General features: G+C 66.8%; 238 protein-coding genes, 2 tRNA genes and 2 other RNA genes (1 of these 242 only partly in view). 143 read left to right on the top strand and 99 right to left on the bottom strand.

Annotation, left to right across the window (positions count from 1 at the left end; genetic code table 11):
• Positions 1–91 precede the first annotated feature (91 nt).
• Complete coding sequence (locus WDM86_13175) at positions 92–307, top strand: hypothetical protein (protein ID MEI9990982.1); 216 nt, start codon at positions 92–94, stop codon at positions 305–307.
• A 5-nt stretch (positions 308–312) separates the two neighbouring features.
• Positions 313–1,569, top strand: coding sequence for a DUF4010 domain-containing protein (locus WDM86_13180; protein MEI9990983.1), 1,257 nt, complete (start codon positions 313–315; stop codon positions 1,567–1,569).
• Between the two features lie 218 nt (positions 1,570–1,787).
• Here the strand turns inward: WDM86_13180 and WDM86_13185 are convergent, their stop codons facing one another.
• Genes WDM86_13185 through WDM86_13195 form a run of 3 tightly spaced genes read right to left on the bottom strand, consistent with a single transcriptional unit; the run spans position 1,788 to position 3,233 of the window.
• Positions 1,788–2,261, bottom strand: a complete 474-nt coding sequence (locus WDM86_13185; GenBank protein MEI9990984.1) for a GNAT family N-acetyltransferase — start codon at positions 2,259–2,261, stop codon at positions 1,788–1,790.
• 35 nt (positions 2,262–2,296) lie between these two features.
• Positions 2,297–2,638, bottom strand: coding sequence for a cytochrome c (locus WDM86_13190; GenBank protein ID MEI9990985.1), 342 nt, complete (start codon positions 2,636–2,638; stop codon positions 2,297–2,299).
• Between the two features lie 13 nt (positions 2,639–2,651).
• Entirely contained in the window at positions 2,652–3,233 is a 582-nt protein-coding gene (locus WDM86_13195; GenBank protein ID MEI9990986.1) for an NAD(P)H-dependent oxidoreductase, read from the bottom strand.
• 74 nt (positions 3,234–3,307) lie between these two features.
• Between WDM86_13195 and WDM86_13200 the strand changes: the two genes are divergently transcribed.
• The 18 genes from WDM86_13200 (at position 3,308) to WDM86_13285 (ending at position 22,732) form a co-directional block, all read left to right on the top strand.
• Positions 3,308–4,459 carry an ATP-binding protein gene (locus WDM86_13200; GenBank protein MEI9990987.1) on the top strand — a complete coding sequence of 384 codons (1,152 nt, stop codon included), beginning with the start codon at positions 3,308–3,310 and terminating at the stop codon, positions 4,457–4,459.
• The gene (locus WDM86_13205) at positions 4,449–5,060 is read left to right on the top strand and encodes a response regulator (protein ID MEI9990988.1); all 612 of its coding nucleotides are present in this window, start codon (positions 4,449–4,451) and stop codon (positions 5,058–5,060) included. Before WDM86_13200 ends, WDM86_13205 begins: the two co-directional genes overlap by 11 nt.
• A gap of 133 nt (positions 5,061–5,193) precedes the next feature.
• Positions 5,194–5,886 (top strand): helix-turn-helix domain-containing protein, encoded by a 693-nt coding sequence (locus tag WDM86_13210; protein MEI9990989.1) that lies wholly within the window; start codon positions 5,194–5,196, stop codon positions 5,884–5,886.
• A gap of 23 nt (positions 5,887–5,909) precedes the next feature.
• Positions 5,910–6,101 carry a hypothetical protein gene (locus WDM86_13215; protein ID MEI9990990.1) on the top strand — a complete coding sequence of 64 codons (192 nt, stop codon included), beginning with the start codon at positions 5,910–5,912 and terminating at the stop codon, positions 6,099–6,101.
• Complete coding sequence (locus WDM86_13220; protein MEI9990991.1) at positions 6,098–7,057, top strand: tetratricopeptide repeat protein; 960 nt, start codon at positions 6,098–6,100, stop codon at positions 7,055–7,057. Before WDM86_13215 ends, WDM86_13220 begins: the two co-directional genes overlap by 4 nt.
• Before the next feature lie 10 nt (positions 7,058–7,067).
• Positions 7,068–7,682, top strand: coding sequence for an NAD(P)H-dependent oxidoreductase (locus WDM86_13225; GenBank protein ID MEI9990992.1), 615 nt, complete (start codon positions 7,068–7,070; stop codon positions 7,680–7,682).
• 168 nt (positions 7,683–7,850) lie between these two features.
• On the top strand, positions 7,851–10,502 hold the full coding sequence (locus WDM86_13230) for a bifunctional acetate--CoA ligase family protein/GNAT family N-acetyltransferase (protein MEI9990993.1): 2,652 nt from the start codon (positions 7,851–7,853) through the stop codon (positions 10,500–10,502).
• Positions 10,503–10,583: 81 nt separating this feature from the next.
• The gene (locus WDM86_13235; GenBank protein ID MEI9990994.1) at positions 10,584–11,438 is read left to right on the top strand and encodes a universal stress protein; all 855 of its coding nucleotides are present in this window, start codon (positions 10,584–10,586) and stop codon (positions 11,436–11,438) included.
• Positions 11,439–11,451: 13 nt separating this feature from the next.
• Positions 11,452–12,273 carry a universal stress protein gene (locus WDM86_13240; GenBank protein ID MEI9990995.1) on the top strand — a complete coding sequence of 274 codons (822 nt, stop codon included), beginning with the start codon at positions 11,452–11,454 and terminating at the stop codon, positions 12,271–12,273.
• A 166-nt stretch (positions 12,274–12,439) separates the two neighbouring features.
• Positions 12,440–12,533 (top strand) — tRNA-Ser (locus WDM86_13245).
• A 441-nt stretch (positions 12,534–12,974) separates the two neighbouring features.
• Positions 12,975–13,484: a hypothetical protein gene (locus WDM86_13250; protein ID MEI9990996.1), complete on the top strand. Its 510-nt coding sequence runs from the start codon at positions 12,975–12,977 to the stop codon at positions 13,482–13,484.
• Between the two features lie 93 nt (positions 13,485–13,577).
• Positions 13,578–14,312 (top strand): fimbria/pilus periplasmic chaperone, encoded by a 735-nt coding sequence (locus WDM86_13255; protein MEI9990997.1) that lies wholly within the window; start codon positions 13,578–13,580, stop codon positions 14,310–14,312.
• A 33-nt stretch (positions 14,313–14,345) separates the two neighbouring features.
• Positions 14,346–16,889 (top strand): hypothetical protein, encoded by a 2,544-nt coding sequence (locus WDM86_13260; GenBank protein ID MEI9990998.1) that lies wholly within the window; start codon positions 14,346–14,348, stop codon positions 16,887–16,889.
• Positions 16,886–17,878, top strand: a complete 993-nt coding sequence (locus WDM86_13265; protein ID MEI9990999.1) for a spore coat protein U domain-containing protein — start codon at positions 16,886–16,888, stop codon at positions 17,876–17,878. The genes WDM86_13260 and WDM86_13265 overlap by 4 nt, the downstream gene beginning before the upstream one ends.
• Positions 17,879–17,985: 107 nt before the next feature.
• Positions 17,986–19,122: a CoA:oxalate CoA-transferase gene (yfdE, locus tag WDM86_13270; GenBank protein ID MEI9991000.1), complete on the top strand. Its 1,137-nt coding sequence runs from the start codon at positions 17,986–17,988 to the stop codon at positions 19,120–19,122.
• A gap of 93 nt (positions 19,123–19,215) precedes the next feature.
• Entirely contained in the window at positions 19,216–20,466 is a 1,251-nt protein-coding gene (frc, locus tag WDM86_13275; GenBank protein ID MEI9991001.1) for a formyl-CoA transferase, read from the top strand.
• A 28-nt stretch (positions 20,467–20,494) separates the two neighbouring features.
• Entirely contained in the window at positions 20,495–22,204 is a 1,710-nt protein-coding gene (gene oxc / locus WDM86_13280) for an oxalyl-CoA decarboxylase (GenBank protein MEI9991002.1), read from the top strand.
• 75 nt (positions 22,205–22,279) lie between these two features.
• On the top strand, positions 22,280–22,732 hold the full coding sequence (locus WDM86_13285; protein MEI9991003.1) for a hypothetical protein: 453 nt from the start codon (positions 22,280–22,282) through the stop codon (positions 22,730–22,732).
• Between the two features lie 7 nt (positions 22,733–22,739).
• On the opposite strand, the gene WDM86_13290 is transcribed toward WDM86_13285, so the two are convergent.
• The 3 genes from WDM86_13290 to WDM86_13300 form a co-directional block, all read right to left on the bottom strand.
• On the bottom strand, positions 22,740–23,156 hold the full coding sequence (locus WDM86_13290; protein ID MEI9991004.1) for an EVE domain-containing protein: 417 nt from the start codon (positions 23,154–23,156) through the stop codon (positions 22,740–22,742).
• Positions 23,157–23,166: 10 nt separating this feature from the next.
• Positions 23,167–23,457, bottom strand: coding sequence for a YciI family protein (locus WDM86_13295; protein MEI9991005.1), 291 nt, complete (start codon positions 23,455–23,457; stop codon positions 23,167–23,169).
• 87 nt (positions 23,458–23,544) lie between these two features.
• A complete protein-coding gene (locus tag WDM86_13300; GenBank protein ID MEI9991006.1) occupies positions 23,545–24,513 on the bottom strand; it encodes an NAD(P)H-dependent glycerol-3-phosphate dehydrogenase in 969 nt (322 codons plus the stop codon).
• 154 nt (positions 24,514–24,667) lie between these two features.
• Here WDM86_13300 and WDM86_13305 point away from each other — a divergent pair, with 154 nt between their 5' ends.
• Together WDM86_13305 and WDM86_13310 are read left to right on the top strand one after the other, a co-directional pair.
• Positions 24,668–25,291: a TetR/AcrR family transcriptional regulator gene (locus WDM86_13305; GenBank protein MEI9991007.1), complete on the top strand. Its 624-nt coding sequence runs from the start codon at positions 24,668–24,670 to the stop codon at positions 25,289–25,291.
• Between the two features lie 38 nt (positions 25,292–25,329).
• Positions 25,330–25,983, top strand: a complete 654-nt coding sequence (locus tag WDM86_13310; protein ID MEI9991008.1) for an outer membrane lipoprotein carrier protein LolA — start codon at positions 25,330–25,332, stop codon at positions 25,981–25,983.
• A 7-nt stretch (positions 25,984–25,990) separates the two neighbouring features.
• Here WDM86_13310 and WDM86_13315 read toward each other — a convergent pair whose 3' ends face one another.
• Together WDM86_13315 and WDM86_13320 are read right to left on the bottom strand one after the other, a co-directional pair.
• The gene (locus WDM86_13315) at positions 25,991–26,407 is read right to left on the bottom strand and encodes a type II toxin-antitoxin system MqsA family antitoxin (GenBank protein ID MEI9991009.1); all 417 of its coding nucleotides are present in this window, start codon (positions 26,405–26,407) and stop codon (positions 25,991–25,993) included.
• Position 26,408: 1 nt separating this feature from the next.
• Positions 26,409–26,732 carry a type II toxin-antitoxin system MqsR family toxin gene (locus tag WDM86_13320; protein MEI9991010.1) on the bottom strand — a complete coding sequence of 108 codons (324 nt, stop codon included), beginning with the start codon at positions 26,730–26,732 and terminating at the stop codon, positions 26,409–26,411.
• Between the two features lie 79 nt (positions 26,733–26,811).
• On the opposite strand from WDM86_13320, the gene WDM86_13325 reads away from it, so the two are divergent.
• The 6 genes from WDM86_13325 (at position 26,812) to WDM86_13350 (ending at position 32,258) form a co-directional block, all read left to right on the top strand.
• Positions 26,812–27,564, top strand: coding sequence for a gamma-glutamyl-gamma-aminobutyrate hydrolase family protein (locus tag WDM86_13325; GenBank protein ID MEI9991011.1), 753 nt, complete (start codon positions 26,812–26,814; stop codon positions 27,562–27,564).
• A gap of 65 nt (positions 27,565–27,629) precedes the next feature.
• Complete coding sequence (locus WDM86_13330) at positions 27,630–29,201, top strand: EAL domain-containing protein (GenBank protein ID MEI9991012.1); 1,572 nt, start codon at positions 27,630–27,632, stop codon at positions 29,199–29,201.
• A gap of 78 nt (positions 29,202–29,279) precedes the next feature.
• Positions 29,280–29,597: a metalloregulator ArsR/SmtB family transcription factor gene (locus WDM86_13335; protein MEI9991013.1), complete on the top strand. Its 318-nt coding sequence runs from the start codon at positions 29,280–29,282 to the stop codon at positions 29,595–29,597.
• Positions 29,594–30,073, top strand: a complete 480-nt coding sequence (locus WDM86_13340; protein ID MEI9991014.1) for an SRPBCC family protein — start codon at positions 29,594–29,596, stop codon at positions 30,071–30,073. The genes WDM86_13335 and WDM86_13340 overlap by 4 nt, the downstream gene beginning before the upstream one ends.
• 23 nt (positions 30,074–30,096) lie before the next feature.
• On the top strand, positions 30,097–30,660 hold the full coding sequence (locus WDM86_13345; protein ID MEI9991015.1) for an SRPBCC domain-containing protein: 564 nt from the start codon (positions 30,097–30,099) through the stop codon (positions 30,658–30,660).
• Positions 30,661–30,857: 197 nt separating this feature from the next.
• Positions 30,858–32,258, top strand: a complete 1,401-nt coding sequence (locus WDM86_13350; protein MEI9991016.1) for an aminotransferase — start codon at positions 30,858–30,860, stop codon at positions 32,256–32,258.
• 314 nt (positions 32,259–32,572) lie between these two features.
• Here the strand turns inward: WDM86_13350 and WDM86_13355 are convergent, their stop codons facing one another.
• Both WDM86_13355 and WDM86_13360 read right to left on the bottom strand, forming a co-directional pair.
• The gene (locus tag WDM86_13355; GenBank protein ID MEI9991017.1) at positions 32,573–33,196 is read right to left on the bottom strand and encodes an alpha-ketoglutarate-dependent dioxygenase AlkB; all 624 of its coding nucleotides are present in this window, start codon (positions 33,194–33,196) and stop codon (positions 32,573–32,575) included.
• Entirely contained in the window at positions 33,190–33,813 is a 624-nt protein-coding gene (locus WDM86_13360) for a hypothetical protein (protein ID MEI9991018.1), read from the bottom strand. The genes WDM86_13355 and WDM86_13360 overlap by 7 nt, the downstream gene beginning before the upstream one ends.
• Positions 33,814–33,869: 56 nt before the next feature.
• On the opposite strand from WDM86_13360, the gene WDM86_13365 reads away from it, so the two are divergent.
• Positions 33,870–34,418, top strand: coding sequence for a hypothetical protein (locus WDM86_13365; protein ID MEI9991019.1), 549 nt, complete (start codon positions 33,870–33,872; stop codon positions 34,416–34,418).
• Here WDM86_13365 and WDM86_13370 read toward each other — a convergent pair.
• Positions 34,415–34,963 carry a GNAT family N-acetyltransferase gene (locus tag WDM86_13370; protein MEI9991020.1) on the bottom strand — a complete coding sequence of 183 codons (549 nt, stop codon included), beginning with the start codon at positions 34,961–34,963 and terminating at the stop codon, positions 34,415–34,417. The two genes, WDM86_13365 and WDM86_13370, sit on opposite strands and share 4 nt — an antisense overlap.
• Positions 34,964–35,013: 50 nt before the next feature.
• Positions 35,014–36,009, bottom strand: coding sequence for a lipid A deacylase LpxR family protein (locus tag WDM86_13375; protein MEI9991021.1), 996 nt, complete (start codon positions 36,007–36,009; stop codon positions 35,014–35,016).
• 180 nt (positions 36,010–36,189) lie between these two features.
• On the opposite strand from WDM86_13375, the gene rplU reads away from it, so the two are divergent.
• From rplU to WDM86_13430, 11 genes are all read left to right on the top strand, one after another.
• On the top strand, positions 36,190–36,501 hold the full coding sequence (gene rplU / locus WDM86_13380; GenBank protein MEI9991022.1) for a 50S ribosomal protein L21: 312 nt from the start codon (positions 36,190–36,192) through the stop codon (positions 36,499–36,501).
• A 25-nt stretch (positions 36,502–36,526) separates the two neighbouring features.
• Positions 36,527–36,811 carry a 50S ribosomal protein L27 gene (rpmA, locus tag WDM86_13385; protein ID MEI9991023.1) on the top strand — a complete coding sequence of 95 codons (285 nt, stop codon included), beginning with the start codon at positions 36,527–36,529 and terminating at the stop codon, positions 36,809–36,811.
• 101 nt (positions 36,812–36,912) lie between these two features.
• Entirely contained in the window at positions 36,913–37,464 is a 552-nt protein-coding gene (locus WDM86_13390) for a GNAT family N-acetyltransferase (GenBank protein MEI9991024.1), read from the top strand.
• Positions 37,461–38,009, top strand: coding sequence for a GNAT family N-acetyltransferase (locus tag WDM86_13395; GenBank protein MEI9991025.1), 549 nt, complete (start codon positions 37,461–37,463; stop codon positions 38,007–38,009). Before WDM86_13390 ends, WDM86_13395 begins: the two co-directional genes overlap by 4 nt.
• A 196-nt stretch (positions 38,010–38,205) precedes the next feature.
• The gene (obgE, locus tag WDM86_13400; GenBank protein MEI9991026.1) at positions 38,206–39,246 is read left to right on the top strand and encodes a GTPase ObgE; all 1,041 of its coding nucleotides are present in this window, start codon (positions 38,206–38,208) and stop codon (positions 39,244–39,246) included.
• Positions 39,243–40,370: a glutamate 5-kinase gene (gene proB / locus WDM86_13405; GenBank protein ID MEI9991027.1), complete on the top strand. Its 1,128-nt coding sequence runs from the start codon at positions 39,243–39,245 to the stop codon at positions 40,368–40,370. The genes obgE and proB overlap by 4 nt, the downstream gene beginning before the upstream one ends.
• Positions 40,367–41,626 (top strand): glutamate-5-semialdehyde dehydrogenase, encoded by a 1,260-nt coding sequence (locus WDM86_13410; GenBank protein ID MEI9991028.1) that lies wholly within the window; start codon positions 40,367–40,369, stop codon positions 41,624–41,626. Before proB ends, WDM86_13410 begins: the two co-directional genes overlap by 4 nt.
• Positions 41,623–42,273 carry a nicotinate-nucleotide adenylyltransferase gene (locus WDM86_13415; protein MEI9991029.1) on the top strand — a complete coding sequence of 217 codons (651 nt, stop codon included), beginning with the start codon at positions 41,623–41,625 and terminating at the stop codon, positions 42,271–42,273. Before WDM86_13410 ends, WDM86_13415 begins: the two co-directional genes overlap by 4 nt.
• Positions 42,274–42,417: 144 nt before the next feature.
• Positions 42,418–42,777, top strand: a complete 360-nt coding sequence (gene rsfS / locus WDM86_13420) for a ribosome silencing factor (GenBank protein ID MEI9991030.1) — start codon at positions 42,418–42,420, stop codon at positions 42,775–42,777.
• 6 nt (positions 42,778–42,783) lie between these two features.
• Positions 42,784–43,266, top strand: a complete 483-nt coding sequence (rlmH, locus tag WDM86_13425) for a 23S rRNA (pseudouridine(1915)-N(3))-methyltransferase RlmH (protein MEI9991031.1) — start codon at positions 42,784–42,786, stop codon at positions 43,264–43,266.
• A gap of 82 nt (positions 43,267–43,348) precedes the next feature.
• Positions 43,349–43,777: a flagellar assembly protein FliX gene (locus WDM86_13430; protein MEI9991032.1), complete on the top strand. Its 429-nt coding sequence runs from the start codon at positions 43,349–43,351 to the stop codon at positions 43,775–43,777.
• On the opposite strand, the gene WDM86_13435 is transcribed toward WDM86_13430, so the two are convergent.
• The 3 genes from WDM86_13435 to WDM86_13445 all read right to left on the bottom strand — a co-directional run bounded on the left by WDM86_13435 (position 43,774) and on the right by WDM86_13445 (position 48,376).
• Positions 43,774–43,968, bottom strand: a complete 195-nt coding sequence (locus WDM86_13435) for a hypothetical protein (protein MEI9991033.1) — start codon at positions 43,966–43,968, stop codon at positions 43,774–43,776. The two genes, WDM86_13430 and WDM86_13435, sit on opposite strands and share 4 nt — an antisense overlap.
• A gap of 35 nt (positions 43,969–44,003) precedes the next feature.
• Positions 44,004–45,278 carry a 2-oxoglutarate dehydrogenase complex dihydrolipoyllysine-residue succinyltransferase gene (odhB, locus tag WDM86_13440; GenBank protein MEI9991034.1) on the bottom strand — a complete coding sequence of 425 codons (1,275 nt, stop codon included), beginning with the start codon at positions 45,276–45,278 and terminating at the stop codon, positions 44,004–44,006.
• A 167-nt stretch (positions 45,279–45,445) separates the two neighbouring features.
• Positions 45,446–48,376 carry a 2-oxoglutarate dehydrogenase E1 component gene (locus WDM86_13445; protein ID MEI9991035.1) on the bottom strand — a complete coding sequence of 977 codons (2,931 nt, stop codon included), beginning with the start codon at positions 48,374–48,376 and terminating at the stop codon, positions 45,446–45,448.
• Positions 48,377–48,599: 223 nt separating this feature from the next.
• On the opposite strand from WDM86_13445, the gene WDM86_13450 reads away from it, so the two are divergent.
• Positions 48,600–49,724, top strand: coding sequence for an acyltransferase (locus WDM86_13450; protein MEI9991036.1), 1,125 nt, complete (start codon positions 48,600–48,602; stop codon positions 49,722–49,724).
• On the opposite strand, the gene WDM86_13455 is transcribed toward WDM86_13450, so the two are convergent.
• The 5 genes from WDM86_13455 to WDM86_13475 form a co-directional block, all read right to left on the bottom strand.
• The gene (locus WDM86_13455) at positions 49,691–50,608 is read right to left on the bottom strand and encodes an NAD(P)-dependent oxidoreductase (protein MEI9991037.1); all 918 of its coding nucleotides are present in this window, start codon (positions 50,606–50,608) and stop codon (positions 49,691–49,693) included. The genes WDM86_13450 and WDM86_13455 overlap by 34 nt on opposite strands.
• Positions 50,609–50,693: 85 nt before the next feature.
• Positions 50,694–51,572, bottom strand: a complete 879-nt coding sequence (gene sucD, locus WDM86_13460; protein ID MEI9991038.1) for a succinate--CoA ligase subunit alpha — start codon at positions 51,570–51,572, stop codon at positions 50,694–50,696.
• A complete protein-coding gene (gene sucC, locus WDM86_13465) occupies positions 51,572–52,741 on the bottom strand; it encodes an ADP-forming succinate--CoA ligase subunit beta (GenBank protein MEI9991039.1) in 1,170 nt (389 codons plus the stop codon). Before sucC ends, sucD begins: the two co-directional genes overlap by 1 nt.
• A gap of 120 nt (positions 52,742–52,861) precedes the next feature.
• Entirely contained in the window at positions 52,862–53,827 is a 966-nt protein-coding gene (locus WDM86_13470) for a phosphatase PAP2 family protein (GenBank protein MEI9991040.1), read from the bottom strand.
• A gap of 32 nt (positions 53,828–53,859) precedes the next feature.
• A complete protein-coding gene (locus tag WDM86_13475) occupies positions 53,860–54,795 on the bottom strand; it encodes a hypothetical protein (protein MEI9991041.1) in 936 nt (311 codons plus the stop codon).
• A 169-nt stretch (positions 54,796–54,964) separates the two neighbouring features.
• Between WDM86_13475 and WDM86_13480 the strand changes: the two genes are divergently transcribed.
• Both WDM86_13480 and WDM86_13485 read left to right on the top strand, forming a co-directional pair.
• A complete protein-coding gene (locus tag WDM86_13480) occupies positions 54,965–55,675 on the top strand; it encodes a rhomboid family intramembrane serine protease (protein ID MEI9991042.1) in 711 nt (236 codons plus the stop codon).
• 95 nt (positions 55,676–55,770) lie between these two features.
• A complete protein-coding gene (locus WDM86_13485; protein MEI9991043.1) occupies positions 55,771–56,460 on the top strand; it encodes a PAS domain-containing protein in 690 nt (229 codons plus the stop codon).
• An 18-nt stretch (positions 56,461–56,478) separates the two neighbouring features.
• Here the strand turns inward: WDM86_13485 and WDM86_13490 are convergent, their stop codons facing one another.
• From WDM86_13490 to WDM86_13510, 5 genes are all read right to left on the bottom strand, one after another.
• Complete coding sequence (locus WDM86_13490; protein MEI9991044.1) at positions 56,479–57,054, bottom strand: septation protein IspZ; 576 nt, start codon at positions 57,052–57,054, stop codon at positions 56,479–56,481.
• Between the two features lie 12 nt (positions 57,055–57,066).
• Positions 57,067–57,360, bottom strand: a complete 294-nt coding sequence (locus WDM86_13495; protein ID MEI9991045.1) for a transcriptional regulator — start codon at positions 57,358–57,360, stop codon at positions 57,067–57,069.
• A 1-nt stretch (position 57,361) separates the two neighbouring features.
• Entirely contained in the window at positions 57,362–57,919 is a 558-nt protein-coding gene (locus tag WDM86_13500; protein MEI9991046.1) for a hypothetical protein, read from the bottom strand.
• A gap of 112 nt (positions 57,920–58,031) precedes the next feature.
• Positions 58,032–58,397 carry a hypothetical protein gene (locus WDM86_13505; GenBank protein MEI9991047.1) on the bottom strand — a complete coding sequence of 122 codons (366 nt, stop codon included), beginning with the start codon at positions 58,395–58,397 and terminating at the stop codon, positions 58,032–58,034.
• Between the two features lie 159 nt (positions 58,398–58,556).
• Complete coding sequence (locus WDM86_13510) at positions 58,557–60,203, bottom strand: choline dehydrogenase (GenBank protein ID MEI9991048.1); 1,647 nt, start codon at positions 60,201–60,203, stop codon at positions 58,557–58,559.
• Positions 60,204–60,315: 112 nt separating this feature from the next.
• Between WDM86_13510 and WDM86_13515 the strand changes: the two genes are divergently transcribed.
• On the top strand, positions 60,316–60,813 hold the full coding sequence (locus WDM86_13515; protein MEI9991049.1) for a hypothetical protein: 498 nt from the start codon (positions 60,316–60,318) through the stop codon (positions 60,811–60,813).
• 4 nt (positions 60,814–60,817) lie between these two features.
• Here WDM86_13515 and WDM86_13520 read toward each other — a convergent pair whose 3' ends face one another.
• Positions 60,818–61,714: an OmpA family protein gene (locus tag WDM86_13520; GenBank protein ID MEI9991050.1), complete on the bottom strand. Its 897-nt coding sequence runs from the start codon at positions 61,712–61,714 to the stop codon at positions 60,818–60,820.
• Between the two features lie 210 nt (positions 61,715–61,924).
• On the opposite strand from WDM86_13520, the gene WDM86_13525 reads away from it, so the two are divergent.
• Positions 61,925–62,554, top strand: coding sequence for a PilZ domain-containing protein (locus tag WDM86_13525; GenBank protein ID MEI9991051.1), 630 nt, complete (start codon positions 61,925–61,927; stop codon positions 62,552–62,554).
• Positions 62,555–62,588: 34 nt separating this feature from the next.
• Here WDM86_13525 and WDM86_13530 read toward each other — a convergent pair whose 3' ends face one another.
• Positions 62,589–62,960: a YkvA family protein gene (locus WDM86_13530; protein ID MEI9991052.1), complete on the bottom strand. Its 372-nt coding sequence runs from the start codon at positions 62,958–62,960 to the stop codon at positions 62,589–62,591.
• A 45-nt stretch (positions 62,961–63,005) separates the two neighbouring features.
• On the opposite strand from WDM86_13530, the gene WDM86_13535 reads away from it, so the two are divergent.
• From WDM86_13535 to WDM86_13545, 3 genes are all read left to right on the top strand, one after another.
• Positions 63,006–63,404 carry a PaaI family thioesterase gene (locus tag WDM86_13535; GenBank protein ID MEI9991053.1) on the top strand — a complete coding sequence of 133 codons (399 nt, stop codon included), beginning with the start codon at positions 63,006–63,008 and terminating at the stop codon, positions 63,402–63,404.
• A gap of 67 nt (positions 63,405–63,471) precedes the next feature.
• Positions 63,472–64,254, top strand: coding sequence for an SDR family NAD(P)-dependent oxidoreductase (locus WDM86_13540; GenBank protein ID MEI9991054.1), 783 nt, complete (start codon positions 63,472–63,474; stop codon positions 64,252–64,254).
• A 41-nt stretch (positions 64,255–64,295) separates the two neighbouring features.
• On the top strand, positions 64,296–64,820 hold the full coding sequence (locus tag WDM86_13545; protein MEI9991055.1) for a hypothetical protein: 525 nt from the start codon (positions 64,296–64,298) through the stop codon (positions 64,818–64,820).
• Positions 64,821–64,826: 6 nt separating this feature from the next.
• Here WDM86_13545 and WDM86_13550 read toward each other — a convergent pair whose 3' ends face one another.
• From WDM86_13550 to WDM86_13560, 3 genes are all read right to left on the bottom strand, one after another.
• Positions 64,827–66,443 (bottom strand): hypothetical protein, encoded by a 1,617-nt coding sequence (locus tag WDM86_13550; GenBank protein MEI9991056.1) that lies wholly within the window; start codon positions 66,441–66,443, stop codon positions 64,827–64,829.
• A 94-nt stretch (positions 66,444–66,537) separates the two neighbouring features.
• Positions 66,538–71,370, bottom strand: coding sequence for an NAD-glutamate dehydrogenase (locus tag WDM86_13555; protein MEI9991057.1), 4,833 nt, complete (start codon positions 71,368–71,370; stop codon positions 66,538–66,540).
• A 112-nt stretch (positions 71,371–71,482) separates the two neighbouring features.
• Positions 71,483–72,169, bottom strand: coding sequence for a hypothetical protein (locus WDM86_13560; GenBank protein MEI9991058.1), 687 nt, complete (start codon positions 72,167–72,169; stop codon positions 71,483–71,485).
• A gap of 138 nt (positions 72,170–72,307) precedes the next feature.
• Here WDM86_13560 and WDM86_13565 point away from each other — a divergent pair, with 138 nt between their 5' ends.
• The 3 genes from WDM86_13565 to WDM86_13575 are packed head-to-tail and all read left to right on the top strand — an operon-like array spanning position 72,308 to position 73,688.
• Positions 72,308–72,901, top strand: coding sequence for a 3'-5' exonuclease (locus tag WDM86_13565; GenBank protein ID MEI9991059.1), 594 nt, complete (start codon positions 72,308–72,310; stop codon positions 72,899–72,901).
• Entirely contained in the window at positions 72,898–73,257 is a 360-nt protein-coding gene (locus WDM86_13570) for a DUF427 domain-containing protein (protein ID MEI9991060.1), read from the top strand. Before WDM86_13565 ends, WDM86_13570 begins: the two co-directional genes overlap by 4 nt.
• On the top strand, positions 73,254–73,688 hold the full coding sequence (locus WDM86_13575) for a cupin domain-containing protein (protein ID MEI9991061.1): 435 nt from the start codon (positions 73,254–73,256) through the stop codon (positions 73,686–73,688). The genes WDM86_13570 and WDM86_13575 overlap by 4 nt, the downstream gene beginning before the upstream one ends.
• Here the strand turns inward: WDM86_13575 and WDM86_13580 are convergent.
• From WDM86_13580 to WDM86_13590, 3 genes are all read right to left on the bottom strand, one after another.
• Positions 73,685–74,446: a DUF4908 domain-containing protein gene (locus WDM86_13580; GenBank protein MEI9991062.1), complete on the bottom strand. Its 762-nt coding sequence runs from the start codon at positions 74,444–74,446 to the stop codon at positions 73,685–73,687. The two genes, WDM86_13575 and WDM86_13580, sit on opposite strands and share 4 nt — an antisense overlap.
• 101 nt (positions 74,447–74,547) lie before the next feature.
• Positions 74,548–75,012 (bottom strand): hypothetical protein, encoded by a 465-nt coding sequence (locus WDM86_13585; GenBank protein MEI9991063.1) that lies wholly within the window; start codon positions 75,010–75,012, stop codon positions 74,548–74,550.
• Entirely contained in the window at positions 75,009–75,812 is an 804-nt protein-coding gene (locus WDM86_13590) for a crotonase/enoyl-CoA hydratase family protein (protein ID MEI9991064.1), read from the bottom strand. The genes WDM86_13585 and WDM86_13590 overlap by 4 nt, the downstream gene beginning before the upstream one ends.
• A gap of 137 nt (positions 75,813–75,949) precedes the next feature.
• Here WDM86_13590 and acnA point away from each other — a divergent pair, with 137 nt between their 5' ends.
• Complete coding sequence (acnA, locus tag WDM86_13595) at positions 75,950–78,661, top strand: aconitate hydratase AcnA (GenBank protein MEI9991065.1); 2,712 nt, start codon at positions 75,950–75,952, stop codon at positions 78,659–78,661.
• On the opposite strand, the gene WDM86_13600 is transcribed toward acnA, so the two are convergent.
• The 9 genes from WDM86_13600 to WDM86_13640 form a co-directional block, all read right to left on the bottom strand.
• Positions 78,662–79,102 (bottom strand): hypothetical protein, encoded by a 441-nt coding sequence (locus WDM86_13600; protein ID MEI9991066.1) that lies wholly within the window; start codon positions 79,100–79,102, stop codon positions 78,662–78,664.
• Positions 79,099–79,341 carry a type II toxin-antitoxin system prevent-host-death family antitoxin gene (locus WDM86_13605; GenBank protein MEI9991067.1) on the bottom strand — a complete coding sequence of 81 codons (243 nt, stop codon included), beginning with the start codon at positions 79,339–79,341 and terminating at the stop codon, positions 79,099–79,101. The genes WDM86_13600 and WDM86_13605 overlap by 4 nt, the downstream gene beginning before the upstream one ends.
• A 48-nt stretch (positions 79,342–79,389) precedes the next feature.
• Positions 79,390–79,902 carry a GNAT family N-acetyltransferase gene (locus WDM86_13610; protein MEI9991068.1) on the bottom strand — a complete coding sequence of 171 codons (513 nt, stop codon included), beginning with the start codon at positions 79,900–79,902 and terminating at the stop codon, positions 79,390–79,392.
• A 2-nt stretch (positions 79,903–79,904) separates the two neighbouring features.
• Entirely contained in the window at positions 79,905–80,804 is a 900-nt protein-coding gene (locus WDM86_13615) for a LysR family transcriptional regulator (GenBank protein ID MEI9991069.1), read from the bottom strand.
• Positions 80,805–80,826: 22 nt separating this feature from the next.
• Positions 80,827–81,624, bottom strand: a complete 798-nt coding sequence (locus tag WDM86_13620; protein ID MEI9991070.1) for an ABC-2 family transporter protein — start codon at positions 81,622–81,624, stop codon at positions 80,827–80,829.
• A gap of 2 nt (positions 81,625–81,626) precedes the next feature.
• Positions 81,627–82,448: an ABC-2 family transporter protein gene (locus WDM86_13625; GenBank protein ID MEI9991071.1), complete on the bottom strand. Its 822-nt coding sequence runs from the start codon at positions 82,446–82,448 to the stop codon at positions 81,627–81,629.
• Positions 82,445–83,437 carry an ABC transporter ATP-binding protein gene (locus WDM86_13630; protein MEI9991072.1) on the bottom strand — a complete coding sequence of 331 codons (993 nt, stop codon included), beginning with the start codon at positions 83,435–83,437 and terminating at the stop codon, positions 82,445–82,447. Before WDM86_13630 ends, WDM86_13625 begins: the two co-directional genes overlap by 4 nt.
• A gap of 132 nt (positions 83,438–83,569) precedes the next feature.
• On the bottom strand, positions 83,570–84,844 hold the full coding sequence (locus WDM86_13635; GenBank protein MEI9991073.1) for a S41 family peptidase: 1,275 nt from the start codon (positions 84,842–84,844) through the stop codon (positions 83,570–83,572).
• Entirely contained in the window at positions 84,841–85,332 is a 492-nt protein-coding gene (locus WDM86_13640; GenBank protein ID MEI9991074.1) for a MarR family transcriptional regulator, read from the bottom strand. Before WDM86_13640 ends, WDM86_13635 begins: the two co-directional genes overlap by 4 nt.
• Positions 85,333–85,451: 119 nt before the next feature.
• Here WDM86_13640 and WDM86_13645 point away from each other — a divergent pair, with 119 nt between their 5' ends.
• Genes WDM86_13645 through WDM86_13655 form a run of 3 tightly spaced genes read left to right on the top strand, consistent with a single transcriptional unit; the run spans position 85,452 to position 87,296 of the window.
• A complete protein-coding gene (locus WDM86_13645) occupies positions 85,452–86,336 on the top strand; it encodes a DUF1223 domain-containing protein (protein ID MEI9991075.1) in 885 nt (294 codons plus the stop codon).
• Between the two features lie 19 nt (positions 86,337–86,355).
• On the top strand, positions 86,356–86,700 hold the full coding sequence (locus WDM86_13650) for a hypothetical protein (protein ID MEI9991076.1): 345 nt from the start codon (positions 86,356–86,358) through the stop codon (positions 86,698–86,700).
• Entirely contained in the window at positions 86,697–87,296 is a 600-nt protein-coding gene (locus WDM86_13655; protein ID MEI9991077.1) for a hypothetical protein, read from the top strand. Before WDM86_13650 ends, WDM86_13655 begins: the two co-directional genes overlap by 4 nt.
• On the opposite strand, the gene WDM86_13660 is transcribed toward WDM86_13655, so the two are convergent.
• Positions 87,222–87,578 carry a hypothetical protein gene (locus tag WDM86_13660; protein ID MEI9991078.1) on the bottom strand — a complete coding sequence of 119 codons (357 nt, stop codon included), beginning with the start codon at positions 87,576–87,578 and terminating at the stop codon, positions 87,222–87,224. The genes WDM86_13655 and WDM86_13660 overlap by 75 nt on opposite strands.
• 132 nt (positions 87,579–87,710) lie before the next feature.
• Between WDM86_13660 and WDM86_13665 the strand changes: the two genes are divergently transcribed.
• Positions 87,711–89,414 carry a bifunctional diguanylate cyclase/phosphodiesterase gene (locus WDM86_13665; GenBank protein MEI9991079.1) on the top strand — a complete coding sequence of 568 codons (1,704 nt, stop codon included), beginning with the start codon at positions 87,711–87,713 and terminating at the stop codon, positions 89,412–89,414.
• 55 nt (positions 89,415–89,469) lie between these two features.
• On the opposite strand, the gene phaR is transcribed toward WDM86_13665, so the two are convergent.
• Positions 89,470–90,072 (bottom strand): polyhydroxyalkanoate synthesis repressor PhaR, encoded by a 603-nt coding sequence (phaR, locus tag WDM86_13670; GenBank protein ID MEI9991080.1) that lies wholly within the window; start codon positions 90,070–90,072, stop codon positions 89,470–89,472.
• Positions 90,073–90,312: 240 nt separating this feature from the next.
• Between phaR and WDM86_13675 the strand changes: the two genes are divergently transcribed.
• From WDM86_13675 to WDM86_13710, 8 genes are all read left to right on the top strand, one after another.
• Positions 90,313–91,485 (top strand): acetyl-CoA C-acetyltransferase, encoded by a 1,173-nt coding sequence (locus WDM86_13675; GenBank protein MEI9991081.1) that lies wholly within the window; start codon positions 90,313–90,315, stop codon positions 91,483–91,485.
• Positions 91,486–91,655: 170 nt separating this feature from the next.
• Entirely contained in the window at positions 91,656–92,381 is a 726-nt protein-coding gene (gene phbB / locus WDM86_13680) for an acetoacetyl-CoA reductase (GenBank protein MEI9991082.1), read from the top strand.
• A 24-nt stretch (positions 92,382–92,405) separates the two neighbouring features.
• Complete coding sequence (gene ccmA, locus WDM86_13685; protein MEI9991083.1) at positions 92,406–93,011, top strand: heme ABC exporter ATP-binding protein CcmA; 606 nt, start codon at positions 92,406–92,408, stop codon at positions 93,009–93,011.
• The gene (gene ccmB / locus WDM86_13690) at positions 93,008–93,673 is read left to right on the top strand and encodes a heme exporter protein CcmB (protein ID MEI9991084.1); all 666 of its coding nucleotides are present in this window, start codon (positions 93,008–93,010) and stop codon (positions 93,671–93,673) included. The genes ccmA and ccmB overlap by 4 nt, the downstream gene beginning before the upstream one ends.
• 44 nt (positions 93,674–93,717) lie before the next feature.
• Positions 93,718–94,440, top strand: a complete 723-nt coding sequence (gene ccmC / locus WDM86_13695; GenBank protein ID MEI9991085.1) for a heme ABC transporter permease CcmC — start codon at positions 93,718–93,720, stop codon at positions 94,438–94,440.
• A complete protein-coding gene (gene ccmD, locus WDM86_13700) occupies positions 94,437–94,586 on the top strand; it encodes a heme exporter protein CcmD (GenBank protein MEI9991086.1) in 150 nt (49 codons plus the stop codon). The genes ccmC and ccmD overlap by 4 nt, the downstream gene beginning before the upstream one ends.
• On the top strand, positions 94,583–95,116 hold the full coding sequence (locus tag WDM86_13705) for a DsbE family thiol:disulfide interchange protein (GenBank protein ID MEI9991087.1): 534 nt from the start codon (positions 94,583–94,585) through the stop codon (positions 95,114–95,116). The genes ccmD and WDM86_13705 overlap by 4 nt, the downstream gene beginning before the upstream one ends.
• 39 nt (positions 95,117–95,155) lie before the next feature.
• Complete coding sequence (locus WDM86_13710; GenBank protein ID MEI9991088.1) at positions 95,156–95,413, top strand: hypothetical protein; 258 nt, start codon at positions 95,156–95,158, stop codon at positions 95,411–95,413.
• 10 nt (positions 95,414–95,423) lie between these two features.
• Here WDM86_13710 and WDM86_13715 read toward each other — a convergent pair whose 3' ends face one another.
• From WDM86_13715 to dapF, 5 genes are all read right to left on the bottom strand, one after another.
• Complete coding sequence (locus WDM86_13715) at positions 95,424–95,933, bottom strand: MarR family winged helix-turn-helix transcriptional regulator (GenBank protein MEI9991089.1); 510 nt, start codon at positions 95,931–95,933, stop codon at positions 95,424–95,426.
• A gap of 746 nt (positions 95,934–96,679) precedes the next feature.
• The gene (locus WDM86_13720; protein ID MEI9991090.1) at positions 96,680–97,234 is read right to left on the bottom strand and encodes a septation protein A; all 555 of its coding nucleotides are present in this window, start codon (positions 97,232–97,234) and stop codon (positions 96,680–96,682) included.
• On the bottom strand, positions 97,231–98,175 hold the full coding sequence (gene ftsY / locus WDM86_13725) for a signal recognition particle-docking protein FtsY (protein ID MEI9991091.1): 945 nt from the start codon (positions 98,173–98,175) through the stop codon (positions 97,231–97,233). Before ftsY ends, WDM86_13720 begins: the two co-directional genes overlap by 4 nt.
• Positions 98,172–99,413 (bottom strand): tRNA (N(6)-L-threonylcarbamoyladenosine(37)-C(2))-methylthiotransferase MtaB, encoded by a 1,242-nt coding sequence (mtaB, locus tag WDM86_13730; protein MEI9991092.1) that lies wholly within the window; start codon positions 99,411–99,413, stop codon positions 98,172–98,174. The genes ftsY and mtaB overlap by 4 nt, the downstream gene beginning before the upstream one ends.
• A complete protein-coding gene (gene dapF / locus WDM86_13735) occupies positions 99,410–100,258 on the bottom strand; it encodes a diaminopimelate epimerase (GenBank protein ID MEI9991093.1) in 849 nt (282 codons plus the stop codon). The genes mtaB and dapF overlap by 4 nt, the downstream gene beginning before the upstream one ends.
• Before the next feature lie 99 nt (positions 100,259–100,357).
• Between dapF and WDM86_13740 the strand changes: the two genes are divergently transcribed.
• The gene (locus WDM86_13740; protein ID MEI9991094.1) at positions 100,358–102,421 is read left to right on the top strand and encodes a prolyl oligopeptidase family serine peptidase; all 2,064 of its coding nucleotides are present in this window, start codon (positions 100,358–100,360) and stop codon (positions 102,419–102,421) included.
• A 3-nt stretch (positions 102,422–102,424) separates the two neighbouring features.
• Here the strand turns inward: WDM86_13740 and WDM86_13745 are convergent, their stop codons facing one another.
• The gene (locus WDM86_13745; protein ID MEI9991095.1) at positions 102,425–103,261 is read right to left on the bottom strand and encodes an oxidoreductase; all 837 of its coding nucleotides are present in this window, start codon (positions 103,259–103,261) and stop codon (positions 102,425–102,427) included.
• Positions 103,262–103,356: 95 nt separating this feature from the next.
• Between WDM86_13745 and WDM86_13750 the strand changes: the two genes are divergently transcribed.
• From WDM86_13750 to WDM86_13790, 9 genes are all read left to right on the top strand, one after another.
• Entirely contained in the window at positions 103,357–104,307 is a 951-nt protein-coding gene (locus WDM86_13750) for a LysR substrate-binding domain-containing protein (GenBank protein ID MEI9991096.1), read from the top strand.
• Between the two features lie 117 nt (positions 104,308–104,424).
• Positions 104,425–105,801: a signal recognition particle protein gene (gene ffh / locus WDM86_13755; protein ID MEI9991097.1), complete on the top strand. Its 1,377-nt coding sequence runs from the start codon at positions 104,425–104,427 to the stop codon at positions 105,799–105,801.
• 99 nt (positions 105,802–105,900) lie between these two features.
• Positions 105,901–106,257, top strand: coding sequence for a 30S ribosomal protein S16 (gene rpsP, locus WDM86_13760; GenBank protein MEI9991098.1), 357 nt, complete (start codon positions 105,901–105,903; stop codon positions 106,255–106,257).
• Between the two features lie 4 nt (positions 106,258–106,261).
• Positions 106,262–106,795, top strand: a complete 534-nt coding sequence (rimM, locus tag WDM86_13765) for a ribosome maturation factor RimM (GenBank protein MEI9991099.1) — start codon at positions 106,262–106,264, stop codon at positions 106,793–106,795.
• Complete coding sequence (gene trmD, locus WDM86_13770) at positions 106,792–107,487, top strand: tRNA (guanosine(37)-N1)-methyltransferase TrmD (protein ID MEI9991100.1); 696 nt, start codon at positions 106,792–106,794, stop codon at positions 107,485–107,487. Before rimM ends, trmD begins: the two co-directional genes overlap by 4 nt.
• 49 nt (positions 107,488–107,536) lie before the next feature.
• The gene (rplS, locus tag WDM86_13775) at positions 107,537–107,950 is read left to right on the top strand and encodes a 50S ribosomal protein L19 (GenBank protein MEI9991101.1); all 414 of its coding nucleotides are present in this window, start codon (positions 107,537–107,539) and stop codon (positions 107,948–107,950) included.
• Positions 107,951–108,130: 180 nt separating this feature from the next.
• Positions 108,131–110,050 carry an acyltransferase family protein gene (locus tag WDM86_13780; protein MEI9991102.1) on the top strand — a complete coding sequence of 640 codons (1,920 nt, stop codon included), beginning with the start codon at positions 108,131–108,133 and terminating at the stop codon, positions 110,048–110,050.
• Between the two features lie 102 nt (positions 110,051–110,152).
• Positions 110,153–111,985, top strand: a complete 1,833-nt coding sequence (locus WDM86_13785; protein ID MEI9991103.1) for an ABC transporter ATP-binding protein — start codon at positions 110,153–110,155, stop codon at positions 111,983–111,985.
• Between the two features lie 164 nt (positions 111,986–112,149).
• Complete coding sequence (locus WDM86_13790) at positions 112,150–112,473, top strand: HU family DNA-binding protein (protein ID MEI9991104.1); 324 nt, start codon at positions 112,150–112,152, stop codon at positions 112,471–112,473.
• Positions 112,474–112,539: 66 nt separating this feature from the next.
• Here the strand turns inward: WDM86_13790 and WDM86_13795 are convergent, their stop codons facing one another.
• Positions 112,540–114,933: a heavy metal translocating P-type ATPase gene (locus WDM86_13795; GenBank protein MEI9991105.1), complete on the bottom strand. Its 2,394-nt coding sequence runs from the start codon at positions 114,931–114,933 to the stop codon at positions 112,540–112,542.
• Positions 114,830–115,108: a metal-sensitive transcriptional regulator gene (locus tag WDM86_13800; protein MEI9991106.1), complete on the bottom strand. Its 279-nt coding sequence runs from the start codon at positions 115,106–115,108 to the stop codon at positions 114,830–114,832. Before WDM86_13800 ends, WDM86_13795 begins: the two co-directional genes overlap by 104 nt.
• Before the next feature lie 73 nt (positions 115,109–115,181).
• Here WDM86_13800 and WDM86_13805 point away from each other — a divergent pair, with 73 nt between their 5' ends.
• The 4 genes from WDM86_13805 to WDM86_13820 all read left to right on the top strand — a co-directional run bounded on the left by WDM86_13805 (position 115,182) and on the right by WDM86_13820 (position 119,127).
• Positions 115,182–116,450, top strand: coding sequence for a hypothetical protein (locus tag WDM86_13805; protein ID MEI9991107.1), 1,269 nt, complete (start codon positions 115,182–115,184; stop codon positions 116,448–116,450).
• A gap of 9 nt (positions 116,451–116,459) precedes the next feature.
• Positions 116,460–117,626: an acyltransferase gene (locus WDM86_13810; protein ID MEI9991108.1), complete on the top strand. Its 1,167-nt coding sequence runs from the start codon at positions 116,460–116,462 to the stop codon at positions 117,624–117,626.
• 82 nt (positions 117,627–117,708) lie between these two features.
• Positions 117,709–118,671 carry a malate dehydrogenase gene (mdh, locus tag WDM86_13815; GenBank protein ID MEI9991109.1) on the top strand — a complete coding sequence of 321 codons (963 nt, stop codon included), beginning with the start codon at positions 117,709–117,711 and terminating at the stop codon, positions 118,669–118,671.
• Between the two features lie 27 nt (positions 118,672–118,698).
• The gene (locus tag WDM86_13820) at positions 118,699–119,127 is read left to right on the top strand and encodes a DUF2141 domain-containing protein (protein ID MEI9991110.1); all 429 of its coding nucleotides are present in this window, start codon (positions 118,699–118,701) and stop codon (positions 119,125–119,127) included.
• A gap of 181 nt (positions 119,128–119,308) precedes the next feature.
• Here the strand turns inward: WDM86_13820 and WDM86_13825 are convergent, their stop codons facing one another.
• Positions 119,309–119,575, bottom strand: a complete 267-nt coding sequence (locus tag WDM86_13825) for a hypothetical protein (GenBank protein ID MEI9991111.1) — start codon at positions 119,573–119,575, stop codon at positions 119,309–119,311.
• 174 nt (positions 119,576–119,749) lie between these two features.
• Between WDM86_13825 and WDM86_13830 the strand changes: the two genes are divergently transcribed.
• From WDM86_13830 to WDM86_13840, 3 genes are all read left to right on the top strand, one after another.
• Complete coding sequence (locus WDM86_13830) at positions 119,750–120,289, top strand: GNAT family N-acetyltransferase (protein ID MEI9991112.1); 540 nt, start codon at positions 119,750–119,752, stop codon at positions 120,287–120,289.
• Positions 120,290–120,320: 31 nt separating this feature from the next.
• Complete coding sequence (locus WDM86_13835) at positions 120,321–121,562, top strand: MFS transporter (protein MEI9991113.1); 1,242 nt, start codon at positions 120,321–120,323, stop codon at positions 121,560–121,562.
• 104 nt (positions 121,563–121,666) lie between these two features.
• Entirely contained in the window at positions 121,667–122,884 is a 1,218-nt protein-coding gene (locus WDM86_13840; protein MEI9991114.1) for an MFS transporter, read from the top strand.
• On the opposite strand, the gene WDM86_13845 is transcribed toward WDM86_13840, so the two are convergent.
• The 4 genes from WDM86_13845 to WDM86_13860 form a co-directional block, all read right to left on the bottom strand.
• Positions 122,881–123,879, bottom strand: coding sequence for a hypothetical protein (locus WDM86_13845; protein ID MEI9991115.1), 999 nt, complete (start codon positions 123,877–123,879; stop codon positions 122,881–122,883). The two genes, WDM86_13840 and WDM86_13845, sit on opposite strands and share 4 nt — an antisense overlap.
• A gap of 55 nt (positions 123,880–123,934) precedes the next feature.
• A complete protein-coding gene (locus tag WDM86_13850) occupies positions 123,935–124,744 on the bottom strand; it encodes an inositol monophosphatase family protein (protein MEI9991116.1) in 810 nt (269 codons plus the stop codon).
• On the bottom strand, positions 124,744–125,310 hold the full coding sequence (efp, locus tag WDM86_13855; protein MEI9991117.1) for an elongation factor P: 567 nt from the start codon (positions 125,308–125,310) through the stop codon (positions 124,744–124,746). Before efp ends, WDM86_13850 begins: the two co-directional genes overlap by 1 nt.
• A gap of 101 nt (positions 125,311–125,411) precedes the next feature.
• Positions 125,412–126,158 (bottom strand): YebC/PmpR family DNA-binding transcriptional regulator, encoded by a 747-nt coding sequence (locus WDM86_13860; GenBank protein MEI9991118.1) that lies wholly within the window; start codon positions 126,156–126,158, stop codon positions 125,412–125,414.
• Positions 126,159–126,563: 405 nt separating this feature from the next.
• Here WDM86_13860 and WDM86_13865 point away from each other — a divergent pair, with 405 nt between their 5' ends.
• Both WDM86_13865 and WDM86_13870 read left to right on the top strand, forming a co-directional pair.
• Positions 126,564–127,103, top strand: a complete 540-nt coding sequence (locus WDM86_13865) for a peroxiredoxin (GenBank protein ID MEI9991119.1) — start codon at positions 126,564–126,566, stop codon at positions 127,101–127,103.
• A gap of 114 nt (positions 127,104–127,217) precedes the next feature.
• The gene (locus WDM86_13870; protein MEI9991120.1) at positions 127,218–127,769 is read left to right on the top strand and encodes a carboxymuconolactone decarboxylase family protein; all 552 of its coding nucleotides are present in this window, start codon (positions 127,218–127,220) and stop codon (positions 127,767–127,769) included.
• Between the two features lie 148 nt (positions 127,770–127,917).
• On the opposite strand, the gene WDM86_13875 is transcribed toward WDM86_13870, so the two are convergent.
• Entirely contained in the window at positions 127,918–128,949 is a 1,032-nt protein-coding gene (locus WDM86_13875; protein MEI9991121.1) for an aldo/keto reductase, read from the bottom strand.
• A gap of 30 nt (positions 128,950–128,979) precedes the next feature.
• Between WDM86_13875 and WDM86_13880 the strand changes: the two genes are divergently transcribed.
• Complete coding sequence (locus tag WDM86_13880; protein MEI9991122.1) at positions 128,980–129,267, top strand: hypothetical protein; 288 nt, start codon at positions 128,980–128,982, stop codon at positions 129,265–129,267.
• Between the two features lie 43 nt (positions 129,268–129,310).
• Here WDM86_13880 and WDM86_13885 read toward each other — a convergent pair whose 3' ends face one another.
• The 6 genes from WDM86_13885 to WDM86_13910 all read right to left on the bottom strand — a co-directional run bounded on the left by WDM86_13885 (position 129,311) and on the right by WDM86_13910 (position 131,976).
• Positions 129,311–129,610, bottom strand: a complete 300-nt coding sequence (locus WDM86_13885) for a nucleotidyltransferase domain-containing protein (protein MEI9991123.1) — start codon at positions 129,608–129,610, stop codon at positions 129,311–129,313.
• Positions 129,611–129,643: 33 nt separating this feature from the next.
• Entirely contained in the window at positions 129,644–130,456 is an 813-nt protein-coding gene (locus WDM86_13890) for a TIGR00282 family metallophosphoesterase (GenBank protein MEI9991124.1), read from the bottom strand.
• 48 nt (positions 130,457–130,504) lie between these two features.
• Positions 130,505–131,053, bottom strand: coding sequence for a 5-formyltetrahydrofolate cyclo-ligase (locus tag WDM86_13895; GenBank protein MEI9991125.1), 549 nt, complete (start codon positions 131,051–131,053; stop codon positions 130,505–130,507).
• A gap of 64 nt (positions 131,054–131,117) precedes the next feature.
• A non-coding RNA gene (gene ssrS, locus WDM86_13900) (6S RNA) lies at positions 131,118–131,275 on the bottom strand.
• 66 nt (positions 131,276–131,341) lie between these two features.
• Entirely contained in the window at positions 131,342–131,701 is a 360-nt protein-coding gene (gene zapA / locus WDM86_13905) for a cell division protein ZapA (protein ID MEI9991126.1), read from the bottom strand.
• A gap of 11 nt (positions 131,702–131,712) precedes the next feature.
• Positions 131,713–131,976 carry a DUF4164 family protein gene (locus WDM86_13910; protein ID MEI9991127.1) on the bottom strand — a complete coding sequence of 88 codons (264 nt, stop codon included), beginning with the start codon at positions 131,974–131,976 and terminating at the stop codon, positions 131,713–131,715.
• A 215-nt stretch (positions 131,977–132,191) separates the two neighbouring features.
• On the opposite strand from WDM86_13910, the gene tkt reads away from it, so the two are divergent.
• The 26 genes from tkt (at position 132,192) to thiD (ending at position 155,260) form a co-directional block, all read left to right on the top strand.
• Positions 132,192–134,198 (top strand): transketolase, encoded by a 2,007-nt coding sequence (tkt, locus tag WDM86_13915; GenBank protein ID MEI9991128.1) that lies wholly within the window; start codon positions 132,192–132,194, stop codon positions 134,196–134,198.
• Between the two features lie 49 nt (positions 134,199–134,247).
• Positions 134,248–135,255: a type I glyceraldehyde-3-phosphate dehydrogenase gene (gene gap / locus WDM86_13920; GenBank protein ID MEI9991129.1), complete on the top strand. Its 1,008-nt coding sequence runs from the start codon at positions 134,248–134,250 to the stop codon at positions 135,253–135,255.
• Positions 135,256–135,427: 172 nt separating this feature from the next.
• Entirely contained in the window at positions 135,428–136,624 is a 1,197-nt protein-coding gene (locus WDM86_13925) for a phosphoglycerate kinase (GenBank protein MEI9991130.1), read from the top strand.
• Between the two features lie 33 nt (positions 136,625–136,657).
• Positions 136,658–137,683, top strand: coding sequence for a class I fructose-bisphosphate aldolase (locus WDM86_13930; GenBank protein MEI9991131.1), 1,026 nt, complete (start codon positions 136,658–136,660; stop codon positions 137,681–137,683).
• Positions 137,684–137,709: 26 nt separating this feature from the next.
• On the top strand, positions 137,710–138,009 hold the full coding sequence (locus WDM86_13935; protein ID MEI9991132.1) for a hypothetical protein: 300 nt from the start codon (positions 137,710–137,712) through the stop codon (positions 138,007–138,009).
• Between the two features lie 507 nt (positions 138,010–138,516).
• Positions 138,517–139,137, top strand: a complete 621-nt coding sequence (thiE, locus tag WDM86_13940) for a thiamine phosphate synthase (GenBank protein MEI9991133.1) — start codon at positions 138,517–138,519, stop codon at positions 139,135–139,137.
• A 40-nt stretch (positions 139,138–139,177) separates the two neighbouring features.
• A complete protein-coding gene (gene ruvC / locus WDM86_13945; protein MEI9991134.1) occupies positions 139,178–139,747 on the top strand; it encodes a crossover junction endodeoxyribonuclease RuvC in 570 nt (189 codons plus the stop codon).
• A complete protein-coding gene (gene ruvA / locus WDM86_13950) occupies positions 139,744–140,352 on the top strand; it encodes a Holliday junction branch migration protein RuvA (GenBank protein MEI9991135.1) in 609 nt (202 codons plus the stop codon). The genes ruvC and ruvA overlap by 4 nt, the downstream gene beginning before the upstream one ends.
• Positions 140,353–140,390: 38 nt before the next feature.
• Positions 140,391–140,636: a type II toxin-antitoxin system Phd/YefM family antitoxin gene (locus WDM86_13955; GenBank protein MEI9991136.1), complete on the top strand. Its 246-nt coding sequence runs from the start codon at positions 140,391–140,393 to the stop codon at positions 140,634–140,636.
• Positions 140,636–141,040, top strand: a complete 405-nt coding sequence (locus tag WDM86_13960; protein ID MEI9991137.1) for a type II toxin-antitoxin system VapC family toxin — start codon at positions 140,636–140,638, stop codon at positions 141,038–141,040. The genes WDM86_13955 and WDM86_13960 overlap by 1 nt, the downstream gene beginning before the upstream one ends.
• On the top strand, positions 141,040–142,104 hold the full coding sequence (ruvB, locus tag WDM86_13965; protein MEI9991138.1) for a Holliday junction branch migration DNA helicase RuvB: 1,065 nt from the start codon (positions 141,040–141,042) through the stop codon (positions 142,102–142,104). Before WDM86_13960 ends, ruvB begins: the two co-directional genes overlap by 1 nt.
• The gene (locus WDM86_13970; protein ID MEI9991139.1) at positions 142,097–142,549 is read left to right on the top strand and encodes a YbgC/FadM family acyl-CoA thioesterase; all 453 of its coding nucleotides are present in this window, start codon (positions 142,097–142,099) and stop codon (positions 142,547–142,549) included. The genes ruvB and WDM86_13970 overlap by 8 nt, the downstream gene beginning before the upstream one ends.
• Before the next feature lie 100 nt (positions 142,550–142,649).
• Positions 142,650–143,516: a protein TolQ gene (gene tolQ / locus WDM86_13975; GenBank protein MEI9991140.1), complete on the top strand. Its 867-nt coding sequence runs from the start codon at positions 142,650–142,652 to the stop codon at positions 143,514–143,516.
• Positions 143,516–143,965 (top strand): protein TolR, encoded by a 450-nt coding sequence (gene tolR, locus WDM86_13980; protein ID MEI9991141.1) that lies wholly within the window; start codon positions 143,516–143,518, stop codon positions 143,963–143,965. The genes tolQ and tolR overlap by 1 nt, the downstream gene beginning before the upstream one ends.
• Positions 143,966–144,005: 40 nt before the next feature.
• Complete coding sequence (locus WDM86_13985; protein ID MEI9991142.1) at positions 144,006–144,794, top strand: hypothetical protein; 789 nt, start codon at positions 144,006–144,008, stop codon at positions 144,792–144,794.
• Positions 144,795–144,808: 14 nt separating this feature from the next.
• Entirely contained in the window at positions 144,809–146,125 is a 1,317-nt protein-coding gene (gene tolB / locus WDM86_13990) for a Tol-Pal system beta propeller repeat protein TolB (GenBank protein MEI9991143.1), read from the top strand.
• 139 nt (positions 146,126–146,264) lie between these two features.
• Entirely contained in the window at positions 146,265–146,777 is a 513-nt protein-coding gene (pal, locus tag WDM86_13995) for a peptidoglycan-associated lipoprotein Pal (GenBank protein ID MEI9991144.1), read from the top strand.
• 209 nt (positions 146,778–146,986) lie between these two features.
• On the top strand, positions 146,987–147,262 hold the full coding sequence (locus WDM86_14000) for a type II toxin-antitoxin system RelE/ParE family toxin (protein MEI9991145.1): 276 nt from the start codon (positions 146,987–146,989) through the stop codon (positions 147,260–147,262).
• 1 nt (position 147,263) lies between these two features.
• A complete protein-coding gene (locus WDM86_14005) occupies positions 147,264–147,590 on the top strand; it encodes a helix-turn-helix transcriptional regulator (GenBank protein ID MEI9991146.1) in 327 nt (108 codons plus the stop codon).
• A gap of 72 nt (positions 147,591–147,662) precedes the next feature.
• Positions 147,663–148,643 (top strand): tol-pal system protein YbgF, encoded by a 981-nt coding sequence (gene ybgF, locus WDM86_14010; GenBank protein ID MEI9991147.1) that lies wholly within the window; start codon positions 147,663–147,665, stop codon positions 148,641–148,643.
• Positions 148,644–148,662: 19 nt separating this feature from the next.
• Positions 148,663–149,688, top strand: a complete 1,026-nt coding sequence (gene tilS, locus WDM86_14015) for a tRNA lysidine(34) synthetase TilS (GenBank protein MEI9991148.1) — start codon at positions 148,663–148,665, stop codon at positions 149,686–149,688.
• Between the two features lie 163 nt (positions 149,689–149,851).
• Positions 149,852–151,774: an ATP-dependent zinc metalloprotease FtsH gene (gene ftsH, locus WDM86_14020; protein MEI9991149.1), complete on the top strand. Its 1,923-nt coding sequence runs from the start codon at positions 149,852–149,854 to the stop codon at positions 151,772–151,774.
• Between the two features lie 119 nt (positions 151,775–151,893).
• On the top strand, positions 151,894–152,172 hold the full coding sequence (locus tag WDM86_14025) for a hypothetical protein (protein ID MEI9991150.1): 279 nt from the start codon (positions 151,894–151,896) through the stop codon (positions 152,170–152,172).
• 49 nt (positions 152,173–152,221) lie between these two features.
• The gene (folP, locus tag WDM86_14030) at positions 152,222–153,013 is read left to right on the top strand and encodes a dihydropteroate synthase (GenBank protein MEI9991151.1); all 792 of its coding nucleotides are present in this window, start codon (positions 152,222–152,224) and stop codon (positions 153,011–153,013) included.
• 85 nt (positions 153,014–153,098) lie between these two features.
• Positions 153,099–154,445 (top strand): phosphoglucosamine mutase, encoded by a 1,347-nt coding sequence (gene glmM / locus WDM86_14035; GenBank protein MEI9991152.1) that lies wholly within the window; start codon positions 153,099–153,101, stop codon positions 154,443–154,445.
• Positions 154,442–155,260, top strand: coding sequence for a bifunctional hydroxymethylpyrimidine kinase/phosphomethylpyrimidine kinase (thiD, locus tag WDM86_14040; GenBank protein ID MEI9991153.1), 819 nt, complete (start codon positions 154,442–154,444; stop codon positions 155,258–155,260). The genes glmM and thiD overlap by 4 nt, the downstream gene beginning before the upstream one ends.
• A gap of 41 nt (positions 155,261–155,301) precedes the next feature.
• On the opposite strand, the gene WDM86_14045 is transcribed toward thiD, so the two are convergent.
• Both WDM86_14045 and WDM86_14050 read right to left on the bottom strand, forming a co-directional pair.
• Positions 155,302–156,276, bottom strand: a complete 975-nt coding sequence (locus tag WDM86_14045; protein ID MEI9991154.1) for a nitronate monooxygenase family protein — start codon at positions 156,274–156,276, stop codon at positions 155,302–155,304.
• Between the two features lie 109 nt (positions 156,277–156,385).
• Complete coding sequence (locus WDM86_14050) at positions 156,386–157,675, bottom strand: adenylosuccinate synthase (GenBank protein ID MEI9991155.1); 1,290 nt, start codon at positions 157,673–157,675, stop codon at positions 156,386–156,388.
• Positions 157,676–157,931: 256 nt separating this feature from the next.
• On the opposite strand from WDM86_14050, the gene WDM86_14055 reads away from it, so the two are divergent.
• Positions 157,932–158,639, top strand: a complete 708-nt coding sequence (locus WDM86_14055) for a TIGR02206 family membrane protein (protein MEI9991156.1) — start codon at positions 157,932–157,934, stop codon at positions 158,637–158,639.
• A 5-nt stretch (positions 158,640–158,644) separates the two neighbouring features.
• Here WDM86_14055 and WDM86_14060 read toward each other — a convergent pair.
• Positions 158,645–158,718: transfer RNA gene (locus WDM86_14060), tRNA-Gly, on the bottom strand.
• A 208-nt stretch (positions 158,719–158,926) separates the two neighbouring features.
• Between WDM86_14060 and WDM86_14065 the strand changes: the two genes are divergently transcribed.
• From WDM86_14065 to WDM86_14075, 3 genes are all read left to right on the top strand, one after another.
• Positions 158,927–161,281, top strand: coding sequence for a TonB-dependent receptor (locus WDM86_14065; GenBank protein MEI9991157.1), 2,355 nt, complete (start codon positions 158,927–158,929; stop codon positions 161,279–161,281).
• A 24-nt stretch (positions 161,282–161,305) separates the two neighbouring features.
• Positions 161,306–162,913: an AMP-binding protein gene (locus WDM86_14070; GenBank protein ID MEI9991158.1), complete on the top strand. Its 1,608-nt coding sequence runs from the start codon at positions 161,306–161,308 to the stop codon at positions 162,911–162,913.
• A 67-nt stretch (positions 162,914–162,980) separates the two neighbouring features.
• The gene (locus WDM86_14075) at positions 162,981–163,670 is read left to right on the top strand and encodes a TetR/AcrR family transcriptional regulator (GenBank protein MEI9991159.1); all 690 of its coding nucleotides are present in this window, start codon (positions 162,981–162,983) and stop codon (positions 163,668–163,670) included.
• Between the two features lie 11 nt (positions 163,671–163,681).
• Here the strand turns inward: WDM86_14075 and WDM86_14080 are convergent, their stop codons facing one another.
• The 3 genes from WDM86_14080 to WDM86_14090 are packed head-to-tail and all read right to left on the bottom strand — an operon-like array spanning position 163,682 to position 167,626.
• On the bottom strand, positions 163,682–164,632 hold the full coding sequence (locus WDM86_14080) for an SMP-30/gluconolactonase/LRE family protein (GenBank protein ID MEI9991160.1): 951 nt from the start codon (positions 164,630–164,632) through the stop codon (positions 163,682–163,684).
• 4 nt (positions 164,633–164,636) lie between these two features.
• Positions 164,637–166,271 (bottom strand): carboxylesterase family protein, encoded by a 1,635-nt coding sequence (locus WDM86_14085; GenBank protein ID MEI9991161.1) that lies wholly within the window; start codon positions 166,269–166,271, stop codon positions 164,637–164,639.
• Positions 166,272–166,276: 5 nt separating this feature from the next.
• On the bottom strand, positions 166,277–167,626 hold the full coding sequence (locus tag WDM86_14090) for an MFS transporter (protein MEI9991162.1): 1,350 nt from the start codon (positions 167,624–167,626) through the stop codon (positions 166,277–166,279).
• A 362-nt stretch (positions 167,627–167,988) separates the two neighbouring features.
• Here WDM86_14090 and WDM86_14095 point away from each other — a divergent pair, with 362 nt between their 5' ends.
• The 3 genes from WDM86_14095 to WDM86_14105 all read left to right on the top strand — a co-directional run bounded on the left by WDM86_14095 (position 167,989) and on the right by WDM86_14105 (position 171,357).
• Positions 167,989–170,319 carry an HAD-IC family P-type ATPase gene (locus WDM86_14095; GenBank protein MEI9991163.1) on the top strand — a complete coding sequence of 777 codons (2,331 nt, stop codon included), beginning with the start codon at positions 167,989–167,991 and terminating at the stop codon, positions 170,317–170,319.
• 162 nt (positions 170,320–170,481) lie between these two features.
• A complete protein-coding gene (locus tag WDM86_14100; protein MEI9991164.1) occupies positions 170,482–170,862 on the top strand; it encodes a hypothetical protein in 381 nt (126 codons plus the stop codon).
• A 24-nt stretch (positions 170,863–170,886) separates the two neighbouring features.
• Complete coding sequence (locus WDM86_14105) at positions 170,887–171,357, top strand: Spy/CpxP family protein refolding chaperone (protein ID MEI9991165.1); 471 nt, start codon at positions 170,887–170,889, stop codon at positions 171,355–171,357.
• 6 nt (positions 171,358–171,363) lie between these two features.
• Here WDM86_14105 and WDM86_14110 read toward each other — a convergent pair whose 3' ends face one another.
• Positions 171,364–172,545, bottom strand: coding sequence for an acetate/propionate family kinase (locus tag WDM86_14110; protein ID MEI9991166.1), 1,182 nt, complete (start codon positions 172,543–172,545; stop codon positions 171,364–171,366).
• Positions 172,527–174,890, bottom strand: a complete 2,364-nt coding sequence (locus WDM86_14115) for a phosphoketolase family protein (GenBank protein ID MEI9991167.1) — start codon at positions 174,888–174,890, stop codon at positions 172,527–172,529. Before WDM86_14115 ends, WDM86_14110 begins: the two co-directional genes overlap by 19 nt.
• Before the next feature lie 274 nt (positions 174,891–175,164).
• On the opposite strand from WDM86_14115, the gene WDM86_14120 reads away from it, so the two are divergent.
• The 4 genes from WDM86_14120 (at position 175,165) to WDM86_14135 (ending at position 178,583) form a co-directional block, all read left to right on the top strand.
• On the top strand, positions 175,165–176,529 hold the full coding sequence (locus WDM86_14120) for a phosphatidylinositol-specific phospholipase C (protein MEI9991168.1): 1,365 nt from the start codon (positions 175,165–175,167) through the stop codon (positions 176,527–176,529).
• 116 nt (positions 176,530–176,645) lie between these two features.
• The gene (locus WDM86_14125) at positions 176,646–177,536 is read left to right on the top strand and encodes a transglycosylase SLT domain-containing protein (protein ID MEI9991169.1); all 891 of its coding nucleotides are present in this window, start codon (positions 176,646–176,648) and stop codon (positions 177,534–177,536) included.
• 120 nt (positions 177,537–177,656) lie between these two features.
• The gene (locus tag WDM86_14130) at positions 177,657–178,103 is read left to right on the top strand and encodes a DUF1036 domain-containing protein (protein MEI9991170.1); all 447 of its coding nucleotides are present in this window, start codon (positions 177,657–177,659) and stop codon (positions 178,101–178,103) included.
• 150 nt (positions 178,104–178,253) lie between these two features.
• Positions 178,254–178,583, top strand: a complete 330-nt coding sequence (locus WDM86_14135) for a hypothetical protein (GenBank protein ID MEI9991171.1) — start codon at positions 178,254–178,256, stop codon at positions 178,581–178,583.
• 10 nt (positions 178,584–178,593) lie between these two features.
• Here WDM86_14135 and WDM86_14140 read toward each other — a convergent pair whose 3' ends face one another.
• The 4 genes from WDM86_14140 to WDM86_14155 form a co-directional block, all read right to left on the bottom strand.
• Complete coding sequence (locus tag WDM86_14140; protein MEI9991172.1) at positions 178,594–179,034, bottom strand: hypothetical protein; 441 nt, start codon at positions 179,032–179,034, stop codon at positions 178,594–178,596.
• A gap of 307 nt (positions 179,035–179,341) precedes the next feature.
• On the bottom strand, positions 179,342–180,484 hold the full coding sequence (locus WDM86_14145; protein ID MEI9991173.1) for a 2'-deoxycytidine 5'-triphosphate deaminase: 1,143 nt from the start codon (positions 180,482–180,484) through the stop codon (positions 179,342–179,344).
• Entirely contained in the window at positions 180,481–183,288 is a 2,808-nt protein-coding gene (locus WDM86_14150; protein ID MEI9991174.1) for an ATP-dependent DNA helicase, read from the bottom strand. The genes WDM86_14145 and WDM86_14150 overlap by 4 nt, the downstream gene beginning before the upstream one ends.
• A 41-nt stretch (positions 183,289–183,329) precedes the next feature.
• Positions 183,330–183,950, bottom strand: coding sequence for a helix-turn-helix domain-containing protein (locus WDM86_14155; protein ID MEI9991175.1), 621 nt, complete (start codon positions 183,948–183,950; stop codon positions 183,330–183,332).
• Between the two features lie 78 nt (positions 183,951–184,028).
• Between WDM86_14155 and WDM86_14160 the strand changes: the two genes are divergently transcribed.
• Positions 184,029–185,039, top strand: a complete 1,011-nt coding sequence (locus WDM86_14160; protein ID MEI9991176.1) for a saccharopine dehydrogenase NADP-binding domain-containing protein — start codon at positions 184,029–184,031, stop codon at positions 185,037–185,039.
• Positions 185,040–185,043: 4 nt separating this feature from the next.
• Here WDM86_14160 and WDM86_14165 read toward each other — a convergent pair whose 3' ends face one another.
• Positions 185,044–187,158, bottom strand: a complete 2,115-nt coding sequence (locus WDM86_14165) for an ATP-binding protein (protein MEI9991177.1) — start codon at positions 187,156–187,158, stop codon at positions 185,044–185,046.
• A gap of 84 nt (positions 187,159–187,242) precedes the next feature.
• On the opposite strand from WDM86_14165, the gene WDM86_14170 reads away from it, so the two are divergent.
• Together WDM86_14170 and WDM86_14175 are read left to right on the top strand one after the other, a co-directional pair.
• Entirely contained in the window at positions 187,243–188,847 is a 1,605-nt protein-coding gene (locus WDM86_14170; protein ID MEI9991178.1) for a lysine--tRNA ligase, read from the top strand.
• 113 nt (positions 188,848–188,960) lie between these two features.
• The gene (locus WDM86_14175; protein MEI9991179.1) at positions 188,961–189,755 is read left to right on the top strand and encodes a hypothetical protein; all 795 of its coding nucleotides are present in this window, start codon (positions 188,961–188,963) and stop codon (positions 189,753–189,755) included.
• Between the two features lie 84 nt (positions 189,756–189,839).
• On the opposite strand, the gene WDM86_14180 is transcribed toward WDM86_14175, so the two are convergent.
• On the bottom strand, positions 189,840–190,478 hold the full coding sequence (locus WDM86_14180) for a helix-turn-helix transcriptional regulator (GenBank protein MEI9991180.1): 639 nt from the start codon (positions 190,476–190,478) through the stop codon (positions 189,840–189,842).
• A 110-nt stretch (positions 190,479–190,588) separates the two neighbouring features.
• On the opposite strand from WDM86_14180, the gene WDM86_14185 reads away from it, so the two are divergent.
• On the top strand, positions 190,589–191,632 hold the full coding sequence (locus tag WDM86_14185) for a quinone-dependent dihydroorotate dehydrogenase (protein MEI9991181.1): 1,044 nt from the start codon (positions 190,589–190,591) through the stop codon (positions 191,630–191,632).
• 4 nt (positions 191,633–191,636) lie between these two features.
• On the opposite strand, the gene WDM86_14190 is transcribed toward WDM86_14185, so the two are convergent.
• The 11 genes from WDM86_14190 to WDM86_14240 form a co-directional block, all read right to left on the bottom strand.
• On the bottom strand, positions 191,637–191,885 hold the full coding sequence (locus WDM86_14190) for a DUF1272 domain-containing protein (GenBank protein MEI9991182.1): 249 nt from the start codon (positions 191,883–191,885) through the stop codon (positions 191,637–191,639).
• A gap of 8 nt (positions 191,886–191,893) precedes the next feature.
• Entirely contained in the window at positions 191,894–193,066 is a 1,173-nt protein-coding gene (locus WDM86_14195) for a CoA transferase (GenBank protein ID MEI9991183.1), read from the bottom strand.
• A 143-nt stretch (positions 193,067–193,209) separates the two neighbouring features.
• Positions 193,210–193,392, bottom strand: coding sequence for a DUF4169 family protein (locus tag WDM86_14200; protein MEI9991184.1), 183 nt, complete (start codon positions 193,390–193,392; stop codon positions 193,210–193,212).
• 5 nt (positions 193,393–193,397) lie between these two features.
• Positions 193,398–193,997 (bottom strand): glutathione S-transferase family protein, encoded by a 600-nt coding sequence (locus WDM86_14205; protein MEI9991185.1) that lies wholly within the window; start codon positions 193,995–193,997, stop codon positions 193,398–193,400.
• A gap of 110 nt (positions 193,998–194,107) precedes the next feature.
• Positions 194,108–194,320 (bottom strand): ribbon-helix-helix domain-containing protein, encoded by a 213-nt coding sequence (locus WDM86_14210; GenBank protein ID MEI9991186.1) that lies wholly within the window; start codon positions 194,318–194,320, stop codon positions 194,108–194,110.
• 8 nt (positions 194,321–194,328) lie between these two features.
• Entirely contained in the window at positions 194,329–195,033 is a 705-nt protein-coding gene (locus WDM86_14215; GenBank protein MEI9991187.1) for a fused MFS/spermidine synthase, read from the bottom strand.
• Positions 195,034–195,339, bottom strand: a complete 306-nt coding sequence (locus WDM86_14220) for a hypothetical protein (GenBank protein MEI9991188.1) — start codon at positions 195,337–195,339, stop codon at positions 195,034–195,036.
• A complete protein-coding gene (fumC, locus tag WDM86_14225) occupies positions 195,336–196,730 on the bottom strand; it encodes a class II fumarate hydratase (GenBank protein ID MEI9991189.1) in 1,395 nt (464 codons plus the stop codon). Before fumC ends, WDM86_14220 begins: the two co-directional genes overlap by 4 nt.
• Before the next feature lie 47 nt (positions 196,731–196,777).
• Positions 196,778–197,194 (bottom strand): type II toxin-antitoxin system VapC family toxin, encoded by a 417-nt coding sequence (locus WDM86_14230; protein MEI9991190.1) that lies wholly within the window; start codon positions 197,192–197,194, stop codon positions 196,778–196,780.
• Entirely contained in the window at positions 197,191–197,448 is a 258-nt protein-coding gene (locus WDM86_14235; protein MEI9991191.1) for a plasmid stabilization protein, read from the bottom strand. The genes WDM86_14230 and WDM86_14235 overlap by 4 nt, the downstream gene beginning before the upstream one ends.
• Positions 197,449–197,497: 49 nt before the next feature.
• A complete protein-coding gene (locus WDM86_14240; protein ID MEI9991192.1) occupies positions 197,498–198,016 on the bottom strand; it encodes a ClpXP protease specificity-enhancing factor SspB in 519 nt (172 codons plus the stop codon).
• 102 nt (positions 198,017–198,118) lie between these two features.
• On the opposite strand from WDM86_14240, the gene WDM86_14245 reads away from it, so the two are divergent.
• Positions 198,119–199,498: a cytochrome P450 gene (locus WDM86_14245; GenBank protein ID MEI9991193.1), complete on the top strand. Its 1,380-nt coding sequence runs from the start codon at positions 198,119–198,121 to the stop codon at positions 199,496–199,498.
• A gap of 125 nt (positions 199,499–199,623) precedes the next feature.
• On the opposite strand, the gene WDM86_14250 is transcribed toward WDM86_14245, so the two are convergent.
• Both WDM86_14250 and WDM86_14255 read right to left on the bottom strand, forming a co-directional pair.
• Positions 199,624–200,712, bottom strand: coding sequence for an ISAs1 family transposase (locus WDM86_14250; GenBank protein MEI9991194.1), 1,089 nt, complete (start codon positions 200,710–200,712; stop codon positions 199,624–199,626).
• 111 nt (positions 200,713–200,823) lie between these two features.
• Positions 200,824–201,930, bottom strand: a complete 1,107-nt coding sequence (locus WDM86_14255) for an NADH:flavin oxidoreductase (GenBank protein MEI9991195.1) — start codon at positions 201,928–201,930, stop codon at positions 200,824–200,826.
• A 90-nt stretch (positions 201,931–202,020) separates the two neighbouring features.
• Here WDM86_14255 and WDM86_14260 point away from each other — a divergent pair, with 90 nt between their 5' ends.
• From WDM86_14260 to WDM86_14270, 3 genes are all read left to right on the top strand, one after another.
• Complete coding sequence (locus tag WDM86_14260; GenBank protein ID MEI9991196.1) at positions 202,021–202,470, top strand: hypothetical protein; 450 nt, start codon at positions 202,021–202,023, stop codon at positions 202,468–202,470.
• Positions 202,471–202,550: 80 nt separating this feature from the next.
• Positions 202,551–203,918, top strand: a complete 1,368-nt coding sequence (locus WDM86_14265) for an MFS transporter (protein ID MEI9991197.1) — start codon at positions 202,551–202,553, stop codon at positions 203,916–203,918.
• Entirely contained in the window at positions 203,915–205,291 is a 1,377-nt protein-coding gene (locus tag WDM86_14270; GenBank protein ID MEI9991198.1) for an MFS transporter, read from the top strand. The genes WDM86_14265 and WDM86_14270 overlap by 4 nt, the downstream gene beginning before the upstream one ends.
• A gap of 59 nt (positions 205,292–205,350) precedes the next feature.
• Here WDM86_14270 and ssrA read toward each other — a convergent pair.
• Positions 205,351–205,670: a transfer-messenger RNA gene (gene ssrA, locus WDM86_14275) on the bottom strand.
• Between the two features lie 101 nt (positions 205,671–205,771).
• On the opposite strand from ssrA, the gene WDM86_14280 reads away from it, so the two are divergent.
• Positions 205,772–206,584, top strand: coding sequence for a thymidylate synthase (locus WDM86_14280; GenBank protein MEI9991199.1), 813 nt, complete (start codon positions 205,772–205,774; stop codon positions 206,582–206,584).
• A 39-nt stretch (positions 206,585–206,623) separates the two neighbouring features.
• Here WDM86_14280 and WDM86_14285 read toward each other — a convergent pair whose 3' ends face one another.
• Complete coding sequence (locus WDM86_14285) at positions 206,624–207,370, bottom strand: RcnB family protein (GenBank protein ID MEI9991200.1); 747 nt, start codon at positions 207,368–207,370, stop codon at positions 206,624–206,626.
• 170 nt (positions 207,371–207,540) lie between these two features.
• Between WDM86_14285 and WDM86_14290 the strand changes: the two genes are divergently transcribed.
• Both WDM86_14290 and WDM86_14295 read left to right on the top strand, forming a co-directional pair.
• The gene (locus tag WDM86_14290) at positions 207,541–208,023 is read left to right on the top strand and encodes a GNAT family N-acetyltransferase (protein MEI9991201.1); all 483 of its coding nucleotides are present in this window, start codon (positions 207,541–207,543) and stop codon (positions 208,021–208,023) included.
• Complete coding sequence (locus WDM86_14295; protein MEI9991202.1) at positions 208,020–208,511, top strand: dihydrofolate reductase; 492 nt, start codon at positions 208,020–208,022, stop codon at positions 208,509–208,511. The genes WDM86_14290 and WDM86_14295 overlap by 4 nt, the downstream gene beginning before the upstream one ends.
• On the opposite strand, the gene WDM86_14300 is transcribed toward WDM86_14295, so the two are convergent.
• Positions 208,512–208,772: a BrnA antitoxin family protein gene (locus WDM86_14300; protein MEI9991203.1), complete on the bottom strand. Its 261-nt coding sequence runs from the start codon at positions 208,770–208,772 to the stop codon at positions 208,512–208,514.
• Positions 208,744–209,064, bottom strand: a complete 321-nt coding sequence (locus WDM86_14305; protein MEI9991204.1) for a BrnT family toxin — start codon at positions 209,062–209,064, stop codon at positions 208,744–208,746. Before WDM86_14305 ends, WDM86_14300 begins: the two co-directional genes overlap by 29 nt.
• A 156-nt stretch (positions 209,065–209,220) precedes the next feature.
• Between WDM86_14305 and WDM86_14310 the strand changes: the two genes are divergently transcribed.
• The 3 genes from WDM86_14310 to WDM86_14320 all read left to right on the top strand — a co-directional run bounded on the left by WDM86_14310 (position 209,221) and on the right by WDM86_14320 (position 211,079).
• Entirely contained in the window at positions 209,221–210,141 is a 921-nt protein-coding gene (locus WDM86_14310) for an SMP-30/gluconolactonase/LRE family protein (GenBank protein ID MEI9991205.1), read from the top strand.
• A 94-nt stretch (positions 210,142–210,235) separates the two neighbouring features.
• Positions 210,236–210,613: a hypothetical protein gene (locus WDM86_14315; GenBank protein ID MEI9991206.1), complete on the top strand. Its 378-nt coding sequence runs from the start codon at positions 210,236–210,238 to the stop codon at positions 210,611–210,613.
• An 88-nt stretch (positions 210,614–210,701) separates the two neighbouring features.
• Positions 210,702–211,079: a hypothetical protein gene (locus WDM86_14320; protein MEI9991207.1), complete on the top strand. Its 378-nt coding sequence runs from the start codon at positions 210,702–210,704 to the stop codon at positions 211,077–211,079.
• 36 nt (positions 211,080–211,115) lie between these two features.
• On the opposite strand, the gene WDM86_14325 is transcribed toward WDM86_14320, so the two are convergent.
• Positions 211,116–211,733, bottom strand: a complete 618-nt coding sequence (locus WDM86_14325; protein MEI9991208.1) for a putative 2OG-Fe(II) oxygenase — start codon at positions 211,731–211,733, stop codon at positions 211,116–211,118.
• Positions 211,734–211,736: 3 nt separating this feature from the next.
• Positions 211,737–212,843, bottom strand: coding sequence for an Mrp/NBP35 family ATP-binding protein (locus tag WDM86_14330; GenBank protein MEI9991209.1), 1,107 nt, complete (start codon positions 212,841–212,843; stop codon positions 211,737–211,739).
• A gap of 122 nt (positions 212,844–212,965) precedes the next feature.
• On the opposite strand from WDM86_14330, the gene hflK reads away from it, so the two are divergent.
• The 5 genes from hflK to WDM86_14355 all read left to right on the top strand — a co-directional run bounded on the left by hflK (position 212,966) and on the right by WDM86_14355 (position 218,906).
• Positions 212,966–214,126, top strand: coding sequence for an FtsH protease activity modulator HflK (gene hflK, locus WDM86_14335; GenBank protein ID MEI9991210.1), 1,161 nt, complete (start codon positions 212,966–212,968; stop codon positions 214,124–214,126).
• A complete protein-coding gene (gene hflC, locus WDM86_14340; GenBank protein MEI9991211.1) occupies positions 214,123–214,995 on the top strand; it encodes a protease modulator HflC in 873 nt (290 codons plus the stop codon). The genes hflK and hflC overlap by 4 nt, the downstream gene beginning before the upstream one ends.
• 56 nt (positions 214,996–215,051) lie before the next feature.
• Positions 215,052–216,128, top strand: coding sequence for an acyltransferase (locus WDM86_14345; protein MEI9991212.1), 1,077 nt, complete (start codon positions 215,052–215,054; stop codon positions 216,126–216,128).
• 81 nt (positions 216,129–216,209) lie between these two features.
• Positions 216,210–217,661 carry a Do family serine endopeptidase gene (locus WDM86_14350; protein MEI9991213.1) on the top strand — a complete coding sequence of 484 codons (1,452 nt, stop codon included), beginning with the start codon at positions 216,210–216,212 and terminating at the stop codon, positions 217,659–217,661.
• Between the two features lie 48 nt (positions 217,662–217,709).
• Positions 217,710–218,906, top strand: coding sequence for a putative 2OG-Fe(II) oxygenase (locus WDM86_14355; protein ID MEI9991214.1), 1,197 nt, complete (start codon positions 217,710–217,712; stop codon positions 218,904–218,906).
• Positions 218,907–218,913: 7 nt separating this feature from the next.
• Here the strand turns inward: WDM86_14355 and serB are convergent, their stop codons facing one another.
• Complete coding sequence (gene serB / locus WDM86_14360; protein ID MEI9991215.1) at positions 218,914–219,786, bottom strand: phosphoserine phosphatase SerB; 873 nt, start codon at positions 219,784–219,786, stop codon at positions 218,914–218,916.
• Positions 219,783–220,031: a hypothetical protein gene (locus WDM86_14365; GenBank protein MEI9991216.1), complete on the bottom strand. Its 249-nt coding sequence runs from the start codon at positions 220,029–220,031 to the stop codon at positions 219,783–219,785. Before WDM86_14365 ends, serB begins: the two co-directional genes overlap by 4 nt.
• 12 nt (positions 220,032–220,043) lie before the next feature.
• On the opposite strand from WDM86_14365, the gene miaA reads away from it, so the two are divergent.
• From miaA to ilvN, 3 genes are all read left to right on the top strand, one after another.
• Entirely contained in the window at positions 220,044–220,949 is a 906-nt protein-coding gene (gene miaA, locus WDM86_14370; GenBank protein ID MEI9991217.1) for a tRNA (adenosine(37)-N6)-dimethylallyltransferase MiaA, read from the top strand.
• 202 nt (positions 220,950–221,151) lie between these two features.
• Positions 221,152–222,954: an acetolactate synthase 3 large subunit gene (locus tag WDM86_14375; protein MEI9991218.1), complete on the top strand. Its 1,803-nt coding sequence runs from the start codon at positions 221,152–221,154 to the stop codon at positions 222,952–222,954.
• Positions 222,951–223,110: the beginning of an acetolactate synthase small subunit gene (gene ilvN / locus WDM86_14380; GenBank protein ID MEI9991219.1), read on the top strand. Its footprint extends 362 nt past the window's final position; 160 of the gene's 522 nt are visible here — the first part of the coding sequence; it begins with the start codon at positions 222,951–222,953; the stop codon falls past the right edge of the window. The genes WDM86_14375 and ilvN overlap by 4 nt, the downstream gene beginning before the upstream one ends.

The following is a 223,110-nucleotide window of genomic DNA, read 5'->3' on the forward strand; positions in this document are numbered from 1 at the left end:
CGAACGCAAGGGCCCAAGGATTTGACGCGCCTCAATGACCGCGAACGGCGGTCCGGGAGATGTTCGTCACCGGTCAAAAGGAACAGCACCCATGAGCGCCGCGGCCATTGCGAAACGGCATTTCGACCTGGCGGTGGCCGAAGCCATCGCCGCCGGCTATGACGCGGAAAGCACGGCGCGGTATATGCTGGGCTGCGTGGTGGAGAAATACCTGGAGACCCGCAGCGTGGCCGATGTGAGATCCGAACTGCAATTCGTCGCCGAGAATTGCGATCCCGACACCGACTTCATGTTCATGCGACCCTGAGCCAGGTGGACACACTCGCCATTCTGCAGCGGCTATTGCTGGCGCTGGCCATCGGCCTTTTGGTCGGGATCGAGCGCGGCTGGCAGGAGCGCGACGGCAAGGAGGGTTCGCGCGCCGCCGGGGTGCGCACCTTCGCGCTGATCGGCCTTCTGGGTGGCGTTTCGGCGCTGCTGAGCCGCTTCGCCGGCCCGCTTTTCCTAGGCTTTGCCATCATCGCCTTCGCCGCGGCGCTGCTGCCTTTCGTGTGGCGCGAGGCGGAAGCGGCCGGCAGTTCGTCCGCCACCGGCATGATCGCCGGTCTCGTCACCTTCGCGCTCGGCGCCTATGCCGTGATCGGCAACGCATCGGCCGCGGCGGCGGGCGGCATCGCCGCGACCATCATCCTGGCCGAGCGCAAGGTGCTGCACGAATTCGTCTCGCAGCTGAAATGGAGCGAATTGCGCGCCGCGCTGCTGCTCCTCACCATGACTTTCGTCCTGCTGCCGATCCTTCCCGATCGCACCGTCGATCCGTGGGACGCGCTCAATCCGCGCCAGCTCTGGCTGATGATGGTGGTGATCGCGGCGGTGTCCTATGTCGGCTATATCTGCGTGCGCGTCGCGGGCGAGCGCGCCGGCCTGATCTATGCCGCCGCCGCCGGAGGACTGGTGTCGTCGACGGCGGTGACGCTCGCCTATTCCAGGCTTTCGGCGAAGAGCCCGCAAAGCGCGATGGCGCTGGCGTCGGGCGTGACGGCGGCCTGGACGGTGTCGCTGCTGCGCCAGTCCTCCATCGCGGTGGCGCTCGCGCCGGCGATGCTTGCGCCGCTCGGCTCGACGCTGGGGCCGCCGGCGGCGCTGCTGGCGGTGATAACGCTGGTCCTCTATCTGCGCGCCGCCAAGCTCGAAGCGCAGTCGCCACTGGTGCTGAGCGATCCCTTCGAACTCAGCGAGGTATTGCGCTTCGGCCTCCTGCTGGCGGTCGTTCTCCTGGCGGCGAAGCTGTCCGGCTCCTGGACCCATGAATTGAGCCTGATACCGCTGGCGGCCGCGTCGGGCGCGGTCGACGTCGATCCGATCACGCTGTCGGCCGCCAAGCTGACGGGCACGACCATCGCGCCGGCCTATGCAGCGACCGTGGTGATGGTCGCGGCCGGCTCCAATGTCGTGTGCAAAAGCACCGTCGCGCTGCTCCTGGGCTCGCGTGCCTTCGCCGGCTATGTGCTGGGCGCCGCCATCGCGGCGGCGGCTGTCGCGGCGGCCGCCTGGTACGTGCTCGGCTAATCCTTCGGCTTGCCGGGCGCGACGATCGAGCCGTAAGCCAAGGCAAGGCCGAAAGCGACGAAGGACACGACGAGAATGGCCAGGAAGATTTCGCTCTCGACCGGCATATGCAGCTCCCTTGAGATGATCGAACGCGCCGATCATTCACGGCCGGGACCGCGGAACTTTGAGCGAAGTCAAAGATGCGAGGGGAGTGATCATGACCTATGTCAGGCTGGTCAGAGATATTTCCGTAGCTCCGACGCGTATGGCCCATAGCCGGCGCGCGCATAGATTTCCGCGGCGCGCGCGTTTTTCGTGAGCAGGCCGATCATGATCTGGCTAAGGCCAAGCCGGCGCGCTTCATCCTCGCAAGCCTCGATCAGGGCGCGGCCGACGCCGAGACCGCGTGCGCCGTCCTCGACGAAAAGCTCAGTGATATAGCCGTGCGTGCGCTCGTCCTCGACGACGAAGACCGGTTTGCGCTCGACCAGGAAGACGACCCAGCCGACGGCGCGGCCGTCCTCTTCGGCGATGAACATCCGCCCCTGATTCGTCGCCACCTTCTGGGTCAGCGCGGCGAAATGTTCCCGCGCCACCGCGGGGTCGAGCCTGCGATCCGGCTCCAACGCATGCTCGAAGCGTTGCGATCCCATGATGAAAGCAAGGGCGGCGGCCTCGTCCTCGGGCGTGTGCAGATCGCGTATGTTCATGCGCGCACGCTATCACAACGCCGCGCCTGGTTGCGTCAGTGCGCCAGCGAGCGGATATAGGCGACGATGTCGTCGAGATCGCGCGGCACGAAGCGCTGCTCGCGCATCGGATGGTTCGGCGCGAGAATGAAGGCGCGCAAGCCAGCCGCGTTGTGGCGGAATCTTCCGCCGATGACCGTGAAGGGCGGGGCCGCGACGGCCTCGGCGGTGTCCGGATCGGCGACCGGCGTGGGGCGCGGCTGGCCCGCCGTCACCTGATGACAGGCCGAACAGGCCTCGACGGCGAGCCGGCGGCCGCGCGCCGTGTCGGGCATGCGCGCCTGCGCCGCCGTGGCCAGGCCAAGGGCGACACAGAGGACGGAAAGGGCGATGCGCATGGTCCTGCTCCTTTTAGCATCCCGCCGCGGCCCGGCGGCGGATCCTGGCCACGCAGCGGTCGCGGTGCCGTTCGGACAGCTCGATGCCGCCGAAATAGGTCAGATGCACCGGCCGCGCGCCGGATATGCGCAGGATACCACGGGCGAAGGCGCGGGTCCCGAAGCCGCCGAACGCGACGCGGTAGACCAGGGCCGGCATGCCCATGGTGACGACGATGCGGGCCGACTTGCCGGTCAGTCCGCGATGCGGGTTTCCCGCCATGCCGCTATCGAAGCCGAAACCGCCGCAGGCGATGCGTTCCAGGAAGCCTTTCAGCAACGCGGGCGTCGCGCCCAGCCAGAGCGGATGGATGAAGACCAGATGCTCCGCCCAGGCGATGTCGGCCTGCGCCTTGACGATGTCCTCGTTGGTGGGCTGGGTCTGGAAGTCCTCGAACCTGACCAGGAGGGGGAATGTGAGCGCGCCCACATCGATGCGGCGGACCTCATGCCCCGCGGAAATGGCGGATTCCACATAGGCCGCGGTCAGCGCCGAGCAGAATCGTTCGGGCCGCGTATCGGGGTGCCCGTTGATGACGAGAATGCGCTTCGACATGGGCGAAGTTAACGGGTAAAGGCGGTTATTCGCCTTGACCGCAATCAACACGCCTTCGAAAATCCCGCCCGCCGATGACCAGCAGACGAACGCCCTCCGCCACGACGCGCCTCGAGACCGACGACGGCGGCTCGCTGTTCGACGCGCTGATCGGCATGGCGGTCGACGGCATCATGATGATCGACGAAAAGGGGATCGTCCGGGTCTACAACAAGGCCTGCGAGAACCTGTTCGGCTACGAGGCGCCGGAGGTGATCGGCCGCAACGTGAAGATGCTGATGCCGGCTCCCTACCACGCCGAGCATGACGGCTATCTCCACCATTATGTAAAGACCGGCGAGAAGCACATCATCGGCATCGGCCGCGAGGTCTCCGGCCGGCGCAAGGACGGATCGATCTTTCCGCTGCGGCTCGCCGTCGGCGAGGGCATCGTGCGCGGTGATCGCGTCTTCCTCGGCATCATCACCGACATCTCCCTCGGCCAGGAGCAGGATCGCCGGATCGAGGAATTGCAGGCCGAGATGCTGCATGTCAGCCGCCTCACCGACATGGGCCAGGTCGCGGCGGGCCTGGCGCACGAACTGAACCAGCCGCTGACCGCGATCCTGAACTACACCAATGCCTGCATCGACATCGCCGAGGAGCGCGGCGACAAGGATATGGAGGCGATCTTCGGCAAGGTCGCGGAGCAGGCGACGCGCGCGGGCAACATCATCCGCCGCCTGCGCGGCTTCCTTGAGAAGCGCGGGCCCAACATGGTGCCGGAGGACATCGCGCGCACGGTCGACGAGGCGATCCGCCTCGGCCAGATCAACGCCGCGGAGCGCGGCATCAAGCTCAAAGTGGCGATCGAGCCGGCGCTGCCGCCGGTCCGCATCGACCGCATCCAGATCCAGCAGGTGCTGATCAACCTGATGAAGAACGCCGCCGAGGCGATGGAGAAGTCGCCGCGCCGCGAATTGTCAGTGACGATCTCGCGCGCCGCGCCCGGGCAGGTCGCCGTCACCGTGGCCGATACCGGGCCCGGCATCTCGGCCGAGGTGGCGGCGAAGCTGTTCCAGCCCTTCGTGACGACCAAGGCGCACGGCATGGGGATGGGGCTTTCGATCTGCCGCGGCATCGTGGAGGCCCATGGCGGAAGGCTCACGCTGATGGAGAATGCCGGCGGCGGCGCGCTGTTCCGCTTCACCGTCGGCGTGGCGCCGGAGGATGCGCATGGCGAGTGAACTCACCGTATGCGTCGTCGACGACGATGCGGATGTGCGCGATTCGCTCGCCATCCTCCTGGCGCGGCGCTACCGCGTGAAGACCTTCGAATCCGCCCGCGCCTTTCTCGATGCCGGCGTCAAGGCGCGCGACACCTGCGTTCTCGCCGACATCCGCATGCCGGAGATGGACGGGCTGGCGCTGCAGCGCGAGATCAACCGCACGATCCCCGGCATGCCGGTCATCATCATGACCGGCCATGGCGACGTGCCGATGGCGGTGCAGGCGATGAAGGAAGGCGCGGTGGAATTCCTGGAAAAGCCGTTCGAGCGCGGTGTGCTGTTCGGCGCGCTGGAGAACGCGTTTTCGCGCGCCGCCCTCGCGACGGCGGCCGCGGTGGGCACGGCGGCGGTCGACGCCACGGCGCGCAAGGCCCTGACCGACCGCGAGAAGGACGTGTTCGACCTCCTGGTCGAAGGCCACCAGAACAAGGTGATCGCCCACAAGCTCGGCATCTCCACCCGCACGGTGGAAGTCCACCGCTCCCGGGTGATGGACAAGCTCGGCGCCCGCAGCCTGGCCGACCTGGTACGCCTGTCGCTGGGACGGGGCGTGAGGTAGCCGTTACGTACGTAGTGCCCCCTAGGTAGCCGCCGTCGCGGCGCCGGTTCCCTACCGGTTACGTACGAATAACTCCCAATTTCTGCGGATTTTGCGGTTTGTCAATGTGCTCTCGTTGAATACGGAGAGAGACATGAGCGCCGCAGTCTATTCGAGTCCCGCAAGAGTCCCGACGCCGCCCATCGTCCTTGCCCGCGCGCCCGAAGCGCGTTCGACCCTCGCCTCGCTCGGCACGATCAGCCATTTCGACCGCAACGCCACGATCTTCAGCGAAGGCGACGAGGCGGATTACTCCTACAAGGTGCTCACCGGCGCGGTGCGCCTGTCCAAGATGATGTCCGACGGCCGCCGCCAGATCGCGGAATTCGCGCTTCCCGGCGATTTCATCGGCATCAACTGGCTCGAAGAACACGCGATGACCGCCGAAGCATTGAACGACGTCACCGTCGTCTCCTATGCCCGTGGCCGGCTGGAGCGGCTGGGCGACGAGAACCGCGAAATCCGCGCCGAGCTGTTCGCCAATCTCCGCCACGATCTTTGGGCGGCGCAGAACCACCTCGTCATCCTCGGCCGCCAGAGCGCGCTGGAGCGGGTCGCGAATTTCCTCGTCCAGTTGCTGGAGCGCAGCCGCAGTGCCGACAAGACGCGGCTCGACGTCCCCATGACGCGCCAGGACATTGCCGATTATCTCGGTCTCACCATCGAGACGGTCTGCCGGATGCTCACCAAGCTGAAGGTCTCCGGCATCATCGGCATCCCCGATCGCCACACGATCACCATCCGCAACGCCGCCGGCCTCAAGCGCGCGGCGCAGCCGGAAGAGTGATCTCGTTCGCAAGGGAGCGGACCATGCCTTACAGCGTCGAAGGATATGCGGAACGCGCTGAAGAGTGCGTCAAGCTCGCCAATCAGGCGAAGGATCCGATGATCCGGATGGAGTTGCTTAAGCTCCGCCAGACTTACCTGACCATTGCCGAGCGGCTGCGCCAGCAAGGGTTTGAGGCCGCGCCCGTTGAACGCGCGAGGGGAGCGGCACATTGACCGCCCGCCTTTCCGTCGGTCCATACAAGCAGCATCATTTGCTCGCTGCCGGCGGTTTGCTCGTGCTGGCGCTTATCGTCCTGTTGTGGACCACACGCGGTCTGTCCTATCCCAATCCCGCCGATTTGCGCGCGCCCGCCGACACGCTGGAACAGAAGGCGATGTTCGAGCGTGACGTGGCCGTCACGCGGTTCTCCTTGATGTGCCTGGACGCGCTGGCGCGCGGCGAGCCGAAGGTGGCGGTCAGGAATTGCGATCTCGCCATCGATCTGGATCCGAACAATGTCACGCTGCTTGATCTGCGCGGCAACGCCCAGGTGCTCGGCGGCAATCCCAACAAGGCGCTGGCGGATTTCACCCGCGCCATCGCGCTTGCTCCGACCAATCCCGAGGCCTATCGCTACCGCGCCAATGTCTATTTCACGCTGCGCCGCGACGCGCTCGCGCTGGCCGACTACGACCGCGCGATCATGCTCGATCCGCAAAACGCGATCGGCATCGAGTTGCGCGGGCATTTCTATCAGGCGCGGGGCAACTACGCGCTGGCGATCGCGGATTTCTCCAAGGCCATCGCGCTCAAGCCGGGCGAGGCGCGGATATGGAATTCGCGCTGCTGGACGCATGTCCTCGCCAATAGCGGGCTCGACGCCGCGCTCGCCGATTGCGACCGCGCCGTCGCCCTCAATCCGCGCTATGCCAGCGCCTATGACAGCCGCGGCTATGTCGATGTGCGCTTGAGCCGGTTCGCCGCCGCCATTGGGGATTTCGACCACGCCCTTGCGATCGAGCCGAAACTCGCCACCTCGCTGTTCGGCCGCGGCCTCAGCAAGCTCAGGACCGGGGACGCCACGGCCCGGCTCGATCTGGCGCAGGCGCGCCTGCTCGATCCGAATATCGAGACGCGGTTCGCGGCGCTCGGTTTCCGGTTGAAGGCGAACGGCGCCTCGGGCGCCTGAGGGAACAGTCATGAAACACGCGGTCATCGTCGCCCATCCCAACACCGAAAGCTTCACCGCTTCGCTGGCCTCGGCCTATCGCGAGGCGGGCCTGGCCGCCGGCCACGACGTGATCTTCCGCGATCTCTACGCGATGGGCTTCGATCCGAGGCTCGCCGAAAGCGAGATACCCTGGTCGAAGCATTTCGCGCTCAAGGACGATGTGATCGCCGAGCGCGCGCTGCTGCAGGACGTCGAGGTCTTCGCGTTCTTCTATCCGATCTGGCTCAATTCGCCGCCGTCGATCCTGAAGGGCTATCTGGAGCGCGTCTTCGGGCTCGGCTTCGCCTATCGCCGCGAGGGCGCGGGCAACGCGCCGCTGCTCAAGGGCCGCAAGATGATCAGCTTCACCGCCTCGGGCGCCCCGACCGAATGGGTCATCCAGTCCGGTGCCTGGGCGGCGATGCGCACGTTGTTCGACAGCCACTTCGCCGCCGTGTGCGGCATGGAGGTTGTCGATCACGCCCATTTCGGCGGCATCCACCCCGGCATCCGCGCCGATTCGGTCCAGAACGACGCGGAGACCGTACGCGCGACCTTCGCCAAGCATTTCATCGAACCGCCCCGCCTCGTTGCGGCCGGTTGAGAGAAATCAAGGGCTGTCACACGATCTCTGCTAGTCTGTAATCATGCTAAAGTGATACAGACAGTGCCTTCAAATCATCCCTGTCATCCCGGCGAAGCGCCGCGCTAGCAGTGCGCCGGGTTTCGCCGCGCTCGCGGGGATGGCAAGAATGGCGCCCCGGAGAATCGCGTGACCATCCGCAACCTCGACTTCATCTTCAAGCCGAAGAGCATCGCGCTGATCGGCGCGAGCAATAAGCCGCACTCGGTCGGCGCGGTGACGGCGGACAATCTGCGCCTCGCGGGCTTCGACGGGCCGATCCTGCCGGTCAATCCGCATCACGCCGCGGTCGCCGGCGCGCTCGCCTATCCGGACGTGGCGGCGCTGCCGCTGACGCCGGACCTGGCGGTGATCTGCACACCGCCCGAGACCGTGCCGGAGCTGATCGCGCAGCTCGGCGCGCGCGGCACCAAGGCCGCCATCGTGATCACCGCGGGCTTCAAGGAAGCCGGCAGCGCCGAGGGCCACCGCCTCGAACAGGCGATGCTCGACGCGGCCAAGCCCTATCTGATGCGCATCATCGGGCCCAATTGCCTGGGCGTGCTCTCCACCCCGCGCAACCTCAACGCTTCCTTTGCGCAGGCCATGCCGTCTAGGGGCGGCGTCGCCTTCGTGGCGCAATCGGGCGCCATGGTCACGACCGTGCTCGACTGGGCGAACGGCCGCGGCATCGGCTTCTCGCATCTGGTGTCGCTGGGCGACATGAGCGATGTCGATTTCGGCGACATGCTCGACTATCTCGCGACCGACGATTCCACGACCGCGATCCTGCTCTATATCGAGGCGGTGACGGAGGCGCGGAAGTTCCTCTCCGCCGCGCGCGCCGCGGCCCGGCTGAAGCCGGTCATCGCGATCAAGGCGGGACGCGCCCCGGCGGCCGCCAAGGCCGCGTCGTCGCACACCGGGGCGCTGGCCGGCATGGACGCGGTCTATGACGCCGCGTTCGAACGGTCGGGCATCCTGCGCGTGACCGATCTGGACGAAGTGTTCGACGCGGTGGAGACGCTGTCGTCGCGGCCCGACATCCGGGGAGGGCGGCTGACTATCGTGACCAATGGCGGCGGTGTCGGCGTGCTCGCGACCGATTCGCTGATCGCGCAAGGCGGCGCCTTGGCGACGCTGTCGCCGGACACAATCGCCAAACTGAACGCCGTGCTGCCGCCGACCTGGAGCCACGGCAATCCCATCGACATCATCGGCGACGCCGGCGCCAGGCGCTACGCCGACACCCTCGCCATCCTCGCCGGCACCCGCGAGCAGGACGCCATCCTGTTGCTCAACTGCCCGACCGCCGTCGCCTCGGGCAGCGAGGCCGCGGATGCGGTCGCCGAGGCCGCCAAGACCTCCAAGCTTCCGATCCTGACCAATTGGCTGGGCGCGCGCTCGGCGGAGCAGGCCCGCCGGACCTTCGCCGCCGCCAAGCTGCCGAGCTACGACACGCCGGAAAAGGCGACGCGCGGCTTCATGCACATGGTGCGCTACCGCCGGCTGCAGGACGTGCTGATGGAAGTGCCGCCCTCGATCCCGCCGGGCGAGCAGCCCGACCGGGCGCGGGCGCGCGAGATTCTGTCCACGGCACAGCCCGGCTGGCTCGATGCGCTCTCGGTGCAGGCGCTGCTTGAATGCTACCGCATCCCGATCGTGCGCTTGGCGCACGCCGCGAACGCGGACGAAGTCGCGGCGGCGGCGGCGAAGATCGGCGGGCCGGTGGCACTCAAGATCTTCTCGCCCGACATCACCCACAAATCCGACATCGGTGGCGTGGTGCTGGACATCGTGGGCGGGCCGGCGGCGCGCGAAGCCGCGCTCGACATGAACGGCCGCGTCGCCAAGGCGATGCCGTCGGCGCGGCTCGAAGGCTTCCTGGTGCAGGAGATGGTGCACCGTCCCGATGCGCATGAGCTGATCCTCGGCATGGCGTCCGACGCGACCTTCGGGCCGTTCCTGTTGTTCGGCCAGGGCGGCACGGCGGTGGAGGTGATCGACGACAAGACGCTGGGCCTGCCGCCGCTCAACCTGAAGCTCGCGCAGGAGATGATCGACAAGACGCGCGTGAGCCGCCAGCTCAAGGGCTATCGCGACCACAAGCCGGCGGCGATGGAGGCCATCGCGCTGACCCTGGTGCATCTGTCGCAACTGATCTGCGATTGTCCCGAGATCGCCGAGCTCGACATCAATCCCCTGCTCGCCGACGAGAGCGGCGTCATCGCCGTCGACGCGCGGGTCAGGATCGCGCCGGTCGCGGCGCCCGACCGCATCGCCATCCGCCCCTATCCGGAGGAGCTGGTCCACGCCGAAGCGGTGGCGGGGATCGGCGACTTCACGCTGCGGCCCGTGCGGCCGGAGGACGCCCCGGCTTTCGAACGCTTCTTCGAAAGGCTGTCGCCGGACGACATCCGCATGCGCTTCTTCACCTCGCTCAAGGTGCTGCCGCCGACCATGCTGGCGCGGCTGACCCAGATCGACTACGACCGCGAAATGGCGCTCGTCCTGTTCGACGCCGGCAACGAGATCGCCGGCGTCGTCCGCCTGGCCGCCGATCCCGACAATGCGCGCGCCGAATTCGCCGTCCTGGTGCGCAGCGACCTCAAGGGCCATGGCGTCGGCACGCTGCTGATGGCGCGCCTCGCCGTCTATGCCCGCGCCCGGGGCATCGGCGAATTGTGGGGCGACGTCCTGCCGGAGAACCATATGATGCAGGCGCTGTGCCGCGAACAGGGGCTCGTTCTGGCGCCTTCGCCGCATGATCCCGCCGTGCTGCGGGCGACGCTGAAACTCTGAGGGTTCCGCGTGCGTTCCTGACCTCGGTCAATGCCTTCCGTGCCGGACCGGTGAAAGTTGCTGGTAGTAGTGGAGTTCGTCATGTCGATTGCCAAGATTCTCGTGCCTGTCGCCGGAGCGGAATGCGACGTCGCGGCGATCGCGACCGCCATCGCGGCGGCGCGGCCTTTCAGCGCTCACATCGAACTTTTCGCCATTCACGAGGATCCCGCGCTGGCGGTGCCGCTGGTCGGCGTGCCGCTGGCGCCCGACACCATCGATGCCATCATCGAAGGCCAGACGCGCCACGGCAACGACGCGGCGACGCGCGCCCGGGCGACGATGCGCGAGATTTGCGGCCGCGAAGCCGTGCGCATCGTGCCGGTGGCGGCTCGCGGCGACGCGCCGACCTGCTCCTTCCGCCAGTGCTGGGGCAATGTGGCGACCAGCATCGGCAACGAAGCGGCGCTCAGCGATCTGGTGGTGCTGGGGCCGATCTGCTGGGACAACGACCAGGCCTTCAACGAAGCCTTTCTCGACGTGCTGCGCGATGTGCGCCGCCCGATCCTGGTGGCGCGGGGCGCCGCCCGCGAGCCGCGGCGCATCGCCATCGGCTGGGATGGCAGCGAAGCGGCGGCGCATGCGGTGGCGAGCGCGATGCCCTTCCTCGAACGCGCCGAGGCGGTGACGATCCTGACGATCGCCTGCCGCGGCGCGGTCTGCGCCTCCATCGCTCCGCTTGGAGACTATCTGACCCGCCATGGCGTCGCGTTCGGGCATCGCGAGACCGATGCCGGCGACGCATCGGCGGGCGAGGCGCTCCTCGCCGCCGCGACGGGCGCCGACATGCTGGTGGCCGGCGCCTATGGCCACGATCATCTCGGCGAAGCGCTGTTCGGCGGCGCGACGGAAACCCTGGCCGGCGGGGCCGGCATGCCCGTGCTGCTGGCGCATTGAACGGAAGACGACGATGACCATCGCGGAAGTTCTCATTTCTTTGAGCGGTACGCCGGCCGATGAGGCGGCGCTGGACACAGCCTTCGCCGTGGCGGCGCCGTTCGGCGCGCACGTCACCGCTCTGTTCGCGACGCCGGACGCGCGCGAGGCCGTCTCGGCGGCGGATTTGCGCGAGGCAGTCCCGGTTCGCGGCGAACGCATCGCTGGCGCGCGGGAGCAGACGCGGCTCGCCTTCGCCGGCGCGGCGCGAAAGGCCGACGCGGTGGTCCGCACGGCCGTGGAGAAATACGGGACGTTGTCGGCCAGCTATCGCGAGGCGTCGGGCGCGGCAGCCGATGCGCTGGCCGAGGCGGCGCTGTTCGCCGATCTGGTCGTCTTTCCCCACGGCGCGGCGCAAGGCCCGCTGCGGCCGGCCTTCGTGCGCGTGCTGACGCAATCGGAGAAGCCGGTCCTCTTGGCGGGCGCGGTCGCCCGCGCGCCGGCGCGGATCGCGATCGGCTGGGACGGCAGCCTGCCATCGGCCCGCGCGCTCACGGCGGCGCTGCCTCTGCTCAAGAAAGCGAAGACCGTCGAGTTGCTCACCATCGGCGAGCCCGTGGGCATCCCGGCCTCCGATGCCGTCGACTATCTCGCGCTGCACCGCGTGACGGCGTCGCTGCGCCCGCTGTCCTCCGCGCCGGTACCGATCGGCCGCATGCTGCTCGCGGGTGCCGCGGGCGCGGACCTTCTGGTGCTGGGCGCCTATGGCCACAGCCGGCTGGTCGAGCGGATCTTCGGCGGCGTGACCGCGCATGTGCTGGAACATGCCGATATGGCGATCCTGCTGGCGCATTGAGGTGGCTCAGGCGCCGAAGGCCGTCGAGCGGTGCTTACCGTTCCGCGCCGATTCAAGGGGATAGCGGCGCAGGCCGAGCCACCGTCACTAAGCGCTTGAATGCAAACGGCTTAGGCAATAGAAGCGTCGCTATTCTGTCAGAACGCCGTTCCGCCAGGATAAGCGTGGAGCTGTGGCCGAGAGGCTGAAGGCGGCGGTTTGCTAAACCGTTATACGGTTGAAAAGCCGTATCGAGGGTTCGAATCCCTCCGGCTCCGCCACCTGCCTTTGCTAAATCTACTCCGGACGAAATGAGCCTCGCTGCGGCGGGTGCTCTCCTGCCCTCCGAAGCCTTTGGCGTCGGAGAGCTGGAGAATGTTCGCTCGCGCAACGCGCTGATCGCAAACCCGCCGCATGGCTGCGGCGCGCGGTACCCGTTGTGTTGAGTCCGATGTTGATCGCGCCTACTGGCCGCATGCATTCCCGGTTGTAGTGTAAGTATTAGATATGCAACCTGAAGTATAGGAAGGAACTTTCTGTTCGGCAGGAACGCAAATCGAATAATTGAGTTGTCTCATACAATAGATATAATCACCTATATTGAGAAATGACGTGCAAACATTCAGTTTTATCTGCACAGATCGAATTGTACCTAGTTTTTGTCCAGCGCATTAACGCGCGACGCCCTAACTGCGCCCGTGAACAATTCAGGAGAAAGTTTCATGAACAAGAAAACCCTTGGCCTTCTCGGCGCAGTGTCCGTGTCCGCTCTTCTTCTCGCGGGCGGCGCGGCGAACGCCGCCAATACCATCACGCTCACGGGCACGGTTCCGCAGATGTGCAGCCTCACCGCCAATCCCGATGCCGACGCGACCGGCATGCCGTTGCAGACCAGCCAGACGGCACTCGACATCGGTTCCGTCGACGAGACCTGCAACGACGACACGGGATATAGCGTCGCCATGGTGACGACGAACGGCACGACGTCCGGCATGCTCAAGAGCGGCACGGGCGATACCGCCCACGAGCTTGGCTACGTCGTGAAATATGACGGCGTCGTCGCAACCCCGGTTGCCGGATCGGCGACGGTCACCGACGTTACCGCCCCCGTCGGCGGTACCACCGGCACCGTCAACAAGCCGATCACGATCTCCTACACCGGCGCCTCCGCGGCGAATTCCGCGGCCGCCGATTATACCGACACGCTGACCTTCTCGATGACGGCGAAGTAGGACGTGACGGTCCGGATTCGCATCGTCTCCGGACAATGGAGATCACGCCGATGGACCGGAGCCGCCCGATGGGCGGCTCCGCGTCTGTTCGGCGTGATCGTCGTTGGCGCGCTGCTGGGCGCGCCGGCGGCCGCCTTCAAGATTTCCCCTTTCACGGCGGAAATGGCGCCGGCCGGATCGCGCGCGACGCTCGACTATGTCGTGGAAAACGATTCCTCGGACCCGACGGCCGTCCAGATCGGCGTCGTCAAGCGGGAACAGGCCGAAGACGGAAGCGAAACCCTTCCTTCGGCGGAAGACCAGTTCCTGGTGTTTCCCGCCCAGCTTGTCCTTCTGCCGCGCGAAAAAAGAACCGTGCGCGTGCAATGGCTCGGCCCGGTGAACCCGGACAAGGAGCTGGCCTATCGCCTCATCGCCGAGCAATTGCCGGTCGATCTCGGACGGCCGGGCTCGGCCGTGAACAGTCTCAAGCTTCTGGTCAAGTATCAGACGGCGGTCTACATCCTGCCCCCCGGCATCCATTCCGATCCGGCGCGCGACCTTGTGGTCCAGCGCGCCGAGCCGGGCCGCGATCCGCGCGGCCGCGCAACCCTCGATCTCTCCGTCGCCAACCGCGGCCTCGCGCACATCAATCTTCGCGGCGTTCGCGTGACGGTCACGTCGTCGGGCGACGGCAAGAGCGTGATCCTGTCGTCGCCCGGGCAGGTCGGCGCGATGGTCGGCGAAAATGTCCTGCCCGGCTCGGTCCGCCGTTTTGCCATCGCCTGGCCGCCCGAACTGCCGATCGGCCCGGTAACCGCGACGCTCGAGGTACAAGGTGCGCCCTGAGAGCGCGCTTCGCGACGCTCTCGCGTCGCCCGATTGACCGCACGCCCCGCACGGCATTGCCTGTCCGCCCTGCTTTTCACCGCGTGGTTCGCGTCCGCGCCGGCGCATGCGGCGGATCCGTCGCCCGCGCCGTCCTCCGAAGACGAGCGGCTGAGGCTGTTTAAATCGGTGTTCGGCAGCAAGAGCCCCGAACCGGATACCGCACCGCACCGGACCCTCTCCGTGCCGCTGTTCCTCGATGGCGTCGCCATCGCGCAGCTCCAGGCCAAGGGCGTCTCGGACGGATCGGCGTTTCGGATCGAAAGCCACGGTCTCACCGCCGCCCTGACCCCGCTGCTCGAAGCGAGCCGGTTGGCGCGTCTGGCGGCGCGCGCGGACGCGGACGGCTTTCTCAGTCTGGACGATCTCAAGAGCGAAGGCCTCACCGCCCGGTTCGATCCCGGCAATCTCGTTCTTTTCCTCGACCTGCCCGTCAAATTGCGCCGGGTGCAGACCATCAATATCGGACCGGGACCGCCCGCGATCGGCAGTAGCGGTCTCGTTCCGGCGGCGGACGTCAGCTCCTACCTGAATCTGCGCGGCAGCCTCGATTACGTGTCCGCGGGCAGCCATACGGCGTCGGGCCTGCAGGCGACGGTCGCGCTCGACGGCGCGGTGAACGTCATGGGATCGGTGCTGGAGGGTTCGCTCCTTTATTCCGGCTCCGCGCCGCAGCCCTTTCAGCGCGGCGACCTGCGCCTCGTCCACGACGACCCGGAGCGGGCGCTGCGCTATTCGGCCGGCGATCTCTCCTACGCCGTCGCCGGCTTTCAATCCTTCGTGCCCATGGCGGGCTTCTCGCTGGCGCGCAATTTCACGCTGCAGCCCTATTTCATCACCCAGCCGACCGGATCGCAGGACTTCGTGCTCGATCAGGCCTCCCAGGTCCAGGTCTTCATCAACGGCATCCAGAGCCGCGTGCTGACGCTGCCGGCGGGTCGCTACAACCTCAACAATTTCGCCTTCGCGGAAGGCCCGAACGATGTCGTGCTGCGCGCCACCGACGGTGTCGGGCGCGTGAGCACGTTCAGTTCGCCTTTCTTCTTCAGCAGCAATCTTCTGGGCGCGGGCGTGCAGGAATTTTCCTACAATATCGGCCTGCCTTCGACGATCGGAACCGCCGGATACGTCTATGACGCGGGACTGCCCTCGGTGTCGGGCTTTCACCGCATCGGCCTCAGCGACACGCTGACGGTGGGCGGAAATTTCCAGGGTTCCATCCTGCAGCAGCAGCTCGGCGCCGAGGTCGGCTATGCCTCGGGCTTCGGCACCTTCCATATGGATGCCGCCGCCAGCCATCTGAGAGGCGCCGGCTTCGACGGCGCGCTGCGCCTGTCCTACAGTCTGCTAGACTCCCGGCCGGAAGGCTTCGGCGGCAGTTTGCTGGCGCAGGCGACCTATACCGGCGCCAATTTTTCCACGCTCGGGACCGTCGTCCCGTTCAATCTCTCCGCCCTCGACCTCGGGGTGCGCTACACGCAGCCCATCTTCGGCGATGTCTACGCCTCTCTCGGTGCCTCCTATCGCCTGGGGAGGAACGGCGCGGGGAACGGACACGATCTGAGCCTGTCGTTCCAGCATTCGTTTCTCCGCGGCCTGATCGCCAATCTGCGCCTCGAACAATCGGTCGATCGCGGCAGCGGCCCGAGCTTCGGCGCGCTGCTCGCCGTAACCTGGCAGATCGGCGACGGGAACAGCACGATCCAAACCACCTACGATACGGCGCGCGACACGCTGCAGGCTTCTTATCAGTACTCGCCGAGCAATTTCGTCGGCGAGCCCGGCGGCACGCTCAATTTCGTCAAGGCCGGCGACCAGGAGCAGGCCACGGGTTCGGTCTACTACAACGCGAACCGTTTCGAGACGAGCTTGTCGCACGACGTGCTCTTCGCGTCGCCGGATTCGGATCAGGGAACGGTGCAGCGGACCAGCTTTCGGCTCGGAAGTTCGCTCGTTTATGCGGACGGCCATTTCGGCATCGGCCGTCCGATCGACGACAGTTTCGCCATCGTCGTTCCGACCCCGAACTATGCCGACCAGAAGATCATCCTGGATTCGTCCGGAATCAGCGGTCGTTATGACGCGCGGACCGATCTGCTGGGTCCGGCCGTGCTGCCCGACCTGACCGCGTACCAGATCCGCCCGCTTGCCGTGACCATTCCCGATCTGCCCGTCGGTTACCAGCTTGGGCAGGACACCTACCAATTGAACCCGAACTATCGCAGCGGCACCGTCGTCACCGTCGGAAACGACGCCACCGTCGTGCTGGACGGCCTGTTGGTCGATGGCTTGGGCGCGCCGCTCGCGCTGCTGGCCGGCGAGATCGTGCCCCTCGACAAGAAGGGCGCCGCCGCCGGCGAATTCTTCACCAACCGGCAGGGACGGTTCCGCATCGAGGGAATCGGACCGGGCAGGTTCGAATTGCGATTGGTACGAAACCCCGAAATCGTCGCGCTTATAACCATACCGCCTGGAACCAAGGGCGTTTATGTCGTGGGCAGTGTCGCGCTCGCGGCGGGAGTCGAGGCCGCAAGATGAGAACGCCGTTCCGGTTGTCGGCTGCACCGTGGTTTACCGCGATGGCGGCCGGGCTGTTTTTCCTTTCCGCGATGCCGGCGCTGGCCGACGCATGCGGAACCGGCGTATCGATGTCGGCGACGGCGGTCGCCTTCCGTCCGGACTATGATTTCACCGATGGCGCCCAGCACACCACGGTGGTCACCAGCCTCAGGGTCATGGGCGTGGTTGCCGGCTGCACCTATCTCGTCGGCGCGGAAGGCGGCAATGGCGGGCGCAAAATGTCGGACGGTTCCGCCCACACCGCGAACTATCAGCTTTACACCAACAGCCAGCTCACCGATGTGTTCCTCGACCCGCTGAACGGTGCCAGCGGCACGGACGTGAACATGCTCAGCTTCGTCGGCGGCAGCGCGACGACGGTCACGCTGATGTATTATTTCACGATGCCGTCGGGCCAATATGTCCCATCGGGCCTTTATCAGGACGACGTGCTCCTCACCCTGTACAGCGGCACGTTCCTGGAGCCTTCGCCGCCGATCGATTCCGTGTCGGCAATTCATGAGGCCACCGTGACCGGCATATTCCTGGTGTCGCTGGTTCCGACCGGAAGCGCGTTCGACATCAATCGAACGTCCATCGTCACGGATTTCGGAACCCTGTCTCCGGGCCAATCGCGAAGCGTCCAGGCGCTGTTCAAAAGCAACGACAGCGTCGGTTACAAGGTCTATATGCGATCCGACAACGCCAGCCGGCTGAAAGCGGCGACTGGCACGGCATCGATTCCCTACAGCGTGACGCTGTCGCCCAGCGACTCGCCGAATCTCGCCGCCGTGGCAGCCAATCCCGCACTGACCCAGACGGACATACAGGTCGCGTCCGGCACCGGCGTGGCGCCATCCTCGGCGGATCGCCTGAACGTCACCGCGACGATCGGCAGCTTCAGCGTCCCGGCCCTGGCGCCCGGCACCTATTCCGATGTCATCACCGTCACGATCGTCGGAAATTAGGACGAGCACGTCAGCCCGTGACGCGGAAAAAAAGAAAAGCCGTACTTCGAACGAGGAGGGTCAGAATCCTCCTATCGCGCGGCGGTGCCTCGTGGCACCGTTGCACCATGGCAGTCGCAGGCCCCTTCTCCGGAATCCTCGTCGTCGATCTGACGCATGTGCTGAACGGCCCGTTCGGCACTTCGATGCTGTGCGATCTGGGCGCGCGCGTCATAAAGATCGAGCCGCCCGTCCATGGCGACGACACCCGCGCCTATGGTCCGTTCGTCGACGGGAAATCGCTCTATTTCAATTTCATCAACCGGGGCAAGGAGAGCATCGTCCTGAACCTGAAGGACGCGAAGGACAAGGCCGTTCTCCTGAACATGGTGCGCAAGGCCGACGTGCTGGCGGAGAATTTCCGGCCCGGCACGATGAGCCGGCTGGGTCTGTCCTACGACGCGCTCAAGGCGATCAACCCGCGCCTGATCTATGCCTCGTCCTCCGGCTTCGGCCAGACCGGGCCGCTCGCCGCCTACCCGGCCTACGACACGATCGTGCAGGCGATGAGCGGCTTGATGAGCATGACGGGCTTCCCCGACGGTCCGCCGACCCGCGTCGGCACGTCGATTTCCGATATCGCGGGCGGCGTCTTCATGTTCTGCGGCATCGCCAGCGCGCTCTTCGCGCGCGAGAAGACCGGCCAGGGCGCGCATGTCGACGTGGCGATGTTCGACAGCACGCTCGCCTTCCTCGAGCACGGATTCATGGAATACGCCGCGACCGGCAAGCCGCTCGGTCGGATCGGCAATCGCCACCCCTTCATCGCGCCGTTCGACACTTTTGCGGCGCGGGACACACAACTGGTCATCTGCTGCGGCAACGATCTTCTCTTCGAAAAACTGTGCGCCGCCATCGGGCGCCCGGAACTGTCGAGCGACGGCCGCTTTGCCTCGAACGCCGATCGCATCGCCAACAACGACGCGCTCAAGGCGGCGCTGGAGGCGGCGCTGGCCGGCCATCCCGCCGCTTACTGGCTGAAATCGCTCCATGAAGCGGGCATTCCGGTGGCGCCGATCCTGAATGTGACGCAGGCCGCGGAGCATCCCCAGACCAAGGCCCGCAACATGCTGATCCAGGCCGGCGGCGTCCGCATGACCGGCAATCCGCTGAAGATCGACGGCTATGACGATCCGTCCGTGCGCCCCGGCGCGCCGTCGCTCGATCAGCACGGCGCGGCCCTGCGCCGCGAATTCGAATCCTGATCGCCTCATGCCCGTATCAAGCACCGCAATTCCGTGCAAGCGCGGGTTCCCGCCGGCGACGCATCCTGCGCGCCGTCAACTGGAGTGTCGCCCATGAGCCTGCCCCTTGAAGGTATCAAGATCATCGATTTCACCGGCGTGCAGGCGGGTCCCGCCTGCACGCAGCTGCTCGCCTGGTTCGGCGCCGATGTGCTGAAGGTCGAGCGGCCGGGCACCGGCGACGTCACGCGCCGGCAGCTGCGCGACATCGCCAATCTCGACGCGCTCTATTTCACGATGCTCAACAGCAACAAACGGTCGCTGGAGCTCGACACCAAGACGCCGGACGGCAAGAAGATCATGGAGCAGTTGATCCGCGACGCCGACGTGCTGGTGGAGAATTTCGCGCCCGGCGCGCTCGACCGCATGGGCTTCACCTGGGAGCACATCCAGGAGCTCAATCCGAAGATCGTCTTCGGCTCGGTCAAGGGCTTCAACGAGGAATCGCCCTACAAGGACATCAAGGTCTATGAGAACGTCGCGCAATGCGCCGGCGGCGCCGCTTCCACGACCGGATTCTGGGACGGCCCGCCGACCATCAGCGCCGCGGCGCTGGGCGATTCCAATACCGGCATGCATCTGGCGATCGGCATCCTCACCGCCTTGATCGGCCGTGAGAAGACCGGCAAGGGCCAGAAGGTCTCGGTGTCGATGCAGGACGCCGTGCTCAACCTCTGCCGCGTCAAGCTGCGCGACCAGGAACGCCTCGAACATGTCGGCTATCTCGAGGAATATCCGCAATATCCGAACGGCAAGTTCGGCGACGCGGTGCCGCGCGGCGGCAATGCCGGCGGCGGCGGCCAGCCGGGCTGGGTGCTCAAATGCAAGGGCTGGGAGACCGATCCCAACGCTTATATCTATTTCACTATCCAGGAACAGAACTGGCCGAAGACCTGCGAGGCGATCGGCAAGCCGCAATGGGCGAACGATCCGGCCTATGCGACGGCGAAGGCCCGCCAGCCGCATATCTTCGACATCTTCGCCGACGTCGAGAAGTTCCTCGCCGACAAGAACAAGTTCGAAGCGGTCGAATATCTGAGCAAGTTCGAGATTCCCTGCGCCCCGGTGCTCTCGATGAAGGAGATCGCCTACGATCCGGCGCTGCGCGCCAGTGGTTCGGTCGTCGAGGTGGAGCAGGAGAAACGCGGCAAGTATCTCACCGTCGGCAGCCCGATCAAGTTCTCCGACTTCAAGCCCACGATCACCGGCGCCCCGCTACTCGGCGAGCACACCGACGCGGTCCTCGGCGAACTCGGCTACAGCGGGGCCCAGATCGCGAAACTGCACGCCGACAAAGTGGTCTGACCGCATTTCGGACAAAGGAGCCTGCACCATGGCGGACGCCCAGACCCTGACGGACGGCTTTCATCTCGTCATCGACGCGCTGAAGCTCAACGGCCTCGACACGATCTTCGGCGTCCCCGGCATCCCGGTCACCGACCTGGCGCGGCTGGCGCAGGCGCAGGGCATCCGCGTCATCAGTTTTCGGCATGAGCAGTCGGCGGGCAACGCCGCCGCCATCGCCGGCTATCTCACGCAGAAGCCGGGCATCTGCCTCACCGTCTCCGCGCCGGGCTTCCTCAACGGCCTGGTTTCGCTCGCCGCGGCGACCACCAACGGCTTTCCGATGATCCAGATCAGCGGATCGAGCGAGCGGGCGATCATCGACCTGCAGCAGGGCGATTACGAAGAGCTCGACCAGATGAACGCCGCCAAGCCCTTCGCAAAGGCGTCCTATCGCGTGAACCGGCCGGAGGACATCGGCATCGGCGTGGCCCGCGCGATCCGCGCCGCGGTGTCGGGGCGCCCGGGCGGCGTCTATCTCGATCTTCCCGCCAATGTGCTCGGCGCCACGATGGACGCCGAAGAGGGCGCCAAGTCGCTGGTGAAGGTCGTCGACGCCGCGCCGCGACAGATCCCGGACACGGCGTCGATCGACCGCGCCCTGAGCCTGCTCGCCGGCGCGCGGCGTCCGCTCATCATCCTCGGCAAGGGCGCGGCCTATGCGCAGGCCGACGCCGATATCCGCGCCTTCATCGAGAAGACCTCGATCCCGTTCCTGCCCATGTCGATGGCCAAGGGCCTTCTGCCCGACGATCACGAATTGTCGGCCGCCGCCGCCCGCTCCTTCGTGCTCGAACAGGCCGATGTCGTGATGCTGGTCGGCGCGCGGCTCAACTGGCTGCTCGGCCATGGCAAGAGCCCGCAATGGTCGGCGACCGCGCAATTCGTCCAGCTCGACATCCAGCCGACCGAGATCGACAGCAACCGCCCTGTCGCGGCCCCGGTGGTCGGCGACATCGGGTCCTCGGTCGCAGCTCTGTTGACGGGGCTGGCGCGCTCGCCGGTGGCGCCGCGCGGCGACTGGCTCGGCGCGCTCGCCGGGCACAAGGAGAAGAACGCCAAGCACATGGCGGCGCGTCTTGCCGCCCGGCCCGACCCGATGGATTTCTACAGTGCGCTCGGCGCCATCCGCGGCGTGCTCGCGGCGCGGCCGGACGTCTATCTCGTGAACGAAGGCGCCAATACGCTCGACATCACCCGCAACGTCATCGACATGTCGGTGCCGCGCATGCGGCTGGATACCGGCACCTGGGGCGTCATGGGCATCGGCATGGGCTATGCCGTCGGCGCGGCCGTCACCAGCGGCAAGCAGGTCGTGGCGATCGAGGGCGACAGCGCCTTCGGCTTCAGCGGCATGGAGATCGAAACCATCTGCCGCTACAAGCTTCCGATCGTCGTCGTGGTGTTCAACAATGGCGGCATCTATCGCGGCGACGGCGTGAACCTCGGCGGCGGCAGCGATCCGTCGCCGACCGTGCTGATGCAGAAGGCGCGCTACGAATTGCTCTGCGAAGCCTTCGGCGGCGCCGGCTATCACGCCGCCGATCCGGAAAGTCTCGCCAAGGCGCTTGCCGACGCCCTCGCATCGAAGAATCCGACCCTTATCAACGTCGACATCGATCCCAAGGCCGGCACGGAGAGCGGCCATATCGGCAACCTCAATCCGCATAGCGTGGTCACGGCCAAGGGCGCCGCCTGACGGCGAGTTCAGTTGGCAGTAACCATTGTCCGGCCTATTGGGGACCGCCCGGTCGAGGTGGTCGAAAGGCGGACAATGCGAATCGAACACCAACCCAACATGCGGGCCCTGCAGCGCGACTGGCTCGCGGCGAGGATCGTCGGGCTGGCCGGGCTGGTCCTGATCGCGGCCGTGGCCGGCTTGGCGACGTTCGATCTCGTATCCCCGCGGCCCCTTCCGTTGCCGCGCCCGGTCGTGGCGTCACCACAGGCTTTGGCGGCGGCCCGGCGGCAGGAGGACATCGCGCTGTGCGACGGCGCCCTCGCCGCGGCGCAGGCGCTGGGCGTGGTCCCGACCTTCGCGGTGCGCGACGGCGACCAGACCAGGCCCGGCGGGGCGCAGGGCCGCTACATCTGCGGCGCGAAGACGGATGCCGCCGGCTACGCCATCACCTTCGATCTTGCCTGTACGCATCTGGGCGCCGGCGGCAATTGCATCGTGCCGTTCGCGGTGACGCAGAACGGGACCAGCATCTACCGGCGCCAGTGAGGGTGGGTTACTTCACGCCGCCGAGCTTGCAGACATGCTTCCACTCCGCCTCCGTCACCGGCTGGACGGACAGGCGCGAGAAGGTCACCAGCGTCATCTTGGCGAGCTTGGGATCGGCCTTGGCCACGGCCAGCGTCACCGGCTTGGGAAGATCGGTCACCGCCTTGACGTCGACGAGGCCGAACTTGCCGGTCTCGTCGGTCGGATCGGGGCGATATTCGCCGACGACCTCGACGACGCCGACGATCTCGCGCGCCCCGCCCGAATGATAGAAGAAGCCCAGGTCGCCCTTTTTCATCTTCATCATGTTGAGCTTGGCCTGGTGGTTGCGCACGCCGCTCCACGGCTCGCCCTTGCCGCCCTTGGCCTTCTGCTGGTCCCAGGACCAGGTCTCCGGTTCGGACTTGAACAGCCAATAGGCCATGATGGCTCCTTCAGAGCTTGGCGCCGCATTCGTTGAACGTCATCTTCCACGGTCGCACCTCGGACTGCGCGAAGAGGCCGGCCTTCACATAGGGATCGTTCGCATGCCAATGCCTGGCGGCGTCGAGATCGGCCGCCTCGAAAACGAGGAGGCTTCCGGCCATCTCGCCTTTCGCATCCAGGAACGGGCCGCCGAGCTTGATCACGCCGGTCGCTTGGGCATAGGCGAAATGGGCCTCGCGCGTCGCCAGACGCAGCGCGAGCGAATTTTCCTTGTCGATGGCGGTGACGACGAACAGCATGTAGCGGGCTCCCGATCCGGCCGCGATATTAGCGTGCCAGCCGCGCCTGCAATACCGGCTTGAGAACGCCCCGCCTGCGGCCCCGCGTCATTCCGGCTTCAAGGGCCGGCTCATCAGCCTTTCCAATGCCGCCGCGGCGGGCAGATCGGAAGCGAGAACCGCCGCAATGGTCTCCGCGATGGGAAGCTCGACGCCGTGGCGCCGCGCGCGGGCGACCAAAGCGGGAGCGGTGTCGACGCCTTCGGCCAGGGGCTTGCCGGGCGATTCCAGCTCGGCGAGCGCGGCGCCCTGGCCGAGACGCTGGCCGAAGGCGAAATTGCGCGACGACGGGCTGGCGGCGGTGAGCACCAGATCGCCGAGGCCGGAGAGGCCCATCAGCGTCTCGGCCCGCGCCCCCAGCGCCTCGCCGAGCCGGCTCAGCTCCGCGAAGCTGCGCGCCAGGAGCGCGGCGCGGGCGCTCTCGCCCAGGCCCAGTCCGTCGGCGATGCCGCAGCCGATGGCGTAGACGTTCTTCGCCGCGCCGCCCAGCGCGACGCCGGTCAGATCGTCGCTCGCATAGGGGCGGAATTGCGCATGGGCGAGGCTCGCCTGCAGCCGCTCGGCGATGTCGAGGCGGGCGGCGATGGTGACGGCGGTCGGCAAGCCCTTGCCGACGTCGCGCGCGAAGGAGGGACCGGACAGGATCGCGGGCTCGGCCCTGGGCGCGGCCTCGCGCAGCACTTCGGTCAGCAGCAATCCGGTGCCGCGCTCGATGCCCTTGGCGCAGAGCATCAAGGGCGTTGCGTCGCGCAGATGCGGGACCAGCGCGGCCAGCGTCTCGCGCAGATGCTGCGCCGGCGCGACGATCAGCAGCGCATCGGCCGCCGCCGCCTGCGCCAGCTCGGCCGTGGCCCGAACCGCCGGCGGCAATGCAACGCCGGCCAGGAACCGGGCGTTCTCATGGGAGCGGTTGATGGAATCGACCACCGCGGACTCCCGGGCCCAAAGCAGGGTTTTGCGCCCCGCCAACGCCGCCACCAGCGCCAGCGCCGTTCCCCAGGCGCCGCCGCCAATCACGCCAATTGTATCGTAAGTTGTTGGCTTTCTTAAATTTTCGGTCATTTTCGGAGCGGCAATTCCCAACTGGAAGATTGAACGATTTGTTGATTATTCAGAAATCGTAGCTATCTTCGTGGTTACAAGAACAGACGTGCTTGGGTAGGAACATCCTATGGCCGAAAAAAACTCCATCCGTGAATGCATCATCGATGCCGCCAAGAAGCGGTTTTCCCATTTCGGCTACGGCAAGACGACCATGGCCGAGGTGGCGGGCGACTGCGAGATGTCGCCGGGCAATCTCTACCGCTTCTTCCCGGGCAAGCTCGACATCGCCGAGGCGATCGCGACCGAGGACTACAAGCGGCATCTCGAACATCTGCGCAAGCTCGCCATCCAGCCGGGCAAGGACGCGCGCGAACGGCTGCACGATCTTCTGTTCGAGGAATTGCGCCGCACCTATCACAAGCTCGAAAAGGACCCGCGCGCCTTCGAGATGGCGCGGGTGATCAGCCAGGAGCGGCCGACCTTCGCCAATTGGATGCTGGAAAACGAGCGCAAGATCATGATCGAGCTGCTCGACGAGGCCGAGCGCCGCGGCGAGTTCAGCGTCGAGGACAAGCAGTTCACCGCCGAGATGGTCCAGGCCGCGACGATGAAGTTCCGCTATCCGCAATTGTGGTCGAAGCTGACCCTTCCCAAGCTCGAACGCGAGCTCGAAGGGGTATTGAACCTTCTGGTTCATGGGATTTGTCCGCGCCTCGCCGAGCGCCGTCTGGCATCGCAGGCCGCGGAATAGCGCCTAGCTCCCGACACAAAGGCGGCCTAAGACACGGCATGCGCCGGTTCGCCCTTGCCCTTCTGACCGTTCTTGCCACGACGCCGGCTTTGGCCGATGCGGGCAAGACGACCGTTCCGGTGCCGCGCCATGTCGATCTCAGCCCCGCCGACCGCGACGCGCTCGACGCGGTCAGCGCCTATCTGAACGCCATGGTCACGCTGAAGGGGAGCTTCATCCAGGTCGAGCCCAGCGGCGCGGTCGACGAGGGCACGTTCTACATCTCCAAGCCCGGCAGGATGCGCTTCGAGTACAAGCCGCCGGTGCCGACCCTGATCGTCTCGGACGGCAGCACGGTGGCGGTTGCCAACACGCGGCTCAACACGGTGGACCGCTATCCGCTGCTCGAGACGCCGCTGGACGTGCTGCTCGACAAGACGATCGACATCCGCCACAACCCGGCGCTGGTCGGGGTGAGGCACCAAGGCGGCACCTTCGTCGTCGACCTGCGCGCCAATCAGATGCGGACCACGGCGAACATCTCGCTGGTCTTCTCCGAGCCCGACTACGAATTGCGGCAATGGACGGTGATCGACAACCAGGGGCTTTCGACCACGGTGGCGCTGCGCGATCTGCAGCCCGGCGCGGTGCTGGCGCCCTCGCTGTTCAAGCTCCCCGACAAGAACTCCTTCGCGCGGCGGCGGGAGAATTGACGTGACGCTATGCGGCCGTGCGATGCGAGAGTTCTTCGAGGCGCCGCGGGTCGCGCTCCAAAAGCCGCAATAGTTGCGTCATCGGGCGGCTCACCAGCACCTCACCCGACTCGTATTTCTGAAACGCGCGCGGCCCTCCGCCAAGAAGTTCGCTTGCCTTGCGCTGCGACAATTTCAGGCGAAGGCGGATGGCACGGACCTCGTCGGGCTTCAGCACACCCTGGCTTTCCGCCTTCAGTTCGGCCAGTGCCTTGTCCACGACGGCCATGTCGCCGCCGACATGAAGGCTTTCGCCGCCGCGCTTCGCGGGATACCAGCCCGGCAGTTGAACGACGCGCTCGCGATCCCGATAGCGAACCGTGAAGGATCGCGTGTCGCGCTTCAGCTTCGCGCCCGTGGAGGGATGGATCCGAATTTCGCTCATCTCAACGCTCCTTGAACGACAACAGCGTGAACTCCGTTACCGCATCGTCAGTGAACTTCACGTAGAGGGTCACTCCCTCGAAGGGAACATGATAGACGTCCCGCCACCAGCGATGATCGGCATAGCTGGTCATCGACTTCTGGAACTGCGCGCTCTTCATCGAGCGGACGGTCTGCGCGATCTCGATCCGTCCAAAGCCGATTTCGGCGGCCGTCCGCAGCGCCGTGCTGGTGATCGCGAGCCGTCGCGGATCGCCGCACGCCGCCTTGAACCGCGCCAGATCGAAGCTCGGCTTGCGCTTTTCCGCGGGGAAGTATGGCACCATTATGGTGCCAACGTCAAACGGACTTCCTTGTCGGGCCAAGCGCCCGCATGCTACGGCCGCACGTCACGAGACTGTTGAAATGACCCCGCGCCGCCCCATCGTCGGCTTTCCCTGCGACCGGCGCATGCTGGGGGCGCATCCGTTCCATGTCGTCGGCGAGAAATACATCGAGGCGGTGCGCCGGGGCGCCGATGCGCTGCCGGTCCTCTTGCCCGTCCTCGATCCGCCGATCGCCGCCGAGGACATTCTCGCCGGCATCGATGGCCTCTTGTTCACCGGATCGCCGTCCAACGTCGCGCCAAGACATTATGGCGGCCCGGCGCCGCGGCCCGGCGTGCTGCAGGACGAGCATCGCGACGCCACCGCGCTGCCCCTGCTCAGGGCCGCGATCGCCGCCGGCAAGCCGGTGCTCGCCATCTGCCGCGGCTTCCAGGAACTGAACGTCGCGTTCGGCGGCACGCTGCATCAGCATGTGCAAGAAGTCCCCGGCCGCGCCGATCACCGCGAGAACAAGGACGCGCCGCTGGACGAGCAATACGGTCCCGCCCATCCGGTGCGGGTCGAGCCGGACGGATTGCTCGCGCAATTGATCCGTGAACGGATGTTCCCGGTGAACTCGCTGCACAGCCAGGGCATCGACCGCCTGGCGCCGGGCCTGCGCGCCGAGGCGGTTGCGCCGGACGGGCAGATCGAGGCGGTGTCGATGCCCGGCGCGAAAGGCTTCGTGCTCGGCGTGCAGTGGCACCCGGAATGGGTATGGTCGGACAATCCGGTTTCGCGCGAGATCTTCGCCGCCTTCGGGAACGCGCTGCGGGCTCCGCCGCCGCGCTGAGTTGCCGTTTTACGCATTGCTAAGGTTGATATGGCACGGTGTCCTGCTGCCGGGGTCATCATTCCATGATCGAAGCCGCCCGTCTTCTGGGCTTCGCCTTCGCCAATGCCGATTTCCTGTTCGAAGTGGACGGGAGCGGCACCGTCGTGTTCGCGACCGGTGCGGCGACCGATCTCGTCCAGGGCGATGTCGTCGGAAAATCCGCCGCGCGCCTTTTCACGATTTCGGAAGCCGCGAAATTCACCACGCTGACGCGCTCCCTCGCTAAGGGCGATCGCGCCGGTCCGTTTCGCTTGAAGCTGGCGGGCGGCAAGGAAGCCGCCGTCGCCATGTTCCGCCTGCCGCAGAACGGCAACCAGATCTCCTGCACCCTCTCCAAGCCGGGCGTGCGCAACATCGGCGCGGGCAAGAACGGTCTTGCCAACCGCGACGGCTTCCTCGCCGCGGCCTCGCAGGTTGCTTGCGAGAACGACGCCCTGGCGCTGGTCGATCTTCCGGGCCTGCCCAAGATGGTCGCGGCGATGAGCGAGGAGGAATCCGGCAAGCTGCTCGGCAGCATCGGCGCCGCGCTCGGCAAGGCCGGCGCCAAGGCCGCCGGCAGGCTGTCGCCGTCGAGTTTCGGCATCATCGCCGAAGCGGTCGGCGGCACGGCGAAGCTCGGCCAGAAGATCCGCGCCGCCTTGGGCGAGACCGACGCGAGCAGCCTTTCGATCGAGGAGACGCTGGTCTCGCTCAAGGGCAAGGGCATCAGCGACGCGCAGCGCGATCTGGTGCTGCGCTACGTGGTCGACAAATTCGCCAGCGGCCAATGGCAGGGCGAAGCGGCGTCGGACGTCGCCACCCAGTTCGGCCTGATGATGGAAGAGACCCAGCGTAAGCTGAAGCAACTCACTGACACCGTCGCCGACGGCGCCTTCTCGATGTCGTTCCAGCCGATCGTCGACCTGAAAACCGGCGACCCTTCGCATTTCGAGGCGCGGGCGCGGTTCTCCGGCGAAATGACCGAGGACACCATTGCCATGATGGAGGCGCTGGGCGTCTCCGATGCCTTCGATCTCGCGGTCGCGATCAAGGTCCTCGGCATCGCGGAATCGCGCGCCGCGCATGGACAAAGCGTCGCCTTCAACATCTCGGGCAAAACGATCTGCGCGCCGTCCAATTTCGGCCTTCTCGCCGGGCTTCTGGCGCGCAAGCGGGCCCTGGCCGGCAAACTGCTCATCGAAGTCACCGAAAGCTCCGAAGTCACCAATCTGGACGACGCCGCCAAGGGAGTCGCCGCCCTGCGCGCGCTCGGCTATCGCGTGGGCATCGACGATTTCGGCGCCGGCGCCGCGTCGCTGACCTATCTGCATGCGATGCCGGTCGACTTCGTGAAGTTCGACAGCGCGCTGATCGCCAAGCTCGGCCAGTCCAAGCGCGACGACGTGCTGCTCGCGGGGCTGGTGAAGCTCTGCCGCGAACTCGGCGTGACGACCATCGCCGAGCGGATCGAGACGGCCGAGCAGGGCGCCGCGGCCAAGGCGATGGGCTTCGACCTCGGCCAGGGGTATCTTTACGGCAAGCCCGCCGCCGAACTGCCGGTGCCGCAGGTCACGTTCGCCGCCAAGCGCAAGGGCATCCAGGAAAGCTGGGCCTAGATTTCGCCGCCGACCGGCCGCGCTCCCGGCCACACAATTTCCGCTTGACGATATGTAAGTTTAAACTTACCGTAAGTCATGGCTTACGATAATGCCCTCGAAGCTCTGGCGGACCCGACGCGGCGGCGGGTTTTCGAGCGTCTGCGCGCCGGGCCTTCACCGGTCGGGCATCTGGCGCGCGGGCTGCCGGTCAGCCGGCCGGCCGTGTCGCAGCACCTCAAAGTGCTGAAGGAGGCGGGGCTCGTCAGCGAAGTGCAGGACGGCACGCGCCGCATCTACCGCATCGATCCGCAGGGCCTCGGCGCGCTGCGCGCCTGGCTCGATCAATTCTGGGAGAACGCCCTCGACGCCTTCAAGGCGGAGGCCGAACAATCGCACAAGGACGAGGACAAATGACGCAGACGATCACCATCGCTCCGGTGCGCAAGGCGATCACCGTGAATGTGAGCCAGCCGCGCGCCTTCGAGGTCTTCACCGCGGGCATCGACCGCTGGTGGCCGAAGAGCCATCACATCGGCGGGGCGCCACTCGTCCGCTCGGCGATCGAGCCGCGCGTCGGCGGCCGCTGGTATTCGGTCCATGAGGACGGCAGCGAGAGCGTGACCGGCATCGTGAAGGTGTGGGATCCGCCGCACCGGCTCGTCCATAGCTGGGACATCAATGCGATGTGGAAGCCGGACGCGGCGGCCGGTTCGGAAGTCGAAGTGCGCTTCGTCGCCGAAAGCCCGAACCGCACGCGCGTCGAACTCGAGCACCGCAATTTCGAGCGGATGGGCCAGGACGGCGGCCAGAAGATGCGCGACGCGGTCGGCGGCGAAGGCGGCTGGAATTCGATTCTCGAACTGTACCGCAAGGACGCGGAAGCGGCCTGATATACGCAAGGAGGGGAATTCTCATGCAGCGCATCTTCCACGCAGCCATCGGCTTGCTGATCGCGTCGGTGCTGGCCTGTCCGGGGCGGGCCGCCGTGGTCGAAGCCACGGCGAACGGCTTTGCCATCGAACAGACCGTTCACATCGCCGCGCCGCCGGCCAAGGTCTATGACGCGCTCGTCCATCCGGCCGAATGGTGGGATTCCGGCCATACGTTCTCGGGCAGCGCCGCGAACCTGTCGATCGAGCCGCATGCGGGCGGCTGCTTCTGCGAGGCGCTGGCCGATGGCGGCTCGGTCCAGCACGCCCAAGTCGTGGTCGCCGCGCCGGGCGAAACGCTGCGCCTGCGCGGACCGCTCGGGCCGTTCCAGGACCAGGGCGTGGACGGCGCCCTCACCTTCGCCCTGAAGGCGGAAGCCGGCGGCACCGAGCTGACGCTTTCGAACAATATCGGCGGCTTCATGAAGGGCGGCTTCGGCGACTGGCCGGGGCGCGCCGACGCGATGCTGGCGCAGCAGATGGCCCATCTGAAGCAATATCTCGAGACCGGCTCGCCGGGGCTCAAGCCCGCGGAGGATCTGCCGTGACGACCAAGCGCCCCGTATTTCCATTCTGCCCGCGCCGCTTCTAAGCGCCGACCATGCCTGCTACGCTCTCGCCATGACTGCAAAGCGCGCCCTGCTCATCCTGTGCGCGCGGATCGGGTTCAATCCCTAGGGTCCGCGCGGCGCGCGCTTGCGCGCCCGCTCTTTCGACCCGATCCCCCTCACGGAGTGCGCGCATCATGGCCCCGCACGGCAGCAACCAGACCAAGCATTGGCAGGCGCTCGACGCCGCCCATCACGTCCATCCCTTCAGCGACACCGCGGCCCTCAATGCGGAGGGCGTGCGCGTCATCACGCGCGGCAAGGGCGTCTATCTGTGGGACAGCGAGGGCGGGAAGATCATCGACGGCATGTCCGGCCTGTGGTGCGTGCAGGTCGGCTACGGCAACGAGGAATTGGCCGAGGCGGGCTGCGAAGCGCTGCGCACGCTTCCCTACTACAACCACTTCTTCAAGACCTCGAATCCCTGGACCATCGAGCTCGCCGCGAAGCTGGCGACGCTGCTGCCGGACGGCCATGAGCGCATCCTGTTCGCCAATTCCGGCTCGGAGGCGAACGACACCGCGCTCAAGCTGATCCGCTATTACTGGAACCTGAAGGGCAGGCCCGACAAGAAGATCCATCTGTCGCGCGACTACGCCTATCACGGCGTGACCCTGGCGGCGGCGTCGCTGTCGGGGCTGACACCGATGCATCCGCAATGGGACCTGCCGCTGCCCGGCTTCGAGAAGGTGCCGGCGCCCTATTGGTACGGCGCGAAGGAGGCCGGTTATGGCGACATCGCGCCGGCCGAGTTCGGCCTGCTGATCGCCGGGAAGCTGGAAAAGAAGATCCTGGAACTGGGGCCGGATAGCGTCGCGTCCTTCTCGGCGGAGCCGGTGCAGGGCGCGGGCGGGCTGATCTTCCCGCCGCCGACCTATTGGCAAGAAGTGCAGCGCATCTGCGCCCGCTACGACGTACTGCTGCATCTGGACGAGGTCATCACCGGCTTCGGCCGCACCGGCGAATGGTTCGGGGCGCAGACTTACGGGATCGCGCCCGACATCCTGACGATGGCCAAGGGATTGTCCTCCGGCTACCAGCCGATCTCGGCGATCTCACTGGGCGAGCGCATGGCCGACACGATCCTCAATGCCAATGAGGAACTGGTGCACGGCTTCACCTATTCCGGCCATCCGGTGGCCTGCGCCGTGGCGCTCAAGAACCTCGAAGTGATCGAGACGGCCGGTCTGGTGTCGCGCGTGAAAACGTCGATCGGTCCCTATCTGCAGCGGCGCCTGGCGGAGACCTTCGCGGATCATCCCATCGTCGGCGAGGTGCGCGGCGAGGGACTGCTCGCGGCGGTGGAGCTCGTGCGCGACAGGAAGGAGCGCAAATTCTTTCCCGATCCGGGGAACATCGGCACGCTTTGCCGCAACCACTGCTTCAACGACGGGCTCGTCTGCCGCGCGATCCGCGACACGATGGTGCTGGCGCCGCCGCTGGTGGTTTCCGAGAGCGAGATCGAGGAGATCGTGGCGAAACTGAAAAATGCCGTCGATCGTACGGCCAATGATTGCGGCAGGATCGCGCCCGCGTGAGGATGAGGGAAACTACGTAGGAGCTCTGCGCCGGGTCACGAAAACGCCCCGAATTCCGGCTTGATGGCACCTCAAACATTGTTGCAGATTTATCTCTGTCATTAAAAATAATGCAGTTTTCGCTTTCCGCGAAAAAAATCTTGCAATGTGTGGCTTCGATGCATAGCTTGCTTATCGAAGGATGAAACATCGCCTGGCAAGCACTGCCCCCCCGCTCGCAAGCCGGGTGACATCCTTCACCGGTGCCGGTCATCCCCTCCCGGCACCAGCGCGTAACGGCGCATCCGGCGCCCGGTTGGCCCCCCAACCGGGCGTCATTTTATTTGGGTGATACGCCTCAGAGTCAGGTTTATCCGCCCGCCGCCGGGGACGAGCTGGGAACTGCCGGCGATGACGCGGTCTATGCCGTGGAACATCAGCCGGGCCGGTCCGCCGAAGACGAGCACGTCGCCGGACGACAGCGTGATGCTCTGGGTCGGTCCCTTGCGGATCGTGCCGCCGAAGCGGAACAGCGCCTCGTCGCCCAGTGAGACCGAGACCACCGGCGCCTCGGTCGCCTGCTCGTCACGATCCTGGTGCGCGCCCATTTTCGCGGACCCGCGATAGAGATTGACCAGGCAGCACTCCGGCGGCGCGGGAAAGTCCGCGACCGCATCCCACAGCTTCAGCAGCGCAGGCGGGATATCCGGCCATGGATGGCCCGTGTACGGATGGCGTGGCGCATAGCGATAGCCTGCGCGATCCGACACCCAGCCCAGCGGCCCGAAATTGGTCTCCTCGACCGAGAACGGCTTGCCCGATATCGGCATGACCGGCTTGTAGAACGGCGCCGCCTCGACACGCGCCAGCACGTCGGCGAGCAGGGTCCGCTGGCTTTCGCGGGAAAAGTATTCGCGCCACAGGGCCACGCCGGGCGCCAGCGCCAGCGGCCTCACCATTGCCAGCGGTTGGCCGGCGCGGGCTTCTCGAAGATCGCCTTGAACGTGTCGCTCCGGCCCCGTGCCGCCAGCCAGTCGCGCAGGCGCTCCGGCGTGTAAACCGAGCGGATCCAATTCGCGATGGGAATGCCCTCGGCATCGTCCTGCGCGAATTCGATGAAGTGGCGCAGCCAGCGCTGTTCCGGCTTCGGAAAATGCAGATAGGGCCAGCGGGCGAATTGCGCCCGCGCCGGCGCCATCGCGCTCCAGCCGCCCCGATGCAGGAGATAGAGCGCCGCCGCCAGGCTGGTGCGGTCCTGCCCGCCGGAGCATTTGACGAGGAACGGCTTGGGCGCCGCGTCGAACGCCTCGATCAGCGCGACCAGCATCGCCCGGGTCGGCAGGTGGCGCGAATCGAGCGTCGTGTCGAGATGGGCGACGCCGCGCGCCTGCGTCACGCTTTTCTCGCCGCGCCACCAGCCGTATTTCGGATTGGGGCCGCGCAGATTGATCATCGCGCGGATGCCGTTGCGGGTCAGGAAAGGTCCCAGCGCTCCCGCCCAGGCCTGCGCCGCGCGCGCCGCTTCGCCCGGCACGATCCAATGGAAATTGTAAAGGACGTCGCGTGGGGTCCGCATGGCGGATATGTAGCGGCGCGGGCTATCATCCGCAAACATGCGGGGAGGGTGGCGGCATGCGGCTGAGTTCCTTGATACGGCTTTGGGTGTGGACGACGCTTCTGGCGATTGTTGCCTTCGCGATCCTTGCCATCACCGACCAGACGCTGAAGGCGCAGACCGGTTTCGGCACCGTCGATCTGCAGAGCGCGTCCAGCGCGCTGGGCTTCAAGCGGGTGTTCGCCGCCTGGATCGCGCGGCCGCACGCCGCGGCGGCCGGCTTCGGGCTCGGTTTCGACTATCTCTTCATGCCGCTCTACGCGATGTCGTTCTATTTCTCGGCGATCCTGGCGCGCGAGGCTTTCGCGCCCAAGCGCGGCCTGGCGCGGCGCGCCATCGACTATTTGGGTTTCGTGCCTCTGCTCGGCGCGCTGGCCGACGCGGCGGAGAATGCGCTCGAATTCTCCATGCTGCTGGGCGGCGCCACGGATTCGACCGCCTATGCCGCGTTCATCGCCACGAATGTGAAGATGACCTGCTTCTATGTCGGCCTCGCCCTGCTCGTGGCGGGGATCGTGGGCGTGCTGAAACTCCGGCGCCCAAAGAAGGAAGATCCGGCGTCTTAGGAGGAAGATGAGATCTCTTTCCCCATGCGGATCAGCGGCACGCGCACGCCAGACGGCGTGTCGCTCTCGAAGGCTTCGATGACGAAATAGCCGCAGGCGCGGTAGAGCGGCTCGCCCGCCAGCGTCGCGGCGAGTTCGACGCGCGCGAAGCCTTCGCGCGCCGCCGCCTGCTCGCACAGTTCGAGGATCAATCTTCCGATGCCGCGCCGCGCGAAGGCCGGGTCGGTATACATCGCGCGCACCCGCGCCGCGTCCTTCCGGGGATCGAGCAGGGCCGCGTCACGGCCGGCCGAATGATCGCCGCCGAACAGCGTGGCGCGCCGGCTCCAGCCGCCACAGCCGGCGACGGTGCCGCCACAAGCAACGACGAAATAGGTCCCGTCGGCGATCAGCTGGGTGTCGAGCCCCATGATGGAGAACGACGCGGCCACGGCCTCGGGCGGCAGGAAGGGCTCGAGAAGCTCGCCGATGGCGCGGTCCATCAGCGGCTTCAGAACCGCGATATCGTCCGGCCGCGCCAGCCGGTGCGTGAGTCCCGTCGTCATGGCTCAATTTTGCGCGGCGCGCGGCGAACGCCAAGCCCGCCGCCGTAAGCCTAAAGCCGGAAGGTCAGGTCGACCGAGCCGAACTGGTCGGCGGAAGCCTGGGTGCTGAATTCCTTGGTTCGGAAGACATGGGTAAAGGAAAGCCGGGTCCCGCCCAGTTGCACGACCGCGCCGATCTGGACATCGCCGACCAGGATTCGCTTGTCGACACTGCGGCTCGCCTCGAAGCTGTTGCCGTCCAGGAAGATGTTGCGGCCCACCGCGCGTCCGTCCACGCCGGCGAAGGCGTAGGCGCTGATCGCGCCGTTGGGCTCGAAGAAGCTGCTGCCCGGCAGGCTGGGCTCGAGCCGTGGCGGCCCGAAGTCGTCGGGCAGGTTGATGCCCAGCCGCACCATCGCGCCGGCGTTCGCATAGTCATAGGCGTTGCCCGCCGCAAAGCCGGCATGCGGCTCCAGGTCGACAAACAGGCCGAGAATCGATTTGGGCGGAATGAGCTTCCAGCTCCGCTCGTAGAAGACGTTCGCGACCGGCTCGTCGCGGAGCTGGTAGTGCCAGCCGAGCGCCTTGCGGTCGCCGATGACGGTATGCACCCAGTTCTGCGCGTCCTCTCCCAGCGAGGCGGGCCCGACGACGCCGAGCTGGAGCTCGGCCTGATCGAGATGGGTGTCCGACTTCGAAAGGATGCCGAGGCCGACATAGAGATATCCCGCATAGGGGCGGTCCGTGGGGTCGGGCACGAGGAGGCCGGTTCGCCGGGGCGTGAAGATGTCCTGGCCCAGCGCGTAGCTCGTCCGCACTTCGCCGGTCCTTTCGAAGAACGGCAAATGATGCGCGAAATTCGCCAGCCAATCCGGTGTGTCCTGCGGCGCGGTCGTGTAATTCAGCGCGACGCCGTTGGTGTAATGCTGGTCGGTGTTGAAGAAGATGTCGTTCTCGAACTGGATCGACAGCGCCCCGGAGCGGCTATCCTCGGCCGGCGCGGCGGCAGCCAGGCCCGGCAGGCACAGGACCACCAGCCCCGCGGCGGCTATTGAATATTTATGCATCCAGATTGGCCCCTTACTGCAATGCACAACGCGAACGGGCACCTTCGGTTTCACGCGGCGGCGCCGCAGGCAGGGATATTTCCGCCTACCGCTTGACCCAGAGGCGCCCCTCAGTATATTGCGCGGCTCCCGAAGACTCCGAGTTCGGCGGGAACACACATATATTCAAGGACTTAAGTCATGTTCGCGGTTATCCGCACCGGCGGCAAGCAGTACAAAGTGGCCAAGGACGACGTCCTGACCATCGAGAAGGTCGGCGGCGACGTCGGCTCGACGCTGACCATCGGCGAGGTTCTGCTGCTGAGCGGCGACACGCTCACCCATGGCGCGCCCTTGGTGGCCGGCGCCTCGGTCGCCTGCGAAATCCTCGAACAGGGCAAGGGCCCCAAGGTCGTCGCCTTCAAGAAGAAGCGGCGCAAAAACACCCATCGCAAGCGCGGTCATCGCCAGCCCTTCACCAAGGTGAAGGTCACGGCGATCTTGGCGGCTTAAAGAACGGTTTCGAAGGACTAGGGTCATGGCACACAAGAAAGCAGGCGGTTCCTCGCGCAACGGTCGCGACTCGAACCCCAAGATGCTCGGCGTGAAGCTGTTCGGCGGCGAGAAGGTCGCGGGCGGCAACATTATCGTGCGCCAGCGCGGCACCAAGTTCTGGGCCGGCGAAGGCGTCGGCATGGGCAAGGACCATTCGCTCTTCGCGCTTACCGACGGCCAGGTCGCGTTCCGCCAGGGCTTCAAGCGCCGCACCTACGTATCGGTGATTAACGCGCAGAATCCGGCGACGAAGAGCGCAGCGGAATAGGCGGCTGAAGACATAGGCCGCCCGAGAAATCGGCGGCCCGTTATCAGGAGGGAGATGGTCCGCCAGCTCCCTTTTTTCGTCCCTCCACGGAGGGACGTGCCATGTGCTCAACTGAATCAGGCTTTCTGGAATCCGAGAGACTGCTGTTACGCCGACCCGAGCGGCGCGACATTCCCGCGATCGTGCCGCTGGCGAACGACTACGAGGTCGCCAAGAATCTCTCCACGATGCCCCATCCCTACACCGCGACGGACGGTGAGGCCTTTCTGGCACGGCTGGACGAGAAGCGGGACACCGATTTCGTATTCGCGATCACGCGAAAGGCGGACTCCGTCTACATGGGCAGCATCGGATTGCACCTGCGCGACGACGGCTACGAGTTCGGCTATTGGCTGGGCAAGCCTTTCTGGCGGCAGGGTTACGCGACCGAGGCGGCGCGGCGGCTGATCGCCTTCGCCTTCGACGAATTGGAGGCGCAACTCGTGTGGGCCGGCTGGTTCCACGACAATCCGCGCTCCGGCAACGTGCTCGCCAAGCTCGGCTGCGTGCCCAGGGGCTTCACGAAGCGCCGCTGCCTGGCGCGCGGCATGGAGATCGGCTGCAACGAGGTGACGCTGAGCCGCGAGGCCTATCTCGTCAGGAGGGTGGCATGAGCTTCCATCCGACGACGCAGCGGCTGATCCTGCGGCCGCCGACCTTGACCGACATGCCGGCCTTCGTGGCGATCCTGAACGACTACGACGTGGCCAAGAACCTGCGCCTGGTGGCGCATCCGTTCACCGAAACGCTGTTCCGCGAGGCGCTTGTGCGCATCGATCGGGAGCGGCAGGACGGCACCGGCTACAGCTTCGCGGTCACGCGCGCGATGGACGGCGCGCTGATCGGGCTGTGCGCGGCCGACCGCGGCCCGAACGGCGCCTGGGAGTTCGGCTATTGGTACGGCCGGCCCTATTGGGGCCAGGGCTACGCCACGGAAGCGGCGCGGCCGGTGATGCGCTTCGCCTTCGAGGACAGGGGGGCGGAGCGGCTGACGGCCGGCTGGTTCGACGACAATCCGGCCTCCGGCGCGGTTCTGCACAAGCTGGGCTTCGCCATCGCGGGCGTGGCGCGCGTCCGCTGCCTGGCGCGGGGCTGCGAAGTGCTCTCCAACCGGGCGCAGTTGACGCGCGAGCAATTTGCGCGAAAGAAGGCGGCATGACGCTCCTATTTCACGCGCCCGATATCGCCCCGATAACCTCTCCCGCTTGCGGGAGAGGTCGACCGATGCGCAGCATCGGTCGGGTGAGGGCCCGTCGCGCGGCCCTTCCCCTCACCAGCAAAATCCAAGCACTTAGCTTCGCTAAGTGCAGGATTTTGCGTCCTCTCCCGCAAGCGGGAGAGGAAAGGGGGACCTAATGAAATTCCTCGATGTGGCGAAGGTCTATATCCAATCCGGGCACGGCGGTAACGGCTGCGTCGCGTTCCGCCGCGAGAAGTACATCGAATATGGCGGCCCCTGGGGCGGCAATGGCGGCAAGGGTGGCGATGTCTGGGTTGAGGCGGTCGAAAACCTCAACACGCTGATCGACTACCGCTTCCAGCAGCATGTCCGCGCCAAGAACGGCTTTCCCGGCCTCGGCAAGGAGATGACCGGCGGGCATGGCGACGACGCGCTGATGAAAGTGCCGCCCGGCACGCAGGTCTATGAAGAGGACGGCGAGACATTGATCGCCGATCTGGCGACGGTCGGCCAGCGCGTGAAGCTGCTGCGCGGCGGCAATGGCGGCTTCGGCAACGCGCACTTCAAGAGCTCGACCAACCAGGCGCCGCGCCATGCCAACCCCGGCCAGCCGGGCGAGGAAAAGATCGTCATCCTCAAGCTGAAGCTGATCGCCGATGCGGGCCTGATCGGCATGCCGAACGCCGGCAAGTCGACATTTCTTTCCCGCGTCTCCGCGGCGCGGCCGAAGATCGCCGACTATCCGTTCACTACGCTGGAGCCGCAGCTCGGGGTGGTGAAGATCGATTCCACCGATTTCGTGCTGGCCGATCTGCCTGGCCTGATCGAGGGCGCGCATGAGGGCACTGGCCTGGGCGACAAGTTCCTCGGCCATGCCGAACGCTGCAACGTGATCCTGCACCTGATCGACGGCACCGAAAGCGCCATCGCCAGGACCTACAAGACGATCCGCGCCGAACTCGAAGCCTATGGCCATGGGCTGGAAGACAAGCCGGAGATCGTGGCGCTGAACAAGGCGGACGCGATCCCGAAGGCCGCGCTGGCCAAGAAGCGCGCCGCGCTGGAGAAGGCCTGCGGCAACAAGGCGTTCGTGATCTCCGGTGTGACCGGCGCGGGCATCGACGAGGTGCTGCGCGCCGTGGCGAAGGAGATCGTCAAGCGCCGTGCGCCGAAGAAGGCGCAGATCAAGGCCGCCAAGCAGGAATGGTCTCCGTGACCGATCCGTTCGCCGCCGCCAGGCTCATCGTCGTCAAGGTCGGCTCCGCCGTGCTGGTCGATGCGGAGAGCGGTGAGCTGCGCCGCTACTGGCTGAAATCGCTATGCGCCGACGTCGCCGAGTTGAAGCGGGCCGGCAAGAACATCTTGCTTGTATCGTCCGGTGCCATCGCGCTGGGGCGGCGCGCGCTGAAATTGAAATCCGGGCCACTCCGGCTTGAAGAAAGCCAGGCGGCGGCGGCGGCGGGGCAGGTGCGGCTGGCGGAAGCCTATGCCGATATTCTGGCGGGCGAGGGCATCGTCGCGGCGCAGGTGCTTCTGACGCTCGGCGATACCGAGCAGCGCAACCGTTATCTGAATGCGCGCGCCACGCTGAAGACGCTGATCGAACTCGGCAGCGTCGCGGTGATCAACGAGAACGACACGGTGGCGACGGCGGAGATCCGCTATGGCGATAACGACCGGCTGGCGGCGCGCGTCGCCAGCATGATGGGGGCGGACCGCCTCATTCTGTTGTCCGACGTCGACGGACTCTACAGCGCCGATCCCACGCGCAATTCCGAGGCACGTCACATTCCCGATGTGTCCGCGATCACGCCGCAGATCGAAAGCATGGCGGGCGAGTCCGTATCGGGGCTGGGGCGCGGCGGCATGGCGTCCAAACTTGCCGCGGCGAAGATCGCGACCGCGGCGGGCTGCGAGGTCATCATTGCCAAAGGTAAGACCAATCATCCCGTCGCCGCGATCCGCAATGGCGAGCGCTGTACGCGCTTCGCCGCCAGCGGCACGCCGGCGGCCGCGCGCAAGCGCTGGATCGCGGGCGTCCTCAAGCCGGAAGGCACGCTGATCATCGATGCGGGTGCGGCCCGCGCTCTGGCCGACGGCAAGAGCCTCCTGCCCGCCGGCATTCGCCAGATCGACGGCCGCTTCCAGCGCGGCGACGCCGTGCTGGTGAAGGACCAGCAGGGCCGCGAGATCGCACGCGGTCTGGCCGCCTATGGCGCGGCGGATGCCGAACGTATCGCCGGCAAGCGCACGGCGGAGATCGAGGCGATCCTCGGCTATCGCGGCCGCGACGAGATGATCCATCGCGACGACCTCGCGCTGACGGCGAGCGTGTCGTGAGTTTGCGCGAGAACATGCTGGCGCTGGGCGCCGCCGCGAAGGAAGCGACGCGCGCCATGCGCGAAGCCTCGACCGAGACGAAAAACAAGGCCCTGCTCGCCGCCGCCGCCGCGATCCACGCCCGCAAGGGCGATATTCTCGCGGCCAACGCGAAGGACATCGCGGCGGGAAAATTGTCCGGCCTGACGGCGGCGCTGCTCGACCGCCTAACGCTGGACGACAAGCGGGTCGAAGCGATGGCGCAGGGCGTCGAAGACGTGGCCGCGCTACCCGATCCTGTCGGCCGCGAGATGGCGCGCTGGATGGTGCCCAGCGGACTCGACATTGCGCGCATCGCCACGCCCATCGGCGTCATCGGGATGATCTATGAGAGCCGGCCCAATGTAACGGCGGATGCCGGCGCGCTCTGTCTGAAATCCGGCAATGTCTGCATCCTGCGCGGCGGTTCGGATTCGGCGCATTCGTCCGCGGCCATCCATGCGGCGATGCTCGAAGGGCTGCGCGCCGCCGGCCTGCCCGAAGCCGCGATCACGCGCGTGCCGACCACGGACCGTGAGGCGGTCGGATTGATGCTCGAAGGCCTCGGCGGCGTCATCGACCTCATCATCCCGCGCGGCGGCAAGGGGCTGACCGGCCGCGTGATGGCCGAGGCGCGGGTGCCGGTGCTGGCGCATCTGGAAGGTGTCTGCCACGTCTATATCCACGCCGCCGCCGATCCGGCGAAGGCACGCGCCATCGCGGTGAACGCGAAGATGCGGCGGACATCCGTTTGCGGCGCGGCGGAGACGCTGCTCATCGACCGCGCGATATTGCCGACGCTGGGCATCGTGGTTCTGAACGATCTCGCGAAAGCCGGCTGCGAAATTCGTGCCGACGCAGCGGTGCGTGCCGCGTTTCCCGATGCCAAGGCCGCCAACGACGAAGACTGGTCCACGGAATATCTCGATGCGGTGATCGCGGCGAAGGTCGTCGATGGCGTTGAGGACGCCATCGCGCATATCGAAAAGTACGGCTCGCACCACACGGAAAGCATCGTCACAGAAGACAAGGCGGCGGCGGAGCGGTTCCTTTCGGCGCTCGACTCGGCCATCGTGCTGTGGAACGCCTCGACGCAATTCGCCGACGGCGCGGAGTTCGGCATGGGGGCGGAAATCGGCATCGGCACGGGCAAGCTGCACGCGCGCGGTCCCGTCGGGGTGGAGCAGCTCACGACCTTCAAATACATCGTGCGTGGAACGGGGCAGATCCGGCCGTGAAGACAAAGCTGGAACGACCGCACGCCAACTGGGTGCGCCCGCCGGGGCCGGTGGCACCGGGACTGCGCATCGGCCTGCTGGGCGGCTCGTTCAATCCGGCGCATGAGGGCCATGTCCATGTCAGCGAGGTGGCGCTGAAGCGGCTCGGCCTCGATTATGTCTGGTGGCTGGTCACGCCGCAGAATCCGCTCAAGCCGACCCACGGCATGGCGCCGCTCGCCGAGCGGGTGCGGTCCGCCCGGATCGTGGCGCGCCATCCGCGCATCGTGGTGATGGACATCGAACACGATTTCCGCACGCACTATTCCTTCGACACGCTGCGGGCGCTCCAGAAGCGGTTCCCGCAGGTGAAATTCACCTGGCTGATGGGCAGCGACAATCTGCAGATTTTCCGCCGTTGGCATCGCTGGGCCGATTTCGCCCGGCGCGTGCCCATCGCGGTGATCCAGCGGCCGGGAACCGTGATGGCGATGCGCTCTGCCAAGCCGATCCAGCGGTTCGGCCAGGTCCGGCATGAAAAGCGGCTGTGCCTTCGGCGGGCGCCGGCCATCGTCATCCTGGAAGGCAGGCGCAATGCGCAGAGCGCGACCGCGATCCGCGCCTCGCAGCTCTATTCGGAGGGCTTTGTCGGCGTGTTGCCCGCGTGATAGGCTGGGTTTCGTGATGGAGAAAGACCACTGACCGCCAAGACCGTTAAGGCCGCCAAGAAGCCCGCGCCCAAGCGCAAAGCGGCGGCGAAGAAACCCGCCGTCAAGAAAACCAAGAAGGCCGCGCCCGAAGCGCCGAGCGCCGTGAGCACGGTTGAGGCGGCCGATCCGGCGCTGCTTGAGCGCATCCGCGCCTCGCTGGAAGACGACAAGGCCGAGGATATCGTGACCATCGACATGGGCGGGCGTTCGTCTCTTGCGGACGCAATAGTCGTGGCGAGCGGACGCTCGTCGCGCCACGTCGCCGCGATCGCGGAACATCTGGCGCGCCGGCTGAAGGATGCCGGCTACGGCACGCGGCCGGTCAACGGCGCGCAGCAGGGCGACTGGGTTCTGGTCGATGCCGGCGACGTGATCGTCCATATCTTCCGGCCCGAAGTGCGCGACTACTACAATCTCGAAAGCATGTGGTCGGTCGAAGAGCCCCGGCGCAGCCGGGCCTGATCCGCCATGCGCCTGCACATCCTCGCGGTCGGTTTCGCGCGCGGCACGCAGGAAGGCGCGCTGACGGACGATTTCGTCGGTCGCGCGCTGGCGATGGGTCGCCGCATGGGCTTCACCGCCGTCAGCTGCGACGAGCTGGCGGTCTCCAAGGAACGCGAAACGGCGAAGCGCATGGCGGACGAGGCCGAGCGGCTGGCCCGCCGCGTGCCAGAGGGCGCGCATGTGATCCTGCTCGACGCCAAGGGCAAGGGCATGACGAGCGAGGATTTTGCCGAGATGCTGGGCGCACTGCGCGATGCCGGCACACGCGACTTGGTCTTCGTGATTGGCGGGCCGGATGGGCTGGCGCCGCTGCCGGGTCGGAAAGCCGGTCGCAGCCTCGCCTTCGGTCCGCAGACCTGGCCGCATCTGATGGTGCGCGCGATGCTGAGCGAGCAGATCTACCGCGCGCTGACGATATTGGCCGGGCACCCGTATCACAGGGCCTAACACTCCCGCTTGCGGGAGGGTAATTATCCCTTCCTTAACCACAATCTGCGAAGTTCGTGTGTCGCAATGGGACGAGGGGCCCATGGAGATCAACGGACCCAGAAGGATCGAAACGAGCACGGTGCGCCGCGTCGCCAAGGGCGCGTCCGGCACTTCGTCCTCGTTCCAGGTCTCCGACGCGGGCGAAACCCGCGGCGCGGTGGTGAGCGGCCCCGGCCCGATCGGCGCGCTCGATTCCATCCTGATGCTGCAGGGCATGGACGATTCCACCGACGGCAAGTCCAAGGCCGCGGCGCATGGCGAGAAGCTGCTCGATATGCTCGACGAAATCCGTGACGGGTTGCTTGCCGGCGGCGTGCCGCGCACGACGCTCAACCGCCTCGCCAACGCGGTGACCCGCCGCCACGACCAGTTCAACGATCCCAAGCTGCAAGGCGTGCTCGACGAGATCGAGCTGCGCGCCCATGTCGAGATCGCCAAGCTCGAGATGATGGACAAGCGGGTGGCTTAGGGGCTTTTCTCGATCGCCGCAGCTATGCGTTCCAGCGCCGCGACCTGCGCCCTCATCTGCTCCAGATAGGCGGCTTGGTATTTCGATTGAAATCCGCCGCGCCGCCACATGACCATGAAGCCAACCCACACCGCGATGAGCAGGAGCATAGGAAACGCATTGACGAGTGTCTCGATCCAGAACTGATCCATATCTTCCCTCCGTCGATCGAAGAGAGAATGGCTATTCAGATATCCAGCAGCAAGCGCTGCGGGTCTTCCAGGTTTTCCTTCACGCGCACCAGGAAGGTCACCGCTTCGCGGCCGTCGACCAAGCGGTGGTCGTAGGACAGCGCCAGATACATCATCGGCTTGATCACGACCTTGTCGTCCTCCGCCACCGGGCGCGGCTGGATCTTGTGCATGCCGAGGATACCGGACTGCGGCGTGTTCAGGATCGGGGTCGACATCAGGGAGCCGAACACCCCGCCATTGGTGATCGTGAAGGTGCCACCCTGGAGCTCCTCAAGCTTCAATTTGTTGTCGCGGGCGCGCAGGCCGTAGTCGTGGATCTTCGCCTCGATCCCGGCAAGTGACAGCAGGTCGGCGTCGCGCACAACCGGCACGACAAGGCCGCGCTCGGTCGAGACCGCCACGCCGATGTCGTAGTAGTTCTTGTAGACGACGTCGTCGCCTTCGAGTTCGGCGTTGACGTTGGGCAGCTCCTTGAGCGCCGCGATGCAGGCCTTGACGAAGAAGCCCATGAAGCCGAGGCGCACGCCGTGCTTCTTCTCGAAGCTGTCCTTGTATTCCGTGCGCAGGGCCATGACGTGGCTCATGTCGACCTCGTTGAAGGTCGTGAGCTGGGCGGCGGTGTTCTGCGATTCCTTGAGGCGCAGCGCGATGGTCTTGCGCAGGCGGCTCATCGTCACGCGCTCTTCGCGGTCGGCGCGCGGGCGCGGGCCGGCATGCACCGGCGCGGGGGCAGGGCGCGGCGCGCTACGCTCGGCGGCGCGGGCCTCCAGCGCTTCAAGCACGTCGCCTTTCAGCACGCGGCCGTCGCGGCCGCTGCCGGCGAGGGTCGACAGATCGACGCCGCTCTCTTCCGCGATCCGGCGCGTGGCGGGCATGACGGGCGCGGCAACGATAGGCGCGGCGGCGACGGGAGCCGGCTTCGGCGGCTCGACCTTCGGCGCGGGTGCCGGTTTGGGAGCTGGAGCAGGCGCCGGCTTGGGCGCCGCAGCCTGCGGGTTCTTGGCGGGCGTCGCGGAAGCCTTGCCCTTGGCGCCTTCGGCGATGGCGCCGAGCAGGGCGCCGACCTGGACCGTGTCGCCTTCCTTGACCGAGATGGATTCGAGCGACCCGTCGGCGGGCGAGGGCACCTCGACCGTGACCTTGTCGGTCTCCAGTTCGAGCAGCGGCTCGTCGCGGGCGACGGCCTCACCCTCCTTCTTGAACCAGCGCGCCACCGTGGCTTCGGTGACCGATTCGCCCATGGCGGGAACTTTGATTTCGATGCTCATCGGAGGTTTCTCACCAAGAGGGTTCACGCGGAGCCGCGGAGGACGCGGAGTTCGGTGTGAACAGTTTCACTCTAACCTATTTCGTCATCGCCCGGCTCGTCCGCGCGACCCATTTTGTATCGCCATGACAAAATAGGTCGTCCGGATACGGGGTGATGACGGCTTACTCACAATGTCAGCGCTTCGGCGAGGAAGGCCTTCAGTTCGGCGTTGTGCTGGCTCATCAGGCCGGCCGCGGTCGAGGCGTATTCGGGCCGCCCGACATAGCGCGGGCTGGCCGTGCCGCCCAACTGGGCGATGGTCTGCTCGATGCGGGGGCGCACGAAGGTCCAGGCGCCCTGGTTCTGCGGCTCTTCCTGGCACCAGACGATGTCGGCCTTGGGAAAGCGGTTCAGCTCCAGCGCCAGCGGGCCTTCCGGGAAGGGATAGAGCTGCTCCAGCCGCAGGATGTACACGCCGCTTTCGTTCAGCTTGTCGCGCGCCTCCATCAGGTCGAAATAGACCTTGCCGCTGCACAGGATCACCCGCTTGATCTCGCGGTCCTCGGCCAGCTTGGTCGTCCAGGCGCCCGGCACGGACTCGGTCTGGTCGCGCAGCACGCGATGGAAGGACGAGCCGGGACCGAAATCGGCCAGGAACGAGGTGCACTTCTTGTGGCGCAGCAGCGATTTCGGCGTCATCAGGATCAGCGGCTTGCGGAACGGCCGGTGCATCTGGCGGCGCAGGACATGGAAGTAATTCGCCGGCGTCGTGCAATAGGCGACCTGGATGTTGTCCTGGGCACAGAGCTGGAGATAGCGCTCGAGCCGGGCCGACGAATGTTCGGGGCCCTGGCCTTCGTAGCCGTGCGGCAGGAGCATCACGAGGCCGCACATGCGCAGCCACTTGGTTTCGCCCGAGGCGATGAACTGATCGATGATGACCTGCGCGCCGTTGGCGAAGTCGCCGAACTGCGCTTCCCACAGCGTCAGCGCCTTGGGCTCCGCGGAGGAATAGCCGTATTCGAAGCCGAGCACGGCCTCTTCGGAAAGCAGCGAGTCGATGATCTCGAAATTCGCCTGGCCGTCGCGGATGTTGGCCAGCGGGTAGTAGCGCTTCTCGGTCTGCTGATCGACCAGCGCGGCATGGCGTTGCGAGAACGTGCCCTCGGTCGAATCCTGGCCGGAAAACCGGATCGGCATGCCTTCGAGCATCAGCGTGCCGAAGGCGAGCGCTTCGGCCGTCGCCCAGTCGAAGCCCTCGCCGGAGGCAAACATCGCGTCCTTGGCTTCGAGGCTGCGCGCCACCGTCTTGTGCAGGCTGAAGCCTTCGGGCAGGCGGGTCAGCGCCGCGCCGACCTCGCGCACGACGTCGAGCGGCACGGCGGTGTCGCCGCGGCGGTCGCCCTTGGGCGCGACGCCCAGGCCCGACCAGCGGCCGTCGAGCCAATCGGCCTGTTCCGGCTTATGGGTCTTGGAGGCGGCCAGTTCCTCGTCGAGGCGGGCGACGAAGGCCTTGCTCATCGCCTCGGCCTCGGCCTGGGTCAGCGTGCCTTCGTCGACCAGCTTCTTGGCGTAGATCTGCAAGGTCGTCGGATGATCCTTGATCGCCTTGTACATCAGGGGCTGGCTGAAGGTCGGCTCCAGCGTCTCGTTGTGACCGAAGCGGCGGTAGCACACCATGTCGATCACCACGTCCTTGTGGAACAGCTGGCGGAATTCGGTGGCGATGCGGGCGCAATGCACCACGGCCTCCGGATCGTCGCCGTTCACATGGAAGATCGGCGCCTGCACCATCAGCGCGATGTCGGTGCAATAGGGCGAGGAGCGCGAGAACGCCGGCGAGGTCGTGAAACCGATCTGGTTGTTGATGATGAAGTGGATCGTGCCGCCGGTCTTGAAGCCCTTGGTTCCGCTCATCGCGAAGCATTCCGCCACGACGCCCTGGCCAGCGAAAGCCGCGTCGCCATGCAGCAGAAGCGGCAGCACGCTGGTGCGCTCGGTATTGTCCTCGCGCTGCTGCTGCTTGGCGCGCGCCTTGCCCAGCACGACGGGATCCGATGCTTCGAGATGCGACGGGTTGGCGGTCAGCGACAGATGGACGTTGTGGTTGTCGAAGCCGCGGTCGGACGAGGCGCCGAGATGATACTTCACGTCGCCCGAGCCTTGAACTTCTTCCGGATTGGCGCTGCCGCCGGAGAATTCGTGGAACAGCTGGCGATAGGGCTTGGACATCACATTGGCGAGCACGTTCAGCCGGCCGCGATGGGCCATGCCGATGACGATCTCCTGCACGCCGAGCTGGCCGCCGCGCTTGATGATCTGCTCCAGCGCCGGGATCATCGCCTCGCCGCCGTCCAGGCCGAACCGCTTGGTGCCGAGGAAGCGCAGGCTGGCGAACTTCTCGAAGCCTTCCGCCTCGACCAGCTTGTTCAGGATCGCCTTCTTGCCTTCGGGCGAGAACACGATCTCCTTGTCCGGCCCCTCGATGCGGCGCTGCAGCCAGTCCTTCTGCTCGGCGTCGTTGATGTGCATGAACTCGTAGCCGATGCGGCCGCAATAGGTGCGCTTGAGGATGTCCGTCACCTGGCGCGGCGTCGAGGTCGACAATCCCATGACGCCGTCAAGGAAGATCGGGCGGTCCAGGTCTTCGGTGTGGAACCCGTAGAAATTCGGGTCGAGCTGGGGATGTGGCTGCCTGGGCGTGATCTTCAGCGGGTCGAGATCGGCCTCGAGATGGCCGATGACGCGATAGGCGCGGACGAGCTGGATGGCGCGGATCGAATCCTGCGCCGCCTTGTGCAGGTCGGCCTCGCTGGTGACGCCTTTGCGGGCCGGCCATTGGCCGGTCAGGGCGCCGACGAGATCGCCATTCTCCAATTGGGGTTTCTTGTCTCGCCGCCATTCCGGGCCGCGGCCGAGCTGGGCCGGGTCGAGCGCCGTCTGGCCAAGGCCCGAAAAATAGGCACGCCAGCTCGGGTCCACCGCATCGGGGTTCTCCAGATACTGGCCGTAGAGCGATTCCACGAAGGCGGCGTTGGTGCCGGACAGGAAGGAGGTCGCCTCCAGCAACTCGTTGGAGCTGCGGGCGAGGCGGGCGGGCGGGGATTGGTCTGTCATTTCAAAATGTTAGGGCGGGACTTCTTGGGTCGGGCCACTTTTCCGTTGGGGCATGAACCGTGGGGAGGCGTGGTAGCGCCGTTGGGGCGCCAATTCAACGCTTCTTGAGGTTAAATATGGGTGTGAAGACGTCGAATTACGACAGTCCTTTGACGGCCTGCGCCCGATCAATGTCACCGCGAATTCATTTCGATAAGAGCCGCGCCCAGGGGTAAGACGGCGCATGGAACCCAGGCGACTGACTTCGCTGGACGCGTTGCGCGGCATCGCCGCGCTGTCGATCGTGTTCTGGCACTGGCAGCATTTCTTCGCGATCGACGGCGACTGGATGGAGGGTTGGAGCCGCGACCAGCAGCCTCTATTCTGGCTGTTCAAGCCGCTCTATCTGCAGGGCTGGGCCGCGGTCGACCTGTTCTTCGTGCTCTCCGGCTTCGTGTTCTTCTGGCTCTACGGCGCGGCGATCCGCGAAGCCCGCCTCGGCGCCTGGCGCTTCGCGCTGCTGCGCTTCTCGCGGCTCTATCCGCTGCATCTTGCGCTGCTCCTGGCGGTGGCGGCGATGCAGTACGCCTTCTGGCAGCAGAACGGCGCGTTCTTCATCTATGACGCAAACGATGCGCCGCACTTCCTGGCGCAGCTTTTCCTGGTGCAGAACTGGTACCCGCTGGCGCCGCAGAGCTTCGACGGCCCGGCCTGGTCGGTGTCGCTCGAATGCCTGCTTTACGCGGTATTCTTCGTCGCCTGCCGGCTCGGGGTCCGCGCCGGCTGGCGCGCGCTGTTGCTGGCGCTGATGGGCGTGCCGCTGCTCTGGCTCGACGAGCACATCGCGCGCGGCGTCATCGGCTTCTTCATGGGCGGCGTCATGGTCGCCTGCTGGCAGGCCTTGCGCGAACACGCGCGCGCCCGGGCGATCTCGCGCGGCCTGACGACGGCGGCCATCGCCGGCTGGCTGACGCTGGCCGCGCTGCTCTATCTCGACAGCCCATTGCTCGCCGGCGGGGAGGGCAATGTCGGATTCTTGCTGGTGTTCGATCTGTTGCTGTGCCCGCTCACCGTCCTGTCGCTGGCGATGCGCGAGCGCGGGCAGAAGCGGCGGCCCTGGCTCGGCTTTCTGGGCGACATCAGCTATGCGACCTATCTGATCCATTTCCCGCTGCAGCTCGCGCTGGCGCTGGTCGCGAACCGCTACGATCTCGAACCGCAATTCTTCATGCAGGGCTGGGTGCTGGCGGCGTTCTATGTCGTGCTGATCGGTTTGGGCGCGCTGTCGTACAATTTCCTCGAGCGGCCGCTGCAAACGTTCCTGCGCAACGCGTTCTACGCCAAGCCGGCCATCGTGGAGCGCGGCTGAGCGGCGGCCGTCCGGTCCTCGATGGCGCGGATGACCGCCGCCATGTCGGCTTCGCCCAGGCCTTGCGCCACCGCCTCGCCATAGAGTGCATCGCTGGCGTCGAGCAGCGGCGTCGCGATGCCGGCCGCCCGCGCCGCGGCGGCCACCAGCCGGCTGTTCTTGAGGACGTCGCGCGCCGCCGCCTGCACCGCGAAGTCGCGCGCCACCAGCTTGCGGCCCTTGGCGCGCGACACCGCGCTCGCCATCGGTCCGGCGTCGAGCACGGCGAGAAACCGCTCCATGTCGAGGCCATGCGCTTCCGCGAAATGCACCGCTTCGGCGAGGCCCGCGACCATCGTCAGGAGATAGAGGTTGACCGCGAGCTTCATGGTCAAGCCGTTCGGCACCGCGCCGCACAGCACCGTCTCGCGACACATCGGCGCCAGCAGCGGCCGCACTTGCGCGACGGCCGCGGGATCTCCGGCCAGCATTACGACAAGTTCGCCGGTCTCGGCCGGTCCACGCGAGCCGGAGACCGGCGCCTCGACATAGGCGCCGCCCGCGGCGCGGATGTCGGCTTCCAGCGTGCGCGAATAATCCGGCGGCACCGTTCCCATCTGGACGACGACATGGCCCGCGACAGTGCCGGCGAAAGCCGGCGTGGCGCGACCGAGAACCGCGTCGATCGCCATTCCGTCCGCCAGCATGAGGATCGCGATGCGCGCGCGCCGGAAGAAATCCACGGCATTCGTCGCGACATGCGCACCCGATGCGCGCAAGGCTTCGGTCTTGTCCGCCGACCGGTTCCAGACCACGAGGCCCGGATGCGCACGCAGAAGATTGTGCGCCATGGCCTCGCCCATGACGCCCAGCCCCGCGAAACCGAGGGATGAATCCGTTTCCATCGCGCAGAACGCTAGCCGCGCGGCGCGGCCGCGTCCTCAAGCGATTGCGCAGGCCCCCGATGCGCCGGACGCATCGGGCTGGAGACTATTTCCCGGCCAGCAGCTCGACCAGCGTCGTGCCGAGCGCGGCGGGGTTGGGAGAGACACGGATGCCGGCGCTCTTCATCGCCTCGATCTTGGAGTTCGCGTCGCCCTTGCCGCCGGAGATGATCGCGCCGGCGTGACCCATGCGGCGCCCGGGCGGGGCGGTGACGCCGGCGATGAAGCCGACCATCGGCTTCTTGGCCTTGTTGTGCTTGATGAAATCGGCGGCGTCTTCCTCGGCGCTGCCGCCGATCTCGCCGATCATGATGATGCTCTGGGTTTCCGGGTCCGCCAGCAGCATCTCCAGCACTTCGATATGCTCGGTGCCCTTGACCGGATCGCCGCCGATGCCCACGCAGGTCGTCTGGCCGAGGCCGACGGCGGTGGTCTGCGCCACCGCCTCATAGGTCAGCGTGCCGGAGCGCGACACGATGCCGACCGTGCCACGGCGATGGATGTGGCCGGGCATGATGCCGATCTTGCACTCGCCGGGCGTGATCACGCCGGGGCAGTTGGGCCCGATCAGCCGCGTCTTGGAGCCCGACAGCGCGCGCTTGACCTTGACCATGTCGAGCACCGGGATGCCTTCGGTGATGCAGACCACCAGTGGCACGCCCGCGTCGATGGCTTCCAGGATCGCGTCGGCGGCGAAGGGCGGCGGCACATAGATCGCGCTGGCCGTGGCTCCGGTCGCCTCGACCGCCTCGCGCACCGTGTCGAACACGGGAAGGCCCAGATGGGTCGTGCCGCCTTTGCCCGGCGAGGTGCCGCCGACCATCTTGGTGCCATAGGCGATGGCCTGCTCGGAATGGAAGGTGCCTTGGTTGCCGGTGAAGCCCTGGGTGATGACGCGCGTGTTCTTGTCGACGAGGATGGACATTACTTGGAACCCTTCACGGCTTTCACGATCTTCTGCGCGGCGTCCGCGAGGTCGTTGGCGGAGACGATGGGAAGGCCGCTGTCGGCCAGGATCTTCTTGCCGAGCTCGACATTGGTGCCTTCGAGACGGACGACCAAAGGCACTTTCAGCGACACTTCCTTCGCGGCGGCGATGATGCCTTCCGCGATGATGTCGCATTTCATGATGCCGCCGAAGATGTTGACCAGGATGCCTTTCACGTTGGGATCGGAGACGATGATCTTGAACGCCGCCGTCACCTTTTCCTTGCTGGCGCCGCCGCCGACGTCGAGGAAGTTCGCCGGCTCGCTGCCATAGAGCTTGATGATGTCCATCGTCGCCATGGCAAGGCCGGCGCCGTTGACCATGCAGCCGATCTCGCCGTCGAGCTTGATGTAGGAGAGGTCGTATTTGCTCGCCTCGACCTCCATCGGGTCTTCCTCGTCGAGGTCGCGCAGCGCCTGGATGTCCTTGTGGCGGTAGAGCGCGTTGTCGTCGAAATTGATCTTGGCGTCGAGGCAGATCACCTTACCATCCTTGGTCAGGACCAGCGGATTGATTTCCAGCAGGCTCATGTCCTTGGCGATCACCGCGTCATAGAGCGACTTGATCACGCCGCCGACCTGCTTGGCCGCGTCGCCTTTCAGCTTCAGCGCGGTCGCGATCTCCAGCCCGACATAGGGCGAATAGCCGACGACCGGCTCGATCTGGAAGGTCTTGATCCGGTCCGGGGTATTGTGCGCGACCTCTTCGATGTCCATGCCGCCCTCGGTCGAGGCGATGAAAGCGACCCGGCTCGTCGCGCGGTCGACCAGCGCCGAAAGATAGAGCTCGCGGTCGATCGCCGAGCCGTCTTCGATATAGAGCCGCTTGACGACCCGGCCATGCGGCCCGGTCTGATGCGTCACCAGCGTCATGCCGAGCATGCGCTTGGCTTCTTTTTCCACGTCGTCGATGGATTTGACCACCTTGACGCCGCCGCCCTTGCCGCGGCCGCCGGCATGGATCTGCGCCTTCACCACCCAGACCGGCCCGCCCAGTTCCTTGGCGGCCGCGACCGCCTCTTCGACCGTGAAAGCCGCCTTGCCGCGCGGCACGGGGGCGCCGAAGCCGCGGAGAACCTCCTTGGCCTGGTATTCGTGGATGTTCATGGGGAAACCTTGCGCTGGAAATGGCGGGATGGGCGGCACAATAGCAGCCGACCCCTTGCACGCAAGGTGGGGTTCGAGTGCGCGGGAAGCCGCATATGCCGCAGGGGAATTACGGGGGAATTAGAGGCCGGCGGGCTCGATTCGAAGGCTTGCCGCCGTCGCCGGTCGCGCCGCGAAGCGGGCGGCCAGATCGGCGGCGCGCACCGCCAGCACGGCGACGGCGAACCCGGCCAGCACGTCGACGACATGATGCCCGCCCTGGATCGGCGTCGCGATCAGGACGGCCGAATTGACGCCGAGCGCGATCCAGCGCGCGACCGGAATGGTCCGCGCGTACCACACGACCAGCAGCGCCAGCGCGGCGTGGTAGGAGGGAAAGCCGATCAGGCCCTTCGCGGCGGCCGGCGAGATGCGTCCCGGCCCGTGTGCCAGAAGATTGACCAGTTCATGCGCATAGCGGCCGTCGAGCGCGAGCGCGAGATGGCTCGCGACGTTGGGGGGCAGGTCGTAGACGCTGAAGGCGCCGAAGGACGGCGCCACGGTCCAGACCGCGATCGAAATGGCGGCACCGGCCGCCACCGAGATGCACAGCCGGTAGATCTGCTCGGTCGTTCCGAAGAAACCCAGGCAAAGGACGAGCACTGCGATCTGCGGCAGGACGGAGACATAAACAAGCTGCAAGCCCATATCGGTCACCGGGTGGCGCGCGGCCCAGGCCATCATGGCAGGCCAGTCGACGCCGAGGCCGCGGTCAAGGGCGGCGAGGGCCCAATCGATGCGCTGGCCCGCCACCGTCAGCAGCAGATAGTTGAGCACGCTGAAGCTCGCCGACATGCCGATCAGGAACGCGGTCGCCATTAACATCGCGGCCAGCCGCTCGTCCTTGCGGATGTGGGTGTAATAGAGCCCACCGCCGGCCAGCGCCGCCGCCAGCAGCGCCAGCAGTCCATAGGCACGCGCATCGACGTCGAAATGCCCGGCCCGCGCCCAAACGATGTCGGCGGCGCCGGCGGCCGCGACGATGGCGAAAAGAATGCGTTGCAGGCGTGCGGTCACGAAGGAACCATGCGCGGAAATTCCGCGCATGGTCCGACTTTTGGCTTAACGAATGTTTGCGCTCAGTTGCCGGAATTGTCGCCCACGCCGCCGTCGAGGCTCATGCCGCCCACTTCGGCGGCCTCGGTCGCCGCGTCCGCGGTGGTCGTCGAGGTCACGCAGACCTGGGTGCGGAAGGAGAAGAAGAAGTCGCCTTCGCCGTAACGGCGCAGATTGGTGCGCTCGGTGCAGTCCGGAACCGGGATTGCCGGCGCGCATTTGACCATGCCGTCCTTGAAGTGGCGCAGCGCCTCGTGCTCGCCGCACATCAGCACCTGGCCGTGGTCATAGGTTCCCGCCAGACCCTGGTCCGACTGCAGCACTTCGCCGATGATCACCTTCAGGTGCGAGCCGGGAATGCAGCGGGCGATTTCGCCCTCATAGCCTGAGTCGATCCAGGTATCGCCGATCATGTGCGAGGCGGCGTATTCGCGGCCCTCGAAGGAGACGCACACGGCGTGGATCGATTTGACGACGGTGGCTTCCTGCATGTGGCAGGCGCCGCCGCCATGCACCGCCGCGATGGCGATGGCGCCGCCGGCGCCGCGGTTGTTGTAGTTGATGATCTGATAGCTGCCGGAATAGACGATGGTCTGCGCCGCGGCGCCGGCCTGCGCCGCGCTGGCCGCGGTCGCGAAGGCGGATGCCTCGGCCGACGAGAATGCGTTGACCTTGTTGATCACGATGTTCTTGTTGATGATGACGTTCTTGTTGATGTTGATGTTCTTGTTGATGTTCACCGGCTTGAAGATATTGATGTTCTTGTTGATGTTGATGTTGGAGCCGCCGCCGTGACCGCCGCCATGGCCGCCGCCGCCACCCATGTTGGGGCAGTCCGGGGTCGAGCCGCCATGGCCGCCGCCACCGCCCATATTGCCGGCGACCGCCGGCGAGAGCGGGGCAAGCGTCAGTGCGACGCTGGCGAACGCGGCGATGAGGCTGCTGGTCTGGCGCGGCATGCTATGCTCCTTCGATCCCCGGTCCCCCGGCAACGTGCCGGATATCGGACAAGGCCTTGATGTCGGTGCCCTCCGCTTCACGTTTTATGCCAGCGCGGCGGGCGCCCCGCCCCGCGCCGCCGGCCCGATTTGGCACAGCGCCGGCCCAGCCGGGCGCGGATGGCGGGACATGATCCCCTTCTCGGACGAAAATCCGGCCACGCTCCGGCCCTATGTCACGGTGACGATCATCGTCCTGTGCGTGCTGGCGTTCCTGTGGGAGCTGGCGCTGGGTCCGCGGACCGACGAGGCGCTCACCGCCTTTGGCTTCACGCCCAACACCTTCTCGCACCCCGAAGGCGTGCAATTCGTGGGGTTGGGCCTGCCGGTCTGGACGACGATCCTGACGTCGATGTTCCTGCACGCCGGCTTCCTGCATATCGGCGGCAACATGCTCTATCTCTGGATCTTCGGGAACAATATCGAAGACGCCATGGGGCATGCGAAGTTTACCGTCTTCTACGTGGTCTGCGGCGCCGTCGCGGCGCTGACGCTGGCGGCGATCGATCCCAATTCGCATACACCCGTGGTCGGCGCCTCGGGCGCGATCTCGGGCGTGCTGGCGGCCTATATGCTTCTTTATCCGCGCGCGCGGGTGCACGCGCTGCTGACGTTGGGCATCTTCCTCTACCCGGTCCGGATCCGCGCGGTGTGGGTGATCGGCTTCTGGTTCGCGCTGCAGCTCGCGACGGCGGCGATCACGCCGGCATCCGAGCCCGGCACCGCCTGGTGGGCGCATGTCGGCGGCTTCGCGGCCGGCCTGATCCTCACGCCGCTGCTCAAATCCCGCGACGTGCCCTACTTCGGGCCGTTCGACTTCCGCGGGCCCTGGGGCCGATAGTTCCGGCCGCTGGCACGGTCTTCGCTCTCCTCCTCGTCCAAGAGCAAACCGGCGTTCCGAAACGGGAACGCCCCGAGCAACGGGATGATGGGGATATGAAGCACAAGAACAGCCATCTGCTGGTGGGTTACTGGAGCCGCCTGCGCAAGGGCCGCGACGTTCCCGATCAGACGGACATCGATCCGCGCGCCATCAAGCGCATGCTGTCCCAGGTCTTCATCCTCGACGTCGAGAACCCGCAGCGTCCGATCTATCGCCTCGCCGGCACCGGCCTGTGCGAGCGCTTCGGCTTCGAACTCAAGGGCACCGGCTTCCTCGCCCATTGGGAGGCGCAGTCGAGCCTCGCGCTCGGCTCGCTGCTGCGCCAGGCGATGACGCTTAAGCAGCCCATTTGCCTGTCTTCCATCGGCGCGACCTCCGATTGCGGCATGGTCGAAATCGAGACCGTATTGGCGCCCATCAGCTTCAACGGCAGCCAGCCGACGCGCTTCATCGGCATGATCCAGATCCTGAGCGACTCCTCCGCGCTCGCCGGCAAGCCGATCGCCTTCCAGCGCCTCGCCGCCTCGCAGCTCATCCGCGAGGACGACCCGCTCCCCTCCTACGACAACCTGCCGCCGCCTCCGCCGCCCGGCCCGACGGCCCTGCGCAACCATCCGCGCGCGCCGCATCTGCGCCTCGTCGTGTCGCAGAACCGCCCCGCCACGGTGCACTTCACCGACCAGGACGCGGTCGACCTGATCCAGGCGCTGGGCAAGGGATTGGGCCGGCTCGAACTGGTCTAGCCGCCGGCACGGCCGCGATCATTCCGCCGCCACCGCGATGCGCCGGCGCAGGACGCTCGTCACGTGCACGCGGATCGCGAGATATTGGATGGCGAACAGGACCCAGGGCGCCGCCACGGGGACGGTGCCGAGGAACCAGGCCCAGGCCTGCTGGCTCATCGTCAGGCCGATATAGAGATTGGCGGCGGCGAGGCCGAACATCATGAGCGGCCACATCGCGCTGTAGATCGTCAGTTCGGTCGCCGACAGCGTGTCGGTGACGATCTTCGGCAGATAGCGGCTCATCCAGTTCGGCTTGAGCATCGCGGCGCCGATAGCAAGCTTGCCGATGGTGAACTTCACGATCACGAAGCGCGGATCGTGGAAATAAAGCGTCAGCGTGCCGAACACGATCACCATGGCGAGGCTCGTCCACTGCATGACGGCGATCTCGCGCCCGAGCAGCTTCTGCAGCACGACCTGGCCGATGCCGACCGTAATGCCGACGCCCGTCGCCCAATAGACATTGCCGGTGATCGCGATCAGGAGCGCGAAGAAGATCGTCGAGGCGAGGTCGCTCAGGAGCGGCTTCATGGCGTTCAAGAGATTGGACATGAAATTCTCCCGTCAGTCGGTGGGTTGATCGAGGATGCCGCGCAGATAGGCGACATGGTCGGCGAAGGCGCGGCGGCCCACGGCGGTCGCCCTGACGCGGGTCTGCGGCCGCTTGCCCTCGAAGCGCTTGTCGATCTGGATGTAGCCGGCCTTCGACAGGGTCTCCAGATGGGCGCCGAGATTGCCGTCGGTGGTTTCCAGGATGGACTTCAGCCGCGTGAAATCGAGCCAGTCGTTGCGCCCCAGGACACTGAGCGACGACATGATCTTCAGCCGCATCGACTGGTGGATGATCTCGTCGGCCATGTCAGCGCCTCAGCCACAAGCCGCCGAGGATCAGCGCGCCGCCGCAGGTGACCGCGATCCACAGGTCGAACCAGGGACCGGACCAGAAATAGCCCGCCATGGTCAGCGCCACGACGACCGCCGCGGCGATGGAAAGCGTGCGTCCCGCCCACAGGCCGAAACAGAACAGCAAGGCGCCGCACAGCGTCGGCCAGAACGCGGACTGCTCGCGGCCGCCGAAATGGGCGAGCCACACCCACAAGGTGCCGAAACCGATCATCACGAGCGTCGCGATCACGGGCCGGACATAGACGAAGCGGCGCCGGCCGGGCTCGATGCAGCTCGCGGCGCGCCAGGTGATGATCGCCGTGCCGGCGATGCCGATCGCCTCGAGCACCAGCCAGAAGTCGTAGGTGTAGGGCCGCAGATGCTCGCCGAGGCCGAAGCCGATCGCCCACAGCACGCCCCACAGGATCATGTAGTCGCCGGCCCGGGCATAGACGAGAAGTTCGCGCGTGCGCTTCTCGATGCCTTCGACACCCTTCAGCAGGGCATCGGCTTCATGGGGGTCGATGGTCATGCTGCGTTACCGAGAACTCTGTGATGCAGAGTAATATATACTCTGTAGCGCAGAGTTCAAGGGGGTGCGCTCTCCTCCCATGGGGCGAGTCGGTGCAATCCTCGCGGGAGAGTTACTGCGGCTTGGGCGGATTGGTCGGCGACACGGCCTGCTGCTGCTGGGCCGAGGGGTTCTTGTCGACCGGATTGTCGATCGGATCGGCGTGCAGGATGGTGCGGTCGAGCTGCGCGCCGGTCTGCTGGCCCTGGAGATAGGGTATCTCGTATTGCTCGACCTTGGCGGTGTAGGCCTCGTAATCGGCCTCGTCCTTCGGCAGGCGCTTGTCGCAGCGGTCGGGCGCCAGGTGCTGGGTCTCCTGGCACCACAGGTCGAAATTGATCGTGCGCACGTGATAGCGGTCGCTCTGCGCGCCGGCCGGCGCCCAGCTCAGGAGCACCGCCGCCGCGGCCAGGATCATGGTCCGTTTCATCCCGCTCATGTCTCCAACCTACTCCCACCAGGAACGCCGCGATAGCGCGCCGGGCTCCATGCTTGCGACGATACGACAAAGGTGTGTCGAATTTATCCGCGCGCAAGCTCATCAACCATGCCTTGGCGGCATGGCGGCGTTGTTGCGTCCGGTCAACGACCGCGCGGATTATTCCGCGGCGGCGGCGCGGTCTTCGGCAACGTTTACCGTCATCGGCGCCAAGGGCGGGCGGCCCAGGATCATGTCGGCGGCCTTTTCCGCGATCATGATGGTCGGCGCATTGGTGTTGCCGCTGACCAGGGTCGGCATGACCGAGGCGTCGACCACGCGCAGGCCCTCGATGCCGTAGACCTTGAGCTCGGCGTCGACCACGCTTTCGCTGTCCTTGCCCATCTTGGCACTGCCCACCGGGTGGTAGATCGTCTCGGCGGTCTTGCGGATCCAGGCGTCGATCTGCTCATCGGTGCGGACATGGGCACCCGGCCACAATTCGGGGCCGCGATAGGGATCGAACGCCTCCTGGGCGAAGATGTCGCGCGCGATCTTGGTGCCCTCGCGCATGGCGCGGCGGTCTTCCTCGGCCTCCAGATAGTTCGGCTGGATGATCGGCGCGGCCAGCGGATCGGACGATTTGATCGAGATATAGCCTCGGCTCTGCGGGCGAAGCTGGCAGACATGCGCCATGAAGCCGTGGCGGTCGGCCTTCTTGCGGGTGTGGTCCGTCATCAGCGCGGCGATGAAATGGTATTGCAGGTCGGGATGTTCGAGGTCCGGCCGGCTCTTCAGGAAGGCGCCGCTTTCCAGGCCCTGGCCGGTCGCAAGCCCCTTCTTGAACAGCATGTAGGTGAGGCCGGTCTTCAGCGCGTTGATCGGATTGGCCTGGCTGTAGAGCGTGATCGGCTGGCTCGATTCATACTGGATCGAGGCGTCGAGATGGTCCTGCAAATTCTTGCCGACGCCCTTGAGGTCGGCGACGACGGGGATGTCGAAGCGATTGAGGATCGCCGGATCGCCGATGCCCGACAGCAGCAGGGTCTGCGGCGAGTTCACCGCGCCGCCCGACAGCAGGCATTCGCGGGTGACCGTCACGCGGACGGGCTGCTTGTTCTGGATGAATTCTACGCCGGTGACGCGCTTGCCGTCGAACAGGATGCGGCTGACATGCGCGTTGCTCTCGATGGTGAGATTCTTGCGGCCGAGGATCGGCGTCAGATAGGCCTTGGCCGCGCTCCAGCGCGCGCCTTCGTGGATGGTGAGCTGGTAGGGGCCGAAGCCCTCCTGCTGATAGCCGTTGAAATCCGGCGTCTGCTTGAAGCCGGCCTCGACGCCGGCCTGCACGAAGGCGCGGAACAAGGGATTGGTCGAGCGGCCGTTCGAAACCTTCAGCGGCCCTTCCTGGCCGTGGAAATTGTCGCCGCCGTTCTCGTTGCACTCGGAGCGCTTGAAGTAAGGTAGCACGTCGGCGAAGGACCAGCCTTCAAGGCCGAGCTGGCGCCAGGAATCGTAATCGCGGGCATGGCCGCGGATATAGATCATGCCGTTGATGGACGACGAGCCGCCCCAGCCCCTGCCGCGCGGCCAGTACAGGCTGCGGCCGTTCAGATGCTGCTGGCCCTCGGTCTGGTAGTACCAGTTGAACGGATTGGGCTTGCCGAGCAGGGCCGGGATGCCGGCCGGCATGTGGATCATCATCGACTTGTCGCGCCCGCCCGCCTCGATCAGCAGCACCTCGACGGTGGGATCGGCCGACAGCCGGTTGGCCAGCACGCAGCCCGCGCTGCCGGCGCCGATGATGACGTAGTCATAGGCTTTCATGGTTTTCCGCCCTTTGTTCTTGACGCGGACCATAGCCAAAGATGACGCCTGTGTCGCCTTTGACGGCGGCACGACGCAACGTCAATTTGGCGCGTCATTCCGGAGCCCTCGCGTGGCGCGCATCGTCATTCTCGGCTGTGCCGGCAGCGGCAAATCGCGCGTCGCGCGGCGGATCGGCGCCCGCGACGGCGTGCCGGTCATTTCTCTCGACGAGATCTGGCAGCCCGGTTGGGGCAGCGACCGGACGCCTGCCTTCCGTGAGATGCTGACGCGGCTGCATACGGGCGATGCCTGGGTCAGCGACGGGAATTTCGCTGCCGTCAGCTTCGACATCCGCCTGCCGCGCGCCACGCTCGTGGTCTGGCTGGAGCGCCCGCGCCGGCTTTGCGCCTGGCGGGCGGTGCGCAGGGCTCTTGGCGGCGACCGCGTTCATCGCCTGGGCAAGCTGCCCGAGGTGCTCCGCTACATCCGCAATTTCGACCGCATCAACCGCCCGCTGATCGAGGCCCTTCGGATAAAGCACGGACCGGATGTGCCGCTGGTTCGGCTGCGAACCGAGGCGGACGTCGAGTCCTTCGTCTCGAATCTATCTTCCCGTGCGGGAAGGTAGAAAGTCACGGCAGCAGCGTCACCACGGTGCGGCGGTTCTTGGGTTCGCGCACGCCGTCGGCGGTCGGGACCGCGAGGTCGGCCTCGCCGACACCGGATATCTGGATCGCCTCGCGCCGCGCCCCCATATCGACCAGAGTCTCGGTCACGACATTGGCGCGCTTCACCGAGAGGGCCTGGTTGTAGGCCGCCGATCCCGACGTGTCGGTGTGGCCGACCACGGTGATATGTGACTGGCCGCCGGCGCGCGCCGTGGCGATGGCCTTCTGCAGCACGCCAAGCTGTTCGCCCGACAGCGACCAGGAATCGAAGTCGAAATAGACGGTGTAGTCCGAGGACGGTGCGACGGGCGCCGGCTCGGGCGTTGCGGCAACCGGCCGGCGGTCGTTTTCGAGCCTGGCGATGGAACGGTCGAACGAGGCCCTGCACTGGGCGGCCGCCCCGGCCTGGGATTCGACCGCGCTGTTCAGCATCCAGCAGTCGAAATCGGTCTGCGCCCGCGCCGCATCGGCGGGGAAGCGGTCCTTGCCTTCGGCGAGCGCATGGACCAGCCGCGCGCGCGCCGTGGCCGAATCGCCGTCGATGCTGGGCTCGGGCTCCGGCTCGCTGCCGCGCGCGGCGATCAGCGCCTTGGTCGCGAAAGCCTCGGCGAGCGTGTCGGTGTCGCCGCCGCCGAAGACCGAAACGACGCCATCGCTGTCGGGGCTTCCGCCGCCCCCGAAGGAATTCGCGAGGTAGGAATAGTTCCGGAACAATTGCTGGGTGAAGGCCGAGCCGGTCGGCGTGGTGCCCGCGAGCTGGTCGAGCGCGGAGGTGCTGACGCAGCCCGCCAGCGCCAAACCGGTCAGGAAAAGCGCCAGGCCGGTGGCGAACCTGCTAAAGAATCGGTGCTTATGCTGCATGGGCTCCCCCGGACCGGTCGGCCGCGACCGGGCGGCAAATCCTTCGAAGGTTCCTATAGCGTGTGGGCGCGGGAAGGTTAAGCGCGGGCCGGGAAGAAACCGTCCCTTATCCTCACCAAGTTGTGTCGGCGGTAACCTTCTGTTGATCCTGCCGGGAGAAACTATGGCCGATTTCAAAGCCCGGAGTGGCGGTCCATGGGACAGCCTCTGTTGAAAAGGACCGAGGATCCCGTCGTCGCCAAGGCGCGCGCCGAGCGTCGCCGTTTCCGGCGCGTGCAGGTCGATCTGCCGGGCCGCCTGTTCATTCCGGAGAACGGCCACGAGGCGCCGTGCAAGGTGGTCGACCTGTCGCCGGGCGGCGCTTCGATCGAATGCGACTACGTTCCCGAGGTCGGCGCCCATATCGTGCTCTATATCGACGGCTTCGGCCGCTTCGAGGGCGCCGTGGCGCGCCGCGACGGCTTCGGCTTCGGCATGCGGTTCAACGCAACCCAGCTCAAGCGCGAGAAGATCGCCGAGCAGCTTACCCTGTTCCTCAACAAGTCGCTGATCGACGACACGGTGGTGCGGGTGCACGACCGCACCCCGACCAAGGGCGTCACGCAGTTCATCCGCGCCGACGGCACGACCATGAAGTGCGAGGTGATCGACCTGTCGCCGACCGGCGTTTCGGTCAGGACCGCGATCCGCCCGCAGATCGGCGAGTTCGTGCTGATCGGCCAGCTCGCGGGCCGCGTCGCGCGGCATCATGCCGACGGCATCGGCATCCAGTTCGTCGGCCTGACGGCGGACAAGCCGACCACCGACCAGCTCCACGCCTCCATCGCGCTGCCGCGCTAGGCGCCTTCCCCGGACCATCGATACGGCCAGACCATCAGGCGGCGGGCGGCTCTCCGATGTGCAGCGCGGCGCGGGCCCGGGCGCGATGCTGTTCCTTGATGTTGCCGGCCACGACGCTCAGCGCCATGGCGATCACGGCAGCGTCGTCGGTGAAGCCGATGCCGGCGACGAAATCCGGGATTAGGTCGAACGGCATGACGAAATAGGCGAGAGCGGCGAACAGGATCGCTTTCACCCGCGCCGGCGTGGTGGGGTCGACGGCGCAAAAATAGGCCGCTGCGGCATCCTCCGCGAAGGGAATGCGGCCGGCCACGCGCAGCAGCTTGTTCCAGAAGTCGCGGTCGACGATCTTCTCGTCGCCCTTCATCGGCACGGGAAGCTGGACGTTGGGCGTATCGCTGGTCATCGTAGCAGTATAACGCCATCGAACGATGGCGGAAAAAGGAATGTCATGGACATCGGCAAGCGGATCCTGGCGAACCAGCCCTTTCCGACGCTGATGGGCGTCGAGATCGTCAGCGCGGAACCGGACAAGGTCATCGCCCGCCTCCAGGTCAGGCCCGATCTCTGCACCGCCGGCCATATCATGCATGGCGGCGCGATCATGGCCTTCGCCGACGCGCTGGGTGCCATCGGGGCGGTGCTCAACATGCCGCGCGAGGCCAACACCACGACCATCGAGAGCAAGACGAATTTCATCGGCGCGGCGAAGGAGGGCACGACCGTCACCGGCGAGAGCACGCCGGTCCATGTCGGCAAGCGGACCTCGGTGTGGACCACCCGCATCGCGCGCGAGGACGGCAAGCTGGTCGCCATCGTGACGCAGACACAGATGATTTTGCTGCCCTAGCGTCAGACTTGGCGCGGGCCCGTGCGTCGGTCTAAGAGTCCGCCCGGCCAACAGGAAGGGCATTCACATGGAACTGAATTCATCGATTGCGGCGGTCGTCACCGGCGGCGCCTCGGGTCTGGGCGAAGCCACGGCGCGGGCGCTGCGCGCCAAGGGCGTCAAGGTTGCGCTGCTCGACATGAACAAGGCCAAGGGCGAGGCGCTGGCGGCGGAGATCGGCGCGGTGTTCTGCGAGGCCAACGTCACCAGCGAAGAGAGCGTGCTCGCCGCCTTCGAGAAGGCGCGCGCCGCCAACGGGCAGGAGCGCATCCTGGTCAACTGCGCCGGCACCGGCAACGCGATCAAGACCGCCAGCCGCGACAAGAAGACGGGCGAGACGCGCCGCTTCCCGACCGACGCCTTCAACTTCATCATCCAGATCAACCTGGTCGGAACCTTCCGCTGCATCGCCATCGCGGCGCAGGGCATGCTGTCGCTCGATCCGCTGCCGGGCGGCGAGCGCGGCGCGATCGTCAACACCGCTTCGGTAGCGGCGCAGGACGGCCAGATCGGCCAGGCCGCCTACACGGCGTCCAAGGCGGGCATCAACGGCGTGACGCTGGTGGTGGCGCGCGACCTGGCGCAGGAAGGCATCCGCTGCAACACGATCATGCCGGGCCTGTTCAACACGCCGTTGCTCGGCGCGGCGCCGGAGCAGGTCAAGGCCGCGCTCGGCGCACAAGTTCCGTTCCCGCCCCGGCTGGGCAATCCGCCGGAATATGCCTCGCTGGCGCTCGAAATGCTGTCGAACCCCTATTTCAATGGCGAATGCGTCCGTCTCGACGGCGCAATCCGCATGGCACCGCGGTAGAACCGATTGCGCAGGGTCATGGCCGCGCTACAGTCGCGGCCATGACCGACGCCGTGATCGCTCACTGGCACGACTACTTCATGACCGTGGCGCAGGTCAGCGCCACGCTGGCCGGCCTGCTGTTCGTCGGGCTGACGATCTCGCTCAGCCATGTGCTGGCGGGCAACGGCTATATGAGCCGCGCCTTCGTCTCGCTGTTCCTACAATTCGAGATGCTGCTGATCGGACTGTTCGGCGTGGTGCCGGGCCAGCCCGCCTGGGTGACCGGCGGCGAATTCATCGCGACCGGCTTGGCGATTCTCGCCGGCACGTCGGTCTTCGTCTACCATTTCCCGGAAGATCCGAACTCGGTGCTGGGTTCGCGCGGGCCTCGCACCGTGCGCATGCTGCTGGCCTGGATCGCGACGCTCGCGCCCGTCGCCACCGGCGCGGGTCTGATCGCCGGCTGGCCGTCGTCGCTCTACTTCCTCATCCCGGCGGAGATCGCCTGCCTCTATCTGTCGATCGGCAATGCCTGGGTGTTCGCGGTGGAGATCCCGCGCCGCATGCTGCAGGGACCCAAATAGCCGTTCTTATTTCGGTATCGGCGCCAGGAAGTCGCGGCGCGACAGCAGCGGATTCACCTCGCTCGGCAGAAAGCTGAAATCCGACGGCACATTGGCGTTCGCCGTCAGCGTCGCCACGTTGTGGCACGAGACGCAGGAACCGGTGTTGAAGCCGTTCTTGGGCGAGTAGTAGGTCTGAAGGTAGGTCTCCACGACGCTGTTCGACAGGTAGTTCGGCGCGGCGTCCTCAGGTCCCGGCGACGGCGTGCCGCCCTCGATCGAGGTGCCCCACTGCGTGCCGATCAGCATGTAGTTCGCGAACACCGAATTGACCGCGCGCAATTGCTGCTGCCACTGGCTGTTGAGCTGCTGGGTGAGCCTGTAGATCTGCCAGCAGCGCGAGACCTGCGTGCCGACCCAGGTCGTGGCGTTCGCCGCCGTCTTGGTCAGATAGGCTTTCGCGTAGGGCGGCGTGGGATTCCACAGATAGGCCTTCGCGGTCTTCGGCTTGACCGGCGGCTGGTTGGTCAGCATGCCGGGGTATTTCGCGTTGAAATAGGAATAGTCCGGCGCCGGCTCGGTCAGGAGCTTCACCGGGCAGGCGAGCTGGTTGGGGTTGCCGCAGGTGGCCGGGTTGGTGATGTCGCACGGCACGGCGGCCAACGGCGCGTTGTCGACATGCTCGAAGGTCGACCAGAACCATTCGGGCTTCAGCGGCGGCTTGGTCAGCGGATTCTTCTGGATGATGTGCATCGCCACCAGGCCCATGTCGACATGGGCACAGATCGGCGCCACGATGGCCTTGGTGCCGCGGTCGACGAGTGCAGGCGCCACCGCCAGCACCGCGCGCACGACGTAGAAGTGCCTGGCATTGGCTGCGTGATTTTTGGGATCGAGAATGCGCCACGCCGCCTTGATCTCCATCGCGCCATTGGGCAGGGCGCCGATAGCGGGGAAGTTCACGCTCTGGCTCGCGGCGACGAAGTGCGCCTGGCCGGGCAGGGTGGTCAGGTCCCATTGCGTGTTGCCGCCCGGCGCTTTCAGATAGGCGATCTCGATGTCGTTGACGCGCCGCTCATAGATCGTCCAGTTGCCGTTGACGTCGATGGCGGGCTTGCCGGTCGCCGCCTGGATGTATTCCTCGTTGCGCGTCGCCGGCGATCCGTCGCGCTTGGCCGCGATCGAGAACACCTCTTCGCCTGGGCCCGCCGGACAGTTCGCCTGGATCGGGCTGTTGCCGAACACCTCCGAGATGCGTTTGTAGCCCTCCCAGACGCGCGGACCCCCGCCGTTCAGGCCGGCGCTGGCGGGGCTGTTCTTCTGGCCCTGCTTCCAGTTCAGCGCGACGAAAGTCTGCCAGGAATAGTTGTCGAACGGGCTTTCGACATCGTCGCCGAACGTGGCGGGGTAGCCGTCGGCGATTCCCTTGTAGCCCAGCCGCGGTTTGGTCAGCGCCGGGTCGGCCCCGATATTGCCGGGCAGGTTTGGACACAGGCCGTTGATGACCGGCCCATGCGTCGAAGCGGGCTGGTAGCAGAAGACTGCCGCGGGAATGTAGGGCGGCACGGGCGCCGGTGTTGCGTTCACCAGAAAGGCGGAGAGAAGAGCGACCGCCAATGGCAGCCAGCGGCGTGTTGAATTCATGATCGGTCCCCTCGAAAAGGAATCGCGAACACGCAACACGGCGATCACATTGAGGATACCACAACCGGCCAGACGCGCAACGATCTGCGGGATTTCAGCGCTCCGCCAGTTCGCGGATCTGGCTGTTGGCCAATGTCAGCTTGGCGATGGAGAGATCGCCGCTGCGTTCCAGCGCATCGAGGAAGCTCTTGGCGCGTTCCAGCGTTTCGCCACGCGCCTGCGCCCAGGTCTTCACCGCGTCCGATCCGTCGGTGCGCGTGCCTTGCGCCGGCGCGCCTTCGAGCGCCTCGGCGGTGAGCGCGCGCTGGCCGGCAAAGAGGTCGTCGACGATGCGGCGTATCGCGAGGCGGTCCCAGTGCTCGGTCGCCGAGATGCGCGCCGCCAGGCCGCGCAGCCGGCCGATGCCCACCGCCGCACCCATCGCGAAATAGGCGCCGGCGACGAGGTCGAGGCTGAGCGCGCGGTTGCGCGCGAGCTGCGCGATCTCCGGCGCGCCGCTCATCAGCGGCAGCACGGCCACGTCCTCCGCCACGTCGAGCGGCACGCCGGCGTCGGTGAGGCGCTTGATCTGGCCTTCCGTGTCGCTCGCCTCATAGGGCGAGACGAGGGTGTTGAAGGTGCCGCGCAGGCTCTCCACGCCGGCGCGGTAGAGCGCGACGGTCGAGGCAAGATCGGCATTGGCCGGCACATTGGTGATGAACCACAGGCCCAGCCGGCGCAGGATCTCCGCGATATCGGTGTACATGCCGGTCTGCACCGCCGCGTCGGCCTTGCCGTCCAGCGCGTCGATGCGGGCCTTGAGCGCGGCAAGGCCGAAGGCGCCTTCCGCGACCACGAAGGCGCGCGCGACATGGGCGCCCGGCGCGCCCGACATCTCCGTCATGCGCGCGACGAAAACCGGGCCGGCCAGATTGACGAGGCGGTTGGCGAGCGAGGTCGAGACGATCTCGCGGCGCAGGCGATGCTGTTGGAGCGCGTCCGGGAAGCGCTTCACCGCGGCCGGCGGGAAATAGCCCGCGAGCACGGCGGCGAAGGCCGGATCGTCGGGCAGGTCGCTCGCCACGATCTCGGCGTCGAGGTCGAGCTTGGCATAGGCGAGCAGCACGGCGAGTTCGGGCCGCGTCAGCCCCTTGGTCTCGTTCTCGAGCTTCTGCAGTTCGCTGTCGGTGGGCAGGAATTCCACCGCGCGGTCGAGGCGCCCGCGGCGCTCCAGGTCGCGCATGTAGCGGCCATGGGCGTCGAGGTCGCGCACCGCGCGGCCCTGCGCGACGGAGAGCGCCAGCGTCTGGTCGTAATTGTCCTTCAGCACATGCGCCGCCACATCGTCGGTCATCGCGCCCAGCAGCGCGTCGCGGGCCTCCGGCGTCAGCTCGCCGCGCCGCTGCGGCCCGCCGAGCAGGATCTTGAGATTGACTTCATGGTCGGAAGTGTCGACGCCGGCCGAATTGTCGATCGCGTCGGTGTTGATGCGCCCGCCGGCGCGGGCATATTCGATGCGGCCCGGCTGGGTGACGCCCAGATTGGCGCCCTCGCCGATCACCTTGGCGCGCACCTCGCCGCCATTGACGCGCACCGCGTCGTTGGCGCGGTCGCCGGCTTCGAGATTGCCCTGGGTCGACGCCTTGATGAACGTCCCGATGCCACCGAAGAACAGAAGGTCGACCTCGGCCTTGAGAAGCGCCTTGATCAGTTCGCCCGGCGACAGCTTGTCCGCGGTCACGCCCGCGACGGCTTTCATCTCCGGCGTCAGCGCGATCTCCTTCAGCGTGCGCGCGAACACGCCGCCGCCCTTGGAGATCAGTGCCTTGTCGTAGTCCGCCCAGCTCGAACGCGGCAGGTCGAACAGCCGCTTGCGCTCGGTCCAACTCGTCTGCGGATCGGGATCGGGATCGGGATCGAGGAAGATATGGCGGTGGTCGAACGCCGCCAGCAGCCGGGTCTGTTTCGACAGCAGCATGCCGTTGCCGAACACATCGCCCGACATGTCGCCGACGCCGACGCAGGTGAACGGCTTGGCCTGGATATCGCGGCCGTCGAGTTCGCGGAAATGCCGCTTGACCGCTTCCCAGGCGCCGCGCGCGGTGATGGCCATCTTCTTGTGGTCGTAGCCGTGGCTGCCGCCGCTCGCGAAGGCATCGCCGAGCCAGAAGCCGCGGCCTTCCGCGATGCCGTTGGCGATGTCGGAGAAGGTGGCGGTGCCCTTGTCGGCCGCGACCACGAGATAGGGATCGTCGCCGTCATGGCGCACGACATCCGCCGGCGGCACCACCGAGCCGTCGGTGTGGAGATTGTCGGTGACGTCCAGCAGGGCATTGATCAGCACGGTATAGGCGGCGATGCCGACGGCCTGGCTCTGGTCGCGCGTCGGATTGGCCGGCATGGCCTTGGGATAGAACCCGCCCTTGGCGCCGACCGGCACGATGACGGCGTTCTTGACCTGCTGCGCCTTCACCAGCCCGAGAATCTCGGTGCGGAAATCCTCGCGCCGGTCGGACCAGCGGATGCCGCCGCGCGCCACCTTGCCGAAGCGCAAGTGGACGCCCTCGACGTCCGGGGCGTAGACGAAGATCTCGACATGTGGGCGGGGCAACGGCAACTCGTCGAGATTCTGCGAGTCGAGCTTGACCGCGATATAGGGCTTGGGCGCGCCATGTTCGTCGCGCTGGTAGAAATTCGTGCGCAGCACGTTGTCCACGACATTGCGCAGCCGGCGGACGATGCGGTCGTCATCCAGGCTCTGCACATCGTCGAGCGCGCCGTCGATCCTTTTGGCGATCGCCGCGGCGACGCCTTCGCGGTCCTCCGCATTGGCGGGGTCGTGCTTCGCGTGGAACAGCGCCACCAGCAAACCCGCGAGGTCGGGATTGCGCGCCAGCGTCTGCTCGACATAGTCCTGGCTGAAGGCGAAACCGGCTTGTCGCAGGAACTTCGCCACGGTCCGCAGGATCGTGACGTCGCGCCAGGCGAGGCCGGCGCTCAGCACCAGGCGGTTGAAGCCGTCGTTCTCCGCCTGGCCGGCAATGATGGCGTGGAATGCATCTTCGAGCGGCTGCTTGATGGCGGCGAGATCGGCCGTGACCTGGTCGGCGCGCTCCATGAGAAAGTCGAGGACGCTGGCCTCGTGCGTCCAGCCGTCGCCGGTCTTGAGCGTGACGGGGAAGGAATCCTCCGCGATCACTTTGAGGCCGAGATTCTCGAAGATCGGCAGCGAGGCCGATAGCGGCATGACCTCGCCCAGAATGTAGAGCTTCAGCCTCAGCGCATCATGCGCGTCGGCGTGGCGGCGATAGACCCGCGCCTTGATCTTCAGGCCATGCTCGATCTTCGCGAGGTCCGCGATCTCGTCCAGGTCGTGCACCGCTTCCATCGGCGTGAACGACCCGCGATAGCCGGGCGAGAAATGGGCCTGACGTTCCTGGGTCAGCCGCATGCCCTCGGTCTCGCCGTGCAGGGTCTCCATCGCCTGGGCGAAGCCGTCGTCCCAGGTGCGCACGGCGCCGCGAATCTGCTCTTCGAGAAGCTGCACGCTGACCGGCGGCCGTGCGCCCTCATTGCGGCTGATGATGTAATGCACCCGCGCCAGCACGGATTCGTCGATCGTCGGCGTCGCGGACGAGAGCCGGCCGTTCAGCGCCTTGGCGAGGATCTCGTGGATGCGCTCGCGCGCATGGGTGTCGTAGCGGTCGCGCGGCACGAAGACGAGCGCCGAGACGAAGCGGTCGAACCGGTCGAAGCGCAGGAAGACCCGCACCGTCGGGCGCTCGCCGAGCCGCAGGATGCCTTGCGCGATCGCGAACAGGTCTTCTTCGGAGATCTGGAACAGCTCGTCGCGCGGATAGGTATCGAGGATATGCGCCAGCGCCTTGCCGTCATGGCTGGCCGGCGGCAGGCCGGCATGGGCCAGCACATTGGCGACCTTGCGGCGCAAGAGCGGAATGTCGCTCGGCCTTCGGCTATAGGCGCCCGAGGTGAACAGGCCGACGAAGCGGCGCTCGCCGGTCAGCCTGCCGTCCGCCCCGAAGGTCTTCACGCCGACATAGTCCATATGGACGCGGCGATGCACCAGGCTGCGCTCGTTCGACTTGGTGATGATGAGCGGCGAGGGCTGAACCAGGAAGGCGCGCACCTGGGGCGTCAGCGCGGCGCGGTCGGGGCCGCGGCGGATGACGCGGGCGTCGGGATCGCTGAGCACGCCCAGGCCGCTATGCGCCACCGGCACAAGCGCGCCGTCGCCCGCCGGATCGAAATCGTAGTCGCGCGAGCCCAGGAAGGTGAAATGGTTGTCGCCGAGCCATTCCAGCAGAGCGATGCTCTCGTCGAATTCCTCCTTGCTGACCTTGGGCGGATTGGCTTTCAGACCGTCGATCGACTCGCGCAGCCGCGCCGTCATCGCGCGCCAGTCGCGGACCGCGACGCCAACCTGGGCGAAGGTCGCGTGGGCGCTGTGCAGGATCGCCGCCTGGCGCACCTCGTTCAGGATCGGTTCCAGCGCCAGCACGATGACGCTCACCGCCTGGCAGTTCTGCTGCACGATGGGATGGAAGACGGCGCGCAGCCGGCCGCCGCCCGCCGTCACGTCGGCGATCAGCGAATCGAACAGGAACGGCTTGTCGTCGTTGACCGCGACGAGAACCGTGTCGTTCTCGCCATAATCCTTGTCTTCGTCGCGGGCGCAGAACAGGTCGACGTTGCTGCCGCCCGGCCGATGCGCCAAAGCGCGCTTGCGCACCAGCCTGGCGAGCGCGGCCAGCGCCGGCGGCGCGTAGCGGTTCACATCGTCCGGCGCGGCCTGGCCGAACAACGCCTTATAGAAGGCGAGTTCGGCCGGATCGCCCAGAAGCTTTGCGCCCGACACCAATCGCTCCGCCGCGTCCGCCTCGTTCTTGCGCGTGACGTGAGCGGAATCGTCGGATGGGGCGAGCGACATGAAGGGCCTCGGAAGGGCGGAGCTTTCCGGCGGCGGCGCGCGAAAGCTTTCTCGTTTCGGGGCGGAGACTATCCTCTCGCCCCGCGCCGGAAAACCCTTGCGATTGTGATATTTACGAGGCGATAAGGCCGTGCGGCAACACCGTGCCGGCCCGCGTCTCGCGGGCGCGCGCGACAAGCTGCATCGCGATGGCGATGGCGGTGCAGGCCATCAGCACAAGGCTCGCCGCAAGCGCGCCGCCCGCGAAGGGTCGCACGACGCAAGCCAATGACGTCAGGCCGGCGACGGGCGCAAGAAAAAGCAGCACGGCCTGCCGCTCGCGCAACAACACGGCGATGGCGATGACGGGTGCGGCCGCGAACAGCAGCGCCGCGCCGCCGGACGCCGAAGCGGGCAGGGCCAGGAACGCGCCGGCGCCCCAGGCGAATCCGGCATAGAGAAGGCATGCGCTCATGTCCTGCGCGAAGGCGTGCAGGGCGGAACGCTCGAAGGGCTGGCGGATTGCGAAGGCATAGGCGCGCAGCATGGCAAGAAGGCCGACCGCCATCAGGATCGTCCAGGCGACGGTCTGCGACAGGGAGGCACCGCCGCCCAGCGCGAGGGACGCCGTGGCCATCGCCGCCAGGGCGACCGGCGCATAAAGCGAACGGCCCAGAAGATTGGCGAGGCGCGCGGTCTCCACGGCGTCGGCATGGATATGCGCCAGCCGGGCCAGCGCGTTCGTGGATGGCGGCGACGGATCGCCCGCCGGCGCGGCGGCTGGAGCGATGTCGAACAAGGGATTTGCGCGCGCGGCCATGGGGCCTCCATCGGGAGACGAAACAGACCCCTACGGTCTGCCGTGGGTCTTAATAATGCATTAATTATGGTCCAGCTTTGATTCGGGTTTGCACGTATAAGTAGTATCACCGATCACGGAGCGCACGCTCAAGTGTCCATGGCCGTCATCTACGACCTTGAATTCACGGCCTGGGAAGGCTCGATGCGGCATCGCTGGCTTCGGCCCGGCGAGTTCAAGGAGGTCGTGCAGATCGGCGCGGTCAAGGTCGATCCGCTGAGCCTTGCGGTGCGCGACACCTTCTCGGTCTTCGTCCGTCCACGGATAAATCCGCGGCTCTCGCCCTATCTGGAAAGGCTGACCGGCATCACGACGCAGATCCTGCGCGAGCAGGGCCGCGATTTCGCCGATGCCTATGAGGCTTTTCTCGATTTCGCCGGCGGCGCGGTATGCGCCGCCTTCGGCCGCGACGAGGTCGTGTTCGAGGAGAACCGGCGGCTTTACGGGCTCGGCGCGCCGGCCCGCACGCCCGAGTTCCGCGACCTGCACCCCTGGTTCCGTGCCAACGGCATCGACACCTGCGGCCTGCATTCCTGCGACATCGGCCCGAGCCTCGGCGTGCCCTTCGAAGGACAGCCGCACAACGCGCTGGCCGACAGCCTGTCGGTCGCGGCGGGCATGAAGGTCCTCGTCGCGCGCGGCGCGCGCAGCCTGTTTGCCGATCGCGCCGTCGCTGCTAAAACAGCGGCATGAAGATTCCAGGTCCGGACCACCCGATCACGATACGGCCGGCCGAAGGCCGCGTCGTCGTGCGTTTCGCCGGCGAGACGATCGCCGATACCCGCCACGCGCTCGAACTGCGCGAATCCACCTATCCGGCGGTGCTCTACATTCCGCGCGGCGACGCGGACATGGCGCATTTCTCGCCCACCGCGCACACGACGCATTGTCCCTACAAGGGCAATGCCAGCTATTTCGACCTCGCGGCCGGCACCGCCAAGGCGGCCAATGCGGTGTGGAGCTACCAGCAGCCCTATCCGGCGATGGCCGAGATCAAGGACCATCTCGCCTTCTATCCCCAGCACGTGTCCATCGAGCGCAGTGCGTGAGCGGCATACGCGAGGCCGACGATCTCATTCGCCTCCTGGAAATGCGGCCCCATCCGGAAGGCGGGCACTATCGCGAAAGCTTTCGCGACACCCCCGCCGGCGGCCGCGGCCGCGCCCATTCGACCGCGATCTATTTCCTGCTGCGCAAGGGCGAGGTCTCGCGCTGGCACCGCATCGACGCGGCGGAGGTCTGGCACTTCTATCGCGGCGGCCCGCTCGAATTGTCGATCGCGCCGCTGCGCGGGCCGGCGGTCAAGCACGTGCTCGGCACCGATATCGCCAAGGGCCAGCGGCCCCAGCTCGTGGTCCCGGCGCGCGGCTGGCAGAGCGCCAAGTCGCTCGGGGCCTATACCCTGGTCGGCTGCACCGTAGCACCCGGTTTCGATTTCACGACGTTCGAGCTCGCGCCGGAAGGCTTCGAGCCGGCTTAGCCCGCCGTCGGCAGGTCGAACAGCCGGCCGAGCGCGCGCGCGATGCCATGGGAAGAGGCGCGTCCCACCAGGCCGTGCGCCGGCACGAATGTTACCATCAGCGTACGTCCGTGCAGCCCGATGGTCGGCTTGCCGCCGGTCAGCATGTGCACCGTGTCCATCCGCGTGCCCAGAAGGGCGCGCGCGGCGGGGTTCTCGGCGAAGCGGTCGAGGCCGCGCGCCGCGTTCTGCATCGCGTCGAAGGTTAGCGCCCGCAGGCCCGAATCATCGGCAAGCGCCGCCCAGTCCGCCACGAAGGCGATGCGCAGGCCGCGCGCATAGGCCAGATGCGTCGCCTCGTCGGCCGCCGCCTTCTGCATCTCGGCGAGCGAGAGCGGCGGCAGGCTCGGCACCGCGCTGCTGCCGGTGCGTTCGGCGGGAAGTCCGCCGGGCTGCGCATCGGTGTAGACCGTCAACGCGCCCCAGCCGGAGACGGCGAGCGCGGTCTCGCCCGAATCGTATTTCAGCACGCCGCCGCCGAGCGAGGCGTGATTTGCATACAGGACGAAAATCTCGGGATTGCCGTCGAAGCGCAGCAGGTAGTTCTCGGCATAGGCGCTGAGCGTGAACTTCGTGCCGCTGCTCGTGGTGTAGACGCCGGTCTGGATGTCGCCCAGCCGGTCGATCGACATGCGGGCGCCGAGGCCTTCCTGGCCGCGGACCATGCCGAAGCTCGCCAGCATCGCGATCGCCGCGAACAGGATCCCACGTCTGGGCATTCAAGCCTTCTTGTCTGCAGCCGCTCATGGCGCGCCGGTTCCATCGCCGGCACGACCCCCACAATGCTGTTAACAAGCGAATGGGGCGAATTTGGGACGTATCAGGGCACCAGAAGAGCGATGGCGATGCCCATAAGCGGCGCAATAAGCCAACCTTCGAGACTCTGCACCAGCACGACGTCGAAGGGATTGCCGATGACGGCGTTCATGAGCGGCAGGCGAATCAACGCGTCGCCCATGAGCAGGACCAGCAGACCGAACGCCAGGCCTTTGACGATGCGCGAGCGGCCGGGCAGCCTTTCCTTGAGCAGAATATAGGCCAGCACCTTTCCGGCCGTGGGCACGAGCGCGGTCAGTGCCGCGATGACGACGATTGTCGTCGGATAGGGTTGGTGCAGCGCGCCGTTGAGGCGGCCCATATCGGCCGCTCTTTGCACATAGGCCTCCGCCCAGCCCTGTCCGTAGAGAACGTGAATGGAAAAGCCGATCGCCGCCGCCACGACCACGGCACCGGCAATGCGCGCCACGGACAACATGCCGCCTTTGGATTCGATTTGCGCCGTCACAGGTCGTCGAACCTGCCGCCGCGGCCCTTGCCGCTGGCGAAGCGCGCGGCGCCGGCGCGCGACTCGCCGGTCTGCAACGTGGCCGTCCCATATTTGAATTCGTGCATCATCGCGTGGTGGTGATCGAAGTCCCATTGGTCGTAGACCGAGGCGCGGTCGCCCTTCATGCAGATCTCCGGGAAGCGCGAGATCTCGAGCGCCAGTTCCTCCGCCGCGCGGCGGCTGTCGCCCTTCGCCACGACGCGGTTCGCGAGGCCCCAGGCATAGGCCTCCTCCGCGCCGATCGGCCTTCCGGTGAGGATCAGGTCCAGCGCGCGCGACTGGCCGATGAGGCGCGGCAGGCGCACCGTGCCGCCGTCGATCAGGGGCACGCCCCAGCGGCGGCAGAACACGCCGAGCACCGCGTCCTCCTCCACCACGCGCAGGTCGCACCAGCAGGCGAGTTCGAGCCCGCCCGCAACCGCATGGCCCGCCACCGCCGCGATCACCGGCTTGAGCAGGCGCATGCGCGTGGGTCCCATCGGCGCGTCGCCGGAATGGGGATCGAAATGCTGGCTCGGCGCCGTCAGCCGGTTGCCGCGGCCCTCGCTCAGGCCCTTGAGGTCGGCGCCGGCGCAGAACGTGCCGCCCGCGCCCCACAGCACGGCGACCTTCTGGTCGTTGTCGTGTTCGAAGGCGAGAAAGGCCTTCACCAGCGCGTCTGCGGTCGGCCGGTCGACGGCGTTGCGCGCCTGCGGGCGGTCGATCACGACGGTCGTGATGCCGCCCTTGCGTTCGACCCGGACGTGCTCTGTTCCCATGGCAGATCCCCCCGCATCTTTCGCCAGTTTGTCACGGGCGGTCGCGCCCGGCCACCGTGACGTTGCGGGAGCTTGGATTTTGCGGGAAACGGGACTAATACCCGGCCCACTCAACCATCCTTGCGAAGGGCGCCCCCGTGACCCGCAGCCTCGACTCCTTCAAATCCCGCCGCACGATGACGGTGGGCGGCAAGCCCTATGCCTATTTCAGCCTCGCCGCCGCCGAGAAGAACGGCCTTAAGGGCGCGTCCCGGCTGCCCTATTCGCTGAAGGTGCTGCTGGAGAACCTGCTGCGCTACGAGGACGGCAAGACCGTCACCGCCGACGACATCAAGGCCGTGGTCGGCTGGCTCGACAAGAAGAGCTCCGACCGCGAGATCGCCTTCCGCCCGGCACGCGTGCTGATGCAGGACCTGACCGGCGTGCCCGCCGTGGTCGACCTGGCCGCGATGCGCGACGCGATGAAGAATCTCGGCGGCGATCCGGAGAAGATCAATCCGCTGGCCGAGGTCGATCTCGTCATCGACCATTCGGTGATGGTCGACAACTTCGGCCACAAGAATTCGTTCAAGAAGAACGTCGTCATCGAATATGAGCGCAATTCGGAGCGCTATCAGTTCCTGCGCTGGGGCCAGCAGGCCTTCGCGAATTTCCGCGTCGTGCCGCCGGGCACCGGCATCTGCCACCAGGTGAACCTGGAATACCTCGCCCAAACGGTGTGGACCCGCAAGGAGAAGGACGGCGCGAAGGCCGTCGAATACGCCTTCCCCGACACGCTGGTCGGCACCGACAGCCATACCACCATGGTCAACGGGCTCTCGGTGCTCGGCTGGGGCGTCGGCGGCATCGAGGCGGAGGCCGCGATGCTCGGCCAGCCGATCTCCATGCTCATCCCCGAAGTCATCGGCTTTCGGCTGACCGGCAAGCTGCGCGAGGGCGTCACCGCGACCGATCTGGTGCTGACCGTGACGCAGATGCTGCGCAAGAAGGGCGTGGTCGGCAAGTTCGTCGAATATTACGGCCCCGGCCTCGACGACATGTCGCTTGAGGATCGCGCGACGATCGCCAACATGGCGCCGGAGTACGGCGCGACCTGCGGCTTCTTCCCGGTCGACGCGGAGACGCTGCGCTACCTCAAGGCCACCGCGCGCAAGCCGGCCCGCGTTGCGCTGGTGGAGAAATACGCCAAGGCGCAGGGCCTTTATCGCACCGCCAAGAGCGCCGATCCGGAATTCACCGACACGCTGTCGCTGGACATGAACACGGTCGAGCCGAGCCTCGCCGGTCCGGCGCGGCCGCAGGACCGCGTGCCGCTGGGCAGCGCCGCGCATGAATTCGCCGTCGCGCTGATGAACACCTACAAGAAGGAAGACGACGCCAACCGGCGCGCCAAGCTCGCCGGCACCGAACATTCCATCGGCCATGGCGACGTCGTGATCGCCGCGATCACCTCCTGCACCAACACCTCCAATCCCTCCGTCATGATCGGCGCCGGCCTCGTCGCCAAGAAGGCGGTGGAACGCGGCATCAAAGTCAGGCCCTGGGTCAAGACCTCGCTGGCGCCGGGCAGCCAGGTGGTGACCGACTATCTGGAGAAGGCGGGGCTGAACACCTATCTCGACAAGCTGGGCTTCCAGCTCGTGGGTTACGGCTGCACCACCTGCATCGGCAATTCGGGTCCCCTGCCGGACAATGTGACCGAGGCGATCACCTCGGCCGATCTCGTCACCGCCGCGGTGCTTTCGGGCAATCGCAATTTCGAGGGCCGCGTGCATCCCTTGGTGCGCGCCAACTATCTCGCCTCACCGATGCTGGTCGTCGCCTATGCGCTGGCGGGCTCGATCAACATCGACCTGACCAAGGAACCGGTCGGCTACGACACGGAGAACGAGCCGGTCTATCTCAAGGACATCTGGCCGAGCCCGCAGGAGATCGCGGCGGCGATGCGCAAGGGCATCAAGACGTCCAGCTTCAAGGCGCGCTATGGCGACGTGTTCCTGGGCGACGCCAATTGGCGCAAGATCAAGGCGCCGAAGACCCAGACCTATCAGTGGCCGATGGCGTCGACCTATGTGAAGAACCCGCCCTTCTTCGAGGGCATGACGATCGAGCCGCAGCCGGTGAAGGACATCGAGAAGGCCCGCATCCTGGCGCTGTTCGGCGATTCCATCACCACCGACCACATCTCGCCGGCCGGCAACATCAAGGCGGCCTCGCCCGCCGGCCTCTACCTCCAGGAACGCCAGGTGCGGCAGGAGGATTTCAACTCCTATGGCGCGCGGCGCGGCAATTTCGAGCTGATGGAGCGCGGCACCTTCGCCAACATCCGCATCCGCAACGAGATGATGGGCGGCAAGGAAGGCGGCAACACGCTGTACTTCTCCGAAGGCGCGCCCTCGGGCGAGGCGATGCCGATCTTCGACGCGGCGGCGAAGTACAAGGCCGAGGGCATCGATACGGTCATCATCGGCGGCAAGGAATACGGCACCGGCTCATCGCGCGACTGGGCGGCCAAGGGCCCCAAGCTGCTGGGCATCCGGGCGGTGATCACCGAGAGCTTCGAGCGCATCCATCGCTCCAACCTGATCGGCATGGGCGTGGCGCCCTTCGTGTTCGCGGAAGGCAAGACGCGGCGCGACTATGCGCTCACCGGGCGCGAGGCGATCGACATCCCGGGCCTGTCGGGCGAGATCAAGCCGCAGATGAAGGTGACGGCGACGGTGCACTATCCCGACGGACGCACCGCGGCGATGCCGCTCTTCCTGATGATCCTGACCGCGGACGAAGTGTCCTACTACAAAAACGGCGGGATTCTTCAGTACGTGCTGCGCAATCTCGTGGCGGCGTAGTTAGTCGTCCCTGTGTACCAGCCTTGCAGTGCGATTGCGGCGATGCAGTAGGTATTGCTGTGCAACGCGTCGCAGAAGATCGCCGGGAATCCTGCCGTAGATCGGCGTCGGGGGCTCGTGGCGGGGAATGAAGCGGATGTCGGGTCCGGGCCAACGGAAGGCATTTGCTTCCCGCGTGACGATCCATGAGCGTTCGTCATCCAGGCCCAGGCGCCGTTTTACATCCCCTGGCAATTCTATGGCATCGCCGGCGTCCGCTGGCGGCGCATGCGTTATCGCCAGCGCCATGACTGTCGTCACGCCGTTCTCATCCGTTACGGCGAGTGCGATCGCCAATGCTGGGCGATCCTTCCAAGCTTCGAAATGGCCGCGATCGAACTCGTCGGCCCAAAGATAGGAAAATTGAAAGACGGTCCCGGGCGGCGGTGGCGGACCGATCAAGGAATCTCGCCGCGCGCGATGGCCTCAAGTTGCGGAATGAATTCGTCGGGCGTGTCTTCGGCCAGGAACGCGATACGGTCGCGACTCTTGAGCCGTTCGTATTCGTCAACCGATATCAGTACGTTTCGCGGGCGACCGTTTTTGGTGACGATCACCGGCTCGGACAGCGCGAGATCGCTATAATGCGAGAATTGGCGAACCAATTCGCCAGCCGTCGTCGTGTGTTTGTTCTTCGACATAGACATATAATACGAGAAATGCGTTAAATATGCAAATTCTGTATTGCGCTACAATATCAAGGCCATCGCGATATCGTCCTCGATCACGCCGTTCGGAAGTCGGACGCGGCCCTTGAAACGGCCCTCGACGACAAAGCCGAGCCTCTCATAGAGCCGGATCGCGCCGGCATTGCCTTCGCGGGCGAAGAGTTCGATGCGTGTGACGGACGGCGTCATCGCGCGCGCCGCCTCGATCAGTTGGCCGAACAGCAGAGTGCCCAGGCCCTTGCCTTGCCAGTCAGGATGCACCGCCACGGTCAGGTCGGTTAGCACGTGCCGAAACTGGCGCGATGCCATGCGCAGCGCATGGATTTCGCCGGCCAGCGTGCCGTCGCCGGCGAAGACGGCCCGGCTGATGCCGTCGCGCGACGCGCTTTCGAGAAAGCGCCGGACATAGGCGTCGTCGATCTCGTCCGGTGCGCGCGCCAATCCGCCGTCGGCGGCCGCGGCTGCGCGGTAGAGCGCCACGACTTGTTCCGCTGCATCCGCATTCAGCGCGGCGATGAGGAATTCGTCCGCCATGGTCACGCCGCCCGCGAGGTCGCGGCATAGGCGGCGAGGCTTTCCGCAAGGTGATCGAACAAAAGCCGCATGCGCTTGGTGCCGCGCAGATCCTTGTGCATGGCCAGCCAGATCTCGAGTTCGAATTTCAGCGCATCGGGGAGCAGCGGCACGAGATTGGACTCGCGCCGGCCGATGCCCAATTGCGTCACGCCGATCCCGAAGCCGGCGCGCAGCGCCGCAAGCTGGGCGAGATCGGCGTCAGTGCGAAGCGCGAACATTTCGCGCGTCAGCGGCAACCCGCCCTTGCGCAGCGCCTGGATGAACGGCGTCTCCTTGTCGAAGCCGATGACGGCGTGCGCCCGCATGTCCTCAAGGCTCTTCGGCGTGCCGTGCTTTTCCAGATAACTGCGATGGGCGAACAGTCCGAAGCCGATGCGCCCGATTTTCCTTGCCACCAGCGCGCCCTGTGTCGGCCGGACCATGCGCACCGCGATGTCGGCGTCGCGCCGCAGCAGATCCTGCGTCGCGTCGGACAGCACCAGTTCGATCGTAATGTGTGGATGCGCCTCGCGAAAGCGCGCCAGGATCGCGGGCAGCACCTCGCCGCCGACCACCACGCTCGCGGTCAGCCGGGCGGTCCCCCGCTCCTCGGCATCGGCGCCGGAAGCGGCGCGCACCAGTGCCTCCGCCGCGCTCGCCATCGCCTGGGCATGTGGCAGAAGCTGGCGCGCCGCCTGGGTCGGAAGAAGGCTGGCCTGCGATCGCGTGAACAGCGGCAGGCCGAGATCGGCTTCGAGCTGGTCGACGTGCCGCCCGAGCGTCGGCTGGGTCAGCGACAGCTTGCGCGCCGCCGCCGACAGACTTCCTTCCGTCATCACCGCGAGAAAGGAACGGTAGGTCTCCCATTTCGGCTCGGCCATACGCAAACGTATAGCACGACGCTCAGCTTCCCGTGCTGGTGTAGTGGCGGATGCCGACGCCCCAGACCGCCAGGGCGACGGCGAGGAACGCAAATCCGGTCGCCGGCGACAGCACCGCCGCCCAGGCGGGCACGCCGACATCACGGCCGAGAACGAGCGCCACGGGAAAATAGAGCGAACAGCCGATCGGCACGAAATAACAGAGGAATTTGCGGAACCAGGCGGCGTAGATGTCGAGCGGAAACTGCGCCGCCGCCTCGCCGCCATAGGTCAGCGTGTTGGCGACTTCGAGGCCCTCGGTCGTCCAGAAGGCGAGCGTGCCCTCCAGCGTCTTGAGCGCGAAAAACAGCGCCGTTCCGCCCGCCACCGACCACAGCAGCAGCAGTGCCCGGCCGATGCCCCAGTCAGGCCGCAGCAGCCACACCGCGACGGCCAGCGCGACCAGCCCTTGCGCCGTGCGTCCCATCGAACCGAGCGTGAAGTCCTGCGCGGTGATCTGCAGCGCCGTGCTGCGCGGGCGCAGCAGCAGCCGGTCGAAATTGCCTGTCTTCACAAAGAGCGGCCCCACGCCGTCGAAGCCGCGCGACAGACCGTCGGCCAGCGCGAAAGCGATGCTCGTGATGGCATAGAACAGGGCGACCTGCGCGAAGCTCCAGCCGCGCACATGGTGGAAGCGCTGGAACAGCACCCACACGCCGGCGAACTCCACGATGGTGACGAGGAATTGCGAGACGAGCCTCAGGAGGAACGCGGTCGGATAGAGCATCTGACCGCGCAGGCTGACGCCGACATAGCGCCAGTAGATCGCAAAGCCGTTCATGCTCAGCTTCCCTGCATGTCGATGCGCGCCATCACGCGGTTCAGCCACCAGCGGCCCAGAAGAACGAGCAGCCCGATCCACAGCGTCTGCGCCGCCAATCCCTGCGCCGCCATGCCGCCGGACAGCGCGCCGAAATAGACGCGGTAGGGAATATCGGCGAGGCCCGCGAAGGGCTGCCATAGAAGCGCGCCTTGCGCCCAGCCGGGAAACAGCGCCAGCGGAATCACCAGGCCGGAAAACAGATTGACCAGCCCCATCGAGAAACCGACGACACGCTGCGTCTTCAGCGCGGTGACGACGATGTTCAGCAGCACCGTCATCGCCGATGACAAAAGCGCGGTCAGCGCGATGGAGAGCACGAAGAGCAGCGCGGACAGGCCGCTTGCCGGCATGCGCCACGCCCAGTCATGCATCTGCGTCAGCGGCAGGAGCAGCGCCGCCAGGATGAACACCGGCCCGGCGCGCAGCGTCGTGTTGGCGACGCGCCAGGCCAGCGCGCGGGCGAACCACAGCAGATAGGTGTCGATCGGGCGCAGGCGCTCGTAACCGACATTGCCGCTTTCGACCGCGGCGGCGATCTCGGCGTCGGCGGCCCAGGGCAGCATGGCGAGAAACGCCTGACCGAGCCAGATATAGGTCACGACCTGCGCCAGGTTGAGCGGCTGGCGGCCCGCGCCGGCATAGAAGGCGACCAGCGTCATCACGCGGATGGTGCCGAACCAGAACTGCGTCGCGACGCCGGCCCAGGCGGCCGTGCGGTATTGCAGCATCAGCGAAAAGCGCGCCCGCAGGATCGAGAGATAGGGAAGGGCGGCGGCGCTCATGCGTCCACCGCGCCGTGCAGCGCGTAGAACCGCGCGATCACTTCCTCGATGCCGGGATCTTTTACGCGCATGTCGGCGATCTCGTGCGCCGCCGCGACGCGCGCGATCAGGATGTGGGCGGGCGTGCGCGATGGATCGAAGGCGAATTCGACGGTGCGGCCGTCGCGGCTGCGCACCGTCGCGCCCTCGACCGCGACGCCGTCCGCGTCGCCCGCGAAATCCACAATGAGGCGGCGTTCGCCCAGAACGTCGGCGCGCATGGCTTCGAAGCTGGAATCGCGCAGCAGCCTGCCGTTGCCGATGATGATGACGCGCCGCGCCAGCGCCTCGATGTCGTGCATGTCGTGGGTGGTGAGGAGCACGGTCACGCCCTTCTCGCGATTCAGCGTCTTCACGAAGTCGCGGAGCGCCAGCTTCGATACCGCGTCGAGGCCGATGGTCGGCTCGTCCAGAAAGAGGATGCGCGGCGTGTGCAGAAGCGCGGCCGCGATCTCGCAGCGCATGCGCTGGCCGAGCGAAAGCTGGCGCAGCGGCGTATCCAGGATCGGCCCGATCTTCAGCATCTCGACCAGCCTTTCGCAGGTCGCGGCGAATTTCGCCGGCGCGACGCGATAGATGTCGCGGAGCAGTTCGAAGCTCTCGATCACCGGCAGGTCCCACCACAATTGCGTGCGCTGGCCGAACACCACGCCGATCCGCGCGACATGGGCGATGCGGCTTTCCCATGGCACCAGGCCACCGACCTCGCAGCGTCCCGATGTCGGGCGCAGGATTCCCGACAGGATCTTGATGGTGGTCGATTTGCCGGCGCCGTTCGGCCCAACGAAGCCGAGGAACTCGCCCTCCTCGAGCGCGAAGCTTACCGAGTCGAGGGCTACGACCTCCTTATGCTGCCGCCGGAACAGGCCGCGAAAGGCGCCCACGAGCCCCGGATCGCGGACGGCGACGCGATAGATTTTGCCGAGATTCTCGACTTTTATCTGGGCCATCGCGTGCGTTCCCCCCCCAAACGCCGTCCGCGGCGGACGGGAAATCCCGCCACCGTTCGACACGCCAAAACCGAAGGGCGAACCTAAATTGTGGCTTGCGGCGCGGTCAAGCGACGCCGGGTCGGCGCGGGTTCACGGCGAAGCGGCCGCGCCGCTCGCAGCATCGCGCGGGAAGACCTCCCGCTCCGCCTCGCTGCCGTGCAACAACTCCAACGTCGATCCGGTCAGCCGGACGCGGAGGTCGTCGAAGCTTTCGACGCCGAAGACGCCGTCCGCGGTCATCGGCGTCAGGAGAAGGTCCTGCTGCCAGCGCGGCCGGTCGGCGCGATCGAGCCGCAGACCGTCGTCGGTGAGGCGCAGCGTGATGGTCCCATAGGTCCCGGCCAGCGCCTGAAGCGGCGCGCGGGCGATCGTCACCGGATGAAGACGCGCCTCGACGCCGATCCGCGCCCAGCGATATTCCGCGCGCGTCTCGGGCTTCAGATTCGGCGCGGCGCCGAGTTTGTCGAGCGCCGCGAGCATCGCGGCGTCCAGCGCTTGCGAGGCCGGCACCGCGATGTCGGGCTTGACGCCGACGCCCTCCCAATTGGTTCCGCTGATCGGGTTGACCGGGCGATGATAGGAAACGCTCAGGATGAAGCACGGCGCGATGGGGAATTTCCGGTTGTTGTTGGCGGCGCCGTAGGTCGTGCTGCCGACGATCGTCGCGGCGTGTTCCTGCTGCAGGCCATAGGCGACGGCTTCCGCGGCGGAGGCGACATGGCCGTCGACCAGGACATAATACTGCTTGTGACCGGGCCTGACGAAGGCCTTGGAGAAATAGTCTGCCGCATCGCTATCGCCGCCGCCGTTTTCGCGCAGGTCGAAAATGACCGCGTCGCCGTCCTTGAGGAATCGCGCCGCATCGTCATAGGCCGCGGCCGTGACACGCGGCGTCCAGTGGAAGGCTGTCAGTTTCAGATACCGGATGTTGCCAGGGAGTATGTCCAGCCGGGTGAGGCCGCTATGCTCGCGCAGGCTCACGGCGCGGTAATAGGCGCCAAGGCCCTTGTCGCTTTTCGGCGGCGCCAGGCTCGCGGCATATTCGCCGGGATCGCTGTCGAAATAGAGGTGTCCGTCATGGCTGACGGCCTGCAGATCCTCGGTGATCCGCTGCGCGAACACATCCGGATCGGCGACGTCATAGCGATGGGCCGCAAGCGCCTGCTCCAGCCGCGCGACGATCGGCGCCCGCCGCTCCGCGAAAACATAGGTCTTCCCGATCTTGTCCTCGATAGCGCGCACCGCGGCAAGCCGGTCGGCGGCGGACAGCGTGGCCGAGGCCGCCACGGCGCGCCCGCCGAAGGTCAAGGCGAGGACTGCCAGCAAGGCGACGGCGCCTCCAAGGACATTGCGTGAGAGCGTCATGAGGGGATCCTTGCCGGGTCGTCCGTTCGGGTCAGCGTTTCCATGCGTTCGCCGAACGGCCTCTTTTCCAGCGCGCCGATCGTCTCCCGCAACAACCGGGACAATGCGAAGGGCAATTCGGCATCGAGTTCGTCGGCCGCCGCATTCGTGGTCGCCCAAAACCGGCTGAGGGCCGGCACCATCGCCAGGGCGCGCCCGCTCAGCGATACGATGCGCTCGCGCCCATCTTCGCCGGCCTGCGTTTTCAACAGGCCCGCTTTTGTCATCTGGGCGACGGTCTGGCTGGCCGCGGAATGGGTGAGACCGGCTCGTTTCGCGATCGTCCGGATCGACGCGGAACGCGTTTCGAGCAGGGCGCGCATCACCGGCGTATAGCGCGGGCGATAGTCGAGGCCGGCGCGGACGTAGCGCTCCTCGACCGCGCCGTCGAGCAGTTCGAGAACATGTCGCAACAAGGTGCCGAGTGTCGGTTGCGAGGAAAGGCTCATTCGAAATTTGTAACAGCACTGTTATATCCGTCAACGCACGGACGAAGCAGGTTCCGGCATTCAAGTGGAAGTGACTGGAGGCGGCGGCGCTGTGATCCTATGGTCGCGCGATGGTACGGATGGCTCGTTTTCTTGCGCCTGCGTTCGCGGTTTTTCTTATCGCGGGGCTGCATGCTGTTCGGGCCGATCCGGCCCAGCGGCCGGTGGTGGTCGAGCTCTACACCAGCCAGGGCTGCAGTTCCTGTCCGCCGGCGGATGTCCTGCTCGGACGGCTGGCGCAGCGGCCCGGCGTGATCGCGATCAGCCTGCCGATCACCTATTGGGACATGCTGGGCTGGAAAGACACGCTGGCGAGCGAAGCCAATACGCGCCGGCAGAAGGCCTATGCCGCCGCGATGGGCCATGGCGGCGTCTACACGCCGCAGATCATCGTCGACGGCGTGACCGACGTGGTGGGAAGCCGCGCCGGCGCGGTGGAGGCCGCTATCGCGGAACGCCGCGCCGAACTGGTGCAATCCCAGGCGATGGCCGCACAGGGCGAGATGGCGCGTGTCCGCGTCGAAATCGATGCCGAACGCCCCGCGGAGGTTGCGCGTGGCGTGCCGGCCGCCATGCCGGTCGCGGTGATGTCTCCGGCGCCGCCCGTTCCGGCAGGCGACCCCATCGTGCCGGTGTCGCTGCGCGAGACGCCGCAGGACATGCGCATCGACATCGGCGCCGTGCCGGGCGCGCAGAACGCGACGGTCTGGATGTTCCATCTGCGCTCCACGGTGAGCGTGAACATCCCGAGCGGCGAGAATGCGGGCCGCACCGTCACCTACCGCAACGTGGCGGGCGATCCGCGCGCCGTGGGCGTTTATCGGGGCAAGGCGTTGTCCCTCACGCTGCCCAAGGCCGGCAACGCCCCGCATGATGGCGTGGCCGTCATCGTGCAGCAGGGCGGCTATGGCCATGTCCTGGGTGCGGCCCTGCTCAGCCGGCCGGATTACTACGCCGAGCGATAAGCTCTAGAATCCGCCCGCTATGGCGCTGTTCTTCGATTCGGTCTGGTTCGACGCGCGGCTCGCTTCCGCGGGCCTTACCCGCGCGACCGTCGCCGCGGCGCTCGGGCTGACCGAGGCGCAGGTCGCGGAGTTGTGGAAGGACCAGCGCGAGATGTCGGCGAACGATGTACGCGTGCTGTCCGCGCTCCTCGCCGTGCCGGCGGCGGAGATCGCGGACCGCGCCGGGATATCGACGCCGGTGCCGAAAGAGGCGGCCGCCGACGCCGTCGCGTTGCGCGAGTTGAGCGAGCGCGTGGCGCGTGTCGAAGGCGCGCTCGCGGAGATCAAGTCGCTGATCCTGGCGCTGGGCGCGAAGGCGCCGTGATCGCGCGCGCCGCGTCCCTGCTGTTGCTCGCCTCCAGCCTGGCGGCGTGGCTGGTCGCGTCCGGCGCAAGGCCGCCCGCGCGCGTCCACATCCGCTTCGCGGCCATCCTGTTCGCCGCGCTTGGCGTCGCGTCGCTGGCGGTCGAGGCCGCGGCACCGGCGATCGCGCTGCTCGTCCTGCCGATCGGTTCGAGCGTGCTGGTGCTCGGCGCCGCCGCGGCACGGACGCGGCCGCTGGAGCCGGCCCTCGCAGCGGCCCTGCTGGCGGCGGTCAGTCTCGCGGCGCTGGCTGCGGCGGTCACGGGGATGGCCGCGCTTTCGCTTGCGCCCGCCGCGCTTTGCGCCGTCGCCATCGGCGTGCTGGGCGTCCGGAGCGCGGATCGGCTCGGTGCCTTTCAGGGTGTGGCGGCGTCGATGTGCTTTCTCGGCGCCGCGTCGGCCTTCGCCCTGGAAGGGGCGGGAGCGGCCCTGACGCTGTTCTGTGCCGCCGGACTTCTGGGACTGGCGCTGGCGCTGTCGCGATCAGGTGCCGTGGTCGAAGAACGCACCGGGCGCGATCTGCGCGGCGTCGCGATAGGCCGCCGTCGTCCGGATTGAGGCGCGCTCCTGCGCGTCCATCATGACCTGGCCCAGGACCTGGGCGACGAAAGCGGGGTTCAGGCGTGGGCCGTTCCAAAGCGGCTCGCGGGCATGCGTGCCGAGTTGGGACAGTTTGTCCGGATCGCGGCGACGCTCGGCGGTGGGGCCGCGCCGCTCTTCGCTCGCATCTCCGCTGCCCAAGGCGCTGGAATGATTGGCTTCCGCAACGCCGCGCGATGCCAACCGCGCGCGCAGGACGGGCGCGCTGATCGTCACGTTCGGGGTCGACAAAGGGCTCATAACCGGTCCTTAAGGCAAACCCCGCGCCGCGCCCGACCGTTCCCATCATTGCTCGCGCAATTACCAGTTTTTTAAGCCCCTGGCGGCATGATCGGCGTCCATAAGGCCGCAAAACGGCCAGGGATGGTGGATGTGAGTCAGCCGCTTCAGAAGAAGCCAGCCGACGGTTTGAAGGCGCTAACGGCGGCCGAACAGATCGAAAGGCTGCGCTTGGCCCTTTTGGGCTCCAGCGTCGCGGGGTTCGATTGGACCATCGCGGACGATCGCATCGTCTGGGACGGCGCGTTGGAGATCATCCCCTATCACACCGATCCACAGCGGCTGGCGCGCGGCGCCGCCTTCACGAGCTGGCTGAGTCCGGAATCGCGGGGCCGTCTCGCCGCCCTGATCGACACGCGCACGCCGCAGGATACGCAGTTCGAGCTGTCGCTCGAAGCCTCCACGGCGATGGGTTCGATCTGGCTGACCATGGTCGGCCTGCGCAGCGCGCGCCCTGACGGGCGCAGCGAAAGGCTGACCGGCCTGTTGCGCGTGACGACCGAGAAGCAGCGCGAGATCCAGCGCCTGACCTATCTGGCGACGCGCGACGAACTCACCGGGCACCTCAACCGCAATTCGCTGCGCGCCGAGCTGACCCAGGCGATCGACAAGGCACGCGCCGAGGACCGGCATTGCGCCTTCATCGTCGCCTCGATCGACCGGCTGGCGATGATCAATGACGGCTATGGCTTCGACGCCGGCGACGAGGTGATCGTCGCGGTGGGCGAAAGGCTGGCGCGCACGCTGCGCTCCAGCGACATCATCGGCCGCACCGCCGGCAACAAGTTCGGCGTCATCCTCAGGAACTGCAGCCAGCGCGAGATCGCGGTCGTGGCGGAGCGGCTGCGCGCCGCGGTGCGCAACCATGTGATCGACACGCGCTGCGGGCAGGTCTCCGCGACCACCTCGGTCGGCGCGGTGTGGCTGCCGGGCGGCGCGGCGTCGAGCCAGGAAGCCATGCTGCGCGCCGAGGAATCGCTCGACCGCGCGCGCAGCGCCGGACGCGACGGCTTCCACTCCTACGAGAAATCCCCGCTGCGCGAGGGCGCGCGGCTGCGCCTGATGGCGATCGCCGACGAGGTCGTGGCCGCGCTGAACGACGGGCGCCTGCTGCTCGCCTATCAGCCGATCATCCACGCCAAGGAACGCACCGTCTTCAAATACGAGTGCCTGCTGCGCATGCGCCGCGGCGACGGCTCGATCGCGACCGCCGGCCAGTTCGTGCCCGCCGCCGAACAGCTCGGCATCGTGGGCCTGATCGACCGCCGCGCGCTGGAGATCGCCGTCGCGACCTTGCGCGCCAATCCCGACGCCCAGCTCGGCGTCAACGTGTCCGGCACCGCGGCGGGCAATCCCGCCTGGCTCAACAGCTTCGTCGACTATGTCCGCGCCAATGCCGAGGTTGCGCCGCGCCTCAACATCGAGCTCACCGAGACCGCGGCGCTGCATCACTTCGAGGAGAACGCGCAATTCATTTCGCAATTGCGCGACCTCGGCTGCACCATCGCGATCGACGATTTCGGCGCGGGCTACACCTCGTTCCGCAATTTGCAGATGCTGCACATCGACATGGTCAAGATCGACGGCGCCTATATCAAGGGCCTGTCGTCCTCGCCGGAGAACCAGGTGTTCGTGCGCACGCTGGTCAGCCTCGCCAAGAACTTCAACCTGAAGGTCGTGGCGGAGTGGGTGGAGTCCGAAGAGGACGCCAAGCTGCTCGAAGCGATGGGCGTCGACTACTTCCAGGGCTTCTTCTTCGGCGAGCCGCTGATCGAGCCGGAGTGGCTGAAGCGCTGACCCGACTGGATCCCGGATCGCCTTCGGCGTCCGGGATGACTTCGCTGGCGCGAAGTCATTTCCGCTGGCTGAGCTCCGCGAGCTGCTTGCGCATCGCTTCGATCTCGCTCTTGAGCTCGCTGATCTCTTCCGAGGGCTTGGGCTTCGGCTCGGCCGAGCCGTTGGCCTTGGTCTCCTCTTCCGTCGCGGCGCGGCGCGTCGCGGCGAAGGGCGAGAACATCGACATGGCGCGCTCGAACATCGCCATGTTCTGGCGCGTGAGGTTCTCGATCACCTGGCCCGAGCCGCCGAACGCCTCGGCGAGGCGGTTGCGCATCGCTTCCTGGTTCTTGGCGAAGCCCTCCATGCTCATGTCGAGATAGCCCGGTACGAAGCTCTGCAAGGAGTCGCCGTAGAAGCGGATGAGCTGGCGCAGGAATTTGATCGGCAGCAGGCTTTGGCCCTTGGCCTCTTCCTCGAAGATGATCTGGGTGAGAACCGAGCGGGTGATGTCCTCGCCGGTGCGCGCGTCGCGCACCTCGAACTCGGTGCCCTCCTTCACCATCGACGCCAGATGATCGAGCGTGACGTAGCTCGACGTCTGCGTGTTGTAGAGCCGGCGGTTCGCGTATTTCTTGATGACGACAGGCTCTTGAGCCTTGGGGTTTTCTTCCGACACGGGCTCATCTCTTTTGATTTGTGGGCGTTTCGCGTCTCTGCCGGACGCTCGATCGGGATTAAAACAACTACACGGAAATCCTCGTGTAAAGGGCCGCTTGCGCAGGCGCAACATGGGGTTGCACAGGGGTCCGACACTAACTATCTGAAAGCATAGGCCGATTTGGCGCAGTTTACCGCTGCTCGCATTCGCGGCATTTTGCTTGGAATCCGCATCAAGGCGGATTTTCGGGAGGTTCTGGTGGAAGAAGTGGTCATCGTATCGGGCGCGCGTACGCCCGTCGGCGCGTTCAACGGCTCATTCGCGAGCGTTCCCGCCCATGAGCTCGGCAAGGTCGCGATCAAGGCGGCGCTGGAGCGCGCCGGGGTCAAGCCGGCGGACGTCTCCGAGGTCATCCTCGGCCAGGTGCTGACCGCGGCGCAGGGCCAGAACCCGGCGCGCCAGGCCTCGATCCATGCCGGCGTGCCCGTCGAAACGCCGGCCTGGGAAGTGAACATGGTGTGCGGCTCGGGCCTGCGCGCGGTCGCGCTCGGCGCCCAGGCGATCGCCCAGGGCGACTCGGCGATCGTCGTCGCCGGCGGCCAGGAATCGATGAGCCAGTCGGTCCACGGCGCCTATCTGCGCGCCGGCCAGAAGATGGGCAATCTCGAATTCATCGACACCATGATCAAGGACGGGCTGTGGGATGCCTTCAACGGCTACCATATGGGCGTCACGGCGGAGAACGTGGCGCGCGAATGGCAGATCACGCGCGAACAGCAGGACCAGTTCGCCGTCGGCTCGCAGAACAAGGCCGAGGCCGCCAAGAAAGCCGGCCGCTTCAAGGACGAGATCGCGCCGGTGACCGTCAAGGAGCGCAAGGGCGAGAAGATCATCGACACTGACGAATACATCCGCGACGGCGCCACGCTGGAAGCGATGGCGGCCCTGAGGCCTGCCTTCCAGAAGGACGGCACGGTCACGGCGGCCAACGCGTCGGGCATCAATGACGGCGCCGCGGCGCTGGTGCTGATGAGCGCGAGCGAGGCCAAGAAGCGCGGCCTGAGGCCGCTGGCGACGATCAAATCCTGGGCCCAGGCCGGCGTGGATCCCAAGGTGATGGGCTCGGGTCCGATCCCGGCCTCGCGCAAGGCGCTGGAGAAAGCAGGCTGGAAGGCCTCCGACCTCGACCTGATCGAGGCGAACGAGGCGTTCGCCGCGCAGGCCTGCGCGGTGAACAAGGACATGGGCTGGGACACCACCAAGGTGAACGTGAACGGCGGCGCTATCGCCATCGGCCATCCGATCGGCGCCTCGGGCGCGCGGGTGCTCGTCACCCTGCTGCACGAGATGCAGCGCCGCGACGCGCATAAGGGCCTCGCCACGCTCTGCATCGGCGGCGGCATGGGCATCGCCATGTGCGTCGAGCGGTAGCAATATCTGGTTTGCGGAAAGCGACGGAGCGATCCGCTGCTTTCTTTAGTTTCCGCTGGGTTCGAAAGTAACAAGCGTATCTGTCGCGGCGGCAGTTTATTGCGCGACCCCGAACGTCCGGGCTATGTGCTAGACAATGACAAAATCCAACAGGGCATGGGAATAACGGCATGGCACGGGTGGCATTGGTGACGGGAGGCACGCGCGGCATCGGCGCGGCGATTTCGGTCGGCCTGAAGCATTGCGGCTACAGCGTTGCCGCGAATTACGCCGGCAACGACGAAGCGGCGGCGAAGTTCAAGGCCGAGACCGGCATTCCGGTGTTCAAATGGGACGTCGGCAACGCGGCGGCCTGCGCCGCCGGCCTCAAGGACGTCGAAGGTGCGCTCGGGCCCATCGACATCCTGGTCAACAATGCCGGCGTCACCAAGGACGCGATGCTGCACAAGATGACGACGGAGCAGTGGGACGACGTCATCCGCGTCGATCTGGGCTCGATGTTCTATATGACGCGCCCGCTGATCGAGGGCATGCGCGAGCGCGGCTTCGGCCGCATCATCAACATCTCCTCGATCAACGGCCAGAAGGGCCAGATGGGCCAGACCAACTATTCTGCCGCCAAGGCCGGCATCATCGGCTTCACCAAGGCGCTGGCGCAGGAGACCGCCAGGAAGGGCGTCACCGTCAACGTGATCTGCCCCGGCTATATCGACACCGAGATGGTCCAGGCGGTGCCGGAAAAGGTGCTGGCCGGCATCATCGCGACGATTCCCGTCGGCCGCCTCGGCAAGGCCGACGAGATCGCCAAGATGACCTGCTTCCTCGCCTCCGACGACGCCGCCTTCATCACCGGCGCCACCATGACCGTCAACGGCGCGCAATACATTGCGGGCTGAAAGCCGTTCGGGCCATAACGCGTCATGGCGAGGGCTCTGACGGTCGACAAGCTCACCTGCATCCGCGGGCAGCGCGTGCTGTTCCGCGCTTTGAGCTTTCGCGTCGAGCCCGGCCAGGTGCTCAGCCTCGAAGGCGCCAACGGCGCGGGCAAGACCTCGCTGCTGCGCATGATCGCCGGCTTCATCGCGCCGGCCGCCGGCACCATCGCGATCGGCGCGGTCGACGACGCGGAAGAGCGCGGCCGCCAGATCGGCTGGCTCGGCCATCACGACGCCGCCAAGCCGCAGCTCACCCCGCGCGAGGTGCTCGGTTTCTTCGCGCGGCTCTATCGGATCGACGCCGACATCGCCGCCGGTCTGGGCGAGGTCGGTCTGGGATCGCTCGCCGATTTGCCCTGCCAATATCTCTCCGCCGGACAGAAAAAGCGTCTCGCCCTCGCGCGGCTGAAGCTTTCGCGCCGCCCCGTCTGGCTGCTCGACGAGCCGCTCGCGGCGCTCGACGCCGACGGCAAGGGGCGCGCCGCCGGATTGGTGCGGGCACACTGCCTCGCCGGCGGCATCGCCGTGGCCGCGACGCATGAGCCGCTGGGCTTGGCCTGCGAGCGGCTGACCTTGGGAGCGGCGGGATGAGCCCGTTTGCGGCCCTCCTCCTGCGCGACATGCGTCTTGCGACCCGAGCCGGCGGGAGCGCAGCGCTGGCGCTGGGATTCTTCGCGGCGGTGGCGACGCTGGTGCCGCTTGGCGTCGGCGCGGATTTGAAACTGCTGGCGCGTGTCGCGGCCGGCGTGCTCTGGGTCGCGGCGGTGCTCGCGGCCTTGCTGTCGCTCGACCGCCTGTTCCAGGCCGATTTCGAGGACGGGAGCCTCGATCTCATCGCGCTGTCGCCGCTGTCGCTCGAAGCCGTCGCCGCCGCGAAGATCGCGGCGCATTGGCTGACGACGGGATTGCCGCTGACGCTGCTGTCGCCGCTGCTCGGATTGATGTTCGGCCTGCCGGCGCCGGCGATCGCGATGCTGACCGTCTCGCTCCTGATCGGCACGCCATCGGTCAGCGCGCTGGGCGCGATCGGCGCCGGACTGACGTTGTCCGTCCGCCGCGGCGGGCTGATCCTGCCCCTGCTGGTTCTGCCACTGCTGGCGCCCACCGTCATTTTCGGCGCCGGCGCGGTTCAAGCGACCCTGGATCACCTTTCCAACGGCGCGTTGCTGTTGCTCGCTGCCTTCTCGGTCGCCGCCACGCTGCTGTCGCCCTTCGCGGCCGCGGCGTCCGTGCGGCTCAACCTCGCAGGATGATGCCCATGCTTGCGGCCCCATTCGCAACGGCCTAGATCGCACCCATGGCAAGCCTTTTCACCTACGCCAATCCCAAGCGCTTCATGGATATGAGCGCGTGGCTGCTCCCCTGGCTCGCGGGCGCGACCGTTCTGGCGCTGGGCGCCGGCGTCGTGCTCGGATTCCTCGCCCCGCCCGACTATCAGCAAGGCGACACGGTCAAGATCATGTTCCTGCACGTGCCGGCGGCGTGGACGGCGATGATGGGCTATGGACTTCTGGCGCTCGCCTCGCTGTTCGGACTGGTGTGGCGTCACCCGCTGTCCGACGTCGCCGCGAAGGCGGCCGCGCCGCTCGGCGCCGTGTTCACGCTGCTCGGCCTGATCACCGGCTCGCTCTGGGGCAAGCCGATGTGGGGCGCCTGGTGGGTGTGGGATGCGCGGCTGACCTCCTTCCTGCTGCTGCTGTTCCTCTATCTCGGCCATATCGCGCTGTGGAACGCGTTCGAGGACGAGGTCCGCGCCGCGCGCGCCGCCGCGATCCTGGCGCTGGTCGGTGCCGTGAACCTTCCGATCATCGAATTCTCCGTCGACTGGTGGACGACGCTGCACCAGGGCGAAAGCATCTTCCGCGCCGGGGGGCCGAAGATCGCCGGCGTCTTCCTCTGGCCGCTGGCCCTGATGGGGCTCGGCTACACGCTTCTCTTCGTCACGCTGTGGACGATCCGCATACGGACGGAGATCCTGGAGCGCCGCGTCCGCTCCCTGCTGCTCGAGGGCACGGCATGAGCGATGTCCTCGCGATGGGCGGATACGCCGCCTATGTCTGGCCCGCCTATGGCGTGTCGGTGCTGCTGCTGGGAGGCGCGATCGTCGTCACGCTGCGCGCCTATGCCCGCGCCAAGGCGCGGCTCGCGCTGTTGGAGAAGCCGTGAAGCGCCTGTTCTACATCCTGCCGGTGCTGGCGTTCCTGGGGCTCGGCTGGTTCCTCTATGCGAGCCTGCGAACCCCGCCGCCGGCCGCGATGCCGTCGGCCCTGCTCGGCAAGCCGGCGCCCGCGCTGACGCTTCCGCCGCTCGACGCCAAGGCCCAGGGCTTCGGCCCGTCCGACCTGGCGGGCCGGGTCACGCTGGTCAATCTTTTCGCGTCCTGGTGCATTCCCTGCCGGGAAGAGGCGGGCGAACTCGCCGAACTCGCGCGCGCCCGCGGCGTGCGCCTGATCGGCATCGCCTACAAGGACAAGCCGGAAGCGGCGCGCGCCTTCCTCGACGAGTACGGCAATCCGTTCGAGCGGATCGGCCTCGACGCCGATGGCCGCGCCGGCATCGAATGGGGCATCTCCGGCGTGCCGGAGACCTTCGTGCTCGACCGACACGGCATCGTGCGCGGCCGCTTCGGTCCGCTGACGCCGGACGGCATGGTGATGGACATCCTGCCGGCCATCGCCAGCGCCGCGACGTACTGACTTAAGACTTCGGCAACCATGATTTGCCAGAGTTGGCCGATGCAGCTCAGCGCCGCCAATCTCCTCATCGCCTCCCAGCAGCTCGCGCGCGGCGCCCAGCGCGCGGCGCCTGACGCGCAGGCAAAATTCGCCTCGGCGCTGGCGCAGGAGAACGGCGCCGAAGCGACGGACTTCGCGCCCATGGAATTCAAGCAGACCGCGCCGCCCAAGGCCTCGCCGGCCGGGCCCGCCCAAGGTCCGGCGGCGGGCTACAACATGTCGGGCAGGCTCGGCGCCAACCTCGATATTCGCGTTTAGCGGTAAGGATTTACGTCCGGCGGCGGCGGCCGCGGCCCTTGGGCGCGGCATGGCCGTTTTCGGCATAGGCGTCGCCCGCCGAGGCGACCAACGCCAGCAGCTTGACGAATTTCTGCCGCTCGGTCGGCGGCAGCGGATCGAGCAGCGCCTTCTCGGCGCGCTCGGACGCGGTGCGCGCCGCGCGCAGCGCCTTGCGCCCGACCGGGCTGATGCCGACGGAGTTCGCGCGCTGGTCTTCCTCGGTGCGTTCGCGCGAGAGCAGTCCCTTGTCGAGCATGCGGCGCACCATCTCGGCGAGCGTCGAGCGGTCGATGCCGGTGATCTCGACGAGCGCGGTCTGGCTCACGCCCTCATTGTGTTCGAGCGCGGCGAGCAGCGTGAACTGCTGCTTGGTCAGTTCGGCCGAGCCGGACTCGTGCGCGTAGAGATCGCCGAAGAATTGCGCGCAGCGCTTCAGAAGATGAGACGGCGACTCCGATAGTGCGAAGCCGCCATTCGCCTTGCGCTGACCTTTCGTCATTCAACACCCCTGCAGGACGATCCGCCAGCGTTGTTCGCCATGTCGCGATCATCAGGCACCCGATATCGGGTCGCATGCTCGATAAAAAGACTAGACGTCCCCAAGCCCCGTCACAACTGTCTCTAACGCGTTTGATGGCGCGTTTGCAACGCAAAGATTCGGACTGGTATTTTGTTTTGTGACCGTGTGCATCAGATTTCGCCACGCAGGACGGATGTGACGCGCGTCGCCCCGTCGCCAGGTCCGCGCTTGGTTCGGCATGTACCGGATGGAGACACAACGGAACGTCATGTCGGCGGCGATCGCGGCCATATCTATTACACAAATCCGAAAATCGTTTCGGCTTCGGTCGTTAGGTTCGGCGAGCGCATTCTCTTGTGCCGCCGCGCAAACGAACCGCGCGCGGCGGTGCACCCACCGGCGATCTTGAGGGACGCGAGATTCCACAAGACGGCGCGCGTGGAAGCTTCGTGCGGGGTCGTTCCGGAAGTCTGCTCGACATCTATTCCGTCACAAGGCCGAGCCGGTTGCAACCGACGCATCGCGCCGGGCTGGACACGAAACGATATGGCGCAGGCGCCGAAAGCCCCGCTATCCGGCTGTTTTCGTGGGACGATATTCCGTGGACGGAGATTGCATTCCCGGGCGCGCACCGCGCATTGCAACATGGACGCGAGTGCAAGGGCGCAGCCATCTTCGCGTCCTAATCGAACCCGCCCGGAAGAAAACGAAAATCCCGGACGGCGTCAGCCGCCTTCCTTGTCCTGCGGCATGTGCTTCATCAGGATCGGCGCCTGGAGCAGGCCGAAGACGAACACCAGGGGCATGGTGATCCACACTTTGAACGTCACCCACTGTCCCGTCGAGAAATTTCGCCACACGATCTCGTTCAAAAAAGCCAAGCCGGCGAAGAACACACCCCAGCGCCAGGTCAGCGTGCGCCACGCGCTCTCCGGCATCTCGAATTCGAACGACAGCGCGTATTTTATGAAAAGCCGGTTGAAGGCGAGACCGCCGAGCAGCACGGCGCAGAACGTCGCATAGATGATCGTCGGCTTGATCTTCAGGAAGGTGTCGTTCTTCAGCCAGAGCGTCAGCCCGCCGAACACCAGCACGATGACCGCGCTGAACAGCGTGATCGCCGACAGTTTCTTTTCCAGCCAATAGCCGGTGGCCAGCGACACCAGCACCAGCACCATGAAGGTGCCGGTCGCGGCATAGATGCCGAAGAACTGGAAGGCGAGGAAGAAGGCGACGAGCGGACCCAGGTCCAGCAGCATCCGCCGCAATTGCGCGTTCATCGTGCCCCCGTGAGTGCCTTGGCGAAATTCGCGGCGTTGAACGGTTGCAGATCGTCCACGCCCTCGCCGACGCCTATGTAGTGGACGGGCAAGGCATATTTCTGCGCCAGCGCGGCCAGGATGCCGCCCTTGGCCGTGCCGTCCAGCCGGGTCATCACCAGTCCGGTCAGCGGTACCGTGTTCTTGAAGCCCTCGACCTGGCTGATCGCGTTCTGGCCCGTCGTGGCGTCCAGCACCAGGAGCGTGGCGTGCGGCGCCGTCGGGTCGAGCTTTTTGATCACGCGCACGATCTTCTCCAGTTCGGCCATCAGCCCGGCCTTGTTCTGCAGCCGGCCGGCAGTGTCGATCAGAAGAACGTCGGCGCCGCTCGCGCGTGCCCGCTCCAGCGCTTCATAGGCGAGCCCCGCGGCATCCGCGCCGGCGCCCTTGGCCACAACCTCGGCACCGGTCCGCTGTCCCCAGATGTTCAACTGTTCGATCGCCGCGGCGCGGAACGTATCGCCCGCCGCGAGCACGACTTTCGCGCCATTGGCGGCGAAGCGCTTGGCCAGCTTGCCGATAGTGGTGGTCTTGCCCGTCCCGTTCACGCCCGCGACCAGGATGACGAAGGGCTTGATGGCGCCGTCCACAACCAGCGGCTTCTCGATGGGTTGCAGGACCTTCAGCAATTCCGCGCGCAGCGTCTCGCGGATATCGTAGTCGCTGACGTCGAGGCCGAAGCCCTTGTCGCTGACCGCCTGCGCCAGCCGCGCCGCCAGCGCCGGGCCGAGATCGGCCTTGATCAGCGCCTCTTCCAGTTCGCCGATGCTGACCGCATCGAGCTTCCGCTTGGTCACGATGCCCGCGATGCTGTCCGACAGCCCCGCGGTGGAGCGCGACAGGCCGGCTTTCAGCCGCTCGAAGAAGGTGGGCGGCGGAGGCGCTTCGCCGAAATCTCTCATGCCGCGAGCGCTCCCGACAGTTTTCCGTCGACGAGACCGGCGATGTGCGCGGAGACGAAGCTGCCATGGGAACAGCCGTCGATCCGGACCGGCGCGAAACAGGGCGTGCGGCCGATCCCGCCGCGCTCGACAAGAAGGGTCTGCGTCGTGCCGACCAGTGTGCGATGGCGCGCGGCGGCGACTTCTTCGCCTTTGGCGCGCAAGGCGGCAGCGCGATCCTTGATTGTCTGCCGGTCGAGCTGCGGCATGCGCGCGGCCGGCGTGCCGGCCCGCGCGCTGAAGCGGAAGACATGGAGGTTCGACAGGCCGGCCTCGTCCACAAGGTCCATCGTGCGCTGGAACATCGCGTCCGTCTCGGTCGGAAAGCCGGCGATGAGGTCGGCGCCGAACGCGGCGTCGGGCCTCAGCCGGCGCACGGTCTGGCAGAACGCGATCGTGTCGGTCCGGCCATGGCGGCGCTTCATGCGCTTGAGGATCAGGTCGTCGCCCGACTGCACCGAGAGATGAAAATGAGGCATCAGCCGTTCCTCCTCCGCGATGGCGCGCATCAGTTCGTCGTCCGCCTCGATGCTGTCGATGGAGGAAAGCCGCAGCCGTTTTACGTCGGGAACCAGCTTCAGGATCTTGCGCACGAGCCCGCCCAGCGTCGGCGCGCCCGGCAGGTCGGCGCCATAGGCGGTGAGGTCCACGCCCGTCAACACCAGTTCGGGATAGCCCGCCTCGGTCAGCCGCCGCGCCTCGGCGATCAAGGCGCCCATCGGTACGCTGCGCGAATTCCCGCGCCCGAATGGAATGATGCAGAAGGTGCAGCGGTGGTCGCAGCCATTTTGCACCTGCAGGAAGGCGCGGGTGTGGCCCTCGAAGCAGTCGATCATCTGCCCGGCGGTCTCGCGCACCGAGAAGATGTCGTTGACGCGCACGCGCTCGGCGTCGGCCTCGCGATAGACGCGCGCCTGGAGCTTTTCGGCATTGCCGAGCACGAGATCGACTTCGACCATCGAGGAATAAGTATCGGGCTCGCTCTGCGCCGCGCAGCCGGTGACGATGATACGCGCATCCGGCCGCTCGCGGCGGACCCGGCGGATCGTCTGACGCGACTGGCGCACGGCCTCCGCCGTCACCGCGCAGGTGTTCAGGATCACCGCGCCGTCGAGCCCGGCCTCGGCCGCGCGGGCGCGGATCGCCTCGGACTCATAGGCATTCAGGCGGCAACCGAAGGTGATGATCTCGTTGCTCACGCGGCCAGCGCCTTCAGATCGATCTCGCCCTTGAATACGCGCGTGGAGGGGCCGGTCATCAGGATGTGCTCGTCGCCTTCGCGTATCCGAAAATGCAGGACACCGCCGTCCAGTTGGATATCCATCTCGCGTCCGGCCAGTCCGCGACGGTAGGCTGCCGCTGCCGCCGCGCAGGCGCCGCTGCCGCAGGCCAGCGTGACGCCGGCGCCCCGTTCCCATACCCGCATGCGCAGCCGGTTCGGTGCCATCACGCTCACAAACTCGACATTGGTCTTCTTCGGAAATAACGGATGCCGTTCGATGGCCGAACCGAGTTCGACGACCGGAACGACCTCGGCGTTCTCAACGAACGAAACAAAGTGCGGGTTGCCCATCGAAAGCGCGGTGCCCGGCACTTCCGTCCCATGATGCCCGGCATCGTGCAGGACGAGGACCAGCGCTGCCGTGTCCATCGGCCTGGCTAGGGGGATGTCAGCCCAGTCGAATTTCGCCGCGCCGAAATCCACGGTCACGTTCCCGCCGCCGGCATCCGTACAGAAGAGCGGCCCGCCGCGCGTATCGATACGCAACTCCGTCCTGCCGGTTTCCTCCATCAGCAGCCGCGCGACGCAGCGTGTGGCATTGCCGCATTGTTCGGCCTCGCTGCCATCGGGATTGCGGATCTCCATCGCCGCGTCGGCGCCCCCGGTGCCGGGACGGATCACAATCACCTGATCGCAGCCGATGCCGCGGCGGCGGTCGGCCACCGCGCGGGCGGCAGCCTCGTCCAGCGCAAGCCCTTGCTTTCGCGCGTCGAAGACGACGAAATCGTTGCCCAGCCCGTGCATTTTCAGGAACGGCGTCATGGGGCGGTATATAGGCGTGGGCGCCGCCCGGGGCCAGTGGCGGATTGACCTGTGGCGCGGCGCTTTCCATACAGGCTCGGCACGAGGGGGAGCGATCTTATGAGACGTGGAACATGGCTTGCGGCGGCGGGTTTATTGCTGGCGGTGGCGGCCAAGGGAGCGGTGAGCGTGGAAGACCCCTATCTCTGGCTTGAGGACGTCCATGGCGCCGAGCCGCTCGCCTGGGTGGCGGAGCAGAACGCGCGGACCCGCGCGGTGCTCCAGGCCGATCCGCGCTACCAGCAGGACCATGACGCGGTGCTCAAGGTGCTCGACGCCACCGACCGCATTCCCTACGGCACGATCGTCCGCGACACTGTCTTCAACTTCTGGCAGGACGCCGCCAATCCCAAAGGCGTATGGCGCCGCACCACGCTCGCCGACTATGCGAGCCCGAGCCCGCACTGGGAAACCATCATCGATGTCGACAAGCTCGCCGCCGACGAGCACGAGAACTGGATCTGGAAGGGTGGTAACTGCACCAACGACCTGAAGCGCTGCCTGGTCTTCCTGTCGCGCGACGGCGGCGACGCGCACGTCATCCGCGAATTCGATCTTGCGACGAAGACCTTCGTGAAGGACCGCTTCGCGCTGGCGCATGCCAAATCCGACGCGAGTTGGCTGGATGACGACACGGTGCTGTTCAGCACCGATTTCGGTCCCGGCACGCTGACCAAGTCCGGCTATCCGCGCATCGTGAAGCTGTGGCATCGCGGCGCGCCGATCGATGCGGCGAAGACGCTGCTGGAAGGCAAGCCCGAGGATATCGCGGTCAGCACGCAGACGCTGAACGGCACAGGCGGCGTCTACGCCATGATCGTGCGCGGCGTCAGCTTCTTCGAGAACGAATACCACCACGTCGCGGCCGACGGCACGGTGACGAAGATCGACCTGCCGCTGTCCGCCGTGATCCAGGGCATGACGGGCAAGTACATCGTCTTCACGCTGCGCAAGGAATGGAAGACGCCCGGCAACACCTATCCGCAAGGCGCGCTCGTCGCGATGAACATCGACGGCGGCGCACCGCGGACCTTGTACGTGCCGGGGCCGCGCAGCACGGTCGAGGAAGTCGCCACCGGCCGCGACGCCGTCTATGCCTCGATCTTCGACAACGTCACCGGCTCGATCCATGTCTTCAAGCCGCTTGGTAGCGGCGATTGGGAGCACAGCACGCTCGACCTGCCGGCCAACGGATCGACCCATGTCGTCGCGACCAACGATTTCGGGCCGCAGGCGATGTTCACCTTCGAGAGCTATCTGAAGCCCTCCACGCTCTATCTCGACAAGGGCGACGGCAAGCCGGCCGAGATCAAGGCGCTGCCGCCGCGCTTCGATTCCGCCGGCCTCGTCACCGAGCAGTTCCAGGTCGCCTCGTCCGACGGCGTGATGATCCCCTATTTCGTGACCCGGCCGAAGGCATCGAGCGGGCCGGTGCCGACCGTGCTTTATGGTTATGGCGGCTTCGAGATCTCGCTGACGCCATCCTACTCCGCCAATTTCGGCATGTTGTGGATGGCGCATGGCGGCATCTATGTCGTGGCCAATATCCGCGGCGGCGGCGAGTTCGGCCCGGCCTGGCACGAGGCGGCGCGGTTCGAGAACCACCAGAGGGCGTTCGACGATTTCGCCGCCGTGGCGCGCGATCTCGTCAAGCGCGGCTTCACCACGCCCAAACAGCTCGGCATCGTTGGCGGCTCCAATGGCGGGCTTCTGGTGTCGGCCTCGATGGTCGAGCATCCCGAACTGTTTGGCGCGGTGATCTGCCAGGTGCCGCTGATCGACATGATCCGCTTTACCCAGATCGGCGCCGGCCAGTCCTGGGCCGACGAGTACGGCGATCCGGCGGACCCCAAGGCGCGCGCCTATATCGAGAAATATTCGCCCTATCAGAACGTGAAGCCGGACGTGAAGTATCCCCCGATCCTCTTCACCACCGCGACCAGCGACGACCGCGTGACGCCGGTCCATGCGCGCAAGATGGCCGCGAAGATGGAAGCGTTCGGCGACGATGTCCTGTTCTTCGAGAACACCGATGGCGGCCACTCCGCCGGCGCCAACCACAAGCTGGCGGCGGAGATGTGGGCGCTGAGCTTTGTCTACCTGAAGCAGAAGCTGGGGCTGTAGGCCTCAGGCGCCGGGGCTGAAATCGGTGGACAGCGACACGTCCTTCCAGGCGTCGAATTCGGCCTTGAGCGCCGCCAGCTTCTCGGTAACCGGCCGGATCGCGTCGGAGCCCAGAAGCAGGTGCCCCGGCGGGTTCGGCGCCTCGACCAGCTTGAGCATCGCCTGCGCCGCCTTGTGCGGGTCGCCGGGCTGCTTGCCCGAATAATCCAACCGGCCCTGGCGTATCGGCTCGAACACCGCGTCGTAGTCGGCGATCCTGCGCGGCGCGCGCACCATGGAGCGTCCCGCCCAATCCGTGCGGAAGCGGCCGGGCTCGACGGCGGTGACGTGGATTCCGAGGCCCTCGACTTCCTTGGCCAGAGACTCCGAAATGCCTTCCAGCGCGAATTTGCTGCCGTGATAGAAGCTGAGGCCGGGAAGGGTGATGAGGCCGCCCATCGAGGTGATATTCAGGATGCGTCCGGCCCGCCGCCGGCGGAAATAGGGCAGCACGGCCTGGATCATCGCCACCGCGCCGAATACGTTGACCTCGAACTGGCGGCGCAAATCGTCGAGCGTGGATTCCTCCAGCACCCCTTCATGGCCGTAGCCGGCATTGTTCACCAGCACGTCGATGGGGCCGATGGCCCGCTCGATCTCGGCCACCGCCGGCGCGATCGCCGCGGTGTCGGTCACGTCGAGAACGCGGGCATAGGCGCCTTCGCCCAGCTCTTCGAAGGCGGCCTTGTCGGCCTCCTTGCGCACGGTGCCGACCGCGACATGGCCGGCGCCGACCGCGGCTTCGGCGAGCGCGCGGCCCAGTCCGGTGGAAACGCCGGTGATCAGGAATGTCTTGGCCATGAGGGCCTCCTTGCAGATGCATGGGTGAAGTAGGGTATTTCCATTGTTTTTATAATCCGCATATTCTGGCATGGAGTGATGCAGGATATAGCACAATGCAGATGCCGGGTCTTCTGGAACTCAACGCGGTGGCCGCCGTCGCGACCCATAAAAACTTCCGGCGCGCCGCCGCCGAGCTCGGCCTGTCGGCCTCCGCGCTCAGCCATGCGATCGCCGCGCTCGAGCGCCGGCTGGGCGTGCGCCTCATCAACCGCACCACGCGCAGCGTCGCGCTGTCCGAAGCCGGCGAGCGCTTTCTGGCGCGGGTGCGCCCGGCCTTGCACGAGATCGCCGGCGCGATGGAAGCGGTGAACGAATTCCGCGACCGCCCCGCGGGTCTGCTGCGCATCAACGCATCCGAGCGCGCGGCGCGCCATGTGCTGACGCCGGTCGTCGCTGAATTCCTGCGCCGTTATCCCGACATGCGGGTCGAGCTGGCGGCGGAGAACCGTCTTGCCGACATCGTCGCGGAAGGCTTCGACGCCGGCATCCGCATCGCCGAAACCGTGCCGCGCGACATGATCGCGGTGCCGTGCGGCCCGGATGCGCGCTTCGTCGTAGCCGGATCGCCGGGTTATTTCGCGGCGCATCCGAGGCCGGTCGTGCCCGCCGACCTGTTCGGGCACAATTGCATCCGCCGTCGCATGGCGAATGGCGCGCTGTTCCGCTGGGAATTCGAACGGCGCGGCGAGGAACTGGCGCTGGACGTTCCGGGATCCCTGACGCTGTCGAACGATCCGCTCATGGTCGATGCCGCGCTCGCGGCCATCGGCCTGATCCATCTGCACGAGAGCTGGGTGGAGGAGCATGTCGCCGCCGGCCGGCTGGAGCTGGTCCTGGAAGACTGGACGCCGGCCTTTCCCGATTTGCGGCTGTTCTATCCCGCCAACCGCTACATGCCCGCCGGCTTGCGCGCTTTCGTGGATATCGTGCGGGAGACCGCGGCGCGGCGGCGGCCAGCGCGGGTTCCCGCGCCGGAATTGACTTCCGCGCCGCGACCGGCCTAAAACCCGCCGCTTCCGGAGAACCCTTGGTCCTCCGGTCCTGGGCCGGGCCCAGGATCGCCCCCAGGCAGCGCAGGCGCGCCCCCTGGGGCCGTCATGCTTTGGGAATTCGGGTAACGCATGTTCGACAGTCTGCAATCCCGCCTCGGCGGCGTGTTCGACCGGCTCAGGGGCCGCGGCGCGCTCACCGAGCGCGACGTGGACGAGGCACTGGGCGAGGTCCGCACCGCGCTGATCGAGGCCGATGTCGCGCTCCCCGTCGTCAAGGATTTCATCGACAAGGTCCGCCCCCGCGCCATCGGCGAGGACGTCATCCGCTCGGTCACGCCGGGCCAGCAGGTCGTCAAGATCGTCCATGACGTTCTGGTCGAGACGCTGGGCGAGGAGAATTCCGCGCTCGATCTCGGCTCGCCGCCCGCGCCGATCCTGATGGTCGGCCTGCAGGGCTCGGGCAAGACCACGACCTCCGCCAAGATCGGCCTGATGCTGCAGACCCGCGAGAAAAAGCGCGTTCTGATGGCCTCGCTCGACGTGTCGCGCCCGGCCGCCATGGAGCAGCTTCGCATTCTCGGCGAGCAGACGGGCGTGCCGACGCTGCCGATCGTCCTGGGCCAGGGCCCGGTCGACATCGCGCGCCGCGCCATGGCATCGGCGAAGGTCGGCGGCTACGACGTGCTGATCCTCGACACCGCCGGCCGCCAGCACATCGACGAGCAGCTGATGCTCGAAGTCGCCGCGATCCGCGACCAGGTGAAGCCGCATGAGACGCTGCTGGTCGCGGATTCGCTGACCGGCCAGGACGCGGTCAACATCGCCAAGACGTTCAACGATCGCGTCAAGCTTTCCGGCATCATCCTGACGCGCGCCGACGGCGACGCGCGCGGCGGCGCCGCCCTCTCGATGCGCAGCGTCACCGGCGCGCCGATCAAGTTCCTCGGCACCGGCGAGAAGATGGATGCGCTGGAGGCGTTCCATCCGGCGCGGCTCGCCAGCCGCATCCTCGACATGGGCGACGTCGTCTCGCTGGTCGAGAAGGCGGCCGAGACCTTCGACAAGGAAAAGTCGGAGAAGCTCGCTAGGAAGATGAAGAAAGGCGAGTTCGACATGAACGATCTCGCCGAACAGCTCATTCAGATGAAGAAGCTCGGCGGCATGCAGGGCGTGCTCGGCATGCTGCCCGGCGTCGGCAAGGTCAAGGACCAGCTCGCCCAGGCCGGCATGGACGACAAGGTGCTCACCCGCCAGGAAGCGATCATCCAGTCGATGACCAAGAAGGAGCGCGCCAATCCCGACGTGATCAACGGCTCGCGGAGGAAGCGTATCGCCATGGGCTCCGGCGTCGAGGTCAGCGAAGTGAACAAGCTCCTCAAGATGCACCGGCAGATGTCGGACGTGATGAAGAAGATGGGCAAGGGCGGCCGCGCCATGCAGGGGCTGAGCGCCCTGTTCGGCGGTGGCGGCGGCATGCCTCCGGGAATGCCTGGAGGTCGAAGGTAATTCGCGCGCGGAGACGCGAAGGCGCGGAAAGAACTCCGCGTGCTCCGCGCCTCCGCGTGGATCAAACGGTTTCGAACGAACAACGGAAGGAAGAAAAGAATGGCTCTCAAGATCAGGCTGGCGCGCGGCGGCACCAAGAAGCGCCCGCACTACGCAATCGTCATCGCGGATTCGCGTTCGCCGCGCGACGGCCGCTTCATCGAGAAGATCGGCTTCTACAACCCGCTTCTGCCGAAGGACCACGCCGACCGCGTGAAGCTCGACACGGACAAGGCCGGCGAATGGATCAAGAAGGGCGCCACCGCGTCCGACCGCGTCCACCGCTTCCTCGCCAATGCCGGCCTCGTCAAGCCGCTCGCGAAGAACAATCCGCAGAAGGCCAAGCCCAAGAAGAAGGCGCAGGAGCGCGCCGCGGCGAACGCCAAGGCCGCCGAAGCCGCTTCCGCCGAGGCTTAAGGCGATGGCGGGGCCGTCCCGCGACGTGCTGCTGGCCGCCGTCATCGGCGCGCAGGGCCTGAAGGGCGAGGTGCGCGTCAAGACGTTCACCGAGCATCCCGAGGCGCTGGCGCGCTATCGCGGCCTGCACACCGAAGACGGCCGTCGTTTCACGGTGACGGCGGCGCGCGCCACCAAACCCGACGAGGCGGTGCTCGCGCTGGCCGAGGTGACCGACCGCACGACGGCGGAGAACCTGAAGGGCACCGAACTCTATGTCCCGCGCACGGCGCTTCCCGCGACCGGGGGCGATGAGTTCTACCACGCCGATCTCATCGGGCTGCGCGCCGAGGATATCCATGACCGCGTCATCGGCCTCGTCAAGGCGATCCACAATTACGGCGCCGGCGACGTGATCGAGATCGAGCAGCCGGGCGGCGATACCGTCCTGCTCGCCTTCACCAAGGAGACCGTGCCGGGAATCGAGATCGACAAGGGCCGCATCGTGGTCGCCGTGCCGCGCGACGACGACGCGGAACGCGAGCACGGCGTGGAATGATCTGGTCCGCGACGGTCCTGACGCTGTTCCCGGAAATGTTTCCGGGGCCGCTCGCCGTCTCGCTGCTCGGAAAGGCCCTGCAGAAAGAACTCTGGTCGCTGGAGGTTCGCGACATCCGCGACCACGGCATCGGCCGCCACGCCAAGGTCGACGACACGCCGGCCGGCGGCGGTCCCGGCATGGTGATGCGCGCCGACGTGGCGCTGGCCGCGATCGACGCGGTGCCGGCCGGGGAGCGGCCGCTGATCTATCTGTCGCCGCGCGGCGTGCCGCTCACCCAGAAGCGCGTGATCGAACTCGCGCAAGGTCCCGGCGCGATCCTGCTGTGCGGCCGGTTCGAGGGGCTCGACCAGCGCGCCATCGAGGCGCGCGATATCGAGGAGATCAGCCTGGGGGACTTCGTGCTGGCGGGCGGAGAGATTGCCGCCATGGCGCTGATCGAGGCCTCGGTCCGCCTGATCCCCGGCGTGCTCGGCGACGCCCAATCGCCGGCCGAGGAGAGTTTCTCGGCCGGCCTGCTCGAATATCCGCAATATACCAGGCCGCAGACGGTCGAGGACCGGCCGATCCCCGAGGTCCTAAACAACGGAAATCACAAGGAAATCGCCAAGTGGCGCCAGGCGCGGGCCGAGGAACTGACCAGGGCGCGGCGGCCCGACCTCTGGACCCTCTATGAAAAGAAAAAATCCTAGGCTATACGCCCCGCTCTTTTGCCGACCATCGCCGCCCGGAGATCACGCCATGAACCTGTTGCAGACGCTCGAAGCCGAGCAGATGAAGGCCGTCCGGGCCAAGCCGCTCCCTGAATTCCGCGCCGGCGACACGCTGAAGGTCAACGTCAAGGTTGTCGAAGTCTCCTATGACGAGAAGGCCAAGGCGGAGAAGCGCCGCGAGCGCCTCCAGGCCTTCGAGGGCGTGTGCATCGCGCGCCAAGGCGCCGGCCTCAACGAGGCCTTTACCGTGCGCAAGATCTCGTACGGCGAGGGCGTGGAGCGCGTGTTCCCGATCTACTCGCCGCTGGTCGACAGCGTAACGGTGGTGCGCAAGGGCCGGGTGCGCCGCGCCAAGCTCTATTATCTGCGCGGCCGCCGCGGCAAGTCCGCCCGCATCGCCGAGCGCCAGGATACCGACATCGCGGCTCCCGCCGAGGCGTAATTCGTCTTACCCTCCCGTTTACGGGAGGGTCGAAAAATTCGAAGCGCAGCGACGAATTTTTCGGGGAGGGGACAGCGGTGCCATTTCTGCGCTGCTGTCCCCTCCCCGAAATCTTTTCGCTGCGCTCAAAGATTTCGACCCTCCCGTAAACGGGAGGGTTGGTCTCCGTGTGGGGGCGTGATGGTTCGCGGACACAGGAACGACATCGATGGCCTGCGCGCCGTCGCGATCCTTCCGGTCCTTTTCTATCACGCGAATATCTGGCCGTTCTCCGGCGGCTATGTCGGCGTCGACGTCTTCTTCGTCATCTCGGGCTATCTCATCACCGGCCTGATCCGGCGCGAGCAGGATACCGGAACGTTCTCGCTCGCCGATTTCTACGACCGCCGCATCCGCCGCATCCTGCCGGCGCTGGGCGTGGTGCTTTTCGCATCGGCGATCGCGGCACTGTTCATCCTGCTCCCCGACGAACTCCAGGAGTTCGGGCGCAACCTGATCGCCAGCGCGCTGTTCTACGCCAATATTCGCGATTGGCAGGACGTGGCGCAATATTTCGCGCCGCAAGCCGGCGAGAACCCGCTGCTGCATGTCTGGTCGCTGGCGGTGGAAGAACAATTCTATCTGGTCTGGCCGCCTTTGCTGATGGTCATTGCCCGCGGCCGCAGGGCGCTGGCCCGCGTCATCCTCGCGCTTGCCGCCGCGTCCCTGGCGCTCGCGCTTGTTCTGCACGTCACGCAGAACGACCCGCGCGCGGCGTTCTATCTTCTGCCGCCGCGCGCCTGGGAATTGCTGGCTGGGGCGTTCCTGTCGACCGGCGCGCTTGCGCCCCTGCGTTCCGCTGTGGCGCGCCACGCGGTCGGGACCGCTGGCTTTGCCCTCATCCTTGTCGCCGTGGTCCTTCCCGGCGCGGGCGCGTCTTCGCAGCTCCTGAACAGCTTCATCGCGACGCTGGGAACGGCGGTCCTTCTCTTCGCCTCCGAGGGCGGCGGCAATGTCGTGGGCGACGCGCTCGCCACGCGCCTGCCGGTCTTCATCGGGCGGATTTCCTATTCGCTCTATCTGTGGCATTGGCCGGCGCTCGTGTATGCGAGGCTTTATCTTCATCGCGAGCCGACCCTTGCCGAGTCGGCCGCGATCCTGGCCGCCGTGTTCGCGGTCTCCACCCTGTCGTGGCGCTATGTCGAGCAGCCGATCCGGCGCTGGCACCCGGCTTGGCGACCGCTCAGTTTCGCCGCCGCCGGGATCGGCATCGGCGTCTTCGTCGTCACGGCCGTCGCCTTCGTGTGGCTTCATGGACTGCCCGGACGCATGCCGCCCGATGTCCGTGCCCTCGACGCCGTGGTCCAGCGCCCGATGCCTGGCCGCTGGTGCAGGCCACAGGACAATTGCGTGAGCGGCGATACGGCTTTTGCCGGCGAGGCCGTCCTGATCGGCGATTCCCATGCGCGCGTCCTGTCGCCGGAGTTGAAGCGTTTTGCCGCCGCGCGGCATTTGCGGCTGCGCGAGATGACCCGTCCGGGCTGCCTGCCGCTGCCGGGAATCCGCATCACCCGACCGGACAGGAACTTCCGGCCCTGCGCCGAATTCGCCGATGCCGCGGCGGCCCTGGTCCTCGCATCGCCCTCCGTGCGGCTGGTGATCCTGGAGGCGCGCTGGGAACTCTATGTCAACGACGGCAGCGGATATGTCGCCGGCGGTCGGGCCGCGATTGCGGCCGCGTTGGGAGCGCTGATCGACAAGCTGAACCGGCGCGGAATCCCGGTTCTGGTGATCGGTGCCGTGGTCCCGTTTCCGGAAAGCCCCGCGCATTGCTATGGCCGCGAACGGATCGCCGGACGCAACCCGGCGGCTTGTATGATTTTGCCGCTCGCCGCGGTCCTGCGCCAGACGGCCGTCGCGGACCGCATGATCGCCGCGCTCGCCGAGCACCGCCCCGGCGTCCGCACCTATCTGCCCAACCGCGCCCTGTGCGACGCGACGGCCTGCCATGCGCTCGTCGACGGCCAATTGCTCTATTGGGACGATCACCACCTGTCGCCCGCCGGCGCCGCGCGGGTCGGCCGCGGACTCGACGCCGCATTGCGCCACTGGCCGTCGTGACGCGACTTTCGCGCCACACGCCAAATCATTCCGCTTCGCCCCCTTCCCAACGCAATTCGCCGGATTATTCTCCGCGCCCTTTTTGAGCGTGTGAGCAGTGCCGTGCCGCGTGTGATCGCCACCGAAACCGTCGTCAAGGACGCCGAGCCGCTCGACGAGGCGGTGAAGCTGGCGCATGTCCCCGGCACGCCCTTCGCCTTCATCTGGTTCCTGATCCGCACCCATTTTCCCGGCCGTGTCGCGGCGATGGCCGCCTTCGCCATGACGGCGACCTCGATCGAGGCCTTCACCCCGCTCGTCTTCTCCCATCTGGTCAATGCCATCACCGCCGCGGTGAAGAGCCATGGCGGCTTCGCCACGGTGTGGCCCTGGATCGTGTGGCTGGCGGGCATCTGGTTCGGCGGCGCGCTCGCCTACCGCGCCTATGAGATGGTGGACGTCAACACCGGCCCGCGCATGCGCGGACTGGCGCAGAAATATCTGTTCGTCTACCTGCTCGGCCATTCGCCGCGCTACTTCCAGGACAATTTCGCCGGCAAGCTCGGCCAGAAGGTCAAGCAGGCCGGCCAGGCGGCCATCGGCATTCTCGGCATCGTCTGCATGGACGCGGTGCGCGTCTTCGGCCTCGTCGTCATCGGCGCGGCGCTGATGGCGCTGCAGGCGCCGGCCTATGCGATCATCCTGGGCGTGTGGACGGTGCTCTATCTCGGCGTCGTCTTCGCGCTCGCCAGGCGCTGCGTCGTGCTGTCCAAGGCGCTGTCCGACGAGGTCTCGACCTCGACCGGGCGGCTGATCGATGCGGTATCCAACGCCGATCTCGTGCGCGCCTTCGCCAAGGCCGCCTATGAGCGCAAATTCATCTCCTATTTCCTCGCGGACGAAATGAACGCGTCGCGCCGGCTGCGCTGGTTCCTCATCACGATGCGGATGTTCATGCAGTCCGCGACGTTGCTGCTGCTGGTGGCGCTGGTTTTTGTCACCGCGCGCGACATCGTCGCCGGCGCGATCTCGCTCGGCGCCTTCACCATGATCTACCTGCTCGCCAACCAGATCGCGCGCGGCGTGCAGGAGCTTTCCTTCCGCATGCTCGACTATTTCGAGCAGCTCGGCACACTGGCCGAGGCGCTCGATCTCGTCAGCGCCCCGCACGAGATTGTCGATGCGCCGGATGCCAAGCCGCTCGCCGTCGGCAAGGGGCATATCCGCTTTGAGAACGTTTCGTTCCGCCATCCCAACGGCTATCAGGTGTTCGAGAATTTGAACCTCGACATTGCGCCGGGCGAGCGGGTCGGCCTTGTCGGGCCGTCGGGCGCCGGCAAGTCGACGCTGGTGCGTTTGCTGCGCCGCCAGTTCGAGCCGCAGTCGGGCCGCATCACCATCGACGGGCAGGACATCGCCCATGTCACCTGGGATTCGCTCAACGAGGCGATCGCCGAAGTGCCGCAGATGCCCGGCGTGTTCCATCGCAATGTCCGCGACAATATCCGTTATGCGCGGCCCCTGGCCGAGGCCGAGGAGGTCGAAAGCGCGGCGCGCCAGGCCCATGCCCACGACTTCATCTCCGAGCGCGACGAAGGCTACGACATGATCGTGGGCGAGCAGGGCATCAAGCTCTCCGGCGGCGAGCGCCAGCGGGTGGCGATCGCTCGCGCCCTGATCAAGGACGCGCGCATTCTTGTGCTGGACGAAGCGACCTCCTCGCTCGATTCCGAAAGCGAACACTTGATCCAGTCGGTGCTGTGGACGCTGGTCCAGGGCCGCACGGTGATCGCCATCGCGCACCGGCTCTCGACCATCGCCGGCATGGACCGGGTGGTCTATCTCGATCAGGGACGAATCCTGGAAGACGGACCGCACCGCGTGCTGCTCGCGAACAAGGGGCCTTATTCCCGGCTCTGGAACCGCCAGATGGGCGGCTTCATCGACGCGGCGTAAAAGGTCCATAAATCGGGCCTTTCGCGCGTTGTCCGCGCCAAACAGTCCCAATAGCGCATATAAACCCCGATTTATCGCGCTTTTCGCCAGACATCGCGTGCGTTGCGTCTCGGAAGTACAGTAAAATCGGGCATTCGTTTGATTCGCAACAAGGAGCAAAAACAATGGCAATAGCTGGAACTGGCGCCCCGAAGGCCGCCAAGGCGAAGGTCGAGACGGTGAGCACCCGCCAGCTTGGCGCCGCGCTGGCCGAGAAGCATGAGATGTCGAACAAGGCCTCGCTCGCGATTATCGACGACGCGATCGCACTGATCACCAAGCACCTGAAGAAGGGCGCCCGCGTCCGTCTGAACGGGCTCGGCATCCTGGTCGTGCGCAAGCGTGCCGCCCGCATGGGCCGCAACCCCGCGACCGGCGAAGCGATCAAGATCAAGGCTTCCAAGAAGGTCGCCTTCCGCGCCGCGAAGGAGCTGAAGGAATCGATCTGATCGATTTCCTCGGCAAAGAGATCAAGCCGGCCGATGCGAAAGCACAGGCCGGCTTTTTCTTGTGCCTCAGAGCTTCACCCGCCGCAGGCGCAGCGCATTGGCGATCACCGATACCGAGCTCAGACTCATCGCCGCCGCGGCGATGATCGGGCTGAGTAGCACGCCATAGGACGGGTAGAGCACCCCCGCCGCCACCGGCACGCCGATGATGTTGTAGACGAAGGCAAGCACCAGGTTCTGCCTTATGTTGCCGAGCGTCGCCCGGCTGAGCCGGCGTGCCCGCGCCAGCCCGGCGAGATCGCCCTTCACCAAAGTCATCCCGGCGCTCTGCATCGCAACGTCGGTTCCCGTGCCCATCGCGACGCCGATATCGGCCGCCGCCAGCGCCGGCGCGTCGTTGACGCCGTCGCCGGCCATGGCGACGACATGGCCCTCGCCGCGCAGCCGCCGCACGATTTCGCTCTTCTTCTCCGGCAAGACCCCGGCCTCGACATCGGCGATGCCGAGCTTGCTCGCCACCGCCATCGCGGTCGTGCGGTTGTCGCCGGTCACCATCACGACGCGGATGTTCTCGCCGCGCAGCGCGGCCAGGGCCGCCGGGGTCGACGCCTTCACCGGATCGGCGATGGCAAGCAGTCCCGCGACGCGCCCGGCATCGGCAACGAACATCGCCGTCGCGCCGTCGCGGCGGAAGTCTTCCGCCTTCGCTGCAAGCGCCGCGCAATCGATGCCGCGCTCGGCGAGGAATTCGGCGGTCCCGACGAGGGCCTCCGTGCCGCCAAGCGATCCGGAAACGCCCTTGCCGGTGACGGCGCGGAAATTTTCCACGGCGCCGGGCGCGATGCCGCGCGCCGCGGCGCCGGCGAGGATCGCCGCCGCCAATGGATGCTCGCTCGGCTTTTCGAGCGCGGCGGCGATCGCAAGCACCTTCGGTTCGTCGAAGCCGTCCGCCGCCACGAGGCCGACCAGCCGGGAATGGCCCTCGGTGAGCGTGCCCGTCTTGTCGACGACGAGGACGTCGACGCGCTCGAAGCGCTCCAGCGCCTCGGCATTGCGGATCAGCACGCCGGCGGCGGCGCCCTTGCCGACGCCCACCATGATCGACATCGGCGTCGCGAGGCCGAGCGCGCAGGGACAGGCGATGATCAGGACGGAAACCGCCGCCACCAGCGCATGCGCGAAGGCCGGCTGCGGTCCGAAGACCAGCCATGCGACGAAGGCCACCGCCGCGACGGCGAGCACCGCCGGCACGAAGATCGCGGAAACCTGGTCCGCCAGGCGCTGGATCGGCGCGCGGCTGCGCTGCGCCTCCGACACCATGGCGACGATACGGGCCAGCACGGTGCCGGCGCCGACCTTGTCGGCGCGCATGACCAGCGTGCCGGTGCCGTTGACGGTGCCGCCGATCAGTTTGGCGCCGGCCTGCTTCTCGACCGGCACGGACTCGCCGGTCACCATGGATTCGTCGACCGCGCTCGCACCCTCGAGGACGGCGCCGTCCACCGGCACGGCCTCGCCCGGCCGCACGCGCAACCGGTCGCCTTCGTGCACATCGGCGAGCGGCACGTCCTCTTCGCCCGTCGCGGTCAGGCGCCGCGCATGGGTCGGCGCGAGCTTCAGGAGCGCGCGGATGGCGCCGCCGGTCTGCGCCCGGGCCCGCAATTCAAGCACCTGGCCGAGCAGCACCAACACGGTGATGACGGCCGCCGCCTCGAAATAGACCGGCACGATACCGTCCATCTTCACCGCGTCGGGAAAGAGGCCCGGCGCCAGCAGACCCACCAGGCTGTAACCATAGGCCGCGGCGACGCCGAGCGCGATCAGCGTGAACATGTTGAGCGAGCGGTTGACCAGCGAGGCCCAGCCGCGCACGAAGAACGGCGAGCCCGCCCACAGCACCACGGGCGTGCTCAGCGCGAACTGGATCCACAGAGAGGCCTGCGGCGTCACGAACCGGCCGAGATCGACGAGATGCTCTCCCATCGCCAGCGCGAATACCGGCGCGGTGAGCACGCCGCCGATCCAGAACCGGCGCCACATGTCGTCGAGTTCGGGACTGGACGTCTCGGTTGCCGAGACTTTGACCGGCTCCAGCGCCATGCCGCAGATGGGGCAAAAGCCCGGACCGATCTGGCGGATCTGCGGATGCATCGGGCAGGTATAGATCGCGCCCTTGTCCGCGGCGGGCGTTTCCGCGGCGCTTTCCTTTGCAACGTATTTTTCCGGATCGGCCATGAACTTCTCATGGCAGCCCGCGCTGCAGAACACGTATTCGTGACCATGATATTCCGCCCGGTGCTTGGCCGTTTGCGGGTCCACGCTCATCCCACAGACGGGATCGCGCGCCGTGATCTGGTTATCGGGCATATTTGCTGAACAGCTCCACGAGTTCGTTGAATTTCTGCGTCTGGTCTTTCGTGTCGCCGCTATGGATCGCATGCGCGACGCAATGGGCCGCATGCTCCTTCAGGATCTGCTCTTCGACGCGCTTCAGCGCCGATTTGACCGCCTGCATCTGCGTGAGGATGTCGATGCAGTAGCGTTCCTCTTCCACCATGCGCGCGATGCCGCGCACCTGGCCTTCGATCCGGGCGAGGCGGGCCGTCAGCGCGGGATCGTGTTTCGTCGTCGTCATCTTGTATACCCCATGGGGGTATAATAGGGTCTCGCCCCGATCGCCGCAACCCGCCCCACCAGGAGAATTTTCCATGCGCCGTCTCGCCCTCGCCCTAGTGTTTTGCGCCGCAACGCCGGCGGCCGCGCAGGACCATGCGATGGCGGACATGCTCGGAATGGACATGCCGGGCATGGATATGCCGGGAATGGCCATGACGGGCACGCTCGGCAGCTACCCGATGACGCGCGACGCCTCCGGCACGAGCTGGCAGCCCGACGCGGCGACCCACGCCGGCATCCACCTGACGGCGGACGACTGGGCGATCATGCTTCATACGCGTCTCGTCGGCGTCTACGATACGCAGAGCGGTCCGCGCGGCGACGACCAGACCTTCCTTACCGGCATGTTCATGGTCGCGGCGCGGCGCGATTTTGCCGGCGGCGACACGCTGAATCTGCGCGCCATGCTCAGCCCCGATCCGTTCCTGGGGCGCAGCGGCTACCCCTTGCTGCTCGCGACCGGAGAGACGGCGAACGGCACGACGCCGCTGGTGGATCGCCAGCATCCGCACGATCTGTTCATGGAGTTGTCGGCCTCATACAGCCACCGGCTCACCGATGCGGACAGCCTCTTCGTCTATGTCGGCTATCCCGGCGAACCCGCGCTGGGGCCGGCGGCCTTCATGCATCGCGCCTCGAGCGAGGATATTCCGGCGGCGCCGATCGCGCATCATTGGCTCGACTCGACACACATCACGTTCGGCGTGGTGACGGCCGGATATGTCCATGACGACTGGAAGCTGGAAGTCTCCCAGTTCACCGGCCGCGAGCCGGACCAGTTCCGCTTCGATTTCGATCCCGCACGATTCGACAGCACCTCGGCGCGCTTGAGCTGGAACCCGACGGCGAACTGGTCGCTGCAGGCGTCATGGGGCTTCCTCAAGAGCCCCGAGCAACTTGAACCCACAGTCAACGAGACGCGCTATACGGCGAGCGCCACTTATGTCACGCCGCTGGGAGACGATTCCTCCATCGCGGCCACGCTCGCCTTCGGGCGCAAGCAATTGACCGGCGGAGTGGGCGAGAACGGTTTTCTCGCCGAGGCCGAATACAAGCCCGCCGACCTCTGGACGCTTTTTGCCCGCGCCGAATCCATCGACAGCGGCGAATTGTTCGCGAGCCCCGCGATCCGCACGGCGGGCGAAGCCACGCTCGGTGTGATCCGCGACTGGCGCGTGGCGGAACATTTCAAGCTCGGCATTGGCGGCGCCTACAGCTTCGATTTCGTGCCCTCCGGCGTTCCGAGCTATGGCAGCTCGCCGCATGGCGCCATGGTGTTCCTCCGCGTCCTTGCGGAATAGCTTGGCGGGATGTCGGGGGCTGCTCATGTAACGGCGCGGTTCCGCGCGCTGGATGGCTGGCGCGGGATCTGCGCCCTGCTGGTCGCGGCCCATCACATCGAGGCACGAGGCTTTCTCTATTGGCAGCCGCTCATCCGCAACGCCTGGCTGTTCGTCGACTTCTTCTTCGTGCTCTCCGGCTTCGTGATCGCGCACGCCTATGGTGACGGGCTGACGACCGCGCCGCAGATCAAGAGCTTCGCCATCCGCCGTTTCGGCCGGTTATGGCCGCTGCATGCGGCGATGCTGGCCGCGCTGATCCTGCTGGAGCTGAGTCATCTCGTCATCGCCCACTGGCATCCGCTCGCCGGCGAGCGCGCGGCCTTCACCGCCGACCGCTCGCCTTACACGATCCTGACCAATCTGTTCCTGATCCAGTCGCTCGGCCTGCACCCCTACGAGACCTGGAACGGCCCGGCCTGGTCGATCAGCACGGAGTTCTACGCCTATCTCGTCTTCGCGCTGGTTTGTTTCGCCGCGCGCGGCCGGGCGGCGCGGCTGTCGCTATCGCTGCTGCTCGCGGCGGGCGGCACCGCCGTGCTGGCGTGCTTCTCGCGCTATGGCATGCGCGAGACTTTCGATTGGGGCTTCTTCCGCTGCCTCTACGGGTTCTTCATGGGCGTCCTGACCTACGAAGCATGGCGGCGCGGATTGGGAAGGCCGCTGAAGGGTACGACCGTCGAAGTCGCGGCGCTCGTCCTCGTCATGGCCTTCCTGACCTTCGTACCGGGCAGCCGGGCCGGCGAGTATCTGGCGACGCCGCTTTTCGCGCTCGCCGTCCTGGTCTTCGCGGGCGAGGCCGGGTACGTCTCGCGCGCGCTGGCGACGCGGCCGGCCGCGGCACTCGGCCGCTGGTCCTATTCCATCTACATGGTCCACACGCCGGTGCTCGCGGTTCTGTTCTCCGCCGTCGGCATGGGGGAGATCGCCTTTCATCGGATTTGGCTGGTCCACACGCCGGACGGCAACGCGATCCTGGCCCCAGGATGGGGTGACGATCCCGCGCTGCTCGCCGTCCTTGCGGTCGTCGTCGCGCTGGCGGCCGTCACCTGGCGCTACATCGAGCGTCCCGGCCAGCGCCTGTTCAACCGCCTGGCCGCGCCGAAGACCGCTGAAATAGCCGCACAAATTCCGTGAACGGGTGCCGGCCGCGGCTTCCTTGCCGCCGGGCCCGGCCCACGCTACTTAGCCCTCCGGCAAATCCCGGAAAGGACATTTCATGGCCCGCAAGAAGATCGCGCTCATCGGTGGCGGACAAATCGGCGGCACGCTCGCCCATCTCGTGGCCTTGAAGGAACTCGGCGACATCGTGCTGTTCGACGTGGTGGAAGGTCTGCCGCAGGGCAAGTCGCTCGACCTCGCCCAGGCCGGCCCGGTCGAAGGCTTCGACGCGAAGCTGAAGGGCACCAACGCCTATTCCGACATCAAGGACGCCGATGTCGTGATCGTGACGGCCGGCGTGCCGCGCAAGCCCGGCATGAGCCGCGACGACCTGCTCGGGATCAACCTCAAGGTCATGTCCGCGGTGGGCGAGGGCATCAAGGCCAACGCGCCGAACGCCTTCGTGGTCTGCATCACCAATCCGCTCGACGCCATGGTGTGGGCGCTGCGCCAGTTCTCCGGCCTGCCGCACGAGAAGGTCGTCGGCATGGCCGGCGTGCTCGACAGCGCGCGCTTCCGTCACTTCCTCGCCGAAGAGATGAGCGTCAGCGTCGAGGATGTCTCGGCCTTCGTGCTTGGCGGTCATGGCGACACCATGGTGCCGATGCCGCGCTTCTCGACCGTGGCCGGCATTTCGCTGCCGGAACTCGTCAAGATGGGCTGGATCAAGCAGGAGCGGCTCGACGCCATCACGCAGCGCACGCGCGATGGCGGCGCGGAGATCGTGGGCCTCTTGAAGACCGGTTCCGCCTTTTACGCGCCCGCGACTTCTGCCATCGCCATGGCGGAGAGTTACCTTAAGGACAAAAAGCGCGTGCTGCCCTGCGCCTGCTATGTCAACGGTGCTTACGGCATCAAGGACCTTTATGTCGGTGTGCCGGCGGTGATCGGCGAGAAGGGCATCGAGCGCATCGTGGAACTCGAGCTCACGGCGTCCGAGAAGGAACAGCTCGCCAAATCCGCCGACTCGGTGAAGGGCCTGATCGACGCCTGCAAGAAGCTGGATCCCAGGCTGGCATAGGCGAGCGGGGCGGATAAGGACGGACAGGTGCTTCGACTCTTCCTCGCGGGCGTATTCGCGCTCGCGGCCGTCCCCGCACCTGCCGCCGAGCCGCTCGCGACGCTGACCATCAAAGTCGAGAAGGTGAGCCCGCGCGGCGGCGACGTCCGCGTCGCGCTGTACACGCGGGAGAATTATTCGGGCCAGGATGCGGATGCGACGATCGACGCCGTGGTTCCCGCCAAGCCGGGCGAGACGATCGTCGTGCTGAAGCCCGTGAAGCCCGGCATCTATGCCGTCAAGCTGTTCCAGGATTTCAACCGCAACGGCGAGTTCGACATGAACTGGATCGGGTTGCCGCTCGAGAAATACGGCTTCTCCAACGACGCGTCGCCCACACTCAGCGAGCCGCCCTTCGAGGCGACCAAGTTCGAATTGCGGCCGGGCGCCAACACCATCACCATCCACCTGCGATAGCGCGCCGGCGGAAAAGAAGGGGGCCGCCATGCCTGAAGCAATGCCTCGGCAGGCGGCCCAGAATCACAGAATCACGCGTGACGATGCGAAGATCGCATCGTGCCCCGCGGCTTTCCATCCGCACTAACACGACTGGACACGGCGGTCCGATCCGCGAACGCGTGATTCGCGGCCTTACGCGTCAGAAGCGGATCCAGATGCCGGGCGCCCACACCCACACGCCGTTGCGCCAATTCCAGGCGCCGGCGCGCCAGTGATAATGGCCGTGCGGCATGGGCGGACGGTGCTCAAGCCGGTTGGCCGGCCGGCGATTGTGGTCATGAAAGGCATCGGGATGGCCCGACATCATGCCGCCGCCATGCGGCGCGGCTTCGGCGGGTGTCAGCGCCAGCGGCGCGGCGAGCGACAGCGCGAAAGCCGCCGCCAATAATTTCTTTCCAATCGTCATTGTCGTCTCCATCGGTTGCGGGCGGTGCCCATCCAGAGAAATCGTATCTGTCCCCCGCCTTGCGCAAGCGTGAACTGCTCGACAGGAGGTACAGTTTCCGTGATCTTTGTCGCTGACTGTCGCGCAATCCGATGTTGCCGCCGAAAATGCGAACACCGTGAATGGAGGATGAACATGATTCCGCGCCTCGAGACCGAGCGGCTCACCTTGCGCGAATGGCGGGCGGACGACTTCGATACGCTCGCGCAATTTTATGCCGACGCGGATGTCATGAAATTCCTCGGCGGCGTGATGGAACGCACCGACGCCTGGCGCGCGCTCGCCGGCTCGATGGGCCACTGGAACATGCGCGGCTACGGCACCTGGGCGGTGGAGCGCAAATCCGACCGCGCCCTGGTCGGCCGTGTCGGGCTCATCAATCCCGAAGGCTGGCCATCGCTGGAGCTCGGCTGGACGCTCGGCCGTCCCTATTGGGGCCAGGGCTATGCCAGCGAGGCGGCCATCACTGCGCTCGATTACGCGTTCCTGACCCAGCCGGTCGATCGCATGATCTCCTGCATCGATCCTGAGAACAAAGGGTCGCAAGCGGTCGCGGAGCGCATCGGCGAGACGAAGGGCGAACGGCGCACGCTGCGCACCGGCGGCAAGGATTTCGAAGTCGACATTTGGAGCATCGCGCGCGGCGAATGGCTGCGGCGGCGCGGCGGCGCTTGACCCACACGCCCAATCGCGCTCCATGGCCGCCATGACGGACGTCCCGCCTACGGTCTATCGCGACCGCGATTTCTATGTGTTCGCCGTCGTCCGCTTCATCGTGACGATCGCCTTCCAGATACAGTCGGTTGCGATCGGCTGGCAGGTCTACGACATCACCCATTCGACCTTCGCGCTCGGCCTGGTGGGTCTTTGCCAGTTCGGGCCGATGTTCATTCTCACGTTGCCCGCCGGCGATATCGCCGACCGTTTCGACCAGCGCAAGGTGCTGAGCGCGACGCAAGCGATGCAAAGCGTCTGCTCCGGTCTCTTTCTCATCCTCGTCCTGTTCGCGCCGCAGATTCCGTGGCCCTATTACGCGGTGCTGATCCTGTTCGGCGCCACGCGCGGCTTCTACGGACCCGCCTCGCAGTCGCTGCTACCGTTTCTCGTCCCGCCGGAGAAGCTGCCGCGCGCCATCGCGCTCTCGTCCTCCGTCTTCACGACCGCGACCATCGCCGGTCCGGCGCTGGGCGGCTTCCTGTTCGCGCTCGGGCCGATGACGACCTTCTCCGTCAGCCTCGTGCTGATGATCGTGGCCTCGCTCCTGACCGCGTCGCTCGGCGGGCGAAAGCGTCCGCCCCATGTCGATACCGGTGCCTCGGGGATCGAGCGCGTGCGCGAGGGCATCGACTTCGTGCGCCATCGTCCCGTCGTGCTGGGCGCGATTTCGCTCGATCTGTTCGCCGTCCTGCTCGGCGGCGCCACCGCGCTGCTGCCCGCCTATGCGAAAGACATCCTGCATGCCGGACCCATCGGGCTGGGCGTGCTGCGCAGCGGTCCCGCGGTCGGGGCCGCGCTGACGGCGTTCAGCCTGGCGCGCTGGCCGATCCAGCGCCGCACCGGCATGATCATGTTCATTGCGGTCGCGATCTTCGGTGTCGCCACCATCGTCTTCGGCCTGTCGACCAATTTCTTCGTCTCGCTCGTGGCGCTGGCGGTGCTCGGCGCCTCGGATATGATCAGCGTCTTCGTGCGCTCCGCCCTCATCCAATACGCCACACCCGACGCGATGCGCGGCCGCGTCAGCGCCGTGAGCATGCTGTTCATCGGTGCCTCCAACGAGCTTGGCGAGTTTGAATCGGGCATCACGGCGGACTGGTTCGGGACGATCCTGTCCGTGGTGATCGGCGGCATCGGCACCTTGGCGGTCGTCGCCGTGTGGATGGCCCTGTTCCCGCCGCTCCGGAAGATCAATCGCCTCGCCGACGCGGCGAAATCACCGGTATCCTGACGCGGCGCCGGTTGGCGGGCCGCATGGCGACACGTCACGGAACAGGCGCAAGCCCCGAATCTCGTGCAATATGATCCCGGCGGGAACGACCGGGATACGCAGAGATGGCATTGGATGCACTGAAGGGCTGGACCTCGACCCAGAAGCACGTCGTCGCCGCGAGCTATCTCGGCTGGACGCTGGATGCGTTCGATTTCTTCCTCATGGTCTTCGTCATCAAGGATGTGGCGGCCGAGTTCGGCGCCGGCAAGGCGGACATCGCCTGGGCGACGACGCTGACGCTCGCGCTGCGCCCGCTCGGCGCCTTCTTCTTCGGCCGGCTTGCCGATCGCTTCGGGCGGCGCCCCGTGCTGATGGCCGATGTCGCGCTCTATTCGGTGCTCGGCTTCGCGACCGCCTTCTCGCCCAACCTCATCGTCTTCCTCGTCATCCGCGCGCTGTTCGGCATCGCGATGGGCGGCGAGTGGGGCACCGGTGCGTCGCTCACCATGGAGACGGTCAAGCCGGAAGCGCGGGGCCTCGTTTCGGGCCTGCTGCAATCGGGCTATCCGACGGGATACCTACTGGCGAGCATCGTCTATCGCAATTTCTACGATGTGCTGCATTGGCGCGGCATGTTCCTGGTCGGGATCATTCCCGCGCTCCTGATCCTCTACATCCGCCGCCATGTGCCGGAATCGCCCGGCTGGTCGCGCGACCATGCGCGGACCGGAACGGTGCTCAGCGTTCTTGCCAAGCACTGGAAGCTCGCGCTCTACGCCATCGTTCTGATGACCGCGTTCAACTTCTACAGCCACGGCACGCAAGACGCCTATCCGACCTTCCTGCAGGTGCAGCACAAATTCGACACGCATACGACCGGCAATATCGCGATCCTCTACAATATCGGCGCGATCCTCGGCGGCTGGACGTTCGGATTGTGGAGCCAGAGCTTCGGGCGCCGGCGCACGATCATCGTCGCCTCGCTGCTGTCCATTCCGGTTGCCTGGATATGGGCCTATTCCGAGACCGCCGGGATGCTCGCCTTGGGCGCTTTCCTGATGCAGTTCTTCGTGCAGGGCGCCTGGGGCGTGATCCCGGCGCATTTGAACGAATTGTCGCCGGCCGACGCGCGCGGCACGTTCCCTGGCACGGTCTACCAGCTCGGCAATTTCATCGCGTCCTACAATCTGGTGCTGCAGACCCGAATCGCGGACAGCCATGGCGAGAACTATTCGCTCGCGCTGTTCGGCGTGGCGGTGGCCGCGGCCATCGCCATCGCGATCCTGACCGCGTTCGGCCGCGAGGCGCGCGATATCCGGCTCGATGTGAACCCCGCCTAGGCCTGGACGAAGACGTCGACCCGGTCGGCCGGTCCGTTGTCGTCGGCGCCGCCCAGCGCGCGCACGTCGATCTTCTCCGCCGGCACGCCGTCTTCGATCAGCAATTCGCGGATCACCAGGGCGCGCTTGAGCGCAAGCCGGTGCGCGTCCGACGACTTGTCGCCGCGCGGCCCGCCATAGGCGTTGAGCTGAACATGCTGGGCGCCGGAATTGAGCGCCGCGTTGAGCGCCGTCGCGAGCGTGTGCACCGCGTTCACGTCCGGGCCGGCCGGGCTGCTCGCGCCGGGCGCGAAGGGAATCGAGCTTTGTTTGCGCAGGCCGGCGGCCACGCCCGCGGGCGCCGTCGTGTTGGCGGGCGCCGGTGTTGCGCTGGCGGTGCGGCGCGGCGGCGGCCCGTCCACTCGCCTTACCGTGAAGATGGTGTCGGGCTCGGCCGCGGCGGGTTTGGGGGGCGTGCTGGCGGCATGGCGCGGTTTGGCTGGCGCCGGGCCGGCGTCGGCCAAGGGTCCGATCCGCGCCGCACTGTCTTCCGGCACGGCGTCGAAAGCGGAGGAGGGCGGCGACGTCGCCGGTGCCGGGGCGGGTCTTGCGGCCGGCGGCGGCGTCTGCCTTGCCACGCGCTTGGGCGGGGTCGGTGCGGGAACTGGAGCTGGAGCTGGAGCGGCCCCGTTCATGTCCGGCGCGCTGGCGAACTGGTCCGTCGAGGTCGCCAAGCCGGCGTCGCCAGCTACCGCCACCGGCGGCGCGGCGGCCTTGGCGCGCCGCGCGATATGGGGATGCTTTACCGGCATGTGCAGATGGATCGGCCCCGGCCTGTCGCCCGGTTGCCTAAGATTGCCGACCTGGCGGCCGTACTTGCCGCCCGGATAGAGCAGATAGCCATGACCGAGCGCAGCGGGGTTCACCGTCACTTCCTCGCCCGGATACGCCTGGCTCGCCGCCGGCGCCGTATAGAGGAGGACAATCGTCGCGCCGAGCGCGAAAGCGCGTTTCATTCGCCGGTTCAGCCCATTATTCGCGTGCGGACCATAATGGCCCCGGCCCCGCGCCTCAACCTTTGGCCGTGCGGCCCGCGTCCTTGAGGAGTTTGAGGAACAACGGGTGCAGATATTCGTTGGCGGCCAGGATCTGGCCGCCGTTCAGCGAATCGCTCCCGCCATTGAGATCGGTGACCACGCCACCGGCCTCGCGGACCAGCAGGATGCCGGCCGCCACGTCCCAGGCGTTGATGCCGCGCTCCCAATAGCCGTCGAACCGGCCGGCCGCGACATAAGCGAGATCCAGGCTCGCCGCGCCGAAGCGCCGCACGCCAGCCGTCACCGCCATGACCGCCGCCAGCTCGTGCGCGAAGGTTTCGTGCCCGGGACGGCCGAGGAACGGGATGCCGGTCGCCAGGATCACCTCGTTCAATTTCTTGCGCGCGGCGACGCGCAGGCGCTTGTCGTTGAGATAGGCGCCATGGCCCTTCTCGGCGACATACATCTCGTCGGTGACGGGATTGAAGATGACGCCGGACACCAGCGCGCCGTCGCGCTCCAGCCCGATCGAGATCGCGAAATGCGGGATGCCGTGCAGGAAATTCGTCGTGCCGTCGATCGGATCGATGATGAAGCGGTGCGACTTGTCCGGCCCGTCGATAACGCCGGTCTCCTCGGTGAGAAAGCAGTAGCCGGGGCGCGCCTTGGTGAGCTCCTCGATCAGCTTGGTCTCGGTGCGCTTGTCGGCGGTGGAGACGAAATCGGCCGGCCCCTTCATCGACACCTGAAGATTTTCGATCTCGCCATAGTCGCGGATGAGCCCGCGGCCCACCTTCCGCGCAGCGGCGACCATGACGTTCAGGGCGGGGGAAAGATAGGGCATTACTCGGCGCGCCTGACGTAGGAACCGTCTTCGGTGGAGACCACGATCCTGGTGCCGGCGTCGATGAAGGGCGGCACCTGGACCGTCATCCCGTTTTCGAGCTTGGCGCTCTTATAGGACGGCGCGGCGGTGCCGCCCCGCAGCACCGGATCGGCTTCGGTGACCTCAAGGGTGACTTGCGCCGGCAGCTTGATGGAGATCGGCTTGCCCTCATAGAGCTGCAGCATCACCTTCATGCCGTCCACCAGGAACTGGGCCTGGTCGCCGACCCAGTCGGCCTGGAGTTCGATCTGGTCGTAGGTCTCCACGTCCATGAAGGTCAGCATGTCGCCGGCGGCATACAGGAAGTTGAAGTCCTTCTTGTCGAGATAGATCTCGTCCACCGCCTCGTCGGAGCGGAAGCGCTGGTTCAGCTTGGTGCCCTGGATGATGTGCTTCAGTTCGACCTGGTTGTAGGCGCCGCCCTTGCCGGGCTTGACCTTCGCCGTCTTGACCGCGACCCACAGCCCGCCGTCGTATTCGATCAGCGTGCCGGGCGAGATTTCGTTGCCGGTGATCTTGGCCATAGTCGCATGCGGCGCCGGTTTAGGGCGCGTTCCCAGGTTCAAACTGACAAAGAGCGCGCGGGTGATAGCAGGCGAGGAGCCCGATGTCACCCGTCCCGAAATTACGACGAAAGCTTCGCCATCAGCGCGTCGGACAATTCGTAATTGCCGTAAACGTTCTGCACGTCGTCGTGGTCGTCCAGCGTTTCGATCAGCTTGACCAGGCTCTCGCCCGCCTCGTCCTTCACCGCGACCGTGTTCTGAGGGCGCCAGACAAATCCGGCGGAGGAGGGCGCGCCCAGCTTGGCCTCCAGCGCGTCGCGCACGGCGATGAACTGGTCGAGGCTGGTCAGGAATTCGTGTGCCTCGTCGGTGGAGACGACTTCGTCGGCGCCGGTCTCGATGGCGAGTTCGAGCATCGCATCGTCGCTGGCCTTGTCCTTGGGATAGACGATCTGGCCGACATGGTTGAACAGGAAGGCGACCGAGTTGTTCGCCACCATCTCGCCACCGAACTTCGAGAAGGTCGAGCGCACGTCGGCGCTGGTGCGGTTGCGATTGTCGGTCAGCGCCTCGACGATCAGCGCCACGCCGCCGGGGCCGCGGCCCTCGTAGCGGACCTCGTCGTAATTCTCGGCGTCGCCGCCCTGGCCCTTCTTGATCGCGCGTTCGATGTTGTCCTTGGGCATCGACTCCGCCTTGGCGGCGATGATCGCGGTGCGCAGGCGCGGATTGTGGTTGGGGTCGGGCAGGCCCGATTTGGAGGCGACGGTGATCTCGCGGCTGAGCTTGGAGAAGAGCTTGGAGCGCTCCTTATCCTGCTTGCCCTTGCGGAACATGATGTTCTTGAACTGGGAATGACCGGCCATGGCTGTCTCGTGGGTGCGGCGGGTGAGATAGCCGGGGGCGGGCAAAGTATTCAAGGGTTTGTCGCGCAAGATCGTTTCCGGGACGGCCGGCGAAGGCCCCTTCGATGCGATTTTGCCGTTCCAATCGTCCAAAGCTGCGTTAAGCGAATGATTCCCAAGGCAAAAGAGCAAGGACAACCTCCCTTCGGAGGCTGCGCGATGCGGTCCTGGGACGCCTTCTATGCGCACAATCGATCCTTTGAACAAATCAGGAACAAGATATCAGATTTCGTCCGGGACGCAAACAAATCGGCGCGCGGCCGGCGACAGCGGTGGCAGCCTGTCGCAACGGCCGGTCCTTGACTCAGAATGGAATAGTTCTAAGTTTCACTCGCAATACAGCCTCAACCCTTCAGGAGCCCTCCCATGCTGCGTATCGGCGACAAATTCCCCGACTTTGCCCTCACCGGCGTCGTTTCCACCGACCCCAAGACCGCCTTTGCCGACTTCACCCAGGCGAGCGATGCCGGCAAGTGGAAGATCGTGTTCTTCTGGCCGAAGGACTTCACTTTCGTCTGCCCCACCGAGATCGCCGCCTTCGGCAAGCTCAATGGCGAGTTCAACGACCGCGACGCGGTGGTCTATGGCGTGTCGGTCGACAGCGAGTTCGTCCATCTCGCCTGGCGGCAGAACCATGCCGACCTGAAGACGCTGCCCTTCCCGATGCTGGCCGACATCAAGCGCGAGCTGACCGGGGCGCTGGGCATCATCGACCAGAAGGCCGGCGTCGCGCAGCGCGCCACCTTCATCGTCGATCCGGAAGGCGTCATCCGCTTCGTCTACGTCACCGACCTCGATGTCGGGCGCAATCCGCAGGAAGTGCTGCGCGTGCTCGACGCGCTGCAGACCGACGAGCTCTGCCCGTGCAACTGGCAGAAGGGCGATGACGTACTGAAGGCGGCTTGATTAAGGCCCCCTCCGCCCTTCGCCGCCAACGCGGCTACGGGCACCTCCCCCGCCAGCGTGCTTCGCACGCGCGGGGGAGGCGGGCCTTTCATGCTTCGAACAAAGGAAATTGAAATGTCTCTCGAACATCTGAAATCCCGCCTGCCGGACTATGCCAAGGACCTCAAGCTCAACCTGTCGTCGCTGGCGGCGGAGAGCGTGCTGACGGAGCAGCAGAAGGCCGGCGCCTTCATCGTCTCGGCCATTGCGGCGCGCAACGCCGAAACCACCGCGGCGATCCTCGCCGAGTTCGCGCCGAAGCTCTCGCCCGAGGCGCTCGGCGCGGCGCAGGCCGCCGCCGCGATCATGGCGATGAACAACGTCTATTACCGCTTCACGCATCTGGCCTCGGCGCCGGACTACAAGACCATGCCGGCGCGCCTGCGGATGAACGCGATGGCCAAGCCGGGCGTCGAGAAGGCGGACTTCGAGTTGTGGTCGCTGGCGGTGTCGGCGATCAATGGCTGCGGCATGTGCATCGACAGCCATGAGAAGGTCCTGCGCGAGCACGGCGTCAGCGCCGAGCAGGTCCAGGCCGCGGTCCGCATCGCCAGCGTGGTCCACGCGGTGGCCGCGACGCTGGATGGCGTCGATGCCGGCAACGCTGTGCTGGCGCAAGCGGCATAGACCCAGGGGCGGCTGGATCACCCCCTAAACCGTCATCGCCCGCTTCATGCGGGCGATCCATCTTCCTCTCGAAAGAAAATGGATTGCCCGGACGAGCCGGGCAATGACGGTGGAGGGAAAGCAGCTTCGAAAAATACGATGCGGAAACTCACACCCGCGTCGGGAACGGGTTGCGTTCCTTGAACTGCTTCTGGTGCCAATAGGGATAGGGCGGCGTGACCGCGCTCGCCACGTCCAGCACCTTCACCTGCTCGGGCGTCAGGTTCCAGCCGATGGCGCCGAGATTGTCCTTGAGCTGCTGCTCGTTGCGCGCGCCGATCACCACGGTCGACACGGTCGGGCGCTGCAGCAGCCAGTTCAGCGCCACCTGCGGCACGGTCTTGCCGACCTCCTTCGCCACGATGTCCAGCGCGTCGACCACCTTGTAGACATGCTCGTAAGGCACCGGCGGGCCCATTTCGGCGGTCTTGTGCAGGCGGCTGGTGTCCGGCAAGGGCTGGCCGCGGCGGATCCTGCCGGTGAGCCGGCCCCAGCCGAGCGGCGACCACACCACCGCGCCGAGGCCCTGGTCGAGGCCGAGCGGCAGAAGCTCCCACTCATAGTCGCGGCCGATCAGCGAATAGTATGTCTGGTTGGCGACATAGCGCGGCAGGCCGTATTTGTCGGCCACCGCCAGCGCCTTCATCAGGTGCCAGCCGGAGAAATTGGAGACGCCGATATAGCCGATCTTGCCGGCGCGGATCAGCGTGTCGAGCGTCGAGAGCACTTCTTCCGGCGGCGTCTTGGCGTCGTAGCCGTGCAGTTGGAAGAGATCGATATGGTCGGTGCCGAGCCGCTTCAGCGAACCCTCGACGGCGCGCGTCAGGTGAAAGCGCGAGGAGCCGAGATCGTTGGGCCCTTCGCCGGCGCGGAACGTCGCCTTGGTGGAGATCAGGACCTTGTCGCGGCGGCCCTTGATCGCGGCGCCCAGCACGTTCTCGGATTCGCCGGCGGAGTAAATGTCGGCCGAGTCGAACATGGTCAGGCCATGGTCGAGGCAGACATCGACGAGACGGGTGGCCTCGGCATCGTCCAACCCGCCCCAGGCCTTGAAGAGTTCGCCCTTGCCGCCGAACGTGCCGGTGCCGAAGCTGAGAACCGGGACGTTGAAGCCGGAACGCCCCAATTGACGATATTCCATGTGTGGATTCCTCCAAGGATGGCTGTTGCGGTGAGCATCGTGCCGCGCCACGCGTCTTTCAACCGCGATGGCGGCGCGGATAATACCCAAAATTACATCGATGATTGCATTTGGGCGCAAACCGAACGAATCCAGTTAACCGCTCAAGCGATGTTTTCATATATTGCCAGCAATCGCCGCGCGAGGCGTTCGTCGCCAATGTCCCGAGGCAGCAGTTCGCACCACCCGGTGTCATCCGCCGCGAATGCGGCGGACCCAGGTGAAATCCGCACCGTCGGAGGAGATGTCAACTGGGTGGCCCGCATTCGCGGGCCATGACACCTTTTCTGTTTTGAATTTGGCGAACTTCAGGTTCAGGACGTTAAAAGGCATCCACTTTGTCCCGCAGCACCTCGCCGCGCATTCGCTTGAGCGCCTTGTCTTCCACGAGATCGACCCTGCGGCCGAGCAACGCGCCGACATCAAGTCGAAGCCTCACATATTCGAAAATGCCGGACGGTTTGCCGTCTTCCAGTTCGACAAGAATATCTACGTCGCTGTCGCCGCGTGCGTCCCCGCGAGCCATCGAGCCGAATATGGCGGCATGGCGCACGCCACGCGGCCGCAACACTGCCTCGTTGGCGCGAAGGATTTCCAAGATCGTTTCAAGCGATATCGTCATCGATTGAAGCGTAGCACGGTTTGTTGCGGTGCCTTAGCTCACCGGCATCGCCGGCTTCAGCCGGCCGCCGAGCCGCACCGGCTCGATGCGTGTCGCCAGGCCCTTCACATTGGTTTCCGCGAACACGGCGCACAGCGTTGCCGGGCCGGTCGCCGGGGTGAAGCGGCCGGTCGACATCTTGGTCACGAAACGCTGCACCGGCTGGTATTTCTCCATCCCGATCACGCTGTCGTAATCGGCGCAGGCGCCGGCGTCGGTCTGATAGGCGGTGCCGCCGGGAAAGATCTGCGCGTCGGCGGTCGGGATATGGCTGTGGCTGCCGACCACCAGGCTGGCGCGCCCGTCGCAGAACTGGCCCATCGCCATCTTTTCGCTCGTCGCTTCGGCGTGCATGTCGACCACGATGGCGTCCGCCGCTTCGCCGAGCGGGCAGGCCGACAATTCGGCGTCGACGCCGGCGAAGGGATCGTCCAGCGCGTCCATGAACACCCGGCCCATCGCGTTGATCACCAACACGCGCTCGCCCTTGCGGGTCTGGTAGAGATTCGCGCCGCGCCCCGGCGTGCCCTTGGGGTAGTTCAGCGGGCGCAGGACGCGATCCTCGTCGCCGATGAAGGAGAGGATCTCCTTCTGGTCGGCCCAGTGATTGCCGGTGGTGATCACGTCGATGCCGGTCGCGAAGAACTCGCGCGCGATGGCCTGGGTGAGGCCGAAGCCGCCGGCCGCGTTCTCGCCATTGGCGATGACGAGATCGAGGCCGAGCGCCTCGCGAAGCCGGGGCAGTTCCGCGGCGACGACGTCGCGGCCGGGCTTTCCCATGATGTCGCCGATGAACAGGATACGCATGGCCGCTCCTTATCACAAAGGCGGCGCGAAAAGCGAAGGGCGCGGGTTTCAGGCGCGGGGCGGGAAACGTCGCAGTCCGAGCTCGGTGATCACCGCGTCGAGCGGATGGTCGTGGTCCTCGCGCGGCAAAGCGGGCACTTCCTGGCCGGCATAGGCGATACCGATGGCGGCGACGCCTTTCAGCGCGGCCAGCGTTCTATCGTAGAAGCCGCCGCCATAGCCGAGACGGTGACCCGCCGCGTCGAAGGCCAGCAGCGGCACCAGCACGAGAGCGGGAACCGCTTCGGGCGCGCCCGGGAGCGGTTCGGGAATGCCATAGGCGGAGGCGTGCATCGCATCGCCCGTCTTCCAGGCGCGGAAGGTGAGCGGCCGGTCCGGCTCGACCGAGGGCAAAGCGAGGCCATGGCCCTTCGCGGCCAGCGCCGCCATCAGCGCGCGCGGATCGGCCTCGTCGCGGAACGGGAAATAGCCGGCGACGACGGCGCCCGACGCGAGATCGAGATCGCCCGCGAAGCGCGCGATGGCGTCGGCATAGTCGGCGCGCGTCAGCGTCGCGCGATGGCGGCGGGCGGCGGCGCGGAGGGCGGGTTTGGACATCGATCGGAGCTTACCCTCCCTCAAGGGGAGGGTGGGAGTGGCACCGCTCTCGAAATGAAAGTGGACGGAACCGCTATCGCCGTTGGTGTTTGGATCCTCACGGGCCTGCAAGTGCAGGTGGGCGCCATATGACCAAGACCACGATCCTGGCCAGGGACAGCTCCCGGTGAGTACCATTAAGGCCCCTGGGCATCGCTAACCTGACGCGCGGAGCAGTATCCGTCCGTCCCCAATATAGGTCAGCCGACAGGCGAATGAAACGGCGGCGGCGCGAACGGGGTTTCCGCGCTACGCCGCGCCCAGCTTTTCCGAGATCTCTTCCATCCGCTTGCTCGCCGCCTCGAAGGCGCCGGCGGCGGCGGTTTCCGCCTGATCGAGCCGGCCGCTCACATCGTCCTGCGTGCCGCGAAGCCCGGCGAGTTCCTCGTTGCGCAGATGCAGCTGCGCCGTCGCCTCGTGGTGCTCGTCGGCGATCAGCAGCGCCGCCATCAGGAGCAGGCGGGTCTCGCCCACCTGGCCGACGCTGGCGAGCAGTTCCTTCACCTTGGCGTCGACATGGCCCGCCAGGTCGCGCAGATGATCTTCCTCGCCGTCGTCGCAGGCGATGGTGTAGGCGCGGGCATTCACCATGACATTGACCAGAGGCATGGACGTCTCCTTCAGCGGCCGAGCGCGCTGCGGATCTCGCCGATCGCGCCGTCGAGGCGGTCCTCGACTTCCTCGGTGAGGCCGGCCAGGGCGCGGTTCTCTTCTTCCAGCTCGGCGATGCGCGCCAGCAGGCGCTCGCGCTCCTCGCCGAGTTCGGCGACCTTGGCGCGCAGATCGGCGGCGGAGGCCCTGAGCGCCGGAATCTGCGCCGCCTTGGCTTCCAATATGCCGAGCGTCGCTTCGAAGCGCTGCTGCGCGGTTTCGAGCCTCGTCATGCGGGCCTCTTCATCTTCGCGAGTCATCTTGCAGGTCGGGCGGGACCTTAGGCTTGTGCGCCGCGTGCGGCAACGCGCAAAAGGCGCAAGTTCCGGGGCAGCGTTTGGGCCCGTGGAAAGTTGTCGGAAGGCGCGCCTTCGCGGGCGCAGCGGAGCGCCCTTGACGGGGACCGAGCAGCCTCGCTAAGGCCAAGTCCCGTTGCGGAGAAGTTTACATGGACCAGGACAAGGCTCCGCCGGAGCAGGCCGAGACCAGGCGCCTCGCCAACGCCATCCGCGGCCTCGCCATGGACGCGGTGGAACAGGCCAAATCCGGCCATCCGGGCCTGCCCCTGGGCATGGCCGACGTGGCCACCGTCCTGTTTTCCCGCTTCCTGAAATACGACCCCGCCGATCCGGCCTGGCCGGACCGCGACCGTTTCGTGCTCTCCGGCGGCCATGGCTCGATGCTGCTTTATTCCCTGCTCTGGCTGACCGGCTATCCGGGGATCACGCTGGAGAACATCAAGCGCTTCCGCCAGGTCGACAGCCCCTGCGCCGGCCATCCCGAGCACGGCCACATCCCAGGTATCGAGACCACCACCGGCCCGCTCGGCCAGGGCATCGCCAACGCGGTCGGCATGGCGCTGGCCGAGCGCATCCTCAACGCCCGCTTCGGCGACGCGCTGGTCGGCCACAAGACCTATGTCATCGCCAGCGACGGCGATCTGATGGAGGGCATCAGCCACGAGGCGATCCATCTGGCGGGGCATCTGAGGCTCAAGAACCTGGTCGTCCTGTGGGACGACAACAACATCACGATCGACGGAGCGCTGTCGCTGTCCGAGACCGGCAACATGATCGAGCGCTTCGAGGCGGCCGGGTGGCGGACCACGCTCTGCGACGGCCACAACGCCCAGGAAGTGTTCCGCGCCCTCACCGACGCGCAGGCGAGCGAGACACCGGTCCTGATCGCCTGCAAGACGATCATCGGCTTCGGCTTTCCCACCCGCGCCGGCACGCAGAAGGCCCATTCCGACGCGCCCGGCGCCGAGGAGATCGCCGGCGCCAAGAAGGCGCTCGGCCTGCCGGGCGAGGCCTTCGCGCTGGAGGACGGCGTGCTGGACGCTTGGCGCAAGATCGGCACCAAGGGCAAGGCCGCGCGCGAGGCGTGGACCGCGCGCAAGGCGACATCCGACAAGGCGGGCGAATTCGACGCGACGATGAGCGGCGCGATCCCGGCCGAACTCGGCAAGGCGCTCGGCGAATTGAAGGCCAAGCTCGCGGCGGAGAAGCCCAATGCCGGCACGCGGCGCACCTCGGAGAAGGTGCTCGAAGTCGTCAACGGCGTGCTGACGACCACGGTCGGCGGCTCGGCGGACCTGACGCCGTCCAACAACACCAAGACCAAGAACATCACCGAGATCAAGCCGGGCGACTACGCCGGCCGCTATGTCCATTACGGCATCCGCGAGCACGGCATGGCGGCGGCGATGAACGGCATGGCGCTGCATGGCGGGATCATCCCCTATGGCGGCACCTTCCTCGTGTTCTCCGATTATTGCCGCCCGTCGATCCGGCTCGCGGCGCTGATGGGCATCCGCGTCGTCTTCGTGATGACACACGATTCCATCGGCGTGGGCGAGGATGGGCCGACGCACCAGCCGGTCGAGCACCTGGCGGCGTTGCGCGCGATTCCCAATCTTCTCGTCATCCGCCCCGCCGACGCGGTGGAAACGGTCGAGGCGTGGGACATTGCGCTGAATCATACAACCGGCCCGAGCCTTCTGGTCTTCTCGCGCCAGGACGTGCCGACGCTCCGCTCCGCCGCGAGCATCGGAGAGAATTTGACGGCGAAAGGCGCCTACGAGATCGCGGGCGCCGAGGGCGCGAAAGTGACTCTGCTGGCGACGGGATCGGAAGTGAGCCTGGCGATCCAGGCGCAAGACTTGTTGGGCAAGGATGGGATCGCGGCGCGCGTCGTGTCGCTGCCGGCCTGGAGCCTGTTCGAACAGCAATCCGAGGCGGAGCGCGACGCCGTGCTCGGCAAGCATACGGTGAGGATCGCGGTCGAGGCCGGCGTGCGCGAGGGCTGGGACCGCTATATCGGGCCGCATGGCCGGTTTGTCGGAATGCATGGTTTCGGCGCCAGCGGGCCCTATAAAGACGTGTACAAGCATTTCGGCCTCACGCCGGACGCCGTCGCGGCGGCGGCGAAAGAGGCGCTGAAGGCAAGGCATTGATCGGCCTCCCCGGGGTTGGGGCGGCACAAGTCTGTTGGGAGAAGAGAGAATGGCCATCCGTGTCGCAATCAATGGCTTCGGCCGCATCGGGCGCCTGGTGTTCCGCGCCATCGTGGAAAGCGGGCGGCGCGACATCGAAGTCGTCGCGGCGAACGACCTCGGTCCGGTCGAGACCAACGCGCATCTGCTGCGCTACGATTCGGTGCATGGGCGCTTCCCCGCCAATGTGACGGTCGACGGCGATTACATCATCGCGGCCGGCCACAAGGTGAAGATCACCGCGCATCGCGACCCGGCCGAGCTGCCGCACAAGGCGCTGGACGTCGACATCGCGCTGGAATGCACCGGCCTCTTCACCACCAAGGACAAGGCCTCGGCGCATTTGAAGGCGGGCGCCAAGCGGGTGCTGGTTTCCGCGCCGGCCGACGGCGCCGACCTGACGGTCGTCTATGGCGTCAACCATGAGAAGCTGACCAAGGATCACATCGTCGTCTCGAACGGCTCGTGCACGACGAACTGCCTGGCGCCGGTGGCCAAGGTCCTGAACGACACGATCGGGATCGAGAAGGGCTTCATGACCACGATCCATTCCTACACCGGCGACCAGCCGACGCTGGATACGCTGCACAAGGATCTCTATCGCGCCCGCGCCGCCGCGCTGTCGCAGATCCCGACCTCGACCGGCGCCGCCAAGGCGATCGGCCTGGTCCTGCCGGAGCTCAAGGGCAAGCTCGACGGCATTTCCGTGCGCGTGCCGACGCCGAACGTGTCGCTGGTCGATCTCAAGATCGTCGCCAAGCGCGACACCACGGTGGAGGAAATCAACGCCGCGATGAAGGCCGCTTCCGCCGGATCGCTCAAGGGCATCCTCGACATCGTCGAGGCGCCGCTGGTCTCCAGCGATTTCAACCACAATCCGGCGTCGGCCTCGGTGGCGCTGCCCGAGACCAAGGTGATCGGCGGCAATCTCGCCGGCGTCCTGGCCTGGTACGACAACGAATGGGGCTTCTCCAACCGCATGGCCGACATCGCGGTGGTGATGGGGAAGCTGATTTAGAAGACACTACCCTCCCCTTGAGGGAGGGTCGAAATTTGCGAAGCAAATTTCGGGGAGGGGTCCGGTCGTGGAGCGCGACCCCTCCCCGAAAAATTCTTGTTCGTACGCGGTTGCTACTCACCGCTCCGAATTTTATCGACCCTCCCTCAAGGGGAGGGTGGGATGGAGTGACATGCCTTCCTTCAAAACCCTCGACGACCTCGATGTCCGCGGCAAGCGCGTGCTGGTGCGCGCCGACCTGAACGTGCCGATGAAGGACGGCCATGTCACCGATGCCTCGCGCATCGAGCGCCAGGCGCCGACCATCCGCGAACTCGCCGACAAGGGCGCGCGCGTGATCGTGCTTTCCCATTTCGACCGGCCCAAGGGCAAAATCGTGCCGTCGATGTCGCTGAAGCCGGTCGCGGCGCCGCTGGCCCAGGCCGTCGGCAAGCCGGTCGCCTTCGCGGAGGACTGCATCGGCGAGGTGGCGAAGTCCGCCGTGGCGAAGCTGAAGGACGGCGACGTTCTCCTGCTGGAGAACACGCGCTTCCATGCCGGCGAAGAGAAGAACGACATCGATTTCGCCAAACAGATCGCGAGCCTGGGCGACATCTACGTCAACGACGCGTTCTCCGCCGCCCATCGCGCCCATGCCACGACGGAGGCGCTGGCGCATCTGCTGCCGCACGCGGCCGGCCGCTCGATGGAGCAGGAGCTCAAGCATCTGGACAAGGCGCTGGGCGATCCGGCGCGGCCGGTGATGGCGGTGATCGGCGGCGCCAAGGTGTCGACCAAGATCGCGCTGCTGGAGAATCTCGTGAAGCGCGTGGACGCGTTGGTGATCGGCGGCGCGATGGCCAACACCTTTCTCGCCGCCGAGGGCCTGGAGGTCGGCAAGTCGCTGGTCGAGCGCGACCATGTCGAGACCGCGCTGCGCGTCGTGCGCCTCGCGGCCGACAGCGGCTGCGCCGTGATGCTGCCCGTCGACGTCGTCGTGGCGCAGGAGTTCAAGGCCGACGCGCCGCATCGCACCGTCGACATCCATGACGTCGGCAAGACCGACATCATCCTGGACGTCGGGCCCAAGAGCCTGGACGCGTTCGGCAAGCGCCTCGCGGGAACCCGCACGCTGGTGTGGAACGGCCCGCTCGGCGCCTTCGAGACCCGGCCGTTCGACGTCGGAACCAAGGCGGCGGCGCGCATGGTGGCGGACGCGACGACGGCCGGCGACCTGCTCTCGGTCGCGGGCGGCGGCGACACGGTGGCGGCGCTGAATGCCGCAGGGGTGGCCGACGACTTCACCTATGTCTCGACAGCGGGCGGCGCTTTTCTAGAATGGCTCGAAGGACAGGATCTGCCCGGCGTGGCGGCCCTGGGCAAAGGCTGAACGCCCGAAACCGGGCGCAATTGGGGGTGTTGCATGGATCTCGCGGGACTGAACGCGATCGCGATCAAGATGACGGGCGGCGGCAAGGGCATCCTGGCCGCGGACGAGAGCACCTCCACCATCAAGAAGCGCTTCGACAAGATCGGCGTGGCCAATATCGAGGAGAACCGGCGCGACTATCGCGAGCTTCTGTTCCGCACCGACGCGGCGATGAAGAACTATATCGGCGGCGTCATCCTGTTCGACGAGACGATCCGCCAGAAATCCGCCGACGGCAACGGCACGCCGCTGGTCGAATTGATCGAGACGTCGGGCGCGGTGCCGGGCATCAAGGTCGATGCCGGCGCCAAGCCGATGGCGCTCGATCCCGACCAGACGATCACCGAGGGGCTCGACGGGCTGCGCGAGCGCTTCGTCGAATACCACAAGCTCGGCGCCCGCTTCGCGAAATGGCGCGCGACCTATAATCCGACGAAGGTGACCTACAATTCCGTCGCCGCCAACGCGCAGGCGCTCGCGCGTTACGCGGCGCTGGCGCAGGAGAACGGCATCGTGCCGATCGTCGAGCCGGAAGTCCTGATGGACTACGACAACGACATCGACACCTGCGCGTCGGTGACCGAATGGGTGCTGAAGGAGGTCTTCCAGCAGCTCTATTACGCGAACGTCGCGCTCGAAGGCATCGTGCTGAAGCCGAACATGATCGTGCCGGGCATCAAGTCCGCCAAGCAGGCGAGCGTGGACGAGGTCGCCGACCGCACGATCGAGGTGCTCAAGCGCTGCGTGCCGACCGCGGTGCCGGGCGTCGCCTTCCTCTCCGGCGGCCAGTCGGACGAGGACGCGACGGCGCATCTTTCGGCGATGAACGCGCGGCACAAGCTGCCCTGGGCGCTGACCTTCTCCTACGGCCGCGCGCTGCAGGCCGCGCCGCAGAAGGCGTGGTCGGGCAAAAAGGAAAACGTCGCGGCGGCGCAGGCCGCGTTCCTGCACCGCGCCCGGATGAACAGCCTGGCCGCGCTCGGCAAATGGACGGCGGCCGAGGAGAAAAAAGCAGCATAATCGGCTTCTGCGTGGTATGGTTCGCCATGGATGACGTTCAGCCCCTATCGCGATCCAAGATCGCCGAAATCGTGACTACGACGGTTCGAGAGGTATTGCCCAAGGCGAAGATTGACCGTGTAGAAGTCAACAGGAAGGGGCTGACTTTTCCGTCTGACCTCGGGATCGCAATTATTTTCCAAGGCAAGGGGTCTATTCGCCTGAGAGGCGAGAAGCTCTCCGAGGTTCAAGCGCGCATTTTGTCCGATTTACGGAAATCCGGGGAGGAACGGTCACCACATCTTCGCTTTTTGACGGCCGAGGAAGCCAAAGACTTGGCGGCTTGACCGGATGGATTCTCGCGCGCTTATTTTTCACGCGAAAGCGATAATTCGAACCAGAAGCGGAAAACCGAGCCAGACCGCATTGCGCAGGGCGATTTCCGCCTCCTACTACAGTGTGTTTCATTCATTCCTGAAGGCTGCGGCCGACGATCTCATCGGAACATCGAGGAGGGCGAGAAATTCCGTCGCCTACCGCCAATTGTACAGAGCATTCGAACATTCGGAAATCCGCAGAATTTGCGAACTCGCCTCGAAGGATCAGCTACCGCAAAAATACGCGGAAGCCTTGGGCTCAACGCGGTTTCATGGAAGCATAAAGATAGTCGCTCGGAATTTCGTCGAGCTCCAGAAGTCTCGCCATCTTGCCGACTACGATCCGCAGGTCCGGTTTACAAAGTCGGATGCCCTTCAAGCGATCGAACTGGCTGTCACGGCAACCGTCGTGTTTGATGGCGGCGCTCCGGCCGAAGATCGTAGAAATTTTTTGCTCTGTATGCTCATCCGACCCCGATGACCGAACGCTGCCGGCTCTATCTCATCACGCCGCCGAGGCTGGAGGCGAAGGCTTTCGCCGAGACGCTGAAGCGCGCTCTGGACGCCGGCGATGTCGCCTCGTTGCAGCTTCGCCTGAAGGACGTGGCGGATGACGAAATCCGCCGCGCCACGGAAATCCTCATGCCCATCGCGCAGAAGCGCGACGTGGCGTTCATCCTCAACGACCGGCCGGACCTCGCGCGCGCGCTCGGCTGCGACGGTGTGCACATCGGCCAGGAGGATGCGAGCTATGCCGAGGCGCGCCTCATCGTGGGCAAGAACGCCATCGTCGGCGTGACCTGCCACGACTCTAGGCATCTCGCGATGGAGGCGGCGGAGGCCGGTGCGGACTATGTCGCCTTCGGCGCGTTCTTTCCGACCGCGACCAAGGAGGCGAAGGCGCGCGCCGAGATCGAAACCTTGCGCTGGTGGGGCGAGATGATGGTGGTGCCGTGCGTCGCCATCGGCGGCATCACGGTGGAGAACGCGGCGCCGCTGATCGAAGCCGGCGCCGACTTCCTCGCGGTGTCGAGCGGCGTGTGGGACCATCCCGCCGGCCCCGCCGCCGCGGTCCAGGCGTTCAACGCCCTGTTCTGAGCGCTGGCGCGCGGTCGAACATAAAGAGTACAAAGCTGCGATGACCGCGCCGATTCGCATTCTTGGACTCGATCCGGGGCTTGCCCGGATGGGCTGGGGCGTGATCGCGGTGACGGGCTCGCGGCTCGACCACATCGCGCATGGCGTGATCGTCACCCGTGCGAGCGAAGGCCTCGGCGGGCGGCTGCTGGCGCTGCATCGCGCGCTGTCGGAAGTGATCGCGGCGCAACGGCCGGCGGCGATCGCGGTGGAGCAGGCCTTCGTCGCCAAGGATCCGTCGGCGGCGCTCAAGATCGGCCATGCCCGCGCGGTGGCGCTGCTCGCCGCGGCGCAGGCCGGGCTGGAGATCGCCGAATACGCGCCCAACCACATCAAGAAATCCGTCGTCGGGGTCGGCCATGCCCAGAAGGAACAGGTCCAGGCGATGGTGAAGCGGCTGCTGCCGACCTGCCGCGTCGAACAGGCCGATGCCGCCGACGCGCTCGCCTGCGCCATCGCCCATGCCCACCTCGCCGGAACCCGGGCGCGGATACTGGTGGCGCAAGCGCGCGCCGGCGAAGTGGAAGCCGGTTCGCCGTTAGCGCGCGCGCCGATCGGAGAACTTTCATGATCGGAAAGCTGACAGGGATCGTCGACAGCGTGGCGGAGGATCACTGCATCCTCGATGTCGGCGGCGTCGGCTATCTGGTGCAGTGCCCATCCGCGACGCTGGCGAAACTGTCGGCCGGCGCGCACGCCGCGCTGATGATCGAGACCAAGGTGTCGGACGACGCGATCCGGCTCTACGGATTTCATTCCGCGGAGGAGCGCGAATGGTTCCGCCTGTTGCAGACCGTGCAGAATGTCGGCGCGCGCGTGGCGCTGAACGTGCTCTCGGCGCTGTCGTCGCGCGAACTCGAACGCGCGCTGGCGCTGTCGGACAAGTCGATGATCGGCAAGGCGCAGGGCGTGGGGCCGAAACTGGCGCTGCGCATCGTGACCGAGCTCAAGGACAAGGCCCCGGCGATGATGCTGCGCGGTCATGGCGAGGAAGGCGGGCATGTCGCCGCGATCGCGCCGCGCGGGCCCGAGGCCGACGCGGTCGCCGCCTTGGTCAAGCTCGGCTACAGCCAAGGCGTGGCGGCGGAATCCGTCGCGCGCGCCGCGAACGATCTGGGACAGGCCGCGCCGGTGGACGCGCTGATCCGCGAAAGTTTGCGGGCGATGGGACGGTGAGCTACTATCTGACTAGTCAGACTAGTCAGGAGGCGGACATGGACAAGGGATGGCCGGTGCAGGACGCCAAGGCGCGATTCTCCGAATTCCTCCGCGAGGCCGAGACCGCGCCGCAGATCATCACCTATCGCGGCAAGCCGAAATTCGAAGTGCGGTTGATCAAGGAGACGCGCAGAAGCAAACGGAAGCCGATGACGTTGGTCGACTGGTGGCTTTCCGCGCCCAAGATACCCGGCTTCAAGGTCCCGCCCCGTCCGCGTGACAAGCCGAAAAAAGTTTTCTGATGTATCTGATCGACACTTGTGTTCTTTCGGAGGGTGTCAGGCCGCGTCCGGATCCGTCGGTGGTCACCTGGTTCAGATACCAGGACCCCGCGAGGCTTTTCGTAAGCGCGATCACGCTGGGGGAACTGCATTACGGTTCGGCGCGCCTCGCCGATGTCGCAGAGCAGCGAAAATTCAATTCCTGGATCGCCGATATCGAGCGCCGTTTCGCGGGCCAGATTGTCGTGCTGGACGATCTCGTGGCCCGGCAATGGGGTTATCTCAGGGCCGCCTATCCGAAGGCGCAAACCGCGGACGCGCAGTTGGCCGCGACCGCCTTGGTCCATGGTTTTGCATTCGTCACACGCAACGTGAAGCATTTCCGCTTCGATGGCCTCGCCGTCGTCAATCCGTGGGAAGCGTGATGGCCGCGAAACCGAAATCCGCGCCCGACCGCCTCGTGACGCCGGAGCGTTCCGAGGAAGACTCGCTCGAATCCTCGCTGCGGCCCAAGCGGCTCGCGGAGTTCGTCGGGCAGGCGCAGGCGCGGGAGAACCTTTCGATCTTCATCCAGGCCGCCAAGGCGCGCGGCGAGGCGCTGGACCATGTCCTGTTCTCCGGCCCGCCCGGCCTCGGCAAGACCACGCTGGCCCAGATCGTGGCGCGCGAATTGGGCGTGAACTTCCGCTCGACCTCGGGGCCGGTGCTGGCCAAGGCCGGCGATCTCGCGGCGATCCTGACCAATCTGGAGCCGCGCGACGTGCTCTTCATCGACGAGATCCACCGGCTGTCGCCCGGGGTCGAGGAAATCCTCTATCCGGCGATGGAGGATTACGAGCTCGACCTGGTGATCGGCGAGGGCCCGTCGGCGCGCTCGGTCAAGATCACGCTCAATCCGTTCACCCTGGTCGGCGCCACGACGCGCTCCGGCCTCATCACCACGCCGTTGCGCGACCGCTTCGGCATTCCGGTGCGGCTCAATTTCTATTCGGCGGAGGAACTCTTCGCCATCGTCGAGCGCGGGGCGCGCGTGCTCGGCCTGTCGCTGACGCCCGACGGCGCGCGCGAGATCGCGGGACGGGCGCGCGGCACGCCGCGCATCGCCGGGCGCCTCCTCAAGCGGGTGCGCGACGTCGCCGCCGTCGCCGGCCACAAGACGGTGGACGCGGCCATCGCCGACGCCGCGCTGAACCGCCTGGAGGTCGACGGCAAAGGCCTCGACGCCTTCGACCGGCGCTATCTGAAGCTGCTCGCCGAGGCCTTCGGCGGCGGGCCGGTCGGGATCGAGACCATCGCCGCGGCGCTGGGCGAATCGCGCGACGCGCTGGAAGAGGTGGTCGAACCGTTCCTGCTGCAGCAGGGTTTCGTGCAGCGCACGCCGCGCGGGCGCATGCTGACGGGCGCGTCCTACGGTCATCTTGGCTTGGCCGCGCCGCCGCGCGATCCTCAGCAGATGACGCTGCCGATAAGCGACGACGACGATGCCTGACGAGCCTGCCGGCCTCGGCCGTTTCGAGGGCAAGACGCACATCCTGCCGCTGCGCGTCTATTACGAGGACACCGACCTCTCCGGCGTCGTCTATCACGCCAATTATCTGCGCTTCATGGAGCGCGGCCGCACCGAATTCTTCCGCCTCGCCGGCATCGCGCTGGCGGCGCTCGAAAACGAGGAGCCGACGGCCTGGACGCTGCGCCATGCCAGCCTGGAATTCCACCGCCCGGCCCGGCTCGAGGACCAGATCGAAGTGCACAGCGTCTGCTCGAGCCTGACCGGCGCGCGCATGCGGGCGGACCAGAAGATCGTCTGCGGCGACACGCTGCTGGTCCATGGCAAGGTCGAGGCCTGCATGATGACGCTCGCCGGAAAACCGCGTAGGCTTCCGTCGTCGGTCCGCGAGAGACTGCTTCCTTACCTTTTGGAAACAGGCGTTTAACCTTTGGGGCCCAAATTCGGCCACCTTTGAATGACCTTTGCAGGTTTGCGAGGATGAGAGGGGATTCGTCTCGGTGCGCCCGGAAGGAAGAGGATTCGGCATGAGCTTTCACCGCACGGCCCTCGCGGCGCTCGCGGCCCTGACGCTGATGTTCGCGGCGCCAGCTTTCGCGCAAGGCGCGCCGGACGCGGCGCCGACCGGCGCCCCGGCGGAGACCCACGATCTCGCCGCGCCGACCAATGTCGATATCGCGCCGGCGGGCGGCACCAGCTTCGACACGCCGGGCGGGTTGTCGGTGGTCTCGGTGTTCCTGCGCGCCGATCCGATCGTCAAGACGGTGATGGTGATCCTGTTGATCGCCTCGCTGTGGTCATGGACGATCATCGTCAACAAATGGCTCGCCTTCGGCACGCTGAAGCGCCGCGCCACCAAGTTCGAGAAGAATTTCTGGTCCGGCCAGTCGCTCGACGAGCTCTACCAGCAATTCGCGCCCAAGGCCGATCATCCCCTCGCGGTGACCTTCGTCGCGGCGCTGCGCGAATGGCGCCGCGCCTTCGAGGGCGGCGCGCCGCGCGAGGCGCTGGTCCCCGGCATCAAGGACCGCATCGACAAGGCGATGAGCGTCACCATCCTGCGCGAGACCGACGGGCTGGAGCGCCAGCTCGGCTTCCTCGCCACCGTCGGTTCCACCGCGCCCTTCATCGGATTGTTCGGCACGGTGTGGGGCATCATGAATTCGTTCACCGCGATCGCCGCCCAGCACAACACCACGCTCGCCGTCGTCGCGCCGGGCATCGCCGAGGCGTTGTTCGCCACCGCGATGGGTCTCTTCGCCGCCATTCCGGCGGTCATTTTTTATAACCGCTTCGTCAACGAGATCGGCCGCTATTCGACGCGGCTCGACGCCTTCGCCGACGAGTTTTCCGCCATCCTGTCGCGCCAGCTCGACGAGAAGGCGCGGCCCTGATGGCGGCCACGCTGCAGGCGCGCGCGAAGGGCGGACGCCGCGGGCGGCGGCGCGCCATGGCCGAGATCAACGTCACGCCCTTCGTCGACGTGATGCTGGTGCTGCTGATCGTCTTCATGGTGACCGCGCCCTTGCTCACGGTCGGCGTGCCGGTCGATCTGCCCAAGACCCGCGCCCAGACGCTCGGCCAGGACCGCGAGCCGCTGTCGGTCACCGTCAAGCGCGACGGCCGCGTCTTCCTGCAGAACACGCCCATCGCGGAGGACGAACTGGTCGCCAAGCTCACCGCCATCGCCGCCAATGGCTACGACCAGCGCATCTTCGTGCGCGGCGACAAGGCGGTCGATTACGGCCGCGTGATGGAAGTGATGGGCCTTCTTTCCGCCGCAGGCTTCACCCACATTGGGCTCGTGACCGATGTCGCCAAGCCTAACCCTGAAGAGCACTAGACGCATCCCGACCACCGCGCGAGGACCGCGCGTTGGCATCGTGGTGGCGTTGCTCCTGCATGCCGCCATCGTGGCGGTGACGCTGTTCAGCTGGCAGCACAAGCTGGAGATCGCCGACGAATCGCCGCCGCCGATCCCGGTCGATCTGGTGACCATCGCCGACAAGACGAACATCGCGCCGACCGTGCAGCGCGCGCCGCCGACGCCCGTGGAGGAGACGCCGCAGCCGCCGCCGCAACCGGTGCCGCCGCCGCCGGTCCCGACACCGCCGCCACCGGTCGCCGAAGCGGCGCCCGAGCCGGCGCCCGCGCCGCCGGTGCCCAAGCCCGCGCCGCCGCCACTCAAGCCGCAAGTGAAGCCGGTGCACGCCCAGCCGGCGCCGACCCCGGCGCCGCCGAAGCCGAAGACCGACGCCTTCGCCGACCTGCTCAACAATCTCACCAAGCCGGCCGCGACGCCGCGCAATGCGCGCGTCGCAGACCGCACGGTGAAGGGCATCGGCGCGATGAACGCCTCGACGATGGACCTGGTGGACGCGCTCAAGAACCAGATCGCGCAGTGCTGGAACCCGCCGGTCGGCGCGCCGCATCCCGAGCGGCTGATCCCGGTGTTCCAGCTCTTCCTCAATCCGGACGGCAGCGTCGCACAGCCGCCACAATTGTCGGCAGACTCGGCGGCGGTCGCGGCCTCCGATCCGTTCATGCGCGCGGCGGCGGAAGCGGCCCGGCGCGCGATCTACACCTGCGCGCCTTACAAATTGCCGGCCGACAAGTACAGCACCTGGCGCGACATCACGATCAACTTCGATCCGCGCCAATTGAGCCAGTGACGGGAGACCCAAGAATGACAGACCGCCGCCTGATCCGACTGGCCGTAGCTTTTGCCCTCGCGCTGACGATCGCGGCCGCGCCGGCGCGCGCCGAACTGCACGTGACCGTCGACCAGGCCAACGTCCAGCCCATGCCGATCGCGATTCCCGATTTCGCCGCGCCCTCGGCCGGCGACACGGTGGCGGGCCAGAACATCGCCAAGGTGATCCGCGCCGATCTCGACCGTTCCGGCCTGTTCCGCCCGCTCGATCCCAAGGCCTTCATCGAGAAGATCACCAGCATCAACACCGCGCCGCAATTCGCGAGCTGGCGCGCGCTGAGCGCCCAGGCCCTGGTCGCCGGCCAGGTGCAGAGCCAGCCCGACGGCAGGCTGCGCGTCGACTTCCGGTTGTGGGACGTGTTCGGCGAGAGCCAGATGGTCGGCCAGCAATATTTCACCACGCCGGACAATTGGCGCCGCATCGCGCACATCATCGCGGATGCGATCTATGAGCGCATCACCGGCGAGAAGGGCTATTTCGACACCCGCGTCGTGTTCATTTCCGAATCCGGGCCGGCGCTCGCGCGCAAGAAGCGGCTGGCGGTGATGGACCAGGACGGCGCCAACCCGATCTTCCTCACCCGCGGCGATTATCTGGTGCTCACCCCGCGCTTCAACCCGACGGCGCAGATGATCGCCTATATGTCGTATATCGGCACGAAGCCGCGCGTGTACCTGTTCGACCTGGAGAGCGGCCGGCAGGAGATGCTCGGAAATTTCCCGAATATGACCTTTTCGCCACGCTTCTCGCCGGACGGCAACAAGGTGGCGATGTCGCTGGAGTCCGGCGGCAACTCCGACATTTATGTGATGGATCTGCGAACCCGGGCGATAACACGGTTAACGACCGATCCCGGCATCGACACCTCGCCGTCTTTTTCGCCGGACGGAACGCAGATCGCCTTCGAATCGGACCGCGGCGGCAGCCAACAGATTTATGTCATGAACGCCGACGGCTCGAACCCGCGCCGCATCTCGTTCTCGCCCGGCCGCAACGGCACGCCGGTGTGGAGTCCGCGCGGCGACCTGATAGCGTTTACCAATCAAAGCGGCGGATTCCATGTCGGCGTGATGAAGACCGACGGCTCGGGCGCCCGCATCATCACAAACGGCTGGGAGGACGAAGGGCCGACCTGGGCGCCGAACGGCCGCGTCATCATGTTCGGCCGCACGGCATCGGGCGGGCGCGGCTCGCAAATCTGGTCGATCGACGTGTCGGGGCGCAACGAAAGGCGCGTGCCGACGCCGGGCGACGCCTCCGATCCGGCCTGGTCGCCCTTGATCCAATGAGAGTTCCGTCCGTAAACTTATCTTCGTTCGCGTTTTTTGGCTCTTTTTGGCCACGAATGCGTTAGATCGTAAGTTCCATGGCCTGCCATCGCGACGGTGGCGAGACGTCCTGGCCAACATTTGGAGGAGTCCGAATTCGATGACGAAGATTTCCGCAGGATTGGCGGCGCTGACGGTTGCGCTGCTGTTGGCCGGCTGCTCGACGCCGAAGCCCGTGAACGAAGCCCCCCCGCCGGTGGCGAGCGCACCGGCGCCATCGGCCCCGACCTCGACGATCGTTCCCGGCAGCGCCGAGGATCTGCGCGTCAATGTCGGCGACACGGTCCATTTCGCCTACAACGCCTACAACATCGAGGACAACGACAAGGCGACGCTGCAGCGCCAGGCGACCTGGCTGCAGAAATATCCGAGCGTGCGCGTCACGGTCGAAGGCGATTGCGACGAGCGCGGCACGCGCGAATACAATCTCGCCCTCGGCGCCCGCCGCGCCAACGCGGTGAAGGAATATCTGGTCAGCCTCGGCGTCTCCTCGGCGCGGGTCGACACGATCTCCTACGGCAAGGAACATCCGATCTGCTCGGAATCGACGGAAGATTGCTGGGCGCAGAACCGCCGCGGCGTGACGTCGGTGACCAGCGGCGCGAACTCGTAAGGTTTTGCCGTCAACGGGAATGGAAAAGGCGCCCGGGCGACCGGGCGCCTTTCTGCCTTCCGCCGGTCGTGGCGCCGCCGCGATTTGACGCTTAAGCGATTATCTATATAATCATATAATGATCGAACCGGTCCCAAGGCCGCTGATCTGGATGGGATCGAGCCGAAAGGACCTGCGCGGCTTTCCGCCCACCGTGCGGCGGACCTTCGGTGTCGCCTTGTTCGCGGCCCAGTCGGGGGGAAACGCCGCCCGAGGCGAAAGCGCTGAAGGGCTTCGGCGGGGCGAGCGTTCTCGAACTGGTCGAGAGTCACGATCGCGGGACGTATCGGGCGGTCTATACGGTTCGTTTCGCGACCGGCGTTTATGTGCTGCATGCGTTCCAGAAGAAGGCGAAACGCGGCATCGCGACGCCGAAGCAGGAGATCGATCTTATCCGCGAGCGGTTGCGGCTGGCGGAACGGCACCACGCCGCCAGGGAGAGCTAAAATGAAGAAGGACCACGAATTGAGCCGCGGCAACGTCTTCGCCGACCTCGGCTTGCCCAACTCCGAGCAGGAACTGCTGAAGGCGAAGCTGACGGTGCAGATATACCGGCTCATAAAGGGGCGCGGCCTGACGCAGAGCAAGGCCGCCGAATTGCTGGGAACGACCCAGGCGCAGGTTTCGGCGCTCAAGCGTTGTCGTCCGGTGAGCGTCTCGGTGGGGCGCCTAATGGAGTTCCTTACGATCCTCGGGCAGGACGTGAAGGTGACGGTCAAGCCGGCGGCGGCGCGCAAGACGGGGCACATGTCCGTCGTCGTCCAATCGGCCTAGAACCGGCGCCGATTCCGCCGGGCCCCATTTTCGGCTAAGTGTTCGGCGAAGTTTCGCGAAACGGAGGCGTGCATGACCGGAACCAGACCGCGGATCGTCGGCGCGAGCGCCGTCGTCGCGTTGCTTCTGGCGAGCACGGTGGGCGCCTCCAATGTCGCGCCGCCGGTTCCGCGTTACGTCGCGCCCGCCGCGAGCCCGGCCGCCTATGTCCGCGTCGCCGACCTGTTCGGCGAGAGCGACGAGGAGAAGGCGGCGCGCCAGCAGCATGAGGACGGACAAGACAGCCAGATCCGCGCGCTCAACGACAAGGTGCGCGACCTGGAAGACAGCGTGCGCAACCTGACCGGGCAGAACGAAGAGCTCAGCCACCGCGTCACCGAGCTGAACGACAAGATCGACCGCCAGCAGAAGGATTTCGAATACCGCCTCTGCGCCATGGCGGCGCAGCAGCTCGGCACCGCGACGGGGCAGGGCGATCCCAACGCGGTGCCCTGTCCGGGCTCCGGTCCGGTCGCCGGCGTGGCGCCGGCCCCGGCGATGCCCGCGCCGGCCGAGGCCGCGCCGCCCAGCGAGAGCCATCTGGCGCCGCCGCCGGGCGTGCTCGGCACCCTGCCGGCCGGCAGCGCGGCCACCGCGCCGGCGCCGGCCGCCGCGGACGACCCGAACCGCGCGCAATTTTCCGCGGCGATGAACCTTCTGGCCAAGGCGCGCTATGACGACGCCCGCGCCGCGTTCCGCGGCTTCGCCGACGCCAATCCGCAAAGCGATCTGGCGCCGCAGGCGGTCTATTGGGTCGGCGACATCGCCTATGTCCAGAAGGACTACGACAACGCAACCCGCGCCTTCGCCGAAGTGATCAAGAAATATCCCACCTCGGTGCGCGCCCCCGATAGCATGCTCAAGCTCGGACTGGCGCTGATCGCCGCCGGGCAGAAGAAGGAAGGTTGCACCGCCCTTGCCGCGCTCCCGGCGAAATATCCCAAGGCCAGCAAAAGCCTCCTCGCCCAAGGCGCCGACGCGCGCAAAGCCACCGCCTGCCGCGCCGAGGCTTGAGGAGAGTTTCGCGGAGGCGATGGACGGCCTGATCGCCGCCGGCGCGCCCTGGCCGGGCGCGGTCGCGGTGTCGGGCGGCGGCGATTCGATCGCGCTGATGCATCTTCTCGCGCACTGGACGAAGAAGACGCGCCGTCCGCCGCCGCGCGTGGTGACGGTCGATCACGGGTTGCGGGATGGCTCCGCCGCCGACGCGCGCAAGGTGATGCGCTGGGCCCGCGCCGCGGGCCTGAAGGCGCGGACGCTGCGCTGGACCGGGCCGCGCCCGACCGCGGATATCGAGGCGGCGGCGCGGGCGGCGCGCTATCGCCTGATGGGCGAATGGGCGCGGGCGAACGGGATCGCGGCGCTCTATGTCGCGCACACGCGCGACGACCAGGCGGAGACCTTCCTGCTGCGGCTGATGCGCGGCAGCGGGCTCGACGGTCTGGCGGCGATGCGCGCCCTCGCGCCCTTTCCCGTGCCCGGCTTTCGCGACCTCGGCATCGTGCGGCCGCTCCTGGCGCTGGAGCGTGACGCGATCCGCGATCATCTGGCGGCGCGGAAGCTCGCCTGGCTCGAGGATCCGATGAACGGCGAAGACCGCTTCGCCCGCGTCCGGCTGCGCAAGCTGATCCCGGCGCTGGAAGAGGCCGGCCTGTCGCGCCAGCGCATCGCCGCCGCGGCGGCGCATCTGGCGCGGGCGCGCGAGGCGCTCGATGCCGTCACCGCCGCGGTGCTGGCCCGCGTGGCGCGCCCGCGCCAGGACGGCCTGGATGTCGATGCCTCCGGCCTCGCCGCGGCGCCGCGCGAGGTCGGCTTGCGGGCTTTGGCGCAACTGCTGATGGCCGTTTCGGGGCAGGCCTATCGCCCACGCTTCGAGCGATTGGAGCGGCTGTTCGACCGGCTGCGCGACGGCGGCCTCGGCGGCGGGGCGACGCTGCATGGCTGCCGTGTGTTCTTTGTCCCTGGAAAGAGTGGGGCCTTTGGCGCGGGAACTTTGAGGATCGCCAGGGAAACCGGGCGCTCCCGCGGCAAAAAATCCGGGCCGGCGGGCGAGGCCTGACTGATCTCGATCAGACTGTGTTAATCGGCTTTCGGCATTGTCATTGCGGTGCCGGTGCAAAACTCTTAACGTTTTGCAGGCTGGCAATCGGCTAAAACCGACCTATGTGATTAGGTCTGTTGTCGTGCCTCAGGCCCTGGCCCCCGCTCGAAAGGACGGCCCTTTGAACAATCTTCGCAATCTGGCGCTCTGGATCGTCGTCGCCCTGCTTCTGGTGTTCCTGTTCAACCTGTTCCAGGGAACCGCCAAGCAGGCCAATTCGGCCGCCATCAACTACACGAAATTCCGCCAGGAAGTCCTCGCCAACGACGTGAAGTCGGTCACCGTGGCCGGCGACACCATCAAGGGCGTCTTCGGCAACAACCAGCCCTTCACCACCATCGTGCCGGCCAGCGATACCTCGATCATCCCGCTGATGAACCAGCACAGCGTCGACGTGACGGTGTCGCCGCCCGATGACGGCTTCAACCTGATGGCGGTGCTGCTCAACGCGCTGCCGATGCTGCTGTTGATCGCGGTGTGGATTTTCTTCATGCGCCAGCTCCAGGCCGGCGGCGGCAAGGCGATGGGCTTCGGCAAGAGCCGCGCCAAGATGCTGACCGAGCGAACCGGCCGCGTGACCTTCGAGGACGTCGCCGGCGTCGACGAGGCCAAGGACGATCTGAAAGAAATCGTCGACTTCCTCAAGGACCCGCAGAAATTCCAGCGCCTGGGCGGCCGCATTCCCAAGGGCGTGCTGCTGGTCGGCCCGCCGGGCACCGGCAAGACGCTGCTCGCCCGCGCCATCGCCGGCGAGGCGAATGTCCCGTTCTTCACGATCTCGGGCTCCGACTTCGTCGAAATGTTCGTCGGCGTCGGCGCCAGCCGCGTCCGCGACATGTTCGAGCAGGCCAAGAAAAACGCGCCCTGCATCGTGTTCATCGACGAAATCGACGCGGTCGGCCGCCATCGCGGCGCGGGCCTCGGCGGCGGCAATGACGAACGCGAGCAGACGCTGAACCAGTTGCTGGTCGAGATGGACGGCTTCGAATCCACCGAGGGCGTCATCCTGATCGCCGCCACCAACCGGCCCGACGTGCTCGATCCCGCGCTGCTGCGCCCGGGCCGCTTCGACCGCCATGTCGTCGTCGCCAACCCCGATCTCGGCGGCCGCGAGAAGATCCTGCGCGTCCATCTGCGCAAGGTGCCGCTGGCGCCGGACGTCGAGCCGCGCACCATCGCGCGCGGCACGCCCGGCTTCTCCGGCGCGGACCTCGCCAATCTCGTCAACGAGGCGGCCTTGCTGGCCGCGCGGCGCGGCAAGCGCGTCGTGACGATGGCGGAGCTCGAAGACGCCAAGGACAAGGTCATGATGGGCGCGGAACGCCGCTCCATGGTGATGTCCGACGAGGAGAAGAAGCTCACCGCCTATCACGAGAGCGGCCATGCCATCGTCGCCATCGCGGTGGAGGGCTCCGATCCGATCCACAAGGCGACCATCATCCCGCGCGGCCGCGCGCTGGGCATGGTGATGCAGCTTCCCGAACGCGACCGGCTGTCGTTGACGCGCCAGAAGATGCTGGCCGACATCACCATCTTCTTCGGCGGCCGCATCGCCGAGGAGCTGATCTTCGGCCATGAGAAGGTGACGACCGGCGCCTCCAACGACATCGAGGTCGCGACCCGCATGGCGCGCGCCATGGTCACGCGCTACGGCATGTCCGACGCGCTCGGCCCGCTCGCCTATGCCGAGAACCAGGAAGAGGTCTTCCTCGGCCATTCGGTGTCGCGCACCCAGAACATCTCCGAGGAGACGGCGCGGAAGATCGACAGCGAAATCCGCCGCATCATCGACGAGTGCTATCAGCGCGCCTATGGCATCCTGACCAAGCAGCTCGCCGATCTGCACACGGTCGCCAAGGGTCTGCTGGAATACGAGACGCTGACCGGCGACGAGATCGTCGGCCTGATGAAGGGCATCAAGCCGGTGCGCACGCCGTATGAGGAGCCGACGGCCGAGCGCGGTCCGGGACCGTCGGTCCCCGCCGCCGGCCGCCCGCGCGGCGGCATCGGCCCCATCGCGCCCGAGCCTTCGCCAGGACGCTAGAGCACACGGCGTTGGTGACGGCGATTTCACGAAGCGCTTTGCTTTGGGATGTTTCCGTGCCTTGACGGGAAAATCGTCGGCCTGTTTGCTGCTGCCCGGACTGATGGGTGGGGTGTGGCATGGCTCGGCTTTCCCGGAAGCTTCTTGTCGCGGCGGTCGCCGTCCTAGTCGGTCTGCCGCTCCCCGCCAGCGCGGCGAAGAAGTGCAAGTCCTCGGCGGTCACCATAGGTTCAATATCCGACCAGCAGGTCGACATCGCGTGGACCAACAGGGTCAAGCACCTCTACGGCTCCGCATGGTCCAATCTCAACCAGGCGCGGGCCAGGCAATATTCCGGTCAGTCGCAGGGCCTCATTACGCTCGTTTTTCTCACCGCCTATCCTTGCAAGCGAATCTAGATCGCCGGATCGGCCGCCCGCGGCCGACGCCGGCCGCGACGCGAAGACCATGACGACCATCCTCGGCATCCTCAACATTACCGACGATTCGTTCTTCGACGGCGGCAGATATCTCGATCCCGCCGCCGCCGTCGCGCAAGGCCAGGCGCTCGCGGCGCAGGGCGCCGACGTGCTCGATATCGGCGCCGCCTCATCCAATCCGAATTCGCGCGGCGTCGCGCCTAAGGTCGAGATCGCGCGGCTCGCCTCCGTGCTGCCGGCGCTGGCCGGCACGCCGCTCTCGATCGACACCTTCTCGTTGCCGGTGCAGCGCTGGGCGCTGGGCGAGGGCGTCGCCTATCTCAACGACATCGAAGGTTTCGCCGATCCGCAGCTCTATCCCGACCTCGCCGCCGCGCGGTCGAGGCTGATCGTCATGCATTCGGTGCAGCAGCGCGGGCCGGCGACGCGGATCGCGGTTCCGCCCGGCGAGATCATGGATCGCGTCACGCGCTTCTTCGACACGCGGATCGCGGCGCTGGAGCGGGCCGGCGTGGCGCGCGACCGGCTGATCCTCGATCCCGGCATGGGATTCTTCCTCGGTTCCGACCCGGAAGCCTCCTTCACCGTGCTGCGGCGGCTTCCCGACCTGAAGGCGCGCTACGGACTTCCCCTCCTGGTCTCGGTGTCGCGCAAATCCTTCCTGCGCCGGATCACCGGCAAGAGCGCCGCCGAGGCCGGGCCGGCCAGCCTGGCGGCCGAGCTGTATGCCGTCCGCCACGGCGCGGACTATATTCGCACCCATGCGCCGGGCGCCCTGAAGGACGCCCTTTTGCTGGAAAAAGCGCTGGCCGGCGGCTAGGTGCCGTCGCATCCGTTAACAATTGTTGCGTCCCTCGCTGTCAAAATACTGTTAGAACCGCGTCGCAATCAGGGGATTCAAGCGTATGAGCCGGAAGTATTTCGGCACCGACGGCATCCGCGGCCGCGCCAATTCGGGCGCGCTGACGCCCGCGGTCGCGATGCGCGCGGGCATGGCGGCGGGCCGCATCTTCACCCGCGGCGAGCACCGCCACCGCGTCGTGATCGGCAAGGACACGCGCCTGTCGGGCTATATGCTGGAGAACGCGCTGACCGCCGGCTTCACCGCGGTCGGCATGGACGTCTTCCTGTTCGGCCCCTTGCCGACGCCGGCCGTCTCGATGATGACGCGCAGCCTGCGCGCCGACATGGGCGTGATGATCACCGCCTCGCACAACCAGTACCAGGACAACGGCATCAAGTTCTTCGGACCCGACGGCCGCAAGCTCTCCGACGAGCACGAGGCGGCGATCGAGGTGTTGATGGACAACGGCCTGGAATCGGGCCTCGCCACCGCGCCCAAGCTCGGCCGCGCCAAGCGCATCGACGATTCCCAGGCGCGCTACATCGAATTCGCCAAGCGGACCTTCCCGACCGATCTCACCCTCGAAGGGCTGCGCATCGTGATCGACTGCGCCAACGGCGCCGCCTACAAGGTGGCGCCCGAAGTGTTGTGGGAGCTCGGCGCCGAGGTCATCGCGATCGGCGTCGCGCCCAACGGCTTCAACATCAACTCCGACTGCGGCTCGACCTCGCCGGAGGCGATGTCGGCCAAGGTGCGCGAAATGCGCGCCAATTTCGGCATCGCGCTGGACGGCGACGCCGACCGCGTCGTGATGTGCGACGAGCGCGGCCGCATCATCGACGGCGACCAGGTGCTCGCCTTGCTCGCCAAATCGTGGTCGGCCAAGGGCCGGCTCAAGGGCGGCGGCGTGGTCGGCACGGTGATGTCGAATGCCGGGCTGGAGCGCTATCTGAAGGGCATGGATCTGAACCTGGCGCGCGCGCCGGTCGGCGACCGCTATGTGATCGAGCAGATGCAGAAGGGCGGCTACAATGTCGGCGGCGAACAGTCCGGCCACATCGTGCTCAACGACATCGGGCCGACCGGCGACGGGCTGATCGCGGCGCTGCAGGTGCTGGCGGTCCTCGCGACGGAGGGCAAGCCGGCGAGCCAGGCGGCGCATCTCTTCGATCCGCTGCCCCAGGTGCTCGAAAGCGTGCGCTATCAGAAGAGCTCGCCGCTCGCCAATGCCCGGGTCGCGGAATGCATCAAGGACGGCGAGGCCAGGCTGAACGGCACGGGGCGGCTTTTGGTGCGCAAGTCGGGCACCGAGCCGGTGATCCGCGTGATGGCCGAGGGCGACGACGAGGCGGTGGTCCGTTCGGTGGTGAACGACATCGTCAGCGCGATCCAGGAAGTCGCGGCTTGACGAAGCCCGCGCGGCTTCTCGCCATCGCCGGCTCGGACTCCTCCGGCGGGGCGGGGATCCAGGCGGACATCAAGACGGCGTCGGCGCTCGGCGTCTATGCGATGAGCGCGATCACCGCGGTGACGGCGCAGGATACGACCGGCATCGGCGCGATCCACCTCATCCCGCCCGCCATCGTGCGCGAGCAGATCGAACGCTGCCTCGCCGACATCGGCGCCGACGCGATCAAGATCGGCATGCTGGGCTCGGTGGAGATCGCGCGCGCGGTGGCCGCGAGCCTCGCGGCGCATGCCAAAGGCATTCCCCTGGTGGTCGATCCGGTGATGGTCGCGACGCGCGGGACCGCGCTGGCGGATGACGGCGTCATCGACGTGCTGAAGGCCGAATTCTTTCCGCGCGCCGCGCTGATCACGCCCAATCTTCCCGAAGCCGGGCGGCTCTGCGGTTTTGCCGTCGCGACGCGCGAGGACGTCGCCCATGCCGGCGAGATGCTGCTGTCGCTTGGGCCGCAGGCCGTGCTGGTCAAGGGCGGCCATGGCGCAGGCGGCATACTGACCGACATGCTGTACACGCCGGACGATCCGCCGCGCGCCTTCAGCGCCGCGCGCATCGAAACCGGGCACACCCATGGCACGGGCTGCACGCTCTCGACCGCCATCGCCTGCGGGCTGGGGCAGGGCCTGCCGCTCGCCGACGCCGTCGCGCGCGCCCATGCCTTCGTGCAGGCCGCCATCGCCAACGCGCCCGGCTTCGGCGCCGGCAACGGTCCGATCGATCTTCTGACTCACGCGGAGAAGCGGAGGCGCGGAGAATAGGTTCGCCTCCGCGTGCTCCGCGACTCCGCGTGATGCTTTGGCTATGCCACCATTTTGTCCAGCCGCTCGCGCACGATCCGGTGCGCCTCGGCCATGATGCGCTCGACGAGGTCCTTGCAGGTCGGAATGTCGTGGATCAGGCCCTGGGTCTGGCCGGCCGACCAGATGCCGGCGTCCATCTCGCCCTTGTCCAGCACGCCGGCGCCGCGCGTGCCCGCGACGAGATCGCGCACGTCCTCGAACTTGGCGCCGCCCTTGCGCTCGATGGCGACGACCTGGTCGCTGATCGCGTTCTTCGCCACCCGCGCGGTGTTGTGCATCGTGCGGAAGATCAGGTTGGTGCCGCGCTCGTCATTGGCGACGATCTGCTTCTTGACGTTCTCGTGAATGTCGGCCTCGACGGTCGCCATGAAGCGCGTGCCCATGTTCACGCCGTCGCAGCCGAGCGCCAGCGCCGCGACGAGGCCGCGCGCGTCCGCGATGCCGCCCGAGGCGATGATCGGAATCGTCAGCTTGTCGGCCGTCGCCGGGAACAGCACCAGGCCGCCGACATCGTCCTCGCCGGGATGGCCGGCGCATTCCAGCCCGTCGATCGACACGCAGTCGACGCCGATCGACTGCGCCTTCACCGCGTGGCGCACGCTGGTGCATTTGTGGATCACCTTGATGCCGGCGGCGCGGAAGGCCGGCAGATGCGGCTGCGGATTGTTGCCCGCGGTCTCCACCACCTTGACGCCGCTCTCGACGATGACCTGGCGGTATTCGTCGTAAGGCACCGGATTGATGGTCGGCAGGATCGTCAGGTTGACGCCGAACGGCTTGTTCGTCATCTGGAAGGTGCTCTTGATCTCCTTGGCCAGGAGGTCCGGCGAGCCCGGCGTCAGCGCGGTGAGGAAGGGCAGGGCGCCGGCATTGGCGACGGCGGCGACGAGGCCGGCCTTGCCGACGCGCGTCATGCCGCCCATGGTGATCGGCGCCTCGACGCCGAACATCTCGGTGAACCTTGTCCTGATCATGGCGCGTTTCCCTTTGTTATCTCTGGCGCGAAGGGTGCCGCGTTTTGCCCGTCAGAGAAAGAGGTGGTGACGTGGGGGAAACCTCACCTTCCCTCAAGGGGAGAGTGGATCATCCCAGGAAGGGATCGCGCACCATGATCGTGTCGTCGCGGTCCGGGCTGGTGGAGAGCAGCGCCACCGGCGCGCCGATCAGCTCCTCGATCCGCCGGACATATTTGATCGCGTTGGCCGGCAGCTCCGCCCAGCTCCGTGCCCCACGCGTCGAGCTTTGCCAGCCCTCCATCGTCTCGTAGACCGGCACCAGCCGCGCCTGCTCGCCGGCGTCGGCCGGCAGGTAGTCGAGCACCTGATCGCCCAGCCGATAGCCGGTGCATACCTCGATGGTCTCGAAGGTGTCGAGGATGTCGAGCTTGGTCAGCGCGATGCCGTCGATGCCGCCGGTGATCGCGGTCTGGCGCACCAGCACCGAGTCGAACCAGCCGCAGCGGCGCTTGCGCCCCGTCACGGTGCCGAACTCGTTGCCGCGCTCGCCCAGCGTGTCGCCGATCCTGTTCTGCTGCTCGGTCGGGAACGGGCCTTCGCCGACCCGCGTCGTGTAGCTCTTGGTGATGCCGAGGACGAAGCCGATCTGGCGCGGTCCGACGCCCGATCCCGCCGCCGCCTGGCCCGCCACCGTGTTGGACGAGGTCACATAGGGATAGGTGCCGTGATCGATGTCGAGCAGCACCGCCTGCGCGCCCTCGAACAGCACGCGCTTGCCGGCGCGGCGCGCGGCGTCGAGCTCGCGCCAGCTCGAGCCGATATAGGGCAGGATCCTGGGCGCGATCTCGCTTAGCGCGGCGAGCAGCGCGCCGGCGTCGATCTCCTCGGCGCCGGCGCCGCGGCGCAGCGTGTTGTGATGCGCCAGCAGCCGGTCGATCTTGGCCGGCAGGCCCGCGAGGTCCTTGAGGTCGACGACGCGGATGGCGCGGCGGCCGACCTTGTCCTCATAGGCCGGGCCGATGCCGCGCTTGGTGGTGCCCAGCCGCTGCAGCGAGTTCGACGACTCGCGCACCGCGTCCAGCTCCCTGTGGATCGGCAGCACCAGCACGGCGTTCTCGGCGAGCACCAGCACCTCGGGGGTCACCGCCACGCCGGCGGCGCCGACGCGCGCGATCTCCTCCAGCAGCGACCATGGATCGACCACCACGCCGTTGCCGATGATCGAGCGCTTGCCCTGGATCACGCCGGACGGCAGCAGCGACAGCTTGTAGGTCTTGTCGCCCACCACGATGGTATGGCCGGCATTGTTGCCGCCCTGGAAGCGCACCACCATCTCGGCCCGGTTGGCGAGCCAGTCGATGATCTTGCCTTTTCCCTCGTCGCCCCACTGGGCGCCGATCACCGCGACATTGGACATATTCCGTACCCGGATAAAACGAGTCTCCCGGCAAGGGATTCGCCGGGCACGGTGGCCACTTATAGCGCGGCCGCCGCCGAACCCAAATGCCGCGCTGCGACCTTCGGCCATGCCGGCGGCCCGTCTGGGCGGGATTCAAGGTGTGGGGCCGGCGCCCGGCGGGAAAGGCGGGCGCGCGCGAACCGGCCGCACTTGCGCCCACAATCGGCCATGCTCGCGCGGTTCCCTTCGCCGGCGCGCCGGCGAAGAGGGCCTCTTGCACGAACCGTTCGTCCTGTTCGGGACCCAGCACCTCGCCGCGATCGCGCTCACGCTCGCGGTCCCCGCGATCCTCGCCATGATCGCGCGCCGGCAGGGTCCGCGCGCCGACATCGCCATCCGAAGGGGGCTCGCCGCCCTGCTGATCGGCACCTGGATCGCGTGGTACGCGCTGTTCTTCGCGCGCGACTGGCTCGGGCCCGGCAACGCGCTCCCGATGAATTTGTGCGACTGGGCATCGATCGCGCTGATCGCGACGCTCCTTGCTCCAGGCCAGAGATCGTTCGAACTCGCCTATTTCTGGGCGCTGGCCGGCACGACGCAGGGGCTCGTCACGCCCGATGTGAACTACGCCTTTCCCGAGGTGCAGTTCGTCGTTTTCCTGCTCGGCCATGGCGCGATCATCGCGGCGGTTCTTTATCTCGTCGCCGGCGGCGGGATGCGGCCCGTGCCGGCCTCGCTTCCGCGGGTTGTGGGATGGACGCTCGCCTATGCCGCGGCGGCCGCGACGACCGATTGGCTGCTCGGCGTGAACTACGGCTTCTTCCGCGCCAAGCCGGGCCACGCGACGGTGTTCGACCTCATGCCGGCCTGGCCCTGGTACATCCCGGAGGCAATCGGGCTCGGCATCGTGGCGACGCTGCTGCTTTATCTGCCGTGGTATGTCGCGGATCGGATGCGGACGGCGGAGCCGCAACGGGCTTGAAGCCGTGGAGCGGGCGAAGGGAATCGAACCCTCGTATGAAGCTTGGGAAGCTTCCGTTCTACCATTGAACTACGCCCGCGTCGCTTGAGGGGATAGCACAGTCCCGGACGGCTTGGGGAGAGGACGCAGGCCGCACGCCGCACCCGTGACGCAAAAGCCTCACACCGCCAAAGATACTAATTCGCGTGTGAATGAATATTGACGGGATTCGGGTTTCCTGACAGCTTCGCTGGCAACATGCCTAAGAGCATGTGTGATCGCCCGCGGGCGTAAGGGGAGAAAACATCATGAGGCGCGCGTTAAGCCTTTCAACGTCCATTCTGGCGCTGGTTTGCTGCAGTGCGGTGCACGCGCAGGCGGCAACGGCCGATGCATCCTCCGACAGTGCTTCGAACGGCCCCATCGAAACGGTGGTCGTGACGGCGGAGCGCCGGTCGGAAAACCTGATGACGGCGCCGGTCACGGCGAGCGTCCTCAGCGGCGACCAGCTCCAGAACCGGGGCGCGCTGACCGTGAACGACCTGCAATTCATCGCGCCGAACGTGACGATCAACGATTTCGGCCAGGGCGTCGACTTCGACATCCGCGGCGTCGGCAAGGGCGAGCACAACACCCAGACCCCGATCGGCGTCGTTATCTATCACGACGGCGCGTCGACCTTCCCCGGCTATATCGCGGCGGAGCCGTTCTTCGACATCAAGAACGTCGAAGTGTATCGCGGGCCGCAGGGCACCTTCGTGGGCCAGAACGCGACCGGCGGCGCGGTGTTCGTCAATACGAACGATCCGGTGATCGGCGGCAATTACGACGGCTATGCCCAGTTGCAATACGGCAACTACAACAACGCGGAAGTGCAGGGCGCGGTCAATATTCCGGTCACCGACGACTTCGCCATTCGCATCGCCGGCTACGGCATGTATCGGTCCAGCTTCTTCAGCATCACCGACCACGATCCGGCGGACGCCTGCCCCGGTTTCAAATATGACGGCTGCAAGCCCGGCTACAACAATGCCGACAACACATGGGGCGCCGTGCGCCTGAGCGCCTTGTGGCATCCCATCGAGGCCCTGACGGTTTCGTTCAAATACGACGCCCTCTATCAGGACTTCGGCGCCTCTCCCGCCATTCCGTACACCGAGCTTTATCCGCTCGGCGCCCCGACCGCGCCGTTGGGCGTGCCCAATCCCTATCACAACACCGATCTCTTCCATGTCACGTCCAACGCGCCGGACGGCAGAATGGACCGGATGCAGCGCGGGATTTTGAAGGTCGACTATGCGTTCGGCGACGGCACGAAGCTGCAGTCCATCACGGACTACAATGTCGGCAACACCATGTGGCGCTCCGACCTGGATCTGACCGACTACGGCAACCCGGGCGACATCAACTATTTCGCGGCCTATCCCGGCTTCGGCGGCACCAACAACTGGACGTTCTACGACCGCGTCGACGAGACCATGTATTCCGAAGAGATAAACCTGATCTCCGCCGACAACCAGCCGATCACCTGGGTGTTCGGTCTGTACGGCCAGCAGAACAATTACACCTGGATTTCGCCCTACCAGTTCTGGGTCGCGGTCGGCTCGCGCGTCGGCAACGATCCGACGCCCAGCGCGGCCAACGCCTATCAGTTCACCTCCTATACGTTCCAAGGCCATACGAGCAATCTGGACCTGGCCGGCTTCGGTCAGGTGGAAGCCAAGCTGGGCGACGGCGTGTCGGCCTCGCTCGGCGGACGCTACACGATGACCCGCTCGCAGAATGTCGGCCCGTTCTGGAACTACGGCGCCTTCCTGGACAACCGCCAGGGCCAGAAGTCCTACAATCTTTCCTACAAGGCCGCGCTCGATTGGGCCGTCGACGACGGCAATTTCCTCTACGCCTTCGTGGCGACCGGCTATACGGGCGGCGGCCTCAACGTCGTCTTCAACCCGGGCGTATCCCAATCCTTCGGCCCGGTCACCGACACGAACTACGAGGTGGGCTGGAAGGCGACGGATTGGTTCGACGGGCATGTGCACACCGAGGTCGACGCCTATTACACGGAGTACAACAATTTCCAGGTCATCCTAGGCGATCCGCAGGTCCCCAATACGTCCAACGAATTCAACCTGCCCAACGCGACGGTAAACTATGGCGTCGAAGCGGAAGCCCAAGGCTCGTTCGGGGCGTTCTCCTTCACCGGCGCCATCGGCCTGCTGAAGAGCCAGCTCGGCAATTTCTACATCCGCGACAGCCGGTTGCTGGGCAGTTTCGGCACGTGCGACCCGAAGATCGGCGGGCTCGATCCCAATTGCGTCAACGTGAAGGGGAATCCGATGACCTATGCGCCCAGCGTCACCTTCAACTTCGGCGCCGAGTACAGGTTCAATCTCGACGGCGGCGACACGCTGACCCCGCGCATCAGCTTCGCCCATATCTCCGGGCAATGGGCGTCGCTCTTCGACAACGCCTCCCTGGGCGACCGGCTGGGCGCGCGCGACCTGCTCGGGGCGCAGCTCGCATGGACGATGGGCGACATGGTCTGGACGCTCTATGGCGACAACCTGCTGGACAAGCAGTACGTGACGGCCGTCGACTCCGGCGGGCTCTATCCCGGCGCGCCGCGCCAGTATGGCATTCGCGTGTCGAAGTATTTCTAAGAGGGGACCCTTTGTGGCCGCCGGCTGTGGGGCCAGCCGGCGGTCGCGTTTTTTCGGTCGCACACAGGCTCATGCAATCTTACGCTCTCACGGTCGACAAATTCCTGGACCACGCCGCGAAGTGGTCCGGCGACGGTCAGGTCGTCACGGCGGGGGGGCGGACGGATCGGCTACGCCGCGCTCCGCGCGCGCAGCAATCGCCTGTCGGGCGCGCTGGCCGCGCTGGGGCTGCGCTTCGGCGACAGGGTCGCGACGCTCGCCTGGAACACCCAGCATCACCTTGAAACCTACTATGCCGTCATGGGCGCGGGGCTGGTGTGCCACACGCTCAATCCGCGCCTGACGGTCGCCCATCTCGCGGCGATGGTGAACGAGGCGCAGGACCGCGTGCTGGCGGTGGGGACCGGACTGGCGGATCTGGCGCTCGAACTGGTGTTCCATTGTCCGAGCGTCGAAGCCGTGGTGTACCTGGACGGCGAGCCGGTCGAGTCGCGGTCGATTGCTGATCGCCGGACTTTCGCGTTCGAAACCTTGCTTGCCGAACTGGGCGCACAGACGCGCTGGGGCGAATTCGACGAAGAGACGCCCGCCGGGCTCTGCTACACGTCGGGGACGACGGGCGCGCCCAAGGGCGTGCTCTATACCCATCGCTCCAACTATCTTCACACGCTGCGCGCCCTGCAGGCCGATGCGGTCGCGTTGACCGCGGCCGACAGCGTGCTGGTCGCGGTGCCGATGTTTCATGCCAATGCCTGGGGCTTTCCCTTCGCCGCGCCGGCGGTGGGCGCCAAGCTCGTCCTGCCCGGCCGCCAGTCCGACGGCGCGCATCTGGCGGCCCTCATCCGCGACGAGGGCGTGACGGTGGCCGCCGGCGTGCAGACGGTGTGGCAGGGCCTGCTCGATCACCTCGACGCGACCGGGGACGACGTGCCGAGCCTTCAACGCGTGCTCATCGGCGGCTCGACCTGCCCCGACGCGCTGATCGCGCGGATGGAGGACCGGCTGCAGGCGCGCGTGCAGACGAGCTGGGGCATGACCGAGCTGTCGCCGCTCGGCACCATCGCGGCCGCGCATGGGCGCGCGCGCGCCGTCGGCTCGGGCCGCCCGCCCGCCGGGCTCGACCTCAAGCTCACCGATGCCGCGGGCGTCACCTTGCCGAAACAGCGCAACGTCACCGGCCACCTGAAGGTCAAAGGCCCCAGCGTCGTCGACCGCTATTTCAAGGCCGAGACGGACGCCCTGGACGGCGAGGGCTATTTCGACACCGGCGATCTCGCCAGCATCGACGACGACGGCAATCTGACGATCGAGGGCCGCGCGAAGGACCTGATCAAATCGGGCGGCGAGTGGATCAATCCGGCCGAGATCGAGACCATCGTCGGGCGGCTGCCCGGCGTCGGCCTCGTCGCCGTCGTCGGCCGGCCGGACCCCAAATGGGGCGAGCGGCCGATCCTCGTCATCGAGCCGCGCAAGAGCCACCCGATCGACGACAAGGCCCTGCTGGACGCCCTTCGCGGCAACGTCGCCGACTGGTGGATTCCGGACCGGGTGATACGGGTGGCGCATATGCCTCTGGCGGCCACCGGCAAAATTGACAAAAATCGTCTGCGCGCGGAATACGCAAGGGCCTAGATGGGCGGCGGGGGATCGTCCTGCCGCCGGCGGGGATTGCCACGCGCACGTTGCAAAGGTCGAAGTGATGACGCCAGGCAAGACGAAATCCCGGAAAACGGCGCCCAGGAAGCCCGCCCGGACCAAGGCCGAGCAGCGCGCCGAGACGCTGGAACAGATCCTGGACGCGGCCGAATACCTCTTCTCCAAGCACGGTCTCTACGGGGTGACGCTGCGCGACGTCGCGGTGAAGGTCGGCGTGCACACCTCGCTGCTGCATTACTATTTCGAGGACAAGTTCGCCCTGTTCAAGGCGGTCTTCGAGCGGCGCGCCCATGTGACCGCCGAGCGCCGGATGAAGGCGCTGGAGGAATATGAAAAGCGCGCGGCGGGCAAGCCGACGGTCGAAGGCGCGCTGCACGCCTTCCTGGACACCGACTTCGATATCTACATGGGCGGCGGCGAGGGCTGGACGAATTACGGCGCCTTCGGCTCGCAATTGGCCAACACGCCGGAAGGCGCGGCGATGTTCGACCAGCATTTCGATCCGGTGGTGCTGCGGCTCATCAAGATACTGCGCAAGGCCCTGCCGGACGTGTCCGAGGAGGACATCTTCTGGGGCTATCACTTCGTGACGGGCAGCTTCATGCATTCGCTGTCGCGCAGCGGCCGCCTCGACCGGCTGTCGAACGGGATGTGCAAGTCGGGCGACCTCAAGGCGGTGAAGGCGCGCATGGCGGACTTCATGGCCGCGGGTTTCCTGACGCTGAAGGGCTGACGCCCTCCCGGCTATTCGAGGTCCTTGGGCAAGCGGAACGTCGCCAAATGCGGCATCAGCAGCGAACCGACATAGGCCGTGCGGCCGTCGGGGCCGCCGAAGGCGAGGCTGGTGGGCAGCCGTAACGGGCCGTGCTCCGAGGCGCAGGCCACCAGGTGATCGACGCCGCCGTTGCGCTGCTCGACGCCCACGGTCATGGCCTCGACCGCCGCGTCGTTCGTGTCGTGATAGACGACATGCACGTCGCCCCGCGGGTCGATCGTGCACAGGCCGTTCCGGCTGATGAGCGTGACCCAGATATTGCCGAAGCGATCGAAGGCGAAGCCGTCCGGGAACGCGCCCCGGCCGAGGCTTTCGGGTCCGACCGTCTCCTTGGCGCCGAGCGAGCCGTCCGGCCGGATCGCGAACCGCACGATGCGGCAGCCCAGGGTCTCGGCAGCGTAGAGATGGCGGCCGTCGGGCGAGACCTTGACCTCGTTGGTGAGGTCCAATCCGTCGGCGACGATCTCGCAGCGCGCGCCGTCGCGCTCGACGCGCAGGATGTAGCCGTCGGGCGCCCGCGAGGTCAGCCCGGCGTGCCATTGCGGCGCCCGCGTCATCACCGAGAGCCAGATGCGGTCGGGCCCGTCCGCCCAGGCGCAATTGACCGTGCCCAGCGGTTTGCCGTCGAAGCGGTCCAGCAAGGTGCGGGTCGCGCCGTCGGGCGCGATCAGGTGCAGGCCCCCGTCGCCGAGGCCGGCGACGACGAAGCTTCCGTCCGGCCGGCGGCTGAAGCCGTTGGCGTCGGCGATGCCCGAACCGAGCAGCGCCGGATCGCCCTGCTCGCGGACATGCGCGACGCCGCCGCGCGCGTCGGAGGCCCACACGCCATCGCGGTCGACCCAGACGCATTCGGGGCGCTGCAATCCCTGGCCGAATATTCCAAGATCGGCGGTCGATAGTCTGAGATCGCAGATCCTCATCCGGCTACTTCCCGCAGCGCGCGTCCGGCGGGGGCAGCGGCGGCGCGGCGAGGCCGACATTCCAGGCCCAGGCCAGCGTGCCGTTGGCGTGGCGGCGGCACACGACCTCTTCGTTCAGCGCGAACATCCCGGGCAGCAGATTCTCCGACGGATGCGGCGCGTCCGTGAAGGCCATATAGGCGCCGGGCGGACCGTAAGGCTGCCAGGCGGGCGCGCCCGCGGCCTCGGGCTTTCCGTCGCGCGCGAAGCTCGTCCAATAGCCGACCATCGCGTCGGACAGGGCGGCCTCGGCCGGCGTCGCCGGCATCTTGGGCCAATGCGCCGGCGTATGGTCGAGCGCGCCGAACATGTAAGGCAATTCGCTGGCATGGAAGGCGTGCAGGCCGGCATCGTCGGCGGCCGGATAGCCGTGATCGAAGAAATAGAGGAAGGACGGCTGGCCGAGTGCCGCCTGCCGGCGCACCAGCCGCTCGGCGGTCCAGCCATAGAGCCCGTCGCGCGTCGTCGCCAGGATGCTCTCGCGCATTCCGGCGCTGGGATAGAGCTTCAGGAACGCGTCCGCGAGGTCGCCATAGCGCTCGCGGATGGCCTTCTCATAGTCCGCCGGGCTCGCCGGCGTCGGCGGCGCCAGGATGGTCAGGGAGCGGATTTCGCCGCTGTTGAACCCGGCCAGGACCGGCACCGGCGCCTGCTCGCCCTTGTCGAAGACATCGACGAGCTGTGCCGGCAGGATATGTCCGTCGACCGCGCCGAACGGCGCGAATCCGGCCGCCGCCGCGGCCGCCGTGAGCGCCGTCGCGTCCATCGCGCGCAGCGCGGCGATGTTCGGCGCGTGCACCGCGGCCGCGAAATTGGATCCGCTCTGCTCGGCGGCCGGCCAGCCATATTTGCTCTGCCGCAGCTCGGGCGTGGAAATCAGATAGGCGCTCTGCGCGATCGCCTTGGCGAACAGGCCGCGCGCCTCGGGCGATGCCATGAGATAGGCGACGCTCAATCCGCCCGCCGATTCTCCGGCGATGGTCACGTTCGCGGGATCGCCGCCGAAGGCGTCGATATTGGCCTTGACCCAGCGCAGCGCCGCGATCTGGTCGAGCAGGCCGTAATTGCCCGACAGGCCGAGCGGCGATTCGGCGCTCAGCGCCGGATGCGCCAGCCAGCCCAGCACGCCGAGCCGGTAATTGATCGTGACCACGACGATGCCGCGCGCCGCCAGCCGGGCGCCGTCATACATCATCTGGCGGCTCGCGCCGCTCCAGAGCGCGCCGCCATAGATCCAGAAGAAGACCGGCGCGTTGCGCGCGTCGGCGGGCGCCCAGACGTTCAGCGTCAGGCAATCCTCGCTCATCGGCGCCGGATCTTCGGTATAGATCGTCGAAAGCGTGGCCGCGGGCTGGACGCATTCGGGGCCATAGGCGGTCGCTGTCCTGACGCCGGTCCAGCGCGGCATCGGCGCCGGCGGCTTCCAGCGCAACTCTCCCACCGGCGGCAGCGCGAAGGGGATGCCCTTGAAGACGCGCAGCGCGCCTTCGACCTGGCCTTGCACCTGGCCGGCGGGCGCATCGACGACCGGCGCGGGATCGGCGGACGAGGCGGCGGCAAGGCCGGCGGCGGCCGCGAGGCAAAGGAAGAGACGACGCAAGGCGATCATCGGCGGGGCGCTCCGGCTGCAAGGTCTTCCTGGCGCAACACCCGCGCCAGCCACAGGAACAGGCCGATCGCCAGGGCGTAGAACGGCGCCAGCGCGTAGAAGGCGAGCTGCAGCGAGTGCACGGGATGACCGGGATGGAGGAAATCGCTGATCGCGCCGACATAGGCCGGGCCGACGCCCATGCCGATCAGGTTCATGATCAAGAGCAGCAGGGCGCCGGACAGCACGCGCTGATCGGGCCGCACTTCTTCCTGGACCAGCGTGACCGAGGAGGAGAGATAGAAGAAGTTGAGGAAGGTCGGGCCGATCTGGAAGAGAAGCGCGATCTGCCAGGACGGCGCCCACACGAAACCGACATAGAACGGAACGGCCAGCGCGAGCGACGCGGCGGGCACCAGGGCATAGGCCTGCCGGGACTTCCGCGTGAACCGGTCGATCACGCGGCCGGAGACCAGGATGCCCGCGCTCATCGCGATGCCGACCACCAGCGCGGAATAGAGCGCGACCTCGCCCAGCGTCATGCCCTTTTCGCGCATCAGAAGCAGCGTCGAGAAATTGCCGGAGCCATAGGTGATGATCTGCGTCGCGCCGCTGCCGAGCGCGGCCAGCACCAGCGCCTTCTTGGAGAAGAACAACGCGATCGTCTGCAGGAAGCCGGATGCCGGGGCGCCGAAATGGGGGTCGCCGGCGACGGCCGGCTTGTCGAGCCCGCCGCGCGGCGGTTCGCGGACGATCAGAAGCACCAGCAAGGCCGTCACGACGCCGACCGATCCGAGCGCGATGAAGGCGTCGCGCCAGCTATAGGCCGCGGCGATGGAGGCGCCGAAGGCCGTCCCCAGCGCCGCGCCGATCGGCGGGCCGAGATTGTAGATGCCGAGCGCCGTGCCGCGGCGGCCCGACGGGAAATAGTCCGAGATCACCGCGTAGGACGGCGGCACGCCGCCGGCTTCGCCGACGCCGACCGTCATCCGCGCCACGACGAGCTGCGCGTAGCTTCCGGCGAGGCCGCACGCCATCGTCGCCGCGCTCCACAGCGCGCAGGCGAGGGCGAGGATCCAGACCCGGTTGGTCCGGTCCGCGAGCCAGCCGACTGGAATCGAGATGAAGCAGTAGAACAGCGCGAAATAGAGGCCGCCGATCAGGCCGAGCTGGCCGTCGGAGACGTGCAGACTGTCCTGGATGGGCTTGGCCAGGATCGACAGCAGCGAGCGGTCCAGGAAGTTCAGGACATAGACGAAGCACAGCACGCCGAGCACGATCCAGGCGCGCGCGCCCGGCTCGGCGACCGGCGAAACGGGGGCCTGGCCGTAGCCGGCCGGCGGTGTCGATGATTTGAGTTCCGGCACCGCTCAGAGGCTCGGTTCGCGGCGCGACATGGCGAAGGTCGCTCGTAACGAAGACGTCTTCGCTGCGCGCGCGACGGACTTGCTGTTCACCGGACAACCCTCCCTTCGACATCGTCATGGATGCCGATTTTTTTCGAATATGCTCCCGAACCGAGAGGTCCGTCAATATTCACTATCACGTGAGTGAATATCTTGGAGCGGGCGATGACCTGCGGGCCGGATGGTTTACGGGCCCTGGACGCGGGAATGAGCGTTCCGACACACCCGGGACACGCGAACCGGCGTAGGGTGCGCTATGTCTTGCTGTTGGATAGGCCTGTGAGGCCCGGCGAACGTCGCGCCGCTGCCTCGGTGCCATCGCCGTGACGGCGGCGCCCAACACGCCGGCGCCGACCGGCCTGACGAGCGCGGAAGCCGCGAAGCGCCTCGCCCAGACCGGCCAGAACGCCATCGTCGATGTCGCGCAGCATCCGGTGCGCCGCGCCTTGGCGAAGCTGTGGGCGCCGGTGCCCTGGATGCTGGAAGCGGCGATCCTCCTGCAACTTTTCCTGGGCGATTATGTCGAGGCGGGCGTCGTCGCCTTTCTTCTGATCTTCAACGCGGCCATCGGCTTCTTCCAGGAGAGCCGGGCGCAGGCGACGCTGGACGCGCTCAAATCGCGCCTGGCGCTGGTCGCGTCGGTGCAGCGCGACGGGACATGGACGACGGTGCCCGCCACCTCGCTGGTCGCCGGCGACCTGCTGAAGCTGTCGCTGGGTTCGGTGGTGGCCGCCGATGTGCGGCTGGTCGAGGGCTCGATCCTGATCGACCAGTCGATGCTCACCGGCGAGTCGCTGCCCATCGAGGCCGGCGCGGGTGCGCAGACCTATGCCGGCGCGCTGGTGCGGCGCGGCGAGGCGGTCGCGCAGGTCACCGCCACCGGCGCGCGCACCAAGTTCGGACGCACCGCGGAGCTGGTGCGCAGCGCCAAGGTGGAGAGCTCCGAGCAGAAGGCCATCCTGCGCGTGGTGCGCAACCTGGCGATGTTCAACGGCGCCGTCACGGTGCTGCTGACGGTCTATGCCGTGCTGCTGCCGATGCCGCGCGGCGACATCATTCCGCTCATCCTGGTCGCGGTGCTCGCCTCGATCCCGGTGGCGCTGCCGTCGATGTTCACGCTGGCGGCGGCGGTCGGGGCACGCGGCTTGGCGCGTAATGGCGTCCTGCCGACCAGCCTGTCGGCGGTCGACGAGGCCGGCAGCATCGACATCCTCTGTTCCGACAAGACCGGAACGCTGACCCGCAACGAACTCGCCGTGATGAACGTCCGCGCGATGCCGGGCTTCGACGAGGCGCATGTGCTGGCGCTGGCCGCGCTGGCAAGCTCCGATGGCGGACAGGATCCGGTCGATGCCGCGATCCGCGCGGCCGCCGCCAAAAAGGTCGTCGCCGATGCGCCGGCGCTGGTGACGTTCCTGCCGTTCGATCCCGCGGCGAAGCGCGCCGAGGCGAGCGTGCGGCAGGCGGACGGCGCCGTGGCGCGGGTGGTCAAGGGCGCGTTCGATGTCGTGCAAGCCCTGTCGCAAGCCGCGCCCGAGGCGGCCGCCATCGTCGATGCGCTGCAGGCCAAGGGCTATCGCGTGCTCGCCGTCGCATCGGGGCCGCCGGCGGCGCTGCGTGTGGCCGGCCTCATCGCGCTCAGCGATCCGCCGCGCGCGGATTCCGCGGCGCTGATCAGCGAGCTCGCCGGGCTCGGCGTGCGGACCGTGATGGTGACGGGCGACGCGCCGGTCACCGCCAAGGTCGTGGCGGACGCCATCGGCATCGCCGGAGCGGCCTGGGCGACGACACCGCTGCCGGAAGACCTGCCGGCGGAGAAATACGCGATCTTCGCCAGCGTCCTGCCGGAGGATAAGTACCGCCTGGTCAAGGCGCTGCAGAAGGACGGCCATGTCGTGGGCATGTGCGGCGACGGCGCCAACGACGCCCCGGCGCTGCGCCAGGCGCAGATGGGCATCGCCGTGTTCACCGCGACCGATGTCGCCAAATCGGCTGCCGGCCTGGTGCTGACGGAGCCCGGCCTCGGCGGCATCGTCGCGGCGGTCAAGGAAGGGCGCGCGACGTTCCAGCGCATCCTGACCTACACGCTGCGCTCGGTCGTGCACAAAGTCGTGCAGGTGCTTTTCCTGGCCGCCGGGCTGGTCCTGACGGGGCAGGCGATCCTGACGCCGCTGCTGATGGTGTTCATGATGGTGACCGGCGATTTTCTCGCCATGTCGTCCTCGACCGACAATGTCCGGCCGTCGCCGACGCCGAGCGTCTGGCGCATCGGCAATCTGACCATCGCCGGCGTGATCCTGGGCGCGGTCGATCTGCTGTTCTGCGTCGGCTGCTTCGCGGCCGGCAAATTCGCGTTCCACTTCGATACCGCGTCCTTGCAGACGCTGACCGTGGTGATCCTGGTCTATAGCGGCCAGGCGGTGTTCTATGTCGTGCGCGAGCGGCACCATATCTGGAGCTCGATGCCGGGGCGGTGGGTGCTGGCCTCGTCGGTCGTGGATTTGTCGATCGTCAGCCTCTTCGCCGCGAACGGCATTTTGATGAAGGCGCTCCCGGTTGCCGTGCTGGCGGGATTGTTCTGCGCCGCCGTCGTTTTGGCCTTCGTCCTGGACGCCGCGAAGGTTGCGCTCTTTCGCCGCCTGCGGATCGCCTGACCACGCCGTGACGTGAGGTGCATGTATTCACCGCAATGGGCGAGAATAACACGCCGGGCGATGGAACCGGGGCGGCGCCGGGTTGTTGTATGCCGTCGAGCTCAAGTCTATTTCACACCATGGTCGTCCGCCGCCGTCGCGCGGGACCTTTGGAGTCATCCCATGATACGGCTTTCGCTGAAGAGACTTTCGCTCGCCGGCGCCATATTGGCGACGGCCACTTCGTTCGCGGCGGCGCCGGCGGCCGCGCAATACGTGCAATGTCCGCCCGGCTATTACTATTCATACGGCTATGGCTGCCTGCCGGACACGCCGGCCTATGGCGACATGTATGGCGACCCGGACTACGACGTCGGGCCGCCGGTCTATGACACGTTCGGCTTCGGCTTCGGCGGCGATTTCGGCGGCGGGCGCTATCACGGCGGCGGACATCGCGGCGGCGGCAATCGCGGCGGTGGCGGCGGCCACGGCTTCGGCGGCGGTCATGGCGGAGGCGGCGGCAACCGCGGCGGCGGCGGCCATGTCGGCGGCGGGCATCACTGATCCAACGAAACCAGAGGTATCGTCATGAAAATCCATCTATCGGCCAAGGCGCGTCTGGCACTCCTGTCGTCGGTCGCGGTCTGCGTTCTCGCCATGGGCAGCCCGGCGCTGGCGGCCGGGCCGACGGCGCCGTGCACGGCGCATGCCGACCACGACCGCGCTTCCTCGGTGGCGCGCCGCATCAAGCATCTGCATGACCAGTTGAAGATCACGCCGGACCAGGAAGCGCAGTGGGGCCAGATCGCCCAGGTGATGATGGACAACGCCTCGGCCGTCGACAGCGCCGTCCAGGCCCGCGCGCAAAAGACCGGAAGCATGAGCGCCGTCGACGATCTTCTGTCCTACCAGGCGATCGTCGTCGCGCATGCCGAAGGTCTCAAGAAGCTGGCGGCGGCGTTCGCGCCGCTCTACGCGGCGATGCCCGAGGCCCAGCAGAAAAACGCCGACGCGGTGTTCGGCCATCGCACCGCCTCGCGGCTGCGGGCGCACCGCTAGGACGCGTCAGCCGGCCGGACGAACCACGTCCGCCGTGTGGCGGGCGATCTGCTCGTCTTCCTGCGAGGGCAGCACGAGCACCTTGCAGCGCGACGTTGCGTTGCTGATCGGATTGGCCGTGGACCGGTTTCGCGCCTCGTCGAGGCCGACGCCGATCCAGTCAAGGCCGCTACAGATTGCGGCGCGGGTCTCGAAGTCGTTTTCCCCGATGCCGCCGGTGAAGACGATCAAATCGGCGCCGTCGAGCGCGGCGATCATCGCGGCGATCTGCTTGCGCACCGAATAGCAGAACATTTCGACCGCGAGCCGCGCATCGGCGTTCGATGTCGCCGCCTCGCGCAGGCGCCGCATATCGCCGCCGAGGCCCGAAATCCCGAGCATGCCGGAGCGGCGGTCGATCAGGTCTTCCAGACCCGCGGCGTCGAGATTCCTCTCGCGCAGCAGATGGATCAACAGGCCCGGATCGATATCGCCGCTGCGCGTGCCCATGATCACGCCGCCGGAGGGCGTCAGGCCCATGCTGGTGTCGACCGATTTTCCGGCCTTGATCGCCGTGACGCTCGCGCCATTGCCGAGATGGGCGATGACGATCCGTTCGGGCACCTCGTCCGCGAGTTGGTGCAGGATCGATTCGCAGGAAAGCCCGTGGAAGCCGTAGCGCTGAAGGCCTTCCGCCTGCAGCGCCTTCGGGATCGGCAAAACGCGCGCGACGTCTGGCAGGCCGGCGTGAAAACCGGTGTCGAAACACGCCACCTGCGGCGGTGCGGGAAAATGCTCGCGCGCGAAGCCGACGATCGCGAGGGCGGCGGGAATGTGCAGCGGCGCGAAGACGGTCGCCGCTTCGAGCTGCGCCAGGACTCCGTCATCGATCAGGCACGGTTGCCGCAGCTTGGGGCCGCCATGCACGATGCGATGACCGACGGCATCCGGCCCCGGCAAGCCGGCATCGGCAAGCAGCGCGGCGATGCGGCCGATCGCTTCACGCGGGCCGGGAATCGACGACGCCTCGATCAGGAGCGCATGGCCGGCCGCGTCCTTGGCGTGAAAGCGGCTCGCGCCGCCGCCGATCGCTTCGGCCTCGCCGGACAGCAGCGTCTGCGTCCACGCGCCGTCCGTCCGGTACAATCCGAATTTCAGCGACGACGAGCCGCTGTTCAGCGCCAGGACGTTCAGAGATTCCAGCGCCAATCGCGCACCTCCGGCATGTCCTCGCCGTGCTCGCTGATGTAGAGCTTGTGGCGCTCCATCGCCGCCCAATAGAACTCCGTCGCCTTCGCGACGCGATGGCTGAAGCGCTTGATGCGGTTGGTCGCGTCGAGCGCGAGCTGGAAGCGGTCCAGGTTGTTCAGCACCACCATGTCGAACGGCGTGGTGGTCGTGCCTTCCTCCTTGTAGCCGCGGACATGGATGTTGTCGTGGTTGTGCCGCCGGTAGGTGAGCTTGTGGATCATCGCCGGATAGCCGTGGAAGGCGAAGATCACCGGCTTGTCGCGGGTGAACATCTCGTCGAAATCCTGGTCTTCCATGCCGTGCGGATGTTCGGACTGCGGCTGCAGGACCATCAGGTCCACGACATTGACCACGCGGACGCGGATGTCGGGATAATGCTCGCGCAGCAACGAGACGGCGGCGAGCGTTTCCAGCGTCGGGACATCGCCGGCGCAGGCCATGACCACGTCGGGATCGCCGCCGTCATTGCTCGCCCAGTGCCAGATGCCGGCGCCGGCGGTGCAGTGGCGGACGGCGGCATCGCAGTCGAGCCACTGCCATTCCGGCTGCTTGCCGGCGACGATCAGGTTGATGTAGTTGCGGCTGCGCAGGCAGTGATCGGCCACCGACAACAGGCAGTTGGCGTCCGGCGGCAGGTAGATGCGCGCGACATCGGATTTCTTGTTGGCGACGTGGTCGATGAAGCCCGGGTCCTGGTGCGAGAACCCGTTATGGTCCTGGCGCCAGACATGGGAGGTCAGCAGGTAGTTCAGCGACGCGATCGGCTTGCGCCAGGCGATGTCGCGGCTGACCTTCAGCCATTTGGCGTGCTGGTTGAACATCGAATCGATGATGTGGATGAACGCCTCGTAGCACGAGAACAACCCGTGCCGGCCGGTCAGCAGATAGCCTTCGAGCCAGCCCTCGCACAGATGCTCGCTCAGCACCTCCATGACACGGCCGTCGGCGCTGAGATCGATATCGACCTCCTCGATCCGCGCCATCCATTCCTTGCCGGAGACCTCGTACATTGCCTCCAGCCGGTTGGACGCGGTCTCGTCCGGACCGAACAGCCGGAAATTGCGCCGGTCGAGATTGAGCTTCATCACGTCGCGCAGGAACGTGCCCAGCACGCGGGTCGCTTCCGCCCGGAAGGCGCCGGGCTTGGGAACGTTGAGGGCATAGTCGTGGAAATGCGGCATCGCGAGCGGCTGAAGCAGCTCGCCGCCATTGGCGTGCGGATTGGAGCCCATGCGGCGGTGGCCGGTCGGCGCCAGGGAGGCGAATTCCTCGCGGAACTTGCCGTTGTCGTCGAACAATTCGCGCGGCCGGTAGCTCAGCATCCACTCTTCGAGCTGTTTGAGATGTTCCGGCTTGTCGAAATCGGCGATCGGCACCTGGTGCGCGCGCCAGGTCCCCTCGACCGGCAGGCCGTCGACGAATTTCGGGCCGGTCCAGCCTTTGGGCGTGCGGAACACGATCATCGGCCAGCGCGGGCGCGGCGGCGGCTTCGCCGCGCCGGCGGCGCGGGCGTCTTTCTGTATCTTGCGGATCTGCGCGAGGATCGTGTCGAGCGTCGCGGCGAGCGCCGGATGCACCAGCGCGGGATCGTCGCCCTCGACGAAATGCGGCTCATAGCCATAGCCGCGCAGCAGATCGGCCAGCTCGTCGCGGCCGATGCGCGCCAGCACCGTCGGATTGGCGATCTTGAAGCCGTTGAGATGCAGGATCGGAAGGACGGCGCCGTCCCGCGCGGGATTGAGGAATTTGTTGGAGTGCCAGCTCGCGGCCAGCGCGCCGGTCTCCGCCTCGCCGTCGCCGACGACGCAGGCGACGATCAGGTCGGGATTGTCGAAGGCGGCGCCATAGGCGTGCAGCAGCGAATAGCCCAACTCGCCGCCCTCATGGATCGAGCCGGGCGTTTCGGGCGAGACGTGGCTGGAGATTCCGTACGGCCAGGAGAATTGGCGGAACAGGCGCTGCAGGCCGTTGCGGTTGCGCTCGATCGCCGGAAAGCGCTCGGTGTAGGAGCCTTCCAGATAGGTGTTCGCCACGATGCCCGGCCCGCCATGGCCCGGCCCGATGACGTACATCATGTTGATGTCGTTGTCGGTGATCAGCCGGTTGAGGTGGACATAGAGGAAGTTCAGGCCCGGCGTCGTGCCCCAATGGCCCAGCAGGCGCGGCTTGATGTGTTCGCGCTTGAGCGGCGCTTCGAGCAGCGGGTTGTCGCGCAGGTAAACCTGCCCGACCGACAGATAGTTCGCCGCGCGCCAATAGGCGTCCATCCTGGCAAGACGTTCGGGCGTCAGGCTATCGGCCATCGTCATCTCCGGAGCGTTGCAGAGCACCGCGGCGCCGCGGCGTCCGCCTCACAGTATAGGTCTCGGGCCATGATGGAGCTTGTACGCGACTGTCGCATGGCAAAGGCGCCCGACGAACCGGAACTCTCCGCCTGTCGATCGGTTCCAGCGGCCGATCGGCGCGGCCGGCATGTGGCCGCCGCAATCCGGACGGACGGTAAAGTTCAAATATTCGCTCGCCAGGAAGCCGTATTGCGGTAATATTCGATACTATATTCAGGGCGGGGACCTTGCCATGACCGATACGAACAACATCGACATCAAGTCGAATACGGCGAACCTGACGATCAAGAACATGACATTCGTCGCCGGCACCTTGCACGCGCCGTCCGGCACCGCGAATCCGACTTTCGAGAAGAAATCCGACCGGCACTGGGTCGCGACGCTGAAATGCGACCGCGACGGCTCCGCCGACATCGCCAGGGCGTTCAACGACGCCTGCGGCGGCTATTATCACGAATATGTCGCCAGGAGCTGGGGCTTCGACAGCGAGCCGGAGAAGCTCAATCTCTGTTTCGCCGCGCGGATCGAGTTTTCCTACAAGGACGGCAACACCACGGTGAACGCGGTGGCGCCCGTGGTCTATCTCGCCCAGGGCCATGCGCCGCCCTTCCGCAACAATTGGTGGATCGGCAGCTTTGAGAGCATCACCAATGGCGGCACGCCCTATCTGACCGCCGGTGCCGGCGACACCGGCATCATCCTGGAAATCTCCGGCGGCGTGTCCGACTTCCAGTTCACCTGGAAGTCGAAGTCCAAGAATTTCCTGCTCAAGAGCTGGATGAAGGACATTGCCGATACCCGCTCGCTGCGCGACATGACGCTGACGGGGACGCACGACACCTGCGCGCTCTATGGCGGATTGTGGGCCGAGACCCAGAAGCGCGTGCTGAAGGCCCAGCTCGAGGCCGGCGTGCGCTTCATCGACATCCGCTGCCGCCACATCGACAACGTCTTCGCGATCCATCACGGCGCCTTCTACCAGCACATCAATTTCGGCGACGGCGTGCTGAAAGTGTGCCTCGACTTCCTCGCCGCCAATCCGACCGAGACCATCATGATGTCGGTGAAGCAGGAATACGATCCGTCCAACAACACGCGCACCTTCGAACAGACCTTCAAATGGTATCTCGACGAGTATAATTGCTGGGCCCGCTGGTGGCTGGGCGACACCATGCCGGCGATGAAGGACGCGCGCGGCAAGATCGTGCTCTATCGCCGCTTCGTCACCGACACGGCGGGCGAGGTGCTGGGCCTCAAGGCCGAGCCCTATGAGGACGACAAGACCTTCACCATCAGCGCCACCGTGCCGATCAAGGTCCAGGACCAGTGGAAGGTCGCGACCGTCTTCGCCCGCAGCGACAAGTGGAACGCGATGAAATCGCTGCTCGACGAGGCCAAGAAGAAGAACACGAATTATTTCTACGTGAATTACGGCAGCGGCAACGGCGCGGGCAGCGCGCCGTCCACCACGGCGAACTACGTCAATCCGCACCTGACCGATTATCTCGCCAACAACATCCAGGGCCGCTATGGCGCGGTGCTGATCGATTTCGAGACCGACGACCTCAACCGGCTGATCGCGGAAACCAATTTCTGAAGTTCCGGCTTGCTTGAACCGGGGGCCGCGCGTGACTACCTTGGCGGGTGGGCGTTCGCGCGGCATCTCGGATAGAAAGCGCCATGGTATTTCGCGATGCGAGCCTGCGGACATGGATGGAACGCCCTGCCGCGCTCCCGCCGGCGATCCTCGCCATTGCGCTCTTTGCCGCCGCCCTCGTCTTGGGCCTGATCCTCGACCGCGAGGTCGCGCCGCCGCGCCTCGCGGCGAAACCGGCCGCCCATCGCATCGCGCCGCGCCTCGCCGCGCGCAAGCCGGCGGTGGCGAAACCCGTGGCTGCCAAGCCGGCGGCGCGGCGGCCGCCCTCCGCCTTCGCGATCGAGCAGGCGATGAATTCGCGCCAGCTCATGGACCGCTGGACGCCCTATATCCGCGAGGCCTCGCGCCGCTTCGACGTCAACGGGCAATGGATCCGCGCCGTGATGGTGATCGAGAGCGGCGGGCGCACCATGCTCGGCGAGAACAAGCCGATCGTCTCCAGCGCCGGCGCGATGGGCCTGATGCAGTTGATGCCGCAGACCTGGGCCGAGATGCGCGCCGCCAACCGCCTCGGCAGGGATCCCTTCGATCCGCGCGACAACGTGCTCGCCGGCGCCGCCTATCTGCGGGCGCTCTACAGCCAATACGGCTATCCCACGATGTTCGCGGCCTACAATGACGGGCCCGGCATGCTCGCCGCGCACGCGGCCCTGAAGGAGCCGATTCCCGCCGAGACCGCGAACTATGTCCGCGACATCGCCAGCATCCTGGGCACCGGCGTGCGCTATCGCGCCGGCTCGCGCCAGGCCTTCGCGCCGCTGACGCGGCCGGACGGCTCGACCGTCATGATCGATGCCGGCGTGGTGGTGGCGATCCGCGCGCCGCTTCCGGGCGAGTACGCCGCCACCGTTCAATCGGTGATCTCCATCGGCCGCCTGCGCCAGGGCGTGCGCGAGGCTCCGGCCCGCGCCACCGCCATCGTGCGAAGCCATGGCGGATTGATTTGACGCGGGGCAATAGTCAAATTCTAGCCGCAAAACCGGCCTAGCCTGATAGGCGTCGATGATCTAAACTTTTTGTTACGTTCCGGGAATCGACGTCCGGGACGCCACTGCAAGGGGTAATCGATGTTCGCAAGGAAATTCGCCTTGGCGATCGCGTTCGCGGTCGCCGGATTGATCGCGACGGCCATGGCCTCGCCCGCCGCCGCCCGCACCATAACGCTGCGCGCCTGCAATCATACCGACACGACCGTGATGGTCGCCTCGAGCTACATTCCGATCGGCGGCTCCGACTGGCGCAACAAGGGCTGGACGACGGTCCGCGCCGGCCAGTGCGAGGATATCTTCCGGACCAACAACTACACCTTCTATGCGCGCGCCGAGGTGAAGGGCGATTCGGAATCCTATTGGGGCAGCGACATCAAGCAGTGCGTCGAATATCCCGGCCCCTATGATTTCTTCACCGGCTCGAACGACACGACCTGCCCGGAAGGCGAGCCCGCCGATTTCTCGACCTTCAAGTCCGACGGCACGCCGACCTATGTCTGGAATCTGAATCCGTCCGATGATTGACGCCTGGACAAAGGGCGCGCGCGGTGGCCGCGCCCTTTGCTTGCCGGTCCGCCGCAATCGCGGCGCATTCGGTTCAGCCTGGGTTCATGTCAGAGCCGTCATGGTCGCTCGTAGAGGCGCAATGAAGCGCCGCAAACGGGCTGAAAGATCATGAAACGGATTCTCTGCGCCGCCTTGGCGCTCACTCTCCTGGGCTCGACCGCGGCCGAAGCGCGCGGTTGGCACGGCGGCGGGTATGGCCGCGGCTGGCATCACCATGGCGGCGGCGACGTCGCGCTCGGCCTGGGTCTCGGCGTCCTTGCGCTCGGCCTCATCGCCGCGACAAGCGATCATCACCGCGACCGCGACGACTATTATCGCGATCGGGACGATTCCTATCGCAACCGTGACGGCGCCGATCGCGGCGACGATCGCTCCGGCACCTATCACGACGAAGACCGGGCGCCGCAGCACGATCAGCGCGACGACAGCGACGAGTGACGGCCGCCGGTCATAATTGGCCGTTGAACGCAAAATGCGCGAACGCGCCGGTCGCCGGATCGTATTCCACGCCGAAGGCCAGCGCGCCGCCGTCGCAGATCGAGATCGCGTTGGTGCGCCAGTCGGCGTGGACGATCGCGTTGCGGGCGCCGTTCACATAGATGATGTGGCGTCCGCTGACGGTCAGTCCGCCATATTGCCGGTAATAGGCGCCCGGCTGCACCTTGGCGTCGACTAGCAGCCGGCTGAGGCCCGGCTCCAGCCTGGCGATGTCGGCGGGCAGCGGCTGCCAGGCGCCTTGCGCGCGCGGCGTGCTGCGCGAGCATTGCCGCGCCAGCGCCGGGGCCTGTTCGGCGGGGAAGATGACGCCCCAATTGGGGTTGAGCGGCACGGTCGCGGCGGCGGCCGGCCCGGCGAGGGCCGCCAAAAGGAACGCCAAGAAAATACGCATACGGATCGATCCCGGGGTGTCGGGCCATCCTAGTCGGGATCGTGGCGGGAGTACGCCGCTATGCGCCGGGCTGCGAAAAATCATGAGGCGGCCGGCACTTCCGTGCCGTAGCCGCCTCACGCTGCCCCCTTCAATGCGGACCCTAGTCAACCGCGAGGCTTGACCCCCAAGCCGTTCGGACCCGCGGCGCGCTAACTGTGCCGGGAAGCCCGCGTGACGCAACGGTCGCGCATGGCTGTCATGCGCATAAAGTCCGGCTGTTGATTTGCGGCAACAATAGGGTGACGCCCAGCCGCCGAGTTCCGGGTCACGGCTGGCGGAAATGCTTCGACAGCTTCAGGCCCTGGCGCTGGTAGTGCGAGCCCAGCCCTTCACCATACATTTCGGGCGGCGGGTCGGTCAGCCGCTCGAACACCAGCCTGCCGATGACCTGGCCGTGCTCCAGGATGAACGGAACCTCGCGGGAACGCACTTCCAGAACGCCCCGGGCCGAGGGCGGCCGGCCCGGCTCATAGCCGAAGCCGGGATCGAAGAACCCGGCATAGTGAACCCGGAACTCCCCCACCAGCGGGTTGAACGGCACCATCTCGGCGGCGTGGTCGGGCGGGATGGCGACCGTCTCGCGGCTCACCAGGATGTAGAACTCGTCCGGGTCGAGGACGAGGTTGCCGGCCTCGTTGGCCTCGATGGAATCCCAGAACTCGTGGGCGGCGAGCGCGGCGCGCTTGTCGACGTCGATCACGCCGGTGTGGCGCTTGGCCCGCCAGCCGATGCGCTGGCCGCCCTCGCCCTTCAGGTCGATCGAAAGCGCCAGCCCGTTGTCGATATCGGCCTCGCCGCTGACCAGCGGGCTCTCGGCGTTGAGCCGGCGCAGCTGCGTGTCGGTGAATTGCGGCGTGCCGCGCCGGATGCGGAGCTGGTTGAGTTTCGATCCCTTGCGTACCAGCACGGGGAAGGTGCGAGGCGATATCTCCGCGAACAGCGGCCCGTGATAGCCGGGCTCGATGCGGTCGAAGGCCTGGGCGCGGTCGGTGATCAGCCGGGTGAAGACGTCGATGCGGCCGGTGGAGCTTTTGGGATTGGCGGTGCCCGAGACCCGCGACGAGAAATCGGCGACTTCGAGCAGCGGCACGATATAGACGCAGCCGGTCTCCAGCACCGCGCCCTTGGTGAGGTCGATCTCGTGCATGAAGACCGAGGCGAGCCTGTCCTGCACCGTCGCGTTCGGGCCGGGCAGGAAGCTGGCGCGGACCCGCCACGCCACCGGCCCGAGCCGCAGGTCGATGCTGGCGGGCTGGATCTGGCTTTCCTCGATATCCTCCGTCGCAATGATCTCGCGGCGCGCGCGGATCAGCCGCCGCAGCACATGGCTCGGCAGGATGCCGGTCGAATGGCGGCCATAGGAATCGGCGGCCTCGTCGCCGAACAGGGTGTCGTCGGGCTGGGTCATGGTGAGGTTATAGAAGCGCGGCCGGCCGGGGTCACTTCTTCCCCGTCCAGAAACGCCCTTATATCCCCAATCGCTTCCGCCAGGCCGCAGCGCTTGACCGGCGCGTCGGGGGGAAAGGCGCTCAGAAGCCGTGTCGGCGTCGCGCCTTCCAGGATCACGAAACAGCCCTTGTCGGCCGCGCCGCGGATCAGCCGGCCGAACGCCTGCTTCAGCCGGAACCGGGTCAGGAGATCGTCATAGCCCTTGCCGAAGCGCGCCCGCCGCGCCTTGTGCAGGATGGTCGGCTTGGGCCACGGCACCTTGTCGAACACCGCGAGGCGCAGCGAGCGGCCCGGCACGTCGACGCCGTCGCGCAACGCATCGGTGCCGAGCAGGCAGGCATTCTCCTCGGCGCGGAACAGGTCGACCAGCGCGCCGGTGTCGAGCTTGTCGACATGCTGGGCATAGAGCGTGACGCCGGCATCGGCGAGCGGCGCGGCGATCCGCTGCTCCACCGCGCGCAGCGTGCGCACCGCGGTGAAGAGGCCGAGCGCCCCGCCGCCCGCCGCCAGGAACAACTCGCGGAACGCCGCCGACACCTGGTCGATGTCGCGCCGGTTGACGTCCTTGACGACGAAGATACGCGCCTGCCGCGCATATTTGAACGGCGAGCCGAAGCTGGCGCGCCGGGGCGGCTCGGGCAGATGGCCGGCGCCGGTGCGCACCTCGGCGCTCTGCCAGTCGTCGACGCCCTCGCCCCCACTTCCATTCTCACTAATGTCGCGCAGCGTGGCGGAGGTGATCAGCGCGCCATGCGCCGGCGCCAGCACATGGTTGGCCAGCGGGATCGTCGGATCGATCCAGTGCCGCTCCAGCCCGACATCGAAATCGCGGCCGTCCTCGCGCGCGATCTCGAACCAGTCGACGAATTCCGCGCCGCGCTCGCCTTCCAGCGCGTCGAGCATCGCGATCCAGGTCGGCACGACGAACTTGCCCCGCCACACCAGCCCGCGCGCCGCCGCCTCGATCCGGGCGCGGGAATAGGTCTCCAATTCCTCGCTCAGCGCGTCCATCTGCTTGCGCAGGACGGCCGCCAATCGGACCAGCGGTGCCGCCAGCCGCTTCAGCCCGCGCGACAGCTCGCGCGCCGCCGCGATCACGTCGTCGCCAAGCGGCTGGGTGTCGGCTTCCAGCGTGTAGAAGCTGTCGGCGTCGTCGCTGCGTGCTCGCACGTGCTGGTATGCCGCCGCGAGGAACATCTCGCCCGGCCCGCGCGGGCCGCCGCCATGCAGCCGCGACATCCAGCCTTCGCCCGCCAGCACGCCGGAGGCGGCGATGCACTCGTCGAGCGCGCTCTGCGCTGCCGGATCGTCCTGGGTCAGGTCGCGCAGGCGTTCCTGAAGCCCGCGCATCCGCGACCGCGCGCGTCCTTCCGGCCCGCGGATCCAGCGCCGCAGATCCTGCATCTCCATGCCGGAGACCAGCGGCGCGAAGCCCGAGTCCGCCGCGTCGAACAGGTGATGGCCTTCGTCGAACACATAGCGCACGCGCCGCTCCGGCGGCGTATCGGTCGTCTCGTCGGCGGCGAGCCAGTCCTGCGCGGCCTGCGCGATCACCAGCGCATGGTTCGCCACCACGATCGGCGCGTGGCGGGCGCGGCGGATGGCGCGCTCGATGAAGCAGGTGCGGTAGTGCGGGCAGGCCGCATAGACGCATTCGCCGCGCCGGTCGGTGACTTCGCTCAAGGGCAACGAGGCGCCGAGGAAGGCGGGAAAGCCCGCGCCCGACACATCGCCGTCCGGCGTCACGCCGACCCAGCGCGCGATCAGCCCCAGCGCGACGGCGCGCTGCCCCGGCGCCAGCGCGGTGCGCTTGGCCGCTTCCTCGAAGTTCAGGAGGCAGAGATAATTCTCGCGCCCCTTGCGCACCACCGCCTTCTCGGCGCGCTCCTCCGGATCGGGATAGAGATGGCCGATCTCCTGCACGATCTGGCGCTGGAGGTTTCGCGTATAGGTCGAGATCCACAGCCCCGGCCCGTTCTTCTCCGCCCACACGCTGGCCGGCGCGAGATAGCCGAGCGTCTTGCCGACGCCGGTGCCGGCCTCGACCAGCGCGACCTTCGGCGATCCCGCCGTCTCGCGCGGCCCGAAGGCGTAGGACGCGGCGTCGGTATAGGCCTCCTGTTCGGGGCGAAGCTCGCCCATGCGGCCCACCAGTTGCGCCAGGCGCTGCCGCGCTTCGCCGGCCGTGACCGGCAGCGAGCCCGGCTTGTCGGGCGCCGCGCTGTCTTCCCATTCGGGAAGCCCGCGCCAGGTTTCCATGCCCGCGATCGGCGTTGCTTTGCCTTCCGCATCGCCGAGCACGTCCAGGATCGGCCGCGCCCAGCGCCAGCCGGCGCGCTCCATCGTGCCCGCCAGCGCGCGCATCTGCGCCCGCGCGGCTTCCGGCGCGTGATGCAAAAGATCGATCAGTCCGGTCGCGGTCTCGCGCAACGCGGCCGCCTGTTCCTCGGGCCCGTGCGGGATGGGAAGGCCCATGGCGCGCGCCAGTCCCAGCGCGCTCGGGATGAACGGCGCGCCTGGCCGTATGAAAGCGAACAGTTCGAGGACGTCGTAGAGCGCTCCCGCCGGCGGCGTCTTCAGCCGGCCGGACACGAAGGCCGCATGCGCGACCAGCGCATTGCCCGAGCGGAACAGTCGCCGCGCCTCGTCGAGGCCGACGCGCTTGCAGTCGCCGTCGGCGTCGCAAATAACGGCTCCGCCCGGCGCCGGCACAAGCGCGGGCAGGCGGCGCCATTCGCGCGCGGGAATCGGTTCGGAGGCCATGACGAGAGACTACTCCCTTGCGCCCGCCGAGAAGAGGGCGTTCAGGCTTCGGCCTTCGCGCCGGCGAGCAGGGCGTTGGCGGCGCGCTGAAGCGTCTGGGTGGCCTGTCCCCTGGCCGCGACCTGTCCGCTGACAAAGGCGCCGTCGATCAGGAAGCCGAGCTGCTGCGCCAGCTCGTCCGGGCGCCGCGCGCCCAGCTTTTTCGCGAGCGCCGCCAGCCGCCGGCGCAGCTCACTCTTGTGGCGGGCCGCGACGCGGCGCGCCGGATGGCGCGCGTCGGCGAATTCGGCGGCGGTGTTGATCTGCGGGCAGCCGCGATAATTCGGCCGCTCGATCCGCGCCCCGATCCACGCCATATGCGCGTCGAGCTCGGCCTTCGGCGCAGCCCCATGGCGCCCGGCCACTTCGTCCCAATGGCGCCAGAAATCGGCGTCCTCGCGGTCGAGGAACGCCGCGATGAGATCGTCCTTGGTGGGAAAGTGCCGGTAGAGGCTGGTCTTGGCGACGCCCGCGCGCTCGACCACCAGATCGACGCCGACGGCGCGCACCCCTTCGCGGTAGAACAGCCCCGAGGCGACGTCGAGGATGCGCTCGCGCAGCCGCCCCGCGCCGCGCGCCGCGGCCATGCCGTCCCGTTTCGTCGTCGCCTGCGATCTTGCCACCGTCGCCTCCGGATTTCGGTTTGACACGCTACAGGTCTGTAGCTAGCTTGGCAACGAAACATACAGGTCTGTAGCGTCATGGCGGATTCCCGGAACGTGGCGGTCTATGGCGCGGGCGGGCACACCGGCCGTTTCGTGGCGGCGCAATTGCGCCGCCGCGGGCTGCGCCCGATCCTCTGCGGCCGCGATGCGGAAAAGCTGCGCGCCGCCGCGCCGGGCGATGCGGAGATCCGGGTCGCCGACATCGCCGATGCCGCCGCGCTGGACCGCGCCTTCGAGGGCGCGGCGGCGGTCATCCATTGCGCCGGCCCGTTCCTCGACACCGCCTTGCCGGTCCTCGACGCCGCGTTGCGCGCGCGGATCGCCTATCTCGACGTCGCGGCGGAGCAGGCATCCGCCCGGGCGATCTTTGAAGGCCATGGCGCCGCGGCGCGCGCGGCCGGCGTGGCGGTCGTGCCGGCCGCCGCGTTCTATGGCGGGCTGGCCGATCTGCTGGCGACGGCGGCGATGGCCGATTGGGACGGCGCCGACGCGATCGATATCGCCGTCGCGCTCGACGGCTGGAAGCCGACATTGGGCACGCGGCTGACCGGCCGGCGCAATACCGTTCCGCGCTTCGTCCTGTCCGGCGGGCGGTTCCAAGACCTCGCCGATCCGGCGCCGGCCCGCGCCTGGGAGTTTCCGCCGCCCTTCGGTTCGCAAGAAGTCGTCGCGCTGCCTTTCACCGAGATCGTCACCATCGCGCATCACCTGAACGTGTCCGCGATCGGCTCCTACATGAACCTTGCGCCGCTGCGCGAGATCGGCGATCCCCGGACGCCCGGCCCCGCGGCGGTCGATGCGGCGGGACGCTCGGCGCAGCGCTTCGTCATGGAGGTGCGCGTCCGCAAGGGCGCGCGGGAGCGCCGCGCGGTCGCGCGCGGCCAGGACATCTATGCCATCACCGGGCCGATCGCCGCCGAAGCCGCAAGCCGCATCCTGGACGGCCGCAACAGGACGCGAGGCGTCACGACGCTGGGCGCGATGTTCGACGCCGCCGAATTCCTGGCCGCGCTGGCGGCCGACGGATTGGAGGTCGAACGCGCCTGACGCGTTAGGCGACGAGGTCCGGATACAGATTGCTCAGCGCCTGCTTGGCCCGCATCTGCTCGCCGACCACCGCCTGCGCGGCGCTCAACAGTTCGGGAGCGTTCTCGCCGCTGCGGCTCTTCTGCGTGAAGCCGCGCGCCGCCGCCGTCACCGCGATCAGGCCGAGACCGCCGGCCGAGCCCGCGATGTCCTGCGCCAGCCGCCCGGCATCCTCCCAGCGCTCCGCCGCGCAGGCTTCGGACAGGCCGTTGCACAAAAGCTCGGCGTTCTCGATGTAGGACTGCAGGATCTCCACCAGCGATTTCACGCCGACCGATTTCTCCAGCGCCGCGAAGGCGTCGGCGTCGATCGGCGCCAGTTCCCGGGGTTCCGGTTCGGCCGCCGCCTTGTTGTCCTTCTTGCCGCGTTCGTCGAGCGCGGCCAGCACGGCGAACAATTCCTGCGCGCTGGCCGGCCAGCGCAGCACTTCGCTCGCCGTCGCGGGGGCGCGCTCGCCGCGCGACAGGAGCGCCAGCACCGGCGCGCTGACGCCGGGCGCCGCGGCCCAATTGTCGGCGTCGCCGGCGCTGACGATGATCGCGTCGAACGCGCCGCGCCCGGACTGCGCGATGGCGTCGGCGAGGTTGGGCGCGAACTGCACGAGGTTGCCGAACGGCTCGAGCTGGCGGGCGATCCTGGCGTCGGCCTCCGCGTCGCGCGTGTAGACCAGGTAGGAATGCTTGGACGGCGCCACGGCGGTGTCGCCATGGCGTCCTTCGGGGCCGGCATAGCTGGCCGAACCGGAGGTCGGGATCGAGAACCAGAAGGTCGCGCCTTCGCCCGGCACGCTGTCGAAGCCGACCGTGCCATGCGCGGATTCGACCACGCGCTTGACCACCGCGAGGCCCAGGCCCATGCCCTGCTGGCGCCGCGCATAGGACACGTCGCCGGGCGAGAACGGCTTGAACAGGGACAGCCCCACCTCGCGCGGGATGCCCTGTCCGGTGTCGCTGACCAGGAAGCGCACCGCCTCGCCGTCGGTCTCGGCGCGGATCTCGACGCCACCGCGCTCGGTGAATTTCAACGCGTTGTCGACCAGTTTGAGCAGCGCCTGGCGCAGCCGCCGCCCGTCGATCGCGACATTGGGCAGGCTGGGCGGCGCGGTCACGGTGAGGCGCAGACGCTTCTCCCAGGCGCGCGGCTGCAGCAGCCTTCCGACGGTACGCGCCGCCTGCACCGGATCGCTGTCCTCCTCGGGCATCTCCTCGCTGTCGTCGCGCGACAGGGCGATGACGTCGTCGAGCAGCATCTGCAGGCCCTTGCCGGCCTCCAGCATCACCTTGACATGGTCGCGGTGCGGCCGGTCGAGCTCGGCGCGGTCGAGCAGCTGCGCCATGCCGAGCAGCGCGTTCAGCGGCGTGCGCAATTCGTGGCTGATATTGGCGATGAACGAGGTCTTCACCCGCCCGCTCGCCTGCGCCGCGTCGCGCGCCGCCTCGGCGGCCCGCTTCTCGTTGGACAGCGTCGTCACCAGGCCGATGTTTTCGAGCCGCAGGAAGATGCTCTCGTCGAGCAGCCGCGCCATGCCATTGCAATAGGTGAACAGCACCGCGCCGAACAGCGTCACCAGCACGCCGGTCATGATCTGGTAGAGCCCGCCCGCCAGGAACAGCACGACGACCAGCGGCCCCAGCGAGAACAGCGCATGCGCCAGATAGGCCGGGCGATAGGCGGAGCGCGCGATGAACTCGGTCGCGGTCATGCCGAGGAAGGCGAGGCTGAGATAGGCCTCGGCCGGAAACGAATTGGGCACGAACCAGAACAGCACGCCGACGCCCCAGGTCGCGCCGGCGATCCCCGACACGAAGGTGTAGCGCCAGGCCCAGAACTGCGGATCGTCGGAGGGATCGCGCTTGCGGTAGGCGGTGGTGAGCTGCTCGGCGACGATCACCACCGCGATCTGGAGCACCAGCGGCATCAGCGGCAGCCAGCCGGGCTCGCGCCCCGCGAACAGTGTCGCCGGAATGCAGAGCGCCGCGAATGGCAGCGACAGATAGTGCCGGCCGAGTGCGTAGAGGATGTCGATGCGGCCCGCGAAGACCGCGCCTTTGTCTCGCACCGGCTGTGGTTCCCCGGTCATTGACGCCTTCCCGGGGGGAGCATAGCTTCCTCGGCCTTTCCCAACGATTAAGCGTGAGCGATTTCAATGCCTTCCGGCCCGTCCGTGCCATTTCGATCCGATTTGGGCGCCGCCGCGCGCGCCTGGCCGTTCGAAGAGGCGCGCAAGCTGGTGGCGCGGGTGGAAAAGCGCCGCGCCGCCGGGGAAAAGGTCGACGAGATCGTGTTCGAGACCGGCTACGGCCCAAGCGGCCTGCCGCATATCGGCACCTTCGGCGAGGTCGCGCGCACCACCTGGGTGCGCCATGCCTTCAACACGATGAGCGATCTTAAGACGCGATTAATCGCGATCTCGGACGACATGGACGGGTTGCGCAAGGTTCCCGACAACCTGCCCAACCGCGAGATGCTCGCCGCCAATCTCGGCAAGCCGCTGACCTCGATCCCCGATCCGTTCGGCACCCATGACAGCTACGGCCACAACATGAACGCGCGGCTGCGCGCGTTCCTCGACACGTTCGGCTTCGACTACGATTTCCGCAGCGCCACCGAGATGTACAAGTCCGGCATCTATGACGCCGCGCTGCTGCGCGTGCTCGCGAACTACGACCGCGTGATGGAAGTCATGCTGCCGACGCTGGGCGAGGAGCGCCAGCAGACCTATTCGCCGTTCCTGCCAATCTCGCCGATCTCGGGCAAGGTGCTGCTCGCCAAGGTCGTGGCGCGCGACGTCGCCAAGGGCACGATCACCTATATCGAAGAGGACGGCGGCGAGATGACCGTCCCGGTCACCGGCGGCCATTGCAAGCTGCAATGGAAGCCGGATTTCGGCATGCGCTGGGCCGCGCTGCATGTCGACTACGAGATGTACGGCAAGGATCATCTGCCGTCGCAATCGCTCTATGACGAGATCTGCCGCATCGCCGGGGCGCGGCCGCCGGAGCATTTCGTGTTCGAGCTGTTCCTCGACGAGAAGGGCCAGAAGATATCGAAGTCGAAGGGCAACGGGCTGACCATCGACGAATGGCTGACCTATGCGCCGCGCGAGAGCCTGGCGCTTTACATGTTCCAGAAGCCGCGCGTCGCCAAGCGGCTCTATTTCGACGTGATCCCCAAGGCGGTCGACGATTACATCGAGCTCCTGGAGAAATATCACTCCAACGAGACGAGCGAGGCCGAGCGCATCGACAATCCGGTCTGGCACATCCACAACGGCCACCCGCCGGCGGAGCGCTATCCGGTGTCCTTCGCGCTTTTGCTCACGCTGGTGACCGCGTCGAACGCGCACAATCACGAGGTGCTGTGGGGCTTCATCCGCGCCTATGCGCCGAATGCGTCGCCTGAGGTCAACCCGGGTCTGGCGCATCTCGCCGATTTCGCGATCCGCTATTACGAGGATTTCGTCAAGCCGACCAAGCAGTACCGCGCGCCGACCGACAAGGAACGCGCCGCGCTGGCCGACCTCGCCGCGCGGTTCGAGGCGATGGCGGGCGAGCGCGACGGCAGCAAGGTGCAGGACGTGGTCTATGAGATCGGCAAGGCCCATCAGTTCGAGCCGCTGCGCGACTGGTTCAAGGCGCTGTATGAGGTCTTGTTCGGCCAATCCGCCGGGCCGCGCTTCGGCTCCTTCGCCGCGCTGTTCGGCTGCGCCGAAACCGCGGCGCTGATACGGCGCGCGCTGGCGGGGGAGTTCACGAAGGCGGCGGCGTGAAATTGATTTCTGAAAGCGAATAAAAGAAAAGTCGTCATCGCCGGCCTCGTGCCGGCGACCCATACCCCCAATTGCAGCAGGCGTGCGTATGGATGGCCGCCACGGGGGCGGCCATGACGACTGGAGCGAGAGTGGTGGATCGATTTCGGACGACAGTGCTCGCCATCGGTATTGCGCTTCTTGCGCTGCCAGCAGGCGCCGCCCCGACGCCCTGGGATCTCTACGTCGCCGGGCACTACGCCGAGGCGATGAAGGCCGGCGCGGCCGCCGCCACCGCGCAGGGCTATCTCACCGCCGCCCGCGCCGCGCTGGCCGACGCGACGACGCGGCCGGCGCCCTGCCTCGATTGCCTGCAGCACGCCGAGGCGCTGGCGCGCAAGGCGACGGCCGCCGATCCGCGTCTGGCCGATGCCCATGTCTATCTCGCCGTGGCGATGGGCTATGAAGCGCGCGTCGTCGGGCCGGTCTGGGCGCGTGCGCACAACTATCCCGGCCACGCCAAGGACGAGCTCGACGCGGCGCTGGCGCTCGATCCGAAGGACCCCTGGGCGCTCGGCGCGCTCGGCGGCTGGCATGTCGAGATCGTGCGCACCGGCGGCGATTATCTCGCGAGCTGGCTCTACGGCGCCACCGTGGACAAGGGGCTGGCCGCTTTCGCCGCCGCGTTCAAGACGGCGCCGGACAATCTTACCGTGCGCTATCAATACGCGCTGTCGCTCGGCGGCTACGACGCCGAGCGTTTCAATCGCGAGATCAAGGAGGCTTTCGCGCGGATCGCGAAGGGAAAGCCCGCCACCGCCTATGAAACCGTCGCCCGCGCCCGCGCGAGCGAACTGGCGGGCCTCCTGACCAAAGGCGACCGCGACGGCTTCAGCAGGAAAGTGCGGCAGTATCAGGGATATCCGTGAGCTGGCGAGGGGACCGGCCGCGCGGCGGGCCCTCACCCGCTCGCTGGGCTCGCGACCTCTCCCGCAAGCGGGAGAGGTTGGTCTTTACTGGCTCGCCCAGATGATCCGGTGCATGAAGGCGATCTCGGTGATCGCGAAGCTGCGATCCTCGAATGCCGCGTTGAACGAGCGCAGCTCGATCCGCTGCGCGGTGTGCCGCGCGAGTTGCTTGGCCATCACCTCGCCGGCATGGGTGCGCACCACGACGCGGTCGCCGCGCCGCACATTCGCGGCCGGCGAGACGATGATGCGGTCGCCGTCGCGATAGACCGGCTGCATCGACTCGCCGGTGATCTCCAGCGCATAGGCATGCTCGTCGGCGACTTCGGGGAACGGGATCTCGTCCCAGCCCGCGCCCACCGGGAACCCGGCATCGTCGAAATAGCCCTGCGCGCCCGCCTGGGCGAGGCCGATCAGGGGAACCGCGCGGCTGAAGGAGCGGCGCAGCGCGCCGTCCTGGCCGACCAGCGACACGAACTCGTCGAGCGAGGCGCCCGTCGCGTTCAATATCTTGGATACACTCTCGGTTGAGGGCCAGCGCAGCTTTCCATTGGCGCCGCCGCGCTTGCTCTTGTTAAATGTCGTCGGATCGAGTCCGGCGAGCTTCGCCAGGCCCGACGCCGAAAGACCATGGCGCGCGGCGAGCGCATCGATCGCGTGCCAGATTTGATGATGGGTCAGCATCGGAGTCGTCCGTAAGAAGCTGGTCCGGCAAACCGGGTAATTGTTCCTAGAAATAAGTTAATGGTAGGAATTACCACTCCCGCCACGGTCCGGTCTAGAGGGCAAGGGCGATGATCTTCGACGCCGCGGCCGCGATTTTGCGGGCTTTCCCGCCGGAATCGGCGCACCGCGCCACCATCGCGGCGGCAAAAATTTTCGCGCCTTGGTTGCCGCCGGCGCCCGTCGACGATCCGCGCCTGCGGGTGAATATGCTGGGCCTCGCCTTCCCCAATCCGCTCGGCCTGGCCGCCGGTTTCGACAAGGATGCCGAGATTCCCGACGCGATGGCGAGGTTCGGTTTCGGCTTCGTCGAATGCGGCACGGTCACGCCACGGCCGCAGGCGGGCAATCCGCGGCCGCGACTGTTCCGCCTCGCCGAGGACCGCGCGGTGATCAACCGCATGGGTTTCAACAATGCCGGGATGGACGCGGCGGCGGCGCGGCTCGCGCGGCGCGCGCGGGCCGGCATCGTCGGCATCAATATCGGCGCGAACAAGGACTCGGCGGATCGCGTCGCCGACTATCGCGCCGCGTTCGAGGCGCTCGCGCCGCTGGCCGACTACGTCACCGTGAACGTCTCCTCGCCCAACACGCCGGGGCTGCGCGGGCTGCAGAACCGCGACGAGCTCGGCAGGCTTCTGGGCTTCCTCACCGGCGAGCGCACGCGGCTGTCGCTCAAGCAGCCGATCCTGCTCAAGATCGCGCCCGACCTGGACGATGCCGCGCTGGACGACATCGCCGCGGTGACCGGCGAGGCGGCGATCGAGGGCCTCATCGTCTCCAACACCACCGTCGCGCGGCCGGCGACGCTCAAGAGCGCGCATGCGAAAGAGCAGGGCGGCCTTTCCGGCGCGCCGCTGTTCGAACCCTCGACGCGCATCCTGCGCGAGATGCGGCGGCGGACCTCGCTGACCCTGATCGGCGCCGGCGGCGTTTCGAGCGGCGCGGAGGCCTATGCCAAGATCCGCGCCGGCGCGAGTCTGGTGCAGCTCTACACCGCGCTCGCCTATCGCGGCCCCGGCCTGATCGCGCGCATCAAGCGCGAATTGCTGGGCCTGCTGGCGCGCGACGGTTTCGCGAACGTCGCCGATGCGGTCGGCGTGGACGTTCGCTGACTGCTCACGCCACCCTGGTGCAGCCTTCCGGCTTCAGCACGCGCTTGGTCGAGGCCGGATATTTCGCCAGCATCGCGGGCGGGCGGATCGGCCTGGCCACGAGATTGCCGCCGCAATTGGGGCAGGCGCCGTGCAGCGTGTGCCGCGTGCACTCGGCGCAGAAGGTGCACTCGAAGGTGCAGATGCGGGCGTCCATCGCATCGGGCGGCAGATCCTTGTCGCAACATTCGCAATTGGGGCGCAGTTCGAGCATGGCCTCTCCTAGTCGAGTCCGAGTTCCTTCAATATCGCCGCGCGGTGTTCGTCCAGCTCCGGCGCCGCCGCGCGGGTCTTCGGGTCTTCGTGCGCCGAAAGCTTGATCGGATTGCCCTGCATGCGGATCGGGCCGAGGTCGGGGTCGAGCGTCTCGACGATCATGTTGCGGAAAAGGACCTGCGGGTCGGCCATCACCTGCGCCACGTCGTTGAGCGGGCCCGAGGGCACGCCGGCCGCGTCGAGCGCGTCCAGCCAATGGCTGGAGGAATAAGCGGAGAGCGCGACCTCCATCTCCTCGTGCAGCGCCTCGCAGTTCTGCACGCGCCTGGGATTGGAGGCGAAGCGTTCGTCGGCGGCAAGGTCGTCGCGGCCGAGCACGCGTGCGACGCGCGCGAACAATTCGTCATTGCCGGCGGCGATGGCGATGTGGCCGTCCTTGGTGGCGAAGGCGGCGAAGGGCGCGATGGAGGGGTGGCGGCTGCCGAGCCGGCCCGGCACCTGGCCCGTCGCGACATAGCGCGAGATCGCGTTCTCGAGCAGCGCCACCTGGCTGTCGAGCATGGAGATGTCGACCTTCTGGCCCTTGCCCGTCGTCTTGCGGTCGTAGAGCGCGGTGATCATGCCGATGGTCGCGAACAGCCCGGCGGACAGATCGCCGGTCGAGGTGCCGACGCGGGTCGGCGGGCTGTCGGGATGTCCGGTCAGGCTCATCACCCCGCCCATCGCCTGCACCACCATGTCGTAGGCGGGACGCTTGGCGTAGGGCCCGGTATGGCCGAAGCCGGAGACGCCGCAATAGATCAGCTTGGGGTATTTGTCCTTCAGCGCCTCGTAGCCGTAGCCGAGCTTCTCCATCGTGCCGCCGCGATAGTTCTCGATCAGCACGTCGGCGCGGGCGAGCAGGGCCTGGAAGATCGCGCGGTCGGCGGGCGCCTTCAGGTCGAGCGCGATGGATTCCTTGGCGCGGTTGACGCTCATGAAATAGCCGGACTTGGTCTTGCCCGACGGGGTCTGCACGAAGGGGCCGATATGGCGGCTGTCGTCGCCGGTGATCGGCGGCTCGACCTTGATGACGCGCGCGCCGAGCTCGTTCAGCAGCAGCGCCGCGAACGGCCCGGCGAGCACGCGGGTCAGATCGATGACGAGGAGGCCGGAAAGGGGGCCGGAGGAAAGTGTCATTCCAATTGTCATCCCCGGCGAGTGCGAACGAAGTAAGCGCGAGGGAAGGGGACCCAGGTGGATGGATCGGGCCCAGTCTATCCGCCTGGGTCCCCTTCCCCTCGCATCGCTTGCGCGATGCTCGGCCGGGGATGACAGTTTTGCTATTCCTTGTCCAGCTTGTGCGCGTCGGCCGCGCGCTTGTCCTTGTCGGCGCGGGCCTTGGCGAGCTCGCGGACCGGCTTGGCGATGCCGTGCTTGGTCCGGTTGGCGTCGGCCTCGGCCGCCTTGGCGTCGCGCGCCTTGGCCTTGCGGGCGCGGCGGAGGTTGACGATCTCGGCCGCCATTCCCGCTATCCGTTGTCCTTCGCCTGGGCGCGCAGATAGGCGGGACGCGAGGTGATGCGGGCGACATAGTCGTCGTAATGCTTGCGCGCCGGAAACAGCGTGCCTTTGAAGTACTGCACCGCCGAGCCGTACAGGATGTCGGCGGCGGAGAATTCGTCGCCCAAAAGATAGGGCGTGGCTTCGAGCTGCGCCGAGACCAGCGCCTCGAGGTCCTCGAGCGCGCCGAAGCCGGTGGGCTTGTCCTTGTCCCAGCCCTGGAAGCGCGCCGTGGCGGCGGGCTCCAGCACGCCGGCATAGAGAAACAGCCAGCGCACATATTCCGCGCGCGCGTTCTCGCCGGGCAGCGGGCCGATCTTGTGCTTCTGATGGCTGTCGGTCATGTACAGGCAAATGGCGCCGGATTCGTAGACCACCTCGCCGAAGATCTTGAGCGTCGGCACTTTCTTGAACGGGTTCACCTCCCGATAAGTGTCCGGCGCCGGCGTGCCCGAGCCGTCCGGGCGCGTGATGGGCACCAACTCGATCTTGTAGTCGACCCCCAGTTCCTCCAGCAGCCAGATGATGCGCGTGGAACGCGAGCGCGGGGCGTGAAACAGCGTGATCATCGAATAGAAGCCTTTCGTCTGAGGAGGCTAGAATGATTGCCAATTTGCGACAAGCGCATGACAGCGCTCTCGATAATCCCTGACCGACAGCGCGATGTCGGCGGCGGAGGCTAGCCACCGCCCCGGACTGCGGCAAGCGCGTGCAGGCGCAGGGCGCTGGCGAGGGGCCGCTCGCCCCGCGCGGCATCGACGCGGGCGACGAGGGCGGCGAGGCTCGGGCCGGTCCGCTTCGCCTCGGCCTCCAGCACCGCCCAGAACTCCGCCTCCAGCGCGACCGAGGTGCGGTGGCCGGCGAGCGAGAAGGAGCGCTTCCTGAGGGGCATGACGGCTTCTAGTCGCGCAAGGGGCGGAAGTCCAAGTCGCGGATTTCGCGGGCCAGCTTGCGGGCGCCGCGCCTCGGCCGCATCAGCAGGCGCGGCCGGGGGAGCGTCGCGACCGCGCCGGCGACGAGCACCGCGTTGCGGTCGATCCAGCCGTCGCTGTCGAGCAGGCGGACATGGCGGAAGCTCTTTTGCGCGGCGCGGCCGATGCGGTCGGGCGTGCGGTCGCGGTCGTCCTTGACGATGATGTTCATGGCGAAGATCCCGCGCGGGCGCAGGCGCGACTTGGCGAGCGCGAAGAAGGCGGGCGCGAGGAACTGCGCCGGGATCGCGTCGCCGTCATAGGCGTCGAGCGCGATGGCGTCGTAGCGGTCGCGGCTACGCTTGAGGAAGGCGCGGCCGTCGGCGACATGGCAGGCGACGGCGGCGGGCAGCGCGAAGAAGCGCCGCGCGATCTCGAAGGACCGGGCGCTGACGTCGACGACGGTGACCTCCACGCCGGCGCGATGCAGCATGGTGGCGAGCGTGCCGCCGCCGCAGCCGATCATCAGCACGCGCCGCGCCTTGGCCTTGCGGATGAAGAAATACATGGCGTGGATATAGTCGGCGAGGCTGACGCCGGCGGCGTCGGCGACGCTCTGGTTCTCGCCGGCCTCCCAATAGGAGACGGTGCCGGTGGCGTTGTTCTGCTCGATGACGAAATGGCCGCGGGACATCTAAGGCTGCGACGACGACGGAAACTCGAACTTGACCACTTCCGTCTTGGTCGGCAGCAGGAACAGCCCCAGATAGGCGCAGACCGCGACCACGGCGATCCTCGCGGCCTGCAGCCAGCGGCTGCGCAGGAAATTCCACAGCGGCGGAAATGCGAGCAGCGACGCCAGCGCCAGCAGGCCCACCGGCAAGCCGTGGGTCCCGTCGGGCGACTCGAAGAATCCCAGGAGCGCCAGGGCGGCCAGCGCCGCGCATGCGACCGCTGCGAGCCAGGCCAGGCCGGCGAGGGGGCCGATCGGCGTCTTCACTTCGGCCCGATCATGTCTTCCGGGCGCACGATGGCGTCGAATTCCTCCGCCGTGACGAGTCCGGTCTTGAGGGCCTCATCCTTCAGCGTGGTGCCGTTCTTGTGCGCGGTCTTGGCGATCTTGGCCGCCGCGTCATAGCCGATCTTGGGCGCCAGCGCCGTCACCAGCATCAGCGAACGCTCCAGCCCATGCTTGATGTTGTCCAGGCGCGGCTCGATGCCGACGACGCAGTGCTCGGTGAACGAGTTCGCCGCGTCCGCCATCAGCCGCACGCTCTGCAGGAAGCTGTAGGCCATGACGGGGTTGTAGACGTTGAGCTCGAAATGGCCCTGGCTGCCGGCGAAGGTGATGGTCGCCTGGTTGCCGAAGATGCGGGTGCAGACCTGGGTCAGCGCCTCGCATTGCGTCGGATTGACCTTGCCGGGCATGATCGACGAGCCGGGCTCGTTCTCGGGCAGCGACAATTCTCCGAGGCCCGAACGCGGGCCGCTGCCCAGGAGGCGAATGTCGTTGGCGATCTTGAACAGCGAGGCGGCGACGGTGTTGATCGCGCCATGGCTGAACACCATCGCGTCGTGCGCCGCCAGCGCCTCGAACTTGTTGGGGGCGGAGGTGAAGGCAAGTCCGGTGATCGCGGCGATCCGCTCGGCGACCATCGTGTCGAAGCCCTTGGGCGCGTTGAGGCCGGTGCCGACCGCGGTGCCGCCCTGGGCGAGCTGCATCAGCGACGGCATGGACTGTTCGATGCGGCCGATGCCGTTCTGGACCTGCTGGGTGTAGCCGGAGAATTCCTGGCCGAGGGTCAGCGGCGTCGCGTCCTGGGTATGCGTGCGGCCGATCTTGATGATGCCCTTCCAGGCCTCGGCCTTGGCGTGCAGCGCGTCGCGCAGGGTGCGCAGGGCGGGGATCAGATGGTTGTGGATCTCCTCGGCGCAGGCGATGTGCATGGCCGTCGGATAGGTGTCGTTCGACGACTGGCTCATATTGACGTGGTCGTTGGGATGGACCGGCTTCTTGGAGCCCATCTCGCCGCCCAGCATCTGGATCGCACGGTTGGAGATCACCTCATTGGCGTTCATGTTGGACTGGGTGCCCGAGCCGGTCTGCCAGACGCTGAGCGGGAAATGGGCGTCGAGCTTGCCCTCGATCACCTCCTGCGCCGCCCTGACGATGGCCTCGCCGATCTTGGGGTCGAGATGGCCGAGCGCCATGTTGGTTTCGGCGGCGGCGCGCTTGACGACGCCGAGCGCCCGCACGATGGCGGCGGGCTGCTTCTCCCAGCCGATCTTGAAATTGTGCAGCGAGCGTTCCGCCTGCGCCCCCCAATATCTGGAGGCGTCGACCTCGACGGGTCCGAAAGTGTCGGTTTCGGTGCGGGTGGGTTTGGTCATGGTCGAGCGTCCGGCGGTGGTTTTGAGCGCGTTCTAGGCGCTTTGGCCTAAGCCGTCCACGGGTCGATGAGCGTCACGCCAGTGTGAACGAAGTCTTTGGTGTCGCGCGTCGCCACGGCCGCGCCATGGGCGCGGGCGATGGCGGCGATCTGCGAGTCGAAAATCTTGACCTCCAGGCCGGCCTTTTCCCGCTCGACGGCAATCGCCGCGAACTGTTCGGCGGCACGGCTGTCGAACGGCAGCACGCGCCCGGCGAAATCGACGGCGAAAATCTGCCGTGCCTGTTCGAGAAGCGCCGTCCGCCTCCTTCCGGCCGGCAGGCGGTGGAAACCATAATGCATCTCGGCCTGCGTAACCGCGGTGACGTAGAGTTCGGGCGAGAATTGCGCCAGCCAGCGCAGCACGCGTTCCGACGGCTGCGGTTTTCCGGGTTCCGACACGACGTTGGTGTCGAGGATGATCATGCCTTTCGGCGTAACCGGGGGGGCGGCGCGGACAGGACCTCATCGGGAAAGTCCTCGATCTCGACGCCGCCGAAAGCCGCGAAGCGGCGGCGGATGGCTTCGCCGATATCGACCTTCGGCTTCGGATTCGCGAGCGCCTCCCGGCTCAGGATGTCGCGCACCTCAGCCTCCAGCGAGCGGCCGTTTTCGGCGGCGCGCAATCGCAAGCGTCGCTTCACGGATTCGTCGAGGTTTCGGATCGTCATGCCGGCCATGCAATCAATGTAATCATTGATTGCATTGATTGCAACCGCGGGTTCCGACTTATTTCTTCCGGAACGAATCCAAACTCACCACTTCGCCCGGCGCGGCGGCGGGTTTTTCGGAGGCCTCGGCCGGCTTCGCCGGCTCGACCGTCTTCTCGCGGTTCTGCTCGACGGCGGGCTGCGGCAGCATGGTGGGCGAGGACGCACCCTTGGCGTCGCCTTCCTGGCCGCGGAACTGAAGGCCGAACTGCACGCCCGGATCGAAGAAGGCGGTGAGCGCCGGAAACGGGATGACGAGGGTCGCGGGCAGCTTCTTGAAGGTGAGCGTGACCTCGAAGCGGTCCTCGGTGACCTTCAGGCCCCAGAACTGATGCTGGAGGATGATGGTCATCTCGTCGGGATATTGCTCGCGCAGGAAATCGGGAATGTCGACGCCGGGAAATTTCGTCTTGAAGGTCAGATAGAAATGGTGCGATCCGATCAGCCCCTGCTTCTCGATCCGGCGCAGGGCATCGCGCACGACGCCGCGCAGCGCCGCGTCGGTCAATGCCTGATAGCCGATGAAGTCCTTCGCCATGCGCGGGTCCGATGCTGAAGGCGAGAGACTAAGCGCGCCCATTGCTAAGTCAATGCGACGCGGCAAGGTGTAAGGCATGCGCGGCGATGCTAGTGTCCCGCCATGAGCGAGGCGCTGGCGGAACCGGGAGAATCACCATTCAGGCCGGCGGCGCCGATCCCCAAGGATCGCGTCATCGGCCGCATCCAGGCGGTGCGCGAGATCGGGCGCAACGCGGTCGCCGCCTGGGGCGAGCGCGCCTACAACGCGCTCTATGTCTATGACCGCAATTGGATCCAGGATTTCCTGCTGCTCAACGATCCGGAGGGCGTGAAGCACGTCCTGCTCGACAACGCCGCGAATTACCGCAAGAGCCGGCAGGTGCAGCGCACGACGGGGCCGGCGCTCGGCAACGGGCTGTTCAACGCCGACGGCGAGAGCTGGAAGTTCCAGCGGCGCACGACCGCACCGACCTTTTCGATGCGCCATGTCGCCGATTTCGCCGCGCCCATGGCGCGGGTGACGCAAAAGGCGCTGCAGCGCTGGGACGCGCTGGCGGACGGCGCGACGATCGACGCGGCGGAGGAGATGATGCGCGTGACCTACGCCATCATCACCCACACCATGTTCTCCGACGACGTGCGCATCGACTATGCCGCGCTGGCCGAGAAATTCGTGACCTATATCGACACGCTGGGCCGGCTGGACCTGCTGACCACGCTGGGCATGCCGGCCTGGGCGCCGACGCCCAAGCGGCTGAAGGCCCAAGGCGCGGTGCGGTTTTTCCGCCGCGAGATCGGGGCGCTGATCGCGCGGCGCAAGGCGCTGATCGCGGCCGATCCGGCCGCCGCGCCGAACGATTTGCTGACGCTGCTCCTGACGACGCGCGATCCCGAAGGCGGCGCGCTGTTCGGCGAGGCGGAGGTCTACGACAATGCGATGACATTCATCCTGGCGGGCCACGAGACGACGGCGAACGCGCTCGCCTGGACGCTTTATCTGCTGTCGCAATTTCCCGACATCGAGGCGCGGGTGGCCGAAGAGGTGCGCGCGGCGGACGGCGATCCGGCGCACATGCCCTATACCCGCCAGGTGCTCGAGGAATCGCTCCGCCTCTATCCGCCGGCGCCGTTCATCAGCCGCGATTCGATCGGGCCGGACCGGATCGGCGAGATCGACATCCGCGGCGGCACCTCGGTCCTGATCTCGCCCTGGCTGATCCAGCGGCACCGCAAGCTGTGGGATGCGCCGGACTATTTCGATCCCGACCGCTTCGCGCCCGGCCGTCGCGAGGCCATTCCCCGCTTCGCCTATATCCCGTTCGGCGCCGGCCCGCGCATCTGCATCGGCATGGGCTTCGCGATGCAGGAGGCGATGATCGTGCTGGGGCAGATCCTGAAGCGCTTCAAGCTGAACCTGGTGCCCGGCCATCCGGTCGTGCCGCTGGCGCGGCTGACGCTCAGGCCGCAATTCGGGCTGAAGATGACGGTGGAGAAGCGCTGAACTTTCCTCCCCCGCTGTTGCGGGGGAGGTGCCGAGCGCAGCGAGGCGGAGGGGGACTCCACGCCGGCCCCCTCCGTCACGCCTTCGCTTCGCTACGGCGTGCCACCTCCCCCGTAACAGCAGGGCTATCGCATATAGGTGAGGAGTTCGAAGAGGAAGTCTTCGTTCCATCCTGCGCGTTTGAGCTTGAGGCGCATGGAAGTCTTGGTATCGGGATGGGCTCTTGCGACGTTGAGGGCCAGTCTTCTGAGACGTGCGAGGTTTTCGGGCCCGTTGTCCTTGCGATTGCGGGCCAGGTCTTCGTCCAGGACGACGTCGAGGGTCCAGTGCAGGGTGTTCTCGATGCCCCAATGGGCTCGCACGATATTCAGCACCTGGTCGGCCGTGAAGGGCTGGGACATGAGGAAGTAGCGCTCGGCGGGCTCGTCCGTGCCGCGCCGGCTTTCGATCCTGGCAACGGCCTTGAGGCCCGGGAAGTCGTGTTTGACCGCCATGTTCTTGGCAGCGGCGACGACGGCGTGCCGGGTCTCCTTGCGGCCGTGACGGGCGTCCCTCGTCTCGGCGCCGCCGGTGTGCCGTGCCGCGATGAGCGCCTTGGCGTCGGCCAGAAGACCGGGCTGGTTGGCCTTGACCGCCAGCACATAGTCGCCCTTCTGCGCCACGATGCGCCTGCCCATCTCGCGATGGCAGTGAAGCGCGTCGGCTGTAACGATGCAGCCCTTGAGCGCGACCAGTCCGATCAACTCGAGCGCCGCATCCGCCTCGTTGCCGCCCTTGGCCAGCGTGCTGGCCAGCGTCATGCGGGTCTGCGCTCCCCAAAGGCTCACCATCGCCTTGGGCATATGGCTGTGGCCCGCCGCATAAGCGCGTCTGAGCGCCTTGCCGTCCACCGCCACGACCCCCTTGGTCCGGCCAAGCCCGGCAGCCGCCGCGAACTCCGCCATGAACGTTCGGAACAGCGTCTCGAACGGCTTGGGGTCGATCATCCGGAACACCGCGCTGAACGTGTCGTGGCTCGGGATGCCGTGCTTGAGCATCAAGAAGCGCCGCAGCAATCCCTCCTTGGCCTGACCGAAATCCTCCATATCGACGCAACTCGTCGCGCCGCAAAGTGTCGCCAAAAAAGCGATGAACAGCACTTCCGACAGATCGTGCCGGCTGTTCGCCGCGCGCGGATCGGGCAAAAGCTCGAAAATCTCTACAAAGCGGTTCAGCGAACGTCTCCTGCAAATCAGAAGACATCTTCAGAATCCCTTCAATCCCTATCAGCAAGCCTAAAATCGCCATATGCGATTCCCCTGCCCGTAACAGCGGGGGAGGAAATCTCATGCCAGCGTCGCCAGCGCTTCCGGGCTGTAGGGCTTCAGCCGGTCCAGATGGCCGTCATGGATCTGCCTCGCCCAATCGGGATTGACGATCAGGGCGCGGCCGACCGCGATCAGGTCGAAATCGCCGCGCTCCATCATCTCGATCAGCCGGTCGATGCCGGAAATCTCGGCGCCCGCCTGGCGGAAGGCGGTGATGAAATCGGTGTTGAGACTGACCGAGCCGACCGAGATCGTCGGCAGGCCGGTCAACTTCTTGGCCCAGCCGGCGAGGTTCATGTCCGACCCGGTCTCGGGGAATTCCGCCTCCCAGAAGCGCCGCGTCGAGCAGTGGAAGATGTCGACGCCGGCATCGGCCAGCGGCTTCAGGAAGGTTTCGAGTTCCTGCGGCGTGCGGGCAAGGCGGGCGGCGAAATCCTGCTGCTTCCATTGCGAGAAGCGCAGCAGGATCGGGAAGTCCGGTCCCACCGCGGCGCGCACCGCGCGGGTGATCTCGCAGGCGAAGGTCGTGCGCGCCGCGATCGAGCCGCCATAGCGGTCGGTGCGCTGGTTGGTGTCCTCCCAGAAGAACTGGTCGATCAGATAGCCGTGGGCGCCGTGCAGTTCGACGCCGTCGAAGCCCAGCGCCTTGGCGTAGCCGGCGCTTTTGACATAGCCGGCGATGACGTCGGCGATGTCCTTGTCGGTCATCGGCTCGCCGACCTTCTTGTCCTTTTTGGCGAGGCCGGACGGGCTCATGCTCGGCGCCGCCGGGTTGGGACCGGTGCCGGGATGGCGCACGATGCCCTGGTGCCAGAGCTGCGGCATGATATGGCCGCCGGCCGCCTTCACCGCCTTGACCACCTTCGCCCAGCCGGCGAGCGCCGCTTCGCCATAGAAGTTCGGCACGTTGACGTCGTTGGTGGCGGCGGGATGTTCCGGCGCGGTGCCCTCGGTCAGGATCAGGCCGGTGCCGCCGGCGGCGCGCGCCTTGTAATAGGCGACGACTTGGTCGTTCGGAATCTGCTCCGGCGATTTGGAGCGCGTCATGGGCGCCATGACGATGCGGTTGGGAAGCGACAGCGATTTCAGCGTGAACGGACGGAAGAGAATTTCGGTGCCGGACATGGGTATTCCTTCGGGATGGGGGTTGCGCGAAGGTCAGCACGCGCGCATCGCCCTGACAAGGCGGGGCGGCGACCCGGTTGGGAGGGATTTGTGGCGAACCTGATCGAGCAACGCGTCGCGGCGGCGCGGCGCGGGGAGAATCCCTACGTGATTTCGAGGCTGCCGTCCGGCTGGCTGGTGATCGGCGATGTCCAGCCGCTGCCCGGCTATTGTGTGCTGCTGGCCGATCCGGTGGTGGAGAGCCTGAACGCGCTCGGGCGCGCGGAACGGGCCACTTATCTGGACGATATGGTCCGGGCCGGCGACGCGCTGCTGGTCGTGACCGGCACCACGCGAATCAACTACGAAACCCTGTGCAACTCCGAACCGTCGCTTCACACCCACATCATCCCGCGCTATGCGCAGGAGCCCATGGAGAAGCGACGCGATCTCGCCTTTCGGGCCTATGACTGGCCGAGCGCGCGGAAATCCGAGCCGGCCGGCGCGGACGGCGCCTTCGTTGCTGCGATGCGGAACTGGCTCGCCGCCCATTCCGGTTGACGCGCCCGTAAAGCCATCGTGACGCGCAGGGGATTTTGACCTTGAGCCCGGCGGCCCCGCGGAGTAACTCCGATGCGGCTATGACGGGTAACGGGACAGGGGCCGCGCAGGGCGCGGCCGAAGAGGTTGCGGAAGGCGTCGCCTTGGGCGGCGACCCCGATGTCAACCTCGGCACGCCGCCGGACGAGCCGCCCGCCGAGCAGGAAATCGCCCCCGATATCCGAAAGCCCGCCGGCCTGCTCGCGGTGTTCCGCCACCGCAATTACCGCCTGTTCTTCGCCGGCCAGCTCGTCTCGCTGATGGGCTCGTGGATGCAGAACACCGCGCAGCCCTGGCTGGTCTACAGCCTGACGCATTCGACGCTGCTGCTCGGCGTGACCTCGTTCTGTTCGACCGTGCCGGTGTTCTTCCTGACGCCGTTCGGCGGCATGATCGCCGACCGCGTCGACCGGCGGAAGTTCCTTTTGGTCACCCAGAGCGCGGCGATGCTGCAGGCGGCGGTGCTCGCCGGGCTGACGCTGTCGGGCCATGTGAAGGTGTGGGAGATCATCTGCCTCGCGCTGACCATGGGATTGATCAATTCCTTCGACATCCCCTCGCGCCAGTCGATGACGCTGGACATGGTGGGACGGGAGGATCTGCGCCACGCCATCTCGCTCAATTCGATGATGTTCAACATGGCGCGGATCGTCGGGCCGACCATCGCGGGCCTTCTGATCGCCCTCGTCGGCGAGGGCATCTGTTTCGCGATCAACGCCGCGTCCTTCGGCGCGGTGCTGGTGAGCCTCTTCTTGATGCGCCTGGCGGAGCGGCCGCCGCGCATCAACCAGAACGCGCTGCGCGAGGTGCTGGAGGGCTACCGCTACAGCTTCTCCAACCCGCAGATCCGCGTCTCGCTGATGCTGGTGGCGGTGTCGTCGCTGTTCGGCGCGGCCTTCGTGACGATGATGCCGGCGGTGGCGCGCGATCTGATCCACGGCGATGCGACGACCCAGGGCACGCTGATGTCGTCGGTCGGCGCCGGCGCGCTGGTCGGCGCCTTCGCGCTGTCGCGCATCACCGAGAAGCAGCTCATCTACACGCCGATCCTGGCGGGGCTTATCTTCGGGATCGGCCTGATCGGGTTCGCGCATTCCCACGCGCTGTGGCTCTCCGTCGCCATTTTGCTGCCGACCTCCGCCTGCCTGATGCTGCTCGGCGGCACCACCAACACGATCATCCAGATCGTGGCGCACACGCATTTCCGCGGCCGGGTGATTTCGCACTACACGCAAAGCTTCCTGGGCATGATCCCCTGGGGCGCGCTTCTGCTCGGCGCCCTGGCGCATAGCCTCGGCGTGACGGACGCGATCAGCATCGGCGGCGCCGCGGTGATCGTCGGGGCGGTCGTGGCCTATATGGACCGGCGGGCCGGCGGCTTCGTCATCCAGCACGCGCCGGCCGAATGAGCGATATCTACGCCGGCATCGAGAGCGAGCAGGAGCGCGAAGCCGCGTATGAGGGTTTCGTGTGGAAGAATTTGCGCCGCAACTATGCCGGCCATTACATCCACGGCATGCTGGGGATGACGGGCTTTCGCCTCGTCAATGCGCCGACCTTCATTCCGGCCTATCTGCATTTCCTCTCCGGCTCCGACCTGATCGTCAGCCTGGGCGCCAGCCTGCAGCAGCTCGGCGGCGTGATCTCGCCGATCGCCGGCGCGGCGCAGATCGAGCACCGCAAGAAGATCCTGCCGGTCTCGATGTTCCTCGGCACCATGATGCGGGTGCAGATCCTGGGCATCGCGCTGGCGGGATGGTTCCTCGGCGGCACGCCCTTGCTGGTGAGCGTGCTGGTGTTCCTGTTCCTGCTCGGGCTGTTCAGCGGCCCGCAGAGCGTCGCGTTCCAGTTCCTGCTCGCCAAGATGATCCCGATCGAGCGGCGCGGCCGCCTGCAGGGCTGGCGCAATCTTTCCGGCGGCATCGTGGCGGCGACGCTTTCCTATTTCGCCGGCAAGTATCTCGTCGGCGGCAATGTGCTGGGCAACGGCTATTCCACGACCTTCGCGCTCGCGTTCATTTTGACCAGCCTCGGCCTCACCGCATTCCGCCTTCTGGTGCGCGAGCCGGAGCCGCCGACGGTGCGGCCGCGCACCGCGATGCGCGAGCGCATGCGCGAGCTGATCCCGATGCTGCGGGCCGATCCGGGCTTTCTCTATTTCATGATCGCGCGCACCTTCGCGATCGCCAGCCGCGTGGCGCAGCCCTTCTATATCATCTATGTGGCGCACAAGATCGGGCTCTCCGGCGAGACCATCGGAGCGATGACGCTCGCCTTCCTCGGCGCCGACACGGTGATGAGCCTGGGCTGGGGCTATCTCGCCGACCGCTTCGGCTTCCGATCCAATTTCATCATCGCGCTTCTGTTCTGGATCGCCTCGACGATCCTCCTGATGTATGTGAGCTCGCCGCTGTGGCTGTTTATCGCCTTCTTCGGACTGGGCGCCGGCAATTCCGGCTACCAGATGAGCGCGCAGAACATCGTGTTCGAGTTCGGCCACCGCGACGACATGGCGATGCGGCTCGCCTTCTCGAACACGGCGGAGAGCGTGATGAGCGCAGCCGGCCCCCTGATCGGCGGCGTGATCGCGGCGAGCTTCGGCTATTTCGCGGTGTTCTGGGTCGCCATCGTGTGCGAGGCCGTCGCGCTGGCGCTGCTGGTACTGCTGGTCGAGGAGCCGCGCAAGAAGCGGCTGCAGCTCGAAGCCGAAAAGGCCGCGGCGCTGGAGGAGACCACGACGACGAGCCTGGCTTCGCGCGAGGACGAAGAGGGGAATTTGTAACGCTGGGTGGCCGGGTCGCGCTTCGCTTCGCTCGCTGCCCGGCCATGACGGGGATTTAAAGTGGGACGCTTCTGTTGCCCGGTGCGTCCCCAACCGCGCTTGGCTAACCGAAGTTAGGCAGCGAGGGCCATTTCATTATCGTTGGCACCTGTACGAATAGCCCGATAACGGCGGATACCATACCGAGCGAAAGAACTGCCTTTACACGTCCGTCGATCCTGTTTCGCCCCCAGCAAAAGACCACTTGGAAAAGTGGGCTTGTGGTGGAGGCGCCGGGTACCGCCCCCGGGTCCGGGCCGCTTATTACGAAGCCGTTTATCGCCATAGCTGGCAAGCCAGCACCTCCAATATAGGCAGTGCGGGTTAAGAATTGAAGGCGTGAAAAGCATATATTTTCCAGGCGGTTATGGAGGGCGAAAAATCCCTGCGCGTGGACGCGCCCGCCGTTAGACTGCCGTCTCGGAATCGCCCGGGACCGTCATGCGTCAGTATCACGATCTTCTGGAACTGGTCCTCAAGACGGGCGTGGAGAAGCACGACCGCACCGGCACCGGTACGCTGTCGGTGTTCGGCCATCAGGCGCGCTACGACCTTGCCGCCGGATTTCCGCTGCTGACGACCAAGAAGCTGTTCACCAAGGCGATCATCCTGGAGCTTCTCTGGTTCCTGCGCGGCGACACCAATGTGCGCTGGCTGCAGGAGCGCGGCGTGACGATCTGGGACGAATGGGCGGACGCGGACGGTGAGCTCGGGCCGGTCTATGGCCATCAATGGCGAAGCTGGCCATCTAACAATAAGGAAGATGGGCCGGACGGCGGGACGATCGACCAGATCGCCAATGTCGTGCGCGACATCAAGGCCAATCCGGATTCGCGCCGGCTTATTGTGACAGCTTGGAATCCCGCCGACGTGCCGAAGATGGCGCTGCCGCCCTGCCACTGCCTGTTCCAGTTCTATGTCGCGAACGGGCGGCTGTCGTGCCAGCTCTATCAGCGCTCGGCGGACATCTTCCTGGGCGTGCCGTTCAACATCGCGTCCTATGCGCTTTTGACGATGATGATCGCGCAGGTGACGGGCCTCGCGCCCGGCGCGTTCGTGCACACGCTGGGCGACGCGCATCTCTATCTCAATCACATCGACCAGGCGCGCGAGCAGCTGACGCGCAAGCCCTATCCGTTGCCGACGATGCGCCTCAATCCGGCGGTGACCAGCGTGTTCGATTTCCGCTACGAGGATTTCACGCTCGAGAACTACCGGGCGCACCCGACGATCAAGGCCGAGATCGCGGTATAGGCCGGCCCTCTCCCCCCGAAAGGGGAGAGGGAGGCAGGTTCAATAAAAGATCCCGTACACCACTTGGATGATCTCGCCGCTGTCCTGGTCGACCAGGAGCGCGTCGTTGCCGTAACGCACCCAGACCGTGCCGGGCGGCGGATAGGGCAGATCGTAGTCGCCGTAATCCTGCAGCCAGTAATCCTGCGCGAAGAACAGCGCCGGCAGGTAGTCGCCGTAATTCCAGCGGCGATAGTAATAGCCGCTCGGGCGGTGATAATTGCCGGCATGGAAATGGCGCGGCGCGTTGAAGGCGCGGCGCAGCGCGTTGAACGCGTTGTTGTGGCCGTGGCCGAAATTGTTGCCGTTGCGGAAGCCATGACCGCCCGCCCCGAAGATATTCCCCGGATTGCCGCCGCCATGCTGACCGCCGCCATGCTGGCCGCCACCGCCGCCGTGTTGACCCCCGCCGCCGCCAACCGGCGGATTTGCGCCGCCGGCTCCGCCGCCGCCATGGCCACCGCCTGTTCCGCCGCCGCCGGGATGTCCACCACCGCCGGCATGATTGCCGCCGCCACCGATCAGCGGATTTGCGCCGCCGCCACCGTGGGCGCCGGCACCGCCTCCGCCCGGATGTCCGCCGCCGCCAGGATGTCCGCCGCCGCCGGGGTGTCCGCCACCACCGGGATGTGCGCCACCGCCGCCGCCATGGCCGCCGCCTCTGTCGGCGTCATCGCGTTGCGCCAGGACCGGCGTTGCGGCGACCAAGGCGAGCGCCGCAACCGAGGCTAGAAATAATTTTTTCATGTCGAGATTCCTTCTTCGGCATCAAAATCTAGGACGTGGCGGCCATGTCGTTGATGCAAAGCAACCTCCGCGCATACGCAAGAGTTTGCGCCGCCTTCGTTGCAAACCTTTAATACCACCATTGGTTCCCGTGGTAACGTGGCCGACGCGAAATTCGGCGGGATGGGCGGATGACGGGCTTTGAGATCAGGCGCGCGCGGGCGGGGGAGGAGGACATCGTCCTCGCGCTGCTGCGCGAGCTCGCCGAATACGAAAAGCTGACGGACGTCTTCCATGTCACGCGCGAGGCGATCCGGCGCGACTATCTGTGCGATTCGCCGCTGCTCAATTGCGACCTGCTGCTCGACGCGGGCGAACCGGCGGGGCTCGCGACCTGGTACTGGATGTATTCGAGCTTCGCGGCCAGGCGCGCGATCTATCTCGAAGACCTTTTCGTGCGCCCCGCCTTTCGCGGCCGCGGCCATGGCAAGGCGCTGCTCGCCCATCTGGCGAAGACGGCCGTGGCGGCCGGCGCGGCGCGGGTCGACTGGTCGGTGCTGGGCTGGAACAAGCCGTCGATCGATTTCTACGAAAGCCTCGGTGCCAGGCCCAATGAAGGCTGGCTGGTCTACCGCCTGGAGGGCGCGGCGCTGGCGAAGCTGGGCGGCGGATGAGCGCGGACATCGTCTTCGTCGTGGCGCGGGCCGACAATGGCGTGATCGGCGACGCCGGGCGCATCCCCTGGCGCATCGCCGACGACCTGAAGCGCTTCAAGGCGCTGACGATCGGAAAGCCGATGATCGTCGGCCGCAAGACCTGGGAGAGCTTTCCGAAGCGGCCGCTGCCGGGGCGCACCAACATCGTGATCACCCGCGACGCGGCCTATCGCGCCGAGGGCGCCGTGGTGGTGCATTCGCTCGACGCGGCGCTCGCGAAGGCGCGCGCGGAAAACCCGAGCGAGATCGTCATCGGCGGCGGCGCGGAGATCTATCGCGCCGCGCTGCCGCTCGCGACACGCATCGAGCTGACCGAGGTGCACATGCAAGCGCGGGGCGACGCGCATCTGCCGGCGTTCGGCGAAGGCTGGCACGAAACGGCGCGCGCGGAGCACGCGGCGGCGGAGGGGCTGCGCTATTCCTATGTGACGCTGGCGCGCGCCTGATCAGCCGATTTTTTCCGACAGCCACATCTTGATCAGAGACTGATACGGCACGTCGCGCTTGTTGGCGGCGATCTTTATCTCTTCCAGCAGCCCGGTCGGCAGGCGAAGCGAGATCGACGTGGTCGACAGTTTCAGATTCGGGAAGCGCATGCGTTGGGCCTTGGACCAATCGACATAGTCCGTGCTGTCATGGGTTTCCCAAAATTTCCGCTCCGCGGCTTCCGAGTGGAATTTAGGAATTTTCTTCAGTGCTTTTGCCATAGGCCGTCTTCTCCTTTCTGTTCATGTCGCGTGCCGAAATGATGCGAATCAGCCTTCCGCCGTCCCTTATCGTGAAGGTGACATGGAGCAGGCGACCGGCGCCGGTCTTGCCCAATGCGTTAAAACGAGCTTCGACGGTGCTGTGCGGCGTGTCCACGGCAACCGCCAATGGTTCGTTCAGAAACACCTGCTCGCACTCGGCTTGCGTAACTCCATGCTTGTCGAAACTCTTCTGGGAATTCCCATGATCCCAATCGAAGCCTTCGACGTGGGAAAGTTCGATCTTGGACATGATGTATATTACCATAATATACGATCTCATCCAACCCGTCTTCGGACGCGGCGCCCTAAAAGGCTGGTTCTCGGGATATTTTCTGTCGCGGCGCGCTTTGCGCGATCTCGTTCGCCGCGCTAGCCTCACCACAAAACAACATTCGGGGAGACGCGCATGGAATTCACGGAAATCGCCACGGGGTTGAAGTTTCCCGAAGGGCCGGTCGCGATGGACGACGGCTCGGTCGTCGTGGTGGAGATCGCCGCCGGCCGCGTCACTCGGGTGAAGACGGACGGCACGCTCCAGACCGTCGCCACGCCGGGCGGCGGGCCGAACGGTCTCGCCATCGGCCCGGACGGCGCGCTCTATTGCTGCAACAATGGCGGCAATTTCGAGTATAGCACGGTCAACGATTTGATGATTCCCGGCCACACGCCGCCCGGCCACCAGGGCGGCCGCATCGAGCGGATCGACATCGCCACCGGCAAGGTCGAGGTTCTGTACTCGGACTGCGACGGCAAGCGGCTGATGGCGCCCAACGATCTGGTGTTCGACGCGACCGGCGGCTTCTGGTTCACCGATTACGCCAGCCATGACGGCGAGCGCCGCCTGACCGGCGCGCTCTATTACGCGCGGGCCGACGGCTCGAAGATCACGCGCGTGCTGCGCGAGCTGACCTCGCCCAACGGCGTCGGCCTCTCGCCGGACGGCCGCCACGTCTATTACGCCGAGACCTTTCCGGGACGGCTCTGGGAATTGCCGCTGACCGCGCCCGGCGTCGCCGCGCCGCCCGGCGGCTTCACGCCGGCCAATTTCGTCGGCGCCTATCCGGGGCTCGCCTATTTCGACAGCCTTGGCGTGCAGGAAGACGGCGGCATCTGCGTCGCCACGATCCTGGCCGGCGGCATCTCGACCTTCTGGCCCGATACCACCCCGCCGACCTTCGGCCACACGCCGCTGCCGGACCTGATCTGCACCAATATCTGCTGGGGCGGGAAGGACATGAAAACGGCCTACATCACGATGTCGTCGACCGGAAAGCTGGCGAAATGCACCTGGCGCTCGCCGGGCCTCAGGCTGGCTTATAACGCGTGAGGATTTCGGCTAGCCTCGCGAAAACATCGTCGGGGAAAAGCCGCGGCGCCCTCGTCCAAGGCGTTCTCCAAGTCGTCAACCTCGGGAGATTTCCATGAAGCGCATTTTTCTGGCCGCGACGGCCGCAACGCTGCTGACCGCGGCGCCCGCCTTCGCCGGCGACGATCTGATGGCCAACTATCTGGGCAACACGGTGGTCTCGACCGGCGGGATGACCGAGTCGCACACCCACTATAAGGCCGACCACAGCTTCGACCTCGTCGGCTCGATGATGGGGATGAGCAAGACCTTCTCGGGCACCTGGGAGATCAAGGGCGGCCAGCTCTGCCGCACCTATGTCGGCGAGCAGCCGCCGGGCCTGCCGAGCAACCCGTTCTGCACGCCGTGGGAAGCGCACAAGGTCGGCGACACCTGGACCATGTCCATGGGCGGCAACACCCGCAACGTGACGTTGAAGGCGGGCATCCAGTAGCCGGGCGGGTGCGGAAAATCGGCGCGAACCGCTTGCAGGATTGTCATCGCGTTCCAATATGGTTGACGTCCAAAGAGGGGAGATCACCATGATCAAGCGCATCATTCTTGCGGCGGCCGCCACGGTCCTGTTCTCGACCGCCGCGCTGGCCGACGATCCGTTCGCGGTCGCCTATGGCAACACGGTCACCCAGACGCTGCCGGACGGCACCAAGCTCACGATCTACGTCAACGCCGACAAGACCTGGCAGCAGACGGTCGGCGGCAAGACCACCAAGGGCACCTATGCCTGGAAGGACGCCACGAATGTCTGCTTCACCGTGACCGATCCGGCGCCCGCCGATCCGTCCAAGGCGACGTTCTGCAACGAGATCAAGGGCGATCACAAGGTCGGCGACACCTGGACCGAGACGGCCCCGGACGGCAAGACGGTGATCACGATGACGATCACGCCGGGTCGGTCGTAATCTGCTTTCCTCCCCCGTAAACACGGGGGAGGAAAATTACGCCGTCAGATCGAACTCGACCGCGACGCGCTGATGCTCGCCGTCATAGCGGCGCTCGGCGCGCGCCAGCCAGGACGGGTGCAGCACGATCATGCCGGTCTGCGGCCGGATGATCTCGTTTGCGCCCGCGGTCAGCCCGCCCGGAATGCGAAAGCCGAATTGCGGCGCCACCATCGCGGGCAGGGGCCCGCGCGGATCGGCGAGCTCGCACTCCCCGCCCAGGCCCGCATCGTCGGATTTGGCGTAGCCGTCGTCGACGTAATAGACGCCGGACCACACCGCCCCCGGCCGCGCGGCGAATTCGCGGTACTCGCCCTTCAGGCGCAGGCAGGCCGCGGCTTCGATCTTCCAGTCGAGGGCGACGCGGCCGCCGGTGCGCGTGGTGGTCAGCCCATCGGCCATGTCGCGCGCCACGCGGAACAGCGTCTGCGCGGGTTCGCCCGCCCAGCTCGCGAAATCCGGATCGGAGCGCCAGCCCTGGCCCCGCGCGCCCGGCGCCGAGCGCTCGACGATCAAGGGACGCAGCGCGGCGTTCACGTCATGCGCCACGGGAAGGAAGTGGATCGAGACGGGCGTCGCGAAGAGGCTTCGAATCTGCGGTTTGCCGGGGGCCATGGCCTATTCCAGCACAATTCGCGGCGCGGTGCGTTGCGCCCCGGCAACACCCGCCGCGACTTCTTTGGCGACGTTAAGGAAAGCCTGCGCCTCCGGCGAATCCGGCGCGGTCGCGACGATCGGGCGTCCGGCGTCCGAGGTCTCGCGGATCACGCCCACGAGCGGAATCTCGCCCAGGAACGGCACGCCCAGCTTTTTGGCTTCGGCGCGCGCCCCGCCATGGCCGAAGATGTGGCTCTCATGTCCGCAATTGGGACAGACGAAGGTCGACATGTTCTCGACGATGCCGAGCACCGGCACCTTGGTCTTCTCGAACATCGCGATGCCCTTGCGCGCGTCGATCAGCGCGACGTCCTGCGGCGTCGATACGATCACCGCGCCGCGCAAGGGCGCGCGCTGCGAGATCGTGAGCTGCGCGTCGCCGGTGCCCGGCGGCATGTCGAGGATCAGGATGTCGAGCGGCGCCCACAGCGTGTCGTTCAGCATCTGGGTCAGCGCGCTCTGCACCATCGGGCCGCGCCACACCACCGCCTCGTCCTCGCGGATGAGCAGGCCCAGCGACATGATCTTGATGCCGTATTTTTCGATCGGCACGATCTTCTTGCCCTCGGCGCGCGGCTTCTCGCGCAGGTCGAACAGCCGGGGCACGGATGGGCCGTAGATGTCGGCGTCCATCAGTCCGACCTTGAGTCCCTGGCGGCCGAGCGCGATGGCGAGATTGGCCGCGACGGTGGACTTGCCGACGCCGCCCTTGCCGCTCGCCACCGCGACGATGGCGGCGACGCCCGGAATGCCGGCCGGCGCCGGCGGTTCGGCGCGGTGCGGTGCCGGGCGCGGCGGCGCCTGTCTTGCCGGCGCGCCCTGATGCGCCGTGAGCACCGCCGTCACCGAATGCACGCCGGGAAGTTTCGCGACCGCGTCCTCGCAGGCCTGGCGCAGCGGCTCGGCGCCGCGCCCGCGCGCCGGATCGACCTCGACCGCGAAGCCGACATTGCCGTCGCGCACGACAAGGCCCTGGACGATGTCTTCCTGCACGACGCTGCGTCCGCTGACCGGGTCGATCACCTGGTCGAGCGCTCTCAGCACCTCGTCGCGTGTCGCGTGCGCCATGTCGAAACGATGTCCTTGAACCCTTGCGCCGCGCTGGCCATGTGGATGGTGGGCGTTTGCGCCCCGGCGGCGATGCACATATAACCGCCGAACCTTGGGAAACCAAGGAATAGAGGGGCCTCATGCCTTGGACCAATTCGTCGGGCGGCAACGGAACCGGAGGGCCCAAGGGTCCCTGGGGTCGCGGATCCGCATCTCCGGGCAGCGGCGGCGGCATGCGCCCGCCCGATTTCGAGGATTGGCTGCGGCGCGGCCAGGACAGCCTGCGCCGCTTCCTGCCCGGCGGCGGCTTCACCACGGGCGGCCTGATCGTGGTGCTGCTCGGCGTGATCATCGTGTGGTTCGCCACCGGTATCTATTTCGTCGAGCCTTATGAGCAGGGCATCGTTCTGCGCTTCGGGCGCTATGTCGCGCGCACCCCGCCGGGCCTGAACTATCACCTGCCTTGGCCGATCGAGACCGCCTACAAGCTCGACGTCACCCATCAGCGCCAGATCAATATCGGCTACAAGGCGACGGACGAAGAGGCCGGCGGCGGCGCCGAGGACATCCCCGCCGAAGCCGAGATGCTGACCGGCGACGAGAACATCATCGACATCAACTTCACCGTCTACTGGACGGTGAAGGACGCCGGCGCCTTCCTGTTCAACGTGGAGAACACCTCCGATTTCGGCGATCCGGCGAACTCGACCATCAAGGCGGTGGCGGAAAGCGCGATGCGCGAAGTGGTCGGCCGCAGCCAGTTCGAGAATATCCTCACCCAGGACCGCGAGGAGATCCAGATCGAGGTGAAGGAGTTGATGCAGAAGACGCTCGACATGTACGGCGCGGGCGTGACCGTCGTGAACGTGACGATGCAGAAGGTCGATCCGCCGAGCGAGGTGATCGACGCCTACCGTGATGTTCAGGCCGCCCGTGCCGACCAGGAACGCGCCCGCAACGAGGCCGAAGGCTTCGCCAACAAGATCATCCCCGAGGCGCGGGGCAACGCGGCGCGCATCGTCCAGGACGCCGAGGCCTATCGCCAGAAGTCGATCGCGGAAGCCTCGGGCAACGCCAAGCGCTTCCTGTCGGTCCTGGCGCAATATCGCAGCGCCCCCGACGTCACGCGGCGGCGCATCTATATCGAGACGATGAGCAGCATCCTCGCCAACATGAACAAGGTGATCGTCGACAATTCGGCGAAGGGCGTGGTGCCGTATTTCCAGTTGCCCAACATGCTGGGCGGCGGCGGAACGCCGCCCTCCGGCCAGACCGGCACGCCGAGCGGAGCTTCGCAATGACGCGCGCCGTCCTCGTCATCGCCGGCCTGCTCGGCATTGTGCTCCTGATCGCGCTGTTCTCGAGCTTCTACTTCGTCAACCAGACCGAAGAGGCGCTGGTGCTGCAGTTCGGCGCTCCGCAGGCGGTGGTCACCGACCCCGGCATCCATTTCAAGACGCCGCTGACCCAGAGCGTGGTGTTCTTCGACAAGCGCGTGCTCCTGCTCGACGCGCCGACCGAGGAGGTCATCGCCTCCGACAAGAAGCGGATGATGGTCGACGCCTTCGCGCGTTGGCGCATCACCGATCCGCTGAAATTCTACCAGACGCTGAGCGACAAGGAGAACGCGCTGAGCCAGCTTTCGCCGGTGCTGTCGTCGAACGTGCGCGGCGTGCTCGGCAAGGAGAGTTTCGCCGCGATGCTGTCGGGCAAGCGCGCCCAGCTCATGATCGACATCAAGAACGAGATGAACCACGCGGTCTCCGGCTTCGGCATCGAGATCGTCGACGTGCGCATCCGCCATGCCGATTTGCCGCCCGCCAACAGCGACGCGATCTACCAGCGGATGAAGAAGGAACGCGAGCGCGAAGCGGCGGAATATCGCGCCGAGGGCAGCGAGACCGCGCAGCGCATCCGCGCCCGCGCCCAGCGCGAGGTGACGGTGCTGACCGCAGAGGCCACCCGCGAATCGGAAATCCTGCGCGGCGAGGGCGACGCCGAAAAGACCCGCATCCTGGGCCAGGCGTTCAGCCAGGACCCGGACTTCTTCGCCTTCTGGCGCACCATGCAGGCCTATCAGGACGCGCTGGGCGACGGGAAGACCACGGTCGTGCTGTCGCCCGACAGCGATTTCCTGAAATATTTCGGCAAGGGCCCGGGCGGGAAGTAGGCGGCCCCCCCCGGGGGGCAACCTTTCAGCAACCTCGCCGGGCCCATACTGCCGCCATGGCAACGCGGCGCTATGGAACGCTTGACGGACTGCGCGGCATCGCCGCGTTCATGGTGCTGATCGGGCATCTGGCCGGCCCGTTCTATCCCTTCACGCTGCACGGCTATCTCGCCGTCGACCTGTTCTTCCTGATGAGCGGCTTCGTGGTCGCCGCCGCCTATGAGACACGGCTGCGGGCGGGGTGGGGCGTGGCGCGCTTCGCGCTGGTACGGCTCAAGCGGTTGTGGCCGGTCTATGCGCTGAGTTTCGTCCTCGCGATCGCCTGCTACCTGACCGTGCGCGCGGTGAAGCCGTCGGACGATTTCCTCTTTCCCGCGCTGCCGCTGGCAAGCGTGGTGGCGATGGGATTGCTGTTCATCCCGCAATTCGTGCGCTATGGCGGCGGCGCGCTCTTTCCGCTCGATCCCGCGGCCTGGTCGCTCTCGACCGAGATGTTCGGAAATATCGTCTACGCCGCCGCCGCGCCGTCGCTGTCCGACCGGACCTTGAAGATCCTGATCGGCATCGGTGCCTTCGGCATCGCGATCACGGCCTTCCGCAAGGGCGGGCTCAATGTCGGTTTCGATGCCGTCACCGTCGTCTGGGGGTATTTGCGTTTCGCGTTCTCTTTTCCCGCCGGCGTGCTGCTCTACCGGCTGCACGCGGCGGGGCGGTTGCCGCGCCTGCCGGTTCCGCCCTGGCTCGTTCTGGCCGCCACCGTCCTTCTGCTCAGCGGGCCGGCGCCGCTGGTTGCGCTCTATGACACGATCGTCGTGCTTTTTCTCTTCCCCGCGATCACGGTGGCGGCGTTGTCGCGCGAACCGCAGGCGCGCTTCGCACCGTTCTTCGCCTGGTGCGGCGCGGTCAGCTATCCGCTCTATGTCCTGCACCAGCCGATCACCGGCATGGTGCTGTCCATCGTGCCGCGGGGAATCGGCCATGTCGTGCTGGTGCTGTGCCTGCCGGTGGCGATCATCGCCATGGCGGCGGCGGCGGAGCGCTGGTTCGAACGCCCGGTACAGCGCTGGTTCAAGGCGCGGCGGCATGGCGTTTCGCCGGGTGACGGCGCCGTAATCCGCGAGCCGGCCGCCTAGCACGACGATGTGGCTTCACATTTCGTTCCCTTGGGATTAGGCAGGCAGCCCTAGCCCCGCGTCCTCAAGGTTCCCCGACTTATGCGCATCCGCTGGTTCACCGCCGTTTCGCTGTCGCTGTTTCTGATCGCCGGAGCCGGCGCCGCGCCGCCGAAACCGGCGCCGGCCATCGTGCCGGTGCGCGGCGCGCCGGCGAGTTTCGCCGACCTCGCGGCCCGGCTCCTGCCCATGGTCGTAAATATCGCGACGACCCAGACGCTGAAACCGCTGCCGTCGGACCCCGGCCTGCCGAACATCGCGCCGGGCTCGCCGCTCGCCGACCTGTTCAAGAACTTCCTCGGCCAGGGGCCGAGCCTGCCGCGCCACGTCACCTCGCTGGGTTCGGGCTTCATCATCGATCCCTCCGGCTACATCGTGACCAACAATCATGTGATCGAGGGCGCCGACCAAATCTCGGTCACGCTCAACGACGGCACGACGCTGCTCGCCAAGCTGATCGGCCGCGACGAGAAGACCGATCTGGCGCTGCTGAAGGTGGCGCCGCGCAAGCCGCTGCCCTCGACGCATTTCGGCGATTCCGACACCGCGCGGATCGGCGACTGGGTGATCGCCATCGGCAATCCCTTCGGGCTCGGTTCGACCGTCACCGCCGGCATCGTCTCGGCGCGCAACCGCGACATCGAGGCGGGGCCTTACGACGATTTCATCCAGACCGACGCGCCGATCAACCGCGGCAATTCCGGCGGGCCTTTGTTCGACATGAACGGCAACGTCGTGGGCGTGAACTCGGCGATCTATTCGCCGAGCGGCGGCTCGGTCGGCATCGCCTTCTCGATCCCCTCGAACCTGGTGCGCGCGGTGACCGACCAGCTGCGCCAGTTCGGCCAGGCGCGGCGCGGCTGGATCGGCGTGCGCATCCAGCAGCCGACCGAAGACATCGCCGAGGCGCGCGGGCTTCCGAGCATCGCCGGCGCGCTGATCGCCGACGTGACGCCGGGCGGTCCGGCGGCCAAGGGCGGCGTGCAGTTCGGCGATTTCATCACCGGCTTCGACAGCAAGCCGGTGACCGACAGCCGCTCGCTCAGCCGCCTCGTCGCCGACACGCCGATCAACAAGACCGTGCCGGTGGAGCTGTGGCGCAAGGGCAAGAAGATGTATGTGCGCGTGACGGTGCTGCGGCTGGCGGAACGGGCGCCCGGCCCGCCGCCGAAGCCGCCGCAGGGTCCGCCGCCGGCCAAGGCGACGACGCTGGGCCTGTCGCTCGGCGTGCTCGACGGCAATGCGCGCGGCCAGTTCCACATCGCGGCAAGCGTGCAGGGTGTGCTGATCACCGGCGTCGCGGCGGACAGTCCGGCCGGCGACAAGAACATCCGCCCGGGCGACGTGATCGTACAGGTGCAGGACGTGCCCGTGCGCGCGCCGGCCGATGTGACCAAGCAGATCGACGCGGTGCGCAAGGCGGGCAAGGCCGTGGTGGCGCTGCTGCTCAGCCGGGCCGGCGAGATGACCTATGTGGCGGTGAGGTTGAAGTAGCCGTCTTTAGCCTTGCTTTGCAGCGCAACGGCATGGAGGGACGCAAGAGTGGATTGGATCGTCGCAGACACGGCGCGCGCGGCGAACGCCAAGGCATTGGCCATTCGCACCCTTCTGGCGCAGGCCTCGGCCGACGGCAATCTATGGCACGATCTCGGCAAGCGGCTCATGCAGGCCGGCCAGGCGAACGACGCCGCCAAGGCCTTGCGCGAGGCGGTGCGCCGCCTGCCGGGCGATTCGCGCACCCGTCTCAGCCTGGCTGGCGCGCTCCTGCGTAGCGATGAATATGCCGAGGCGCTCGCGGCCACGCAGGATGCGCTTCGTTTGGTGCCGGACGACCGGGCGGCGCGCACGCTCGAATTCGGGATCTTGGTGCGAATGGGCAATGTGGAACAGGCCCTGGCCCGGGCCGACGACATCGGCGAGATCGATCCCGCCAATCCGCTGCTGCTGCGCCTGTGGCGCGATACGATGCACGGCCCCGCGGAGCTGGACGTGCTGCTGCAGCGCTGCGAGGCGATCCTGGCGAACGCCCCGGGAAACACCGCTGCCACGCATCACCAGGCAATGACGCTCGCACGCAGGGGGCGCGACGATGAAGCCCGCGCGGCAATGGACTACGAGCCGCTGGTCTCCATCGTCGACGGGCTGCTGCCCGAGGATTATGGCGACCTCGATGCGTTCTGCACAGTGCTGGGCGGCGAATTGCTGCGCAATCCGACCTTCGTTCGGGATTCGAGCGGCCGGATCACCGAGAATGTCCTGGTGTCGGTCAACCTGGAGCAGCCGGGCGACAAGGCCGTTTCCTCCCTGTTGCGGCGCATCCGGCGCGCGGTGGACGCGTATGCGACCGGATTGCTGCTGCAGGCGGCGTCGCATCCGTCGGCAGCGCGTCTTGCTGCCGCGCAGCCCGGATCGGCCTGGCTGCACGCATGGGGCGTGATCCACCGCACGCAGGGCCGGATCAAGACACACTTCCATGATTCGGCGTGGCTGAGCGGCGTATTCTATGTGGCCGCCCCGCGCGCCGGAGGAACCGGCGCATTCGGCGGTCCGCTGCGCCTGGGAGACGTGGACGAACGCCTTGCGCCGCGCCACGACCCGCCATGGCGGATCGTCGATGTCGAACCAGTGCCGGGTCGCCTGATCCTCTTCCCCGCCTATCTCCCGCACGCGACGGCGCCCGCGGCCGGCGACGGCGATCGGATCTGCATCTCGTTCGACGTGATCCCGCAGGCCGGCTGACGCCGCTTCAGACCTCCACCATCTCCGCGTCGCTATAGCCCTGCAGATAGAGCAGCGCGGTAAGGTCGCCGTGCTGGATCGCGGCGCCGGCCGCCGCCGCCACGACCGGCTTGGCGTAGTACGCCACGCCCAATCCCGCGCGCTGGATCATCGCCAGGTCGTTGGCGCCGTCGCCGACCGCTAGCGCGTCCGCGACCGTGATGCCGAGATCGGCGACCGCCGCCTCCAGCGCCGCCAGCTTGGCCTCGCGGCCGAGGATCGGATCGGCGACCTCGCCGGTCAGCGCCGCGCCGTCATGCAGCAACTCGTTCGCCTGCTCGCGGTGGAAGCCCGCCGCCGCGGCGACGCGCGCGGTGAAATAGCGAAAACCGCCCGACACCAGGAGCGTGTGCGCGCCGTGGCTGCGCATGGTGGCGAGCAGCGTCTTGGCGCCCGGGTTGAGGTGGATGCGCTCGTCATAGACCCGCGCCAGCGCCGCGATCTCCAGTCCCCTCAGCATCGCGACCCGCTCGCGCAGAGCGGTCTCGAAATCCAGTTCGCCGCGCATGGCGCGCTCGGTGATCGCGGCGATCACCGGCTTCAGGCCGGCCATGTCGGCCAACTCGTCGAGGCACTCCACGTCGATGATGGTCGAATCCATGTCGGCGATGAGAAGCTTCTTGCGCCGGTTGGCGGCCGGCACGACGTTGACGTCGACCGGCTGGTTGCCGAAGTGATGCCGCGCCCGCTCCAGCACCTGTTCCGGCTGGCGGTCGAAATAGATGTCGAGCGCGCGGCCCGGCGACAGCCAGCGCTCATGCGCAGCTTCCGGGAACAGCGGCATCTTCACGGCATAGCCCGAGGCGCCGACGATGTTGAGGACGTAGGGAAGGGCGGTCACGATGCGGTCGGGCGCTTCTTCTTGAAGCGCGCGTCGTAGACGGCCTGCACGCGCGCGATCTTCTTGGCCAAGCTCGCGATCTCGTCTTCCAGCCCGCGCATGCGCGCGATGTCGAGGGCGCGGTCGAGATTGTAGCGGGCGTCTTCCAGCGCGGCGCGCACATCGGTGTCGCGTGCGTCATAGATGGCGCTCATCGCCTCTTCCGCCAGCGCCACGAAGCGCGTTATCTCCGAGGTGTCGCTCACGCGAGTCCCGCCTTGTCCGCCGATGCCATCCTTATCGCAGGCCCCACCGCGAGCGGCAAGTCGCAAGCCGCGCTGGAACTCGCACAGGCCATCGGCGGGGTGATCGTGAACGCGGATTCCATGCAGGTCTATCGCGAGCCGCGGATTCTCACCGCGCGTCCGTCCGACGCCGACATGGCGCGCGTGCCGCATCTGCTCTACGGCCATGTGCCGGCGCGCGAACCCTATTCGACCGGGCGCTATCAGAGCGATGCCGGCCATGCGCTGGCCGAAGTGCGCAAGGCGCATCGCGTGCCGATCTTCGTCGGCGGCACCGGACTCTATTTCCGCGCTTTGACCGACGGCCTCGCCGACATGCCGAGCGTGCCGGCCGGCGTGCGCGCGGCGGCGCGGGCGCGGCTGGCGGAGATCGGCAACGAGGCGTTCCACGCCGAACTCGCCGCGCGCGATCCGCAGATGGCGGCCATGCTCAATCCCGGCGACGGCCAGCGCGTGCTGCGCGCCTTCGAGGTGCTCGAAGCGACGGGCAGGAGCCTCGCCTTCTGGCAGAAGAATGAGGGGCTCGCCGTGCTGGATGGCCTCAGGCTGGCGCGCTTCGTGATCGACGTGCCGCGCGAGGTGCTGCGCGAGCGGATCGAGGCGCGCTTCCGCGCGATGCTCGCGGCCGGCGCGATGGAAGAGGCGCTGGCGCTGGAGGACCTCGACCCGGCGCTGCCCGCGGCGCGGATCATCGGGCGGCGGGAATTGCTGGCGCTGCACGAGGGCGCGCTCACCGAGGCACAGGCCGTCGAGCGGGCGGTGATCGCGACCCGGCAATACGCCAAGCGGCAGGACACCTGGTTCCGCAACCAGCTCCCGGACTGGATTCGTATCGCCGGAGACAGCAATATTGTTACTGAAATGCAAAAAACTCTATGAGGAAATTGCTTGACGCCGAATTGGCCTTTCCGTAGTTTGCGCCGCACCAAATGGGGCAGCCCGTGACACGCACGCTCGTACTTATTGGACAGCCGCCGACCGGACGGGGATAGGCCCGTTTCTCCGGCACGCGGCTGTGTTCGAAGGGGCGGAAACGCCCCTTAATCTTTTGTGCCCCTCTTTTCTCTTTTGGACGACGACGATGGACAAGGACGGCAACGCACTCACGGGACACCCGACACGGGACGGCGCGATTGAGCTTTCCGGCGCCGAGATCGTGATCCGCGCGCTGAAGGATCAGGGCGTCACGCACATCTTCGGCTATCCCGGCGGCGCGGTGCTTCCGATCTACGACGCGCTGTTCGCGGCGGAGGGCATCACCCACATCCTGGTGCGGCACGAGCAGGGCGCGGTGCACGCGGCCGAAGGCTATGCCCGCTCCACCGGCAAGCCCGGCGTGGTACTGGTGACCAGTGGCCCGGGCGCCACCAACGCGGTGACGGGGCTGACCGACGCGCTGATGGATTCCATTCCGCTCGTCGTCTTGACCGGACAGGTCGCGACGCATCTGATCGGCACCGACGCCTTCCAGGAAGCCGACACGATCGGCATCACCCGCGCCTGCACCAAGCACAATTGGCTGGTGAAGGACGTGAACGATCTTTCCCGCGTGATGCACGAGGCCTTCCAGATCGCCACCACGGGGCGGCCCGGCCCGGTCGTGGTCGACATCCCCAAGGACGTGCAGTTCAAGAAGGGGCCGTATCTCTCGCCCGATTCGGTGCGCCACCGCACCTACAAGCCACGCACCGAGCCGGAGCTGTCGGCGATCGTCAAGGCGATCGACCTGATGGCGAACGCGAAGAAGCCCTTGTTCTACACCGGCGGCGGCATCGTCAATTCGGGGCCGGAGGCGTCCAAGCTTTTGCGCGAACTCGTCAAGCTCACCGGCTTTCCGATCACCTCGACGCTGATGGGGCTGGGCGCGTTCCCGGCGACCGATCCGCAATGGCTGGGCCTTGTCGGCATGCACGGGACCTATGAGTCCAACAACGCGATGCACGATTGCGACGTGATGATCTGCCTGGGCGCGCGGTTCGACGACCGGGTGACGGGCAAGATCGACCTGTTCTCGCCGGAGTCCAAGAAGATCCATCTCGACATCGACGCGGCGCAGATCAACAAGAATGTCCGCGTCGACGTGCCGATCGTCGCCGACGCGACGAAGGCACTGCGCGAGATGCTGCATTTCTGGAAAACACAGAAGAAGAAGGTGGACCGGGCGGCGCTCAAGGAATGGTGGGCCGAGATCGACGCCTGGCGCGAGAAGAAGTCGCTCGACTTCAAGAACTCCGCCACGCTGATCAAGCCGCAATACGCCATCGACCGGCTTTATGCGCTGACGCGCGGCCGCGACGTCTATGTCACGACCGAGGTCGGCCAGCACCAGATGTGGGCGGCGCAGCGCTTCAAGTTCGAGGAACCGAACCGCTGGATGACCTCGGGCGGCCTGGGCACGATGGGCTATGGCCTTCCCGCCGCGGTCGGGGTGCAGATCGCCCATCCGGACGCGCTCGTCATCGACATCGCGGGCGAGGCCAGCGTCCAGATGACGATGCAGGAGATGTCGACGGCGGTGCAGTACGACCTGCCGATCAAGATCTTCATCCTGAACAACCAGTATATGGGCATGGTGCGCCAGTGGCAGCAATTGCTGCATGGCGGGCGCTATTCCCATTCCTATTCCGAGGCGCTGCCGGATTTCGTGAAGCTGGCGGAGGCCTATGGCGGTGTCGGCCTGCGCGCCGACACGCCGGACGAGCTGGACGCCAAGATCCTGGAAATGATCGACGTGCGCCGCCCCGTGCTGTTCGACGTGCGGGTGGACCCCAAGGAGAATTGCTATCCGATGATCCCGTCCGGCGCGGCGCACAACGCGATGATCCTGTGCGACTCCGAAGAGGAGGGGACGCGCGTCTCCGACGAAGGGAAGATGCTGGTTTGAGCGCCTCGGCCAAGCAACCCCGCGTCGAACGCCACACCATCGCCGTGCTCGTCGACAACGAGGCGGGCGTGCTCGCCCGCGTGGTCGGGCTGTTCTCCGGCCGCGGCTACAACATCGAATCGCTGACCGTCGCGGAGGTCGATCACGCCGCGCACA

The organism is Rhizomicrobium sp. (assembly GCA_037200045.1).
Classification (GTDB): domain Bacteria; phylum Pseudomonadota; class Alphaproteobacteria; order Micropepsales; family Micropepsaceae; genus Rhizomicrobium.

Bases quoted from the DNA above. Each gene is read 5' to 3' on its own strand.
- sucC (MEI9991039.1), bottom strand. From the start codon at position 52,741: ATGAACATCCACGAATACCAGGCCAAGGAGGTTCTCCGCGGCTTCGGC.
- WDM86_13870 (MEI9991120.1), top strand. From the start codon at position 127,218: ATGTCTCTCGAACATCTGAAATCCCGCCTGCCGGACTATGCCAAGGAC.
- WDM86_13885 (MEI9991123.1), bottom strand. From the start codon at position 129,610: ATGACGATATCGCTTGAAACGATCTTGGAAATCCTTCGCGCCAACGAG.
- zapA (MEI9991126.1), bottom strand. From the start codon at position 131,701: ATGCCTCTGGTCAATGTCATGGTGAATGCCCGCGCCTACACCATCGCC.
- WDM86_13435 (MEI9991033.1), bottom strand. From the start codon at position 43,968: ATGGATCAGTTCTGGATCGAGACACTCGTCAATGCGTTTCCTATGCTC.
- WDM86_14305 (MEI9991204.1), bottom strand. From the start codon at position 209,064: ATGTCCAAGATCGAACTTTCCCACGTCGAAGGCTTCGATTGGGATCAT.
- WDM86_13375 (MEI9991021.1), bottom strand. From the start codon at position 36,009: ATGCATAAATATTCAATAGCCGCCGCGGGGCTGGTGGTCCTGTGCCTG.
- WDM86_13930 (MEI9991131.1), top strand. From the start codon at position 136,658: ATGGATCTCGCGGGACTGAACGCGATCGCGATCAAGATGACGGGCGGC.
- WDM86_13315 (MEI9991009.1), bottom strand. From the start codon at position 26,407: ATGAGCGAAATTCGGATCCATCCCTCCACGGGCGCGAAGCTGAAGCGC.
- WDM86_13630 (MEI9991072.1), bottom strand. From the start codon at position 83,437: ATGGCCCAGATAAAAGTCGAGAATCTCGGCAAAATCTATCGCGTCGCC.
- WDM86_13395 (MEI9991025.1), top strand. From the start codon at position 37,461: ATGAGCTTCCATCCGACGACGCAGCGGCTGATCCTGCGGCCGCCGACC.
- WDM86_13345 (MEI9991015.1), top strand. From the start codon at position 30,097: ATGCAGCGCATCTTCCACGCAGCCATCGGCTTGCTGATCGCGTCGGTG.
- WDM86_13825 (MEI9991111.1), bottom strand. From the start codon at position 119,575: ATGACGATTGGAAAGAAATTATTGGCGGCGGCTTTCGCGCTGTCGCTC.
- hflC (MEI9991211.1), top strand. From the start codon at position 214,123: ATGACGCGCGCCGTCCTCGTCATCGCCGGCCTGCTCGGCATTGTGCTC.
- WDM86_14050 (MEI9991155.1), bottom strand. From the start codon at position 157,675: ATGTCCAATGTCGCGGTGATCGGCGCCCAGTGGGGCGACGAGGGAAAA.
- ccmB (MEI9991084.1), top strand. From the start codon at position 93,008: ATGAGCCCGTTTGCGGCCCTCCTCCTGCGCGACATGCGTCTTGCGACC.
- WDM86_13200 (MEI9990987.1), top strand. From the start codon at position 3,308: ATGACCAGCAGACGAACGCCCTCCGCCACGACGCGCCTCGAGACCGAC.
- tolR (MEI9991141.1), top strand. From the start codon at position 143,516: ATGGCGGCCACGCTGCAGGCGCGCGCGAAGGGCGGACGCCGCGGGCGG.
- WDM86_14245 (MEI9991193.1), top strand. From the start codon at position 198,119: ATGAGCGAGGCGCTGGCGGAACCGGGAGAATCACCATTCAGGCCGGCG.
- WDM86_14255 (MEI9991195.1), bottom strand. From the start codon at position 201,930: ATGTCCGGCACCGAAATTCTCTTCCGTCCGTTCACGCTGAAATCGCTG.
- WDM86_13365 (MEI9991019.1), top strand. From the start codon at position 33,870: ATGCGGCTGAGTTCCTTGATACGGCTTTGGGTGTGGACGACGCTTCTG.
- WDM86_14300 (MEI9991203.1), bottom strand. From the start codon at position 208,772: ATGGCAAAAGCACTGAAGAAAATTCCTAAATTCCACTCGGAAGCCGCG.
- ffh (MEI9991097.1), top strand. From the start codon at position 104,425: ATGTTCGACAGTCTGCAATCCCGCCTCGGCGGCGTGTTCGACCGGCTC.
- WDM86_13555 (MEI9991057.1), bottom strand. From the start codon at position 71,370: ATGTCGCTCGCCCCATCCGACGATTCCGCTCACGTCACGCGCAAGAAC.
- WDM86_14160 (MEI9991176.1), top strand. From the start codon at position 184,029: ATGGCGGATTCCCGGAACGTGGCGGTCTATGGCGCGGGCGGGCACACC.
- WDM86_13320 (MEI9991010.1), bottom strand. From the start codon at position 26,732: ATGGTGCCATACTTCCCCGCGGAAAAGCGCAAGCCGAGCTTCGATCTG.
- WDM86_13205 (MEI9990988.1), top strand. From the start codon at position 4,449: ATGGCGAGTGAACTCACCGTATGCGTCGTCGACGACGATGCGGATGTG.
- thiE (MEI9991133.1), top strand. From the start codon at position 138,517: ATGACCGAACGCTGCCGGCTCTATCTCATCACGCCGCCGAGGCTGGAG.
- WDM86_13780 (MEI9991102.1), top strand. From the start codon at position 108,131: ATGGTTCGCGGACACAGGAACGACATCGATGGCCTGCGCGCCGTCGCG.
- dapF (MEI9991093.1), bottom strand. From the start codon at position 100,258: ATGACGCCGTTCCTGAAAATGCACGGGCTGGGCAACGATTTCGTCGTC.
- WDM86_13850 (MEI9991116.1), bottom strand. From the start codon at position 124,744: ATGCCCTATCTTTCCCCCGCCCTGAACGTCATGGTCGCCGCTGCGCGG.
- WDM86_13475 (MEI9991041.1), bottom strand. From the start codon at position 54,795: ATGCCGCGCCAGACCAGCAGCCTCATCGCCGCGTTCGCCAGCGTCGCA.
- WDM86_14080 (MEI9991160.1), bottom strand. From the start codon at position 164,632: ATGAGGATCTGCGATCTCAGACTATCGACCGCCGATCTTGGAATATTC.
- WDM86_13455 (MEI9991037.1), bottom strand. From the start codon at position 50,608: ATGGAAACGGATTCATCCCTCGGTTTCGCGGGGCTGGGCGTCATGGGC.
- WDM86_14330 (MEI9991209.1), bottom strand. From the start codon at position 212,843: ATGGCGCACGCGACACGCGACGAGGTGCTGAGAGCGCTCGACCAGGTG.
- ruvA (MEI9991135.1), top strand. From the start codon at position 139,744: ATGATCGGAAAGCTGACAGGGATCGTCGACAGCGTGGCGGAGGATCAC.
- WDM86_13590 (MEI9991064.1), bottom strand. From the start codon at position 75,812: ATGGGAACAGAGCACGTCCGGGTCGAACGCAAGGGCGGCATCACGACC.
- WDM86_13290 (MEI9991004.1), bottom strand. From the start codon at position 23,156: ATGGCCTATTGGCTGTTCAAGTCCGAACCGGAGACCTGGTCCTGGGAC.
- WDM86_13505 (MEI9991047.1), bottom strand. From the start codon at position 58,397: ATGAGCGGGATGAAACGGACCATGATCCTGGCCGCGGCGGCGGTGCTC.
- WDM86_13810 (MEI9991108.1), top strand. From the start codon at position 116,460: ATGTCGGGGGCTGCTCATGTAACGGCGCGGTTCCGCGCGCTGGATGGC.
- WDM86_13175 (MEI9990982.1), top strand. From the start codon at position 92: ATGAGCGCCGCGGCCATTGCGAAACGGCATTTCGACCTGGCGGTGGCC.
- WDM86_13360 (MEI9991018.1), bottom strand. From the start codon at position 33,813: ATGCGGACCCCACGCGACGTCCTTTACAATTTCCATTGGATCGTGCCG.
- WDM86_13580 (MEI9991062.1), bottom strand. From the start codon at position 74,446: ATGCCCAGACGTGGGATCCTGTTCGCGGCGATCGCGATGCTGGCGAGC.
- WDM86_14280 (MEI9991199.1), top strand. From the start codon at position 205,772: ATGCGTCAGTATCACGATCTTCTGGAACTGGTCCTCAAGACGGGCGTG.
- WDM86_13795 (MEI9991105.1), bottom strand. From the start codon at position 114,933: ATGCGGCCCATTGCGTCGCGCATGCGATCCATAGCGGCGACACGAAAG.
- odhB (MEI9991034.1), bottom strand. From the start codon at position 45,278: ATGAGCATCGAAATCAAAGTTCCCGCCATGGGCGAATCGGTCACCGAA.
- WDM86_13190 (MEI9990985.1), bottom strand. From the start codon at position 2,638: ATGCGCATCGCCCTTTCCGTCCTCTGTGTCGCCCTTGGCCTGGCCACG.
- WDM86_13340 (MEI9991014.1), top strand. From the start codon at position 29,594: ATGACGCAGACGATCACCATCGCTCCGGTGCGCAAGGCGATCACCGTG.
- WDM86_13835 (MEI9991113.1), top strand. From the start codon at position 120,321: ATGACGGACGTCCCGCCTACGGTCTATCGCGACCGCGATTTCTATGTG.
- WDM86_14150 (MEI9991174.1), bottom strand. From the start codon at position 183,288: ATGGCCTCCGAACCGATTCCCGCGCGCGAATGGCGCCGCCTGCCCGCG.
- efp (MEI9991117.1), bottom strand. From the start codon at position 125,310: ATGGCCAAGATCACCGGCAACGAAATCTCGCCCGGCACGCTGATCGAA.
- ccmD (MEI9991086.1), top strand. From the start codon at position 94,437: ATGAGCGATGTCCTCGCGATGGGCGGATACGCCGCCTATGTCTGGCCC.
- WDM86_13335 (MEI9991013.1), top strand. From the start codon at position 29,280: ATGGCTTACGATAATGCCCTCGAAGCTCTGGCGGACCCGACGCGGCGG.
- WDM86_14325 (MEI9991208.1), bottom strand. From the start codon at position 211,733: ATGGCCCCCGGCAAACCGCAGATTCGAAGCCTCTTCGCGACGCCCGTC.
- WDM86_13750 (MEI9991096.1), top strand. From the start codon at position 103,357: ATGCAGATGCCGGGTCTTCTGGAACTCAACGCGGTGGCCGCCGTCGCG.
- WDM86_13650 (MEI9991076.1), top strand. From the start codon at position 86,356: ATGGCGCTGTTCTTCGATTCGGTCTGGTTCGACGCGCGGCTCGCTTCC.
- ccmA (MEI9991083.1), top strand. From the start codon at position 92,406: ATGGCGAGGGCTCTGACGGTCGACAAGCTCACCTGCATCCGCGGGCAG.
- WDM86_13890 (MEI9991124.1), bottom strand. From the start codon at position 130,456: ATGCGTATCCTGTTCATCGGCGACATCATGGGAAAGCCCGGCCGCGAC.
- WDM86_13225 (MEI9990992.1), top strand. From the start codon at position 7,068: ATGAAACACGCGGTCATCGTCGCCCATCCCAACACCGAAAGCTTCACC.
- WDM86_14320 (MEI9991207.1), top strand. From the start codon at position 210,702: ATGATCAAGCGCATCATTCTTGCGGCGGCCGCCACGGTCCTGTTCTCG.
- WDM86_14350 (MEI9991213.1), top strand. From the start codon at position 216,210: ATGCGCATCCGCTGGTTCACCGCCGTTTCGCTGTCGCTGTTTCTGATC.
- glmM (MEI9991152.1), top strand. From the start codon at position 153,099: ATGAGCCGGAAGTATTTCGGCACCGACGGCATCCGCGGCCGCGCCAAT.
- WDM86_13495 (MEI9991045.1), bottom strand. From the start codon at position 57,360: ATGGCCGACGAGATCATCCACCAGTCGATGCGGCTGAAGATCATGTCG.
- WDM86_13620 (MEI9991070.1), bottom strand. From the start codon at position 81,624: ATGAACGGCTTTGCGATCTACTGGCGCTATGTCGGCGTCAGCCTGCGC.
- rplU (MEI9991022.1), top strand. From the start codon at position 36,190: ATGTTCGCGGTTATCCGCACCGGCGGCAAGCAGTACAAAGTGGCCAAG.
- WDM86_13745 (MEI9991095.1), bottom strand. From the start codon at position 103,261: ATGGCCAAGACATTCCTGATCACCGGCGTTTCCACCGGACTGGGCCGC.
- WDM86_13185 (MEI9990984.1), bottom strand. From the start codon at position 2,261: ATGAACATACGCGATCTGCACACGCCCGAGGACGAGGCCGCCGCCCTT.
- rpsP (MEI9991098.1), top strand. From the start codon at position 105,901: ATGGCTCTCAAGATCAGGCTGGCGCGCGGCGGCACCAAGAAGCGCCCG.
- WDM86_14125 (MEI9991169.1), top strand. From the start codon at position 176,646: ATGGAACGCCCTGCCGCGCTCCCGCCGGCGATCCTCGCCATTGCGCTC.
- WDM86_14310 (MEI9991205.1), top strand. From the start codon at position 209,221: ATGGAATTCACGGAAATCGCCACGGGGTTGAAGTTTCCCGAAGGGCCG.
- WDM86_13660 (MEI9991078.1), bottom strand. From the start codon at position 87,578: ATGAGCCCTTTGTCGACCCCGAACGTGACGATCAGCGCGCCCGTCCTG.
- WDM86_13720 (MEI9991090.1), bottom strand. From the start codon at position 97,234: ATGAACGCGCAATTGCGGCGGATGCTGCTGGACCTGGGTCCGCTCGTC.
- WDM86_13635 (MEI9991073.1), bottom strand. From the start codon at position 84,844: ATGACGCTCTCACGCAATGTCCTTGGAGGCGCCGTCGCCTTGCTGGCA.
- WDM86_14345 (MEI9991212.1), top strand. From the start codon at position 215,052: ATGGCAACGCGGCGCTATGGAACGCTTGACGGACTGCGCGGCATCGCC.
- WDM86_14175 (MEI9991179.1), top strand. From the start codon at position 188,961: ATGACGACTGGAGCGAGAGTGGTGGATCGATTTCGGACGACAGTGCTC.
- WDM86_13540 (MEI9991054.1), top strand. From the start codon at position 63,472: ATGGAACTGAATTCATCGATTGCGGCGGTCGTCACCGGCGGCGCCTCG.
- WDM86_13565 (MEI9991059.1), top strand. From the start codon at position 72,308: ATGGCCGTCATCTACGACCTTGAATTCACGGCCTGGGAAGGCTCGATG.
- WDM86_13430 (MEI9991032.1), top strand. From the start codon at position 43,349: ATGGAGATCAACGGACCCAGAAGGATCGAAACGAGCACGGTGCGCCGC.
- WDM86_13560 (MEI9991058.1), bottom strand. From the start codon at position 72,169: ATGGCCGCGCGCGCAAATCCCTTGTTCGACATCGCTCCAGCCGCCGCG.
- WDM86_13485 (MEI9991043.1), top strand. From the start codon at position 55,771: ATGAAGCACAAGAACAGCCATCTGCTGGTGGGTTACTGGAGCCGCCTG.
- WDM86_13925 (MEI9991130.1), top strand. From the start codon at position 135,428: ATGCCTTCCTTCAAAACCCTCGACGACCTCGATGTCCGCGGCAAGCGC.
- WDM86_14295 (MEI9991202.1), top strand. From the start codon at position 208,020: ATGAGCGCGGACATCGTCTTCGTCGTGGCGCGGGCCGACAATGGCGTG.
- WDM86_13860 (MEI9991118.1), bottom strand. From the start codon at position 126,158: ATGGCCGGTCATTCCCAGTTCAAGAACATCATGTTCCGCAAGGGCAAG.
- WDM86_13645 (MEI9991075.1), top strand. From the start codon at position 85,452: ATGGCTCGTTTTCTTGCGCCTGCGTTCGCGGTTTTTCTTATCGCGGGG.
- tilS (MEI9991148.1), top strand. From the start codon at position 148,663: ATGGACGGCCTGATCGCCGCCGGCGCGCCCTGGCCGGGCGCGGTCGCG.
- WDM86_14120 (MEI9991168.1), top strand. From the start codon at position 175,165: ATGACCGATACGAACAACATCGACATCAAGTCGAATACGGCGAACCTG.
- yfdE (MEI9991000.1), top strand. From the start codon at position 17,986: ATGGCAGTCGCAGGCCCCTTCTCCGGAATCCTCGTCGTCGATCTGACG.
- WDM86_13615 (MEI9991069.1), bottom strand. From the start codon at position 80,804: ATGGCCGAGCCGAAATGGGAGACCTACCGTTCCTTTCTCGCGGTGATG.
- WDM86_13865 (MEI9991119.1), top strand. From the start codon at position 126,564: ATGCTGCGTATCGGCGACAAATTCCCCGACTTTGCCCTCACCGGCGTC.
- WDM86_13500 (MEI9991046.1), bottom strand. From the start codon at position 57,919: ATGACCATCGACCCCCATGAAGCCGATGCCCTGCTGAAGGGTGTCGAA.
- WDM86_13805 (MEI9991107.1), top strand. From the start codon at position 115,182: ATGCGCCGTCTCGCCCTCGCCCTAGTGTTTTGCGCCGCAACGCCGGCG.
- WDM86_14025 (MEI9991150.1), top strand. From the start codon at position 151,894: ATGGCTCGGCTTTCCCGGAAGCTTCTTGTCGCGGCGGTCGCCGTCCTA.
- phbB (MEI9991082.1), top strand. From the start codon at position 91,656: ATGGCACGGGTGGCATTGGTGACGGGAGGCACGCGCGGCATCGGCGCG.
- WDM86_13235 (MEI9990994.1), top strand. From the start codon at position 10,584: ATGTCGATTGCCAAGATTCTCGTGCCTGTCGCCGGAGCGGAATGCGAC.
- WDM86_14240 (MEI9991192.1), bottom strand. From the start codon at position 198,016: ATGGCGAAGGACTTCATCGGCTATCAGGCATTGACCGACGCGGCGCTG.
- WDM86_13520 (MEI9991050.1), bottom strand. From the start codon at position 61,714: ATGCAGCATAAGCACCGATTCTTTAGCAGGTTCGCCACCGGCCTGGCG.
- WDM86_13450 (MEI9991036.1), top strand. From the start codon at position 48,600: ATGGAACCCAGGCGACTGACTTCGCTGGACGCGTTGCGCGGCATCGCC.
- WDM86_13740 (MEI9991094.1), top strand. From the start codon at position 100,358: ATGAGACGTGGAACATGGCTTGCGGCGGCGGGTTTATTGCTGGCGGTG.
- WDM86_14065 (MEI9991157.1), top strand. From the start codon at position 158,927: ATGAGGCGCGCGTTAAGCCTTTCAACGTCCATTCTGGCGCTGGTTTGC.
- oxc (MEI9991002.1), top strand. From the start codon at position 20,495: ATGGCGGACGCCCAGACCCTGACGGACGGCTTTCATCTCGTCATCGAC.
- WDM86_13830 (MEI9991112.1), top strand. From the start codon at position 119,750: ATGATTCCGCGCCTCGAGACCGAGCGGCTCACCTTGCGCGAATGGCGG.
- WDM86_13840 (MEI9991114.1), top strand. From the start codon at position 121,667: ATGGCATTGGATGCACTGAAGGGCTGGACCTCGACCCAGAAGCACGTC.
- WDM86_14190 (MEI9991182.1), bottom strand. From the start codon at position 191,885: ATGCTCGAACTGCGCCCCAATTGCGAATGTTGCGACAAGGATCTGCCG.
- WDM86_13570 (MEI9991060.1), top strand. From the start codon at position 72,898: ATGAAGATTCCAGGTCCGGACCACCCGATCACGATACGGCCGGCCGAA.
- WDM86_14200 (MEI9991184.1), bottom strand. From the start codon at position 193,392: ATGGCGGCCGAGATCGTCAACCTCCGCCGCGCCCGCAAGGCCAAGGCG.
- hflK (MEI9991210.1), top strand. From the start codon at position 212,966: ATGCCTTGGACCAATTCGTCGGGCGGCAACGGAACCGGAGGGCCCAAG.
- WDM86_14140 (MEI9991172.1), bottom strand. From the start codon at position 179,034: ATGCGTATTTTCTTGGCGTTCCTTTTGGCGGCCCTCGCCGGGCCGGCC.
- fumC (MEI9991189.1), bottom strand. From the start codon at position 196,730: ATGACCAAACCCACCCGCACCGAAACCGACACTTTCGGACCCGTCGAG.
- WDM86_13285 (MEI9991003.1), top strand. From the start codon at position 22,280: ATGCGAATCGAACACCAACCCAACATGCGGGCCCTGCAGCGCGACTGG.
- WDM86_14130 (MEI9991170.1), top strand. From the start codon at position 177,657: ATGTTCGCAAGGAAATTCGCCTTGGCGATCGCGTTCGCGGTCGCCGGA.
- WDM86_14265 (MEI9991197.1), top strand. From the start codon at position 202,551: ATGACGGGTAACGGGACAGGGGCCGCGCAGGGCGCGGCCGAAGAGGTT.
- ftsY (MEI9991091.1), bottom strand. From the start codon at position 98,175: ATGAGAGATTTCGGCGAAGCGCCTCCGCCGCCCACCTTCTTCGAGCGG.
- WDM86_14270 (MEI9991198.1), top strand. From the start codon at position 203,915: ATGAGCGATATCTACGCCGGCATCGAGAGCGAGCAGGAGCGCGAAGCC.
- WDM86_14235 (MEI9991191.1), bottom strand. From the start codon at position 197,448: ATGGCCGGCATGACGATCCGAAACCTCGACGAATCCGTGAAGCGACGC.
- WDM86_13370 (MEI9991020.1), bottom strand. From the start codon at position 34,963: ATGACGACGGGACTCACGCACCGGCTGGCGCGGCCGGACGATATCGCG.
- WDM86_13875 (MEI9991121.1), bottom strand. From the start codon at position 128,949: ATGGAATATCGTCAATTGGGGCGTTCCGGCTTCAACGTCCCGGTTCTC.
- WDM86_14005 (MEI9991146.1), top strand. From the start codon at position 147,264: ATGAAGAAGGACCACGAATTGAGCCGCGGCAACGTCTTCGCCGACCTC.
- tolB (MEI9991143.1), top strand. From the start codon at position 144,809: ATGACAGACCGCCGCCTGATCCGACTGGCCGTAGCTTTTGCCCTCGCG.
- WDM86_13625 (MEI9991071.1), bottom strand. From the start codon at position 82,448: ATGAGCGCCGCCGCCCTTCCCTATCTCTCGATCCTGCGGGCGCGCTTT.
- rlmH (MEI9991031.1), top strand. From the start codon at position 42,784: ATGCGCCTGCACATCCTCGCGGTCGGTTTCGCGCGCGGCACGCAGGAA.
- WDM86_13295 (MEI9991005.1), bottom strand. From the start codon at position 23,457: ATGCTGTTCGTCGTCACCGCCATCGACAAGGAAAATTCGCTCGCGCTG.
- WDM86_13305 (MEI9991007.1), top strand. From the start codon at position 24,668: ATGGCCGAAAAAAACTCCATCCGTGAATGCATCATCGATGCCGCCAAG.
- WDM86_14115 (MEI9991167.1), bottom strand. From the start codon at position 174,890: ATGGCCGATAGCCTGACGCCCGAACGTCTTGCCAGGATGGACGCCTAT.
- WDM86_13310 (MEI9991008.1), top strand. From the start codon at position 25,330: ATGCGCCGGTTCGCCCTTGCCCTTCTGACCGTTCTTGCCACGACGCCG.
- WDM86_14105 (MEI9991165.1), top strand. From the start codon at position 170,887: ATGAAAATCCATCTATCGGCCAAGGCGCGTCTGGCACTCCTGTCGTCG.
- pal (MEI9991144.1), top strand. From the start codon at position 146,265: ATGACGAAGATTTCCGCAGGATTGGCGGCGCTGACGGTTGCGCTGCTG.
- WDM86_13610 (MEI9991068.1), bottom strand. From the start codon at position 79,902: ATGGCGGACGAATTCCTCATCGCCGCGCTGAATGCGGATGCAGCGGAA.
- WDM86_13910 (MEI9991127.1), bottom strand. From the start codon at position 131,976: ATGACGAGGCTCGAAACCGCGCAGCAGCGCTTCGAAGCGACGCTCGGC.
- WDM86_13510 (MEI9991048.1), bottom strand. From the start codon at position 60,203: ATGAAAGCCTATGACTACGTCATCATCGGCGCCGGCAGCGCGGGCTGC.
- ccmC (MEI9991085.1), top strand. From the start codon at position 93,718: ATGGCAAGCCTTTTCACCTACGCCAATCCCAAGCGCTTCATGGATATG.
- WDM86_13845 (MEI9991115.1), bottom strand. From the start codon at position 123,879: ATGAAACGCGCTTTCGCGCTCGGCGCGACGATTGTCCTCCTCTATACG.
- WDM86_14230 (MEI9991190.1), bottom strand. From the start codon at position 197,194: ATGATCATCCTCGACACCAACGTCGTGTCGGAACCCGGAAAACCGCAG.
- WDM86_13710 (MEI9991088.1), top strand. From the start codon at position 95,156: ATGCAGCTCAGCGCCGCCAATCTCCTCATCGCCTCCCAGCAGCTCGCG.
- tkt (MEI9991128.1), top strand. From the start codon at position 132,192: ATGGACCAGGACAAGGCTCCGCCGGAGCAGGCCGAGACCAGGCGCCTC.
- WDM86_14375 (MEI9991218.1), top strand. From the start codon at position 221,152: ATGGACAAGGACGGCAACGCACTCACGGGACACCCGACACGGGACGGC.
- WDM86_13330 (MEI9991012.1), top strand. From the start codon at position 27,630: ATGATCGAAGCCGCCCGTCTTCTGGGCTTCGCCTTCGCCAATGCCGAT.
- WDM86_13790 (MEI9991104.1), top strand. From the start codon at position 112,150: ATGGCAATAGCTGGAACTGGCGCCCCGAAGGCCGCCAAGGCGAAGGTC.
- WDM86_13530 (MEI9991052.1), bottom strand. From the start codon at position 62,960: ATGACCAGCGATACGCCCAACGTCCAGCTTCCCGTGCCGATGAAGGGC.
- tolQ (MEI9991140.1), top strand. From the start codon at position 142,650: ATGAGCTTTCACCGCACGGCCCTCGCGGCGCTCGCGGCCCTGACGCTG.
- WDM86_13325 (MEI9991011.1), top strand. From the start codon at position 26,812: ATGACCCCGCGCCGCCCCATCGTCGGCTTTCCCTGCGACCGGCGCATG.
- WDM86_13800 (MEI9991106.1), bottom strand. From the start codon at position 115,108: ATGACGACGACGAAACACGATCCCGCGCTGACGGCCCGCCTCGCCCGG.
- WDM86_13390 (MEI9991024.1), top strand. From the start codon at position 36,913: ATGTGCTCAACTGAATCAGGCTTTCTGGAATCCGAGAGACTGCTGTTA.
- WDM86_13535 (MEI9991053.1), top strand. From the start codon at position 63,006: ATGGACATCGGCAAGCGGATCCTGGCGAACCAGCCCTTTCCGACGCTG.
- WDM86_14100 (MEI9991164.1), top strand. From the start codon at position 170,482: ATGATACGGCTTTCGCTGAAGAGACTTTCGCTCGCCGGCGCCATATTG.
- WDM86_14195 (MEI9991183.1), bottom strand. From the start codon at position 193,066: ATGACACTTTCCTCCGGCCCCCTTTCCGGCCTCCTCGTCATCGATCTG.
- WDM86_13215 (MEI9990990.1), top strand. From the start codon at position 5,910: ATGCCTTACAGCGTCGAAGGATATGCGGAACGCGCTGAAGAGTGCGTC.
- WDM86_13470 (MEI9991040.1), bottom strand. From the start codon at position 53,827: ATGCGCGGAATTTCCGCGCATGGTTCCTTCGTGACCGCACGCCTGCAA.
- WDM86_13195 (MEI9990986.1), bottom strand. From the start codon at position 3,233: ATGTCGAAGCGCATTCTCGTCATCAACGGGCACCCCGATACGCGGCCC.
- WDM86_14185 (MEI9991181.1), top strand. From the start codon at position 190,589: ATGATCTTCGACGCCGCGGCCGCGATTTTGCGGGCTTTCCCGCCGGAA.
- WDM86_13240 (MEI9990995.1), top strand. From the start codon at position 11,452: ATGACCATCGCGGAAGTTCTCATTTCTTTGAGCGGTACGCCGGCCGAT.
- WDM86_13250 (MEI9990996.1), top strand. From the start codon at position 12,975: ATGAACAAGAAAACCCTTGGCCTTCTCGGCGCAGTGTCCGTGTCCGCT.
- ruvB (MEI9991138.1), top strand. From the start codon at position 141,040: ATGGCCGCGAAACCGAAATCCGCGCCCGACCGCCTCGTGACGCCGGAG.
- WDM86_14285 (MEI9991200.1), bottom strand. From the start codon at position 207,370: ATGAAAAAATTATTTCTAGCCTCGGTTGCGGCGCTCGCCTTGGTCGCC.
- WDM86_14145 (MEI9991173.1), bottom strand. From the start codon at position 180,484: ATGACCCAGCCCGACGACACCCTGTTCGGCGACGAGGCCGCCGATTCC.
- obgE (MEI9991026.1), top strand. From the start codon at position 38,206: ATGAAATTCCTCGATGTGGCGAAGGTCTATATCCAATCCGGGCACGGC.
- WDM86_14215 (MEI9991187.1), bottom strand. From the start codon at position 195,033: ATGTCCCGCGGCCATTTCGTCATCGAGCAGAACAACGCCACCGGCACC.
- WDM86_13445 (MEI9991035.1), bottom strand. From the start codon at position 48,376: ATGACAGACCAATCCCCGCCCGCCCGCCTCGCCCGCAGCTCCAACGAG.
- trmD (MEI9991100.1), top strand. From the start codon at position 106,792: ATGATCTGGTCCGCGACGGTCCTGACGCTGTTCCCGGAAATGTTTCCG.
- WDM86_14045 (MEI9991154.1), bottom strand. From the start codon at position 156,276: ATGATCAGGACAAGGTTCACCGAGATGTTCGGCGTCGAGGCGCCGATC.
- WDM86_13355 (MEI9991017.1), bottom strand. From the start codon at position 33,196: ATGGTGAGGCCGCTGGCGCTGGCGCCCGGCGTGGCCCTGTGGCGCGAA.
- WDM86_14290 (MEI9991201.1), top strand. From the start codon at position 207,541: ATGACGGGCTTTGAGATCAGGCGCGCGCGGGCGGGGGAGGAGGACATC.
- WDM86_13490 (MEI9991044.1), bottom strand. From the start codon at position 57,054: ATGTCCAATCTCTTGAACGCCATGAAGCCGCTCCTGAGCGACCTCGCC.
- WDM86_13265 (MEI9990999.1), top strand. From the start codon at position 16,886: ATGAGAACGCCGTTCCGGTTGTCGGCTGCACCGTGGTTTACCGCGATG.
- WDM86_13605 (MEI9991067.1), bottom strand. From the start codon at position 79,341: ATGTCGAAGAACAAACACACGACGACGGCTGGCGAATTGGTTCGCCAA.
- WDM86_13935 (MEI9991132.1), top strand. From the start codon at position 137,710: ATGGATGACGTTCAGCCCCTATCGCGATCCAAGATCGCCGAAATCGTG.
- WDM86_14165 (MEI9991177.1), bottom strand. From the start codon at position 187,158: ATGACCGGGGAACCACAGCCGGTGCGAGACAAAGGCGCGGTCTTCGCG.
- WDM86_14210 (MEI9991186.1), bottom strand. From the start codon at position 194,320: ATGCCCCTCAGGAAGCGCTCCTTCTCGCTCGCCGGCCACCGCACCTCG.
- WDM86_13715 (MEI9991089.1), bottom strand. From the start codon at position 95,933: ATGACGAAAGGTCAGCGCAAGGCGAATGGCGGCTTCGCACTATCGGAG.
- folP (MEI9991151.1), top strand. From the start codon at position 152,222: ATGACGACCATCCTCGGCATCCTCAACATTACCGACGATTCGTTCTTC.
- WDM86_13545 (MEI9991055.1), top strand. From the start codon at position 64,296: ATGACCGACGCCGTGATCGCTCACTGGCACGACTACTTCATGACCGTG.
- rimM (MEI9991099.1), top strand. From the start codon at position 106,262: ATGGCGGGGCCGTCCCGCGACGTGCTGCTGGCCGCCGTCATCGGCGCG.
- WDM86_13640 (MEI9991074.1), bottom strand. From the start codon at position 85,332: ATGAGCCTTTCCTCGCAACCGACACTCGGCACCTTGTTGCGACATGTT.
- WDM86_13550 (MEI9991056.1), bottom strand. From the start codon at position 66,443: ATGAATTCAACACGCCGCTGGCTGCCATTGGCGGTCGCTCTTCTCTCC.
- ruvC (MEI9991134.1), top strand. From the start codon at position 139,178: ATGACCGCGCCGATTCGCATTCTTGGACTCGATCCGGGGCTTGCCCGG.
- rplS (MEI9991101.1), top strand. From the start codon at position 107,537: ATGAACCTGTTGCAGACGCTCGAAGCCGAGCAGATGAAGGCCGTCCGG.
- WDM86_13970 (MEI9991139.1), top strand. From the start codon at position 142,097: ATGCCTGACGAGCCTGCCGGCCTCGGCCGTTTCGAGGGCAAGACGCAC.
- WDM86_13480 (MEI9991042.1), top strand. From the start codon at position 54,965: ATGATCCCCTTCTCGGACGAAAATCCGGCCACGCTCCGGCCCTATGTC.
- gap (MEI9991129.1), top strand. From the start codon at position 134,248: ATGGCCATCCGTGTCGCAATCAATGGCTTCGGCCGCATCGGGCGCCTG.
- sucD (MEI9991038.1), bottom strand. From the start codon at position 51,572: ATGTCCATCCTCGTCGACAAGAACACGCGCGTCATCACCCAGGGCTTC.
- WDM86_13960 (MEI9991137.1), top strand. From the start codon at position 140,636: ATGTATCTGATCGACACTTGTGTTCTTTCGGAGGGTGTCAGGCCGCGT.
- ybgF (MEI9991147.1), top strand. From the start codon at position 147,663: ATGACCGGAACCAGACCGCGGATCGTCGGCGCGAGCGCCGTCGTCGCG.
- WDM86_14315 (MEI9991206.1), top strand. From the start codon at position 210,236: ATGAAGCGCATTTTTCTGGCCGCGACGGCCGCAACGCTGCTGACCGCG.
- WDM86_14135 (MEI9991171.1), top strand. From the start codon at position 178,254: ATGAAACGGATTCTCTGCGCCGCCTTGGCGCTCACTCTCCTGGGCTCG.
- WDM86_13895 (MEI9991125.1), bottom strand. From the start codon at position 131,053: ATGTCCAAACCCGCCCTCCGCGCCGCCGCCCGCCGCCATCGCGCGACG.
- rpmA (MEI9991023.1), top strand. From the start codon at position 36,527: ATGGCACACAAGAAAGCAGGCGGTTCCTCGCGCAACGGTCGCGACTCG.
- WDM86_13210 (MEI9990989.1), top strand. From the start codon at position 5,194: ATGAGCGCCGCAGTCTATTCGAGTCCCGCAAGAGTCCCGACGCCGCCC.
- WDM86_14075 (MEI9991159.1), top strand. From the start codon at position 162,981: ATGACGCCAGGCAAGACGAAATCCCGGAAAACGGCGCCCAGGAAGCCC.
- frc (MEI9991001.1), top strand. From the start codon at position 19,216: ATGAGCCTGCCCCTTGAAGGTATCAAGATCATCGATTTCACCGGCGTG.
- mdh (MEI9991109.1), top strand. From the start codon at position 117,709: ATGGCCCGCAAGAAGATCGCGCTCATCGGTGGCGGACAAATCGGCGGC.
- WDM86_13955 (MEI9991136.1), top strand. From the start codon at position 140,391: ATGGACAAGGGATGGCCGGTGCAGGACGCCAAGGCGCGATTCTCCGAA.
- WDM86_14205 (MEI9991185.1), bottom strand. From the start codon at position 193,997: ATGATCACGCTGTTTCACGCCCCGCGCTCGCGTTCCACGCGCATCATC.
- WDM86_14180 (MEI9991180.1), bottom strand. From the start codon at position 190,478: ATGCTGACCCATCATCAAATCTGGCACGCGATCGATGCGCTCGCCGCG.
- WDM86_13350 (MEI9991016.1), top strand. From the start codon at position 30,858: ATGGCCCCGCACGGCAGCAACCAGACCAAGCATTGGCAGGCGCTCGAC.